Source organism: Variovorax terrae (assembly GCF_022809125.1).
GTDB lineage: Bacteria > Pseudomonadota > Gammaproteobacteria > Burkholderiales > Burkholderiaceae_C > Variovorax_A > Variovorax_A terrae.
In genome coordinates this window covers 2186461-2409724 of record NZ_JALGBI010000001.1, presented here as the reverse complement: position 1 = coordinate 2409724, position 223264 = coordinate 2186461, and the positions used below count along the sequence as shown (strand labels likewise).

Below are 223264 nucleotides of genomic sequence, written 5' to 3'. Positions count from 1 at the left end.
CGGCTGGGGGCCGAGCGAGGCGGGGGAGGAGAGCGAGGCTTGCATGTCGGGTCCTGATTGAATCACGATATACAAATGATAATCATTCTCAAATAAAAGTCAAGCAGGATGGCCCGTTTTTCTGCGCAAAAAAACGGGGCCCGCTAGTGCTTGGGTTCGGTGATGAAGCCGATCTTGCGCAGCCCGGCCTGCCGCGCCGCGGCCATGGCCTGCGCCACGCGCTCGTAGCGCACGTCCTTGTCGCCCCGGATGTGGAGCTCGGGCTGCGGCTCCTTGGCGGCCTCGGCCTTGAGCAGCCGGTCGAGGTCCTGGTCCCCGACCTTCACTTCGTTCAGGTAGTAGCCGCCCTGCGCGTCCACGCTCAGGCGCACGGTCTCGGGCTTGGCGTCTTCCGGATGGTTGGTGGCGCGGGGCAGGTCGATGTTGATCGAATGCTTCATCACCGGGACGGTGATGATGAAGATGATGAGCAGCACCAGCATGACGTCGACCAGCGGCGTCATGTTGATCTCGTTCATCACGTCATCGGTCTCGTCTTGCGTTCCGAAGGCCATGGTCAGGCACCCTTCTTCATGGCGACGACGTTGGCCGGGCCGGCTGCGCTGGAGACGCGCGCGCCCGTCACGTAGTAGGCATGCAGGTCATGGGCGAAGCGGTTCAGCCGCACCAGCACGGCCTTGTTGCCGCGCACCAGCGCGTTGTAGCCCAGCACGGCAGGGATGGCCACGGCCAGGCCGAGCGCCGTCATGATCAGCGCCTCGCCCACCGGGCCCGCCACCTTGTCGATGGTGGCCTGGCCGGCCACGCCGATCGACAGCAGGGCGTGGTAGATGCCCCAGACCGTGCCGAACAGGCCGACGAACGGCGCCGTCGAGCCCACCGAGGCCAGGATGGCCAGGCCCGACTGCAGCTTGGCGGTGCTGTCGTCGATCGAGTTGCGCAGGCTGCGCGTGACCCAGTCGCTCACGTCCAGCGAGTCGTGCAGCTGGGGCTTGGTGTTGCCGTCCTTGTGCAGCACGTGGGCGGCGGCTTCGCGGCCCTCCACGGCCAGCAGGCGGAACGGGTTGGACGCGTCGGAGCCGAACTTGCTCAGGCCGTCGGCGAAGTCGGCGCTGTGCCAGAAGCTCTCGGTGGCCCGGGCCTGGGCCGAGAAGCGGCGCACGTCCAGCGCCTTGATCAGGATGACCATCCACGAGGCCAGAGACATCAGCAGCAGCAGCAGGGCCACGCCCTTGGTGACGATGTCGCCTTGCGACCAGACATGGGCCAGACCGAATTGGGAATCCATAAATACTCCAGAGAATTATTCGAGAATGAAATTGACGGGCGCTTCATGCCACATGGCCTGCGCCACGCCGTTGACCTTGCCGGGCACGTAGCGGCATTTCATGACGTAGTCCAGCGCCGAGTTGTCCAGGCGGGTGTAGCCGCTGCTTTTGCGCAGCTCGGCTTTTTGCGGCGTGCCATCGGCGCCGATGTAGACGCGCACGATGACCTTGCCCTGTTCGCCCAGGCGTTTGCTCAAAGGCGGGTAGTTCGCCTTGGGGTTGTCCAGGTAGGCGGCGTCGCTCGAAGGCATTTCCACCTTGGGCGGGGCCGGCGGTGCGGCGGGCGCGGCAGCCACCGGGACCGTGATCGGTGGAGCCGGGGGCTGTGGGGTGAGCACGCCGGTCGGCGCTGCTGGGGCCGGCGTCGGGTCCTGGATCGCCACGGGCTGGGGCGCCGGTGCCGGCACGGGCTTGGCGGCGCGCACGACGGGCCGCTGGACCGGGACTGGCGGCGCGGGCGGTGGCGGCACCACTTTGGGCGCGGGCGGTTCGATGAACTGGCTCAGCACCTCCACCGGGACCACGATTTCCACGGCCTGGCGCAGCAGGCCGGCCTGCAGCGCCCAGAGCGCAGCCACATGCAGCAGCACCACGCTGCCTGCGATGACAACATTGCGATTCATGCCGGACGATGAGGCGGGGAGGGCGGACAAGGTCATAGTTTAGAAGAGCGCCACCGCAGGCGGCAAAGACGGCATGCGCCGGTGGGTTACTTGCGAAAGATCCACCAGGCCGAACCAACGACCAGCATCAGGCTGCCGCCAAGTGTGGAGAGGAGTTCCATGCCCTGCTTTCCGTGATGGAGCTGGCGAGCTGGATGGTGGCCGTCTGCGGATGCGGGTCGCGGTTCAGCGCCGCGACAGGGTGCGCTGCATTGCACTGCGCCACCACGTCGCGGGCGCAGCTTTCGCAGCGGCCGCATTGCGTGGCCACACCCAGTTCGAACTGGATGTCGTCAAAGCCCATCCCGGCGCGCACATGGCGCGCGATGTCGCGATCGGAGATGCGGCGGCAGACACAGACAATCATGGTGGCACGCAGACAGGTGGCTGGCTGTTGAAGATACGCAAGTATAAGTGATAAATGCGAATCCATCGCATTTGCAATACTGTAAACGTGGATTTTGCGGCCCCCGGGGGCGCCGGGCGCTCAGGCGGGCTTGAACAGCAGCCCGCGCGAGGCCTGCTCCAGCGTGGCGCAGCCGCTGAGCGCCATGGCGATTTCCAGCTCGTCGCGCAGCAGCCGCAGCACATGGGCCACGCCCAGCGCGCCGGCATTGGCCAGCCCGTAGAGGTAAGGGCGACCCACCAGCACGGCGCGCGCCCCCAGCGCCACGGCCTTCAGGATGTCGGTGCCGCGGCGGATGCCGCCGTCCACCAGCAGGGGCAGCTCGCCCGCCACTGCATCGGCGATGCGCGGCAGCACGGCGGCCGTGGCCGGCGTGGTGTCCAGCGTGCGCCCACCGTGGTTGGAGACGATCACGCCCGCGAGCTGCAGCGCGGCGGCCTGGCGCGCATCGTCTTCGTGCAGCACGCCCTTGACCAGCACGGGCAGGCGGGTCTGGTTCTGCAGCCATTCGACATCGGCCCAGGTGGGCGCCGAGGCCAGCAGGCCGTCGAACAGGGCGCTCTGGCCCGGCTGCAGGGTGAGGGGGGCGGGCGGCCGGAGGCCTTCCAGGTTGACGGCCGACACGCCGGGCGGCAGGCGGAAGCCGGCGCGGCGCACGCGGTCGCGCGCGCCGCTGCTGGGCGCGTCCACCGTGAGCACCAGGGCTTCGTAGCCGGCGCGCTCGGCGCGCTGCACCAGCTCACGGGTGAAGCCGCGGTCGTGCTGCATGTAGAGCTGGAACCACAGCGGGCCTCGCTGCGGCTCGCTGCTCACGGCCTGCGCCACGGTTTCGAGCGGCAGGCTGGCCTGCGTGCTGAGCACCAGGCCGGCGCCCTGCACGGCCGCGGCATAGGCCGTGGCCAGTTCACCGTCGGGATGCGCCATGCGCTGGAAAGCCACCGGCGCCAACAGCACCGGGTGCGCCAGCGTGCGGCCCAGCAACTGCACCCGGGTGTGGCCGCCGGCCAGCGGGCGCAGCACGCGCGGATGCAGCTGCAGGGTGTCCCAGGCCTGGCGGTTGGCGCGCACGGTGAGTTCATCACCTGCTCCCCCGCTGAAATAGGCCCAGGCGTTGTTGTCCAGCAGGGTGCGCGCATGCGCTTCGTGGTCCGCCAGCGTGACGACGCCGGGCGGGATCGTTCCCAGGGCGGGAACGTCGTTCATGGGGCGGTCTTCGCCTGGCGTGCGGCCCGGCGGCTCATGTATCAACCCACTGGCGCAGCAGGTTGTGGTAGGTGCCTGTGAGGCCGATGACGGCCGGGTCGGTTTCGCCGATGCTGCCGCGCAGCTGCCGCAGGTGCGTGTCCATCTCGAACAGCAGGCGGCGCTGCTCGTCGCTGCGCACCATGCTCTGGATCCAGAAGAAGCTCGCAAGGCGGTGCCCGCGCGTGACGGGTTCGACCCGGTGCACGCTGGTGCCGGGATAGATCACCATGTGCCCGGCCGGCAGCTTGACCTGCTGCTGGCCGCCCGGGTGCTCGATCACCAGCTCGCCGCCTTCGTAGTCGTCGGGCCCGGTGAGGAACAGGGTGCAGGAGATGTCGGTGCGCACGCGCCCGGCGCCGTTGCGCAGGTAGCGCACTGCGCTGTCCACGTGGTTGCCGAAATGGTTCGCCGCGCCGCCATAGCGGTTGAACAGCGGCGGGGAGATGTGCTTGGGCAGGGTGGCCGAAAAGAAGACCGGGTGGCGCTCCAGCCCGCGCAGCACCAGGTCCTGCAGTGTCCGCGTTTCGGGGCTGGTTTCGGGCAACTGCTCGTTGTGCTTGGCTTGCGCCGACTGTTCGCCCGCCGTCACGCGCCCGTCGCCCCAGGGGGCGCGGGCCAGCACGTCGCGTGCCTGGCGCACTTCATCAGGCGTGAGGACATCGCGAACGTGCAGCAGCATAGGCGGGATGATACGGTCAGAAGCGCGTGCCGATCGTCAGCTTGACGGTGCGCGGAACGCCGGAGATGACGAAGCCCGGGTACAACTGGTCGCCATACAACTTGTTGCTGATGTTGGACACGTTGACCTGCATGTAGGTCTCTTCCGTGAACTTGTATTCCACCATGGCATCGGCCACCACATAGCCGGCGGCGCGGGCCGTGAGCTGCGCCGCGCCGGAAGTGCCCTGGAGCGCGAAGTTCTCGCTTGCGCCGTTGATGCCGCCGGCGACGCGCAGCTTCGGCGTGGCCTGGTAGCTGACCCAGGCGCTGCCGCTGTGCTTGGGCGTGAGGCCCACGCGCTGGCCCACCGAGGCCTGGGCCGCGGCGGCGCTGCCGGCCTGGTCGATCTTGGCCACCGGGGTGTAGGCGTACGAGAGGTAGATTTCCCACTGCGGCGTCAGGCGGCCGACCACGTCCAGCTCCAGGCCGGCCGAGTGGCGCTTGCCCGAAAGCGTGTAGGCGGTGCCGGCGAAGTCGGCGTCGGTGGTGCGTTCGTTGTACTTCTCGGTGCGGAACAGCGCGGCGCGGGTGGAGAGCTTGCCATCGAGCCAGTCGAGCTTGGCGCCCAGCTCGATGTTGCGGCTCTTCTCGGGCGGCGTGTTGGCGTTCTGCGGCGTGACGTACTGGTAGGTGTCGGCCGAGGTGTTGAACGAGGTGCCGTACGAGAAGTGGAACGAGCTGGTCGGCGTGGGCTGGTAGAGCACGCCGGCGCGGTAGCTGAACAGCGAATCGGACAATTGGGTATTGGTGGTGCCAGTCGGGGCGCCAGCGCTGGAGTAGCCGAACTGCTTGAAGTTGCCCTTGAAGCTGTCGTAGCGGATGCCGCCGAGCAGCTTCCAGTCGGGTGCCACCTGCACCAGGTCCTGGACATAGGCGCCCAGCGAATTCGACGCGTAGCCGCTGGAGTCGCGCCAGGTCGGCGTGATCGGCAGGGTGCGGCCGTCGTCGGGCGTGCCGATCGTGGTGTTGCCCTTGTTGTAGTTGGCGCCGATGCCGTTGGCGGACTGGTACCGGTCGGCGGTTTCGCGGGCCGCATCGATGCCGGCCAGGAATTCGTGCTTCAGGCCGAACCAGTTGAACTTGTTGCTGTAGTCGCTTTGCAGGTAGGTGCCGTCGTAGCGGTCCTTGCGGGGCGTCAGGCCCGCCCGCGTGAGCACCGTGTTGCCGCTCAGATTGAACGGCGTGACTGCGACCGGGTTCAGCGGCGCCCCAGGGAAGCCGGCCGAGGTGCCCCATTGCGCACGGTCGAAGGTGCCGGTGCGCAGCTGGCTGCGCAGCTCGCCGCCGTCGTCGAAGCGATGGGTGTGCTTGAAGGTCCCGTAGGTCGCCTTGCCCGTGAGGAAGTCGCTGGCCGTGCCGTAGAAGTTGCCCGGCTTGATGTTCGGGACGCCGCCGCCCAGCCAGCGGATCCCGGCCGGCGGCACATTGTCGACATCGAGGTGGAACAGCCCGACGCTGAATTCGTCGCGGGTGCCGATGCCCCAGCGGTAGGTGGGGGCGATGCCGTACTTGTCGATCTTGGCGCCGCCGTTGTTGGCCTTGTTGACCATCACGTTCATGCGCAGCGCCGCATCGTCGCCGGTCTTCAGGTTGAAATCGCCGGTGGTGCGCACATAGCCGCGCGAGCCGACCGTGAACTCCACGTCGTTCTGGTCGATCAGCATCGGCTGCTTGGTGACCTGGTTGATCACGCCCCCCGTGGAGCCGCGGCCGAACACCATCGAGGCCGAACCGCGCATGACTTCGATGCGGTCGTAGTTGAAGGCGTCGCGGTCGTACTGGGACGGGTCGCGCATGCCGTCGATCAGCAGGTCGCCCACGGTGGCGACCGGGAAGCCGCGCAGGCGGATGTCCTGGTCGGTGCCGTTTTCCGTGGCCGCGAAGGTGATGCCGGCCGTGTGGTGCAGCGCTTCCCGGAGGGTGTCGAGCTTGCGGTCATCAAGCAGCCGTTCGGTGATGACGCTGATGGATTGGGGGATGTCCCGGATGTCCTGCGTGCCCTTGCCGATGTTGGTTTTCTTCGTCTGCAGCGCGTCCTTGCCCTCGGGCGCCTCGGCCTTTTCCTTGACGATCACGGGCTTGAGGGTCTTGTCCGCAGGGGCGTCGGCGGCGGCATTGCTTTGCGCCCAGCCGCTGACGGAGGCCGCGAGCATCAGGGCGCCGAGCGGCAGCAGGGCCTTGTCGGAGGTGGGGAAGGACGGTGCCGGTGCTGCGCTGCGCACGCCGGAACGGCGCGATTTCTTGTTGCTCTGGCGAGCGGGGGTGTGTGCCAAGGTGGCCTCCAAACATGGGCCCGCCGGTCGGGCGGGCCGGGTTTTCTGACAAGAGGCTGGCTGTGCACGCAGGCGCGTACGGAAAATGGCTGGCCGGTAAAGTTCGGTGCAAAGTGTATCGCAAATACGAATCCATCTCATTTGATTTTGCGTCGGTGTTGCGAATGCACCGAAATTTGCTGTCATCGGAATGTGGCGCAGGCCGGCCGAAAACGACAAAGCCCGGCGCAAGGCCGGGCTTTGGGAGTAGGGCAGCGTGGTTGCGAGCCTGGGCTCAGCTCAGCTCGCCCATCTGGCTTTGCAGGTAGTTCTGCAGGCCGACCTTGCCGACCAGTTCGATCTGGGTTTCCAGGAAGTCGATGTGCTCCTCGGTGTCGTCGAGGATTTCCTGCAACAGGTCGCGCGAGACGTAGTCGCGCACGCTCTCGCAATGGGCAATGCCGGCCTTGATGGTGGCTTGCGCGCCTTGCTCGCTCTGGAGGTCGCAGTTCAGGATTTCCGGCACGTCCTCGCCCACCAGCAGCTTGGCCAGATCCTGGAGGTTGGGCAGGCCGTCGAGCATGAAGATGCGGTCCATCAGCTTGTCGGCGTGCTTCATCTCGCCGATGGATTCCTCGTATTCCTTCTTGGCCAGCTTGTCCAGGCCCCAGTGCTTGAGCATGCGGTAGTGCAGGAAGTACTGGTTGATGGCCGTGAGCTCATTCTTCAGTTGCGCCTGCAGATGCTCGATGACTTTGGCGTCGCCCTTCATGGTGGTTCCTTGGAGTTGTCAGAGTGGGCCGATTGTCAGCGCGGTTCGTGGCACTGACAAGGCAATCCCACACGCGCGCGGTCGAGTTGCGTGTGAGGTTGATAGGCGTTTGCATTTCCCCTTGTCGCCACTGCATTCCTGGGCCCGGCCGGCCCTGGCTGAGGGTGATTCATAGATAGTAATAATGGATTGAATTTGATTTATCAATTAAGAAAAGCAATTATTCGATCTACAATCGGTACTCAGTCGTTTTTAGTCCAGTAGGAAAAGCAATGTCCCTCATCAATACCGAAGTCAAACCTTTCAAGACCGAAGCCTTCCACAACGGCAAGTTCGTGACCGTGACCAACGAAAGCCTCAAGGGCAAGTGGTCCGTGGTGATCTTCATGCCGGCCGCCTTCACCTTCAACTGCCCGACCGAAGTCGAAGACGCCGCCGACAACTACGCCGAATTCCAGAAGGCCGGCGCCGAGGTCTACATCGTCACGACCGACACGCACTTCTCGCACAAGGTATGGCACGAAACCTCCCCCGCCGTGGGCAAGGCCAAATTCCCGCTGGTGGGCGACCCCACGCACCAACTGACCCACGCATTTGACGTGCACATCGCCGAAGAGGGTCTGGCTCTGCGCGGCACCTTCGTCATCAATCCCGATGGCGTCATCAAGACCATGGAAGTGCATTCCAACGAGATCGCCCGCGACGTGAAGGAAACCCTGCGCAAGCTCAAGGCGGCCCAGTACACCGCCGCCCACCCCGGTGAAGTCTGCCCCGCCAAGTGGAACGAAGGCGCCAAGACCATCGCCCCTTCGCTGGACCTGGTCGGCAAGATCTAAGGCATCCGCCAGCGCACGTCAGTCATTGAACTGACCCAGACGCCCGGGTGCCTGGCGCCCGGGCATTTTTTTGCCCAAAACATCCTCAAGGAGCCCTGCCATGCTGGACGACAACCTCAAGACCCAACTCAAAGCCTATCTGGAACGCCTGACCCGCCCGGTCGAGCTGGTGGCTTCGCTGGACGACAGTGAGGCTTCGCGCGAGCTGCAGGCGCTGCTGCAGGACATCCAGGGCCTGTCCGACAAGGTCAGCGTGATCGAGAAGGCCGACTCGGCCCAGCGCAAGCCCTCGTTCCTGATCACCAACCCTGGCCAGGACACCGGCCTGCGTTTCGCCGGCGTGCCGCTGGGCCATGAATTCACCTCCCTCGTGCTGGCGCTGCTGCACGTGGGCGGCCATCCCTCGAAAGAGGCGGCCGACACCATCGAGCAGATCAGGAGCCTCGACGGCGACTTCCACTTTGAAACCTACTACTCGCTGAGCTGCCACAACTGCCCCGACGTGGTGCAGGCACTGAACCTGATGAGCGTGCTCAACCCGCGCATCACGCACACGGCCATCGACGGCGGTCTGTTCCAGAACGAGATCGCCGAGCGCGAAGTGATGGGCGTGCCCACCGTGTTCCTCAACGGCGAGCGCTTCGGCCAGGGGCGCATGGAGCTGGGCGAGATCGTTTCCAGGATCGACCAGGGTGCCGTCGCCCGCGAAGCCGCCAAGCTCACCGCCAAGGAGGCGTTCGACGTGCTCATCGTCGGTGGCGGCCCGGCCGGCGCCGCGGCCGCCGTGTATGCGGCGCGCAAGGGCATCCGCACCGGCATCGCGGCCGAGCGTTTCGGCGGCCAGGTGCTCGACACCGTGGACATCGAGAACTTCATCTCGGTGCAGAAGACCGAAGGCCCGCAGTTCGCCGCCGCGCTGGAGCGCCACGTGCGCGACTACGAGGTGGACCTGATGAACCTGCAGCGCGCCACGGCCCTGGCGCCCGCCGGCACCGCAGGCGGCCTGATCGAGGTCAAGCTCGACAGCGGCGCGACGCTGCGCTCGCGGACCGTGATCCTGTCCACCGGCGCGCGCTGGCGCAACATGAACGTGCCCGGCGAAGAGCAATACCGCACCAAGGGCGTGACCTACTGCCCGCATTGCGACGGCCCGCTGTTCAAGGGCAAGCGCGTGGCGGTGATCGGCGGCGGCAACTCGGGCGTCGAGGCTGCCATCGACCTCGCCGGCATCGTGGCCCATGTCACGCTGCTGGAATTCGCCGGCGAGCTCAAGGCCGATGCCGTGCTGCAGCGCAAGCTCAAGAGCCTGGCCAACGTCGAGGTGATCCTGAATGCGCAGACCACGGAAGTGAATGGCGACGGCAGCCGCGTCACTGGCATCACCTACAAGGACCGCACCAGTGACGACATCAGGCAGATCGCGCTCGAAGGCATCTTCGTGCAGATCGGCCTGCTGCCCAACACCGACTGGCTCAAGGGCACCGTCGAGCTGTCGCGGCACGGCGAAATCATCGTGGACGCGCATGGCCGCACCTCGCTGCCGGGCGTGTTCGCGGCGGGCGACGCCACCACCGTGCCGTACAAGCAGATCGTCATTGCCGCCGGCGACGGCGCGAAGGCTGCGCTGAGCGCCTTCGATCACCTGATCCGGACGTCGGCGCCGGCCGCCTGAGCGCGCCCGCGCGCTTCATCGCGCGGCGCGTGCCGTCCCTTCGCGGGCGGCACGCCGCGGCGCCGCGCCTCAAAAAAAGAAGGTTGCTTTGTTGTTAATGAGAATTATTCTCATATAATCCCGTCATCAATCACAGCCAGCCCGTGCCATGACGCTTGCGTCACGGCCCCTGAAGCCAGCTCTGTTTCATCCCATGTTTCAGACAAAGGCTTCATACCGTGGCATACCCCGTCTCGCTCTTCCGTTTCCGCATGCGCCAGCTGCCGTGGCTGGTGGCCTTGGCCTGCGGCCCCATCGTGCAGGCCCAGACCGTGCCCGCGCAGCAGGTGGCGCTGGGCGCCTCGACCCTGAGGGAGGTGGTGGTCAGCGGATCGCGCAGCGAACAGCTCGGCGATGAGCTGCCGGCATCGCTCGACGTCATCAACGCGAAGGAGCTGGAGGAGGGGCAGATCCGCGACATCCGCGATGCCGCGAAGAACCTGCCCAATGTGTCGGTCAAGCGGGCGCCGGCGCGGTTCTCGCTGGCGGCGGGCAACACCGGGCGCGACGGCAACGCCGGCTTCAACATCCGCGGGCTGGACGGCAACCGCGTGCTGCTGATGGTCGACGGCATCCGCGTGCCGCGCAGCTATGTCTTCAGCGCCAATGCGTTCGGGCGCGACTACTTCGACATCGGCCTCGTGCATCGCATCGAGGTGATACGGGGCCCGGCGTCGGCGCTCTACGGCTCCGACGGCATGGCCGGGCTGGTGAACTTCATCACCCATGAGCCGGCCGATTTCCTGCGGCCGGGCAAGACGCTGGGCGGACAGGCCAGCATGGGCTATAGCGGCGACGACAAGGGCGTCTGGCTCGGCGGCACGGTGGCCGGCCGCGCGAATGAGGTGGTCGACTGGCTGCTGAGCACCCGCGTCAACCGGGGCCAGGGCCTGGCCAACATGGGCACCAACGACGCGCCCAATGCGGACCGCACCATGCCCAATCCCGAGCGCGACCGCGGCGGCTCGCTGCTGGGCAAGCTGGTCATCAAGCCGGGCGGCGGGCAAAAGCACACGCTGACGTTCGAGCATGTGGACAAGAAGGCGAGCTACAACCTGCTGTCGGCGGTGGCCAAGCCGCCGCTGGCGGCCACCTCCACCATCGCGTCGGATTCGTACACCACGCTGGACCGCAGCCGCCTGACCTGGGATGCGCGCTACCGGCCGGACGCGGCCTGGGCCGACCACCTGCAGACCGTGTTGAGCTACCAGACGGCGGGCTCGCGCGAGTATGTGTTCGAGGACCGCAACACGGCCGCCGACCGGGTGCGCGACACCACCTACGACGAGAAGACGCTGCAGGCCAACGTGCAGGCCGAGAAGATGCTGCGCTCGCCGGGCGGCTGGTCGCAGAAGATCACCTACGGGCTGGACTACACGAGCACCCGCGTCACCAACCTGCAGACCGGCCTCACGCCGCCGGCGGGCGAGACCTTTCCGCTCAAGCGCTTTCCGGACACCCGGGAGTCCAGCTCGGCCGTCTACCTGCAGGACGAGTTCATCGCCAACGACTGGAGCATCACGCCCGGCGTGCGCGTGGACCGCTTCAAGCTCAAGGCCGACCAGGCCGGCTTCGTGCCGGTGGCCGCCTCGCTCTCGGGCTCGGCGGTCTCGCCCAAGCTCGGCGTGCTGTTCCGCGCCACGCCGCAATGGAGCGTGTTCGGCAACTACGCCTCGGGGTTCAAGGCGCCCAATGCCAACCAGGTCAACGGCTTCTTCGAGAACATCACCGCCTTCTACAAGACCATTCCCAATCCCGCGCTCAAGCCCGAGAAGAGCCGCAACATCGAGGTGGGCGCGCGCGGCCGGCTGGACCGGCTGACGCTGGACGTCGCGGCCTTCACCGGCCGCTACTCCGAGTTGATCGAGGATGCGCGCCAGGTGGGCGGCGCGGGCGTGCCGGGCAATCCCACGGTGTTCCAGTCGGTCAACATCGGCCAGGCGCGCATCAGCGGCTTCGAGGTCAAGGGCAGCATGGACTGGGGCCGCGTGGCTGGCGGCCAGCTCAGCACGCCGTTCGCCTATGGCCGCACCCGCGGCAAGGACCTGACGACCGGCAAGCCGCTCAACTCCATCGATCCGGCCCGCCTCAACCTGGGCGTGAAGTACGCAACCCCGGCCTGGGACCTGCGCCTGGACGCCATCCACCGCTCGGCCAAGAGCGCCTCGGACATCGACAGCGCCTCGCTGGTCACGCCGCCGGCCACCCAGTTCACCGTGCCGGCCGCCACCACGCTGGACCTGAGCGGGCAGTGGCGCATCCGCCGCGACCTGCGCCTGAACGCCGGCATCCGCAACCTGACCAACAAGAAGTACTGGAACTGGAGCGACGTGCGCGGGCTGTCTGCCGCCTCCACGGTGACGGACGCCTACACCCAGCCCGGCCGCTATCTCAGCGTGTCGCTGGTGGCCGATTTCTGATGTGACGACAAGGAGCACCCATTGAACACACCGAACGATTCACCCACTGCTGCGCAGGACGAGGAGTACGGCCTGCCGGACAGCGAGGCCCTGCTGGCCGGCACGCTGGCGCTGATGACGGGCCATGCGCAAGCCTGCTGCGACGGGCGCAAGGCGGTCCTCGCGCGCAAGATCGTCTCCAACCTGTTCCTGCTGTCGCAGCACCCCGTGCTGACGCCGGCGTTCAGGAGCATGCTGTGGAGCCTGCACGGCCGCTGGACGCAGCCGCTGCCGCCGCCCGAGGCGCACGCCCCGGGCACGGCCGGGCCGCTGCGCGGGCTGTGGCATGCCGCGCCGGAGGTGGTGCAATGAGCGCGGCCCTGCTGACCTTGCCCAGCGCCGCCACGATCCGCGAGCGCTTCAGCGCCGCACGCAGCGCGGGCCGGCGCGCCCGGGAGGCCGCGCACAGCCTGGGGCTGAGCGAAGGCGCGGCCATCGCCGCCCACGCCGGCACGCACGACCATGCCCTCAAGGCCATGCCGCTGCGCGGCCCCTGGGTCGAGATTCTGCAGGCGCTGGAGTTCTGCGGACCGCTGCTGGCGCTCACGCGGAACGAATCCACGGTGCACGAGAAGACCGGCATCTACCAGAAGGTGTCGGTGAACGGGCATGTGGGCCTGGCGCTGGGCGACGACATCGACCTGCGCCTGTTCTTCCACCAGTGGCATGCCGGCTTCGCGGTGCTGGAGCCTGCCAACGATCCGGCCCGGCCGCCTACGCAAAGCCTGCAGTTCTTCAATGCGCAGGGCGGGGCGGTGCACAAGGCGTATGTGCGCGAGGCCAGCGACCGCGATGCCTTCAACGCCGTGGTGGCGCAGTTCGCCCAGCCCGGCGCGGGCTACGTGTTCACGCCGGCCGCGGCGCGCGAGGCCGCTCGGCCCGACGCGGCCATCGACGCGCCGGGACTGGCCGAGGCCTGGGCCGGCATGCGCGACACGCACGAGTTCTTCGGCCTGACCCAGAAGTTCGGCGTCGAGCGGCAGCAGAGCTTTCGCCTGGTGCAGGGGCGCTTTGCGTGGCCGGCGGGCCGCGATGCGGTGCACCGCCTGCTCGACGAGGCGGCGATGGACGGCACGCCCATCATGGTGTTCGTCGGCAGCGGCGGCTGCATCCAGATCCACAGCGGCCCGGTGAAACGCGTCGAGCCGCTGGCCACGCCGGGCGGCGCGCAATGGATCAACGTGCTCGATCCGGGATTCAACCTGCACCTGCGCGAAGACCTGATCGCCCATGCCTGGATCGTGGAGAAGCCCACCAGCGACGGCGTGGTCACCTCGGTCGAGGCCTTCGACCATGAGGGCGGGCTCATGGCGATGTTCTTCGGCGCGCGCAAGCCCGGCGTGCCCGAGCGCGAGGCCTGGCGCGGCCTGGTGCGCAGGCTGCCCCGGCTGGAGGCGGCTGCGGCATGAGCGCACCGGCCAGACCCTCCCTGCTGCCGAATCTTCCGCGCCGGCGCGCCGCGCTGGGCCTGCTGTCGGCGCCCCTGCTGGGGGCGCTGGCGGCGCAGGCCACGGCCCAGACCCCGGCGCCGCCGCGCCTGGTGACCGTCAGCGGCGCCATCACCGAGGTGGTGTACGCGCTCGGCGCCGAATCGCAGCTCGTCGGCACCGACACCACCAGCCTGTTTCCCGCGGCGGCGCTGCAGACGCCCAAGGTGGGCTACATGCGCCAGCTGTCGGCCGAGGGGCTGCTCTCGCTGCGGCCCGATGCGCTGATCGCCACCACCGAAGCCGGGCCGCCCGTGGTGATCGACCAGGTGCGCAGCGCCGGCGTGCGGGTGGAGCTGATCCAGGCTGACCACAGCTGGGCCGAGGTGCAGCGCAAGGTCCAGGCCGTGGGCCGGGCTGCGGCGCGCGAGGGCCGGGCGCGCGAACTGCAGGCGCGGCTGGACGGCGAATGGGCCGGCGTGCAGCGCGAGGTGGCGCGCGCGCAGCGCCGCCCGCCGCGCGTGCTGTTCATCCTCTCGCACAGCGCCAGCCCGCAGGTTGCGGGCACCCAGACCGCGGCCAGCGCCATGATCGGCCTGGCCGGCGGCCTGAACGTGATGGGCGCCTTCGCGGGCTACCGCCCCATGACGGCCGAGGCCATGGCCAGCGCCGCACCCGACGTGATCGTGACCACCACCCAGGGCCTCGACGCCCAGGGCGGCGCCGAGAAGTTCTGGCAGCGCCCCGAGCTGGCGCTGACGCCGGCCTACCGGCGCCGGGCGCTGGTGGCGATGGATGCGCTGCTGCTGCTGGGCTTCGGCCCGCGCCTGCCGGCGGCCGTGCGCGAGCTGCACGACAAGATGGTGGCCGGCGCATGAGCGCGGGCGAGCTGCCGGGCACCGCGGCGCGGCCGGTGCTGGCCACGCCGCGGCTGGCGCGGGCGCTGGCGCACTACCGCGAGGTGCTGGGCTTCGAGCTGCTGCAGGAGATTCCCGGCGTGCTGGGTTTCGTCCGCGGCGCGGGCATCACGCTGCAGCTGTGGCAGCGCCCCGGCCCCGTTCAGCCGGTCCGTTGCCGCGTGCCGCTGGACGGTGCGCCCGGCGCCATTTTCGAATCGCATGCCCGGCTGGCCCGCCAGTCGCGCGGCTGCGTCAGCCAGGCGCCTCGCCTGCGGCCCTGGGGCGCCTGGGAGTTCAGCCTGACGGATGGGGACGGCCATTGCATCACGCTGGCCCAGTGGGCTGCTGCCGATGCGCGGGCGCCGGCCGGGCTGCCTTCCCGAGGGCTGGAGGGCCGGCCATGAGCCTGCGGCTGTCTTCCAGGGTCGTGCTGCTGCTCGGCGGCCTGCTGGTGGCGGCGGCGTTCATCGCCGGCAGCGCGCGCGGCGCCTACACCATCACGCCCGGGCAATGGTGGGCCCTGCTGGGCAACCTGTTCGCGGGCGGCGCCAGCCCGTCGCCGGAGCACCTGGTGTTCGTCAACATCCGGCTGCCGCGCCTGCTGCTGGGCATGGCGGCCGGGGCGGGCCTGGGCATGGCGGGGGCCTTGATGCAGGGCCTGTTCCGCAATCCGCTGGCCGATCCGGGGCTGATCGGCATCAGCAGCGGCGCGGCGCTGGCGGCCGGCGTCACCATCGTGCTGGGCAGCTGGTGGTTTCCCGAGCTGCCGCGCACGCTGGGCAGCTGGACGCTGGTGCTGATGGCCTTCCTGGGCGGACTGGCGGTGACGCTGCTGATCTACGCGCTGTCGCAAAGCCAGGGCGGCACGCGCATGGGGCTGATGCTGCTGGCCGGCGTGGCGATCAATGCGCTGGCGGGGGCGGGCCTTGGCCTGCTGAGCTTCATGGCCAGCGACGAGCAGTTGCGCAGCCTGCAGTTCTGGCTGCTCGGCAGCCTGGGCGGCGCACGCTGGAGCGCCGTGGCGCTGGTGGCGGGCGTGGTGCTGGCGGCGGTCTGCGCCGGCCTGGCCTGGGCCCGGCCGCTCAACGCCATCGCCCTGGGCGAGCCGCAGGCGGCGCTGCTGGGCGTCGATGTCGAGCGCGTCAAGCGCCGCGTGGTGGCGGTCACGGCGCTGGCAGTGGGCGCGGTCACCGCCACCACCGGCATCATCGGCTTCGTCGGATTGATCGCGCCGCACTGGGTGCGGCTGATCGCCGGGCCGGACCACCGCGTGGTGCTGCCGGGCTCGGCCCTGCTCGGGGCGGCGCTGGTGCTGGCGGCCGACGCGGTGGCGCGCACCGTGGCCCAGCCGGCCGAGCTGCCGCTGGGCGTGCTGACCGCCTTCATCGGCGTGCCGATGTTCCTCGTGATGCTGCGGCGCTTCAGGAGCCAGGTATGACGCTGCGATGCCGCGAGGCCGGCGCCACCGCCGGCGGCAAGACCTTGCTGGAGGGCGCCACGGTGGAGTTCCAGCCGGGCCGCCTGACGGCGATTCTCGGCCCCAATGGCGCCGGCAAGTCGACGCTGCTGTCGCTGCTCGGCGGCCAGCGGCGGCCTTGCCGCGGCGCGGTGCAGCTCGACGGCATCGACCTGCAGGCCCATGCGCCGCAGGCGCTGGCCCTGCGCCGCGCCGTGATGCCGCAGGAGAGCGCGGTGGCGTTCGAGTTCACGGCGCGCGAGGTGGTCGAGCTCGGGCGCTTTCCGCACCGCCGCCGGCCCAGCCGGCACGAGGACGGCATCGTGCCGCAGGCGATGGAGGCCACCGGCGTGGCCGCGCTGGCGGGGCGCGTGCTGAACACGCTGTCGGGCGGCGAGAAGGCCCGGGTGCACCTGGCCCGCGCGCTGGCGCAGGTGTGGGAGGCGCGGCCCGACGGCGCGGCGCGCTGGCTGCTGCTGGACGAGCCCACGGCCGCGCTCGACCTGGCGCACCAGCACCACGCGCTGCGGCTGCTGCGCGGCTGGGCGCGGGAGGAGGGCGTGGGTGTAGTGGCCGTGCTGCACGACCTCAACCTCGCGCTGCGCTATGCCGACGATGTGGTGGTGCTGCGCAACGGCGCGGCCTGCCGGGCCGGGCCGGCGGCAACGGTGCTGGAGCAGGCGCTGATCGCCAGGGTCTGGGGCGTGGACTGCCGCAGCGTGGCGGGGGCCGACGGGGTGGTGCAGTACCTGTTTGGCTGACGGAAGGCCGTGGCGGCCGCCTTCAACCCGAATTTTGAATGAAAAGCGGCCGATGTCCTTGTCGCGTGGTCATTGTTTGCTATAGAAAGTGTAGCAATCAATACACCAGCCGGCCCGGCTGGATTTCCTGCAGGATGGTGGTGGCGATCTCCTCGATCGACTTGGTGGTGGTGGACAGCCAGCGGATGCCGGCGCGCCGCATCATGGCCTCGGCCTCGCTGACCTCCATGCGGCAGTTCTCCAGGCTGGCGTAGCGGGAGTCCGGGCGGCGCTCGTTGCGGATTTCCGACAGCCGCTCGGGGTTGATGGTCAGCCCGAAGATCTTCTTGCGGTGCGCCACCAGGGCCGGCGGCAGCTGGCGGCGCTCGAAATCCTCGGGGATCAGCGGGTAGTTGGCGGCCTTCAGGCCGTGCTGCATGGCCAAGTAGAGCGAGGTCGGCGTCTTGCCGCTGCGGCTCACGCCGACCAGGATCACGTCCGAGCCCTCCAGGTCGCGGTTGGACTGGCCGTCGTCGTGTGCCAGGCTGAAGTTGATGGCCTCGATGCGGTCGTGGTAGGCCTTGCTCTTGCTCACGTCCGAGAAGCGGCCCACGCGGTGCAGCGACTTGATGCCCAGCTCCTTCTCCAGCGGCTGCACGAAGGTGCCGAACATGTCCAGCAGCATGCCCTTGCAGCCGTTCTGCACCACCCGGAGCACCTCCATGTTGACCAGCGTGGTGAAGACGATGGGCTTGTTGCCCTCGACCTCGGCCGTGTGGTTGATCTGGCGCACCGCCTGGTGGGCCTTGTCCACGGTGTCGATGAAGGGCAGGCGCACGTGGCGCGGCTCCATCTCGAACTGGGCGAGGATGGCGTTGCCGAAGGCCTCGGCGGTGATGCCGGTGCCGTCGGAAATGAAGAACACGGTGCGGGTGTGCATGGCTGGATAGTACTTTCAGGTTCCTGCAAGCCTTGGCCTGGCGTGGCCCCGCCTACAATGGCGCCAATTATCCGAATTCCTGCCATGCACCGCCCCGACCGACTAGAACAACACCAAAGTCGCACCGTGTGCATGGGCGCGGCCCGTCCCGTGGGCGCCTGGCTGCGCGCAGACCCGCTTTCAACTTCTGGAGCTTTCCCATGTCTGCACTTTTCAGCCCGACCGCCCTGGTCGTACCGTTTGAGAACCTGAGGATGACCGACGTCGAGGCGGTTGGCGGCAAGAACGCCAGCCTCGGCGAAATGATCTCGCAGTTGCCGACCGGCGTGCGCGTGCCCACGGGCTTCGCCACCACGGCCCATGCCTTCCGCCAGTTCCTGGCCCACGACGGCCTGGCCGACCGCATCAGCCGGCGCCTGGCGGCGCTCGACACCGAGGACGTGCGCGCGCTGGCCGCCGCCGGCGCCGAGATCCGCGCCATGGTCGAGGCCCAGCCGTTCCCGGCCGATCTGCAGCAGGCCATCGGCGAGGCCTTTGCCGCGCTGAGCGCGGGCAACCCCGCGGCCTCGTTCGCCGTGCGCTCCTCGGCCACGGCCGAAGACCTGCCCGATGCCTCGTTCGCCGGCCAGCAGGAGACCTTCCTCAACGTGGTCGGCATCGAGGACGTGCTGCACAAGATGAAGGAGGTGTTCGCCTCCCTCTACAACGACCGCGCCATCAGCTACCGCGTGCACAAGGGCTTTGCCCACGACGTGGTGGCCCTGTCGGCCGGCGTGCAGCGCATGGTGCGCTCCGACCTGGGCGCCGCCGGCGTGATGTTCACCATCGACACCGAGTCGGGCTTCGAGGAGGTGGTGTTCATCACCAGCAGCTACGGCCTGGGCGAGACCGTGGTGCAGGGCGCGGTGAACCCCGACGAGTTCTATGTGCACAAGCCCATGCTGCGGGCCGGCAAGAAGGCCGTGATCCGCCGCAACCTGGGCTCCAAGCTGATCCAGATGGAGTTCGCCACGCCGGCCGAAAAGGCCGCCAGCGGCCGGCTGGTCAAGACCACCGACGTGCCCACCGAGCAGCGCAACCGCTACTCGCTGAGCGACGCCGACGTCGAACAGCTCGCCCGGTACGCGCTGGTGATCGAGCAGCACTATGGCCGCCCGATGGACATCGAGTGGGGCAAGGACGGCACCGACGGCCAGCTCTACATCCTGCAGGCCCGGCCCGAGACGGTGAAGAGCCAGCAGCAGGGCAAGGCCGAGCTGCGCTACAAGCTCAAGGGCCGCGGCGCGGTGCTGGCCGAAGGCCGCGCCATCGGCCAGAAGATCGGCACCGGCCCGGTGCGGCTGGTGCACAGCATCGCCGAGATGGACAAGGTGCAGGCCGGCGACATCCTGGTCACCGACATGACCGACCCGAACTGGGAGCCGGTGATGAAGCGCGCCAGCGCCATCGTCACGAACCGCGGCGGGCGCACCTGCCACGCCGCCATCATCGCGCGCGAACTCGGCATTCCCGCCGTGGTGGGCTGCGGCGACGCGACCGACCGGCTGAAGGACGGCACCCTGGTGACGGTGAGCTGCGCCGAGGGCGACACCGGCCACATCTACGACGGCCTGCTCGAGACCGAGGTGACCGAGGTGCAGCGCGGCGAGATGCCGCCCATCAAGACCAAGATCATGATGAACGTGGGCAACCCCCAGCTCGCCTTCGACTTCGCGCAGCTGCCCAACGAGGGCGTGGGCCTCGCGCGGCTCGAATTCATCATCAACAACAACATTGGCGTGCACCCCAAGGCCATCCTCGACTACCCGAGTGTCGATGCCGACCTCAAGAAGGCGGTGGAGTCGGTGGCGCGCGGCCACGCCTCGCCCCGGGCCTTCTACGTGGACAAGGTGGCCGAGGGCGTGGCCACGATCGCCGCCGCCTTCTGGCCCAAGCCGGTGATCGTGCGCCTGTCGGATTTCAAGAGCAACGAGTACCGCAAGCTGATCGGCGGCAGCCGCTACGAGCCCGAGGAAGAGAACCCGATGCTGGGCTTCCGCGGCGCGGCGCGCTACATCAGCGCCGACTTCGGCGAGGCCTTCGCCATGGAGTGCGAAGCCCTGAAGCGCGTGCGCAACGACATGGGCCTGACCAACGTGCAGGTGATGGTGCCCTTCGTGCGCACGCTGGGCCAGGCCGAGAAGGTGACCCAGCTGCTGGCCAAGCATGGCCTGAAGCGCGGGCAGGACGAGCTCAAGGTCATCATGATGTGCGAGGTGCCGAGCAACGCCATCCTGGCCGACGAGTTCCTCCAGTTCTTCGACGGCTTCTCGATCGGCTCGAACGACCTGACCCAGCTCACCCTGGGCCTGGACCGCGACTCCGGCCTCGAACTGCTGGCCGCCGACTTCGACGAGCGCGACCCGGCGGTGAAAGCCATGCTCAGCCGCGCCATCCAGGCCTGCCAGGCCCAGGGCAAGTACGTGGGCATCTGCGGCCAGGGGCCCAGCGACCACCCCGACTTCGCGCAGTGGCTGGCCGACGCGGGCATCGCCTCGATCTCGCTCAACCCCGACACGGTGATCGCCACCTGGCAGCAGCTGGCGCAGTCCTGACGCCGCCGCCCGAGCCCGGAGCTGTCGCAAATACCTAGAAGCGCCAGCCCCGGCCGGTGTCATGATCGGTGCCGATGCCGCCGCAGGTTGCTTCCCCGTCCGCTTTCTCCGCCACCCCGCCAGGCCCCCGCATCCCGGGCCTGAGGGGAGGGTTGCTGCTGCTCTGGCTGGCGGCCTCGTTCGGCGGCGTGTTCTTTGCGCGCGACCTGCAGGTCGTCGTGGCGGGCTGGCCGCTGAACTTCTGGTTCTCGGCCCAGGGCGCGGTGCTGGTGTTCATCGCCATCGTGGTGTTCTACGCCTGGGCCAGGAACCGCCAGGGCGGCGACGGGCCCGAGGGCATCGCGGCCGACCGCGCCGGCTATGCCGCCTACAAGCTGCGCCTGCACCGCATCCTCGCCATCTACGTGGTGTGCATCCTGGGGTTCCTGCTGCTGATGGCGGTGGCCGAGTGGGCGGGCCTGTCGCGCCAGTGGGTGGGCGGGATCTTCCTGTTCGCCAGCGTCGGGCTGTACGCGGTCATCGGCGTCTACGGCCGCACCGCCGATCCCGCCGAGTACTACGTGGCCGGCCGCCGCGTGCCGGCCATGTACAACGGCATGGCCACTGCGGCCGACTGGATGAGCGCCGCCTCGTTCATCAGCATGGCCGGCGGGCTCTATCTGCAGGGCTTCTCGGGCACCGAGTCGCAGCCCGGCGGGCTGGCCTATGTGCTGGGCTGGACCGGCGGCTTTTGCCTGGTGGCGCTGCTGGTGGCGCCCCACCTGCGCCGGCTCGGGCTCTACACCATCCCTGATTTTTTTGGCACCCGCTTCGGCGGGCGCTGGCCGCGCCTGATCGCGGCGTTCGCGGCCATCCTGTGCTCGTTCACCTATGTGGTGGCCCAGATCTACGGCGTGGGGCTGATCACCTCGCGCCTGACCGGCGTGCAGTTCGAGATCGGCATCCTGCTCGGCCTGGGCGGCGTGCTGGTGTGCTCGTTCCTGGGGGGCATGCGCGCGGTGACCTGGACCCAGGTGGCGCAGTACGTGATCCTGATCCTGGCGTTCCTGATCCCGGTGTCCTGGCTGGCCTACAAGCAGCTGGGCAACCCGCTGGCGCCGCTGGTCTATGGCCAGCAGCTCGAAAAGATCACCGCGCTCGAGAAGCAACTGGCCGAATCGCCGGCCGAGCAGGCCGTGATCGCCGAGTATGCGCGGCGCGCCAGGGTCTATGAGCAGAAGCTGCAGGATGTGGAGGCCTCGCTTGCGCGCGAGCGCAAGGCCGCGCAGGACCGGCTGCACCAGTTGCACGAGCAGCGGGCCGATGCCTCGGTGATCTTCGCCGCCGGCCGCGAACTCGCCGCCCTGCCGCGGGACGCGGCCACAGCCCGCGAGCGCTGGAGCCGTGCCATGCAGGACAACCTGGAGCGGGCCCGCCCCCTGGGGGGCATGCCGCCCCATGTGCAGGCGTTTGCAGGCGACCCGCAGGGCACGCCGCAGCAACAGCAGGCGTTCGAGACCTCGCGGCTCAACTTCATGGCGCTGATGTTCTGCCTGATGGTCGGCACGGCCGGGCTGCCGCACCTGCTGACGCGCTTCTACACCACGCCTTCGGTGGCCGAAACGCGCAACTCGGTGGCCTGGTCGCTGGTGTTCATTGCGCTGCTCTACGTGGCGGCGCCGGCGCTGGCGGTGCTGGTGAAGTACGAGGTGCTGAGCAACCTGGTCGGGCGCAGCTTCGACACCCTGCCGGCCTGGATCGCGCAATGGTCCAAGGTGGACCCGACGCTGCTCTCGGTGGCCGACATCAACGGCGACCACATCCTGCAGTTCTCCGAGCTGCGCATGGGGGCCGACATCGTGATGCTGGCCACGCCCGAGCTTGGCGGGCTGCCCTATGTGGTGTCGGGGCTGGTGGCGGCCGGCGGGCTGGCGGCGGCGCTCTCCACGGCCGACGGACTGCTGCTGACAATCGGCAACGCCCTCGCGCACGACGTCTATTTCCGCGGCGAAAGCGACCGCGCGGGCGCCATGCACCGCGTGATGCTGTCCAAGTTCGCGCTGCTGCTGGTGGCGCTGGCGGCGGCCTATGTGGCGGCGCAGAAATCGGCGGACATCCTGTTCCTGGTGTCGGCCTCGTTCTCGATCGCCGGCGCGGCGTTCGTGCCGGCCATGGTGTTCGGGATCTTCTGGGCCGGCACCACGCGCCAGGGCGCGGTGGCCGGCATGCTGGCCGGGCTGGGCGTGACAGTGTACTACATGGCCATCAACTCGCCGCCGCTGCGGGCCGCCTGGGGGCTCGGGGGCAGCGGCCTGTGGTTCGGCATCCAGCCCATTTCGGCCGGCGTGTTCGGGGTGCCGGCGGGCGTCGCCGTCACCTGGCTGGTCAGCCTGATGACTCGCGGGCAGACGCCCAGGCCAGCCGGCGGCGAAGATCGTCTATAATACTTGGCTTTGCCTTGCCGTACCGCATGAGTGCAGCATCTGCTGCGCAGACGCAGCGGGCGGCTTTATCCACAAGGAGTGTCTATGCGTCACTATGAAATCATCTTGCTGATCCACCCGGATCAAAGCGAGCAGGTTCCGGCCATGCTGGAGCGCTACAAGAGCATGATCACCGCCGGCAACGGCAAGGTGCATCGTGTGGAAGACTGGGGCCGCCGCCAGCTGGCCTACCAGATCAACAAGCTCAACAAGGCCCACTACCTGTGCGTCAACATCGAGGCCGATCAGGCCGTGATGGGCGAACTCGAACACGCGTTCAAGTTCAACGATGCCGTGCTGCGCCATCTGACCGTGGTCAAGAAGAAGGCCGACACCGGCCCGTCTTCGATGATGAAGACCGTCGAGCGCGAAGAGGCCCGCAAGGCCCAGCAGGCGGAATACGCCGCTTCGTGAAGCGGCTGCGGACTGACCAGCGAGGAGTGTGAACCACATCGTCCTGACTGCCTGTATCGCCGAGGTCAAACCCCTGCGCTACACACCGGCCGGAGTGCCCGCCCTGGATCTGCGGCTCGAACACGAGTCGGATGCTTCGGAGGCAGGCCAGGCCCGGCAGGTGAAGGCGGCAATCAAGGCAGTGGCCCTTGGCGCAGTGGCCGAGAGCATCGGCCAACAGGCCATCGGCAGCCTCTGGCGGTTCACCGGCTTTCTGGCAACACCCCGCAACGGCAAGCACGTCGTGCTTCACATTCAAGAGTATCAGCAAGATTAATTTACCGGAGGTCCCGAAATGGCCACGTTCAAGAAATTCAACAAAGACAAGCGCCCGAAGCGCAACACCCAGTCGCTGCTGTTCAAGCGCAAGCGCTTTTGCCGCTTCACCGTGGCGCACGTCGAGGAAATCGACTACAAGGATGTCGACACCCTGCGTGACTTCATCGCCGAAAACGGCAAGATCATCCCGGCGCGCCTGACCGGCACCCGCGCGATCTACCAGCGCCAGCTCAACACCGCCATCAAGCGCGCGCGTTTCCTCGCGCTGGTGCCGTATAGCGACCAGCACCGCATCTAAGGAGCGAAGACCATGCAAATCATTCTGCTCGACAAAGTGGTGAACCTGGGCAACCTCGGCGAGATCGTCAAGGTCAAGGACGGCTACGCCCGCAACTTCCTGATCCCGCAGGGCCGCGCCCGCCGCGCCACCGCGGCCAACAAGGCTGAGTTCGAAGCCAAGCGCGCCGAACTGGAAAAGGCAGCCGCCGCCAAGCACGCCGAAGCCCAGGCCCAGGGCGAGAAGCTGGCCGGCACGGCCATCAAGCTGACCCAGAAGGCCGGCGTGGACGGCCGCCTGTTCGGCTCGGTGACCAACTTCGACATCGCCGAAGAACTGAACAAGCAAGGCTACAAGGTCGTCAAGGCCCAGGTGCGCCTGCCCAATGGCCCGATCAAGGTCGTGGGCGACAGTACGGTCAGCGTGGCCCTGCACACCGACGTGGTGGTCGACATCACCGTGACGGTGTACGGCGAAACCGCCTGAGTTTCCTCGCGGAAGCCAAAAAGGCCGCCCCCTGGGCGGCCTTTTTGTTTCAGCCTGTCTCCATACAGGCTTGTACAGAAGATGTGCAGGGCTTATCCACAGGGTTGTCCAATGACGGCCACGGTGGCGGGCGCTAGCATCGCAGATCGAAGGTTTTCCCCCATGTCCGCAGTCTTTTCCCCGCTTGACGACGACTTCTCCGGCGACAGCGACCGCCAGGTGGCGCAGTTGCGCATTCCGCCGCACTCCGTGGAGGCCGAGTCGAGCGTGCTGGGGGGCCTGCTGCTGGACAACAACGCCTGGGACCGCGTGGGCGACCTGCTGGTCGACGGCGACTTCTATCGCTACGAGCACCGCCTCGTCTACGCGGCCATCGGCACGCTGATCAACGCCAGCAAGCCGGCGGACGTGATCACGGTCTTCGAGCAGCTGCAGAACCTCGGCAAGGCCGACGAGGTGGGGGGGCTGGCCTACCTCAACTCGCTGGCCCAGTACGTGCCCAGCGCCAGCAACATCCGCCGCTATGCCGAGATCGTGCGCGAGCGCTCGATCCTGCGCAAGCTGGTGAGCGCGAGCGACGAGATCGCCACCAACGCCTTCAACCCGCAGGGCAAGCCGGTCGACAAGATCCTGGACGAGGCCGAGCAGAAGATCTTCAACATCGGCGAAGAAGGCTCGCGCATGAAGCAGGGCTTCCAGGGCATGGACTCCCTGGTGGTGCAGCTGCTGGACCGCGTGCAGGAGATGGCCGACAACCCGAACGACATCACGGGCGTGCCGACCGGCTTCTACGACTTCGACCGCATGACCTCGGGCCTGCAGCCCGGCGACATGATCGTGCTGGCGGCGCGCCCCTCGATGGGCAAGACCGCGCTGGCCATCAACATCGCCGAGCACGTGGCGCTCAACGAAGGCCTGCCGGTGGCGGTGTTCTCGATGGAAATGGGCGCCTCCCAGCTCGCGGTGCGTATCGTCGGCTCGATCGGCCGCATCGACCAGGGCCACCTGCGCACCGGCAAGCTGAACGACGACGAATGGCCACGCCTGACCGAGGCCATCGAGAAGCTGCGCAACGTCTCGCTGCATATTGACGAGACGCCCGGCCTCACCACCAGCGAGCTGCGCGCCAACGCGCGGCGGCTGGCGCGCCAGTGCGGCAAGCTGGGCCTGATCGTGGTCGACTACCTGCAGCTCATGAGCGTGTCCAGCGGCATGGCCGACGAGAACCGCGCCACGGCCGTGGGCGAAATCTCGCGCGGCCTCAAGATGCTGGCCAAGGAGCTGCAGTGCCCGGTGATCGCGCTGTCGCAGCTCAGCCGCGGCGTCGAGAGCCGCACCGACAAGCGCCCGATGATGAGCGACCTGCGCGAATCCGGCGCCATCGAGCAGGACGCGGACGTGATCATGTTCATCTACCGCGACGACTACTACAACAAGGACTCCAAGGAGCCCGGCGTGGCCGAGATCATCATCAGCAAGCAGCGCAACGGGCCCACCGGCACCGTGAAGCTGGCCTTCCTCAAGCCACTGACCAAGTTCGAGAACATGGCCGGCGGCATGAGCGACGATTTCTAGGATGCAGCCAACGCCGAGCCGCGCGCCCCGGCCCGCCCAGTTCGTGCCGCGCGCCATCGAGCCCACCGACGAGCAGCGCGCGATCCAGACGGCCACCGAGAACACGCTCATCGTGCAGGCGAATGCGGGGGCGGCCAAGACCACCACGCTGGCCCTGCGCATGGCGGAGTCCTGGAGCCGGGGCGTCTCGCCGCAGGACTGCCTGGCGCTGACCTACACCGGCGAGGCCAGGCAGGCGCTGGCTTCGGCCCTCAGTCACCTGGGCGTGCCGGCTGCCGTGGTGCGGCAGTTCCGCATCGACACGTTCGAGTCGTTCGCGCAATCGGTGCTGCGCCCGCTCGATGGCGCGGTGGTGCCGGCCAGGCCGAACGCGGAAGACCTGAAGCCCCTGGTGTGGCAGGCCATCGAGCAGGTGGCTGGCAACGAGGACGAGCGATGGCGCGATGCGCTGCAGATCCCCACGCTCGGGGATGACGCCGCCGTCGAGGAGTTCCTCAAGCTATGCCTGAACCTGAAGGGCCGCATGGCGCTCGAGATGTCCGGGCACGAAGGGGCGGTCACGCCCGAGTACGCGGAGTCGCTCGGGGTCAGCTACACGCAGCTCAAGGTGTTCAAGGTGTATGAGCGGCTGCGCCGCGGCGGCCACCCCGACCACCCGGTGTTTCGCGGCCCGATGGACGCCGTCCATGACCTGGCCTGCCTGATCCGGTCCGAGGGGCTGCCGCCTTCGCTTGTGAGCTGGCCCTGGCGTGCCAGGCTGGTGATGGTCGACGAGATGCACGACATGAACCAGGCCATGCACGAGGTGCTGATGAAGCTGCTCGAAGGCAACCGCTTCTTCTGCGGCGTCGGCGATGCGGACCAGGTCATCCACTCGGCGGCCGGCGCGGAGCCCCGGTTTCTGGCCGACGCCATCGAGCGCGACAGCCACCGGCGGATCGCGCGTTATCCCTTGACGGCCAGCTTCCGCTTCGACGCTGGCCTGGCGAAATGGGTCAGGCGCTTCAAGGGCAAGGCCTGCAGTTCGGCCAGCCCGCATGCCACCGTGCTGGCGATCCACTCGTGCGCGGAGGCCGGCCCGGACAGCGGCGAGGCCCGGCTGGTGGCGGACATCCGGGCGTGGAAGGCGGCGCGCAAGAAGCTGTCTTCATTCGCCGTGCTGCTGCGCCACCCCCATCAGTCGGTGGCGCTGGAGAACGCGCTGCTCGCCGCCGAGATTCCCTACACCCCGAGCGGCCTGCAGAGCTACCTGATGCGGCCCGAAATCCTGCTGGTGCGGGGGCTGCTCGCGGTTGCCGCGGACCGCTTCACCAGCATGGACGACGCCACGACGCGGCGCAAGGTGGTCGAGGCGTTCGTCTTCTTCTGCAGCGTGAACATCCAGGCCGACGGCCACGAGCACCTGTCGCAGGGGGAGCTGCTGCAGCGCGCCGTGGACGCGGTCACGGACAACCCGCTGATCCTGGCGTCGTTCTTCGAGAACCAGGTGCTGCGAGGCGTCGATGCCGCGCTGGCGCGCCGGCTGCGTGCGGCGGTGCAGGTGGCGCAGCGCGAGACGGGGCCGGGCATGCTCACCAAGGTGCTGGACGCGCTGCGCATGGACCTGCTCGCGGCGAGCGTGTTCGTGGAGAAGGCCCGGCGCGAGGAGGTGCGGGGCAATCTGCAGGGGCTGATGGCCTCGGCCGAGCGCTTTAGCACGCCCGCTGAGTTCTTCCAGAGCCTCAACGATGCCGAAGTCAGGCAGCGGCAGCTGAAGTCGTCGCCAGGCGTGGTGCTGGCCCACCTGGTGTCGGTCAAGGGGCTGGAGTTCGACCACGTGGCGCTGCCCTACCTGGAGCAGGGCGAGTTTCCCTCGGCCACGGGCCAGCCGTGGGAGGAAGACAACCTGTTCTACGTGGGCATCACGCGGGCCCGGAAATTCCTGAGCCTGTACGCGCACCGGGACCGGCCCAGCCCGTTCGTGGCGCGGCTGGGCTGACGGCGGCCCCGATCGGGGCCGCTGTGCCGAAATTTTCAATGAAATTGGCCCGAGGTCCAGGCCGGTGGGTCATTGTTTGCTATTGATTTGGTAGCAAACGGAGGGCAGGGCGCGTCAGAGCACCTCGCTCGCGAAGTCGGCCAGCCGTGAGCGCTCACCGCGCGCCAGCGTGATGTGGCCGCTGTGCGGCCAGCCCTTGAACTTGTCGACCGCGAAGGTCAGGCCCGACGAGCCTTCGGTGAGGTAGGGCGTGTCGATCTGCGCGAGGTTGCCCATGCAGATGATCTTGGTGCCCGGGCCCGCGCGTGTGATCAGCGTCTTCATCTGCTTGGGCGTGAGGTTCTGCGCCTCGTCGATGATCACGTACTTGTTGAGGAAGGTGCGCCCGCGCATGAAGTTCATGCTCTTGATCTTGATGCGGCTGCGGATCAGCTCGTTGGTGGCGGCGCGGCCCCATTCGCCGGCGCTGGTCTCGGTCTTGGCCAGCACCTCGAGGTTGTCGTCCAGCGCTCCCATCCAGGGGCCCATCTTTTCCTCTTCGGTGCCGGGCAGGAAGCCGATGTCCTCGCCCACGCTCACGGTGGCGCGGGTCATGATGATCTCGGTGTAGCGGCGGTCGTCCAGCACCTGGGTCAGGCCCGAGGCCAGCGCCATCAGCGTCTTGCCGGTGCCGGCGGTGCCGGTCAGCGTGACGAAGTCGATCTCCGGGTCGGTCAGCAGGTTCATCGCGAAGTTCTGCTCGCGGTTGCGCGTGGTCACGCCCCAGACGGCGTTCTTGAGATGGCCGTAGTCCTTGAGGGTCTTGAGCACGGCGGTCTTGGCGCGGATTTCGGTGACGCGCGCATACAGGCTGGGCTCGCCGGGCGACTCGAAGTAGACGAACTGGTTGATCAGCAGGCTGGGCACGATCGGGCCGCTGATGCGGTAGTAGGTGTGGCTGCCGCTTTGCCAGCTCTCCATGGTCTTGCCATGCCGGGCCCAGAAATCGCCCGACAGGGCCAGCGCGCCCGAATAGAGCAGATCGCCGTCTTCGAGCGTCTTGTCGTTCTGGTAGTCGTCGGTGGCCAGGCCCAGGGCGCGCGCCTTGACGCGCATGTTGATGTCCTTGGACACCAGCACCACCTCGCGCGGCGCGTACTGCTGGCGCAGGGCTTCCACCACGCCGAGGATCTGGTTGTCGGCCTTGCCCTGCGGCAGGCTGGTGGGCAGCGTGTAGTTCAGCGGCTGGGTCTGGAAGAACAGCTTGCCGCCGGCCTCGCGGTGGCCGGTGGTGTCGAGCTTGAGCCCGGCGGCGATGTCCGCGCCCTGGGCGCCGGCCAGGGCGTCGAGCGTGCGGCTGGTCTGGCGCGCGTTGCGCGCAACCTCGGTCATGCCCTTCTTGTGGCCGTCGAGCTCTTCGAGCACGATCATGGGCAGGAAGATGTCGTGCTCCTCGAAGCGGAACAGGCACATCGGGTCGTGCATCAGCACATTGGTGTCGAGCACGAACAGCTTGGTCGGGCCGGTGGGCCGGGCTTTTTTGGGCTTGGCCGCGGGCTGCGCGGCGCTGGCGGGGCGCTTCTTCGCGGGGGCCGGGCTGCTCTTGGCGGTGACCGCAATCGCTTCGTCGAACAGCGCCGCAGGATGCTCGCCGCCGCCGGAGCGCGGGTCGAACAGGTCCAGCGCCTGCGGTTTCTCAGCCAGCGGGCTGTCGGTGAACTGGGCCTCCGATTTTCGCGATGCCTTGGAAGGATTCCGGGCCGGGGCCTCGTAGGCCTCCGGCGAGAGCAGGGCGGCGCGCTTGGTGGGGGCGGGTGGCAATGGCATAAGGCGGGTTGCTCACAAAAAGGGGAAACAAAAAGCGAAAAAGCCGCCTGGCGAGCCGGGCGGCTTTTTCGGATTCAGCGGTGATGACGCGCGGCGTCGGGATCAACGGCATGAATTCATTATGCACAAGTCCGGTGACGCTTCAACCTCCGTTGTTGCAAAACGTCAGGCGGCCTTTTTCAGGGCCTTGACGGCCTTGAGGACTTCGTCCACATGGCCCGGCACCTTGAGGCCGCGCCACTCGTGCTTGAGGATGCCGTCGGCGCCGATCAGGAAGGTGCTGCGCTCGATGCCCTTGACCTTCTTGCCGTACATGATCTTGTTCTTGACCACGCCGAACATGTGGCACATCTTCTCTTCGGTGTCGGCGATCAGCTCGAAGGGCAGCTCGAGCTTGGCCTTGAAGTCGTCGTGCGACTTCATGTTGTCGCGCGACACGCCGAACACGGTGGCGCCGGCCTTCACGAAGTCCTTGTACTTGTCGCGGAACTGCATGGCCTCGGTGGTGCAGCCGGGGGTGTTGTCCTTGGGGTAGAAGTACAGCACCAGGGTCTGGCCAAGGTGGGAAGTGTTGGAGACTTTGATGCCGCCGGTGGCGTTCGCTTCAAATTCGGGGATGGGTTTGTTGACAACGATCGCCATGGAATTTGTATCTCTGCTAGTGTCCCTGAAGACAGGTTTTCTCGTTGCGACATGGGGACCGGATGTCCCTCTGCAACCCGTGATTTTACCCTGAAACGGGGTCTAGCCCCCTCGGAGGGTCAGCCGGGCTGTTCCAGCAGCAGGGCCGCGATCACGCTACGGCCTTCGCCGGCGAGGATGTTGTAGGTGCGGCAGGCCGCCTGGGTGTCCATGGTCTCCAGGCCGATGCGCCGGGCGATCAGGGGCTGCAGCCAGGCCGGTTGCGGAAAGCGCAGGCGCTCGCCGCTGCCGAAGATCACGAGTTCGGCATCGAGCCCGGCCAGTTGCGCGAAATGTGCCGCGGTGAGGTCGGCGAAGCTCGCGCAAGGCCAGTCCAGCCGCTGCCCCTTGGAACCGATGACGACGCTGGCGGTGATTTTCTCGGCGCCCACGCCGACCCAGCCCGGGCCGTAGCCGCTGATGGACGGAACGTCGAATTTGTCGGGTTGCAGCTTCATGGTGCACGCAGGCGGGAAAGGGGGATGTTGCGCTGCACTAAAACCGCGCAGAACTGTGGTCAAATTATACGTTTCGCCCGTTGAAACGCCCTGTGGAGGGACTTTGAAGACCATCCGGAAATCCGCCAAGCTCGCCAACGTCTGCTACGACATCCGTGGCCCCATCATGGATCGCGCCAAGCAGATGGAAGAGGACGGCCAGAAAATCATCAAGCTCAACATCGGCAACCTCGCCGTGTTCGGCTTCGACTCGCCCGAGGAAATCCAGCAGGACATGGCCCGCAACCTGCCCAACTCGGCGGGCTACTCCGACAGCAAGGGCATCTTCGCGGCGCGCAAGGCGGTGATGCACTACACGCAGCAGCAGGGCATCAAGGGCGTGACGCTGGACGACATCTACCTGGGCAACGGCGCCAGCGAGCTGATCGTGATGGCCGTCAACGCGCTGCTCAACGATGGCGACGAGCTGCTGCTGCCTGCGCCCGACTACCCGCTGTGGACGGCCGCGGCCAGCCTCTCGGGCGGCACGCCGGTGCACTACCGCTGCGACGAGGCCAATGGCTGGATGCCCAACCTCGACGACATCCGCAGCAAGATCACGCCCCGGACCAAGGGCATCGTGGTCATCAACCCGAACAACCCGACCGGCGCGCTCTACTCCGACGAGCTGCTGAAGGCCATCGTGGCCCTGGCGCGCGAGCACGGCCTCGTGATCTTCGCCGACGAGGTCTACGACAAGGTGCTGTACGACGGCGTCAAGCACACGGCCATCGGTTCGCTCAGCGAGGACGTGCTGACGCTGACCTTCAACTCGCTGTCCAAGAGCTACCGCTCCTGCGGCTACCGCGCGGGCTGGCTGGTGGTGTCGGGCGACAAGAAGCCGGCGCGCGACTACATCGAGGGCCTCAACATGCTCTCGAACATGCGCCTGTGCGCCAACGTGCCGGGCCAGTGGGCGATCCAGACCGCCCTGGGCGGCTACCAGAGCATCAACGACCTGGTCTGCGAGGGCGGGCGCCTGCGCCGCCAGCGCGACCTGGCGTATGAGCTCATCACCGCGATCCCGGGCGTGAGCTGCGTCAAGCCCACGGCGGCGCTCTACATGTTCCCCCGGCTCGACCCCAAGGTCTACCCGATCGAGGACGACCAGCAGTTCTTCCTGGAACTGCTGCAGGAAACCCGGGTCATGCTGGTGCAGGGCTCGGGCTTCAACTGGCCGGACACCGACCACTTCCGCATCGTGTTCCTGCCGCACGAGGACGACCTGCGCGAAGCCATCGGGCGCATTGCCAAATTCCTCGAGAACTATCGAAAACGTAGCGCCCGATGACCACCGGGTGCGGACTTCCAGCACTTTTGATTCGAAAAACGAGATGAAACCAATCCAAGTAGGCCTGCTCGGCATCGGCACCGTGGGCAGCGGCACCTTCAACGTGCTCCGGCGCAACCAGCAGGAGATCGAGCGCCGGGCCGGCCGCGGCATCGAGATCACCATGGTGGCCGACCTCGACGTGGCGCGCGCCAAGGCCATCGTGGGCGAGGGCGTGCAGGTGGTGAACGATGCGCGCGCCGTGATCGCCAACCCCGAGATCGACATCGTGATCGAGCTGATCGGCGGCTACGGCATCGCCAAGGCCCTGGTGCTGGAAGCCATCGCGGCCGGCAAGCATGTGGTCACGGCCAACAAGGCGCTGCTCGCCGTGCACGGCAGCGAGATCTTCGCGGCCGCCTCGGCCCGGGGCGTGATGGTGGCGTTCGAGGCCTCGGTGGCCGGCGGCATCCCCATCATCAAGGCGCTGCGCGAGGGCCTCACGGCCAACCGCATCCAGTGGATCGCCGGCATCATCAACGGCACCACCAACTTCATCCTGTCCGAGATGCGCGACAAGGGGCTGGACTTCGACGTGGTGCTCAAGGAAGCGCAGCGCCTGGGCTACGCCGAGGCCGATCCCACCTTCGACATCGAGGGCGTGGACGCGGCCCACAAGGCCACCATCATGAGCGCCATCGCCTTCGGCATCCCGGTGCAGTTCGACAAGGCCTACGTCGAGGGCATCACCAAGCTGGGCGCGGCCGACATCCGCTACGCCGAGCAGCTTGGCTACCGCATCAAGCTGCTGGGCATCACCAAGCGCACCGACAAGGGCGTGGAGTTGCGCGTGCACCCAAGCCTGGTGCCGACCAAGCGCCTGATCGCCAACGTCGAGGGCGCGATGAACGCCGTCGTGGTGCAGGGCGACGCCGTCGGCACCACGCTCTACTACGGCAAGGGCGCGGGCGCCGAGCCCACGGCCAGCGCCGTGATCGCCGACCTGGTGGACATCGCGCGCCTGCACACGGCCGACCCCGAGCACCGCGTGCCGCACCTCGCGTTCCAGCCGCACACGCTGAACCAGGCCATGGACAGCCTGCCGGTGCTGCCGATGAGCGAGGTGGTGACGAGCTACTACCTGCGCCTGCGCGTGGCCGACGAGGCCGGCGTGCTGGCCAAGGTCACGGGCCTCCTGGCCGCGGCCGGCATCAGCATCGACGCCGTGCTGCAGCGCGAGGCCGACGAGGTGGGCGGCGAGGGTTCCACGCAGACCGACCTCATCATCCTCACGCACGACACGCGCGAAGGCACGATGAACGAGGCCATCGCGCAGATGCAGGCCCTGCCCACGGTGCTGGCGCCGATCACGCGCATCCGCAAGGAAGAATTGAATTGAACCACCCCCAGGCTGCGCGCACTGCGTGCCGCTTCGCCTCCCCCCTCAAGGGGGCAACACCAGCGGCCCGGCAAAGCCGGTTCCGCGGTGTTTCGCGAACAGGCCGCGCTGCGCGGGCCGACCGGGTTCATCGGCTATGGCTGGCGCGATGCGCCATGGAAAACTGAGATGCTTTATTTATCTACGCGCGGCGACCCGCAGCGGCGCCACTTCTGCGAGATCCTGCTCGAGGGCCTGGCGCCCGACGGCGGCCTGTACCTGCCCGAGCGCTACCCGCAGGTCGATGCGGCCACGCTCGCGCGCTGGCGCGGCCTGTCCTATGCCGAGCTGGCGTTCGAGATCCTGTCCCTCTACATCGACGACATCTCCGCGGCCGACCTGAAGGCGATCTGCGCCAAGACCTACACCGAGGAAGTCTTCGGCACGAAGGCCATCGTGCCGCTCAAGAAGCTCGAGGACGGCCTGTACCTCGAAGCCCTGTCCAACGGCCCCACGCTGGCCTTCAAGGACATGGCCATGCAGCTGCTGGGCCATCTGTTCGAGTATGAGCTGGCGCGCCGCGGCGAGCAGCTCAACATCCTGGGCGCGACCAGCGGCGACACCGGCAGCGCGGCCGAGTACGCGATGCGCGGCAAGCACGGTGTGCGCGTCTTCATGACCAGCCCGCACGGCCGCATGAGCCCGTTCCAGCAGGCCCAGATGTTCAGCCTGCAGGATGCCAACATCCACAACATCGCCATCACCGGCGTGTTCGACGACTGCCAGGACATCGTCAAGGCCGTCTCCAACGACCTGGACTTCAAGCGCAAATACAAGATCGGCACGGTCAACTCCATCAACTGGGCGCGCCTGCTGGCGCAGGTGGTGTACTACTTCGCGGGCTACCTGCAGGCCACGAAGTCCAACACCGAACGGGTCAGCTTCACCGTGCCCAGCGGCAACTTCGGCAACGTCTGCGCCGGCCACGTGGCGCGCATGATGGGCCTGCCGATCGCCCACCTGGTGGTGGCCACCAACGAGAACGACGTGCTCGACGAGTTCTTCCGCACCGGCGTCTACCGCGTGCGCGGCGCAGCCGACACGCACGAGACCTCCAGCCCCTCGATGGACATCTCCAAGGCCAGCAACTTCGAGCGCTTCGTGTTCGATCTGGTCGGGCGCGACGGCGCCCGGACGCAGGACCTGTTCGGCGCGCGGCTCGCGCGCGAAGGCCGCTTCGATCTCGGCGCCGACCCGGGGTTCGCGCAGGCGGCGGCGCGCTACGGCTTCGCCAGCGGCAAGAGCACCCATGCCGACCGCCTGGCCACGATCCGCGACACCTTCGAGCGCTTCGGCGTGATGATCGACACCCACACAGCCGACGGCCTCAAGGTGGCGCGCGAGCACCGCGATGCCGCCGTGCCGATGATCGTGCTGGAGACCGCGCTGCCGATCAAGTTCGCCGAAACCATCGTCGAGGCCCTGGGCCGCGAACCCGAGCGCCCGGCCCGTTTCGCGGGCATCGAGGCCCTGCCCAAGCGCGTGCAGGTGATGGAGGCCGATGTGGCCGCCGTCAAGGCCTACATCGTGCAGATTTGTGGCTGAAATGGCCGGATGTCCGGGCCGGGTGGTTATTTGTTGCTATCAATTCAGTAGCAATCGGCGAGACCCGGCATGAACGTCGTTGGCTTCGCGGGCTACTCGGGCTCGGGCAAGACCACCCTGGTGGAGCGCCTGATTCCTGCGCTCAAGGCCCGCGGCCAGCGGGTCTCGGTGGTCAAGCATGCCCACCACAGCTTCGACATCGACCAGCCGGGCAAGGACACCTGGCGGCACCGCGAGGCCGGTGCTTTCGAGGTGGTGGTGGCGTCGAGCCGCCGCCTGGCGCTGATGCGCGAGTTCGAGCAGCCGGCGCAGCTCTCGGTGCACCAGCTGATCGCCGAGCTCTACGACGGCGTGGACTGGGTGCTGGTAGAGGGCTTCAAGGACAGCGACCTGCCCAAGGTCGAGGTCTGGCGTGCCGCCGCCGGCCAGCCGCACCGCTACGCCGATGACGACTTCATCGTGGCCATTGCCACCGATTCGCCCGAACGCCTGCCCGAGCCCACCTTGCGGCCGGTGCTGGATTTGAACGACGCCGACGCCCTGGCCGCCTGGTTGATCGACAATGGCGGGCGCTTTGTCTACCACCCCGGGATATCCGCATGAACGCTCCGCGCGCACCGCTCAAGCCGCTTGACGAGGCCCTGGCCGACCTGCTGGGCCATGCCGCGCCGCTGGCCGGCGACGACACCGTGTCCGTGTTCGAGGCCGACGGCCGCGTGCTGGCCGAGAACGCCGTCTCCGCGCTGCACGTGCCGCCGCAGGACAACAGCTCGATGGACGGCTATGCCGTGCGCTGCGCCGATGCGGCCCGCGCGGGCGCCGTGCTGCGCGTGACGCAGCGCATCCCGGCGGGCGCGTCGGGCCATGCGCTGGAGCCCGGCACCGCGGCGCGCATCTTCACCGGCGCGCCGCTCCCGCCCGGCGCCGACGCCGTCGTGATGCAGGAGGACACCGAGGCGGTGGGCGAGTCGCAGGTGCGCCTGCTGGCCGTTCCGCCGGCCGGGCAATGGATCCGCCGCGCCGGCGAGGATGTGGCGCAGGGCACCGTGGTGCTCTCAAAAGGAGAGCGCCTCACGCCCGCTGCGCTTGGACTTGCGGCCAGTATCGGCCTGGATTCGCTGCGCGTGAGCCGGCGCCCGCGGGTGGCGCTGTTCTCCACCGGCGACGAGCTGGTGATGCCCGGCGAGGTGCCGCCCGAGGCCATGAAGCCCGGTGCCATCTACAACTCCAACCGCTTCTTCCTGCGCGCGTTGCTGCGGCGCCTGGGCTGCGAGGTGACGGACCTGGGCATCGTGCCCGACGACCGCGCGGCCACCGTCGAAGCGCTGCGCGGCGCGGCGCGCGGCCACGACCTGATCCTCACCAGCGGCGGCGTCTCGGTCGGCGAGGAAGACCACATCAAGCCGGCCGTGCAGTCGCTCGGCTCGCTCGACCTGTGGCAGATCGCCATCAAGCCCGGCAAGCCGTTCGCCTATGGCCGGGTCGGCACCGCGCATTTCATCGGCCTGCCGGGCAACCCGGTGTCGAGCTTCGTCACCTTCCTGCTGCTGGTGCGGCCGTTCCTGCTGAAGCTGCAGGGCGCGCGCGAGCTGCTGCCGCGGTCCCAGGCGATGCCGGCCCATTTCAGCTGGCCGCGTGCCGACAAGCGCCGCGAGTTCCTGCGCGTGCGGCGCAACGCCGAGGGCGAGCTCGAGCTGTTTGCGAACCAGAGCTCGGGCGTGCTGACCTCGACGGTCTGGGGCGACGGCGTGGTCGACAACCCGCCCGGCCAGACCATCGCACCCGGCGACACGGTGCGCTTCATTGCATTCGCGGAGCTGCTGGCATGAGCCATGGCCTCCAAGCTCCGCCGATGAAAAGGATCACGGTGCGCTATTTCGCCTCGATCCGCGAGGCCGTCGGCCGGCCCGGCGAGACGCTGGAGACGCAGGCCGCCACGCTGGCGGCCCTGCGCGACGAACTGGTCGCGCGCGGCGGCGCCCATGCCGCCAGCCTGGCGCGCGGCAAGGCGGTGCGCATGGCGCTCGACCAGGCCATGGCCGACGAGTCGGCCGGGCTCGCCGACGGTGCCGAAGTGGCGTTCTTCCCGCCCGTCACGGGCGGCTGACGGCCAGCGCCTGCAGGCGCTCGCGCAGCATCGGCGTGGCCGGCGTCATCGGCGCGCGCAATTCATCGCACAGCCAGCCCTGGCCGGCCAGCACGGCCTTGAGCGGCGCCGGATTCGGCTCGGCGAACAGCGCCTCGATCAGCGGCACCAGCGGCCGCCAGAGCGCCCGCGCCTGCGCCAGCTCGCCTTGCGCCAGCGCGGCCAGCACCGCGGCGAACTGCGCCGTCTGCAGGTGGGCGCTGGCCGCGATGGCGCCGGCGCCGCCCTGCGCCACCGTGCTGAAGATCTGCAGGTCTTCGCCCGCCAGCACCTGCAGCCGCCCGTCGGCGATCAGGGCCAGCGTCTTGGCCGCATCGCCGCCGCAGTCCTTGACGGCGCGGATGTTCGGGTGGCTCGCCAGCGCCAGCAGCGTGTCGCGCTGGATCGCGACGCCCGTGCGGTAGGGGATGTCGTAGACGATCAGCGGCACCGGGCTGGCATCGGCCAGCGCGCCGAACCAGTCGAGCAGGCCCGCCTGCGAGGGGCGGACGTAGCCGGGCGCCGGCATCAGCAGGCCGGCCAGCGGGCGCGAGGCCAGCGTGCGGACCCAGGCCCGCATCTCGGCGAGGTGGTAGCCGCTGGCGCCCATCACCACGGGCAGGCCTGGCGTGGCGTCGAGCACGGTGTCGAGCGCGCCGAGCTGCTCGGCCGTGTCGAGCGCCGCGGCCTCGCCGGTCGAGCCGCAGACGACGAAGCCCGCAACGCCCTGCGAGCGCAGGTGCTGCGCCAGCCGGTGCAGCGCCGCGTGGTCCACGGCGCCGCCGCGAAACGGGGTGACCAGGGGAACCCACAGGCCGGAGAAATCGGTGGAGGTAGAAGACACGCATCAATCCTTTCGAACAACGACCGGTGAAAGAACCGTCGTGCGGATGCGCGAGGAGGGCCGGGCAGGGGACAGGGCAGATCGGTTCCATCGCTCATCTGAGGACGGAACCGCAGCCCCGGTCAGACGAGCTGTGGTTTTTTGGCTTTGGCGACGCCCCGGGCCGCTGCACGGGCGGTGCAGGCGGTGGTGAAGAGGGTGGCGTCAACCATGTGCCCAGTATAGGGGCAGCGGCCGCCTTGCCGCGCGGCCGCGCGTTGCGTCATTCGTCCGCGGGCCGGGGTTGCTGTTCTGCGATCAGCATCTCGGTGCTGATCTCGGAGCCGGACAGCATGTGCTCGTACATGATCTGGCGGACCGTCGCGTGGTCCCGGGCCGTGAGGGCATTGGCCAGCGCCAGATGCTCGGCCATCGCCTCGCCCCAGCGCGCCAGGTGCATGGTCGAGCGAAAGCGCTCGCGCCGCACCCGCGCATTGAGGTTGTTGTAGTTTTCTTCGAGCAGCGGGTTGCGCGCATAGCGCACCAGGCTCTCGTGGATGCACTGGTTCAGCGCGAAGTACTGGGCCCGGTCGCCGCGCTTGAAGGCGCTGTCCAGAGAGTGCGTCAGCGCAACGATGGTCGACAGCTCCTGGTCGGTGGCGCGCCGCGAGGCGAGGTCGGCCGCCGTCATCTCGAGCCCGGCGACCAGATCGAACAGGTGGCGGATGTCGGTCTCCGACAGGGCCTTGACGTAGGCGCCGCGGCTGGGCGGCAACTCGATCAGGCCCTCGCCCGCCAGGGACCGGAAGGCTTCCCGCAGCGGCGTGCGTGAAATCTTCAGCTGCTCCGTGAGGCTGGTTTCATTGAGGCGCTCGCCGGGCGCCAGCTCGCCCGAAAAAATCATCTGCCGCAGCCGCTCCAGGGCAAAGGTGTGGAGCGCCTTGCGCGAGGTGGACCAGCGTGGCGCGAGCGCCGTGTCGGTGTCGTTGTCGGGGGGCATGAACGGGTGGGGTGGGGGACTCGGTCGGACTGCCAGTTTAGCGGCTTGGCTCTTTTCTCTGAAATTATTGAATACAATAAATTGCCAAAAATGCCTTTATTTGCCAAAATATTGAATACAACAATATTGTTTTTCTTCTTTGAATGCAACTTTGCAAAGGTGTCTATGAAACTGTTCAAGTCCCTGCCTGCGCTGGCCCTGAGTCTGTTGAGCTCGGTGGCCATGGCCCAGCAATTCCCTGAAAAGGCGCTGCAGTACACGGTGCCGTTCCCGGCCGGGGGTGAGTCCGACGTGGTGGCGCGGTTCCAGCAGGACGCCCTGCGCCGCCTGCATGGCAAGGACATGGTCATCCTCAACAAGGCCGGCGCCGGCGGGGGCCTGGCCTGGGGCCAGATCAACAGCCTGCCGGCCGATGGCTACAACGTGGTCAGCGTGAACCTGCCGCACATCGTGCTGCAGCCGCTCGAAGGCCAGGTGCAGTACAAGACCGAGGACATCAAGTCGGTCTATTTCTACACCTACACCCCCGACGCCCTGATCGTCCCGGCGGACAGCCCGTACAAGACGCTGCAGGACCTGGTGCGCGCGGCCAAGGAGCGTCCGGGCACGCTCATGATCGGCGGCACCGGAACCAATTCGGCCAACCACCTGGCCGCCGCCCGCCTCAACCAGATCACCGGCATCAGCACCACCTACGTGCCGTTCAAGGGCTCGGGCGATCTGAACCCCATGCTGCTGGGCAGCCACATCCAGGCCATGATGAGCTACACCACCGCGGCCTTCCAGCTCAAGGACAAGGTGCGGGTGCTGGCCGTGGCCATGCCGGCGCGGCACCCGAGGCTGCCCGGCGTGCCGACCTTCAAGGAACTCGGCATCGACTGGGTGGATGGTGCTTACCGCGGCGTGGCCGTGCCCCGGAACACGCCAGTGGAGATGCAGCGCAAGCTGGCGGCCCTGTTTGCCGAAATCAACCGCGAGCCGGAGTACCAGCAGAAGATGGCGGCCGCCGGCTTCGAGCTGGTGGATGTTGCACCGGCCGGCATCGATGCCTTCATGGCCGAGCGTTCCAAGGGCTACCTGGCCGTGGCCAAGAGCATGGGCCTGATCAAATGACCGAGGCACCGACGGGCCTTGTGGGGGACGCGCGCTACCCCGTGGATTTTGAATCGGCGCGCCGGCAGTTTCCCGCCGCCCTGCGCCAGACCTACCTCAACATCGGCTCCAAGTCGGTCCTGTCCGATGCCGCGCATGCGGCGGCGCTGGCGTCGATCGGGCTGACCTGGCAGGGCACGGACGACAAATCCTCCGACAACGAGGCCGCGCTGCAGCAGGTGCGCGGCAAGTTCGCGCGACTCATCGGGGCGGCCTCGGGCAACGATGTCGCGTTCACCAAGAACGTGACGGAAGGGCTGAACGCGGTGGCGTCGGCGATGGCGTTCGAGGCGGGCGACAACGTGGTGTTGTGCCCCGAGCTGGAGCATCCCAACAACGTCTACCTGTGGCTGGCGCTGCGCCAGCGCGGCGTCGAGCTGCGCATGGTGCCGGCGCGCGGGGACGGCATCGACGAGGCCGCCTTTGCCGCGGCCATCGACGCGCGCACGCGCATCGCCACCGTGTCGTCGGTGACGTTCACCCCGGGCTACCGGACCGATCTGCAGCAGATCAGCCGCGCCTGCCGCCGGCATGGCGCGCTGTTCCTGGTCGATGCGGTGCAGTCGGCGGGCGTGCTCGACCTCGACGTGCAGCGCGAGGGCATCGACGCGCTCGCCACCTCGACCAGCAAGGGCCTGCTGGGCCTGTTCGGCCTGGGGCTGCTCTATGTCCGGCCCGAGTGGGCCGAGCGCCTGACGCCGGCCGCGATCGGGCGCTACAGCGTGGTGCGCGGCGCGGGGCATCAGTCGGAGCTGGAGAGCTTCGACTACGCGCTGCTGCCCGATGCGCGCCGCTTCGAGGCCGGCAACTACAACTGGCCCGGGGTGGCGGCGCTCGACGCCTCGCTGAGCGGCCTGCTGGCGCTCGGCATCGCCCGAATCGACGCCCACGCCTGCGGGCTGGCGGCCGAGTTGCGCGAGGCGCTGGGGCATGCCGGCCTGCCGGTCTGCCGCGCGCCCGGCCGGGACCGCGAGACGCATCTGGTCACCGTGGGACACATGGGGCAGGGCGATGGCTACTCGTCCAGCGATCCGGTGCTGAACGCGTTCGCCGCGCGGCTGCGCGAAGCAGGGGTCAAGTTCAACGTGAGGCGGGGCCTGCTGCGTTTCGGTTTTCACTGCTACAGCGATGCGGAGGACGTGCGCACGGTGCTGGGCGCCTTGCGCGGCTAGCCGGCAGCGCCCACGCGCCCATGTCTGCCTGGGCGCAGTGGCAGAATCGGCTTCATGTCTGCTGCCCGCGTCCTGATCACCGCTGACGACTTCAATCTCGCCGACGAGGTGGCCCGGCTGCGCGCCGGCGACGCGCGGGTGGGCGCCGTCTGCGCGTTCGTCGGCACGGTGCGCGACCGCAATGACGGCGTGGGCGTGGCCAGCCTGGAGCTCGAACACTACCCCGGCATGACCGAGAAGGCCATCGAGGCCATGATCGACGAGGCGCATCGGCGCTTCGACATCCTGGCGGCGCGCGTGATCCACCGCATCGGCCTGCTGCAGCCGCAGGACCAGATCGTGCTGGTGGCCGTGACCTCGCCGCACCGGGGCGAGAGCTTCCAGGCCTGCGAGTTCCTGATGGACTACCTCAAGACCCAGGCCCCGTTCTGGAAGAAGGAGCAGACGCCGGCCGGCGCGCGCTGGGTCGATGCGCGCCAGAGCGACGACGAGGCCATGAAGCGGTGGCAGGAATCGCGGCCCGGCGCCGGCTGAGGTGGCATTCTTCGCGCGCCGGTTGAGATCGGTGCGAAGCCCGGGGCTCGGTTGACTCAGTTGAGATAGCGCGGCCTGTCCGCCGGCTCGGCCGCCGGGCGCGTAACGGAGGCCGGCACCGGCTCGGTCCATCCCGACTGCTGCAGTGCGTGGTCCAGCAAATGCGCAAAACCATGCGTGAGCGACGGCTCCAGCGCCATCTGGAAGCCGCGTGCCTGCGCGACGCCGGGCAACTGCTCCTGAAAGCTCCACTGCAACTGGCCGGTGCCCAGCGGCGTGAGCTGCACCTCGGTGACCAGCAGCGGCTCGGAACCCAGCGGCAGCGAGGCCGGCCGCTCACGGTAGGGGGTGGTGAAGTCCGCCTGCCGCAGGGTTTCTTCCTTCTGGAACTCGGCCATCTTCTTTCCGGCGGGGCTGTCCGGGGCCCGCGGCGCGGCGGCGGGTGGCTGCACGGCCTGCCCGGCCACGACCCGCTCGAGCATCGGCCGCAGCGCCAGCGCCAGACGCCGCGTCAGCCACAGGCGTAACTCCTCGCCGGCCGTGGTGTTGATGCGGACCAGGAGGCGGTCCTGCTCGCTGCTGTACTGGACAGACAGCTGATGAATGTTCATTCTGTTGATTTTAGTCAGCCCGCACTGGCCCGCATGGCTTGAAATCCCCTGGACCAGCCCTAGGTTTGTACAAGTTGGAGATATTTCATGCGTTTGGACAAACTCACCACCAAATTCCAGGAAGCCCTCAGTGACGCCCAGTCGCTGGCCCTGGGCAACGACCACGCCTACATCGAGCCCGTGCACCTGCTGGCCGCCATGCTGCGCCAGGAGGACGGCCCGCGCGCGCTGCTGCAGCGCGCCGGCGCCAATGTGCAGGGCCTGCAGACCGCGGCCGAGGCTGCGCTCAAGCGCCTGCCCCAGGTCGAGGGGCAAGAACAGGTGCAGGTCGGCCCCGAGCTGGGCAAGCTGCTGCAGGCCACCGAGAAGGAGGCCATCAAGCGCGGCGACCAGTTCATTGCCAGCGAGCTGTTCCTGCTGGCCGTGGCCGATGCCAAGGGCGATGTCGGCAAGCTCGCCAAGGAATACGGCCTCACGCGCAAGTCGCTGGAGTCGGCCATCGACGCCGTGCGCGGCGGCCAGAACGTCAACAGCGCCGAGGCCGAAGGCCAGCGCGAGGCGCTCAAGAAATACTGCATCGACCTGACCGAGCGCGCCCGCATTGGCAAGCTTGACCCCGTGATCGGCCGCGACGACGAGATCCGCCGCGCCATCCAGGTGCTGCAGCGGCGCACCAAGAACAACCCCGTGCTGATCGGCGAGCCCGGTGTGGGCAAGACCGCCATCGTCGAAGGCCTCGCGCAGCGCATCGTCGCGGGCGAGGTGCCCGATTCGCTCAAGGGCAAGCGCGTGCTGTCGCTCGACATGGCCGCGCTGCTGGCCGGTGCCAAGTATCGCGGCGAGTTCGAGGAGCGCCTCAAGACCGTGCTCAGCGAGCTGGCCAAGGATGAGGGCCAGACCATCGTCTTCATTGACGAGCTGCACACCATGGTGGGCGCGGGCAAGGCCGAGGGCGCGATGGATGCGGGCAACATGCTCAAGCCGGCGCTGGCGCGCGGCGAGCTGCACTGCGTGGGTGCGACCACGCTGGACGAGTACCGCAAGTACATCGAGAAGGACGCCGCACTCGAGCGCCGCTTCCAGAAGATCCTGGTGGGCGAGCCCACGGTGGAGGCGACCATCGCCATCCTGCGCGGACTGCAGGAAAAATACGAGGTGCACCACGGCGTGGAGATCACCGACCCGGCCATCGTAGCCGCGGCCGAGCTGTCCCACCGCTACATCACCGACCGCTTCCTGCCCGACAAGGCCATCGACCTCATCGACGAGGCCGCGGCCAAGATCAAGATCGAGATCGACTCCAAGCCCGAGGTCATGGACAAGCTCGACCGCCGGCTGATCCAGCTGCAGATCGAGCGCGAAGCGGTGCGCCGCGAGAAGGACGAGGCCTCGCAGAAGCGCTTCGACCTGATCGAGGAAGAGATCGCCAAGCTGCAGAAGGAAATCGCCGACCTCGACGAGATCTGGCAGGCCGAGAAGGCGCAGGCCCAGGGCAGCGCCCAGATCAAGGAAGAGATCGACAAGCTCAAGTTCCAGATCGAGGAGTTCACCCGCAAGGGCGATTTCAACAAGGTGGCCGAGCTGCAGTACGGCCGGCTGCCCGAGCTGGACAAGCGCCTCAAGGAGGCGCAGGCCAAGGAAGCGAAGAAGGGCAGCGCCAGCGCGCCCAAGCTGCTGCGCACCCAGGTCGGCGCGGAAGAGATCGCCGAAGTGGTGGCGCGCGCCACCGGCATCCCCGTGGCCAAGCTGATGCAGGGCGAGCGCGACAAGCTGCTCGTCATGGAAGACAAGCTGCACGAGCGCGTGGTGGGGCAGGACGAGGCGATCACCGCCGTCGCCAATGCCATCCGCCGCTCGCGCGCGGGCCTGTCCGACCCGAACCGCCCCACCGGCTCCTTCCTGTTCCTCGGCCCCACGGGCGTGGGCAAGACCGAGCTGTGCAAGGCGCTCGCGGGCTTCCTGTTCGACAGCGAAGACCACCTGATCCGCATCGACATGAGCGAGTTCATGGAGAAGCACTCGGTCGCCCGCCTGATCGGCGCGCCGCCGGGCTACGTGGGCTACGAGGAAGGCGGCTACCTCACCGAAGCCGTGCGCCGCAAGCCCTACAGCGTGGTGCTGCTCGACGAGGTGGAGAAGGCCCACCCCGACGTGTTCAACGTGCTGCTGCAGGTGCTGGACGACGGCCGCCTGACCGACGGCCAGGGCCGCACCGTGGACTTCAAGAACACGGTGATCGTGATGACCAGCAACATCGGCTCGCACATGATCCAGGCCATGGTGGGCAAGCCCTCCGACGAGATCCGGGATGCGGTGTGGGACGAGCTCAAGAACCATTTCCGCCCCGAATTCCTGAACCGGATCGACGAGACGGTGGTGTTCCACGCGCTCGATGCCAAGCACATCGAGTCGATCGCGAAGATCCAGCTGCGCATCCTCGAACAGCGGCTGCAGAAGATGGACCTCGCGCTGCAGGTGTCCGACACCGCGCTGGCCGAGCTGGCCAAGGTCGGCTTCGATCCGGTGTTCGGCGCACGGCCGCTCAAGCGCGCGATCCAGCAGCGCATCGAGAATCCGCTGAGCAAGCTGATCCTCGAGGGCCACTTCCCGCCCAAGAGCGTGGTGCCGGTGGAGGTGGACCCGATCCGTGAGCCCGGCGTGTTCAAATTCGGGCATACGGTGCACTGAGTCTTGAAAGGATGCATGTTGTGAGCGATTTGCTGGCGGGCATGGCCCGCTTGGTGCTGCGCCTGCTGCTGGTGGCGATGGGGCTGGTCTTTGCGGCCAGCCTGTTCGTGGCCGTGGCGGTGCTGGCTTGTCTCTGGTTCCTGAGGGCGCTCTGGGCCCGGCTGACCGGCCGGCCTGTCACGCCCTGGGTCATGCGGGTCGACCCGCGTGCGGGCTGGAGCCGTTTCTATCAGGCGGGCCCGCGTCCGCCCTCGGCGTCGCCGGCACCGGCCGGCGGCCCGGTGAGCGGCCGCACGCTGCAGGATGTGACGGACGTGGAGCCCAAGGAGCCGCGCGGCTGATCCCCTTGGCCGCTTCAGGGCCGTTGCCGGTTGGGTTTTCCGGCTTTTTTTCGGTACGCTGTCGAAATCCGCTATGGCCGGGCGTCATTGTCATGACGGCGCATGTCGCGCCGCCATCACCCTGAAGGAGATTTCCATGCAATACCTGTTGTTGATCTACGGCGACGAAACGGCCCGGCAACAAGCCAGCGAGGCCGACGTGGGCCAGACCATTGCCGCCTACACGGCCTATACCGAGGCGCTGCAGAAGGCGGGCATCCTGAGCGGCAGCAATCGCCTGCGGCCCAGTGCCGATGGCACCACCGTGCGCGTGGCCAACGGCAAGACCGAGGTGCTCAACGGGCCCTACGCCGAGACCCGGGAGCAACTGGCCGGCTACTACCTGATCGACGTGCCCGATCTCGACGCCGCGCTCTCGTGGGCGGCGCGCTGCCCCGGCGCCAGCCAGGGCACGATGGAAGTGCGCCCGATCTGGGTGATGTCGCGGTAAGCCGCGCCCATGCCCTCACCGGACAGCGCGGCCGCTGCCCAGGCCGCCACCGAGGCGGCCGCGCGCCGCAGCTATGGCAAGCTGGTGGCGTTCCTGGCGGCGCGCACGCGCGACGTGGCAGGGGCCGAGGATGCGTTGTCCGAGGCCTTCGCGGCGGCGCTGGCCGACTGGCCCGTCCATGGCGTCCCGCGCAGCCCCGAGGCCTGGCTGCTGGCGGTGGCGCGCCGCAAGCTGATCGACGCTTTTCGCTTGCGGCGCCATGGTGAAGAGGCCGCCGCCACCCTGGCGCTGATGGCCGGGATGGCCAATGGCGAAGACGATGCCGCGGTGCCCGACGAGCGGCTGGCGCTGATGTTCGCCTGTGCCCACCCGGCCATCGAGGCCGCCGTGCGCGCGCCGCTGATGCTGCAGACCATTCTCGGTTTCGATGCCGCCGCCATCGCCTCGGCGTTCCTGGTGGCGCCGTCCACCATGGGCCAGCGGCTGGTGCGCGCCAAGGCCAAGATCCGGCAGGCCGGGATTCCCCTGCGGGTGCCGGAGCGAACCGAGCTGCGCGAGCGCCTGGACACGGTGCTCGATGCCATTTACGCCGCCTACGCGCAGGGCTGGTCCGACCCGGCCGGCACCGAGGCCCGCCGCCGCAACCTGGCCGAGGAGGCGATCTGGCTCGGCCGGCTCGCGGCCTCGCTGCTGCCCGGCGAGCCCGAGGCGCTGGGCCTGCTGTCGCTGATGCTGCATGCCGAAGCCCGGCGCCCGGCCCGGCGCGATGCGCAAGGCGACTACGTGCCGCTGGCCGAACAGAGCCCCGCCTTGTGGGACGCGCCACTGATGGCCGAGGCCGAGGCGCTGCTGCTGCAGGCCAGCGAGCAGGGCGCGGTGGGGCGCTTCCAGCTCGAGGCCGCCGTGCAGTCGGTGCATGCGGCGCGCCGGCGCACCGGTACCACCGACTGGGCCGCCATCGAGCGGCTCTACGCCGCCCTCGCGGCCCTCACCGGCTCGCCCGTGGTGGCGATCAACCGCGCGGTGGCGCTGGCCGAAATGCACGGCCCCGCGGCGGGCCTGGCCGCGCTCGATGCGCTGGCCGGCGATGCGCGCCTGGCGGACTACCAGCCGTACTGGGCCGCCCGCGCCGGGCTGCTGGCGCGCAGCGGCCAGTCGGGCGCGGCGAACCAGGCGTACGAGCGGGCCATCGGCCTGGAGAGCGATCCGGCGGTGCGGCGCTTCCTGCAGCAGCGCCAGGCCGGGCTTCGCTGAAGCGGCCCGGGCGTGGCCCCTGTCAGTGGGCCTGGAGCGCTGGGTGCGGGCTCGCCGGCTCGCACCAATGGATTTCCACCGTGGTGTGGGCGATCTCCGGGTGGATGGCCAGCTGCTGGCGCACGCGGTCGGGCGTGAGCTGCGGGTCGTGGGTCACCAGCGTCAGCGCGCAGGCATAAGCGTTGCGCCCGACGCGCCAGACGTGCAGGTCGGCGATGCGGGTCTCGTGCGGGTCGCCCGGGAACTCCAGCGCCTCGCGGATTTCGGCCACCACCGGATGGTCCATCTCGCGGTCCAGCAGCACGCGGCCGGTTTGCCGCATCAGGCCCCAGGCCCAGAGCGTGACCAGCACCGCGCCCGCGATGCCCATCGCCGGGTCGAGCCAGGTCCAGCCCAGCCACCAGCCGCCGGCGAGCGCGGCGATCGCCAGCACCGAGGTGGCGGCGTCGGCCAGCACGTGCAGGTAGGCCGATTTGAGGTTCAGGTCTTCATGGGGCGCGTCATCGTGGCCATGGCCGTGGTGATGGTCATGCGCATGGCCGTGGTGGTGGTCGTGCCCCTTCGCGTGCGAACCCGACAGCACGCCCGCGCACACCAGGTTCACCAGCAGCCCCGCCACCGCCACCACCATGGCTTCCAGGTAGTGCACCGGCTGCGGCTGCAGCAGGCGCTCCAGCGAGGCCACCACCATCAGTGCCGCGACGCCGAGCAGCAGGATCGCGCTGGCGAAGCCGCCGAGGATCTCGATCTTCCAGGTGCCGAAGGCGAAGCGCGGGTCGCGCGCGTAGCGCCGCGCGGCGGCATAGGCGAAGGCGCTCAGGCCGATGGCCACGGCGTGCGAGCTCATGTGCCAGCCGTCGGCCAGCAGGGCCATGGAGTTGAACCACCAGCCGGCGGTGATTTCCACCACCATGGCCACCAGCGTGATCCACATCACGGCGCGCGTGCCGCGCTCGGCGGACTCGCTGGCGCTGTGGAAGGCGTGGTCATGGGTCCAGTCGTTCAGGTGTTCGACGTGCATGATGCGGCTCCGGTGATCGATCTGTGCCCATCATACGACGCGGACCGGTCACCGGACTGCTACTGTTTTAATAGCATTGAATGACCGCCCCACCTGGACTATGGGGTGTTTTTCCTCAGAAAGTGGCTCGGGGACTGTCCCATGGCGGCCTTGAACATGGCCGAGAAGGCGCTGTCGCTGGCATAGCCGCTGGCGGCCGCCACCCGGCTCACGGGCGTGCCGCGCGACAGCAGCGGCAGGGCGTGCGCCAGGATGGCCTGCTGGCGCCATTGCTGGTAGCTCAGGCCCAGCTCCTCGCGGAACAGGCGCGCCACGGTGCGCTCGCTGGCGCCGATGTCGGCCGCCCAGTCGGCCAGGGTGGCGCGCTCGGACGGCGCCTGCAGCACCGCCTCGCACAGCGCGCGCAGCCGCTTGTCGCGCGGCAGCGGCACGCCCAGCGCCTGGGTGTCGGCATGGGTCAGTTCGTCGAGCACCAGGCCGGTCAGCATCGCTTCGCGCGCGCCGGCCATCGGCATGTCCAGTGCATGGATCAGCTCGCGCAGCAGCGCCGACACCACCAGCACGCGGCAGCCGCCCCAGCCTTCGGGCGTGGCGCTGGCGTCGATGTAGAGCGTGCGGAACTCGGCCGCCTCCAGCACCGTGATGGCGTGGCGCGCGCCGGGCGCGATCCAGACCGCGCGCGACGGCGGCACGATGTAGGTGATTTCTTCGGGCGTGGCGGCCGTCACCTGCACCATGCCGGTGGCGCAATAGGCGAGCTGGGCCCAGGCATGGCGATGCGGCTCGAAATGGGCGTCGGCCGGCATGGTGCGGGCCCGCACGCGCACCGGCCGCTGCGGGCTGGGCGTGAACGGGTCGGTGTCGCCCAGCGGCGTGAACTGGATGCGGGGGGTGCGGGGCATGGCGTTTGGCGGAAAATAGCGGATACCTGTCTTTTTGTCGCATTTCGGCAGAACAAGCCGATACTACGATAGCGCCATGAGCACTTCAACCACCGCGAATCTTTCCCCCATGGGCGGCGTTCCGCTGCGCCAGGATGCCGGCGTCATCGGCCTCGTGGGCATCGCGCACCTGATCAGCCACTACAGCCAGTTGCTGCTGGCGCCGCTGTTTCCCTGGCTCAAGGAGGCGTTCAATGCCAGCTACGCCGAGCTCGGCTTCCTGATGACGATCTTCTTCGTGGTGTCGTGCGCGGTGCAGACGCTGTCGGGCTTCGTGGTCGATCGTTTCGGGCCGCGGCCGGTGCTGTTCGGCGGCCTGGCCCTGCTGGGGCTGGCGGCGTTCGGCTTCTCCCTCAGCACCAGCTACTGGATGATGGCCGGCTTCTCGGTGGTGGCCGGTGTGGGCAACGGCGTGTTCCACCCGGTGGACTACACGCTGCTCAACCGCAAGGTGAGCGCGCCGCGCCTGGGCCACGCCTACAGCGTGCACGGCATCACCGGCAGCCTGGGCTGGGCGCTGGCGCCGGCCATGCTGGTGCCGATTGCCATGGCGTTCTCCTGGCGCGTGGCGCTGGCCAGCGCGGGCACGCTGGCCTTCGTGGTGCTGGTGATCCTGGTGCTCAACCGCGACAAGCTCTCGCTGCCGGCGGCCGCGCCGGCCAAGGGCGCGCACCCCGCCCAGGGCGCGGGCAACCTGGATTTCCTGAAGATCCCCGCCGTGTGGATGTGCTTTGCCTTCTTCTTTTTCTATGCCGTGGCGCTCAGCGTGGTGCAGGCCTTCGCGCCCGAGGCGGCGCGCCAGCTGCACGGCGTGCCGGTGTCGCTGGTGGCGATGTGCCTCACGATCTACATGGTGTGCAGCGCGGGCGGCATGGTGCTGGGCGGTTTTCTCGCCTCTGACCCGGCGCGCTGCGAGCGCATCGTGGGCCTGGGCTTCGGCGTGGCCGCCTGCATTGCGCTGGTGATCGGCTTTGCCGATGTGCCGGGGCTGGCCGTGCCGGCGCTGTTCGGCGCCATGGGTTTCTCGGCTGGCATTGCCGGGCCGTCGCGCGACCTGCTGGTCAAGCGCTCCACGCCAGAGAACGCCACCGGCCGGGTCTATGGCGTGGTCTATTCGGGCCTGGACATCGGCCAGGCGATCGCGCCGCTGATCTTCGGCACGCTGATGGACCACCAGCAGTACCGCGGCGTGTGGCTCGGCCTCGTGCTGGTGCAGGGCGTGCTGATCGCCAGCGCCTTCAACGTGCGCCGTGCGCGCCGCACCTCGCTGGCCACGGCCTGACGCGGCCGCCGGTGCCGCCAGGGCGCCGGGCGGGTTTCCGTATAGTGGCGGCATGCTCTTCGCCATGGCCCTCCTTCTCCGGCGGCTGCACGCACGGCCACTGCTGTGCGGCGCCGTGCTCGCCCTCCACCTGCTGGGCGCCCACGCGCAGGCGCCGCTTGCCGACCGCCTGACGGGCGACGTCGGGGGCGCCGCCTACATCACGCCAAGCCCGGTGCGCGGCGTGAGCGACACGGCCATCGCGCTGCCCTATGCCTATGCCGACTGGGGGCGCTTCTTCGCGCGCGTCGACACCCTGGGCGTGAAGACGCTGCCGCTGGGCTATGGCTACCTCGAACTGGCGGCGCGCATCAGCTTCGAGGGCTACCGGGCCGACGCCGCGAGCCTGCGCGGCATCAGCGACCGCCGCAACCCGCTGCCCATCGGCATCGGCACCTACCAGGAGACGCCGCTCGGCGGCTTCTTCCTCAATGCGTTCTACGACACCGCCTCGCGCGGCGCGCTGCTCGAGGCCAGCTACGCGGCCGAGCTGCCGGCTGGCCGCTGGACCTTCTACCCGCAGATCGGCGTGGAGCGCCGCAGCGCGCGCTACGTGAGCCATCTGTACGGCGTCACGTCCGCCGAGTCGGCGGCCAGCGGCTACGCGGCCTATGCGCCGGGCGCCTCCACCACGCCGGTGCTGGGCCTGGCAGCCGAGGTGCCGCTGGGTGGCCCCTGGCTGCTGAGCCTGCAGTGGCGGCGCAAGTGGTTCGACGCCGCGGTGCGCAACAGCCCGTTGGTCAATTCCCGCATGCAGGACACCGGGCTGATCGCGCTGGCCTACCGCTTCAAGTAGGGCCTGCGCACACCGCTTTTGCCGCTTATCCCGGCTTGTCGGCCGCCAGCAGCAGGAAGGGCGGGCTGCGCCGGTGCAGCGCGAGATCGGGCCGGCGCTCGATCGCGTCGGCTGCCGGTGCGGGCTCCAGCAGCCGCACCAGCCGCAGGCCAGCGTCGAGCAGGCCATTGACATAGGTGTCGGTGCAGCGGTGGTACTTGCGCACGCCGTCGATGAACCAGTGCGTGTCGCGCGCGCCCTCGTCGCGGTAGCCGTCCACCGGCCAGTGCTGCGGCTGGCCGTCGGGGCCGGCGTGCCATTGCTGAGCGGCGAGGGCAGTGCACATCGGGTGCTCGACCGAGAACGCCAGCCGCGCCCCGGGCGCCATCACCGAGGCGATGCGCGCGAGCGCATCGGCATAGTCGGGCACATAGTGCAGCGCGAGCGAAGACACCACCAGGTTGAACGGCGCGGCCCCGGGGGCGAGGCCCGGCCGGAGCGCCTCGACCGGCTGCTGGAGCCACTGGATGGGCAGCGCTGCCGGCGTGCGCGAGCGGGCCACCGCCAGCATGCGCTCCGAAGGGTCGAGCCCGACCACGGCACGCGCGCCGGCGCTGCAGGCCGCGCGCGCAAAGCCGCCGGCGCCGCAGCCCAGGTCCAGCACGCTCAGGCCGGCCAGCGACGGCGGCAGCAGCGAGGCCAGCGCGGGTTGCTCCAGCACCTCGTTGAGGCCCAGGCCGCTCTCGCGCAGCGCCGCGTAGCCCGCGAAGAAGCGGGGGTCGTCATAGATATTCTGCATGGGCCGCGCGCGCCTCAGGCGGCGGCCAGCAGCGCATCCACGCGGCGCAGGCCTTCGAGGGTCTTGACGCAGGCCTCGGCGGCTTCGGTGCCCTTGACCGCGAAGTGGCGCTGGAAGTACTTGCGGTGCTCCGCATGCTCGTGGAAATGGTGCGGCGTGAGCACGGCCGAGATCATCGGCACGCCGGTGTCGAGCTGAAGCGCCATCAGCGAGCTGACCACGGTGCTGGCGACGAACTCGTGGCGGTAGATGCCGCCGTCCACCACCAGCGCGCAGCACACCACGGCCGCATAGCGGCCCGAGGCGGCGAGGCGCTTGGCGTGCAGCGGAATCTCGAAGGCGCCGGGCACGTCGAGCACGTCGATGCGCGCGCGCGGCACGCCCAGGCGCTCCATTTCGGCGAGAAAGGCCTCGCGTGCCTGGTGCACGATGTCGGCATGCCATTGCGCCTCGACGAAGGCGATGCGCCGGTCGTCGGCCGGCGCCGTGGCGGAGGAGAGGGGAAGGTCGTTGAGCTGACTCATGGTTTGCCTTTTTGAAAGTCAAGGTGTTGCCTGAATCAGGGCGCACGAGCGCAAGGCGGGCGCGCGCCGGATGGCGCACGCCTGTGCCGAGGCGATCGCGCTCTCTTTCATCCGGACTGTGACCGTCGGCCCCGGAATCGCACCGGGTCTGCTGACCCCGAGCCCTTGGCGGGCTGCGGGCGCTCGCGGGCTTGTGCGGCCATTCCTCTTGCAAGGGGGCCGCCATCACCGCCGGTGGGGAGTTTCACCCCGCCCTGAGAACGCTTTGCTCCAGCTTGCGCTGAAGCAACGGCCATTCTAGGGAAAACGCGGAGTGCGCACTGTCGCGCACGGGGCAAGACCCTTGGCCGCGCCAGGGCCGCGGCTTCAGCGTTGGCCCAGAAACTGCGTCATGCGCTGCATCTCGTCGTCGAGCGCCGCGCGGTGGGCTGCACCGGCCGGCTTCCTGCCGGCATAGCCGAAGCTCGGCTGCAGCCGGCCCGCGGCGTTCGTCATCGTGGCCCAGCCGATCACGCGGTCGTGCCACAGCATCGGCAGCGCGTAGTAGCCGTACTGCCGTTTCGGCGCCGGCGTGTAGGCCTCGAACCTGTAGGTCCAGCCCCACAGCAGTTCGAAGCGGCGGCGGTCCCACACCAGCGGGTCGAAGGGCGCGAGCAGGCGCACGGCGTCGTCGGGCGCGTGCTTTCGCGAGACCGGGTTTTCATCGGCGGGCCAGTACCAGGTGGTGCCCTCGATGCAGCAGCTTGCGAGTTCTTCGCGGGCCAGCTTGAGAGCCGCCTGCGTCTGCGCGAACAGGTGCGGCGCGCCGTAGCCCAGCAGGCGCACGAGGTAGGTCAGGCTTGCGGCCGGCAGCGGTGCGTACTTGCGCACCACGAGGTCGATCAGGGCGGCAGCGCGTTGCGCGCGGCCGGCGGGGCTGTTGTCGGCGGGCGCATGCGCCACTGCTTCATAGACGCGCGTGCCGCTGTCGCGCCGCACCACGCGCAGCAGGCCGCGGTAGTGCAGGCCATCGAGCAGGTGCGTGCTTGCGTTGCTGGAGCCGCCCCAGTAGTTTTGGACGCGGCCATGCGCGAAGTGCTGCTCCACCTCGCGCGGGTGCGCCGGGCCGTGTTCCTGCACATAGGCCAGCACGTCGGCCGCCTTGCGCCGGGTGTCGGCGTCCCAGGCGCGCCTGGCCTCGCGCGGGTGCATCAGCGCCAGGTGTTCGCGCGGCAGGAAGCCGTAGTTGACGAGGCAGTCTTCCTCGACCGCCAGCCGGGTGTAGCGGCTTTCCAGGTCGCCCGCGCGGTAGTCCTTCACGCGGTGGCGCAGCGTGAGGTCCTGGGCACGCGCCGGTGCGCGGATCGGATCGGCCTGCACGAAGCCCAGGCGCCGGATCGCGCGCAGCAGTGTCGTGGGCGGGAACAGGGTGCGCGCCACGGCGTAGCGGCGCAGGTCGTCAAGGGTGGGGTCGGCCATGCGCTGAATTTCAGCACAGTGGGCGGGAGTCTGCCGAAGCTGGTGCGGTCAGACCGCGCTGCGATGCCGTTCGATGCACATGTCGAGTGTTTCGGCGCCGGGGCGTTGCCACCAGTCGAGTGCCGAGAAAATCTCAACCTCGCTGAAACCGGCGAAGCCCGTGTCCTCGACCCAACCGCGAATTTTCTTCAGCTCGACCACGCCATCGCCCATCATGCCGCGGTCCGAGAGCAGGTCGCGCGTGGGCGTGAGCCAGTCGCAGACGTGATACGCCAGCAGGCGCTCGCGGCCGGCGCGGGCGATCTGCTGTTGCAGCTTCGGGTCCCACCACACGTGGTAGATGTCGAGCGCGACGCCGAGCATGCCGCTCCTGCCGGCATCGAGTTCGTCGCAGAGGTCGAGTGCGTGTTCCAGCGTGTTGATGCAGGCGCGGTCCGCCGCCTGCATGGGGTGCAGGGGTTCGATGGCCAGTGGCATGCCGACCTGGCGCGCGTACTCCAGCGAGGCCGCGATGCCGTCGCGCACCTCGCCGCGGGCGCGGGCGATGTCCTTGTAGGCGGCCCGGCCGTCGAGCGCGCCGGGCAGCGCGCCGACCACCAGCACGAGGCAGGGCGCGTTGAGCGTCTTCGCTTCGTCGATGGCGCGGCGGTTGTCATCCAGCGCGGCCTTCAGGCCCGCCGCATCGGGCGCGGGGAAGAAGCCGCCGCGGCAGTAGCCCGAGAGGCCGATGCCATGCGCTTTCAATTGCTTGGCGACCTGGTCCAGCCCGGCGGCCGCCACCTGGTCGCGCCAGGGGCTGATGGCGCGGATGCCGCGCTCGGCGCACTGGTCGATGATGCGGGACAGCGGGACCTCGGCGCCCGACTGCTTGCGCACCGTGGCCGTATTGATCGACAGCCAGTCGTGGTTCTGCGAGAAGTCGCGCATGGTCAGTGCCCGCCCGGCCGCCCGAAGGGCACTGAGCGCCCCCCTGGGGGGCAGCGATACACGAAGTGATGAGCGTGGGAGTTCATGGATTCAACCTTCCACGCCGTGGATCGCGAGCAGCGTCTTCATGCGCCGCACCGCCAGCTCGGGCTGCTCCAGCAGGTTGGCCGCGTCGGCCAGGCGGAACAGTTCGGCCAAGTGCACGAGCGAGCGCGTGCTCTGCTGGCCACCCACCATGGTGAAGTGGCTCTGGTGGCCGTTGAGCCAGGCCATGAAGACCACCCCCGTCTTGTAGAAGCGCGTGGGGGCCTGGAAGATGTGGCGCGACAGCGGCACGGTGGGGCCGAGGATGGCGTGGAACTTCTCGGTGTTGCCCTCGGCCAGTGCGCCCAATGCGGCGCTCGCTGCGGGGGCGATGGCGTCGAAGATGCCGAGCAGCGCATCGCTCTTGCCATGCGTGGGTTCGCCGCCGTAGCCGTCGCCGGCGATCAGCTCGGCGTAGTTGAAGTCGTCGCCGGTGTACATGCGCACGCCCGGCGCGAGGCGGCGGCGCATGGCGATTTCCTTGTCCTTGTCGAGCAACGAGATCTTGATGCCATCGACCTTGTGCGGATGCGCCGCGATGATGCCGAGCGCCGTGTCCATGGCGGCATCGGTGTCCTGCGTGCCCCAGTAACCGGACAGCGCCGGATCGAACATGTCGCCGAGCCAGTGCAGCACCACGGGCTGCTTCGCCTGGCGCAGGATGCGGTCGTACACGCGCTCGTAGTCGGCCGGGCTCCTGGCCACGCGGGCCAGCGCGCGGCTGGCCATCACGATCAGCTTGCCGCCGAGCGCCTCGATGGCCTCCATCTGCGTCTCGTAGCCGCGGATCACGTCGTCGACGCTCTTCACCTCGTCGAGGTTCAGGTGGTCGGTGCCGCAGCCCGAGGCCACTAGCGCGCCGGGCACATCCCTGGCGGCGTCGAGCGAGCGGCGGATCAGCTCGAGCGAGGTGGGCCAGTCCAGGCCCATGCCGCGCTGGGCCGTATCCATGGCTTCGGCCACGCCGAGGCCGAGCGACCACAGGTGGCGGCGGTAGGCGAGGGTGGCGTCCCAGTCCACGGCGGCCTGCAGCCAGGGGTCGACGGCGGCGCGCGGGTCGGCCACCACGTGGGCCGCGGAGTAGGCGATGCGGTTGAAGGCCACGCCCGGTGCGGGCCGCACCGGCGCCGTGCCGCGCAGGGCATGGGGCTGCAGCGCGCCGGAGGCGGTGGGCAACTGGAGCGTCAAAGGCATGTTGATTCCCTTTTTTAGTGTCAAATGGGGCAGAGGTCCGCGCCCTGCGGTCGTTTCTTGCTATTGAATCTGTAGTGCGGGAACGTCGATCCAGCGGCGTTCCTTCCAGCTTTCGAGCGCGGCTTCGACCAGCTGCACGCCCTTGGCGCCTTCGGGCAGGGTCCAGTGATAGGGCGCGTTCTCCACCACGTGGCGGATGAAATGCTCCCACTGGATCTTGAAGCCGTTGTCGTAGAACTGGGTGTCGGGCACTTCCTGCCACTGGTCGAAGAAGGGGATGGTCTGCTTCTCGTCGGGGTTCCAGACGGCGCGCGGCGTGTTCACGCGCGATTGCGCGCGGCAGCTCGTCAGGCCGGCCACGGCTGAGCCGTGCGTGCCGTCCACATGGAAGGTGACGAGGTCGTCGCGGCGCACGCGCGTGGCCCACGACATGTTGACCTGCGCGATCACGGGTTCGCCGCCGTGGCCCTTGAGCTGGACGGTGGCGTAAGCCGCATCGTCGGCTGTGGCTTCGTAGGGCTGGCCGTTCTCGTCCCAGCGCGTGGGGATGTGCGTGGTGCCAAGGCAGGAGACTGACTGCACTTCGCCGAACAGGTTGTCCAGCACATAGCGCCAGTGGCACATCATGTCCAGGATCATGCCGCCTCCGTCCTCCTTGCGGTAGTTCCAGCTCGGGCGCTGGATCGGCTGCAGGTCGCCCTCGAACACCCAGTAGCCGAACTCCAGGCGCACCGACAGCATCTTGCCGAAGAAGCCGGAGCGGCGCAGCATGTCGAGCTTGCGCAAGCCGGGCAGGAACAGCTTGTCCTGTACCGCGCCGTGCTTGATGCCCGACGACTGCGCCAGCCGCGCGATCTCCACCGCCTCGTTGAGGTTGGTGGCGATCGGCTTCTCGCAGTAGACATGCTTGCCGGCGCGGATGGCCTTGGCCAGCAGCGTGGGGCGCATCTGGGTGGTGCCGGCGTCGAAGAACACGGTGTCGGCCGGGTTGGCCAGCGCGGCGTCGAGGTCGGTACCCCAGCGCTCGATGCCGTGGGCCCGGGCCAGCGCCTCGATCTTCTCGGCATTGCGGCCGATCAGGATCGGGTCGGGCATGACCTTGTCGCCGTTGGACAGGGTGACGCCGCCCTGCTTGCGGATCGCGACGATGGAGCGGATCAGGTGCTGGTTCATGCCCATGCGGCCGGTGACGCCGTGCATGATGAGTCCTAGTTTCTGGGTCGGCATGGGGTGGATTCCTTGTGGTGGCAAAAAGAGAGAAGAGGAATGGGACGGAAGTTGAAGAGATGAAAAGATCGGGCCGCCGGGCGCCATCGCCCGCGGGCAAGCCGCTCAACCCAGGGGCTGCAGCCCGGACCAGTCCGGTTGGGCCTGGCTGGCAAAGCCCGGGGCGGCCAGCGAGGACAGGTCGAGCAGGCCCTGGTGGATGGCGAGGCGCACCTGGCCGTGGCTGTGCTCGTAGAGCCCGGGCTGGGCCTGCAGGAAGGCCTGGGCCTCGGCCGCACTGGCGCCCTGGCCGGCAAAGCCGTTGACGTAGTGGTGGCCGTTGCGCTCCACATGGGTGAGCCCGAGCAGGTTCACCAGGGCGAGGTCCTGCTGCACGGCCAGGCCGGCCTGCGTGGTCAGGTCCTCGGCCGACATGAAATAAGGCGTGCCGCCGCCGGTCGCGGCACTGGCGGCGTTGAGCTGCCGGCAGCGCGCGGCATTGAGCAGCGAGCGGTAGAAGCCCTTGCAGTTCTTGCTGGAGACGCCGGTGTAGCCGCAGGCCAGCGCCTGGGGGAAGGCGTCGAGCGTGCTGTCCGATTCGTCGATCAGCACCGGGATGTCGCGCGCCAGCGCGCGCACATCGCTGGCAAGTGCCGTGGCGCGCGGCAGCGGTTGTTCGACGTAGAGCGTGGCCCCGGCCAGGCGGCGCAACGCCGGCGTGGCGCGCATGCGCTGCCAGAACCGCGCCGCGGCCTCGGCATCGGCGAACTGCTCGTTGCCGTCGAGCGTGACCACGTAGTCCGGCAGCGGCTCCAGCACGGCGGCGATGCGGCTCAGGCGCTCGATGTCCTCGTCGGGCTTGCCGTTGACCTTGAGCTTGAAATGGCGGCAGCCGGTGGCGGCGACCACTTCCTCGAGCGTCTCGGGCAGGCCGTCGCCGACGCGCGCCTGCACGTCGGCGGCGGTGATCGGATCGACCAGGCCGACGGTGTGGCGCAGCGCGATCTGCGGCGCGGGGGTGAGCGAGGCCAGAAATGCGTCGAGCTCGAAGCCGGCCAGATCGGGCGTGAGCGAGGCATCGAGGCCGGCCGCGTTGCGCTGGATCGCTTGGTAGAACGACAGGCCTTCGGCGCGGCACAGAGCATCGAGCAGGGCGCGGTCCAGCAGGGCTGGACCGAAGCAGGCTACCAGCGGGTTGAGCTGCTGCCTGGCGGCGGCATCGATCTGGGCCCGGTAGTGCGCGGCGAAATGGCCGAAGGCGGTGCGTTCCGCGGGCTCGGCGAGATAGGCCTCGCGCGCTAGCCGCAGCGAATCGCGCAGTTGGTTGAAGTTGTCCTCGTTGCTCAGCGCGAGGTTCTTGTCGAACCACTTGGGCGCGAGCAGCTCGGCCGAGCCGCCTTCGGCCTCGCGCCCGTCGGCGGTGCGGATGCGCACGCGCACGAAAGCCTGCGGGCAGGCCGTGAGCGTGACCACGCCGAAGCGAAACGGCAGGCGCAGCACCACGCCGCGCTCGTAGAGGTCGATGGCCAGGATGCGGAAGGAAGGGGGCATGTCAGTTATCCATGGCGCTGCGCGCCTTGCGCGGCGTATGAAACGGGCGCTGCCCATTCCAGCAATACCGCGGAACCGGCTTTGCCGGGCCGCTGGTATCGCCCCCTTGAGGGGGAGGCGCCGCAGGCGCTTCGGGGGTGTTCCATTTCAGAATTTCAGGCCAGCGATTCGCGCAGGCCCTGCAGGTAGCCCGCGGCGAAGGCGGCCGCGCCGGGGCCGTCGGGCTGGTAGTCGAAGGGTTCCACAGCGATCGTGCCGCCGTAGCCGTTGCGCCGCAGCGCGGCGAGGATAGGACCGAACTTCATTTCGCCCTGGCCGGGGGCGCGGCGGTTCGGGTCGTTGACCTGGATGTGGCCGATCAGGCCGGTCGGCAGCCAGCGGTCGATCAGGGCGGGCACGGGCTCGGCTTCGCCGAGGCCGGCCGCGCTGCAGTCGATCATGGTGCGCAGGTGCGGGCTGTCGATCTGCGTCACCAGCTCGGCCGCCTCGGCCACGGTGTTGAGCACCGAGGTTTCGTGGCGCGACAGCGGCTCGATGCAATAGACCACGCCGTGAGCCGCCGCGGTCTGCGCGATATGGACCAGGCCGTCGCGCAGCCGCGCCACGGCCGTGGCATGACTGTCGCCTGGCGCCACCTCGCGCTGGCGCGGCGAGCCGTGCACCAGCACCGCGCCGCCGAGTTCGGCGCACAGCGCGGTGAGGCGCTCCATCACGTCCAGCGTGCGGCGGCGCAGGGCGGCATCGGGGCTGGTGAGCGACAGGCCTTCGGGCTTGACCAGCAGCCAGTGCAGGCCGGTGACGACCAGGCCCGCGGACTCGACCGTGGCCCGGATCCTTGCGGCCTCGGCCGGCGTGAGGCGCTCGGGCGCATCGCCGAGCGTGAAGGGCGCGATCTCCAGGCCGTCGTAGCCGAGCTGGGCGGCCAGCTCGCACTGCCGCGCCAGCGGCAGGCCGGCCAGCACTTCATTGCACAGGGCGATCTTCATGGGGCCGTCACCGCAGTTCAGGCGCGCCGGCCCAGCAGGGACCTCATCTGGGCGCCCGCGGCGCCGGTGAAGCGCCGTACCCTCGACTTGAACGCCGGCACATACAGCAGGATCATGAAGATGGTGACGGCGGCGAAGCCCATGCAGATGGGCCGCGTGAAGAAGGGCGCGAGGCTGCCGTCCGACAGCACCAGGCCGCGGCGCAGGCTCTTGTCCAGCAGCGGGCCCAGCACCAGGCCAAGCACGAACGGCGCCATCTCGTAGCCGCGCCGGCGCAGGAAGAAGGCGCCGATGCCGATGGCCAGCATGGCATACACGTCGAACAGGCGCGAGGCCGAGGCAAAGGCGCCCACGGTGCACAGCAGGAAGACGATGGGCATCAGGATGGAGCGCTTGACGCGCAGCACCTGCAGTAGCGGGCGCACGCCGAACAGGCCGAACAGCAGGATGGTGATCGAGGCCAGCGTGGTCATGGCCACCACCTCGTAGATGAACTGCGGGTGCTGGATCATCAGCATGGGGCCAGGCTGGATGCCGTGGATGATCATCGCGGCCATCAGCACGGCCGAGGGCGCCGAGCCGGGGATGCCCAGGGCCAGCGAGGGGATGATGTGGCCGGGAATGGAAGCCATGTCGCCGGTCTCGGCGGCCATCAGGCCGTCGATCGAACCCTTGCCGAACTGCTCCTTCTCCTTGCTGGCGGCCTTGGCCGCGGCGTAGGACATCCAGGCGCCAGCGTCCTCGCCCACGCCCGGCAGCAGGCCGGTGAACACGCCGATCACGCCCGAGCGCAGCACGGTCCAGCGGTACTGGATGATTTCCTTCCAGCGCGGCAGCACCGAGTCTTTCAGCTCCACCATCTTGCGCTCGATGGGGTCGGACAGCGTGGTCAGCACCTCGGCCAGGCCGAAGGCGCCCACGAGGGCGGGAATCAGCGAGATGCCGCCCGACAACTCGTCCCAGTCGAAGGTGAAGCGGTTGTAGGCGTATAGGCTTTCCTGGCCGACCTGGGCCACCAGCAGGCCCAGCAGGCCCATCAGCCAGCCCTTGAGCGGGTCGTTGCCGACGATGCTGCCCGACATGGTGACGCCGAACAGCGCCAGCCAGAAGAATTCGAAGGCGCCGAAGGACAGGGCCACCTCGGCCAGCAGCGGCGTGAACATGGCCAGGCAGACCACGCCGAACAGGGTGCTGACGAAGGCGCCGGAGGTGGCGATGCCGATGGCCCGCCCCGCTTCTCCGCGCTGCGCCAGGGCGTAGCCGTCGGCGCACGAGGCAGCATTGGCGGCGGTGCCGGGGATGTTGAGCAGGATGGCGGTGCGCGAGCCGCCGTACAGCGCGCCCACGTAGGAGCAGATCAGCACCAGGATGGCGTCGTTGGCCTGCAGCTTGATGGTCAGCGTGGTGAGCAGGGCGATGGCCAGGGTGGCCGACAGGCCGGGCAGGATGCCCATTACGATGCCGACGAAGGCGCCGCCCAGCCCGTAGGCCAGGGTCATCGGGTTCAGGAAGCTGAGATAGGCGTGTCCCAGGTCGGACAGTCCTTGAAGCATGGCGGGGCTTTCGGGAAGGAACTCGGGAGGTTCAGGGCAGGTGGACCAGGAACAGCTCCTGGAACACGAGCTGGGTGATGACGGCCGACAAAATGCCGATGGCCAGGGCCTTGACCCAGGCGCGCGGCGTCAGGCGGCGCTGCTGCGGGTCGGCGTGCAGGCGCTGCAGGATCAGGATGGCGGCGGTGACGTAGATCGACGAGGCCAGCCAGAAGGGCAGGCCGTGGCCGACCAGGACGACGGCGTAGCCCACGCACAGGCCGATGACGATCCAGATGCGGCGCCGCTCTTCGCGCTGGTGTTCCGTGCGCGGCGCATCGGGCTGGGCCAGGCCGCGGCGCCAGCTGCGCAGGGCGAGCACGCCGCCCAGCAGCAGCATCACCAGCCCGAGCAGGCCCGGCAGCAGGCCCGGCACGGTGACCGGGTTGATGTTCTGCGCCTCCAGGCGGTCCATGCGCAGGGAGCCCACCAGCGTGGCTCCGCCCAGCACGATCCAGCCCAGCGCATCGCGGAAATCCGAGCGCGGCGGCTGGTGCTCGTCGTCGGTCAGCACGGGATCGGCCATCGTCCTCGGGTCCTCAGGGCTTGGGGATGCCGACGGTGTCGGGCGCGACCTTGGTCTTGCCGCTGGCATGCAGGTTCCAGGCATTGGCCTGCACCGCGGGGAACACGGCCTTCTGCGCGGCCTCGCCGGACAGCGGCAGGAACAGCGCGCCGCGGCTGGTGGCGTACTTCTTCAGCGCCTCGCTCTTGGGAATCTGCTCGTTCCAGATCTTCTCCACCGTCTTGACCACGTCGTCCGGCACGCCCTTGGGGATGAAGATGCCGAAGTAGTTGGCCGGCGCGCTGAAGCCGGGCACGGTCTGCGACAGCGGCGGGATGGTGCCGAAGCCTTCCAGTTCCAGCGGCTTGTCGCTGACGGTGGCCAGCGGGCGCAGGCGCTTGCCGCGGATCATGTCGGCCTGCTCCACGGCGAGCTGGGTCGTCATGTCGGCCTCGCCGGCCACGGTGGCGACCACGGCGGGGTTGCCACCGTCATACGAGACTTCCTTGTACTTCACGCCCGTGGCCTTGACGATCTGGTCCATGGCGGCGTGGGCGGCCGAGGTCACGCCGGCCGTGGCCACGCTGATCTGGCCGGGCTTGGCCTTCATGTCGTCCAGCAGCTCCTTGGCATTCTTCCAGGGGCGGCCGGGGTTGACGCCGATCACCTGGATGTTGGCGACATTGAGGAACAGGTGCCAGTCCTTGATGCTGGTGTTGACCGAGCCCAGGGTCTGGTAGGTGCCCAGGTCCTGCGCGGCGCCGGCGGTCCAGGTGTAGCCGTCCTTGGCGGCGTCGAGCGCGCTCTTGGTGCCGATGGCGCCCGAGGCGCCGGGCTGGTTGACGATGACGATGGTCTGGCCCAGGGCCTTCTCCATCTCGGCCGCGGCCACGCGGGTGACCTGGTCGGTCGAGCCGCCGGCGGCCCAGGGCACGATCAGGTTGATGGGGCGCGTGGGCTTCCATTGCGCCGAGGCGCCGGTGGCGGTGGCGCACAGCAGGCCGGCGATGAGCAGGCGGCGCAGCGGGGAGGGGGGCAAGGCGGTCTTCATACGGTGTGTCTCCTGATGGGTATCCGTTTAATTCACCATAGAGTGAATTGTAGAAAGCCGGATTTGACCGGTCAACAGGCGAGCCCCGGTCAACCCCTTAGTACATACCCTAGGATGACGTCGCACATGTGGGACAGCCGTTCGTTGCGGGCCTTGGGGGTCATCAGGCTGCGCCCGAAGATGGCCGAGAGCGTGTGGTTGTTCGAGAGGTAGAAGTAGGACAGGCCCGCGATCGAGACGTAGAGCTGCACCGGATCGATGCCGCCGCGGAAGATGCCGTCGATGCGGCCGCGCTCCAGGATTTCGCCCAGCGTCTGGATCAGCGGCGAGTTCATTTCCTGGATCTGCTCCGACTTGGACAGGTGGCGCGCCTGGTGCAGGTTGGCGCTGTTGAGCAGGGTGAGGAACTCGGGGTGCCGCAGGTAGTAGTCCCAGGTGAACTCGGTGAGTCGGCGGATGGCCTCCGGCGGCGGCAGGTCGCGCAGGTGCAGCTTCTGCTCGGCCGCGCGGATGTCCTTGTAGGTCTGCTCCAGCACGGCGAGGAACAGGTCGTCCTTGCTGCTGAAGTAGTAGTAGATCAGCCGCTTGTTCAGGTCCGCCCGCTCGGCGATGCGGTCCACCCGCGCGCCCGCCAGGCCGTGCTGCGAGAACTCGTCGCGCGCGGCCGCCAGGATGGCCTGCTGGGAGCGGTCGGCATCGCGCGAGCGCGGTTCCTGGGGAGTTTTCTTTGCAGTCGCCATGGGGTGTAATTTAACCAATCAGTGAATTAAAGCAAGCCGGAGAACATCCAATGAAGCGATTGTTCCGCAGCAGGCGGGCCGTGCCGCCCGCGCGAAGGCTGCAGGGATAATGGATTGCGTAACTACTTTTCAGTGGCAGGTCGGGCATGGCACAACGGACAGCGGGGCACCTCATCGTCGAGTGCCTGGTGGAGCAGGGCGTGGAATTCGTCTTCGGCGTTCCGGGGGAGAGTTACCTCGCCGTGCTGGACGGTTTCCATGCCCACCGGGACAGGATCCGGTTCATCATCAACCGGCAGGAGGGCGGCGCCGCCTTCATGGCCGAGGCCCACGGCAAGCTGACCGGCCGGCCCGGCGTGTGCTTCGTCACGCGGGGGCCGGGCGCCACCAATGCCTCCATCGGGGTGCATACCGCGTTCCAGGACTCCACGCCCATGGTGCTGTTCGTGGGCGACGTGGCGAGCGACATGCGCGACCGCGAAGCCTTCCAGGAAGTCGATTTCGCCAGCTTCTTCGGCCCCAGCACCAAGGGCTTTGCCAAGCGCGTGGAGCGTATCGATGATGCGCGGCGCATCCCCGAGTACGTGGCGCGCGCCTTCGCCACCGCAATGAACGGCCGCCCCGGCCCGGTTGTGCTGGTGCTGCCGGAGGACATGCTCGTCCAGGCGGTGAACGCGGCGCCGCTGCCGCGCGTCGAACCGGTAGAGGCCTGGAGCGACCCGGGATCGCTGCGCCGGCTGCGCGAGATGCTGCTGGCCTCGCAGCGGCCGCTGGTGATCGCGGGCGGCGGCGGCTGGACGCCGCAGGCCGCGCAGGCGCTGCAGCGCTTTGCCGAGAACTGGAAGCTGCCGGTGGCCAATGCCTTCCGCTTTCAAGATACCTTCGACAACCACCACCCGCTGTACGCCGGCGACGTGGGCATCGGCATCAGCCCGAAGCTGGCCGCGCGCGTGAAGGACAGCGACCTGATCCTCGCCATCGGCCCGCGGCTGGGCGAGATGACCACCGGCGGCTACACGCTGATCGAGGTGCCGCGGCCTAAGCAGGCCCTGGTGCACATCCACGCGAGCGCCGAGGAGCTTAACCGCGTTTATCAGGCCGATCTCGCGATCAACGCCACCATGAATGCCGCGGCGCGCTCGCTGGAGGTGCTGACCGCGCCCGTGGCCGTGCCCTGGGAGACGTGGGCGCAGGCCTGCCATACCGACTACGAGGCCAACCTCGTGCCGCAGGCGCTGCCCGGCGAGATCGACATGCCGACCATCGTCGCCACGCTGCAGCAGCACCTGCCGGCCGACGCGGTGCTGACCAACGGCGCCGGCAACTTCGCGAGCTGGGTGCACCGCTTCTTCCGGCACCATGGCCTGGCCAAGGGCCTGAAGACGCAGCTTGCGCCCACCGTGGGCGCCATGGGTTACGGCGTGCCGGCCGGCATCGCGGCGGCCATCACCACCGGCCGCGTGGCCTTCACCATCGCGGGCGACGGCGATTTCCTCATGAACGGGCAGGAGCTGGCCACGGCGGTGCAGCATGGGGCGAAGAGCATCATCGTGCTGCTCAACAACGGCATGTACGGCACCATTCGCATGCACCAGGAGCGCGAGTATCCCCGCCACGTGAGCGGCTCGCAGCTCCAGAACCCCGATTTCGTGGCGCTGGCGCGAGCCTATGGCTATGCCGGCGTGCGCATCACGCGCACGGAAGAGTTCGAGGCGCAACTGCTGGCGGCGCTGGCGCGGCCCGAGGGCACGCTGATCGAGGTGATGCTGGACCCGGAAGTCATCACCACGCGCGGTACCTTGTCCGGCATCACGCAGAGCGCGCTGGCCCGCCAGCAGGGCGCGGCCTAGCCTCACGCTTCTCATGTCCCTGACGCTTCCCACCTGCTCGGTGCGCCGCTACGGTGGCGAGCACAGCCCACATGAGCACGACCACGCGCAGATCATGTTTGCGCTGAGCGGCCGCATGGCGCTGGAGCTGAACGGGCACGCAGCCTTTGCCGATGCGTCCAGCGGCATCGTCATTCCCGCCGGCGTGGCGCACGCTTACGCAGCGCCGGCCGCTGCTCGCATGCTGGTGATCGATGCGCCCATGCAGCCCGGCACCGACCGGCCGCGCCGCTTTGCGGTGCGCACCGCCTGGCGCGATGTCTATGCCGGCATGGACGTGCAGGCCCTGCTGCACGAGATGCTCGGCATGCCGCGCATCCTGGCGCGCCGCAGCCTGGATACCCGGGTGCTCGATGCCGCGCTGGATGCCTCGCTGCACGAGGATTGGTCCACCGCGCGCATGGCGGCCCTGTTCTGCCTGAGCCCGCAGCGCTTTCACGCACGGCTGCTGGAGCTGACGGGCCTGAGCCCCATGGCTTACGCGCGCCGGCGTCGCCTGGAAGCGGCCATGCGCCTTGTCGCGCAGGGGCTGCTGCTCGATGCCGTGGCGCTGCGGGTCGGCTACCAGTCGGCCAGCGCGCTGTCGTTCGCGCTGCAGCGCGACTGCGGCTTCAGCACCCGGGCCTGCAAGCGCCGTTGCTGAACCCGCCGGCATGGCGCAGGGCGAGAGTTTCTCGACAGTGGCGCGCCGCAAACCCTGCATCATGCAGGCATGAAAAACGCTGCTGCCTCCGGTATCGCCCTGGTGCTGTGCGCGGCCGTGCTGTGGGGCACCACAGGCACGGCCCAGAGCTTTGCGCCAGCCGGCCTGTCACCCTACCTGGTGGGCGCCCTGCGCCTGGCCCTGGCCGCGCTGTTCTTCGCGCTGTACCTGCTGCTGACGCGGCCCTGGCTCCGGGCCGGATCGCCCGGCCTGCCCTGGCGCTGGATCCTGCTGGCGGGCCTGTGCATCGCCGCCTACAACCTCTGCTTCTTCGCCGGCGTGAAAGCCAGCAGCGTGGCGGTGGGCACGGCGGTGGCCATCGGCAGCGGGCCGATCTGGGCCGGCCTGCTGCAGTTCCTGCTGTCGGGCCAGGCGCCGCGCGCGGTCTGGTGGTGGGGCACCCTGCTGGCCGTGGCCGGCGGCAGCCTGATGGTGGTCAGCGGCGCGCAGGGCGCGCGCATCACTGGCTGGGGCATCGCGCTGTGCCTGGGCGCGGGCCTGAGCTACGCGGCCTATGCCCTGATCAACAAACGCCTGGTGGCGCAGGCCGCGCCGGCGCTGGTCACGGCCGGCGTGTTCACGGTGGCGGCGTTGATCGCCTTGCCGCTGGCTTGGAGACTGTCCGAGCCCACAGTGCTCGGCTTGGGCGGCTGGGGGGTGGTGGGCTATCTGGGGATCGTCGCCACCGGCGTGAGCTACCTGCTGTTCAGCAGCGGCCTGCGGCATGTCTCGGGTGCCACGGGCGTCACCCTGGCCCTGGGCGAGCCGCTGACCGCGTTCTTGCTGGCCATCGTGGTGGTGGGTGAGCGGCCGGGCCTGATGGCCTTCGCCGGTCTGGCTTTGGTGCTGGCGGGCCTGGCCCTGGTGATCCGGGCCGAACTCCGGTTGGCGTCCGCCGCGGCCGGACAATGAAAAAGGCCGCATCGCTGCGGCCTTCGAGCGGTGCGGAGCCGGAGCCCCGCGGCGCACGGATTTACTTGACGTGCTTGCCGATCAGGCCGGCCATCTCGAACATCGACACCTGGGCCTTGCCGAAGATTTCCTTCAGCTTGGCGTCGGCGTTGATCAGGCGCTTGTTGACCTTGTCTTGCAGGTTGTTCTTCTTGATGTACGTCCACAGCTTGCTCACCACTTCGGTGCGCGGCAGCGGGTTGGCACCCACCACGGCGGCCAGGGCGGCGCTGGGCGTCAGGGCCTTCATGAACGCGGCGTTGGGCGTGCGCTTCTTGGCGGGCGCGGCCTTCTTCGCGGCGGGCTTCTTGGCGGGTGCGGCCTTCTTGGCAGGGGCCTTCTTCGCCGGAGCGGCCTTCTTGGCCGGGGCCTTGGCGGCTACTTTCTTAGCCGGTGCTGCTTTCTTTGCGGGAGCAGCCTTCTTGGCGGGAGCAGCTTTTTTTGCAGGTGCTTTTTTCGCCGGAGCTTTCTTTGCAGTTGCCATGATTGAATTTCCTTCTAGAAGTTGAATTAACCACCAGCGAAAAACTGCTTCTCCACTGGCAATGCGGATGCTACTGGAGAAAAAACGCGTTTCCAAGCGAAAAAGTACTTTTTTCGCTCTGGCGTGTTGTTTTTTTATGCGCCGTTTTCAGGCCGTTTTCCCTCTGAAGATCAGAAAAACGCCCAGCAGGATCACGCCGCAGGAAAGCCACTCGGCCGCGGTGACCGCTTCGCCGGCAAAAACCACCCCCAGAAAAAGCGCGATCAAGGGGTTCACGAAGGCGTAGCTGGTGGCCAATGCAGGCGATGCGTGGGCCAGCAGGTAGAGGTAGGCGCTGAAGGCGATCAGTGAGCCGAACACCACGAGATAGCCCCAGGCGGCCACTGCCAGCGGCTGCGGCGGCCATGCGGGCTGTTCACCCAGTGCGAGAGAAAGCAGCATCAACACCGCGCCGCCACACAACATTTCGCTCGCGAAGCCCGCCGGTCCCGCGGCCAGGGGCAGCCGCGTGGTGGACAGCACCGAGCCCAGCGACCAGGCCAGCGTGGCGCCCGCGATGCAGGCAATGCCCACGGGCGCCGCCGAGAAACTGGCGCCGCGCACCAGCAGCAGCACGCCACCCAGGCCGACCGCCATGCCCAGCAGTTCCAGCCGGCCCGGACGCTGGCCGAACATCAGGCCCCATGCGCAGACCAGCATCGGCACCACGGCGATGAAGGCGGCAATCAGCCCCGAGCCGATGTGCAGCTCGGCGCTGGCCGTGAGCCCCATGCCGCCGCCCAGCATCAGCGCGCCGATGGCCAGCGCGTTGCGCCACTGGAGGCGCGAGGGCAGCGGCTTGCCGCGCCACAGCACCCAGCCCATCAGCAGCGCGCCGGCCACCAGGAAGCGGGTGCCCATCTGGAAGAAGGGCGGAAAGCGCGGCAGCGCGAGGCGGATGGCCAGGTAGGTGGAGCCCCACACCAGGTAGCAGGCGAGCAGGGCGGGCACCAGCAGCGTCGCCGCGCGGCGGGCGGGCGCGAGGGGGAGGGTGGTCGTGTCCATGCCGCAAATCGTAGGTTGCCCGGCGCCGGCGAACCATGCATGATTCAAGGCGAGTAGGGCAGTTCGCCTTTGTTTTCAGGTTTGAAAGCGATGCAGACCGAAGTTTCCGAATTCGATCATTACGACAGCCGCATCCTGGCCGAGCTGCAGCGCGATGCGCGCATCTCCATGGCCGAGCTGGGCCGGCGCGTGCACCTGAGCCAGCCGGCCGTGACCGAGCGGGTGCGCAAGCTGGAGCTTGCCGGCGTGATCAAGGGCTACCGCGCCGAGGTGGACTACCACCGCCTGGGCTACGGCATCCGAGCCATCGTGCGCGTGGGGCGGGTCGAATACGCCCGGGTGGTGAAGCTGATCGAGCAGACGCCCGAGGTCGTCAACGCCTACAACGTGACCGGCGAAGACAGCTGGGTGCTGGAGATCGCCGTGATCGACGTGCCGCATCTGGACGCGGTGGTCACGAAGTTCTGCATCCTGACCGAAACCTCGACCTGCATCGTGCTCAATGCCCCGCGCGAGAATGCGGCCGTGCTGCCGGCCCGCCGCGAGAACATCAAACCCGTCATCAAGAAAGTCACCGGAAAATGACCCGCCCCTTTGCGACCTGCGATCTGTGCGATGCTCACAAGAACGACGTCAGCGGCCAGTTTCGCGTGCTGCCGCCCGTGTTTCGCGACTTCGGCGCGGTGCGCCGGTTCAGCGGCCCGGTGGCCACCGTCAAGTGCTTCGAGGACAACTCGCTGGTGAAGGCCGCGGTGGACTCGCCTGGCCAGGGCCGCGTGCTGGTGGTGGACGGCGGCGGCTCGCTGCGCCGCGCGCTGCTGGGCGGCAACCTCGGGGCCGCGGCCGCGAAGAACGGCTGGGCCGGCGTGGTGATCGACGGCTGCGTGCGCGACGTGGCCGAGCTGGCGCAGCAGCAGGTCGGCATCCGCGCGCTGGCGTCCATGCCGCTGCCGACCGAGAAGCGCAACGAGGGGCAGCAAGACGTGGCGGTGCAGCTCCAGGGCGTCTGGCTGCGCCCTGGCGACTGGCTCTATGCCGACGAGGACGGCATCGTGGTGGCGGACCGGGCGCTGGCTTGAGTCTTTTTGCCGCCGGGCCGCCCCAAGGCAAAAAGCGGCCCCTCGGGGGGGCAGCGAGCTACACGCAGTGAGCGAGCGTGGGGGCGACGCTAGCGTCGGCCCGGCAGCGTGGCCAGCACCACGCCCACCAGCGCCACCGCGAACGCCAGCATCTGCGCGCTGGAGAGGGTTTCGCCCAGCACCACCACGCCCACCAGCGCAGCGCTGACCGGCAGCATCACGGTGAACACGCCGGCCTGCGCCGCAGGCACGCGTTTCAGGCCCGTCATCCAGAGCCACACGGTCCAGACGCTGGCGGCCAGCGCGTAGAACACCAGCAGCACCCAGGTGCCGCTGGCCACGGCGGGAAAGTCGAAATCCAGCGCCAGGTACAGGCCCATGGGCGTCATCAGCACAAAGCCCCAGAGGTTGATCAGCGAGGAGATGCGCTTGGGGCCGAGCGCCCCGGTGAGCTTCTTGCCGATCACGGCATAGGCGGCTTCGCACAGCACGGCGCCGAACACCAGCAGATTGCCCAGCCAGGCCCGTTGAGAAGCCAGATCGGCCGCAGGTCCAGGTGCAGCGGTCGCAGAGTGCTCTGGTTTTGATAGCGCCAGCAGCCCGATGCCGAGCGCGGCGCAGGCCACCGCACCCCAGATGCGCGCGCCGATGCGCTCGCGCAGGAAGGCCCAGCTCATCAGCGCCACCACGGCGGGAATGGCGGCCATGATCACGCCGGCCGAGACGGCGCTGGTCAGGCTCACGCCGTACAGCATGCAGATCGAGAACAGGAAGTTGCCGAGGAACGATTCGAGGAACACCAGTTGCCGCGTCTGCGCCGTCATCGGCGGCTCATCAGCGGGCTTCTTCAGCCAGGGCAGCATGGCCAGCACGCCGATGCCAAAGCGCAGCCAGGCCAGCAGGAAGACGGGCAGGGCCGCGGCCAGCGGCTTGGACAGGGCGACGTAGCTGCCCACCAGCGACATGCTCAGTGCCAGGCTGCCATAGGCCAGCCAGCGCCCGGTTGGGGAATGATTCACTAGACTGTTTTCCTTGGAACGAATCAGCAAAGCCGCACATCATGCCCCAAGCCCCTGCCACGCCGCCGCGTCATGTCTTCGTCTACGGCACCCTGCGCCGCGGCGGCGACAACGACATGACCCGGCTCGCGCCCGCGCCCCGCTTCGTTGGCGCCGCGACGATCCAGGGTGTCATGTACCACCTGGGCCGCTATCCGGGGGTGACGCTGGGCGGCGCGCGGGCCGTGCAGGGCGAGGTCTACGAGATCGAGCCGGCGCTCGAGCGGGTGCTGGACGAGATCGAGGAGCTGTCCCCGCTGCCGAGCAGCGAGTACTTCAAGCGCATCGTCCCGGTGCAGGTGATGGGGCGCTGGCTCGACTGCATCGTCTATGAGATCAACCCGGACCATGTGCACGGGAGGCCGGTGATCGCCGGCGGCGACTGGGTGCCGGGCCGGTGAGCACGGCAGGGCCTGGCCAGCGGTTTTCATCAATCCTGAATTTGATTTCTTAATATGAAAAATCAGAATGCTGCGCTGCAAGAATTTTTCTCAATACAAGAAATTATTTATCACATTGAGAAAAATAATGAATAAGCCTTTGATTTGATTGAGATAAATTTATCTCTTGTATAAGACATAAGAGCTTCACAAGGTCTTGTAGAAGACTTAAAGTTCACCCATCGTCTCAACCAACCTTGGAGTGAACCATGACCTCTTGGACCCACCTGACCCGCGAACAGCAAATCGCCGCCCTGGAAAAAGACTGGGCTGAAAACCCCCGCTGGAAGGGCATCAAGCGCGGCTACTCCGCGGCCGACGTGGTGCGCCTGCGCGGTTCGCTGCAGGTCGAGCACACGCTGGCCAAGCGCGGCGCCGAGAAGCTGTGGAGCCTGATCAACACCGAGCCCTTCGTCAACTCGCTGGGCGCGCTCACCGGCAACCAGGCCATGCAGCAGGTCAAGGCCGGCCTGAAGGCGATCTACCTGTCGGGCTGGCAAGTCGCCGGCGACGCCAACAGCAACGGCGAGATGTACCCCGACCAGTCGCTGTACTCGGTGGACTCGGTGCCCAAGGTCGTGAAGAAGATCAACGCCACCTTCGCCCGCGCCGACCAGATCCAGTGGTCCGAAGGCAAGAATGCCGGCGACGCCGGCTACACCGACTTCTTCGCGCCCATCGTGGCCGATGCCGAAGCCGGTTTCGGCGGCGTGCTGAACGCCTTCGAACTGATGAAGGCCATGATCGAGGCCGGCGCCGCCGGCGTGCACTTCGAAGACCAGCTGGCCGCCGCCAAGAAGTGCGGCCACATGGGCGGCAAGGTGCTGGTGCCCACCCGTGAAGCCGTCTCCAAGCTCGTGGCCGCCCGCCTGGCCGCCGACGTGATGGGCACGCCCACCATCCTGCTGGCCCGCACCGACGCCGAGGCCGCCGACCTGGTGACCACCGACGTGGACGACAACGACAAGCCCTTCTTCACCGGCGAGCGCACGGTGGAAGGTTTCTACCGCAGCCGCAACGGCCTGGAGCAGGCCATCAGCCGCGGCCTGGCCTACGCCGAGTACGCCGACCTGATCTGGTGCGAGACCGGCACGCCCGACCTGGCCTTCGCCAAGGCCTTCGCCGATGCGATCCACGCCAAGTTCCCCGGCAAGCTGCTGGCCTACAACTGCTCGCCCAGCTTCAACTGGAAGAAGAACCTGGACGACGCCACCATCGCCAAGTTCCAGAAGGAACTGGGCGCTATGGGCTACAAGTTCCAGTTCATCACGCTGGCCGGCTTCCACAGCCTGAACTACTCCATGTTCAACCTGGCCTACGGCTATGCCCGCAACAACATGAGCGCCTTCGTGGAGCTGCAGCAGGCCGAGTTTGCCGCCGCCGAGCGGGGCTTCACCGCGGTGAAGCACCAGCGCGAGGTGGGCACGGGCTACTTCGACGCCGTGACCACCACGATCGAGGCCAATGCCTCGACCGCCGCGCTCAAGGGCTCGACCGAAGACGAACAGTTCTTCGACCACAAGAAGGCCGCCTGATCCTTCCGGCTCTAGGCCCAGCCCGCCGGTTCGCCCGGCGGGCTTTTTTGTTGGCGGCTTTTGGCGTAGAGTGGCGCGACTTACCGCAAGGAGACCGCCCATGAGCGAGGGAACCGTGGCCTTTCAGCGCACCCCCTGTCCGGACTGCAACGGCACGGGCGAACTGCGCATCGAGAGCGAGAACATCAACGAGAACTTCGAGGTCGAGAAGCAGACCGTGATCACGACCTGCCCCGCCTGCCAGGGCCTGGGATTCCAGGTGCCGGGCAAAAGCGGCGCCAGCGGTTAAAATGGCCGCCTTCACTGCAACCAACAGCAAGAACGGGAAAGGCAGCTTCGGTTATGACACCGCGAACTACATCCAGAGGTTTTTTCGGCCTTGAGGGCCGGTAGTCCGCGCGCCCCGGTCTTTCCAAGCTATCAAATTCATAGTAAAGCGCGGCCTGGCCCGCGCTTTATTTTTTTCTGAGAAGAATTGACCCATGATCCACATCACGCTTCCCGACGGTTCCCAACGTGACTACCCCGGCCCGGTGACGGTGGCCGAGGTGGCCGCCTCCATCGGCGCCGGCCTGGCCAAGGCCGCACTGGCCGGCAAGGTCGACGGCAAGGTGGTCGACACCAGCTTCACCCTCGAGAAGGACAGCCAGGTGGCGATCGTGACCGCCAAGGATGCCGACGGCCTGGAGGTGATCCGCCACTCGACGGCTCACCTGCTGGCCTATGCGGTCAAGGAGTTGTTCCCCGAGGCCCAGGTCACCATCGGCCCGGTGATCGAGAACGGCTTCTTCTACGACTTCTCGTACAAGCGCCCGTTCACGCCTGAGGACCTGGAGGCGATCGAGAAGCGCATGACGCAGCTCGCCGCCAAGGACGAGCCGGTGACGCGCCGCGTGCTGCCGCGCGACGAGGCCGTGGCCTACTTCAAGAGCCTCGGCGAACACTACAAGGCCGAGATCATCGCCAGCATCCCGGCCAATGAGGATGTGTCGCTGTACCGCGAGGGCGGCTTCGAGGACCTGTGTCGCGGCCCGCACGTGCCGAGCACGGGCAAGCTCAAGTTCTTCAAGCTCATGAAGGTGGCCGGCGCCTACTGGCGCGGCGACCACCGCAACGAGATGCTGCAGCGCATCTACGGCACGGCCTGGGCCACCAAGGACGAACTGCAGCAGTACCTCACGATGCTGGAGGAGGCCGAGAAGCGCGACCACCGCAAGCTCGGGCGCGAGCTGGACCTGTTCCACCTCGACGAGCACTCGCCCGGCACGGTGTTCTGGCATACCAAGGGCTGGGCGGTCTGGCAGCAGGTGGAGCAGTACATGCGCCGCGTCTACCGCGACAACGGCTACCAGGAGGTCAAGGGCCCGCAGTTGCTGGACGCCTCGCTCTGGGAGAAGACCGGCCACTGGGACAAGTACCGCGAGAACATGTTCACGACGGAATCGGAGAAGCGCGACTACGCGCTCAAGCCGATGAACTGCCCGGGCCACATCCTGATCTACAAGCAGGGCATCAAGAGCTACCGCGACCTGCCGCTACGCTTCGGCGAATTCGGCAACTGCCACCGCAACGAGCCCACCGGCGGCCTGCACGGCATCATGCGGGTGCGCGCCTTCACGCAGGACGATGGCCACATCTTCTGCACCGAAGAGCAGATCCAGGCCGAGTGCGTGGCCTTCACGACGCTGCTGCAGAAGGTCTACAAGGACTTCGGCTTCACCGAGATCATCTACAAGCTGGCCACGCGGCCCGAGAAGCGCATCGGTTCCGAGGAAAGCTGGGACAAGGCCGAGCAGGCGCTGGCGCAGGGGCTGCGCGCCTCGGGCTGTGATTTCGAGATCACCCCCGGGGAGGGCGCGTTCTACGGCCCCAAGATCGAGTACACGCTCAAGGATGCGCTGGGCCGCCAGTGGCAGTGCGGGACCATGCAGGTGGACCCCAACATGCCCGAGCGCCTGGACGCCGAGTACGTGGGCGAGGACGGCAGCCGCCACCGCCCCATCATGCTGCACCGGGCCATCGTCGGCAGCCTGGAGCGTTTCATCGGCATGCTGATCGAACACCACGCCGGCGCCATGCCCGCCTGGCTCGCGCCGGTGCAGGTTTCCGTGCTCAATATCACTGATTCCCAGGCGGATTACGCCCAAGAAGTGGCCAAAACGCTGCAGAATCAAGGGCTTAGGGTCGCTTTAGACCTGCGCAACGAGAAAATTACGTATAAAATACGGGAGCATTCGATGCAAAAGCTGCCCTATATCCTCGTCGTGGGTGACAAGGAGAAGGCAGCAGGTGCCGTCGCAGTGCGCGCCCGAGGCAACCAGGACCTCGGTGTGATGTCCCTCGATGCGTTCGCGCAGAAAATCGCAGGCGATATCGCTCACAAGCTCTGATTTGCAGCAATGCAAATGCTGGTTTTTGAAAGAAAACAGCTGCTTGTCCGCGTGTACCGGACGGTGTTTGCTACAGATTTTTTAGCAGAATTTTTAAAGGATTGAGCCATCGCTACTGAATTTCGCGACCGCCGCCAGCGCGAGGAACGCAAACACCGCCTGAACCGGGAGATCATGGCCCCGGAAGTCCGCCTGAGCGGACCCGAGAACGAGCCCTTGGGCATTGTCAGCCTGTCCGAAGCCCTGCGAATGGCAGGCGAGCTGGATGTGGATCTGGTGGAGATCGTGGCTGCGGCCAATCCCCCGGTCTGCCGCCTGATGGACTACGGCAAGTTCAAGTACCAGGAGCAGAAGAAGGCGGCGGAAGCAAAGTCCAAGCAGACGGTCATCGAAATCAAGGAAATCAAGTTCCGGCCCGGTACCGACGATGGCGACTACAACATCAAGATGCGCAACATCCGGCGCTTTCTTGCTGAGGGCGACAAGTGCAAGATCACGCTGCGCTTCCGGGGGCGCGAGATCACGCACCAGGAAATCGGCATGGCGCTGTTGCAGCGCATTCGTGACGAGTTGGCGGACCTGATCGTGGTCGAGCAGTTCCCCAAGCTCGAAGGCCGGCAGATGATCATGATGATCGCGCCGGGCAAGAAGAAGGCGGCCCCCAAGGCTGCCGCGGTCGAACCGGCTCCGGCCGCGACGACGGCGTAAAGAGGATTTGCCTGGCGCCGGCTGAAAGGCCGGCACAGGCAGCGCGGCAGCCCTTCGGGGCTGCTGCAACGCGCGGGGCCCAGGCCCTGCGCGAATGCGGCGGGGTCATGCCCGCCGCTAAAAGTGGCTCGGGGCCATCAAGTCTGCGTCAGGTTCGCAGCGCCTCACGAGCACAATGAAGAAGGAGCATTCACATGCCCAAAATGAAGACCAAGAGCAGCGCGAAAAAGCGTTTCCGCGTTCGTCCCGGTGGCACCGTTAAGCGCGGTCAAGCCTTCAAGCGTCACATCCTGACCAAGAAGACCACCAAGAACAAGCGCCACCTGCGCGGTGCCGTCACGGTGCATGAAACCAACATGGTTTCGATGGCCGCGATGCTGCCCGGCATGGGCATTTAATCAACGACGAACAAGGAGTAACACATGCCTCGCGTCAAACGTGGTGTAACGGCTCGCGCCCGCCACAAGAAAGTTCTCGCCCTCGCCAAGGGTTTCCGCGGCCGCCGCGGCAATGTCTTCCGCATCGCCAAAGAAGCGGTGATGAAGGCCGGGCAATATGCCTACCGTGACCGCCGTACCAAGAAGCGCGTATTCCGCCAGTTGTGGATCGCCCGTATCAACGCCGCCGCGCGTGAACTGGGCCTGACCTACAGCCAGTTCGCCAACGGCCTGAAGAAGGCCTCCATCGAGATCGACCGCAAGGTGCTGGCCGACCTCGCCGTGCATGACAAGGCTGCTTTTGGCAGCATCGTGGAGCAAGTCAAGGCCAAGCTGGCTGCTTGATTCCCGCGGTGACCTGCTGTTGATCTAATAGCAGGAACTCAAGCAAACAGAAGGGCTGAGGCTTGAAAGAGCTTCAGCCCCTCTTTTTTGGTTCGCCAATTTCCAGAGCATTTATGAACGAGTTGGACTCCCTGGTCGAAAGCGCGACTTCCCTGTTCGCGCAAAGCACGACGCCTGCCGATCTCGAAAACGCCAAGGCGCAGTTTCTAGGCAAGGCCGGGCGCATCACCGAACTCATGAAGGGCATGGCCGCCCTCAGCGTGGAAGAAAAGAAGACGCGCGGCGCCGCCATCAACCTCGCCAAGCAGGCCATCGAGGCTGCATTGACCCGGCGCCGCCAGGCCCTGGCCGACGCGGAGCTGCAGGTTCAGCTCAAGGCCGAGGCGCTGGACGTCTCGCTGCCGGGCCGCCAGCGCGGGCAGGGCGGTCTGCACCCGGTGTCGCTGACGCTGGAGCGCATCGAGGCGATCTTCGGTTCGATGGGCTTCGACGTGGCGCAGGGCCCGGAGATCGAGACCGACTGGTTCAACTTCACCGCACTGAACACGCCCGAAGACCATCCGGCGCGTTCCATGCACGACACCTTCTACGTCGAGGGCGGTTCGCCCGAGGCGCCCAACCTGCTGCGCACCCACACCAGCCCGATGCAGATCCGCTATGCGGTGCAGCACGTCAAGAAGCACCGCGCGCGCATCGATGCCGGCCTGGGCATGCCAGAGATCCGCGTGATCGCCCCGGGGCGCACCTACCGCGTGGACAGCGATGCCACGCACTCGCCGATGTTCCACCAGTGCGAAGGCCTGTGGGTCGGCGAGAACGTGAGCTTCAAGGACCTGAAGGTCGTGTTCACCGACTTCTGCCGCACCTTCTTCGAGAGCGACGACCTGGTGCTGCGCTTCCGCCCGAGCTTCTTCCCCTTCACCGAGCCCAGCGCCGAGATCGACATCCAGTTCCAGCACGGCCCGCTGGCCGGCCGCTGGCTCGAAGTTTCGGGCTCGGGCCAGGTGCACCCGAACGTGGTGCGCAACATGGGCCTGGACCCCGAGAAATACATCGGCTTCGCCTTCGGCATGGGCCCGGACCGCCTGACCATGCTGCGCTACGGCGTGAACGACCTGCGCCTGTTCTTCGACGGCGACATCCGCTTCCTGAGCCAGTTCCAGTAAACCGACAGACACGAGAGAAGAAAAGCATGCAATTCCCCGAGTCGTGGCTGCGCGAGTTCTGCAACCCGCTGCTGACCACCGAACAACTGGCCGAGACGCTGACCATGGCCGGGCTCGAAGTCGAAGAGCTCAAGCCGGTGGCGCCGCCGTTCACGAAGATCGTGGTGGGCGAGATCAAGGAAGCCGTGCAGCATCCCAATGCCGATCGCCTGCGGGTGTGCCAGGTGGATGCGGGGCAGGGCGCCCTGCTCAATATCGTCTGCGGCGCGCCCAACGCCCGCGTCGGCATCAAGGTGCCGGTTGCGCTGGCCGGTGCCGAACTGCCGCCGGGCGAAGACGGCAAGCCCTTCCTGATCAAGGTCGGCAAGCTGCGCGGCGTCGAAAGCCAGGGCATGCTGTGCTCGGCGCGCGAGCTCAAGCTGTCAGAGGACCATGGCGGCCTGCTCGAACTCGCGGCCGACGCACCCGTGGGGCAGGACATCCGCGCCTACCTGAACCTCGATGACACGCTGTTCACGCTGAAGCTCACGCCCAACCTGGCCCATGCGCTGAGCGTCTATGGCATTGCGCGCGAGGTGTCTGCACTGACCGGTGCACCCCTCAAGCAGCCGGCATTTCCGCCCACTGCGGTGAAGTACCAGGACCGGCTGCCGGTGCGGATCAGCGCCCCCGACCTGTGCGGCCGCTTCTCCGGACGGATCGTGCGCAACGTCGACACCCAGGCGGCCACGCCGCAGTGGATGGTGGACCGGCTGGCCCGCTGTGGCCAGCGCAGCGTCACGGCGCTGGTGGACATTTCCAACTACGTGATGTTCGAGTTCGGCCGTCCTTCGCACATCTTCGATCTCGACAAGATCCACGGCGGCCTCGACGTGCGCTGGGGCCAGGCCGGTGAACAGCTCAAGCTGCTCAATGGCAACACCGTGACGGTGGACGACAAGGTCGGCGTGATCGCCGATGACGCCCAGGTCGAATCGCTCGCCGGCATCATGGGCGGTGATGCCACAGCGGTGTCGGACGACACGAAGAATGTCTATGTCGAGGCCGCGTTCTGGTGGCCCCAGTCCATCGCCGGCCGCTCGCGCCGCTACAACTTCTCCACGGATGCCGGCCATCGCTTCGAGCGTGGTGTGGACCCGGGCCAGACGGTGGAGCACATCGAACGCATCACCCAGTTGATCCTCGACATCTGCGGGGGCGAGGCCGGCGTGATGGACGACCAGATCGCCCATCTGCCGGCGGCTGCGCCCGTCGTGCTGCGTGTCGCACGCGCGGCCAAGGTGATCGGCATGCCTCTCACCCAGGCGCAGTGCGCCGAGGCGCTCAGGCGCCTGGGCTTGCCGCTGACCGAAGGCGAGGGCACGCTGACCGTGGTGCCGCCGTCCTACCGGTTCGATCTGCAGATCGAGGAGGACCTGATCGAGGAAGTGGCGCGTCTGGTGGGCTACAACCAGCTGCCGACCACGCCGCCGCTGGCCCCCATCACCGCCAGGATCCGCGCCGAATCGCAGCGCAGCGCGTTTGCCGTGCGGCGCGCGCTGGCGGCTCTCGGCTACCAGGAAACCATCAATTTCAGCTTCGTCGAGGAACGCTGGGAGCGCGAGCTGGCGGGCAATGCCGAGCCCATCAAGCTGCTCAACCCGATTGCCAGCCAGATGAGCGTGATGCGCTCGTCGCTGCTTGGCTCGCTGCTGCAGGTCCTGAAGTTCAACCTGGACCGCAAGGCGCAGCGCGTGCGCGTGTTCGAACTGGGGCGCGTGTTCCTGCGAGACGCCTCGGTGCGCGATACCGACACGACGGTTGCCGGCGTGCATCAGCCGATGCGTGTCGCCGGCATGACCTATGGCAGTGTCGATGCGCCGCAATGGGGTCGCAAGGACCAGGGCGTGGACTTCTTCGATGCGAAAGGCGATGTCGAGGCGCTGCTGGCGCCTTTGCAGGCGTCCTTCGAGCCGGCGCAGCATCCGGCCATGCACCCTGGACGTTGCGCGAGGGTCATCCTCGACGGCAAGGCCATCGGCTTTGTCGGCGAACTCCATCCCCAGTGGCGCCAGGGCTACGACCTGGCGCATGCGCCCGTCATGTTCGAACTGGAACTGGATGCCGTGCTGCAGCGCGCGGTACCGGCTTTCCGGCCGGTTGCCAAGCACCAGGCCGTGGAGCGCGACATCGCCGTACTGGTGACCGAATCGGTGACCCACGCGGCGCTCATGGCGGCCGTGCAGGCGGCCCCGACGAACGGCCTGCTGCGCGGTGCCGTGCTGTTTGACGTCTACCGTCCCAAGCAAGCCGGCGGCGGCATGGGCGAGGGCGAGAAGAGCCTGGCCGTGCGCTTGACGCTCAACAGCGATGAAGCCACACTGACCGACGAGCAGATCGAAGCCGCCGTGCAGGCCGTGGTCGGCCAGCTGGTCGATCAGCTCGGTGCGCGCCTGCGTGCCTGAGCGGGCCCCATCAGAAGCCACAACAGAGAGAGGACCCCATGGAATTTGCCGTTGAAAGCCTGGAGACGCCGGCCTTGACCAAGGCGCAGCTGGCAGAGCTGCTGTTCGAGCAGATCGGCCTGAACAAGCGTGAATCCAAGGACATGATCGATGCGTTCTTCGACCTGATTTCCGACAGCCTGGTCGAAGGCCGCGACGTCAAAATCTCGGGCTTCGGCAACTTTCAGATCCGCACCAAGGCCCCGCGTCCGGGACGCAACCCGCGGACCGGGGAGGCCATCCCGATCCAGGCGCGCCGTGTCGTGACGTTCCATGCCAGCCACAAGCTCAAGGAACAGATCCAGGGCGAGCAGGATGTCCCGGACATGGCCTGAGAAACAACACTTCGTTGCATTTTCGGGGCTGCGGGCGCAGGGGCTTTGCACGCCAGGCCCAGTTAGAGTAACCTCGAAGCTTTCCCCTGTACAACATTGATTTCAATGGAGAAAGCTCTCCCACCCATCCCAGCCAAACGCTATTTCACCATTGGTGAGGTCAGCGATTTGTGCGGTGTCAAACCGCACGTGCTACGGTATTGGGAGCAGGAATTCACGCAGTTGCGACCCATGAAGCGACGTGGCAACCGCCGGTATTACCAGCACCATGAGGTGCTGATGATCCGCCGCATCCGCGACCTGCTGTACGACCAGGGATTCACCATCAGCGGTGCGCGCAACAAGCTGCAGGAGCTGGTGCAGGTGGAACGCGACAAGCGGCGCAATGGCGAAGTCATGCTCGAAGGCGTGGAGGTGATCGAAGGCGACGATTCGAGCTTTGACGACTTCGAAGACAGCGTGTCGCTCGACGAGGACAGCCAGGTGTCGCAGAAGCTTTTGCTGGTGCGGCGAGAATTGTTCGAAATACGCGAGCTCCTGTCCGCGACGCACTGAGTCACGGGTTATAATCTGAGGCTTGTCGGCGTGTAGCGCAGCCTGGTAGCGCACTTGCATGGGGTGCAAGGGGTCGCGAGTTCGAATCCCGCCACGCCGACCATTAAAAACAAGGCCCCGCTGCTATGAAAATAGCAGCGGGGCTTTTTGTTTCCGTTGAATGGGATCGGTGCGATCAGCTCAAGACCTCAAGCACGCGATAGGCGAAGGCGAGGTCATGCGGAGGCCGAATCCCCTCGCAGGTACTGGGTGGGCGTCACGCCAAAGCTGCGCTTGAACAAGGCGATGAATGCGCTGATGCTACTGTAGCCGAGTTCAAGTGCAGTGGCGGTGACGGAATGCCCCTCAGCCAGCAGTTCGAGGGAGCGCAGCAGGCGCGCCCGCTGCCGCCAGGCGCCCAGGCTGTAGCCGGTCTCCACTGGAAAGCGCCGACTCAGCGTGCGTGGGGAGACATTCGCCAGCGCCGCCCAGTCCTCCAGCGAGTGCTCCAATGCCGGCTCCTTTAGCAACCCCTGCGCGATCTTCACCAGCGATGTGCTGGTTGGCATCGGCAGGTTGAGCGCCTGCGCAGGCAGCGAGCGGACTTCCTGCACCACCACTTGCTCAAGCAGACCGCGCATGGGGTCCGCAGGCGCTTCGTGCAGGGACTCCAGCCGGCGCAAGGTTTCGCGCAGCAGGGCCGAGAGGCGCAGCGTGGCTGGCTGCTGCGGCAGACCCTCGCAAGCGCTTGCACGCACATACACGCTCCAACCGTCGACCTGGCCATGCGTGTTCGCCCAATGCAATTGCCCGGGTGGAATCCAGACCGCGTGCACATTCGGCACCAGCCATTTTCCGGCAGTGGTGCCTAGCGTTATGAGGCCGCGCCAGACGCCGAGCAACTGCCCGCGCCCGTGGCTGTGCGCATCGACCAGGGTGTGTCCTTCAATGCATTGCGAAACGACGACCACCAAGGGGCCGGCGTCGTCGTTCTTCGGGTCGGCAATCCCGGGCGGGTAGGGTGGGAGCATGGCGCAAATGAGGTATCGATTGACCTGAATAGCATAGCTTCGCCACGGATGCCAACCTAGCATGGCCTTTCATCCAGGAGTAAATGACCATGCAAGACCCCAGCGTTCTGCCCGAAGGTGCGGCGGATCTTTTCGTGCATATGGCCCCGCGCGAGCCTGTCGATCTCGGTGCGCTGTACGCAGCGCCGCCGCCGATGATCCAGAAAGCGGTGACCAACTACCTTACCGAATACCACCGCGCGTATCTGGAGATCGCGACCTTCTTCTGCCTGGCCACCGGGCGTCAGGACGCAGGCCTGGACGCCTCTCCGCGCGGCGGCCCGCCGGGCTTCGTGCGGATGCTGGACGCGACCACGCTCGTCTTTGCGGACTGGCCCGGCAACAACCGCATCGAGTCCTTGCGCAACCTGCAGCATGACGACAGAGTCGCCATGCTCTTTCTGTTCCCGGGGCTGGAGGTGTTCATGCGCATCAACGGCTGCGCCCGCATCTCGACGGCCTCCGAACTGCTTGAGGAACTCGCGGAGGGAGCAAAACAGCCCAAGGCCGCCGTCGTGGTGAAGGTCGAGGAAGCGCTGTTCCATTGCGGAAAAGCCGTCAACCGTGCGCGGCTGTGGAACCCCGCATCGCAGGTGGATCGCGCCAGCCTGCCCAGCGTCGGCACGGTGCTGGTTGCGCTGGCCGGACTGAGCGGCGTGTCTGCGTCGGCACTGGATGCCAAGTACGACGTGGCGGTCAAGCAAGAGCTGTACTGACATCGAACATCAAAACGCAAGGCAGGAAAATCATGGCAAACAAGATCTGGTTCATCACGGGCGCTTCCCGGGGATTCGGGCACGCATGGACGCAGGCGGCGCTGGCGCGCGGCGACCAAGTGGTCGCTACCGCGAGATCCCTGGAAACGCTGCGGCCGTTGGCCGAAAAATATGGCAATGCGGTGCTGCTACTGGCGCTTGATGTCACGGACCGCGCCGCGGTATTCGCGGCCGTCGAGACGGCCAAGGCGCACTTTGGCCGGCTGGACGTGGTCGTCAGCAATGCGGGCTACGCGCTGTTCGGCACGATCGAGGAGAGCAGCGAGGCGCAGGCGCGCGCGCAGTTCGAGACCAATCTGTTCGGAACGCTGTGGGTTATCCAGGCCGCACTGCCGCACCTGCGGGCGCAGGGCGGCGGACATCTGCTGGTGACCTCCAGCATCGCAGGCGTAATTACTTTCCCAACGGCAGGCATCTACAACGCAACCAAGTGGGCTGTCGAAGGGCTCATGGAAACGCTGGCGTCGGAGGTCGAAGCCTTCGGCATCCGCGTGACGCTGATCGAGCCCGGCGGCTACGACACCGACTGGCGCGGGGCCTCGGCCGCCACCACCGTGCCGATGGAGGCCTATGGTGAACTGCGCCGGAAGATCAAGGCGCTCAGTGCGGGTCGGGCATTGGGCCAGCCTGCCTCCACCTCGGCAGCCATTCTTGCGGTGGTCGACGCGCAGGAGCCGCCGTTGCGGCTCTTCCTTGGCAGGGCTGGCCTGCCCGCCGCGAGACAAGCCTATACGCAACGGCTGTCGGTGTGGGAAGCTTGGGCCGCGGAGTCGGACGCAGCCCAGGGGTGAAACGTCAGGGCCGACATCATCGGGCCAACGGCCGGCCGGTTTCGCTCGCTTCCTCCCCATGGAAGGCGGAGCCGGTGGACAGCACGCCGTCATAGCGCGCAGCCTTGTGCTCAAGAGAGAACTTGCGGCCTGGAAGCCGAGATCAAGGTAGCTGCCTGAGGCATGGCGCCCTATAGGGAGGCCCCCTCGTTTCCCTAAGCATTCCCGGGGTGTCTCGCGCGGCCCTTGGCCACTCTGGACCGATACCTTGCCGCCCACGCCAGGACCGCCAGGCCCACGACCAAGCAGAGGTCGGCCGCCCCGCCGCCACTTCCAGCGACGGGTGCAAACGGATTCTGGATCGCCCCGCCCAGCGAGGAGCCTCCCGCCTGCACTTCCGCCGTTGCCACAAAACTCAAGGCGCCTCCCATCGTCACCGGCGTCATCTCCAGTACAGACAAACCGCGCGCGCCACGCCCGGGCCAGGGATCGAACACCCCGATCGACACGATGTTGGGCCCGTACGGTGTCGGGTAGTACTGGATCGCCGTTGCCACCACCGCATGCCCCGCCGTCCCGATGATGAAGGGGCGGTTCTGATCCAGCTCCTGAACCAGCCGGCTGTTGTCGAGCGTGGAAACATTCGCCGCGGGATCGAACGCCCCGTGCAGGCGCGCCGTGAACGGTCGTTGCGCATCGTCCAGCCAGGACCGATTGAGCGCCTGCGCCATCACCACCCCGGCCACCGCCGGCATGTTCACCACGCCGCCATAGGCCTCCGCCACGATCCGCGGCTGAGCCACGCTGTAGCCGTAGTAGCTGAACAGCATTGAAATCGAGGCCGCCCAGCACCACTGGCTCTGCGCCTGGGCCTGGTAGGCCGTCTGTGCAAAGCGAGTGAAATCGACCTGCGAGATGCACAGTGTGCCGCTTGGGGTGGCCTGACAGGTCGTGCTGGCCTGTGCGGCCTGGCTCAGGCCCCAGACCATGACGAACAGCCACAGTCGAAGAATCGCCTTCATCCTCATCCCTCCTGCGAATGTCTCTTGCCGCGAGACTTGTTGAGCCGCAAGGTACGCCACATCCGAGCCGCCGTCATCCCCTGAATGGAGGAGAGCAGGGCCCACCCATCAGACAACACCGCGCAGCGCGGCCTTGAGCGTTATTGAAGGCGATTCGTTCGCCTGATCCTTGAGCTACCAGCTCTTCGGTCAATTGCTATGCTATTGATAGCAACCAATGACCGCTGTGCCTGGACATCGGGCTGATTTGATACTGAATTCCCTCAAAACTCCCCATACGCGGTCCGTCAGTCGGGCCTGACTGTGGTCAACGACACCCAAGGCCGCGCCTCACCGCCGGCGTTGTCCGGCCGACCGCATAGAATCCAGCAGGCAGTTCCCGGGGTTCGTCGTCTTCCATCCTCCACTGGTACCAGCACCGACCGTGACAACCGTTGTTTTTGCTGATCTCGTAGGCAGTACCGGCATCTTCGAGCGGCTGGGCGATGAGACGGCTTCGCGCTTCGTGACCCAGATCACCACGGCACTCAGCAAGGTGTTCGAACAGCACCAGGGCCGTGTCGTCAAGCTGCTCGGCGATGGGCTTTTCGTGGTGTTTCCCGGCGAGGCCGAGGCGCTGGCGGCCTGCGTCTCGATCCAGCAGAGCCTTCATGAGCACCCTGTGCGGCCGGGCGGCGCCGGCCACCCGGTCCAGATGCAGATGGGTGTCGAGTCGGGCGAGGTGGTCGAGATCCAGGGCGATTGCTTTGGGGATGCCGTCAACAGCGCCGCCCGTCTGGCCGATCTCGCCGGTGCCGAGCAGATCCTGACGACGCAGCGGGTGCTGGAGGCCCTGCTTCCCCTGCAGCGGGCGACCCTGCGAGGCCTGGGTCCCATGTACCTGCGCGGGAAATCCGAGGCCACCGAGGTCTATCGGGTCGAGTGGCTGGCCGGGCGGGATGCCGATGCCACCATCATGGGCGCCTCCCTGGCGACCCCGCCGAAACAGCATCATCTGGAAATCTCTGCCGCCGGCCAGACCCTGCGGCTGGCGCCTTTCGCGGACAAGCTCTCGATTGGGCGGGCTGCCGATGCCTCGCTGTCGATCAACGACTCCCGCGTGTCGCGCACGCACGCCATGCTGGAGTGGCGCGGCGGCCAGTTCGTATTGAGCGATCTGTCGAGCTATGGCACCTGGGTGTACGCCGGCGGCCAGAGCGCGCCCGTGGTGCTGCGGCGCACCGAGTGCTACCTGGTCGGCCACGGCCAGATTGCGCTGGGCTGCGAGCGCGAGGCCAACGGCGCGCCGCTGGTGCTGTTCACGGTCACGGCCTGACGCAGCAGGGCGCACGGTAGAATGAAATTCCCCGTGTCCATCGACCCGCTGATGCCGTGAGTCTCAAGAAACTTGGCCGCTACGACCTGGTTCGCGTTCTTGGCAAAGGCGCGATGGGCATCGTCTATGAGGGGCGCGACCCCAATCTGGACCGGCGGGTGGCCATCAAGACGGTCAAGGTCGAGAACCTCTCGGACGAAGCGGCCGCGGAATATGAATTGCGCTTTCGCACGGAGGCGCGTTCCGCGGCACGGCTGCAGCATCCCCACATCGTCAGCGTCTACGACTCGGACCGCGACGGCGACACCGCCTTTCTCGTCATGGAGTACATCCAGGGCGACGACCTGAAGCACCATCTGGACAAGGGTGTCCGCTACTCGCTGGGCCAGACGCTGGAGATGGTTTGCGACCTGTTGGACGCGCTGGACTATGCGCACAGGCAGGGCATCGTGCACCGCGACATCAAGCCCGCGAACATGCTGATCGAGGCCAGCGGTCGCATCAAGCTCACCGATTTCGGCGTGGCCCGCATCCAGGACTCCGGCGAGGCCACGCGGACCCGGGGTGCCATTGTCGGGACATTGAAGTACATGTCGCCCGAGCAGGTTCGCGGCTTGCAGGTGGACGCGCGTACCGACCTGTTCTCGGCGGGCGTCGTTCTCTACCAGTTGCTCACCGACAGGCGGCCATTCGATGGCGACAACGATTTTTCCATCATCCATCGCATCATCAACCACACGCCCGAACCCCCCAGCGAGTTCAACGCCGGGTTGCCGCACGCGATGGATGCGGTCATGGCGAAGGCGTTGGCGAAGAACCGCGACGAGCGTTATGCCTCTGCCGGTGAATTCGCCGAGGCCTTGCGGGCGGCGGCCCGGCAGGTGGAAAACACCACCTTCATGCCACCCGTCGATCCCTTGAAGCAACTCGCCGATGAGGCCGCGAGCATGGGCATGGCAGGCGCGGCCACGGCGAGTGCCGGCCACGCCACCGGCTCGGCCGCCTCGGCCACGAGCGCCAGCGCCAGCACCGTGACGCAGGAACTCGAACTGGTCTATTGGAAGGACGTCAAGGATTCAACCGATCCTGCAGAGCTCCAGGTCTTTCTGCGCAAGTTCCCCTCGGGCATCTATGCCGAGCTGGCCGACCGGCGCTTGAAGAAGTTGCTCGGCAGTTCGCCACAGGACGCCGGGGAAGCGACACGTACCTTGTTCGAGCCAAGAGACGGGGGCGCCGCGCCTTCGGAGGCCGATGTCCACCAGGCGATGGCCGCCTCCGCTTCGCCCCAGGCGCCAGGCCCAGCGGCAGCGCCGGCCCGCAAGCCCTGGGTCATCGCGCTGGCGTCGCTGGCGATGCTGGTGTTGGCCGGCTCCACGGCCTGGTTCGCGCTCAAGGCGGATGGAGAGCCAAGCCATACCGCCGGCGACAGGCCTGCCGGCCCCGCATCGGCCGCGCGCACGGCCGGCGCCGACGAAGTGGCGTCTGGCGGCCCGGTGGCGGCGCTGCCTGTCGAGCCCGCGGTATCGAGCGCTGCCACGGCGGCTTCTGCAGACAAACCGAAGGGAGCGGCCAGCCAGGCTGCCATGCGCTCACCCAAAGCGAGCGCGCCGGCACTTGCCGATCGCAGCGAAGGGGCCAAGCCCGTGCCGGCACCGGTGCGCCGAGAGGCGGAGTCCAAGGCCGCGACGCTGGTGGCCGGTGCGTCAGCGCCTGCGGCCAGTCCGCGCGATGCCTGCGAAAACCGCTTGCTGCTGGCCTTTCAGATCTGCATGGCCGAGCAATGCGCGAAGCCGGCATTCCAATCCCATCCCATTTGCGTCGAGCGCCAGGAGATGGACCGCAAGCGGCGAGAGAGCCAGATGCAGAACTGAAGCCCGCGGCTTCAGGATGGTTCAGACGATGTCGAGGTTGTGCACCGAAAACTGCCCGCTGCGGCGGTCCGAGAAGTAGCACGCCAGCGTTTCCTTGACGGTCTTGAAGGCGATCTCGTCCCAGGGAATTTCGGCCTCGGTGAACAGGCGGGCCTCGATGGTCTCGTGTCCCGGCTTGAAATGCTCGCTGAGCAGCCGGGCACGGTAGAACAGGTGGACCTGGCCCACGCGCGCCACGTTCATCACGCTGAACAGGGCTTCCATTTCGAACTGGGCGCCGGCTTCTTCGTCGGTTTCGCGCGCGGCGCCCTGCGCGGTGGTCTCGCCAAGCTCCATGAAGCCGGCGGGCAGCGTCCATTTGCCCCAGCGCGGCTCGATGTTGCGCTTGCACAGGAGCACGCGATCGCCCAGATGCGGGACGGTGCCGACGACGTTGAGCGGGTTCTCGTAGTGGATGGTGGCGCAGGCCGGACAGACGGCGCGTTCCCGGGTGTCCCCATCGTCCGGAATGCGGTAGACGACGGCCGTGCCGCAGTTCTTGCAGTGCTTGATGGGGCTGCGAAACATCATCGTGCGAGTGTACGGGGAAAATTTTGGCCTCCCGCGTGCGGAGCCTGCCGCGAGGGACACGGGCGCCAAGGAAAAAGGGCTCCGGGGAGCCCTTTCTCAAGTGGCGCCTGCGAAAGGCTCAGGCCTTGGCCGTCTTGGTGTGCTTGTCGATCAGTGCGCGGGCGGTTTCAAGCAGCTTGTAGCCGTCGTAGCCGCGTTTCTTGAGGTCTTCCACCCATTCGATCTCGACGAAGCGCGAGGTGCGCCGGAACTGCTGCGCCTCGGCGGCATTGATCGTGAAGATGGTGTTGTTGCGCTCGCTGGCGGACTTGCGGCCTACCGGGTCGTTGCCCTGCTGTGTCTTGCCCAGCCAGGCCGAGGTGGCCATGCCGGAATTGTTGTCGATGACCTTCTTCAGGTCCGGCGGCAGCGAGTTGTACTTGGCCTTGTTCATCGCCATCACGAAGGTGGTGGTGTAGAGGCAGCCGCCGGCCGGGTCGAATTCGGCATGGTACTTGGTGAGTTCATGCACCTTGACCGAGGGCACGACTTCCCAGGGGATGACGCAGCCATTGATCGTGCCCTTGGACAGTGCATCGGGAATGCCCGGCAGCGGCATGCCCACCGGCGTGGCGCCCAGGAAGCCCAGCATCTTGGTGACTTGGCGGGTCGGGGCGCGCAGCTTCAGGCCCTTGATGTCGGCCACCGAATGCACGGGCTTGTCGGACGTGTGGATGACGCCCGGGCCGTGGACCTGCAGCGCCAGTACCTGAACGTCCTTGAACTCGTCCGCGGCCACGGTCTGGCAATACTCCCAGTAGGCCTTGGAGGTGGCCTCGGCATTGGTCATCATGAACGGCAGCTCGAACACCTCCACGCGCGGGAAGCGCCCGGCGGTGTTGCCCGGCAAGGTCCAGACCACGTCCACCACGCCGTCCTTGGCCTGGTCGTAGAGCTGCACCGGCGTGCCGCCCAGCTGCATGGCGGGATAGCCCTCGAACTTGATGCGGCCGTTCGATTCCTTCTCGACCTTCTCCATCCAGGGCTTGTGCATGGACAGCCACACATTGGACTGCGGCGCCATGAACGTGTGGAACTTGAGCGTGACGGTCTGCTGGGCCAGCCCGGTCAGCGCGGGCGCGCCCAGGGCCGCAGCGGCGCCGGACTGAAGAAGGGTACGTCGTTGAATCATCCTGGGGCTCCTTGAATGCGATGCAAGTAACTTAACGGAGGCGGCGTCCGCGGGCCACGGTGAATGCCCTAATTCAGGTACTGCACCAGCCAGAGGGAGATGCCCGGGAAGAACAGCAGCAGCAGCGTGCGCAGCGTGTCGCTGACGAGGAAGGGCATCACGCCGCGGTAGCTCTCGGCAATGGGAACGTCCTTGGCCATGCCGTTGACCACATAGACATTCAGGCCCACCGGAGGGGCGAGCAGGCCGAACTCCACCACCATCAGCACCATGATGCCGAACCAGATGGCGACCGATTCCTTGGGCATGCCGAAGTCCAGACCCATGACCATGGGGAAGAAGATCGGGATGGTCAGCAGGATCATGCTCAGCTCGTCCATCACCGCGCCCAGCACCACGTAGAACAGCAGAATGGCCGCTACCACCATGAGCGGCGACAGGCCCCAGCTGCCGACCAGCGCGGCCAGCTGGTTGGGAACCTGGGTCAGGGCCAGCGCGGAGTTCATCAGGTCGGCGCCGATGAAGATCAGGAAGATCATGGCCGAGCTCTCGGCCGTGGCATAGAAGCACTGCTTGAACTTGGCCCAGGTGATCTCGCGCTTGAGCAGGGCCGCCACGAAGGTGGAGGCCGCGCCGACGGCGGCGCCCTCGGTCGGCGTGAAGAAGCCGCCGTAGATGCCGCCAAACACCAGCAAGAAGATCGCGACGATGGGCGCGATGCCCTTGAGCCCGCTCAGCGTGAGCCGGGCGCTTTCCTTGTCCACTTCGGGCGCCTGGCCCGGCACCATGCGCACGTAGACCGCGATGGCCGCCATGTAGCCGAACATCGCGATGATGCCCGGGATCATTGCCGCGGCGAACAGCTTGGCCAGGTTCTGCTCGGTCAGGATGGCATAGATCACGAGCGGCACCGACGGCGGGATCAGGATGCCGAGTGTGCCCGCGGCAGCCAGCGTGCCGGTGGCCAGCCGCCCGGAATAGCCGTGGCGCTTCATCTCGGGCAGGGCCACGCCGGTGATGGTGGCGGCCGTGGCCACGGACGAGCCGCAGATGGCGCCGAACGCTGCGCAGGCCAGCACGGCCGCCATCGCGAGGCCGCCTTTGAAGCGGCCCATCACCCCGGCGGCGAATTCGAACAGCGCCTTGCTGATGCCGCCCTGCGTGGCAAAGTGGCCCATCAGGATGAACAGCGGGATGACCGACAGGTCGTAGCTGGCAAAGCGCGCGAAGGCCTGGTTGTTCAGGAAGTTGGCAAAGGGTGCCCAGCCCGTTTGCACCACGTAGCCTGCCGCACCGGCGACGAACATGGCAATCGAGATCGGGACGCGGATCGCCATGAAGGCCAGCATCAGGCCGAAGATGAGCAGGGTCAGCGTGAGGGCGCTCATGCATCCTCCCCGGCATCACCGAAGCCGAACAGGGTCTGCGACAGGGCGATGACCGCCGTCAGCGTGAACGCCGGCACCATGGACAGGTAGATGATCCACTCGGGAAAGCCCAGCATCATCGTGCCCGACTGCGTGTTGTAGGCGTTCAGCCCGCCCAGCGTGGTGCGCCATGACAGCAGCGCGAAGGTGAGGGCCAGCAGCAGCGCCCCGAATTTGTCGAGCCAGGCGTTGGTGCGCTCGCTGGCCCGGGCGGTGAAGAAGTCCACGATGATGTTGCCGCGCCGCACCTGGCACCAGGGCATGAACAGCGCGATGGCCGCGCCGGTGGCGACGCCGGTGAGTTCGAAATCCCCCACCAGGGTGGCGCCCGTGGTGTTGCGGCCGATCAGGCTCGCGCAGGTCATGAAGGTGATGATCGTCAGCAGCACGCCGGCGAGAATGGCGCACAGCTTGGCCAGGTTTTCCAGCAATTTCAACGGGGCCTCCGGTAGTTCTTCTGTCACGGATGGCGCGGCCCGCGGCGACATCATCCGCGGACCCGCTGTCCATCCGGAAACGTGGCGGCGCGGCGCGACGGCCGGATTATCCAGGCGACCGCCGCGCGGGGCTACAGGGTTTGTATGAGGAGGCGCGTCGCTCAGACGACCTTGATCGTCAGCGTCCCCAGGCCCGCCACGCCGCCGGCCAGGGTGTCGCCCTGCACCACGGCGGCCACGCCTTCGGGCGTGCCCGAATAGATCAGGTCGCCGGGCTGCAGGTCCCAGGCGGCCGACAGGTGCTCGATGGTCTCGCCGATGTTCCAGATCAGCTTGGACACGTTGCTGCGCTGGCGGTCCTGGCCGTTGACCTGCACATAGATCTCGGCATTCGCCACGTCGCCGGCCTGCGCCACGGGCGTGATCGGGCCGATCGGCGCGGAATGGTCGAATCCCTTGCCGATGCACCAGGGCCGGCCCTGCTTCTTCATGTCGTTCTGCAGGTCGCGGCGCGTCATGTCCAGGCCCACGGCATAGCCGAAGATGTGCTTGTGGGCATCCGCGGCCTTGATGTTCCTGCCGCCGGTGCCGATGGCCACCACGAGCTCGATTTCGTGGTGGAAATTCTTGGTGAGGCTGGGGTAGGGCAGATCACCGGTCTGGCCGGCATCCACCACCACCAGCGCGTCGGCCGGCTTCATGAAGAAGAAGGGCGGCTCGCGGCCGGTGAAGCCCATCTCCTTGGCGTGTTCCTCGTAGTTGCGGCCCACGCAGTAGATGCGGTGCACCGGAAAGCGCGCAGCGCTGCCGGTGACGGGCACGGACACCGTGGCGGGGGGATTGAAAACGTAGCTCATGTGATCCTTTCTTCTTGGTGAATGCCCAGGGCCTGATGCACCGGGCGGTCGGAGTAGCTGAACAGCACGCAGCCGCGCCCGGAGGCGAAGCGCGAAGTGTGCCATGAGGGAATCACGAAATGGTCGCGCGGCCCGAACGAGAACGTGGTCCGTTCGCCGGCGTGCTCGACCTCGACCGTGCCCTCGCCCTCCACCACGCTGAACACCGCGCCATCGGTCTGGCGGTAGGGCTTGCCGCTGAAGCCGGCCGGCAGCCGCTGCATGAAGGTGGCCATGGTCGGCATCGGCGAGCCGCCCGTGAGCGGGTTGAGGTAGCGCAGCTTGACGCCGTCCCAGTCGTCGACCGGCGCGTCGCGCTCCAGGGTGTGCAGCGCCTCGCGGCTGCGTTCGTAGGGGTAGCTGAAGATCGGCGAGGTGGTGCCGAAGGGCGCGTCGTGCCGCACCGGCGCCATGTTGTGGCCATAGCGCGCAAAGCTCGTGCCTTCGCGCTTCGACACGGCCTGCGAGGCCTGGGCATCGTTCTGGGCGAAGCCGGCATCGAAGAAGCGGATCATCGGAATGTCCAGCCCGTCCAGCCAGACCACCGGCTCGCTGGCGTCCGAGCCGTGGTCGTGCCAGGTCCAGCTCGGGGTGATGATGAAGTCGCCCGGCCGCATGGTGGTGCGCTCGCCGTCCACCGCCGTGTAGGCGCCCGTGCCTTCGACGATGAAGCGCAGCGCGCTCTGGGTGTGGCGATGGCTGGGCGCCACTTCGCCGGGCAGGATCAGCTGCAGGCCGGCATAGAGCGACTGGGTGATGGCCGATTGCCCGCGCAGCGCCGGGTTCTCGAGGATCAGCACGCGGCGCACCGCCTCCTCGGCCGTGATGGCCTCGCCCGCGCGCATCAGGAAGGGCCGGACCTGCTCATATTTCCATAGCGCAGGAACGCAGGGGGACGCGGGCCTGGGCGGTACCAGGGCATGCAAAACCTCCCACAGCGGCGTCAGGTGGAGCGGCGACATGTCGCGGTACAGCTGCTGGCGTTGTTCAGCGCTGGCCAGGGCCGTAGCGGATTGCGGTGCGTTCATGCTGTCTCCTTTCGAGTGGCCCGTGCCGAGGGCTACCAGGTCTGGCCGAGGTAGGCACCCTCGGCCGTGAGCCGCTGCTGCAGCGCGGCGATGTTTACGTCCGCTGCCGCCTGGCCCGAGGCCAGCGCCAGGCCCGCCGCCGTGCCAGCCGCTTGCCCCATCACGAAGCAGGCGCCCGTCACGCGCGCGGCGGATTGCGCCTCGTGCGTCATCGAGGCGCAGCGCCCGGCCACCCAGACGTTGTCCAGTGTCACAGGAGCCCCCACGCGCTTCGCGCTGCCCCCAGAGGGGGCGTCGCCGGCTTGAGGCGGCTCGGCGCCGGCGAGCGGCACGATCATGCGGTAGGGCAGGTGGTTGAAGCCGCGGCTTTCGGGAATCTGCGGCCAGCGAAACTCGACGTCGCCTTTCTGGTGCAGCTCCAGCGGCCAGCCGTTGACGCCGATGGTGTCGTCGAAACTCGCGCAGCCCAGCACATCGGGCTCGGTCAGCAGGTACTGGCCCAGCACGCGGCGGGTTTCGCGGATGCCGACCTGCGGCGCGATGTCCACGATGTAGGACTGCTCGAAGCCCGGCACCTCTTTCAGGAAGCCGGCTACGCTGGCAATCTGCCGGCGTCCCAGGATCTCCGCATCGCTGAGCTCCTGGGCGTCCACGCCGTTCATCGCATTGCCCTGGGCGTTGGCAAGTTGCGTGAGGTTGACGCGCCACTCGATCGGGTTCTTCTGCGGCCGCACGATCGGCGTCTTGCGCGGGAACTGGTAGCGCCCGGCGGCCTCGGCGTCCAGCATCAGGCGCGGGATCAGGCCCCAGTCGTGGCCCGCGCGCTGCGGGTCGATGCCATTCAGGCGGAACATGGTCGAGGGGTAGAGCATGTTGCCCTGGCCGTCGCCCAGCTCATAGGGCGCGCCGGCCCAGGCGGCGAGGTCGCCGTCGCCCGAGGCGTCGATGAAGCTGCGGCCGAGCACGGCGCCGCGCCCGGACTTGGTTTCCACCAGCAGGGCCTGCACCCGGCCCGGCGCCGCCATCACCACGCCAGCGGCGAGCGCGTGGAACAGGATCTTGACGCCTGCGGACAGCAGCAGCTCGTCCGCCGCGATCTTGTAGGCTGCCGTGTCGTAGGCCTGGGCCGAGGTCTTGCCGAACACCGTGTGCGGCGCATTGAGGCCGCCATGGTGGTCGATGCGCGCCAGCAGGTCGGCGGCCACGCCGTGCACCACCTGGCGGATCTCGCCGTGCACGTTGGCATGCAGGCCGCAGAAGTTGGTCACGCCGGCGGCCGTGCCCATGCCGCCGAGAAAGCCATAGCGTTCGACCAGCAGGGTGGCGTGCCCGGTGCGCGCGGCCGCCACGGCGGCGGCGATGCCGGCCGGGCCGCCGCCGAGCACCACCACGTCGTACTCGCCGAGGACGGGCGTCTGGCGGCTGGGTTCGGTCAGGGTTCTTTGCATGGGGTTCAATGTCAACGGGTAAACAGGTTCTGGGGGTCGATGCCCTTGTACATCCACTGCAGCCCGGCGAAGCCCGCGGATTCGGCGCCGGACTGGAACATCTGGTTGCGCAGTTCGCGCTGCACACCGGCTGCATGATAGATGTCGCCGTAGAAGCGCGCCGTGAGCTGCACGCGCCCGGTGCGCAGGTAGCGCGCCTGCTGGTAGCGCTGGAACGCCTGCAGCACGTCGCCCTGCGTGAAGCGCAGCGCCTCGCGCAGCACCACGGCGTCCTCGATCGCCTGGCCGGCGCCCTGCGCCAGGTACTGCAGCATCGGGTGGGCGGCGTCGCCCAGCAGCGTGACGCGGCGGTCGGTCCAGTTCTTGACCGGCTCGCGGTCGCACAGCACCCACATCTTCCAGGTCTCGATCTTGCCCAGCAGCTCCTTGACCTGGGGCACGGCGTCGGCGAAGCGCTGGTTGAGCTCGGCCGTGTCGCCGAAGGTGTTCCAGCCCTCGTCGTACTTGTTGCTGTGGAACACGGCCACCAGGTTGAACAGCTCGCCGCGGCGCAGCGGGTAGTGCACCAGGTGCGTCTTCTCGCCGCCCCACAGCAGCACGTCGTCGTTCCACAGGTGGGCCGGCACGTCTTCCTTCTTGAGCACCGCGCGGTAGGCGATGTGGCCCGAGACGCGCGGCTTGCCATCGCCCACCACGGCCTCGCGGATGCGGCTCCACAGGCCGTCGGCGCCGATCAGGGCCGCGCCCTCGACCACGCCGCCCTCGGCCAGGCGCGCGCGCACGCCGCCCACCGTCTGCTCGAAGGACTCGACCTTGGCGCTGGTGCGCAGCGTGATCTGGGGCAGCGCCTGGCAGGCTTCGAGAAACACCTGGTGCAGGTCGGCCCGGTAGATCAGGCCATAGGGGAAGCCGTAGGCCGCGCGGGCCACGTCGCCCAGCGGCACGCGCACCACCTTCTCGCCAGTGCGCACGTCGCTCATGCCGAGGCCGGGCGGGAAGTAGGCCACGCGGTTGATGGCGTCGGTGAGGCCCAGGTAGTCGAACATGCGGAAGATGTTGGGCCCGAGCTGGATGCCGGCGCCGATTTCGCCGAAGGCCGTAGACTGCTCCAGCACGGTCACGGGGTGGCCGTCCTGCGCCAGCACATAGGCCGCGGCCAGGCCGCCGATGCCGCCGCCGGCGACCAGGAAGGGGAGCGCCTGTGTCATGGAACGTGTCTCCAGATTTTGGGGGGTCGCGAAAATAATAAGTATACATAGTGATTTGCGCCATGCAAGCCCCTTTTCGGGCAAAACACTGGGTAAACTCGTTCGGTATGGCAACCAGCTTCGACTTTCAGCATGCGCCGGGCCACCTGATCCGCCGGGCGCACCAGCGATCGGTGGCGATCTTCATGGAGGAGACGGCCGACTATGGCGTCACGCCGGTGCAGTTCGCGATCCTCAATGCGCTGATGGACACGCCGGGCGAGGACCAGGTCACGCTGGCGGGCCAGGTGGCGTTCGATGCGGCGACCTCCGGCTCGGTGATCGGGCGGCTCGAAGCCAAGGGATGGGTGCGGCGCGAGCCTGACGCGCAGGACAAGCGGCGCAAGCTGCTGTGGGTCACGCCCGAGGGCGAGCAGGCCGTGGTGCGCATGAAGCGCATCGTGGGCAAGGTGCAGAACCGCATCGTGGGCCCGCTCGACGCCGCCGAGCGCGAGCAGCTCTTGGCGCTGCTGCACAAGCTGGTCGAAGCCGACGGCTGAGGCGGCCGGCGCGCCTGCCGCAAGCCGTGTAGGACGGCGCCGGCCCGGGGTGTCGGAGGTTGACCTTTTGTCACTTTTTCACTGTTCCGCGGGCCGGGAATGGTGTTCAATGCAAGCCCGAACATCATGAATCAAGGAGAGCGGACATGACGAAGAACTCACCTCTGGCGCGTTCCCTGCTGCTGACCAGCCTGGTGGCGGCACTGGCCCTGGCCGGCTGCGCCAACATGAGCGAGACGCAGAAGGGCACGGCCATCGGCGCCGGCGTGGGCACGCTGGCGGGCGTGGCCATCGGCGACAGCAAGACCGGGGCCGCGATCGGCGCCGCCGCGGGCGCCCTGGGCGGCTACATCTGGTCCAAGCACATGGCCGACAAGAAGGCCGCCATGGAGCAGGCCACGGCCGGCACTGGCGTGGCCGTGACGCAGACGCCGGACAACCAGCTCAAGCTCAACATCCCGAGCGACGTGTCGTTCGACACCGGCCGCGCCGACATCAAGCCCAACCTGCGCCCGATCCTCGACCAGTTCGCCTCGGGCCTGAGCAGCCAGCCCAACACCGAGGTGCGCATCATCGGCCACACCGACAGCACCGGCACCGATGCGATCAACGATCCGCTGTCGATGCAGCGCGCGGCCAGCACGCGCGACTACCTGACGGCGCGCGGCGTCGATCCGAACCGCGTGCAGATCTCCGGCCGGGGCAGCCACGAGCCGGTGGCCGACAACGGCACCGAGGCCGGCCGGGCCAGAAACCGCCGCGTGGAGATCTTCCTGGCCGAGCGCGCGGTGGCGCAAGGCCGCTGACGCGCCAGGGCGTTGCGCCGGCAGCAAAAAGGACAGGCGGGGCCTGTCCTTTTTTCGTTGGGGCGCTTGGCTCTGAAAACGCTGGCTCAGTCCGAGCGGGCCAGCAGGCTGAAGTGCTCGACCACCGGCGGCGCCGCGAAGAACGGCCCGACGATGGCGCGCCACTCGGGGAACAGCGGCCCCTGACGGAAGGCCACGGTGTGGTCTTCCAGCGTGTCCCAGAAGATCTGCAGGATGTAGCGCTCGGGCGACTCCAGCCCCTTGTTGACCTTGAAGCCGCGAAAGCCCTGGGCCCGGCTGATGACGGTGGTCAGGCCGCGCTGGATGGCTTCGTCGAAGGCGGCCTGCTGGCCGGGCTGGATGCGGATGTCGGCGAGTTCGAGGATCATGGCAAATGCTTTCCTGTTGGATCAGTGCTGGTTGGGCGGCAAGTCTACCGTCAGCCCGTCCAGCGCGTCGGTGAGCTGGATCTGGCAGCTCAGCCGGCTGCCCGGCCGGCAGGGCGCGGCGGTGAACTCCAGCATGCCGCGTTCGTCGCCGTCGGGCGGCGGCAGTTGCGCCGCATGCGGCTCGCGCACATACACGTGGCAGGTGGCGCAGGTCAGCAGGCCGCCGCAGTCGGCCTCGATGCCCGCAATGTTGGCCGCCACCGCCGCCTGCATCAAACTTTGCCCGGTTTGGCATTGAATTGTGGCCGATGTCCTTGTCGGGTGGTCATCGGGCGCTATGAAATTGATAGTAATCATCAGAAGCGGCCGAAGTATTCGCGGCGCTGGAAATCGAGCTTGTCCTCGGCCTGGGCGTAGCGCGACGCCTCGGACTGCTTGATGCGCGAAAAGTAGTGCACGAAGTCGGCGCCGAAGGACTCGACCAGCGCGCGGTCGTCCTGCAGCGCCTGCAGGGCCTCGTCCAGCGAGGTGGGCAGCAGGGCGTTGCCCGCGTCGTAGGGCGCGTCGGTGGCGCGTGGCGGCTGCAGCCGGCGCTCCAGGCCGTCCAGGCCCGCGTGGATCTGCGCGGCCAGGTACAGGTAGGGGTTGGCGGCGGGTTCGCCGATGCGGTTCTCGATGCGCGTGCCCGCGTCGCCGCATTCACCCACCACGCGCAGCATGGCGCCGCGGTTGTCGCGGCCCCAGAGCACGGCCTGCGGCGCCAGCGCGTTGGGGCGGAAGCGGCCGAAGCCGTTGGCCGTGGGGGTGCAGAACACCGCCATGCCGCGCGCGTGTTCGAGCAGCCCGGCCAGGTAATGCGCGCCGGCGGCCGACAGCGTGAACCCGGCCTCGTCGGGCTGGCTGCCGGGCGCCGGGGCGTCGCGCCTGAACATGTTGGCGCCGCTGCGCGCATCCACCAGCGACTGGTGCAGGTGCCAGCCGCTGGACATGATGTTGGGAAAGGGCGGGCGGCACATGAAGGTGGCGTGGTAGCCCGCGCGCCGCAGCGCCTGGCGCACGGCGCTGCGGAACAGCACCATGTTGTCGGCCGCGGTCAGCGCGTCGGTGGCGTCGAACACGGCCTCGACCTGGCTCGGGCCGAGCTCGATCTCCAGCGAATGCAGCGGCAGGCCCAGCGACTGCGCGGTGTGCTGAACGATGCGCAGCGGCTCCTCGGCCATGTCGTACCAGCCCTCGGCCAGCAGGTTGTAGCCCGGGTGGATCATGCTCACCTGCGGCGGCAGGCCGGGCCAGTCCGCCTGCTCGGGATCGAGCTGGCCGCCGCCGGCTTCGATGCGGTAGATGTGGAACTCGACCTCAAGCCCGCACTTCATGCCGTAGCCGGCCTGCGCCAGCCGCTGCAGCGCGCGCTGCAGCACGCGCCGCGTGTCCAGCTCGACCGGCTGGCCGCCCTGGAACCAGGGCTGGCAGCGCAGCCAGCCGGTGGCGGGTGCCCAGGGCAGCCGCTTCAGGCTCGCCGGGTCGGCCAGCAGCAGCAGGTTGCTGGCGAACTCGAAGCCCGGCAGCCCGGCCGCGCCGCCGCGCTCGAACACCTTGAAGGCCGTGCGGTCGGAGGTGTCCTTGAGCATCAGCGTGCTCACCAGGCCCACGCCGTCGAGCAGGGCCTGCGCGGCGGCCGAGGCCACCAGCGTCTTGCCGCGCGTGACGCCATGCAGGTCGCACCAGGCAAAGCGCACCAGCTCCAGGCCCTGGGCCTCGATCTGCTGCACGGCCTGCGCCAGCGCCTGCTGGCGCGCGGCATCGTGGAGGCCGCAGCGTTCGGCGAAGCTGCTCATGCCGGCTGTTCGGAGGAGGGTTGCGCGGCGGGGGCGGCCCAGGGGGCGTTTGCCTGCTTGGCCTGCACCTGCTCGCGCCACCAGGTGGACCAGGTGCCCGCGGGTGCGATGCCATCCACCGTGCCGGGGCCGGCCATGGCCGCGGCCTGCGCGGGATCGGCCACGCCCGGCGCCACGCCGCCGGCCTGCACGGTCTCGATCGCCTTGAGCAGCAGGCGGCGGTTCGCCATGATGACCTTGTCGCTGGTGCCCAGGTGCTCGCGCGCGCGGTCCTGGATCGCGCCCATGCTCTCCACCGCCCACTGGTCGTGCACGTTGATGTCTTCCTCGCCCATGCCGAGGTAGGTCTGGGTGAGCTGCTCCTCGGGGTTGAAGCCCCAGGCGTTGTGGCGGCCCGACTTCGGCACGTAGTCGGGCAGGCTGATGAACTGCTGGCGCTGCGCGCGCATGGCTTCCTTGTCGAGCGGGCCGGCGAAGCTGGTGAAGAACGAATACCAGTAGGTGTGGGTGTCGTCCACCGGCACGTGCATCTGGGTGATGGTGAGGGTTTCCGACAGCGGGATCACGAAGGTGGCCGGAAAGATGGCGTTGGTCACGCGCACATGGGTCAGCGCCTCGGTCATGGGGCGCAGCGCGGTGACCTGCAGGCCCCAGGGCGTGGGTTCGTGGCTGATCTCGGGCTGGCAGAACTCGCGCATGATCCGCGTCATCGGCCAGGGCTCGCCGCCCACGGCGCCCGCGCTGGCGCTGCGGAACTGCTTGCCCGCGGCGTTGGAGCCGATGGCCTCCAGCGCCTCGTCCTGCAGGAAGCGGTGCAGGAACGAGGGGTGCGCCGGGTCGATGCCGACCTCGAAGGCCTGCAGCCAGTTGGCGTTCCACAGGCCCTTGAAGGCGAAGCTGTGTGTGGCCGGCGCCACGAAGCAGTCGAAGGCGGGGAAGGGCGGCGGCACCGAGCCCTCGTCGCCGAGCCAGGCGAACAGCACGCCGCTTTTCTCCAGCACCGGGTAGCTGCGCTGGCGCACGCGTTCGCACAGCTTGCTGCCGGCGGGCTCGGCCGGGGTGTCGAGGCAGCGTCCGTCGGCCGCGAACTTCCAGCCATGGAACGGGCAGCGCAGGCCGTCGGCCTCGCGCCGGCCGAACGAGAGGTCGGCGCCGCGGTGCGGGCAGTCGCGGTCGAGCAGGCCCCACTGGTCTTGGCCGTCCTTGAACAGCACGAGGTCCTGCCCGAGCAGGCGCACGGCCTTCACGGGGCGCTGCGCCATGCGCGGGTCGAGCCGCGGGTTGAACTCGTCCACCAGCGCCACCGGCTGCCAGTAGCGGCGCATCAGTGCGCCGCACGGCGTGCCGGGGCCGATGCGGGTGATCAGCTCGTTCTGCTCTGCTTTCATCGGGGACTCCAGAAAGGAAAGGGGTTTGAAAAATGGTATACCGAAATTTAAATTCAGTGTACAGTTGACGGCATGAATCTGCAAGAGACCGTTTTGATGCAGCTGCGCGACCTGATCCTGCGCGGCAAGTTCGAGCCCGGCCAGCGCCTGGCCGAGCAGCAGCTCGCCGAGCGCCTGGGCGCCTCGCGCACGCCCGTGCGCGCGGCGCTGGTGACACTGGAGCAGGAAGGGCTGGTCGAGGCCAACGACACCGGCAAGTACCTGGTGCGCCAGTACACGCCGCGCGAGGTGGCCGACGCGATCGCGGTGCGCGGCCACCTGGAGGGCATGGCGGCGCGGCTGGTGGCCGAGCACGGCGTCTCGCGCCAGCTCCAGCTCGACCTGCAGTCCTGCCTGGACGCGGGCGACCGCGCGCTGGCGGCCGACCCGCTGACCTACGAAAGCTATGCGGCCTATGCCGCGATGAACGATCGCTTCCATGCGCTGATCCTCGAAGCCAGCGGCAACCGCGCGCTGCAGCGCGCCATCGCGCTCAACGACAAGCTGCCGTTCGCGCCCGCCTCGGCCATGCTGCCGATGCAGGGCAGCCTGGCGATGGACCGCGACTGGATGCTCTACGCGCACCGCCAGCACCACATGCTGTTCGCCGCGCTCAAGGCCGGCGAGGGCGCGCGCGCGCAGGCGCTGGCGGTGGAGCACACCGAGGTCGCGCAGATGAACCTGCGCCAGGCGCTGGAGCGCCGCGCCGAGACCGAGCGCGTGATGCCGGCGATCCGGCTGGTGGTGGGCGGCTAAAGCCCGCCAGCGCTGCCGGGCGCCGCCATCCGGTTTATCCTCGGCCCCATGAAGCTCTACAACTATTTCCGCTCCTCGGCCTCGTTCCGCGTGCGCATCGCGCTGGCGCTCAAGGGCCTGCCCTACGACTACATCCCGGTCCATCTGGTGAAGGGCGAGCATCAGTCCGAGGCCTACCGCCAGGTGTCGCCGACCACCCTGGTGCCGACCTTCGAGACCGATGCCGGCGAGCACCTCACGCAGTCCATGGCGATCATCGAGTACCTCGACGAAACCCATCCCGAGCCCGCGCTGCTGCCCCAGGACCCGATGGCGCGCGCCCAGGTGCGCTCGCTGGCCCAGCTCGTGGCCTGCGAGATCCACCCGCTGAACAACCTGCGCGTGCTCAAGTACCTCGTGAAGGAGCTCAAGCTCGACGACGAGGCCAAGAACACCTGGTACCGCCACTGGTGCCGCGACGGCCTGGAGGCGTTCGAGCGCCAGCTCGTGCAGTTCCCGCCCTCGACCTACTGCTGGGGCGAGACGCCCACGCTGGCCGACTGCTGCCTGGTGCCGCAGATCTTCAATGCCCGGCGCTTCAACACCAGCTTCGACGGCCTGCCGCGCACCCTGGCCGTGTTCGACGCCTGCATGCAGCACGAGGCTTTCCAGAAAGCCCAGCCGTCGAGCTGCCCCGACAACGAACCCTGAGCGAACGTGCATCCCGACTGGCTGATCCCCGACTGGCCCGTGCCGGACCGGGTGCGCGCGGTCTGTACCACGCGCTCCGGCGGGCAGTCAGCGCCGCCCTACGACCGCCTGAACCTCGGCGACCACGTGGGCGATGCCCCGGCGGCCGTGGCCGCCAACCGCGCCGTGCTGGCGCAGGCGCTGAGCGTGCGGCCGGTCTTCCTGCAGCAGGTGCATGGCGCGCAGGTGGTGGCGCTCGGCGCGGCCACGGCCGACGGCACCACGGCCGACGGCTGCCTCACCACGCAGCGCGGCGTGGCCTGCACGATCATGGTGGCGGACTGCCTGCCGGTGCTGTTCGCCGATGCGCAAGGGCGGGCAGTGGCCGCGGCGCACGCCGGCTGGCGCGGGCTGGCCGGCAGCGGCGGGCGGGGCGTGCTGGAGACGATTCATGAGCGTTTTTGCGCGGAGGTCCAGGCGCAGCGGTCCTCAGATGCTATTGAAACGATAGCATGGCTGGGGCCGTGCATCGGGCCGCAGGCGTTCGAGGTGGGGCCCGAGGTGAAGGCCGCGTTCGAGGCGCACGACCCCGGGGCCGCCGCGTGCTTCCAGGCGCACGCCGGGGGCAAGTGGCTGGCCGACCTGCCGGGCCTGGCGCGCCGGCGCCTGCAGGCGCTGGGCATCACGCAGATCCACGGCAACGACGGCAGCCGCGCGTGGTGCACCGTCAGCAACCCGTCACGGTTCTTTTCGCACCGGCGCGACCGGGTCAGCGGGCGCTTCGCCGCCTGTGTCTGGCTGCAGGGGTAGGGCCGGCGCGCTGGCGTCGGCTGCGGCAGGCGCGGCCGCCGCATCGCCTACGGTGGGTGCCTGCGCCTGTTGGCGCGCCCACTCCGCCGCCTCCCGCGCCTTGAGTGCCTTGCGGCGCGCCGGTGAGCCCATCAGGTAAACCACCAAGGCGACAGGGCCGAGCCCATAGAGTACAAAGGTGATCAGGCCACCGAGCACGGTGCCGGTGCTGTTGGTGGCTTCGGCCACCCCCATCATGAGGGCGACATACAACCAGGCGATAACAATGAGGTACATCAGTCAGGCGCAGCGCGCAAGGATTGCAAAATTGTTGCAGTGCAACATAAAAACCAGGATACTAGGGTTTCCCCGAAAAAATACAGAGCATGAGGAGACATCATGAATTCTGAAGCAGACTGGGCCAAGGCCGCCCAGCAGTTTCAACAGTTGTTCGGCGACCAGTGGAACACGGCCTTGCAATCCCTCCAGGAGCTGGCGCCCGGCGCGGCCGCCAACGGCTTCGCGGGCCAGGCCCAGCCCCTGAATTTTTCCGCCTCGAAACTGCAGGCCTTGCAGCAGCAATACCTGCAGGGCGCCACCGACCTGTGGAACCAGGGCTTGCAGGCCAACCCGGTGAGCGCCGACCGGCGCTTTGCCGGCGACGCCTGGAGCCGCAACCCCGTGGCCGCATTTTCCGCGGCCTCCTACCTGCTCAACGCGCGCACCCTGATGGGGCTGGCCGATGCGGTGCAGGCCGACGAGAAGACGCGGGCGCGCATCCGCTTTGCGGTGGACCAGTGGATGGCCGCCACGGCGCCCAGCAACTACCTCGCGTTCAACGCCGAGGCGCAGAAGAAGGCGGTCGAGACCCAGGGCGAGAGCATCGCCAAGGGCCTGCAGAACCTGCTGCACGACCTGCGCCAGGGCCATGTCTCGCAGACCGACGAAAGCGTGTTCGAGGTCGGCCGCAACGTGGCCACCACCGAAGGCGCCGTGGTGTTCGAGAACGAGCTGTTCCAGCTGCTCGAATACAAGCCGCTGACGGCCAAGGTCCACGAGCGGCCGCTGCTGCTCATTCCGCCGTGCATCAACAAGTTCTACATCCTCGACCTGCAGCCCGGCAATTCGCTGATCCGCTACGCCGTGGCGCAGGGGCACCGCACCTTCGTGGTGAGCTGGCGCAACCCCGACGAGTCGCTGGCCCAGACCACCTGGGACGACTACATCGAGAAGGCGGCCCTGCGCGCCATCGAGGTGGTGCGCGAGATCACGGGCCAGGACAAGCCGGGCGGCCAGATCAATGCCCTGGGCTTCTGCGTGGGCGGCACCATCCTCGGCACGGCGCTGGCCGTGCTGGCGGCGCGCGGTGAAAAGCCCGTGGCCTCGGCCACCTTCCTCACCACGTTCCTCGATTTCAGCGACACCGGCATCCTCGACGTGTTCATCGACGAGGCCTTCGTCAAGTTCCGCGAGATGCAGTTCTCCAAGGGCGGCCTGCTCAAGGGGCAGGAGCTGGCCTCTACCTTCAGCTTCCTGCGCCCGAACGACCTGGTCTGGAACTACGTGGTGGGCAACTACCTCAAGGGCGAAACGCCGCCGCCGTTCGACCTGCTGTACTGGAACAGCGACTCCACCAACCTGCCGGGGCCGATGTATGCCTGGTACCTGCGCAGCACCTACTTCGAGAACCAGCTGGTCAAGCCGGGCGCCGCCCAGGTGTGCGGCGAGAAGATCGACCTGGGCAAGGTCGACCTGCCGGTCTACCTCTACGGCTCGCGCGAGGACCACATCGTGCCCATCGGCGGCGCATACGCCTCCACCCAGCACCTGCCGGGCCGCAAGCGCTTCGTGATGGGGGCCTCGGGCCACATCGCCGGCGTCATCAACCCGCCCGCGGCCGGCAAGCGCAGCCACTGGCTGCGCAGCGACGGCAAGTTTCCCAAGACCCAGGCCGAATGGCTGGCCGGCGCGCAAGAGCATCCCGGCAGCTGGTGGACCGACTGGTCGGACTGGCTGAAAGGCCACGCCGGCAAACAGGTGGCGGCCCCCAAGGCCTACGGCAAGGGCCGCCACAAGGCGATCGAGCCCGCGCCCGGCCGCTATGTGAAGGCCAAGGCCTGACATGGCGCCACGGCACGGCGGCCACTGACCCTTTTCAAGCATCAATGCACAGGAGAAATCACATGGAAGACATCGTCATCGTTTCCGCCGCACGCACCGCCGTCGGCAAATTTGGCGGCGCGCTCGCCAAGACCCCGGCCACCGAGCTGGGCGCGGCCGTCGTGGCCGAGGTGCTCAAGCGCAGCGGGCTGGACGCCGGCCAGATCGGCGAAGTCATCATGGGCCAGGTGCTGGCGGCCGGCGCCGGCCAGAACCCGGCGCGCCAGGCACTCATCAAGAGCGGCCTGCACAAGGAAACCCCGGCCCTGACCATCAACGCCGTTTGCGGCTCCGGCCTCAAGGCCGTGATGCTGGCGGCGCAGGCCGTGGCCACGGGCGACAGCGACATCATCATCGCCGGCGGCCAGGAGAACATGAGCGCCAGCCCGCACGTGCTGCTGGGTTCGCGCGACGGCCAGCGCATGGGCGACTGGAAGATGATCGACTCCATGATCATTGACGGCCTGTGGGACGTCTACAACCAGTACCACATGGGCGTCACGGCCGAGAACGTGGCCAAGAAATACGGCATCAGCCGCGAGCAGCAGGACGCGCTGGCCCTGGCCAGCCAGCAGAAGGCCGCCGCCGCGCAGGACGCGGGCCGCTTCAAGGACGAGATCGTGCCCTTCAGCATCGCGCAGAAGAAGGGCGACCCGGTCGTCTTCGCGGCCGACGAGTTCATCAACCGCAAGACCAATGCCGAAGCCCTGGCCGGCCTGCGCCCCGCCTTCGACAAGGCCGGCGGCGTGACCGCGGGCAATGCCTCGGGCATCAACGACGGCGCCGCCGCCGTGATGGTGATGAGCGCGAAGAAGGCCGCAGCCCTGGGCCTCAAGCCGCTGGGCCGCATCGCCAGCTACGCCACCTCGGGGCTGGATCCGGCCTACATGGGCATGGGCCCGGTGCCCGCGTCCACCAAGGCGCTGCAGCGCGCGGGCTGGAAGGCGGCTGACCTCGACCTGCTGGAGATCAACGAGGCCTTTGCGGCCCAGGCCTGCGCCGTCAACAACGAGATGGGCTGGGACACCAGCAAGGTCAACGTCAACGGCGGCGCCATCGCCATCGGTCACCCGATTGGTGCATCGGGCTGCCGCATTCTGGTGACGCTGCTGCACGAAATGCAGCGCCGCGACAGCAAGCGCGGCATCGCTTCGCTGTGCATCGGCGGTGGCATGGGAGTTGCCCTAACCATCGAGCGCTGATTTCCGGCCGACAATGGTCTGGAGATGTGCCGCTGCGGCCGCCGGCTGCGGCGATTTCCGTGCATTTCGGCCCGAGGTCCAGGAGGAATGGGCGCCGGGTGCTATTCAATTCATAGCGAACACAAGCGACAGGAGTAGATCATGAGCCAGAAAGTAGCGTACGTCACCGGCGGCATGGGCGGCATCGGCACCGCCATTTGCCAGCGTCTTCACAAGGATGGCTTCAAGGTCATCGCGGGCTGCGGCCCCACACGCGACTTTGGCAAATGGCTGAACGAGCAGAAGGCGCTGGGCTACACCTTCTACGCCTCGGTGGGCAATGTCGGCGCCTGGGAGTCCACGGTCGACGCCTTCAGCAAGGCCAAGGCCGAGCACGGCTCCATCGACGTGCTGGTGAACAACGCCGGCATCACGCGCGACCGCATGTTCCTCAAGATGACGCGCGAGGACTGGGACGCGGTGATCGAGACCAACCTCAACAGCATGTTCAACGTTACCAAGCAGGTGGTGAGCGACATGGTGGAAAAAGGCTGGGGCCGCATCATCAACATCAGTTCCGTGAACGGCGAAAAAGGCCAGGCCGGCCAGACCAACTACTCCGCGGCCAAGGCCGGCATGCACGGCTTCACGATGGCGCTGGCCCAGGAGCTGGCGAGCAAAGGCGTGACGGTCAACACCGTGAGCCCGGGCTACATCGGCACCGACATGGTCAAGGCCATCCGCCAGGAAGTGCTCGACAAGATCGTGGCCACCATTCCCGTCAAGCGCCTGGGCGAGCCGAGCGAAATCGCCTCCATCATCTCGTGGCTGGCCACGGACGAAGGCGGCTATTCCACCGGCGCGGACTTCTCCGTCAACGGCGGCCTGCACATGGGCTGAGGCCTCTTGCGAGGCTTTCCGAAAAAGACCCGCCGCGAGGCGGGTTTTTCTTTTGGGGGCCCGCTCTCCAATGACAGCGGGGCTCGCCATCAAAAAGCGCCGGCGGCGGGCGGCTCCTGTAGTAAATTTCCTGTCATGCATTCCGTCGGGTGCGGCGGGCCTGAGCCCGCCGCGGTCGGCATGGCCAGCCCCTGCAACCCTTGACCCGAAGGAGAACCCGTCCGCATGCCCCACAGCGTCGCGCTCATCAACACCATCGCCGCAGGCATGGGGCTGGCCCTGATCCTGGGGTTTCTCGCGGCCCGCCTGAAGCTGCCCGCGCTGGTGGGCTACCTGCTGGCGGGGGTGATCATCGGGCCGTTCACGCCGGGCTTCGTGGCGGACGCGGCGATCGCCAGCCAGCTGGCCGAGATCGGCGTGATGCTGCTGATGTTCGGCGTGGGCCTGCACTTCTCGCTGGACGACCTGCTGTCGGTGCGCAAGCTGGCGTTGCCGGGCGCGGTGGTGCAGATGGCCGTGGCCACCATGATGGGCATGGGCGTGGCCACCTGGTGGGGCTGGAGCCTGGGCGGCGCGCTGGTGTTCGGCCTGGCGCTCTCGGTGGCGAGCACGGTGGTGCTGCTGCGCGCGCTGGAGACGCTGGGCATCCTCGATTCGTTCACCGGCCGCATCGCCGTCGGCTGGCTGGTGGTGGAAGACCTGGCCATGGTGCTGGTGCTGGTGCTGCTGCCGCCGCTGGGCGGCTGGCTCAACGGCACGGGCGGCGCCAGCGACCCGCTGGCGCTGTGGGAGGCGCTGGGCCTGACGCTGCTGCAGGTCGGCGGCTTCGTGGCGCTGATGCTGGTGGTGGGACGGCGCGTGTTTCCCTGGGTACTGTGGCAGGTGACGCGCACCGGCTCGCGCGAGCTGTTCACGCTGTGCGTGGTGGCGGCGGCGATCAGCATCGCCTTTGCCTCCGCGGCGCTGTTCGGCGTGTCGTTCGCGCTGGGGGCGTTCTTTGCCGGCATGGTGATGCGCGAGTCGGAGTTCAGCCACCGCGCGGCCCAGGAGTCGCTGCCGCTGCGCGATGCGTTCGCGGTGCTGTTCTTCGTGTCGGTCGGCATGCTGTTCAACCCGATGGTGCTGGTCGAGCGGCCGCTGCAAGTGCTGGCGGTGGTGGGCATCATCATCGTGGGCAAGTCGCTCGCGGCGGCGGCGCTGGTGGTGGCGTTTCGCTACCCGCTGAACACGGCGCTCACGGTGTCGGCCAGCCTGGCGCAGATCGGCGAGTTCTCGTTCATCCTGGTGGGCCTGGGCGGTTCGCTGGGCCTGCTGCCGGCCGAGGGGCAGAGCCTGGTGCTGGCGGGGGCGCTGATCTCGATTGCGGTCAACCCGCTGGTGTTCCGCGCGATCAACCCGCTGCAGCGGTGGCTGCGCGCAAGGTCGGCCTTCGCGCGCAGGCTCGAGCAGCGCGACGACCCGCTTGCCGAGCTGCCCATGTCCACCGACGCCAAGTTCCTCTCGCGCCAGGTGGTGCTGGTGGGCTACGGGCGGGTCGGGCGGCGCATTGCGGCCGCACTGGCGGCGCATGACATTCCGTATGTGGTGGCCGAGCAGAACCGCGAACTGGTGGAGCAGCTGCGCGCCCAGGGCGTGCCGGCCGTCTCGGGCGATGCGGCCGATCCCGCGGTGCTGATCCAGGCGCATATCGCGCGCGCCCGCATGCTGGTGATCGCCACGCCCGACACCCTGAACGTGCGGCAGATGATCGGCATCGCGCGCACGCTCAACCCCGCCATCGAGACCGTGGTGCGTACGCACAACGAGGAAGAGGCCAGGCTGCTGGAGCAGGAGAACGCCGGCAAGGTCTTCCTCGGCGAGCAGGAACTGGCGCAGTCGATGACGCGCCATGTGCTGGAGCGCTCGGGCGCGGTGCACGCCGCGCAGATGGCCTGACGGCCTGCGATGCCGGCGAGGGCTGGGTTGCAGTGCAACATAAGGGTAAACCCTTATTATCGGAAGAATTAAGAACTTCTTCTGACCGCAGTGGGTCGTAAACGGTGATAACAACCCTAAGACGATCTACGAAGGAGGTCCCCATGTCCTCTGCCAAGCGGCCTTTCTACCGCTCCCTGTACCTGCAGGTTCTGACGGCTGTGGTGATCGGTGTCTTCCTCGGGCATTTCTACCCGCATCTGGGCACCGAAATGAAGCCCCTGGGCGACGGCTTCATCAAGCTCATCAAGATGATCATCGCGCCCATCATCTTCTGCACCGTGGTGGTGGGCATCGCCGGCATGGAGGACATGAAGAAGGTCGGCAAGACCGGCGGCCTGGCGCTGCTGTACTTCGAGCTGGTGAGCACCCTGGCGCTGCTGGTCGGCCTGACCATCGTGAACCTGTTCCAGCCCGGCGCCGGCATGAACGTGAACCCGGCCACGCTGGATACCAAGGGCATCGCCGCCTACACGGGGCCCGGCAAGCTGCAGGGCGCGACCGAGTTCCTGCTGGACATCATTCCAAGCTCGGTGGTCGATGCCTTCGCCAAGGGCGACATCCTGCAGGTGCTGCTGTTTGCCGTGCTGTTCGGCTTTGCGCTGCACAAGTTCGGCGGGCGCGGCACGCTGGTGTTCGACATGATCGAGAAGACCTCGAAGGTGCTGTTCGACATCGTCGGCATCATCATGAAGGTGGCGCCCATCGGCGCCTTCGGTGCCATGGCTTTCACCATCGGCAAGTACGGCATCGCCTCGCTGTTCTCGCTGGGCAAGCTGATGGGCACGTTCTACCTCACTTGCCTGATCTTCATCTTCGTGGTGCTGGGCATCATCGGCCGCCTGCACGGGTTCAGCGTGTGGAAACTCATCAAGTACATCAAGGAAGAACTGCTGATCGTGCTCGGCACCTCTTCGTCGGAGTCGGTGCTGCCGCGCATGATGGAGAAGATGGAGAACCTCGGCGTGCGCAAGTCGGTCGTGGGCCTGGTGATCCCCACCGGCTATTCGTTCAATCTCGACGGCACCTCGATCTACCTGACGATGGCCGCGATGTTCATCGCCCAGGCCACCGACACGCCCATGACCCTGCTGCAGCAGGTCACGCTGCTGGCCGTGCTGGTGCTCACCTCCAAGGGCGCTGCCGGCGTCACCGGCAGCGGCTTCATCGTGCTGGCGGCCACGCTCTCGGCCGTGGGCGGCGTGCCCGTGGCCGGGCTGGCGCTGATCCTGGGCATCGACCGCTTCATGTCGGAAGCGCGGGCGCTGACCAACCTGGTGGGCAACGGCGTGGCCACGCTGGTGGTCGCCCAATGGACCGGCGAACTCGACACCACGCGCATGCGTGCCGTGCTGGACCACGAGACCTGGGAGGAAGCCCAGGAGCCCGAAGCCATCCTGGAGCGCGAGGGCGAGCCCGGGCGCTGAGGCTCAGGCGGCCGGGTCGGCCTGCCGCTGACGTGCCGGGCTGAAAAGACGCCCAAAACCGTCCGCGCCGGGCTCGAGCCCCGCGACTTTCATCACATTCCAGAAGCCGGCCGGCGAGCTGGACGCCGCAGGCACGCCAAGCGAGGCTTCGAGCGCCGGAATCACATCCAGCGTCAGCAGGCCACCGCAGGAGATGAAGATGCCGTCGGCCGCCGGATTCTCGCGGTAGACCGACGTGGCCAGTTCGATCAGGGTCTGCGGCGGCACATCGCCGACCGCCTGCACGCCGGTGATGGACAGGCCGCGGATGGCGGTGACCTCGAAGCCGGCGCCGCTCAGGTAGTCGACCAGGCGGTCGTTCAGTTCGTCGATGTAGGAGGTGGCCACGGCCACGCGCCGCAGGCCGAGCGCGCGCAGCGCCTCGACGATGGCGTGGCTCATGGTGGTGCAGGGCAGGCCGGTGGCCTGCTGCATGGCCTGGCGCAGCTCCTCGGTGAAGGCGGCGCCACGGTAGAAACTGATGGAGGTGCCCATGAGCGAGATCGCCTGGGCGCCGGCGTCGCGCAGTTCGCGGGCCTTGTCCAGCACGGTGTCGATCACGGTGTTGAAGCCGCTGGGCGAAATCTCGCCCAGGCCGAGCCCGCGCGCGATGAAGCGCACGCGGCTGCCATAGAGCCGGGCGGCATCGCCGGGCACGGCGCCGCTGGCAGGGGGGACGATCAGGCCGAGGGTGGGAGTGGAGTCGAGGGGCATGGCAAGCAGGCTGGACAGGGTTGGATGTGAGTATGCGGATGCAGCGGGCGAGTGGGGTTGCCGGGTGCTTCCGCTCAGATGAAGACGGCCAGTGCCGGGTGGTCGCGGTGCAGTTGCCGGGCGTCGGGGCCGTCGGGCGACATCATCGAGAAATCCGCGAAATCGAAGCCGGGGCCCACCATGCAGGCGGCCAGCGTGTAGCCGCCGGGGCCACCGGTGCGCGGACGCGCTGCCTGCCACAGGCCGGCGCCGACGACATGCTGGGGCTGGACGCCGGCATGGGTCTCCACCGGGCCGAGCAGGTGGCAGGTTGCTATGTTTTTGATAGCATCCCATGTCCACAGGTCAAGGACATCGCCCTCAAGGTGCACCCAAACTTCATCGGACAGGACGCGGTGCCAGCGCGAGTGCTGGCCGGCTTCGAGCAGGAAGTAGATGGCGGTCAACGCGCTGCGCTGGCCGCGGCCGTCGGCTGTCTGAACCTGGGCGGGTGAGCGGAACACCTCGCGGTACCAGCCGCCTTCAGGGTGGGGCTGCAACTGCAGCGCGGCCTTGAGTTCGTGGGGGCGTGTCGACATGGGAGCGCAGTGTGCCTCAAACCACGATGGGCGTGGCCGCGCCGTCCATGGTCAGGATGGCGCCCGAGATGTAGCTGGCCCGCCGACGCCAGGAACAGGACGGCCGAGGCCACTTCCTGCGGTTGCGCGATGCGCCCCAGCGGGGCGCGCTGGCTGGCGCGCGCCAGCGTTTCCTCCATGGTGTCGCCGGACAGCCGGGCTTCGGCTTCCAGGCCCTGCTGCAGGCGTTCGGTGTGGGTGGCCGAGGGATTGATGGCGTTGACGCGCACGCCCCGGGGCCCGTAGGCATGGGCCAGCCCGGCCGTCACCAGCATCAGGGCCGCATTGGCGGCGCCGCCGGGCAGGTGCGTGGGGCTCGCCACCTTGCCGCCCGCGCCGATCACGTTGACGATGGCGCCGTGTCCCTGCGCCGCCATGAGCTTGATGACCGGGTCGATCACGTTCAGGTAGCTGAAATACTTGGCCTCCATGGCATCGCGCCAGTGCTGCGGCGTGAGCTCGTCCGGCGGCGTGCGGCGCGCCGCGCCGGCACAGGTGACCAGGATGTCGATGCCGCCGAGCGCGGCCTGGGCTTGCTGCACCGCGCGTGCGGCCTGCGCGGCATCGGCCAGATCGGCTTGCACGGTGACCGGCGGCGAGCCAGCCGGGCCGAGGGTGGCCTGGGCTGCGGCGAGGTTGTCCGCCCGGCGCGAGGCGATGGCGACCTGCGCTCCCTCGCGCAGGAAGGCTTCGGCGCAGGCCAGGCCGATGCCCTTGCTGCCGCCGGTGATGAAGACGCGCTTGTGGTGGAGTTCGAGGTTCATGGAGGAATCTTTCGAGCGCGAAGCGCCACGGTTACAACAGCTGTTCGGGCACGAGCGGGCTGAGCAGGAAATTGTGTAGCCGCATGAGGAAGGTGGTCTCGGGCTCGCTGGTGAGCACGACTTCATGGTCGTTGTCCAGCGTGAGCCATTCGATGGTGCCGGCGGGCGACAGCCGCAGCCGGTAGGCGCTTTGCAGCTTGCTGATGTTGATGATGCGCAGCATCTCGCGGGCCAGCGGCGGGCTGTCGATCAGGATGCCGAGTTCGGTGTTCTGGCTGGCCGAGCGCGGGTCGAGGTTCATGGAGCCGACGAACACGGTGCGGCGGTCGATCACCACGGTCTTGGCATGGAGCAGCCCGCGCGAGGAGGTACCGAACATGTTCAGGCCTAGGCGCTTGTTGGTGGCCGCGCGCATGGCGCTCAGCTCGTACAGGTCGACGCCGTCCTTGAGCATGCCCACGCGGTAGCGGGCGTAGCCGGTGTGCACCAGCGGCGAATCGGAGGCCGCCAGCGAATTGGTCAGGATGGTCACGTTGACGCCATTGCTGCGCAGGTTCTTCATGACGCGCATGCCCTCCCTGCCCGGCACCAGATAGGGCGACATCAGCACCACCTCGGTCTGCGCCGCCTGCACGCTGTCCATCACGTTCAGCGTGACGCTGGTGGAGCGGGCTTCGTCGTCGTCCGCGAGGGTGACCTTGTTGGGCGGGTCGGCATAGGCATAGCCGGTGCCCCATACCAGGCCGATACGCCCGGTTTCCAGCTCCTCGCTGATCGGGCCGTAGCCGAGCACGTCCACCGGCGGCAGGTTCTGCAGGGGCTGGCTCGGTTTTTCCATGCCGAGCAGCTTGGCCAGGTCCTGCTGGAGCTGGTCGCCGTCGCTTCGGGTGCCGACGATGGTTTCCACGGGGTAGGCCTGCTCGCTGTTCCAGTAGCGGTCGAAGATGGCCTGCAGCTGAGGCACCACGGCGCCGATCAGGAAGGCATCCATGTCCAGGAAATTCTGCAGCGGGTTGCGGGTGAAGTATTCGTCGGCGATGTTGCGGCCGCCCACGATGGCCATGGCGCCGTCGGCGATGAAGAGCTTGTTGTGCATGCGCCGGTTGAGCCGGCTGAAGTCTGTCAGCGAGGCCATGAACCGGCTGGCGATGTTGCCGCGCGCGCAGCAGAAGGGGTTGAACAGCCGCACTTCGACGCGCGGCAGCGCGGCCATGGCGCGCAGCATGCTTTGTGTCGAGGCGGTGTGCAGGTCGTCCACCAGCAGCCGTACCCGCACGCCGCGCAGGGCCGCATCGCGCAGGCTGCCCAGCAGCAGCCGGCCGCTGGAGTCGCCCTCGATCACGTAGTACTGCAGGTCCAGCGACTGCTGCGCGCGCTGGATCAGCTCGATGCGCGCGTCCAGGGAATAGACGCCCAGCGGCAGCAGCCGCACGCCGGTCTGGTCTTCGGCCGGGATGGAGGCTCTGGCGGTCTTGGCCAGCGCGGTGTCGGCCGCAGGCAGCGCGTTGGAGGCAGTGCGCGGCATCTGCGCAGGCAGTGAGCCGCAGGCGGCCAGGGTGGTGGCCAGCAGCAGGGCGCCGATGCGGGCGGCCCGGGACAGATGGGCGCGTGTGGCGCACAATGTTGCTGTAATGAATCGTCGGGCGAGATAAATCATGAAGCGCACGCTGTCCCTGTTCTTGCTGCTGTTGTCCTGGTCCGCACAGGCGGCCCTGGATGTGGGCGAGCCTGCGCCGAACTTTACCGTGCCGGCCGCCCTGGGGGGCAAGGTTTTCAAATACTCGCTGGCCGATGCACTGGCCAGAGGCCCGGTGGTGCTGTATTTCTTCCCTGCCGCATTCTCCTACGGCTGTTCGATCGAGGCGCACACCTTTGCCGAGTCGATGGACAAGTTCGAGGCGCTGGGCGCGACGGTGATCGGCGTGTCGGGCGACGACATCGACATCCTGTCCAAATTCTCGCTGCAGTCCTGCCAGAGCCGCTTCCCGGTCGCCTCGGACGAGAGCAAGACGGTCATCAAGGCCTATGACGCGGTGATGCAGACGCGGCCGGATTTTGCCAATCGCATCACGTATGTGATTGCGCCGAACGGCCATGTGGTCTACCAGTACATGAGCCTGAACCCGGACCGGCATGTCGAGAAGGCGCTGGCCGCGTTGCGCGACTGGGCGCCGTCGGGCAAGACTTCGAAATAGAATGAAATGAACAGGCATTGAGCCATATGTCCGCGGTGTTCAAGAACTTTTCCGCGGAAGGGGTATCTACCTCATACACCTCTCAGAGGGATTGTCCGAAGGGAGGCGCACAATAGCCAAAGGGTCCAGGCTTGGACGCGAGCAGTCCGCCGGGGCCGGGAAGGGGGTTGTATGGATGTGGTCCGTAACTTTCTGACACGCTACGAGCAGACTCGCGAGGACGAGCTGTCCATCGAGGAATACCTGGAGGCCTGCAAGCGCGATCCGCTCGTCTATGCGACGGCGGCCGAGCGCGTGCTGGCGGCCATCGGGGAGCCGGAGTTGTTCGACACGCGCCACGACCAGCGCCTGTCGCGGCTGTTCGGCAACAAGGTCATCAAGCTCTATCCCGCGTTCCGCGATTTCTATGGGCTGGAGGAGCCGATCGAACAGGTCGTTTCCTACTTTCGCCACGCGGCCCAGGGCCTGGAGGAAAAAAAGCAGATCCTCTACCTGCTGGGACCGGTGGGCGGCGGCAAGTCCTCGATCGCCGAGCGGCTCAAGCAGCTGATGGAGCAGGTGCCGTTCTATGCCCTGAAGGGCTCGCCCGTCAACGAATCGCCGCTGGGCCTGTTCAGCAACACCGAGGATGCACCGCTGCTGCAGACGCAGTATGGCATCGCACCGCGCTACTTGCAGCGCATCATGTCGCCCTGGGCCGTCAAGCGGCTGGACGAGTATGGTGGCGACATCCGCAAGTTCCGCGTCGTCAAGCGTTATCCGTCGATTTTGAAGCAATGCGCGATCGCCAAGACCGAACCGGGTGACGAGAACAACCAGGACATCTCCTCGCTGGTGGGCAAGATCGACATCCGCAAGCTCGAAACCTACGCCCAGGACGATCCGGATGCCTACAGCTATTCCGGCGGCCTGTGCCTGGCCAACCAGGGGCTGCTCGAGTTCGTGGAGATGTTCAAGGCGCCGATCAAGGTGCTGCACCCGCTGCTGACCGCCACCCAGGAAAGCAATTTCAAGGGCACCGAAGGCTTTGGTGCCATTCCATTCGACGGCATCATCATGGCGCACTCGAACGAGAGCGAATGGAAGGCGTTCAAGAACAACCGCAACAACGAAGCCTTTCTCGACCGCATCTACATCGTCAAGGTGCCGTACTGCCTGCGCGTGTCGGACGAGGTGAAGATCTACGAGAAGCTGATTCGCAACTCCTCGCTGGCCAACGCGGTCTGCTCGCCCGGCACGCTCAAGATGATGGCGCAGTTCGCGGTGCTCACGCGCTTGAAGGAGCCCGAGAATTCGAGCATCTTCAGCAAGCTCATGGTCTACGACGGCGAAAGTCTCAAGGACACCGATCCCAAGGCCAAGAGCTACCAGGAGTACCGTGACTATGCCGGCGTGGACGAGGGCATGAGTGGCATCTCCACGCGTTTCGCCTTCAAGATCGTGTCCAAGGTGTTCAACTTCGACTCGACCGAGATCGCCGCCAACCCGGTGCACCTGATGTATGTGCTCGAGCAGCAGATCGAGCGCGAGCAGTTTCCTCCCGAGATCGAGCAGAAGTATCTCGCCTTCATCAAGGAAAACCTGGCGGTGCGCTATGCCGAGTTCATCGGCAAGGAGATCCAGACGGCCTACCTGGAGTCGTATTCCGAGTACGGGCAGAACATCTTCGACCGCTATGTGACCTATGCCGACTTCTGGATCCAGGATCAGGAATACCGGGATACCGACACTGGCGAGAGCTTCGACCGTTCGGCGCTGAACGCCGAGCTGGAGAAGATCGAGAAGCCCGCGGGCATCAGCAATCCCAAGGATTTCCGCAACGAGATCGTCAACTTCGTGCTGCGCGCGCGCGCCGGCAATGCCGGCAAGAACCCGGTCTGGACGAGCTACGAGAAGCTGCGCACGGTGATCGAGAAGAAGATGTTCTCGAACACCGAAGACCTGCTGCCGGTGATCTCGTTCAACGCCAAGGCCAGCGCCGACGAGCAGAAGAAGCACGAGGACTTCGTCAACCGCATGGTGGATAAGGGCTACACCACGCGCCAGGTGCGCCTGCTGTGCGAGTGGTACCTGCGGGTGCGCAAGAGTTCCTGAGGCGGGCGGGAGCCGACACACCGCACGCCCACTGAACCGCCCAGACCGGAGGCCACCATGCTCCAGCAAGTCATCGACCGCAGGCTGTCGGGCAGGAACCGGTCCATCGGCAACCGAGAGCGTTTCCTGCGCCGCTTTCGCGAGCAGATCCGGGAAGCGGTGCGTCGCGCCGTGGATGGCCGCAGCATCCATGACATCGAACGCGGCGAGGACATCACCCTGCCGCGGCGCGACGTGTCGGAACCCGTTTTCAGCCACGGCCCGGGCGGCACCCGCGAAATCGTGCATCCGGGCAATCGAGAATATGTGCGGGGCGACCGCATCGAGCGCCCGAGCGGCGGCGTTGGTGGCCTGGGGCAGGGAGATGGCAGCCCCGACGGCAGCGGCGAGGACGACTTCGTGTTCCGCATCTCGCGCGAAGAATTCATGCAGTATTTCTTCGACGATCTTGCGCTGCCGCATCTGGTGCGCACCCAGCTCCTGCCCGATGCGCCGGAATGGCGCTCGCAGCGCGCCGGCTTCATCTCGGAGGGAACGCCCACCAATCTGCACGTGGTGCGGTCGATGCGCGCTGCCCTGGGCCGGCGCATCGCCATGGGCGGCAGCGTGCGCCGGCAGTTGGCCGAGCTCGAGGCCCAACTGGCGCAAGCGGCGCGCCACGCCCATACGCCCAGAAGCGAGATCCTGGCGCTCAAGGCGCAGATCGAGGCGTTGCGGCGCAGGCTGCTGCAGATCCCGTTTCTCGACCCGTTCGACCTGCGCTACCGCAATCGGGTCCGGGTGCCGCTGCCCACGGCCAAGGCCGCGATGTTCTGCCTGATGGACGTGTCCGGCTCCATGGACGAGGCGCGCAAGGACATCGCCAAGCGTTTCTTCATCCTGCTGTACCTGTTCCTGATGCGGCACTACCAGAGGACCGAGGTCATCTTCATCCGCCACCACACCCAGGCTTCCGAGGTGTCGGAGGAGGAGTTCTTCCGGTCGACCGAGAGCGGGGGCACCGTGGTGTCGAGCGCATTGACGCTGATGCACCAGATCATCCAGGAGCGCTATCCCCCGGGCCAATGGAATATCTACGGCGCCCAGGCCTCCGACGGTGACAACTGGCACCAGGATTCGGCGAAGTGCCGCGAACTGCTGGCCGAGAAACTGCTGCCGCTGTCGCGCTACTTCGCCTACGTGCAGGTGGGCGAGGAAGACCAGAACCTCTGGGCGGAGTACACCCAGGTGCGCGAAACGCATGCGAACTTCGCCATGCAGAAGATCACGCAGGCGGCGGACATCTACCCCGTGTTCCGGGAACTGTTCAAGAAAGCGGGGGCATCATGAGCCGACACGACACGCCGGTGGAGGCTGCCTCGTCGTCCCCGGCAGCCTCTTTCCGCCAGCGCGAGCCGCTGCCGAGTCCGTCGGACTGGTCGTTCGAGCTGATCGAGGCTTACCACAGCGAGATCGCCCGCACGGCCCGCCGCTTCGGACTGGATACCTATCCGGTGCAGCTCGAGATCATCAGCGCCGAACAGATGATCGACGCCTATGCCTCGGTGGGCATGCCGGTGAACTATAGGCACTGGTCCTACGGCAAGCGGTTCATCGCGACCGAGAAGAGCTACCGCCGTGGCCACATGGGGCTTGCCTACGAGATCGTGATCAACTCCGACCCCTGCATCGCCTACCTGATGGAAGAGAACACGATGCCGATGCAGGCGCTGGTGATGGCGCATGCTTGCTACGGCCACAACTCGTTCTTCAAGGGCAACTATCTGTTCCGCATGTGGACCGACGCCACGTCGATCATCGACTACCTGGTGTATGCGCGCAACTACATTGCCGATTGCGAGGAGCACTATGGGCCAGACGTCGTCGAGGACCTGCTCGATTCCTGCCATGCGCTCATGAGCCACGGCGTGGACCGGTACCAGCGCTCGCAAAAGCTCTCGATGGCCGAGGAAGAGGCGCGCCGCAAGGACCGCGAGGCCTACCTGCAGCAGCAGGTGAACGACCTGTGGCGCACGCTGCCCAAGCCGGCCGACCGCCAGCAGGCCGAGAAGGCCGGGCGCCACTTCCCGGCAGAGCCGCAGGAGAATATCCTGTACTTCATCGAGAAGAACGCGCCGCTGCTGGAACCGTGGCAGCGCGAGGTGGTGCGCATCGTGCGCAAGATCGCGCAGTATTTCTATCCGCAGCGGCAGACGCAGATCATGAACGAAGGCTGGGCCACGTTCTGGCACTACACGCTGCTCAACACCTTGTACGACGAAGGCAGGCTGACCGACGGCTTCATGATCGAATGCCTGCGCTCGCACACCAACGTTATCTACCAGCCGCCGGTGACGCATCCGGCCTACAGCGGCATCAACCCCTATGCGTTGGGCTTCGCCATGTTCAACGATCTCAAGCGCATCTGCCGGTCACCGACGGACGAGGACCGGCAATGGTTTCCAGACATCGCAGGTTCCGACTGGCTCAAGACGCTGGACCATGCGATGCGGCACTTCCGCGACGAGAGCTTCATCGGGCAGTATCTGTCGCCCCGCCTGATGCGCGAGCTGCGCCTGTTTTCCATCGTCGATGATGCAGCCCGCAGCGAGCTTGAAGTCTCCGCGATCCACGACGAAGCCGGCTATCGGCATGTGCGCGAGGCCCTGGCCTGCCAGAACGACCTGAACTGGCGCGAGCCCAACATCCAGGTCTGGAACGTGGACGTGCGCGGCGACCGCTCGCTGACGCTGCGCCATACCCGGCACAACGATCGCCCGCTCGACGAGGAAGTCCAGGAAGTGCTCAAGCACGTGGGGCGGCTGTGGGGCTTTCGTGTGCGGCTCGAAAGCGTGGACAGCCACGGCAAGGCGCTGCAGCAATGGGAGGTGACTCCGCCGCACCCTTGAGTTCGGGCCGGGGAGCGGCTAGGTGATGTCTTCGATCACGAGCCGCCGATACCTTTGCGCATAGGAGAAGGGCACGGTGTGCACCACGTCCATGACGCGCCGGGTTTCTTCATCGGATGGTGCGTGGATCATCAGGGCGTAATGCCCCTGGAGCGCGCGTTCTTCATACTCGCGCACGGTCGCGGCTTCGGTGCCCAGGGAGGGCAGAAGATTGGGGTCGTCGTGCCGGATGGTGCTCCCAATTTTTCCGAGAATGGCTTCGGGCTCGAGCAGCATGATGTCGTGCTCGCCATAGCCGCCAGCACGCAGATCGTGGTCGATCTTTTCGGCATCCTCAAAATTGGTCAGCATCACGAACAGATAGCCAATCGGATAGAACACTCCGCGCAGCGTGAGCATCCGGGTTTCGAGCGCAAATGGCTTCATGGCAACTCCTCGGCGGCGCATGGCAGGGCACCGCACCTGATGTTGCTACTTTAGGTTCTATCAATGGCCGCGCCAACGATTGCACTCCTTTCAGCAGGGGTACTTTCCTCGCGGCGCATGAGCCTGGCCAAGGCAGGATTCGGGGTGCATCACACCCCGAATCCAGTGGCCTGTGCTCGCCGGTCAGGCGTCAATGCCTACTTGCGTGACAAATTTGGTGTTCAGGTAGGCCTCGATGGCCTCGGAGCCACCTTCCGAGCCATAGCCCGAGTCCTTCACGCCGCCAAAGGGAACCTCGGGCAACGCGAAGCCGTGGTGGTTGATGGTGACCATGCCGCTTTCGAGCGCCGCGCTGACGGCACTGGCGGTCTTGAGCGAGCGGGTGTAAGCGTAGGCGGCGAGCCCATAGGGCAGCCGGTTGGCTTCGCGGATCACCTCATCGAAATGTTTGAAAGGCAGGATGGGCGCAATGGGGCCGAAGGGCTCTTCACTCATGATCCGTGCGTCCACGCCGACACCGGTGAGCACCGTGGGCTCGAAGAAGTTGCCCTCGGTGCCGATGCGCTTGCCCCCGGTGGCGAGGCGGGCGCCCCTGGACACGGCGTCGTCCACCAGCCGCTCCATGGCCTGGACGCGCCGCGCGTTGGCCAGCGGGCCCATGCGGGTGGACGGGTCCAGGCCGTTGCCGACCTTGACGTTCTGGGCCGCGCGCACGAAGCCTTCGACGAAGCGCTCATAGACCGATTCATGGATCAGGAAGCGCGTGGGAGAGGCGCAGATCTGGCCCGCGTTGCGGAACTTGGCGCCGCTCAGCAGGGCGATGGCCGCATCCACATCGGCATCCTCGAACACGATGGCCGGGGCGTGGCCGCCCAGCTCCATGGTGACGCGCTTCATGTGCTGGCCAGCCAATGCCGCGAGCTGCTTGCCCACCGGGGTCGAGCCGGTGAAGGTGACCTTGCGGATCACGGGATGCGGGATCAGGTAGCCCGAGATGTCGGCGGGCGTTCCAAACACCAGGTTGATGGCACCCGCCGGCACACCGGCATCCACATAGGCCTGCACCAGCGCGGCGCAGCTCGCCGGTGTTTCTTCCGGGCCCTTGAGGATGACCGAACAGCCGGAGGCCAGCGCGGCGGACACCTTGCGCACGGCCTGGTTGATCGGGAAATTCCAGGGCGTGAAGGCGGCCACCGGGCCCACGGGTTCCTTCACCACCATCTGGCTGATGCCTTCCGCGCGTGCCGGAATGATGCGGCCATAGGTGCGCCGGCCTTCCTCGGCAAACCAGTCGATCAGGTCGCCGGCCGAAGCGGCCTCGGCCCGGGCCTCCGCAAGCGGCTTGCCCTGTTCCTGCGTCATCAGGAGGCCGATGGCATCGGCCCGGCTGCGCATCAGGTCGGCGGCCTTGCGCAGGATCTTGTAGCGGTCGAACGCGGACACCTTGCGCCATGTGTGAAAGCCCGCATCGGCGGCGGCTAGCGCGCGGTCCAGGTCGCTGCGGTCGGCATGGGCCAGTCGGGCCAGGGGCTGGCCGGTGGCGGGATTCAGGATGGGCTCGCTCTTGCCTGCGGCACCATCGCACCATGCGCCGTTGATGAAAAGTTGGACGTCTGAGTACATGATCTGCTTGTTGAATGGGGGAACATGCCGAGGGCGGCCTTGTTAGCAGGCCGCCCTGGGGCTTTCAGGCCAGCGACTGCGACCAGTCGGCGATCAGGCGGCAGCACGCGCGCTTGTGTTCAGGCTGGTCGAACAGGTAGTGCTTGGCGCCGGGGATCGGGGTGAGCAGCTTGTTGTCATGCGGTACGGCGTCGTACAGCATCCTGGCGTGCCCCGGGTAGCATCCCGGATCGGCCGTGCCGTAGATCACGTGCACGGGCGCCTTGACGGTCTGCAGGCGCTCGGGGCCGTTGCCGTTCGACAGGGACGAGCTCCATTGCGAGAGCCAGGAGCGCAGGCTGGTGTAGTGGCCGATGGACGCGGGAATCAGGTTGGCCACATCAGGAGCGCCCCATTGCGTGGTGGCGGCGCGGTCCGATGGATCCAGCGACAGATCGAGGTTGCGCGGATCGGCCATGGTGCCATGCACCACGAAGGGCAGGTCGTCGACGCGGCCATGGGTGCGTTCCTTCAACTCGGCCAGTTGCGCCAGCGCCCATTGGGTGATGCGCTCGCTGCGCGCCACTTGTGCCGCGCGGTAGCGCGCCAGGAATTCGGGCGAGTAAGGGGGGCCGTTGTCCGGGTTGAACAGGTCGAGCGCCGGGTCGCGCCGGAAGGGATCGGTCTCGTCCAGGATGGACGGGTCGAGCTTCTCGGTGAGAACGATGTTGCGCCCGGGGTGGGCCATCAGCATGATCAGTCCGTCGGCGGGCGGCAGGTCCGCGCGGGTCAGGTCCGGCGGCCCGCCCGCGGGCGGCGCCGTGATCGTCGGGTGCTCGGCCTGGTTCTGGTAGAGCGCCACCAGACCGCCGCCGCCCGAATTGCCGATCAGCACCACGCGCCTGTAGCCCTCGTTGCGCAGGTGGCGGACCACCGAGCCGATGTCGACCACGCAATGCTCAAGCAGCAGCATGGCTTCGTTGCCGATGTAGCGCGTGGTCATGCCGATCGCATCCACGCCGCATTCGGCCAGCGCATCGAGGGCATAGTGGCCCATGAAGTTGGAGGAGGGGTGGATCACCACCACCGCCGTGTCGGCGATCGGCCCGCCCACGCCGGCGGCGCGGTGCCGCGTGCACCACAGGACACCGGCGCGGCGCGCCACGCCGGACTGCACGTCCATGGCGCCGCTGCTCTGCATCGGGACGGCCAGCAGTTCCCGGCGATTCATTTGTGTTCTATCCATGATTCAGCGTGCATTCCATGACTGGTAGTAGTCGGCTTTCTCCGCGGCCAGCGCGGCGCGCCCGATCAGCAGCGGCTTGAAGGTGTCGAGCATCACAGCGCACTCCTCGGTGCGCTGCCCCACCCGCGAAGGCCCCGATTCGTAGGCGGCCGGCTGCGGGCCGTGGATGTGGCCGGCAGGGTGCAGCGAGAGGGCGCCGCGTTCGATGCCCGTGCCCTTGCGGCTGAAGAAATTGCCTTCGGCGTAGAAGATCAGTTCGTCCGAATCGACGTTCGAGTGGTAGGACGGAATCGGCATGGCGCGCGGATCGTAGTCGAGCATGCGCGGCACGAAGTTGCAGAACACGCAGTTGGGCGCCTCGAACACTTGATGGACAGGTGGCGGGCGATGGAAGCTGCCGGTGATCGGGGAGAAGTCCGAGATGTTGAGCGCGTAGGGATAGTTGCAGCCGAACCAGCCCACGACATCGAAAGGATGCGTCTGGTAGGTGTAGCGGGTCAGGCCATTGCGGTTCTTGACCACGACCTCCACATCGCCGCCCTCGGCCAGCAGCGGCCCTTCGGGGCGGCGCAGGTCCAGTTCGGAATAGGGCGACTCCTGGTTGTACTGGCCCTGGGCCGTGAGGTAGCGCTTGGGCGGGCGGATGTGGCCAGCGGTCTCGAACACCAGCGCGCGCAGCGGCTCGCCGCCCTGCGGCAGCCAGCGGTGGGTGGTTGCCTTGGGGATGACCACGTAGTCGCCCTGCCGGACCTCCAGCACGCCGAACACCGTTTCCAGCCGCGCGGCGCCGTCGTGGATGTAGAAGAGCTCATCGCCCGCTGCATTACGGTACAGCGGCGATGGCCTGTCGCACACCGCAAACGACGCCAGAACGTCGCTGTTGCCGCACAGCAGTTGCCGGTTTCCGACCATGTCGCCAGCCTCCTGCAGCGCGCTGGTGCTCAGCAGGCGCGGCAGCAAGGGGTGGTTGTCCACGAGATCAGGGGCCTGGTGCGGGAGTGATGTTGTCTGGACCACGGCGGAGGGCGGCGAGCGGTGGTAGAGCAGGGACATGTTCGACGAAAAACCTTCCTCGCCCATGACCTCGGCCGCGTAGAGCTTGCCGTCCGGGCGCCGGAATTGCGAGAACCGCTTGCGCGGTATCTCGCCGACTTGCATGAAGTAAGGCATATGCACATCCCAATCGTTCAAAAGAAAACACAAACATTCATTCGCGGTGCTGAGCGTAGTTTTTTGGAAAGCCGGGGTCCATTAGGGTTTGTATCAATAAAATGAAACCATGTTCCAAAATATTATCTCATCCGTTGCCGGCCACGATGGCCGGTGACGCAGGGGTCCTATGGAAATCACTTTCGACGAATATTTCAAATACGAGCATCACGAAGCACGCATCCCCGCGCCGCTGCGGCAGGGGTGCGATCCGGTCCGGCATCGCGTGGTCATCGCAGGTGGAGGCCCCACCGGCCTCGCGCTGGCGCTCGGGCTGGCCAACTACGGCATCCCGGTGGTGGTGCTGGAAGCCGACGACACCGTGTGCAGCGGCAGCCGCGCCGGCGCCTTCACGCGCCGCACGCTTGAGATCCTGGAGCAGTTGGGCGTCATCGACGAGGTGATGCGCACGGGCCATGGCTGGACCACGGGCTGGACCTACTACCGCGACAAGGAAGTGTTCCGCTTCGACATGCCGCACGACGCGCACCAGAAGTACCCGCCCGCGATCAGCCATCTGCAGAACTACATCGAGCACTGCATGGTGGAGGAGGCTCAGCGGCGCAGCGGCCTGGTTGACATTCGCTGGAAGACCCGGCTGAAAGCCCTGAGCCAGGATGCCGACGGCGCCCGCCTGGAAGTGGAGACGCCCGAGGGAAGCTATGCACTCGAGGCCGATTGGGTCGTGGCCTGCGATGGCGGCCGCAGCACCGTGCGCGATCTGCTGGATCTGCGCATGCAGGGCAAGCGCCACGAGGGGCGCTACGTGATCATCGACATCCGCATCGACACCGAAGGCCTGCCGGTCGGCCGGCGCTGCTGGTTCGACCCACCCTCGAAGCCGGGCGGCACGCTGCTGATGTACAAGAAGCCCGGCAACATGCTGCGCTTCGACTACCAGTTGAACGAGGACGATGACGAGGTCGAGGAGATGAAGCCCGAGCGGGTGTTCGCCCAGGTCGACCGGCATCTGCGCATGATGGGCATCGAGCGGACATGGCAGCCGGTCTGGATGAGCCTGTACCGCGCCAGCGCGCTGACGCTGGACAGCTACCTGCATGGCCGCGTGCTGTTTGCCGGCGATGCGGCGCACCTCGTGCCGATCTTCGGCGTGCGCGGCATGAACTCTGCCATCGACGACACCCACAACCTGGCCTGGAAACTGGCCTTCGTGGCCAAGGGGCTGGCTTCGCCCCAGCTGCTGGAGAGCTACAGCAGAGAGCGCGTTCATGCCGCACGCGAAAACCATCGCTTCGCCTCGAAAGGGGCGGAGTTCATGGCGCCGCCTTCGGCCCCGTTTCGCCTGATGCGCGACGCGGTGCTGTCGCTGTCGGAGCGGCATCCCTGGATCACCAGCCTGATGAACCCGCGCCAGCATGCGGCGATCCCGCTGTATGACTCGCCGCTCAATGCCGGCTCGCAGGACGCGGCTGTGTTCCGGGCCGGTCCGTTGCCCGGAGACATCCTGCGCGAATGCCCGCTGGACATCCAGGGGCAGCCCGGCTTCCTCACCGATCTGCTCGGGCCCCGCTTCACGGCGATCTATTTCAGCGAGGCGGGTGAGGTGCCTGCGGCGCTGGGGGAGGCATTCGGCGATCTGGCGGCGCGCGTACCTTTCCAGGCGCAAGTGGTTGCGCGCCGGGCGGCAGCGCCGGGCGGCGCCGCGCTGGATTCCAGCGGACGCCTGTTTTCGATGTACGGCGCCCAGGCGGGAAGCCTGTACCTGGTGCGCCCCGATGGCCATGTGATGGCGCGCTGGCTGGAGGCCGAACCCGAGGCCCTTGTTCTGGCCATCGATCAGGCCCTGGGCCTGGAACAGGAGGCATGCCATGTCTGAGCAGGAATTCGACGACGTCTACACCCGGCTGTGCTACGCGTTGACCGACGTGGGCGAAGCCCGCACGCCCGTGGTGCTGGCGCGGCTCGTGCTGCTGCTCATGAAGCAGGTCGACGATGCCGCCGCCATCAGCGAAGCCATTGATTCAGCGCTCGAAGGGAGCCATACAGCATGAAGGATGATCGTTCGGCAGTACCCGCCCCGCAGGCGGGAGAACCCACCCCGATGACGGGGGGCGAAGCCCTGGCTCGCCAGCTCGTCAAGGAAGGCGTGCGTGATATTTTTGGGGTGCCCGGGGTCCAGCTCGACTGGGCCGTGGACGCGCTGGCCGGCATGCAGGATGAGTTGCGCTTCATCGTGCCGCGGCACGAGCAGGCCACGTCGTACATGGCGGACGGCTATGCGCGCTCCAGCGGGCGCGCGGGCGTCAGCATGGTGGTGCCCGGCCCCGGCATGCTCAACGCGCTGTCTGGCTTGGCCACTGGCTACGCCTGCAGCTCGCGCATGCTGTTCCTGGCAGCGCAGATTCCCTCTGACAAGATAGGGCGCGGCCTGGGTATGCTGCATGAGTTGCCCGATCAGTCGGGCATCCTCAAGAGCCTCGTCAAGTGGCATGGCTTGGCCGCATCGCCGGCAGCAGTACCGGGTGTTCTGCGCAACGCGGTGCAGCAACTGCACAGCGGCCGGCCGCGGCCGGTGGGGGTAGAGATCCCGCAGGACGTTCTGCAGCGCTCCGAGCCCGTGGCGCTCGCCGATGCGACCGTGGCGGCGGAACCCGGGCAGGTCGATGAAGCCTTGATCGAGCGTGCGGCAGCGCTGCTGCGCCGCGCCCGCATGCCGGTCATCGTGGCCGGCGGCGGCATCGTGGCCGCCGGCGCATCGGCCGCGCTGGCCCGTCTGGCCGAGCGGCTGCAGGCACCGGTGCTGGTCACGGAGAACGGCACGGGCGCCTTGTCCTCGCGCCATCCGCTGGCGCTGAACTGGCTCTCGTCGCGGGCCCTGCTGCCGCATGCCGACGTGGTGCTGTCGGTGGGCAGCCGCTTCATCGAACCGCAGGGCGCGCCGCCGCGCCTGCGCGCCGATGCGCGCCTGATCTCGGTCAATGCCGAAGCGCAGGACCTGGGGCCGCCACGCACGCCCGAGGCCGCAATCTGTGCCGATGCACGGCTGGCCCTGGAAGCGCTGGCAGCCGCGCTCGACGGGCACCGGCCCGCCGCCGACCGCACGGGCGACGTCCAGACGCTGCGCGCCTGGACCGCTGCTCAGCTCGCAGACATCGAACCGCAATGTGAATGGCTGCGCGTCTTGCGCAGTGCCATCCCGGACGACGGCTTTCTGGTGAGCGACCTCACGCAGGTCGGCTACCCGGCTCACCTGGGCTATCCCGTGTACGAGCCCGGCACCTTCATCAGCGCGGGTTATCAGGGGACTCTGGGCTACGCCTACACCACGGCCCTGGGCGTGGCCGCGGCGCACCCCGACCGCGCCGTGGTGGCCATTGCAGGCGATGGCGGCTTTGGCTGGACGCTGCAGGAACTGGCCACCGCGCGCCGCTACCATCTGCCGGTGGTGCTGGTGGTCTTCAACAACGAGGCTTTCGGCAACGTTCGCCTGCTGCAGGAACGCCAGTTCGGGCGCAGTTACGCCACCGAGCTGACCAACCCCGACTTCATGCATCTGGCGAAGGCCTTCGGCGTCGACGGCATGCGCGTCTCGAATCCTGCGGGACTGGCCGGCGCTCTGGCCGGCGCCCTGGCGGCACGCCGTCCCGCGCTCATCGAAGCAAGGACCGGGGCGTTTCCCAGTCCCTGGCATTTGATCCGGGGCGGCGCGCCTGCGACGCCCAATCCTCTTGGCACACCGATAAACGTTGAAGGAGACACACCATGAAGGCTATCACCCGGTTGTTGAGCGCCCTGTGCGCCTTGCCCATCCTGCTGTCGCCCGCGCTGGCGGCGACGGACAGCTTTCCGCAGAAAGGGAAAGTGATCCGCATCATCACGCCGCTCTCGCCTGGCGGCTCATCGGACATCCAGGCCAGGGCCATTGCCAACCGCCTGTCCCAGCAGACCGGCGTGCCCGTGATCGTCGAGAACAAGCCGGGCGCCTCGACGGCCATTGCCGTGCGGGAGCTGATGCGCTCCCCGGCTGACGGCTACACCTTGCTCTACACGATCACGGTGACAACGAGCCAGCTGCCGCACCTGTATGCGAAGCCGCCGTTCGACGTCTTCAAGGACATGACGCCGCTGGGCGTGGCATCCCGCACGCGCACGATCCTGGTGGCCACCGGTAGCGCGCCGTACAACAACCTGAAGGAAATGGTGGCCTATGCCAAGGCCAACCCGGGCAAGGTGAACTACGGTTCGTACGGCATCGGTTCCTCGGGCCACATCAACGGCGAACTGCTCAAGGCAAATGCCGGCATCGACATCGTCCACGTGCCTTACAAGGGCAGCACCGAGGCCGTGCGCGACCTGCTCGGCGGCCAGATCCAGATCGTGTTCGACGGCCCCTCCACGGCGATCGCCAATGCCAAGGCCGGGCTGGTGAAGATCCTCGGTGTGGCCGACAAGGACCGACTGCCGTCGATCCCGGATGTGCCCACCATCACCGAGGCGGGTGTGCCCGGGATCGACCTGCCGGGGCTGGAGCAGTTCTTCGCTCCTGCCGGAACGCCCAAGAACATCGTCAATGCGCTCAATGCCGAGCTGATGAAGGCCGTGCGCTCGCCGGAGGTGACGGAGCTGTTCATCCGTGGCGGCTCGACGGTGGTGGCCAGCACGCCGGAAGAGCATGCCCGCATGATGCGGGAGGACTCGGAAAAGTGGGGTACCGTGATTCGCAAGCTCGGTATCCGCATGGACTGATTCCCGCCGGGAGTCCTTTCCTGGAGCCGCCAGCGCGGCTCCTTTTGTTTTCTTGCCGCGCCGGAGGATGAGATGCCCCGGCCGGTGTCTCCAGAGCCGTTCCCCGGGGCGGCCAGACTGTCTGCCGATCATGCCGCTGTTCCTTGTTTTTTCTGTTTGCGTCTTCGCCAGCGGCTTCGCGCTACGGGTGATCGACCCGATCGTGCTGCCCCTGGCATCCCACTACGCCGTGCGGCCAGAGATGGCCGCCATGCTCAACACGGCCTATGCCCTGCCGTATGCCGTGGCCCAACTGTTCCTGGGGCCGCTCGGGGACCGGTTCAGCAAGATCCGCTGCATGCAGGTCTGCGGCACGGGGTTGGCGCTGGCGCTGGTGCTGGGCATGCTGGCGCCGTCGTTCACCTGGCTGGTGGCGACACGGATCGTTGCCGGCATCTTCGCCGGCGGGCTGATTCCGCTGGTGCTGGCCTCGCTGGGCGAGAAATACGACATGGCGGAGCGCCAGGTGATGATCGGCCGCATGCTGTTCGCGATCATCGCCGGCCAGATGCTTGGCTCCATCGTGTCCGGCCTTGCCAATGAAGCCTTCGGCTGGCACAGCGCCCTGGTCATCTCGACGATCTTGGCCGCGGTGGGGGCCGTGCTGCTGTGGCAGGCCCGGCCCGTGGCCGCGCCTTCACCGGGCGGCTCGAAAGCCGGGCCGTTGTCGTTTGGGGCGCTCTACGGCAAGGTGTTCCAGAATCCCCGGGCGATATGGCTCTATGCCTGCGCCCTGGCCGAGGGCGCGCTGTTCTTCAGCTTCTTTCCCTATGTCGGGGCGCTGCTGCTTGAGCGCGCGGCCGTGGCGCCTGGATCGGTGTCGGGCCAGACCGGGCTCATCCTCGGCGCCTTCGGCGTCGGAGGGCTGCTGTATGCCATCGTGGTTCGCCAGCTCATTGCGTGGCTCGGCGTGAGCCGCATGTGCCGGGTCGGGTCGCTGGTGGCGGCGTGCTGCTATGTGGCGCTCACGCTGTCCACCGCCTGGTGGGTGGATGCGCTCGCCATGCTGGTGGCGGGGTTCAGCTTCTACATGATTCACAACTCGCTGCAGACCCAGGTGACCGAACTGGCGCCATCCGCGCGCGGCTCGGCGGTGGCGCTGTTCGCCTGCGGCCTGTTCGCGGGGCAGGGCCTCGGGCCGCTTCTCTTCGGGGGCCTGATGCATGGTGTGGGGTTGATCTGGACCCTGCTGCTGCTGGCCGCCGGCTTCGTGCTGCTGGGGCAGGTGGTGGTGCGGCGCGTGATGGCGCCGGCTGTCTAGCGGTGGCGCCGAAGCGCCGCCGGCGCGCTGCTCAGCGGCTGGTTCCGGCCTCGTCGGAGATGGCCCGCACCGTCTTCAGAAGGAATGGCGCGATTTTCTCGACCAGCAGTTTCTTGGGCAGCAGGTAGCCGGGGCCGCCGCAGCTCACGGCGTACAGCTCGCCGCGCGGGCCGCGCAGCGTCAGGCCCAGCGCATGGATGTCATGGTGCCACTCGCCGAACGAGGCGCAGTAGCCCAGCCTCGCGTGCTCCTGCAGCGCGGCCTCCAGTTGGGGTTTCAGGGCTCGCCAGCCGCTGCCGCTGGCCGCGCGGATGCTGTCCAGCAGCGCCTGCCGCTCGGGCTCGTCGGCCGAAGCCAGGTAGGCGCGGCCGGAGGCCGAGGTGGCGATGGCCATGCGCGAGCCCACATCCAGATTCGACAGGATGACGGCCGAGCGCGGCCGGATGTGATCGATCAGCACGATGTCCAGCCCGTCGCGCACGCCCAGGTGCACGGCTGCGCCGGCTTGCTCGGCCAGCTCGGCCAGATGCGGTCGCGCATGGCTGCGCAGGTCGAAGTTGCGCAGATAGGCATTGCTCAGTTCGAGCAGCGTGGCACTGAGGCTGAAGCGCTCGCTGTCGGCCAGTTGCCTCAGGTAGCCGGCCCCGACCAGCGTGGCGGCCAGCCGCGAGACCGTGGCCTTGGGGATGCCGGTGGCTTCGGCCAGTTCGCGGTTGCTCAGGGGCTTGCTGGCCTGGGACACCACGCGCAGGACGGCCAGGCCGCGGGCCAGGGCGCTGACTTCATCTTTGGGCTGGGGCTGCGTGTTGTCTGTCATGGGAGCTGGGTTGGGCTGGATCGGCATTTTCATAAATCACTGTTCCATTTTATGGAGAAGTCGGGGCATCTCTTCATCATTTGCGGCTTCAGTGCGCCGCGGGGTGTTTGCCGAGGCGCGGGGCGGCCCGATGGGCTTTCAGCGAAAATCCGGGGCGTGCCTCGCGCAAGCCCTGTCGTTTCCCATGAACCCTGAAAACCCAAGTTCCTCCAGTCCCTGGCGCCTGAGCGTGGCGCCGATGATGGATTGGACGGACCGCCATTGCCGCCACCTCCACCGGCTGCTGAGCCGCCATGCGCTGCTGTACACCGAGATGGTGACCACCGGCGCGCTGATCCACGGCGACGTGGCGCGGCATCTGCGCTTCAACACGGAGGAGCACCCGGTGGCGCTACAGCTCGGCGGCAGCGAGCCGGCCGATCTGGCGCATTGCGCGCGGCTGGGCGAGCAGTGGGGCTACGACGAGATCAACCTCAACTGCGGCTGCCCGAGCGAGCGCGTGCAGCGCGGCGCGTTCGGTGCGTGCCTGATGAACGAGCCGCAGCTCGTGGCCGACTGCGTAAAGGCGATGGTCGACGTTGTAAAGGTGCCCGTGACGGTGAAGCACCGCATCGGCATCGACAAGACCGAGAGCTATGAATTCGTCCGCGACTTCGTGGGCACGGTGAGCGAGGCCGGTTGCCGCGTCTTCATCGTCCATGCGCGCAACGCCTGGCTGCAGGGGCTGAGCCCGAAGGAGAACCGCGAAGTGCCGCCGCTGCGCTACGAACTGGTGCACCGGCTCAAGCGGGAATTTCCCGGGCTCACCATCGCCATCAACGGCGGGTTTACCACGGGCGTGCAAGTGGCCGAGCAGCTCGGGCAGCTCGATGGCGTGATGCTTGGCCGCGAGGCCTACCACAACCCATGGTGGCTGGCATCGTGGGATGCCGCGTTCTTTGGCGAGCCCGAAGATCCATCGCTCACGCGCGAATGGGTCGAGGAGCGCATGACCGAGTACATGGTGCGCGAAGCCGCCGAGCACGGGACGCCTTGGAGCAGCATCGCCCGCCACATGCTGGGCCTTCGCCATGGCATGGCCGGCTCGCGCCGGTGGCGCCAGGTCTGGAGCGACCACAGGCTCAAGGGCATGCACCCGTGCGACGTGATGGCGCTGGCGCACGAACCGCTCAGGGATGCGGCCTGAGGGGATCCTTCAGGCCCGCAGCAGCCTGGGCAGATTGGCCATCGCCGCCTGTGCCTGTTCGCGCAGGCGTGCGATGACGGCCTGCTTGGCCGCATCGTCGCGCGCCGCGCTCGCCATCAGCTTGCCGAAACCATCCAGCCGGCTCTCGCGGACCCAGCGGCGCAGGCCTTCCTCCTGGCCCCAGAGGAACTGGTTGCGCATGCTGGCCGCCATCGAGCGCGGGTAGTCGGCCGGCGTGGCGGGGAAGGGGACGCTGCCGCACAGTCTGTTCTTCTGCGCGTCGTCCTCGTAGTGGGCCTCCACGTAGGCGGTGAGCGCCGCACTGAAGGCGGGCTGCGGCAGGCGCAGCATCTGCAGGACGATTTTTCCTTCTTGGAAGATGGGCTGCGTAGGCCGGAAATCCACCGCCGACGCGGTGCAGTCGACATACAGGGTTGCGGGCTGCACGTCGACGCGGCCGCCGTCGAGCAGCATATGGTCGGCCGCCAGGGCCTGTACCCGGCCCAGCCGGACCACGTTGCGGATGCCGCGGAGCACCTCCACCTCGGCGGGGGACACCGTCGCCAGGTGGAACATGGTGGGCATGCGCGCCGGGTCGATGCGCAGCAGGGCGCCGCAGGCTTCCAGCCGCAGGAACAGGTCGTCGACCGAAGAGGCCTGCGCGAAGGCTTCCATCTGGTCGGCCTGGTTGCCGATCGCCTCATGGAAGAACGCGGGTCCGTTCTGCGTCGTCGCCCGGTTGATCAGCCAGGAATCGCGTGGCACGACCCAGGTGATGGCGTCGGGCGAAGCGCCCGACTGGACCAGCCAGATGCAGGTATCCATTGCTGTCTTGCCTGCGCCCAGCACGACGAAGCGCCTGGGCACCTCGCCGGCGCCGCAAGTGCTGGCGAGCCCCGGGAGGGCATTGGGCGGGATCATCCGCGCGCCTTCGCCCACCGCGAAGCGGGGCTTGTGCGTGGATGGCACGCTCGGACTGTAGTAGCGCGCATCCACAACCTTGCCGCGCACCCGGACCTGCGTGTGCTCGCCCGACAGCAGCGACTCGAACCGGCCTTCGCCCAAATAGTCGCACAGCGGGTGGTAGCGCACGCGTCCGCTGGGCAGCAGGCGGTGCCGCATCACCTGGTCGAAGTAGCCGCTGATCTCGGGGCCGGAAGCCAGCTCGGCCATGCCCTGGTTCAGGCCGAGCGTGTCGATGCGCCCGCTGCCCAGCTCCATGGAATTGACGCCGTAGAAGGCCGACGGCTGGTGCAGCGTGACGAAAGGATAGGCATCGTTCCAGTGGCCGCCCGGCCTGCCGTGCCGGTCGACGATGGTGACGTGCGCGCCGCTTTCGGCGATCAGCGTGTCGGCAAAGGCGAGACCGGCGGTGCCGCTCCCGATGATGAGGTAGTCGGTTTCCGCGTGTTGCATGGCGCGACCTTAGCCGCTTGCCGCCGTCCCGGCAAGTTGGTTAGCCGCCAGGGGTGTCGCCGAGGCGCGCTTCAGGCCGCCAGCGCTGCGGGGTGGAAGGTGCGCGGGATGCCGGCGGCGGCCACGCCGCTGCGCATCGGCTCGTCGGGCAGCGACTCGCGCAGCAGCGCGCGTGCGGCCAGCAGGGCCGGCAGGTCGATGCCGGTGCGGTGCCCCATGCTCTCCAGCATGAACGCCAGGTCTTCTGTCACGATGTTGCCGGAGGCGCCCGGCGCGAACGGGCAGCCGCCCAGGCCGGCCAGGCAGCTGTCGAACTCGCGGATGCCTTGCTCCAGCCCGGCCAGCGCGTTGGCCAGCCCCAGCCCGAGGGTGTCGTGCAGGTGCAGCTTGTGGAGCCGGTCGCCAATGGCATCCTGCACCGCGCGCACGGTGTCACGCACCAGGGCGGGGTGGGCGTAGCCGACGGTATCGGCCAGGGCGATGCGGTCCACGCCGGTGGCGGCCAGCGCCGCGGCCACCTGGACCACGCGGTCCAGCGGCACGTCGCCCTCCATCGAGCAGCCGAAGGCGGTGGCCGTGGCGGCGTCGATGCGCATCGGACGCGGCTGCGCGCGCACCCAGTCGACGATGCTGCGCACCATCTCCACCTGCGCGTCCGTGCCTTTGTTGACGTTGGCGTGGCTGTGCGTGTCGCTCACCGAGATCGGGATGGCCAGCACGTGCGCGCCGGCCTCGTGCGCGGCGATCGCGCCTTTGAGGTTGCAGGCCAGCGCGCAGACCGTCAGGCCCTTGATGGCCAGCGCGCCGCGCACTACCTCGCCGGTGTCGGCCATCTGCGGGATCGCGCGCGGCGAGACGAAGCTGCCGACCTCGATCTCCTTCAGGCCCGCCGCCGCGAGCTGGCCGATCCAGCGCAGCTTGGTGCCGGTGGCCATGCGGCCCCTGGCCATTTGCAGGCCGTCGCGCGGCCCGACTTCGCAGAGGGTGACGGTTCGTGTCATGAAGGGCTCCGTTGTGGGGTCACTCGATCTTGATGCCGGCGGTGGCGATGATCTCGCGCGACTTCTGGATGTCGGCCTTGATGAGGGCGGCGAACTCTTCCGGCGAGACCGGGGCGGCGTCGAAGCCCTGCGCCTGGAAGGCGGTTTTCACGTCGGGGCGGACCAGGATCTTGTTGACGTCGGCGTTCAGGCGCTGGACCACCGGCGCCGGCAGGCCGGCCGGGCCCATCACGCCGTAGAAGCTGATGGCGTTGAAATCCTTGTAGCCGAACTCGGCGACGGTGGGCACGTCGGGCAGGCTCGCGTTGCGCTTGGCCGAGGTCACGGCCAGGGCGCGGACCTTGCCCGAATGGATCAGCGTCGCGGCCGACGAAATCGACGAGCCCGCGAAGCTCAGGTGGCCGCCCATCAGGTCGGCCAGCGCCGGCGTCGATCCCTTGTACGGCACATGCTGCATCTTGCAGCCGGCGGTGAGCTGCAGCAGCTCCATGGCGATGTGCACGCCGCCGCCGGTGCCCGAGGTGCCATACGACAGCCTGCCCGGCTCGGCCTTGGCCGCTTTGATCAGATCGGCCAGCGTCTTGAAGGGCGAGTCGTCCTTGACGAGGATGATCAGCGGCGTGACGGCGGCCAGCGCGATCGGCGTCAGGTCCCTGATCGGGTCGTAAGCCACCTTCATCAGCAGCGGGATCAGCGAGACGTTGTCCGACTGCGCGATCACGAGGTCGTAGCCGTCGGGCTTGGCGCGGGCCGCCTCGGCCAGGCCCAGCGCGGTACCGGCGCCGGGGCGGTTGTCGGGCACGACCTGCCAGCCATTCATCTCCGACAGCTTGGTGCTGATCTGCCGGCCGGTGAAGTCCGTGCCGCCGCCGGGCGTGGACGGGATGATCATGCGGATCGGCTTGGCCGGCCAGGTTTGTGCCCAGGCGGGCAGGGAGGCCAAGCTGCCGGCGGCGCCGGCCAGGGCCATCAGGTTGAAGTTGCGTCGTTTCATGTGTGTCTCCGTCGTTGTCTGATTTTTTCTCGTGCGGTGCTAGACCGCCACCACGCCCTGGTCTACCAGCTTCGCGATGCGCGCGTCGTCCAGGCCCAGGCCGCGCAGGATGCCGTGCGTCTGCGCGCCGATGGGCTGGGGGTCAAGCCGCTTGCCGACCTTCTGGCCGTCGAATTCGATGGGCAGGGCAGCCGTGGCGACCTGCGTGCCGCAAGGCATGGTCGCCTCGATGAGTGCGCCGCCTTGCTTCAGGTGCGGATCGTCCAGCAGGTCGTGCGGCTGGCGGATGGGGCCGAACGAGAGGCCGGAGGCTTCCAGCGCCGCGGACAGGTCGGCTGTCTTCCAGTGCTTGAGGATTTCCGCGACGGCGGGCACCAGCCAGGGCCGCGCGGCCTCGCGCTGGATGGCCGTGCGCAGGCGTTCGTCTTGCGACCAGCCGGCGGGCAGAAAGTCCTTGCAGAAGGTCTGCCAGTTGGCGTCGCTTACCACGGCAACGAACACGCGGCCGTCCTGCGTGTCGAAGATGTCGTAGACGCCCCAGGGCGGCGTGCGCTTGTCGCCCATGGGAATGGGCGGCGTGCCAGTCAGCTGGTACTGCGCGATAAACTGGGATACCAGTAGCAGGTTGTTCTCGAACAGGCCCGCGCGCACGTGGCGGCCGCGCCCGGTGCGCTGGCGGTCGTTGAGCGCGGCCAGCGCGCCCACCACGCCGAAGGTGCCGCCCAGGATGTCGTTGACCGAGGGCGCCACGCGCTGCGGCGCGCCGGTGCTGCCGTTGATGTAGGCCATCCCGCCCATCATCTGCACCACCTCGTCCAGGGCGGTGCGCTGCTTGTACGGCCCCGACAGGAAGCCTTTGAGCGAGACGTAGATGAGGCCGGGGTTCTCGGCGGACAGCGAGGCGTAGTCCAGCCCGTACTGTGTCAGGCTGTCGTCGCGGAAGTTTTCCACCAGCATGTCGCAGCCCAGCGCCAGCTGGCGCACCAGGGCCTGGCCCTCGGATGATTTGAGGTCGACCGCCAGGCTTTGCTTGTTGCGGCTGAACACGGGGAAGTAACCGATGCCGGAGCCCTTGAGCCGCCGCGTGCGGTCGCCGTCCAGCGGCTCGACCTTGATGACCTCGGCGCCCAGGTCCGCCAGCACCAGGCCGCCGGCCGGCCCCATGATCATGTGCGAGAGTTCCAGCACCTTGATGCCTCGCAGCGGCAGGTCGTTGTCGGCCAGGAAAGTCGGGGTTTCTGTCGGGGAATGAACGATCATCCGCCGATCATCCACGCTGCCTGCGAATCGCAAAAGTGGTGGTTCGGAACCGTGGCTTTCTCGTTTGAAGAGGCTCGGGAAAACCCGATGGTTCAATGCCGTCGAAATCCGCCTCACACCAGCAGCATCTTGTTGGATCTGGGTGCCCTAGGGGAATACTTCGGGGACTTCCTCATCATGGCTTCATTCACAATCGAAGGAGTTTCCGCAAAATGCGGGGCGGTTCAATGGGTCTGCGGTGGAGCGATTTAGGGCGCCCTATCCTTATTGAAGCCGGCATCATGCCGCGCTTTGCGACTCAACCTGCGAGCCTTGTGTGGGCGCTGCTATGTGCCTCAGGGGCAAGCAACAAGCTAAGTATCTTCTGAGCGGAAGATCGAACTTCTGGATTGACATCAAGCAGCCGTTCTGATCCAAAGGCATAGGCATCAAAGCCAGCAATCAGCGGCCAATACTTTTCAGCTGCGCCCGTTTCATCAAGTATCCGAAGCAATAGGTCAGCCCAACCGTCTCGCTTTGCCTTCCTAAACAAAATTAGAACAAAGCCCCTGTAATTTTCAAAGACCGATTCGTCTTCAGCGGCAAAGATCTTAGCGACCTGAGAAAGCGCTGAGGCTCTATCGGATTGACCAAGCGCCTCAAGGGCAAGTATGAGTGCGCGACCACCAGCCATATGGCGCTTCAGTAATGACTCGGCAATTGATACCGGGGAATCGTTTGTATTCAGTAGGGCCTTGATTACCTCGATATTGGTTTCGGCTACCCAGTCAGTTGGGTCAATATCTAGCAGACGGCTGTAAATTTTCTCGGCTCGCTCAAACTCTTCGAGAATATATGCGACAAAGAATCCACTTGCATGAAGCGCCTCGCGGTCTCTCTTTGGCGCCAGTCTGCTGACTAGTTCATATTGAGTGGCTGCATCTCGTACATCACCTTCTTCACTCGCGATGTCACCCAATGAAATAGCAGCGAGATAGAACTTGGGATCCAGTTTGAGGCACGCTCTATACGCCGCCTTCGCCTCCTCGAAATCGCCCGCGTTATAGAGAGCATCACCAAGCATGTATTGCGTCGGAAGATGCTTCTTATTAAGAGATAGCGCTACTCTTAAAGCTTCCACCGCACCACTCGCGTTGGCTAAGTTCCCAAGACGAGTAGTGCCAAGATTGAACCAAGCTGCCCAATTCTTTGGTTCCAGGGCAATTGCGTTAGTGAATGCGGCCTCAGCATCTGTCGGTCGCTTGAGATGCTGACGAAGCAAATTACCATGGAGAATCCACTCTGACGCATTTGCAGGCAATGGTACGTCACCGGGATCAACAATGTCATCTAAAGACAGTCCCAGTGACTCTGCGTAGCGCTGAAACTCATCTCTCGCTTGACTATTCAACACGGAACGCCAGACCTCGTCATCGATTGCATCCCCAAGTGCTAACAGGAGGTGTCCAGTCTCGACGCCGAGATTTACAGCGAGATCGCCTTCGGAATTGACCAAGTCCTTTGCACGCTCGATAAGCTGGGCGTTGGAGTAGAAGCTGCGAAGAAATACTGTGAGCCATCGAAGTTTCATGCGCTGCCGTCTAGCACCATGACGCATCAAATACCAGATGTTGAAGAAACGTTCTGAGACTTGAAACGCTGTCTTCGATGTCTTAGACACCGGCACCTTCTCTAGGATGCCCTCCTTTTGCAGCCTGTCCAATTGCGAAGACACCGTACCGACATCTAGAAGTGTTGTAGATGCCACGGTGGCCGCGAGGACGGGATCCCAAGCCAATGCCACCGCGTCTAAAACGACACGCCCTTGCGAAGGCAAGTCTTCGACACGTGCTTTGTATAAGACCGTCGCTTGGTCTAGCAGTCGTTCTAGATCTTGGAACACGTCCCCTTGAACGTCCGTCTCCAGCAGCATGTACAACATCGTCAAGGTGCGTGGATTACCACCAGTTAAATCGTGCAGTGTCTTGATTCGCCCACTGGCTGTAGAGAGCACAGCAAGCACCTTTTCTCCCTCTTCGCCTCTCGCGATCGCTATGCTGCGCAGACATGCTATCAATTCCTCTTTGCTTAGTTTGTCGAGTTGTATGACGCGGAACGCCTTGCTCAGCTCCCCATTCGGGTCGCATATCGCATCTACAGTTGTTGCGGAGCCTCCAACGATGACCATTCCTTCCGATGTGGGCCTGAACGGTTTCAGGTAATCATGCTCTCTTTTCAGACCAGCAAAAAGTAAGTCGATGTTGTCGAGAAGCAGTAGCGGGCGCCGACCTTCGCTCGCGATCCACTTGTCGAACAATGCTTGAGCATCACTTTTGTCGACCAGGGAGCGAATTTCTCGGTCCAAGCGCTCGGCCTTGTTGTGCTCTCCAATGGAGTCGTACCAATCACCTAACGCATCCAAACAGTTCGTCCAGAAGACCTTAAAGCTGTGGACGTTGTACTGCTCCTCCCGAAATAACAAGGGAATGAGCGTCATTGATAGCTTAGGGTCGCCCTTCACTGCCAAAGCGAGGCGCCTCAACATGCTTGTCTTGCCCATGCCCCGCTGGCCAAGTATTAAGAGATGGACAACGTTCTCACCCGAAGCCGCCTTAAGCAGATGGTCAGTCAATTCGCGCGCTATACCTTGACGAGCAACAAATCCCCGCAGAAAGTCAGCGTCACTGAGTGAACTAGGGTTGTAAACAGTCAAGCCAATTGAATCAGTCATAGCATGAATTTAACCACGTTGAACGTGCGCCACTGCTCTGTTGTTTTAAAACAATAATTTGCACAACAAAAACGTTTTGGAAATTTTTGTTGTGCTACAATTTTATCGTTTTCGGAAATTTCAAGAGGCGCGGAAACAGAAAAGCCCTCGCAGTGCTGTAACACGTCGAGGGCCTAAACGGTGAATCGGGGTCAACCGACCATGGTGCATTAAATTTTAATTCAGGCTGCTATTTTATACGAAATTTGTGTGCTGCAACAAAAACCCCGCAACGTGTTGGTAAAAGGAGTACAGAAATGTTCTTCGTGAAACGCAAGACCGTGCATGTCTGCGCCTATACCCGCCGCCGCCGTGGCCGGGTGGAGCGCGTATGTCAGCACTGGCGGTCGGCCCCGTCCTGACGCGGGCCCAAGTTGTGGCGCCCGACAGCTATGTCGGTGCTGACGTGATCATCGTCAGGTAACTCGATCTCCCGGGGCGATTGCTCCGGGATTTCTTATTTCGCAAGGAATTTTCAAATGGCATTGCACTTCAAGACTGAAAAGCCCAAGGACCTCTTGGCCGCATTCGACGCACGTATAGGCCAGACCGAGCTGAAAGGAAAAATTACGACTTGGAAGCGAGTCGTTTCTAACGGTCAGGTTTACTACACGCACAGTTCCGACGACTGGAAGGAAAAAGCATTCTTTCAGCCTGCGATAGAGACGGGGCAGCTTACCTTCTACATCAAGCGTCCAGCCGACCAAAACATCAGCACGCCGGTGTATGGTTATTACCATGGGCATTTGTCGGAGACGTACTTAAATCATTTCGATAACGCGTTTTCTCATTCGACGTCCACCGCGCTCCCGTTGCCTGGCGACAATGTTTCCGCGTGACGACCAACAAGAAAAAAGCCCCTGACCACTTCTGATCAAGGGCTTCCAATTCTGGTGGCTGGGGCGGAATCGAACCACCGACACGCGGATTTTCAATCCAGGGAAGTTGCGCTCTCCCGCAAATGCGCCACGAAGGCCCGCGCCGCCACCGGCAGCGTGTCGAGGTCGCGCACCGCCACGAAGCTGCGCGGCTGGGCCCAGGCGTCGGCCAGCGGCACGAAGCGCAGGTCCAGCGTCTTTTCCTTGGCTTCTTTCAGGTACAGCGGTGCCACGCCCACGCCCATGCCGCCCGCGACCAGCGCGCAGATGGTTTCGAACGAGCTGACGCGCGCCCGAACCGTGCGCGAGGTGCGCGCCTCGCGTGCGGCCTCATCGAACACGTGGCTGATGCCGCTGTCGCGGTTGAGCTCGATCAGGTCGTCGCCCAGCAACTGCGCGTAGGCAACCTGCGGTGCGTTCGCCAGTGCATGCCCCGCGGGCAGCACCGCGGCCAGCGCATAGCGCCGGTAGGGGAAGACCTGCAGGCCCTCGTGGCTGGCAAACTCGGACGCCACGCCCACGTCGGCCAGGCCTTCGCGCACGCTGCGGTAGATGGCCGGCGTGGTGCGCTCCTCCACGTCGATCTCGATCTGCGGGCGCCCGGCGCGAAAGCGCATGATGTCCGCCGGCAGCTCGCCCGACAGCGAGGTCACACTGGCCAGCACCTTGATGAGGCCGCGCACGCCGTCCACATAGCCCGCCATCTCGCGCTGCATCCGATCCATGCCCTGCAGCAGCGCGCGGGCGTGGTGGGCCAGCGCCTCGCCGGCGGGGGTGGCCTGCACGCCCTTGACGCTGCGGTCCAGCAACGGCACGCGCAGCTCGGCCTCCAGTTCGGAGATGCGTTTGCTAACGGCCGAGGGCACGATGCTCTCGCGCGCGGCGGCGCGGGCGATGCTGCCTTCCTCCAGCGTGGCGAGGAAGAGGCGGATGGAGACGGGATCGAGGTCGCGCATGGCGGTCTGCCTTTCACATGCCGGAGGCGTAGGGCGCGAAGCCGCGCTGGTTTTCGTCGATCTGCAGGGTGCGGCCCAGAGGGGGGAAGGCGCGCTGCGCGCAGTCGGCGCGGTCGCAGACCTTGCAGCCGGCGCCGATCAGGGTGGCGGCGCCGGGGTCGATCAGGTTGACGCCCTTGGCGTAGACAAGCCGGTCGGCGTAGCGCGCGTCGCAGCCCAGGGCCACCGCGAACATGCGCTTGGGCGTGCCGTAGCCGCCGCGCCGGTGCTCCACCGTGCGCGCGATCCACAGGTAGGTGCGGCCGTCCGGCATGCGCGACAGCTGCGTGAGGATGGCGCCGGGTTGCGAGAAGGCTTCGTAGACGTTCCACAGCGGGCAGGTGCCGCCGTGGCGCGAGAAGTGGAAGTCGCCCGTGGACTGCCGCTTGGAGACGTTGCCCGCGCGGTCCACCCGCACGAAGAAGAAGGGGATGCCGCGTCCCGGCGCATGGTGCATGGTCGACAGGCGGTGCCCGATGGTCTCGAAGCTGACGCCGAAGCGGTCGCTCAGCAGCTCGATGTCGTAGCGCAAGGCCTCCGCCGTGTCCTGGAACAGCCGGTTCGGCAGCACCAGCGCGCCGGCGAAATGGTTGGCAAAGCCGAGCCGCGCCAGGCTGCGGGCCTGCGAGGTGGTGAACGATTCGGCTGTCGTGAAGGCGTCGATGCGCTCGCCCATCTCGAGAAAGGCGAGCTGCACGCCCAGCTGGAAGGCCTGCTGCCCGGGGTCCATGTCCGTCGCCAGGGACAGGGTGCTGGTGGCCGCGTCGTAGCTGCGCAGCGCCGGGTCCGAGCGGCGGCTGGCGGTGTCCTGGCGCCCCTCGATGCGCACCTGGACGCCGTGGCGCTTGAGCAGCCGCTCCAGCAGGCGGGAGCGCAGCTCGGCGGCGCTCACCGTGCCGGCCGGCAGCCCGGCCATCAGCGTGTCGTGGAGCTGTTCCGCCAGCTCGTCCAGCACGGCCATGTGGTGGTGGCGGGCATAGAAGAATTCGCGCACTTCCTCATAGGGCTGCAGGCGGCCGGCCGGGTCGCCTGCAAGCCGGTCGCCGTCTGCGACGGCGGCGATCGAGGACAACTGTTCCTCGACGGCACGCGAACGCCTGTGCAGGTTCAGCAGCACCCGGGTGACTGAGGGCAGCTGGGAGGCCACGACCTTGGCCTCCGCGAGCGGCACCGCCTGGGCCTGCGAGCCATCCGCGAACACTGGCTGCAGCTCGCTCAGCCGCCGGGCGTTCTCGTCGTCCGAGAACAGTTGCAGATCGATGCCATGCGCCGCCTGCAGCCGCAGCAGCACGGGCACCGTCAAGGGGCGCTGGTCGTTCTCGATCTGGTTGAGATAGCTGGGCGAAATCTTGAGCGAGGCGGCCAGGGCGGCCTGGGTCAGGCCCTGCCGTTCCCGCAGCGTTTTGAGACGGACGCCCATGTAGGCTTTGGTCATCTTCGCAAACCTTGCAAATTTACACGGGAAATTGCCCGTGGATTCGGAGTTTATCCGTTGTCGACAGCCTTGATTTTTGCGAAGATTGCAAGGTTATGACAGATGCGGTTGAGAAAACATGAGCAAAGCCCCGGACCTGGAATCTTGGAACAAGGCCGCCGCCAAGTCGGCTCCCGGCGGCAACGTCGAGGCGTTGAATTGGGTGACGCCGGACGGTATCACCGTCAAGCCACTCTACACCGCGCAGGACCTGCAGGGGCTGCCCCACACCGACACGCTTCCGGGTTTCGAGCCGTACCTGCGCGGTCCGCAGGCCACGATGTACGCGGTGCGGCCCTGGACCATCCGCCAGTACGCGGGCTTTTCCACGGCCGAGGAATCCAACGCCTTCTACCGCAAGGCGCTGGCCGCCGGCGGGCAGGGCGTGAGCGTGGCCTTCGACCTGGCCACGCACCGCGGCTATGACAGCGACCACCCGCGCGTGACCGGCGACGTGGGCAAGGCCGGCGTGGCGATCGACAGCGTGGAGGACATGAAGATCCTGTTCGACCAGATCCCGCTGGACAAGGTGAGCGTGTCCATGACCATGAACGGCGCCGTGCTGCCAGTGCTGGCGGGCTACGTGGTGGCGGCGGAGGAGCAGGGCGTGGCGCAGGACAAGCTGTCCGGGACCATCCAGAACGACATCCTCAAGGAGTTCATGGTCCGCAACACCTACATCTATCCGCCCAAGCCGAGCATGCGCATCATCGGCGACATCATCGAGTACACGGCCAAGAACATGCCGAAGTTCAACTCGATCAGCATCTCGGGCTACCACATGCAGGAGGCCGGCGCGAACCAGGCGCTGGAGCTGGCCTTCACGCTGGCCGATGGCAAGGAGTACGTGAAGACCGCCATCGCCAAGGGCCTGGACGTGGACGATTTCGCCGGACGCCTCTCCTTTTTCTGGGCCATCGGCATGAACTTCTACCTCGAAGTGGCCAAGATGCGCGCCGCGCGCCTGCTGTGGTGCCGCATCATGAAAGGCACGGGCGCCAAGAACCCCAAGAGCCTGATGCTGCGCACGCACTGCCAGACCAGCGGTTGGAGCCTGACCGAGCAGGACCCCTACAACAACGTGGTGCGCACCACCATCGAGGCCATGGCGGCGGTGTTCGGCGGCACGCAGAGCCTGCACACCAACAGCTTCGACGAGGCCATCGCGCTGCCCACCGAGTTCTCCGCCCGCATCGCGCGCAACACCCAGCTCATCATCCAGGAAGAGACCCACATCACGAACGTGATCGACCCCTGGGCCGGCAGCTACATGATGGAGAAGCTCACGCAGGACATGGCCGATGCGGCCTGGAAGATCATCGAGGAAGTCGAGGCCATGGGCGGCATGACCCGCGCCGTGGACAGCGGCTGGGCCAAGCTCAAGATCGAGGCGGCGGCGGCCGAGAAGCAGGCGCGCATCGACTCGGGCAAGGACGTGATCGTCGGCGTCAACAAGTACAAGCTCAAGAGCGAAGACCTGATCGAAGCCCGCGACATCGACAACATGGCGGTGCGCGACGGCCAGATCGCGCGCCTGCAGGCCATCAAGGCCCGGCGCGACGGCGCCGCGGTGCAGGCCGCGCTGGACGCGTTGACGGCGGCGGCCGAGAATGGCCAGGGCAACCTGCTGGACCTGAGCATCCGGGCGATCCGCCTGCGCGCGACGGTCGGCGAAGTCAGCGATGCGCTGGAAAAGGTTTACGGGCGCCACCGCGCCGATACGCAAAAGGTGACCGGAGTGTATGCAGCCGCCTACGACTCGGCCGAAGGCTGGGAAAAACTGAAAGACGAGATCAACGCCTTTGCCGAGGAACAAGGCCGGCGCCCGCGCGTGATGATCTCCAAGCTCGGCCAGGACGGCCATGACCGCGGCGCCAAGGTCGTGGCCACGGCTTTCGCCGACCTGGGCTTTGATGTGGACATGGGCCCGCTGTTCCAGACCCCCGAGGAATGCGCGCGCCAGGCCATCGAAAACGACGTGCACGCGGTCGGCGTGAGCACGCTCGCGGCCGGCCACAAGACCCTGGTGCCGGCCATCATCGAGGCGCTGAAGCAGCAGGGCGCCGACGACATCATCGTCTTCGTCGGCGGCGTGATCCCGCGCCAGGACTACGACCTGCTCTACGAAGCCGGTGTGAAGGGCATCTACGGCCCCGGCACGCCGATTCCGGCCAGCGCGAAGGATGTGCTGGAGCAGATCAGGGCTGCATTGACGTGAGTCCGCATGTGTGGGTCGAGGCGGTTCTGCACGGCGACGCCGCTGCGCAGCGGCGCGCCATGGCCAAGGCCATCACCCTGCTCGAATCCACCCGCGCCGACCATCGCGCGCAGGCCGACGCGCTGCTCACGGCGCTGCTGCCGCATGCCGGCCGCTCGTTCAGGCTCGGCATCTCGGGTGTGCCGGGCGTCGGCAAGTCCACCTTCATCGAGGCGCTGGGCCTGCACCTGATCGGCCAGGGCCACCGCGTTGCGGTGCTGACCATCGATCCTTCGTCCACCGTTTCGGGCGGCTCCATTCTGGGCGACAAGACCCGCATGGAAAAGCTCTCGGTGAATGAGCGCGCCTACATCCGGCCGAGTCCGTCCAGCGGCACGCTCGGCGGCGTGGCCGAGAAGACGCGCGAGGCCATGCTGGTCTGCGAAGCGGCGGGCTACGACGTGGTGATCGTCGAGACCGTGGGCGTGGGCCAGAGCGAGACCGCCGTGGCCGGCATGACCGACATGTTCGTGCTGATGCAACTGCCGAATGCGGGCGACGACCTGCAGGCCATCAAGAAGGGCGTGATGGAGCTGGCCGACCTGGTGGTCATCAACAAGGCCGATCTGGATGCCGACGCCGCCACGCGTGCGCAGGCCCAGATCACGAGCGCGCTGCGGCTGTTCGGGCTGCACGGGCACCCGAGCCACGCCCACCACGACGAAACAATCTGGCACCCGCAAGTGATCCAGCTCAGCGCGCTGCACGGCGTCGGGGTCGATGCCTTCTGGTTGGCCGTGACGCAGTTCAGGCAATTGCAAACCGGCAACGGCCGGCTGGACGCGCGCCGCCAGCATCAGGCGCTGGCCTGGATGTGGGAGCGCATCGACGCCGGCCTCAAGCAGGCCTTCCGCCAGGATCCGCGGGTGCGCGAGTTGTTGCCGCTGTTGACGGCTGAAGTCTCGCAGGGCCGCATGGCGGCCTCGACCGCGGCGAGAAATCTGCTCGAAGTCCAGGCGCAGCGGACATAGGCAGCTATAAAAATCAGAGCAAGGAAAGACAGAATCACCATGCACGACATCCTCGATCAACTGGAAAAAAAGCGCGCCGCAGCACGCCTGGGCGGCGGCCAGAAGCGCATCGACGCCCAGCACGTCAAGGGCAAGCTCACCGCGCGCGAGCGGCTGGAGCTGCTGCTCGATGAAGGCACGTTCGAAGAGTGGGACATGTTCGTCGAGCACCGCTCGGTGGACTTCGGCATGGCCGATCACAAGATCCCCGGCGACGGCGTGGTCACCGGCTACGGCATGATCAACGGCCGCCTGGTGTTTGTGTTCAGCCAGGACTTCACGGTCTTCGGCGGCGCCTTGAGCGAAGCCCATGCCGAGAAGATCTGCAAGGTGATGGACCAGGCCATGAAGGTGGGTGCGCCGGTCATTGGCCTGAACGACTCGGGCGGTGCACGCATCCAGGAGGGCGTGGCGTCGCTGGGCGGCTACGCCGACGTGTTCCAGCGCAACGTGATGGCCTCGGGCGTGGTGCCGCAGATCAGCATGATCATGGGCCCCTGCGCGGGCGGCGCGGTGTACTCGCCGGCCATGACCGACTTCATCTTCATGGTGAAAGACAGCTCCTACATGTTCGTGACCGGCCCCGAGGTGGTGAAGACCGTCACGCACGAGGAGGTCACGGCCGAGGAACTGGGCGGCGGCATTACCCACACCACGCGCAGCGGCGTGGCCGACCTCGCGTTCGAGAACGACGTGGAGGCGCTGCTGATGCTGCGCCGCCTCTACAACTACCTGCCGCTGAACAACCGCGAGAAGCCGCCGGTGCGCCCCAGCAACGACCCGGCCGACCGCATGGACCTGTCGCTGGACACCCTGGTGCCCGACAACCCGAACAAGCCCTACGACATGAAGGAACTGATCGCCAAGACGGTGGACGACGGCGACTTCTTCGAGCTGCAGCCCGAGTACGCCAAGAACATCCTCATCGGCTTCGGCCGCATGGAGGGGCAGACCGTGGGCATCGTGGCCAACCAGCCGCTGGTGCTGGCGGGCTGCCTGGACATCAAGAGTTCGATCAAGGCCGCGCGCTTCGTGCGCTTCTGCGATGCCTTCAACATCCCGGTCGTCACCTTCGTCGACGTGCCCGGCTTCATGCCCGGTACCTCGCAGGAGTACGGCGGCATCATCAAGCACGGCGCCAAGCTGCTCTATGCCTACGCCGAGTGCACCGTGCCCAAGATCACCGTCATCACGCGCAAGGCCTACGGCGGCGCCTACGACGTGATGAGTTCCAAGCACCTCAGAGGCGACGTCAACTTCGCCTGGCCCAACGCCGAGATCGCCGTGATGGGCGCCAAGGGCGCGGTGGAGATCATCTTCCGTGAGGACAAGGGCGACCCGGCCAAGCTGGCCGCGAAGGAGGCCGAATACAAGGCCCGCTTCGCCAACCCCTTCGTGGCCGGGGCGCGCGGCTTCATCGACGACGTGATCCTGCCGCACGAAACGCGCAAGCGCATCTGCCGCTCGCTGGTGATGCTGCGGGACAAGAAGCTTGAGAACCCGTGGCGCAAGCACGGCAACATCCCTCTCTGATCTGCCAGGAACCACCCCACAGCCAAAGGAGGCATCCATGTCCCTCAGCCTTTACTACCATCCCTATTCCCGAGCGGCGGGTACGCTCTGGGCCCTGGAAGAAGCGGAGGTCGCCTACGACCTGCGGGTGATCGACATCATGAAGGGCGAGCAGAAGGGCTCCGAGCTGGTGGCGAAGAACCCGATGGGCAAGCTGCCTACCCTGGTCGACGGCGACGTGGTCGTGACCGAAGCTTCCGCCATCGCGCTCTACCTTGCCGACCGCTACGCGCCTGGCCGGCTGGCACCGGCGCTCGACGACCCCAGGCGCGGCGCCTACCTGCGCTGGTCGTTCTTCGCTCCGAGCGTGATCGAGCCTGCCGTGATGGCCAAGCATTCCGGATGGGCGGTCAAGGAGGTCGCTGCGGGGTGGGGCAGCTTCGCTTCGATGATCGCTGCCGCCGAAAGCGCCATTGCCGGCAAGCCGTTCGTACTGGGCGAGGCGTTCTCGATGGCCGACGTGGTGCTGGGCGGCACGCTGCGGTTCATGATGGACTTCAAGCAGATCGATCCCGTGCCGCTGTTCAAGGACTACGTGGATCGGCTGAAAGTACGCCCGGCCTATCAGCGCGCCGAAGCGCGCAACCTGGCCATGCGCAGCGAACTGGGGCTGCAGTAAGCCACGCCCTCCTTACAGATTACAACGACAACGGAGCAGAAGTTGTTCACCAAAATCCTGATTGCCAACCGCGGCGAAATCGCCTGCCGCGTCATCAAGACGGCCCGCAAGATGGGCATCCAGACGGTGGCGGTGTATTCGGATGCCGACCGCGATGCCCGCCACGTGGAGCTGGCCGATGAGGCCGTGCACATCGGCGCCGCGCCCAGCCGCGAAAGCTACCTGCAGGCCGACAAGATCATCGCCGCCGCCAAGCAGACCGGCGCCCAGGCCGTGCACCCCGGCTATGGCTTCCTGAGCGAGAACGCGGGTTTTGCCAAGCGGCTGGAGGAAGAGGGCATCGTCTTCATCGGCCCCAAGCACTATTCGATCGCGGCCATGGGCGACAAGATCGAATCCAAGAAGCTCGCCGGCGCGGCCAAGGTCAATACCATTCCCGGCTACAACGACGCGATCGGCACCGCCGAGCAGGCCGTCGAGATCGCCAAGGGCATCGGCTACCCGGTGATGATCAAGGCCAGCGCCGGCGGCGGCGGCAAGGGCCTGCGCGTGGCCTTCAACGACAAGGAAGCGTTCGAAGGCTTTACCTCCTGCCGCAACGAGGCGCGCAACAGCTTCGGCGACGACCGGGTGTTCATCGAGAAATTCGTCGAGGAGCCGCGCCACATCGAGATCCAGGTGCTGGGCGATTCGCACGGCAACGTCATCTACTTGAACGAGCGCGAGTGCTCGATCCAGCGCCGCCACCAGAAGGTGATCGAGGAAGCGCCGTCCCCCTTCATCAGCGACGCCACGCGCCAGGCGATGGGCGAGCAGGCCGTGCAACTGGCCAAGGCCGTGAAGTACCAGAGCGCCGGCACGGTGGAGTTCGTGGTCGGCAAGGACCAGAGCTTCTACTTCCTGGAGATGAACACGCGGCTGCAGGTGGAGCACCCGGTCACCGAGTGCATCACGGGCCTGGACCTGGTGGAACTGATGATCCGCGTGGCGGCCGGCGAGCAACTGCCGTTGGCGCAAGCCGATGTGAAGCGCGAGGGCTGGGCGATCGAGTGCCGCATCAACGCCGAGGATCCGTTCCGCAACTTCCTGCCGAGCACGGGCCGCCTTGTGAAGTTCCAGCCACCTCGGGAAACCATGTTCGCGTCCGACACGCAGCACCTGCATGGCGTGCGGGTGGACACCGGCGTGCAGGACGGCGGCGAAATCCCGATGTACTACGACTCGATGATCGCCAAGCTCATCGTGCACGGCAAGGACCGTGCCGAGGCCATCGCCAAGATGCGCGAGGCGCTCAACGGCTTCGTGATCCGCGGCATCAGCAGCAACATCCCGTTCCAGGCCGCGCTGCTGGCGCACCCGAAGTTCGTGGCGGGCGATTTCAACACTGGCTTCATCGCCGAGCACTATGCCAAGGGCTTTCACGCCGAAGACGTGCCGCACCAGGACCCGGATTTCCTGGTGGCGCTGGCGGCCTACGTGCATCGCCGCACGCTCGACCGCGCGGCCGGCATCAGCGGCCAGTTGCCGGGGCACGGCATCACCGTGGGCGAAGCGTTCGTGGCCGTGGCGCTGGGCGCGGGCGCGCAGCGCACGCCGCACCATGTGCTGGTCACGGATTTTCAGGCCCAATCGGGCTCAAGTGCTGTCCAGGTGGGTGCCAAGCGCTATGAAATCTGTAGCGCCTGGCATCTGGGCGGAGCGCGCATCCGCGGCACGGTGAACGGCCAGCCTTTCACCGCGCAGATCGAGCGCGGCATCCGCGGCAATCCGCTGGCCACCCGCATCGCCCACAACGGCACCCAGCTCGACACGCTGGTGCTGTCGCCGCGCGCGGCCGAGCTGCATGCGCTGATGCCCTACAAGGCGCCGCCCGACATGAGCCGCTTCGTGCTTTCGCCCATGCCTGGCCTGCTGGTCGAGGTGGCGGTGCAGCCCGGCCAGAAGGTGCAGGCCGGCGAGCGCGTGGCCGTGATCGAGGCCATGAAGATGGAGAACGTGCTGTTTGCCGTGGCCGATGGCGTGGTCGGCAAGGTGCTGGCGGCCAAGGGCGAGTCGCTGGCGGTGGATCAGCCGATCGTGGAGTTCGCGTGATGGCACAGGACCTGCCGACGGCGCAGCCCGTTCGCCTGCGCCGGCCCGCGCCGCAGGCGAAGGCGAAGGCGAAGGCGAAGGCGAAGGCGAAGGCGAAGGCGAAGGCGCCGCTGCGCTGGAGTGTGGCAGCGGTGCAGGCCTTGCTGGAGCTGCCGCTGCTGGACCTGCTGAACCGGGCCCAGGCCGTGCACCGCGCGCACTGGCCCGAGGGCGATATCGAGCTCGCGACCCTGCTGTCGGTCAAGACTGGTGGCTGCCCCGAGAACTGCGGCTATTGCCCGCAGTCGGTGGAGTTCGACACCGGCGTCAAGGCGCAGAAACTCATGGAGGTGGACGAGGTCGTTCGCGCGGCCCGGGCCGCCAGGGACGCGGGCGCCACGCGCTTTTGCATGGGGGCCGCCTGGCGCGCGCCCAAGGACCGCGATGTGGAGAAGGTGGCCGAACTGGTGGAGGCCGTCAAGGGCCTGGGCCTGCAGACCTGCGCCACGCTGGGCATGCTGGAGCCGCACCAGGCCCAGGCGCTCAAGACCGCGGGCCTGGACTACTACAACCACAACCTCGACACCGCGCCCGAGTACTACGGCGACATCGTCGATACCCGCAGCTACCAGGACCGGCTCGACACCCTGCAGAACGTGCGCGCCGCCGGCATCAGCGTGTGCTGCGGCGGCATCGTGGGCATGGGCGAAGCGCCCGTGCACCGTGCGGGGCTGATCGCGCAACTGGCCAATCTGGACCCCTATCCCGAGTCGGTGCCGATCAACAGCCTGGTGCGCGTGCCCGGCACGCCGCTGGCCGACAGCGAACCCATCGACCCGCTGGATTTCGTCCGCATGATCGCGGTGGCGCGCATCACCATGCCGCGCGCCCGCGTGCGCCTGTCGGCCGGGCGCCAGCAGCTCGGCGAGGCAGTGCAGGCGCTGTGCTTTCTGGCCGGTGCCAACTCGATCTTCTATGGCGACAAACTGCTGGTCACCGGCAACCCCGATGTCGAGGCCGACCGGCAACTGCTGGCCAAGCTCGGACTGAAGACGCGCCAGGCAGCGGCGCAAGGAGCACAGGCATGAGCCGTCCATTCAAGGTGCTGGGCATCCAGCAGATCGCCATCGGTGGCACCGACAAAGGCCGGTTGCAGAAGCTCTGGGTCGAGATGCTGGGCCTGCAGGTGACGGGCACGTTCAAGAGCGAGCGCGAGAACGTGGACGAGGACATCTGCGCCATCGGCAGCGGGCCATTCAAGGTGGAGGTCGACCTGATGCAGCCGCTCGATCCCGACAAGAAGCCCGCAGTGCACGCCACGCCGCTCAACCATGTGGGCCTGTGGATCGACGACCTGCCCCGGGCCGTGGAATGGCTCACCGCGCAGGGCGTGCGCTTTGCACCCGGCGGCATCCGCAAGGGCGCGGCGGGATTCGACATCTGCTTTCTGCACCCCAGGAGCAACGACGAGTTTCCGATTGCGGGCGAGGGCGTGCTGATCGAGCTGGTGCAGGCGCCGGTAGAGGTGATCGCCGCGCTGGGGTAGGCGAGCCGCCGCGCCCTGCGCGGCCAACCTGTGTTTGGCGGAAACGGGTCTTGCGCGCACAATGGCCCGATCATGTCCGATCTACCGCCACTCTCCGTCAGCCAGATCATCGTCCAGGTCTGTCTGTTCCTGGTTGCCGCCATCGCAATCTTCGGCGGTTCGTTGCAGATGTTCCTGGGCCAGCCGGACACCTCGCCGCGCCTGGACAATGTCCACCGCTTCATGGCGGGTGTCTACCTCTCCACAGGCGTCATCTGCCTCTGGGCGGCCTTCACGGTCAGGCAGCAGGGAGTGCTCGTGTACCTGCTCGCGCTGGGCGTGCTGCTGGCGGGCGTGGGGCGCCTGGTGTCGATCAGCAAAGTGGGGCTGCCCGAACCGGCGGCCGTCTGGCTCGGCTACCTCATTCCGGAGCTGCTCATCCCGTTCATCATGGCGGGAGCCCACTATGCGGGCTCCTGAGCCGAGCCCCGCGGCTTTTCCCCATCACTTCGACTTCCGGTACATCCCCTCGATGGCCTCTGCGTAGTACGCCACGAGGTTGTTCCGCTTGAGCTTGAGCGTGGGCGTCATGAAGGTGTTTTCAATGGTCCAGGGCTCCCGCGTCAAGTACACGGCGCGCGGCACGGCATAGCGCGGGAAGCTGGCGGTCTGGCGCTCGATGCGGGCCAGCGCCGCCTTGTGGACCGCGGGGGCGCTCAGGCTGGCAGGGTCCTGCGGGTCGAGGCCGAGTTCGCCGGCCAGGCGCTTCCATTCGTCGGCCTGGACCACGGCCACGCAGGCGATGAAGGCGCGCTGCTCACCAACCACGAAAACCTGCTCGAACAGCGGGTCGGCAGCGATGGCCAGTTCCAGGTCGCCGGGCGGCACTTTCTCGCCGGTGGAGGTGACGATGATTTCCTTGATGCGGCCCAGGATCCGGATGCGGCCGCCGTCCACCAGTTCGGCCTGGTCGCCGGTGCCGAGCCAGCCGTCGGGTGCCAGCACGCGCGCAGTGTCTTCGTCGCGCTTCCAGTAGCCGCGCATGACGATGGGGCCGTGCACCTGCAGTTCGCGGTTCTCGCCGATGCGCACTTCCACGCCGGGCAGGGCGCGGCCCACGGTGCCGGGGTCGTTGTCATCGAGGCTGTTGACCGACACCACGGGCGTGGTTTCCGTCATGCCGTAGCCCTGCACCAGCGGCAAGCCCAGGCCCAGGAAGCAGCGCGCGATGGCGGGCGACAGCGGGGCGCCGCCGCTCACGGCCACGCGCACGCGGCCGCCGAACTGCGCCAGCAGCGGCGCGGCCACCAGCCGCCGCAGCAGCGCCCAGGGCAGGGCGCGCAGCCAGCCGCCGGCGGGGTCGCTGGCCGGCACGGGCAGGCCCTGTGCGGCGCAGAAGCGGCGCCAGCCCACGTCCTGCGCGGCCTCGAACAGCTTCATCTTGAACGGCGAGGGCGAGAGCGTCTCGATCAGCCTGGCGTGCACGCGCTCGTAGATGCGCGGCACGGAGACCAGCACCGTGGGGCGCACGGTCTTCAGGTCCTCGGGCAATTGCGGCACCGAGCGCGCGTAGGCCACGCAGCTGCCCGCGGCCATGGGCAGGTAGTAGCCGCCCGTGCGCTCGAAGGTGTGCGACAGCGGCAGGAACGACAGGAACACGTCCTCCTGCACCGGCGTGATGCGGCCCAGGATGGCCTTGACGTCGGCCACCACGTTGCCATGCGTGAGCATCACGCCCTTGGGGCGGCCGGTGGTGCCGCTGGTGTAGACGATGGCGGCCAGGTCGCCGGCCGCCGGCTCGGGCGGCAGCGCCACCTCGCCGGTGCCGCGCGCGAGCCAGTCGGCCAGGTGCAGCACGGGCACGCTGCTGTCCATGGCGGCTGGTGGCGCCACGGCGGCATCGGTCACCACCACGGCCTGCAGGTGCGGGAAGGCGGTGCCGACGGCGCGGATCTGCTCCCACTGGGCGGCCTGCGACACCATCAGCAGCGAGACCTCGGCATCGGCCAGGATGTAGGCGATGCTGCCGGGATTGTCGATGGCGTGCAACGGCACCGGCACGCAGCCGGTGGCCAGGGCCGCCTGGTCGATGCTCATGGCGTCCAGGCCATTGGGCAGCAGCACCGCGATGTGGGCCTGCGCGGGCAGTTGGCTGGCCGCGATGGCGCGGCTCCAGTGCGCAATGCGCTCGCGGGCCTGGGCCCAGCTCAGGCTGGCCCAGCGGCCGCTGGCGGCATCGAACTGGCGGTAGGCCTCGGCGTCCGGGCTTTGGCCGGCGCGCAAAGCCAGCAATTGGGGCAATGTCTGCACATCGCGCAGATCGGTCAGGGAGGAGGTCATGTCAACAACAGCGAGGGTCTTGGGCAGGCGGGCGGGCACGCGGCCCGGGTCGGCACCAGGATGATATCGGCTGGCCCGGCGGGTCTCGGGGTTCACCCGGGGGTGCCTGGCGCGGCACGGGCGTAGACTGATCTTGCGGCAGGGTCTGCGTGCACTGCCGCTCACGGTGTGAACAAGCCCAGGAGACCCGCTTGCAGCCAACCGATATAGCCAATCCAGCCTATTTCCACAAGGTCGTCGATTGCCAATGGGCCTGCCCGGCCCACACCCCCGTCCCCGAATACATCCGCCTGATCGCGCAGGGCCGCTACAGCGATGCCTACATGGTCAACTGGGTGTCCAACGTGTTCCCCGGCATCCTGGGGCGCACCTGCGACCGGCCCTGCGAGCCGGCTTGCCGGCGCGGGCGGGTGGAGGAGGCGAACGCGGCCACGCCCGAGCCGGTGGCGATCTGCCGGCTCAAACGGGTGGCCGCCGACCACAAGGACGACGTGCGTGACCGCATGCCGATCCCGCTGGCGCCCGATGTGCGCCGCAAGGGCAAGCGCATCGCCTGCATCGGCGCCGGGCCGGCCTCGCTCACGGTGGCGCGCGACCTGGCGCCGCTGGGCTACCAGGTCACGGTGTTCGACGGCGAGGCCAAGGCCGGCGGCTTCATCCGCACGCAGATTCCGCGCTTTCGGCTGCCCGAGTCGGTGATCGACGAGGAAACCGGCTACGTGCTCAGCCTGGGCGTGGAGTTCCGCAGCGGCCGGCGCATCGACTCCATGCAGGCGCTGCTCGCCGAAGGCTATGACGCCGTGTTCGTCGGCTGCGGTGCGCCGCGCGGGCGCGACCTGGAGCTGCCCGGGCGCGCGGAGGCCAAGGAGCACATCCACATCGGCATCGACTGGCTGGCCTCGGTGTCGTTCGGCCACGTCGAGCGCATTGGCAAGCGCGTCATCGTGCTGGGTGGCGGCAATACGGCGATGGACTGCTGCCGTTCCGCGCGCCGCCTCGGTGGCGAGGACGTGAAGGTGATCGTGCGCAGCGGCTTCGAGGAAATGAAGGCGTCGCCCTGGGAGAAGGAGGATGCGATGCACGAAGGCATCCCGATCATCAACTTCCACGTGCCCAAGGCCTTCGTGCACGAGGGCGGCCGGCTCACCGGCATGACGTTCGAGGTGGTGAAGGCGGTGCGCGACGAGAAGGGCCGGCGCCAGTTGGTGCCCACGGGCGAGCCCGAGGCCTTCTTTGCCTGTGACGAGGTGCTGATCGCCGTGGGCCAGGAGAACGCCTTCCCCTGGATCGAGCGCTCCTCGGGCATCGTGTTCGACGAATGGGGCCTGCCGGAACTCGACAAGCAGACCTTCCAGTCCACGCTGAAGCACGTGTTCTTCGGCGGCGACGCGGCCTTCGGCCCGAAGAACATCATCACTGCCGTGGCGCACGGCCACGAGGCGGCGGTGTCGATCGACCGCTTCCTGCATGGCGAAGATGTGCGCCAGCGCCCCGCGCCGCACGTGAACCTGATGTCGCAGAAGATGGGCATCCACGAGTGGAGCTACGACAACGCCGTCTCGGGCGACGCGCGCTTCAAGGTGCCATGGGCCAAGGCCGAGAAGGCGCTGGCCAGCATCCGCGTGGAGGTGGAACTGGGCTTCGACGCCGCCACCGCCTTCAAGGAGGCCGAGCGCTGCCTGAACTGCGACGTGCAGACCGTGTTCACTGACGGCAGCTGCATCGAGTGCGACGCCTGCATGGACATCTGCCCAATGGACAGCATCACGTTCATCGCCAACGGCGAGGAGGCTCATTTGCGCCAGCGGCTCAAGGCGCCGGCACAGAACGCCACGCAGGACCTCTACGTTTCGGGGCCACTCAAAACCGGCCGCGTCATGGTGAAGGACGAAGACGTCTGCCTGCATTGCGGCCTGTGCGCCGAGCGCTGCCCCACGGGCGCCTGGGACATGCAGAAATACCTGTTCATGAACACCTACGCAGGCCCCGGCGCGCGGGACCAGCAGCTCGGGGCACGGCGTGCGGAGGCACAGGCATGAAGCGCATCGAGTCGGTCAACGATTTCGTCATCAAGTTTGCCAACGTCAACGGTTCGGGCTCGGCCTCGGCCAACGAGCTGTTCGCCAAGGCCATCCTGCGCATGGGCGTACCGGTGAGTCCGCGCAACATCTTTCCGAGCAACATCCAGGGCCTGCCCACCTGGTACGAGGCGCGGGTGAGCGAGAAGGGCTACCTCGGCCGGCGCGGCGGCATCGACATGATGGTGGCGATGAACCCGCAGACCTGGGATGCCGACGTGGCCGAGGTCGATCCCGGCGGCTACCTGTTCTACGACAGCACCCGGCCGCTGCCGGCCTCGAGCTTCCGCAAGGACCTGCACGTGATCGGCATGCCGCTCACGGCGATCTGCAACGCCACCTACGAGGATGCGCGCCAGCGCCAGCTGTTCAAGAACATCCTGTACGTGGGCGCCTTGTCGATGCTGCTGAACATGGATGCGAAGGTGATCGAGACGCTGTTCTCCGAGCAGTACCGCGGCAAGGAGCGGCTGCTGGAGTCCAACGTGCGCGCGCTGCACGCCGGGCGCGAGTTCGCGCGCGACCACCTGGACCCGATCGGCCTGCAGGTCCGGGCCTCCTCCAGGCAGGCCGACGAGCGGATCTTCGTGGACGGCAACAGCGCCGCGGCGCTGGGCTGCGTCTATGGCGGCGCCACGGTGGCGGCCTGGTACCCGATCACGCCCTCGTCCTCGGTGGCCGAGGCCTTCCAGAAATACTGCAGCAAGCTGCGGGTGGACCCGTCCACCGGCATGAACCGGTTCGCCATCGTCCAGGCCGAAGACGAGATCGCCTCCATCGGCATGGTGGTGGGCGCGGGCTGGAACGGGGCGCGGGCCTTCACCGCCACCTCGGGGCCGGGCGTGTCGCTGATGACGGAGTTCATCGGCCTGGCCTACTTCGCCGAGATCCCGGTCACCATCATCAACGTGCAGCGCGGCGGGCCATCCACCGGCATGCCTACGCGCACGCAGCAGGCCGACATCCTGTCCTGCGCCTATGCCTCGCATGGCGACACCAAGCATGTGCTGCTGTTTCCCGAGGACCCGAACGAATGCTTCGAGCACGCGGCGGCGGCGCTGGACCTGGCCGACCGGCTGCAGACGCCGGTGTTCCTGATGACCGACCTGGACATCGGCATGAACCAGCGCCTGTGCGAGCCGTTCAAATGGGACGACGCGCGCCAGTACGACCGCGGCAAGGTCATGACTGCTGAGGAACTCGAAGCCGGCAAGGACTTTGGCCGCTACAAGGACGTGGACGGTGACGGCATCCCCTGGCGCACGCTGCCCGGCACGCATCCCACCAAGGGCAGCTATTTCACCCGCGGCACCACGCGCGACCCGTATGCCCGCTACTCCGAGCGCGGGCCGGACTACGTCTACAACGTGCAGCGCTTGCTCAAGAAGTTCCAGACGGCCACCATGCTGGTGCCGCAGCCCGTGCTGCGCAAGGCGGCGCGTGCGACGCGGCTGGGCGTGATCTACTTCGGCTCCACCTCGCCGGCCATGGACGAGGCGCTGGACACGCTGACCGAGGCCGGCATCCACCTGGATGCGCTGCGTCTGCGCGCCTTCCCTTTTCCCGCGAGCGTGGCGCAGTTCCTGGCCGATCACGAGGAAGTGTTCGTGGTCGAGCAGAACCGCGACGCCCAGATGCGCAGCCTGCTCATCAACGAACTCGACGCCGACCCCGCGCGCCTGCTGCGCGTGCTGCATTACGACGGCACGCCCATCACCGCCCGCTTCATCGCCCGGGCCATCACCGAGCATGTGCATGCCGAGGCGAGCGCGCCCAAGCGCAAGGCCAAGGACACCACGAGAGAACAAGCCGCATGACCTACATTGCCAAACCGCAGCTGCATCACCCCACGCTCAAGACCAACCAGGTCGGCTACACCCGGCGCGACTACGAAGGCAAGATCTCCACGCTGTGCGCGGGCTGCGGCCATGATTCGATCTCGGCGGCCATCATCCAGGCCTGCTGGGAGCTGGACATCGAGCCGCACCGCGTGGCCAAGCTCTCGGGCATCGGCTGCAGCTCCAAGACGCCGGACTATTTCCTCGGCGCCTCGCACGGCTTCAACACCGTGCATGGACGCATGCCCTCGGTGTTGACCGGGGCCAACCTGGCCAACCGCGGCCTGCTGTACCTGGGCGTCTCGGGCGACGGCGATTCGGCCTCCATCGGCCTGGGCCAGTTCGCCCACGCCATGCGCCGCGGCGTGCGCATGGTCTACATCGTGGAGAACAACGGCGTCTACGGCCTGACCAAGGGCCAGTTCTCGGCCACGGCCGACCGCGGCAGCAAGAGCAAGAAGGGCGTGCTCAACTCGGACAGCGCGATCGACCTCGTTGGCATGGCTCTTCAACTGGGCGCCACCTATGTGGCGCGCAGCTTCTCGGGCGACAAGGCGCAGCTCGTGCCGCTGATCAAGGGCGCCATCGGCCACGGCGGCGCAGCCTTCATCGACGTCATCAGCCCCTGCGTGGCCTTCAACAACCATGCGGGCAGCACCAAGAGCTACGACTACGTGCGCGAGCACAACGAGGCGGTGAGCCGCATCGACTTCATCACGCCACGCACCGAGATCACCACCGACTACCCCGCGGGCGAGGTGGTGGACGTGCCGCAGCACGACGGCACCGTGCTGCGCCTGCGCAAACTGCACGAGGGCTACGACCCGACCGACCGGCTGGCCGCGATGAACCATGTGCAGTTGCACCAGGCCCGCGGCGAGGTGGTGACGGGCCTGCTCTACCTGGACCCGGAGGCCAGCGACCTGCACCAGGCCCTGAACACCAGCGCCACGCCGCTCAATGCGCTGGGCCGCGAGCAGCTGTGTCCCGGCGCCGCCATGCTGGACAAGCTCAACGCGAGCCTGCGCTGAACGAAAGTGCCGGACTGTTGATGTCCTGTCAGGCTCCCGTTGGCAGCAGTTCCAGCACCTTCTCGGGCGGGCGGCACAGGCGGGCACCGCGCGGCGTGACCACGATGGGGCGGTTCAGCAGCACCGGATGCCGGACGATGGCGTCGATGAGCTGCGTTTCGCTCAAGACAGGGTCGTCCAGGCCGAGCTCCTGATAAAGGGCTTCCTTGCTGCGCAGCAGCTCGCGCACCGGTAAGCCCAGCGCCGTCACCAGGGCTCGCAGCTGACTGGCGTCCAGCGGTATGGCCAGGTAGTCCACGATGCGCGGCTCGATGCCATGTTCGCGCAGCAGCGCCAGGGCGCCACGCGAGTTGCCGCAGCGCGGGTTGTGGTAGATCGTGGCCTCGATGGACGGGCTCATGATGCGCGTGCCGATGGCTGGCCAGCTCAGAGCCCGGCTTCGAGCTCGGGCATCGCCAAGCGTGCCTTGGTCAGGGCCATGCCCAGATTGGCGGTGCGGCGGCACACGAACACGGCCACGTACTCGGGGTGGACCTTGCCGCGCAGGAACACGTGGATCAGGTTGTCGCTGTTGACGATGATTTCCTGGAAATAGTGGTGGCCGTCGTCCTGCAAGCCTCGCGCTTTCTTGAACATGCGTTCGATCATCGAGACGTTGGGGCCGTTGAACAGGTCGGCCGTGGCTGCCGCCACCAGGTCGATGACTTCGCGCGGGTGCGAGTCCACGGTCTTGATGGCCAGCAGCATGCCGGAGGCGGCATCCACGTAGCCGGCGGCCACGCATTCGGGGACGGTGGAGGCGAGTTTGTTCAGCAGAGCGTCGAGATTCATGGAGAAGATTTCCTTGTGGTCGTGGGGGGAAAAGGGTGAAAGGTGTCAGATGATCTTGCGCAGGATTGCATCCTCGTACTGCTGCAGGAAAACCTCCTGCTCGGCGCTCTGTACGTATTGCGGGTCGATCAGGCGCACGCGGCGCAGCGCCTCGGCGGCGGTCAGCCCTTCGCGCACCAGCCACGAGGCGAGCACCGTGCCGGTTCGGCCAATGCCGGCCAGGCAGTGCACGGCCAGTACCTCGCCCCGGCGCAGCAATTGGTCCATGCGCAGCAGCAGCATCTGGATCTGGGCCACGCTGGGCGGTTCGCGGTCGCGTACCGGCAGGTGCAGGTTGTTCAGGCCCTGGCGCTGCAGGGCGTCCTGGGGCAGGTCGTGCTCGGTCAGCGTGATGAGGCGGGTGATGCCGCAGCGGCGCAACGCCTCCAGGTCGCGGTCGATGTCCTGCACCACGCCCGGCAGCGGTGTGCCGGCCAGCCGGCCCGGCACCAGCCAGTGGAAGCCGCGCGGGCCGCGGCTGGCGGGCACCGCGTCCGGCTGTCCCTGCAGCGGTAGCTGGGTTGCTGGAGCCTGTTGCTGCGCCAGCGCCCGTTGGGCGGCGGCCGGCAGAGGCGGGGGCACGGGCGCGTCGTCGGCCAGGCTGGCCGGGTCGGCGCCGGGGGCAGGCAGCGCGCAGCTACCGGTGCGCACGAACTGGCGGCCGGCGTCTGACTGCGGTGCCACCAGGAAGTCCTCCATGCCGCCGGCCTCCTGGATGCGGCCGCCGGCCAGCAGCAGCATGTGCTGCGCTGCCCGCCGGGCCTGGCGCTGGTTGTGCACCACGAGCAGCAGGGCCGAGGTGTGGGCGATGCGCTGCAGCAGGTCGATCAGCAGGTGGGCGTCGTGTTCGTCCAGGTCGGCCGTGGGCTCGTCCACCATGAGCAGTGCCGGCTCGGCCGCAGCCTCGCGCAGGATGGCGACGGCGCGCTGCTGCACGGTGGGCAGCTCCAGCGTCGGCTGATCCAGGTGGTCGGCCAGCTCGGGCAGGCCCATGGCCGTGACGTAGTCGGCGCACCAGTCGCGCAGCGCGGCCGGACCCAGGGCCAGGCGCGGCCGGGCCAGCTCGGCCACTGCCTGCAACGTCGACGCCATCATGAGGCGGGCGTTCTGTTTCACCAGCGCGGGCCGGTGGCTGTCAGACAGAGGTCGGCCCAGGTACTCGATCTGGCCCCAGGCGGTGAAGCGGGGGTTGCCGTCGTTCAGCCCGGCGAGCGAGCGCAGCAGCGTGGATTTGCCGGTGCCGGCGGGGCCCAGCAGCGCGGTGACGGCCTGGGCGCGCAGCGCGAAATCGAGTTCGGCCAGGATGACCTTGTCGCCGAACGCCACCCCATATCCCTCGGCGTGCAGGCAGTGCTGATGCTGCATCGATGCTCCCTCTTTCCTTGTCTCTGTTGTGTTTTGGACCGGTCGCCAGGAGCGTGTCGTGCTCGCGGGCGCCTTGATCCTTCTCAGGAAAGTGAGGGATTCTAGGGTGTGTGTACTAGGGATTACCCTTGTTCATTTTTGCCCCAGGAAATGCTTCGGATACTGATGTGGTTTCAGTCTGGTGTCAGAAATGGCTGATACCGGCGCCATCGCGCTGGCCGCTATGCGTTGCGCCGGGCCTTGGCCCGTGCCAGCGCGGCCTCGATGACGGCACGCTTGCGGGCCAGTTCGGCGGCATCGCCGCTTTGGGTGTGGGCCGGCAGGTCTGCCAGCTTGGCTTGGGCCTTGGTTTCGAGCCTTTTCTCGTTATCGTCCACGTCCCGCCGTGCTTTGATGCTATGGAATTCATAGCGATCGCGGGCCTGGGCGGCCAGTGTGGGTGACCACGCTGCCCAGCCGGTGCGCTCGCCGCTGACGTTCTCCAGGCTGATGCAGTCCACCGGGCAGACCGGGATGCACAGCTCGCAGCCGGTGCAATGCGGCTCGACCACGGTGTGCATGAGCTTGTTGGCGCCGACGATGGCATCGGTCGGGCAGGCCTTGATGCACAGGGTGCAGCCGATGCACCAGGCTTCGTCGATGACGGCCACGGCACGCGGCCCTTCAGTGCCGTTGGCCGGGTTCAGCGGCAGGGCGGGCCGGCCCGTCAGCGCGGCCAGCCGCCCGATGCCCTCGGCGCCGCCGGGCGGGCACTGGTTGAGGGGGGCACCCTCCGCGGCGATGGCTTGCGCGTAGCTCGCGCAGTCCGGGTAGCCGCAGCGCGTGCACTGGGTCTGCGGCAACAGGTCGTTGAGGCGGCGGGCGAGGTCTTGCACCGGCGTGAGTGGGTCAGGCCTTCGCTGCCTTGCGCTTCGCCGCTGGCCGGGCCGGGCTTCGGGCTGCTACTTTTTTGGTAGCAGCCGATGACCGCACCGCCTGGACCTGCGGCTGATTGTGTTCATGAATGAAGGCTTTGACCTGGGGGTAGACCACGTCGCGCCAGCGGCGGCCGCTGAAAATGCCGTAATGGCCCGCGCCCTTGACTTCCAGGTGTTTCTGCAGCGTCTTAGGGATGCCGCTGCACAGGCCGTGCGCCGCTTCGGTCTGGCCGGCGCCCGAGATGTCGTCGAGCTCGCCTTCCACCGTGAAATGCGCCGTGGTGGTGATGTCCTGCGGCCGCACGCGCTCGAGCTGGCCATCCACGCCCCTCACGTCCCAGGTGCCGTGCACCAGCCGGAATTCCTGGAACACGATGCGGATGGTTTCCAGGTAGTAGTCGGCATCCATGTCGAGCACGGCGTTGTACTCGTCGTAGAACTTGCGGTGCGCTTCGGCGCTGGCGTCGTCGCCCTTGAGCAGGTTCTTGAAATAGTCGTAGTGGCTGCTGGCGTGGCGGTCCGGGTTCATGGCCACGAAGCCCGTGTGCTGCAGGAAGCCCGGGTAGACGCGCCGCCCGGCGCCGGGGAAGTTGCTCGGCACGCGGTAGATGACGTTGTTCTCGAACCACTCGAAGCTCTTGTTCATGGCCAGGTTGTTGACGGCCGTGGGCGACTTGCGCGCATCGATCGGGCCGCCCATCATGGTCATGGTCAGCGGCGTGGTCTCGCCACGGCTGGCCATCAGCGATACCGCGGCCAGCACCGGCACGGTGGGCTGGCACACGCTGATCACGTGGCAGTTGCCGTAGACGCCCTGCAGGTGGCGAATGAACTCCTGCACGTAGTTGACGTAGTCGTCCAAGTGGAACTCACCGTCGGCCAGCGGCACTATGCGGGCGTTCTTCCAGTCGGTGATGTAGACCTTGTGGTCCTTCAGCATGGTGCGCACGGTGTCGCGCAGCAGCGTGGCGTAGTGGCCCGACAGCGGCGCCACGATCAGCACCGCGGGCTGGCCCTTGAGCTGGGTCAGCGTTGCCGGGTTGTCGGAGAAGCGCTTGAAGCGGCGCAGCTCGCAAAAGGGCTTGTCGATCTCCACGCGCTCGTGGATGGCCACGTCCACGCCGTCCACGTTGACGGTCTGGAGCCCGAACGCGGGCTTTTCGTAATCCTTGCCCAGCCGGTACAACAGGTCGTAGCTGGCCGAGACGCGCTGCGCGAACGGGTTCTGGCCGAACGGCGAGAGCGGGTTGCTGTAGAGTTTGGCGGCGGCCTGCGCGAAATCGGCGAAGGGCTCCATCAGGGAGCGCTGGGCTTCATAGATCTGGTAGAGCATCGGGGGCCTGTTATCCGGTTATGTTGCGGTGCAATATAGCAGTTGCGGGGCCCGGACGCAGGCAGTGAAAACACCGACACTGGCACAGGTTGGGCCTTTGGAGGCAAGATGAGCACGGGGAACCTTTGCAAACCCCCATCACTCTGTTCTTGATCAGCCTTTTGGTTATATAGCAGAACGATTTCATATGCATCGAAGAACCTTGCTGGCCGCCGCGGGCGGTTCAGCCGCCTCCATGGGAGCTTTCATGACCACGATTGCCGATGCCGCCGCGCTGGATCAACTCAAGTCGCTCAAGAAAACCGAGCGCATGCCCGTGCTGTTCATCGGCCACGGCAGCCCGATGAACGCCATCGAGGACAACGAATTCCGCCAGAGCTGGCAGGCGCTGGGCAAGGAGTTCGGCACGAAATTCCCCCGGCCGCAGCTGATCCTGTGCATTTCGGCACATTGGCTCACGCGCGGCTGGTACCTCACGGGCATGGACAAGCCCAAGACCATCCACGACTTCGGCGGCTTTCCGCAGGAGCTGTTCGACCAGCAGTACCCCGCGCCCGGCGCGCCGGCCGTGGCGCTCGAAATCAGCCAGGGCATCAAGCAGCCGGCCGTGGGCCTGGACAAGCAGGAATGGGGGCTGGACCACGGCACCTGGTCGGTGCTCAAGCCGATGTTTCCCCAGGCCGACATTCCGGTGGTGCAGCTCAGCATGGACTACAACCGTCCGCCGGCCGAGCATTTCGCGCTGGGCCGCCAGCTCAAGGGCCTGCGCGATCGCGGCGTGCTGATCGTGGGCAGCGGCAACATCGTGCACAACCTGCGCGCCACCCAGCGCAGCGCGGCCAGCAACCAGGCCTACGACTGGGCGATCGAGTTCGACAAGACGATCGGCGACTACCTGCAAAAGGGCAACCTGGCGGCGCTGGCCGACTTCCAGAAGCTGGGCCAGGTGGCGCAGCTGGCCCATCCCACCTACGACCACTACCTGCCGCTGCTGCACGCCGCCGGCGCGGTGGACGCCAAGGAAGCGCCGCGCTTCTTCAACAACCTGTTCCAGGCGGCCTCGATCTCGATGCGCTCGGTGGTCTGGGGCTAGGAGCGGCTGGCTATTGCTATCGAAATGATAGCTTCAGAGCACCGCGGGGCCAGGACATCCGCCGCTTTTAATTTGATAATCGGCCGATGACGGGGTTTGGCTCCCTCGCGGCACCGGTTCACTCTGGAGCGCGCGCCGCGCTGGCGTGCTCGTCCCTCCAGCGCCGGCGCGACAGCATCCTGCGGCGCATGGCGAGGCGCGTCATCTTGACCCAGCCAAAGGGCCGGGGGTCGGCCAGCATGCTGATGGCGCGCGCGTAGTCGAGCGTCAGCCCCGGCGTCCAGGCCATGGTGGCGGCGCGCTTGCGGATCTGGGCGGCTACCCAGAGCTCGGGCGTCACCAGGATGCGGAAGAAAGCGCGCCAGCCGCGGTCTTGCCCGTGTACCTGTCCCACCGAGCCTTCGACGGCGGCCTCGAGCGCGCGCGCCACGCTGCTGGAGCAGTTGCGGTGCGTGAGGTTGTAGGTCGCATCCTGCCGGTAGCCGTCCCAGAACAGGCGCAGCCGGGCCGGGTTGTAGTTGCGGATGCGCACCTTGGTGGTGGATTCGCACCACGCCCTGGCCTCGGTCGCGTAGTCGGGCTGGAAGAGGCCCGGCACGTCGTTGTCCCGCGTAGCGCGCAGCACCCGGCCCAGTTCGCTGGGAGAGCGGTCGATCTCCACGCCGGGGTAGAGGCTGATGTAGATGCCCTCGGGCGACTCCAGCGCGGCATGGCCGGTGGAGATGACGCCGTTGACGTCGACGGCCGCGATGTAGCGGTCGACGATGGGCGCGCGCTGCACCGGCGCCTTCGAGGTGCCGACGGGCGTCCACACATGCACCGTCAGCGCCTTCTCGCCTGCGGCGGGCGGGCCGTCCCACTCGAGAGGCGCTTCGGGGCCGGACGGCTGGTTGGTCGGGGTGGCCGCCCGGGAGGCAGAGCCGAAGCCCGGGTTGTGGGTCAGCGTGCGGGTGCGCAGGGCGACCAGGATGATGCTCCAGCCGCCGAACACCAGGGCCAGGCCCACGCAATAGGCGACGGTGCCCACGTAGTGCGTGGGGTAGGGCTGGTAGAAGAAGATCGCCACGCCGATCTCGATCAGGCCGCCGGCCATCGCGGCGCGCCAGCGCCGGAAGCGGACCAGGTAGGCCGAGACCGACTGCAGCAGACCGTCGGCCAGGAACAGGGTGCCGAAGATCATCGACAGGATGAAGTTGCCGTGCCGGTAGTCGCCCAGGATCAGCACGGCGGCCCCGGCGAAGGCCAGGCCCTTGATGTAGCGCAGCGCGCGCTGGCCGCCGACGCCGGTCCAGGCCACGGCCAGGGTGGCCAGGCCCTCGGCCAGCAGCAGGTAGGCGAACAGGCCCAGCGGGAAGTACAGCACGCCGTCCAGCGCGTCGATCAGGACGAAGACGCCGGCCAGCGCGCTCAGGCAGCCGGCCACCATGAGGCTGCGCCAGCGCTGGCGCAGGTAGTCGACGCCCAGCAGAATCATGATCAGTCGTGCCACAGTGGATCCCAGCGGCGCGAGGGCGCCTGATGAAGTGGCGAAAGTATAAAAGCCCCGAGTGGGGCCGCGCGGGCGTCAGGCGCGCGTTTCGAGCCAGCCCCAGCGGGCCCGGTAGCTCGCCACCTTCCGCGTGAACAGGGTGCGGTGGTCGCACAGGGGGTTGGGGCGCAGGATGCCCTGGTACAGCTCGTCCAGCCCGTTCGGGGCATAGAGCACCGGCTCGGCGCCGCAGGCTTGCAGGCCGACGCAGGTGCAGCGCACCAGGAAGCGGTCGAGCCCGTCCTGCGAGCAGGTCAGCGCCGGGTAGGGGAAGCCGAAATAGTCTGGATACCACGTATGCACGCGGGCCTGGTTCTTGATTTCGACCGTGATGCCGAGGTCGGCGCAGCAGGCCTCGACCCGGGCCTGCACCGCCATTTCGGCCTGCGCCGACAGGTCGCTTGCATCGAAATAGAACAGGTCGTAGTCCTTGATCCCCGCTATGGGCGGGCGGCCCGAGCGGAGGTTCCAGACGGTCTGGAACAGGCAGCCTGCGACCAGCCAGGCGTCCGGCAGCTTCAGGCCGGGCAGGCGCTCCAGGATGGCCCGGTTGTGCGGGTTCTGCAGCGCGTCCTGCGTGAAGGTCTCGGCGCTGGCGGGCGCCAGGTTCAAAGGACCTTGGCGATGGCCGCGCAGACGTAGTCGATGTTCTTGCTGTTGAGCGCGGCCACGCACATGCGGCCGGTGTCGGTGCCGTAGACGCCGAACTCGTTGCGCAGGCGCACCATCTGGTCCTTGGTGAGGCCCGAGTAGCTGAACATGCCGATCTGCGTGGTGATGAAGCCCATGTCTTCCTTCACGCCGGCCGCCTTCAGCTTTTCCACCAGCGCGATGCGCATCTGCTTGATGCGCAGGCGCATGTCGCCGAGCTCCTTCTCCCACAGCGCGCGCAGCTCGGGCGTGTTGAGCACGGTGGCCACCACGGTGCCACCATGGATGGGCGGGTTGCTGTAGTTGGTGCGGATCATGATCTTGAGCTGGCTCAGCACGCGGTCGGCTTCTTCCTTGCTGTCGCACAGCACCGAGAGGGCGCCCACGCGCTCGCCGTAGAGGCTGAAGCTCTTGGAGAACGAGGTCGAGACGAAGAAGGTCAGGCCGGCGGCGACGAACTTGCCGATCACGGCGCCGTCCTCGGCGATGCCCTGGCCGAAGCCCTGGTAGGCCATGTCGAGGAAGGGCACGAGCTCCCGCGCCTTGACGGCCGCGATCACCTGGTCCCACTGCTCGGGCGTGATGTCATAGCCCGTGGGGTTGTGGCAGCAGGCGTGCAGCACGACGACGGTGCCGGCCGGCGTGGCCTGCAGGGCCGCCAGCATGCCGTCGAAGTTGACGCCGCGGCTGGCGGCATCGTAGTAGGGGTAGGTTTCCACCGTGAAGCCGGCCTGCGTGAACAGGGCGCGGTGGTTCTCCCAGCTCGGGTCGCTGATCAGCACCTTGGCGGCGGGCTTGAGCTTGCGCAGGAAGTCGGCGCCGACCTTCAGGCCGCCGGTGCCGCCCAGCGCCTGGATGGTGGCCACGCGGCCGGACTTCACCGGCTCGCTGTCGGCGCCGAACACCAGGCCCTTCACCGCCGAGTCGTAGGCGGCGATGCCGTCGATCGGCAGGTAGCCGCGCGCCTTGGGCGCTTCCATCATCTGCTTCTCGGCCGCCTGCACGCATTCGAGCAGCGGCAGCTTGCCGTTGTCGTCGTAGTACACGCCCACGCCCAGGTTGACCTTGTGCGGGTTGGGGTCGGCGGCAAATTGCTCGTTGAGGCCCAGGATGGGGTCGCGCGGCGCCATTTCCACGGCGGTGAAAAGAGACATGAGAAATCCTCGGATGTTGTCGAAATCTGTCAGTAGCGAAGAGGCCGGACCTGTTGTACTCTGCCGGGTTATCCCCAATTTTAAGGGCTGATGCAAAAACCACCCATGCCAGAAGCGATCGAACTCATGCCCGCCAAGCAAAATGGCGAATTCATCAGTTTTCCTGATTCGCCCTTCGAGCTGTTCCAGCCCTATCCCCCCGCCGGCGACCAGCCCACGGCCATCGCCCAGCTGGTCGAGGGCGTGCGCGACGGCGAGGTGTTCCAGACCCTGCTGGGCGTGACCGGCTCGGGCAAGACCTTCACCATGGCCAACGTGATCGCCCGGCTGGGCCGCCCGGCCATCGTGTTCGCGCCCAACAAGACGCTGGCGGCGCAGCTCTACAGCGAATTCCGCGAGTTCTTCCCCAGGAACGCCGTCGAGTATTTCGTCAGCTACTACGACTACTACCAGCCCGAGGCCTACGTGCCGCAGCGCGATCTGTTCATCGAGAAGGACTCGGCGATCAACGAGCACATCGAGCAGATGCGCCTGTCCTGCACCAAGAGCATCCTGGAGCGGCGCGACGTGGTGATCGTGGCCACCGTCTCGGCGATCTACGGCATCGGCGAGCCCGAGAGCTACCATCGCATGATCATGACGCTGCGCGCTGGCGACAGGATGGGCCAGCGCGACGTGATCGCCCAGCTCATCCGCATGCAGTACCAGCGCAACGACCAGGATTTCTCGCGCGGCAAGTTCCGCGTGCGCGGCGACACCATCGACGTGTTTCCGGCCGAGCACAGCGAACTGGCGGTGCGCATCGAGCTGTTCGACGACGAGATCGAATCGCTGCAGCTCATGGACCCGCTCACGGGCCGCATCCGGCAGAAGATCCCGCGCTTCACCGTCTACCCGTCCAGCCACTACGTGACGCCGCGCGACAAGGTGCTGGCCGCGGTCGAGACCATCAAGGTCGAGCTGGACCAGCGCCTCAAGGAGTTCGTGGACGCGGGCAAGCTGGTCGAGGCCCAGCGGCTGGAGCAACGCACCCGCTTCGACCTGGAGATGCTCAGCGAGGTCGGCCACTGCAAGGGCATCGAGAACTACACCCGCCACCTCTCGGGCGCCGCGCCCGGCGACCCGCCCAGTACGCTGACCGACTACCTGCCCAAGGATTCGCTGATGTTCCTGGACGAGAGCCACCAGATGATGGGCCAGCTCAGCGCCATGTACAACGGCGACCGCGCGCGCAAGACCACGCTGGTGGAGTATGGCTTTCGCCTGCCGTCGGCGCTGGACAACCGGCCGCTCAAGCTCGAGGAGTTCGAGCAGCGCATGCGCCAGGTGGTGTTCGTTTCGGCCACGCCGGCCGACTACGAGAAGACGCACACCGGCCAGGTGGTGGAGCAACTGGTGCGGCCCACCGGCCTGGTGGACCCCGAGGTGGAGGTGCGCCCGGCCACCCACCAGGTGGACGACGTGCTGCAGGAGATCCGCATCCGCGTCGAGAAGCACGAGCGCGTGCTCATCACCACGCTGACCAAGCGCATGGCCGAGCAGCTCACCGACTACCTGAGCGACAACGGCGTCAAGGTGCGCTACCTGCACAGCGACGTGGACACGGTCGAGCGCGTGGAAATCCTGCGCGACCTGCGCCTGGGCACCTTCGACGTGCTGGTCGGCATCAACCTGCTGCGCGAAGGGCTGGACATTCCCGAAGTCTCGCTGGTGGCCATCCTCGACGCCGACAAGGAAGGCTTCCTGCGCGCCGAGCGCTCGCTGATCCAGACCATCGGCCGCGCCGCGCGCAACCTCAACGGCCGCGCCATCCTGTATGCCGACCGGATGACGGAGTCGATGAAGAAGGCCATCGGCGAGACCGAGCGCCGCCGCATCAAGCAGGTGGCCTACAACGAGGCCCACGGCATCACGCCGCGCAGCATCGTAAAGCAGGTGCGCGACCTGATCGACGGCGTCTACAGCGAAAAGGCCGGCAAGGAAGCCGAGCGGCTGGAGCTGCAGCGGGCCCAGATCGAGGACATGAGCGAGAAGGACATCGCCAAGGAAATCAAGCGCCTGGAAAAGCAGATGCTCGAACATGCGCGCAACCTCGAGTTCGAGAAGGCCGCCCGCGTGCGCGACCAGCTGGCCCAGCTCAAGCAGCAGGCCTTCGGCGCGCCGGGCGTCGACAACGTGGTGCCTGGCTGAATCGAAGACAATACCTGGAGAATGCCCAAGCCGGACCGTCCACCCGAAGCCTCGAAACGCTGATGCACTACCTGCTGATCGAAGACCACCCGCTCGTGCGGGAAGGCATGATGCAATGCATCATGCAGTTCCAGCCGGATGCGAAGTTCACGCAGGCCTCGAGCTGCGCCCGGGCGCTGGCCGTGCTCGACTCGATGAATGCCGAAATCGATGTGGTGCTGCTGGACATGGGGCTGCCCGACAGCCAGGGCATCGAGACCCTGCAGCGAGTGCGCAAGGCCTGCACCACGCAAAGCATCGGCATCGTTTCGGGCAACAACGACCTGGACCTGGCCGTGCAATGCATCCAGAACGGCGCCAGCTGCGTCATTCCCAAGCATGGCGACCTCGCCGAGTTCGAGCTGGGCCTGCGCGCGCTGGCGCAGCGCCGGGTCTATTTCCCCAAGGAACTGTTCGTGGCCAGCCGCGTTGATTTCAACGACGTGAGCACCCCCGGCGAAGAGCTGCTGACGCCGCGCCAGCGCGATGTCCTCAAGCTGCTGCTTCGCGGCTGCTCCAACAGCATCATCGGTACCGAACTGCACATCAGCCCCGAAACCGTGAAGCTGCATGTGAGCGCCATCTACCGGGCCTACCGCGTGGCCAGCCGTGTCGAGCTGTTCCTGAGCTGCGCCAACCGCAGCGTCAAAGCGCCAGACTTCATCGGGCAGCGTTAGTCGACCAGCATCTCATGGAGTTTGTCGCGCAGCACGTCTGGCGGCACGGGCTTGTGCAGCAATGCGAGCTGGTGATGGGCGGCGAGCTGCAGGGCGTGGGCGCTGGTATCGCCGGAGACCAGCAACGCGGGCAGGGCGCGGCCCAGCAGGCCGCGTAGCTGCAAGACGAGATCCAGGCCCGATGCGCCTGCAGTGAGCCACAGGTCGCTGATGATGAGCTCGGGCTGCCAATCGCCTTCGCTGTCGTGGCTGCTCGTGTCGCCATCCTGGCGCGGGCGCGCATGCCGCAGCGCCTCGGCGGGGGTGGTGGCCGCCCTGGCATCGCATCCCCATTGCCCCAGCACCGACAGCATGGCATTGCAGATCGACTTCTGATCGTCCACCACCAGCACACGCAGGCCATACAGCACGCCCGGCTCATCGCTGCCGCCGAACGCCTGGGGCGCAGCCGGCTCCTCCACCGGCGGCGCATGCGCCAGCGGCACCGTCACGAAAAAGCAGCTGCCTTGGCCCGGGCGCGAGCGCAAACCCAAGGGCCAGGCGCACGCATCCGTCAGCCGGCGCACCGTGGCCAGCCCGATGCCCAGGCCCTTGGCCTGGTCGCGCTCGGGGTTGTGCAGCTGGTAGAACTCCTCGAACACCCGGCCCTGCTCCTGCGGGGCAATGCCGATGCCGGTGTCCCAGACCTCGATGCGCACCGCCTCGCCACGCAGCCGCATGCCCATCAGCACGCCGCCCTGCCGGGTGTAGACCAGCGCATTGGCCAGCAGATTGCTGAGCACGCGGGTCAGGATGAGCGGGTCGGCATGCACCGTCAGGGCGCGGGCGTGCACACGCAGCCGCAGGCCGCGCTGCTGCGCCAGCGGCCTCATCTGCGCGGCGAGCTTGTTCAGCAGCACGCCCAGCCGCACCGGACGCGGTTTGACGGACAGGTCGCCGCGATCGAGTTGCGACAGGCTCAGCAGGTCATCGAACAGCGCGCTGAGCGATGCTGCGCTGGCGCTGACCTGCTCGACGAGGGGCGCCTGCGTGGCCGGGCGGGCCTCGTTCCTGAGCTGCCCCACCAGCAGGGTGAGCGCGTGCAGGGGCTGCCTCAGGTCGTGGCTGGCCGCCGCAAAGAAGCGTGATTTGGATTGCCCGGCTTCCTCGGCAGCTTCGCGGGCGGCGATGGCCGTGCTCTTCTCGACTTGCAGGCTGTCGACCAGCCGGTCTTTTTCGAGCTGCAGGTCGAGCAGGCGGCCGACCATGCCCGACTGCTTGCGCACGATCGTGACCGCGAAGCCCAGCATCAACAGCGACTGCCCTATCAGGATGGCCTGTTCCTGGATGTCGAGCACGAACAGCGAGACCAGGGTGATGCCCACGGTCGGCGCGGCGATGGCCGCGAACCCCGGTATCCACTGCGCGCTGGTGAACATGCCGCCGGCAAGGACCAGCGCGGTGAAAGAGACGATCAGGAACATGATGACGGGCTGGGCCGGGTCTGAAAAAATGCCAATCGCCAGCGGCATGGGCAGCGCCTGCGCGAACTGGCCCAGCATCAGCAGCCAGGCCCAATGCCGCTTGCGCGCCGCCATGCCCTCGTCCTGCGCGCGCGGTACGCCGTGCGGCTCGTGGCTGAGGGGGCGAAGCTTCAGGTAGCGGTAGATCAGCAGCCGCATGCCGCAGATCGCCACGACGCTGCCAAACCAGCCGAGCACCCAGCTCGTGGGGAAGCGGCCCCACAGCGCCACCACCAGCAGCAGGGACACGGACAGATGCGACAGCAGCACCGAGGGCCAGGCCGCCAGCAGCAGATTGAGGCGGTAGGTGATCTGGCTCGGCGGCTGCAGCAGGAAGCGGTCGGTGAGGGATTGCATGGGAGCAGGGTGGTTGGGGCATTGTGCACATCGCCGTGCCGGCGCCGCGGCTAGGGGCGGCGCAGCAGCGCCTGCACCATCTTGTCGCGCAGCACGCTGGAGGTGACGGGTTTGCACGCCAGCGTGAGGCCGTGGCGCGCGGCAAGCTGCGCCTGCTCCGGCGTGGTGTCGCCCGAAATGAGCACGGCGGCCACCTGGCGCCCCATCGCGCGGCGCACGTCCTGCACGGCGTCGATGCCGGACCCGTTGCCCGGCAGGCGATAGCCGCTGAGCACCAGCTCGGGCGTCCACGAGCCTTCGCTGTGCCGTCCGCCATGCCGTGCGTGCTGCTGTGCGACCAGGGCCAGCGCTTCGGCCGCATTGGCGACCACGCGCGCGTCGCAGTGCCATCGAAACAGCAAGACCTGCAGGGCGTGGCGGATGGCGGGCTCGCCATCCACCAGCAGCACGCGGCAGCCGTACAGCAGGTCGTCGCTGCTTTCCATGGTGTCGTCGTTGGCACTGTCCGCGGCAGGCATCGCCTCCCGATGTCCGGCCGGTATCTCTCTGGGCCGGGGCGCGGGCTGCGCCTGCACGCCGATGCGGTGCAACGGGCGGCGCTGAACCGCCGCAGAAAACGCCCGCGCCACGGCGCACAGGCCCACCCGCATCGAAGCACGCATGGCGCCTTGCAGCGTCTGGAGCCACGAACGGAGGGGCCGGGTGGACTGCATCGATGACGCCAACGTGCCAGACGCCGCGGGCCCTATTTCCAGTAGACCGCGCCGCCGGTGACGGCGGTGGGCGCCATCTTGAGCGCGGTGGTGCCGTCGCCGAGCTGCCCGTTGCTGTTGTAGCCCAGGCAGAGTGCCGTGCCGCTGGCCTGGAGCGCGCAGCTGGTGTAGCCGCCCGCGCTGAGGGCGGTCACGTTGCTGAGGCCGGGGACGAGGATGAAGTTCGGCTTGGCGGCGAAGGTGCCGTCGCCGAGCTGGCCCAGGCCGTTGTAGCCCCAGCACGCGACGGTGCCGTCGGATTTCAGCGCACAGCTGTGGATGTCGCCCATCGCAACGGCCACCGCGCCGCCCAGCCCGGCGACCACGACCGGGCCCGAATAGGTGGTCTGGGAGCCATCGCCCAACTGGCCCCAGCCGTTGTAGCCCCAGCACACGACGGTGCCATCCGATTTGAGGGCGCAGGTGTGCTGCGCCCCGACGCTGATGGCCGCCACGCCGCTCACGCCGGCCACGGCCGTAGGGGCGAGGACGTTTGTCGGCAAGTTCGAGCCGCTGCCCATCTGGCCGGCCTGGTTGTAGCCCCAGCAGGCCACGGTGCCGTCTGCCTTCAGCGCACAGCTGTGGTAGTCCCCCGCGCCTACCGCGACCACATTGTTCAGGCCGGGCACGGCAACCGGCGTTGCCTGGTCGGTGAACCCGCCGTCACCCAGCTGGCCAAAGCCGTTGTAGCCCCAGCAGGCCACCGTGCCGTCGGCTTTGACGGCGCAGCTATGGCCGTCGCCTGAACTCAAGCCCACCGCGTTGGTGATGTTGAGCACGGCCACGGGGATGGCGGCCAGGGTGGTGGTGCCATTGCCGAGCTGGCCCGAGGCGTTGTAGCCCCAGCAGGCGACGGTGCCGTCGGATTTCAGCGCGCAGCTGAACGTGCCGCCGGTGCCCAGGGCCACGGCGCCGCTCAGGCCGCTGACGGCGACGGGAACGGCGCTGTCGACCACGGAGTTGTTGCCCAGCCGGCCAAACTGGTTCTTGCCCCAGCAGGCGACGCTCGTGTCGGGCTTGATGGCGCAGGTATGGCGATACCCGACCGACACCGGCTCGCCTGCCACCGCCACGGCGTGGGTGGCCGTGACGCTGGCACCATTCACCACGGCGCTCAGGCCGAGGCTGAGGCTGCCGGCCTTGTTCCACAGGTGGCGGGCCGGGTTGCTGGAGCCTGCGGGTGTGCCGTCGCCCCAGTCCCAATTGACGGAAGCCACGGTCCCGGCGCTGGCGGATGCGGTGTGGCTGTAGATCGTGTAGGCCACCGCGTGGGCCGGCGTGTCCGCGCTCACGGTGAGAGGAGTATCAGGGGTGGCCGGGTTGGCGGGGCCGCTGGGACTGCCGGGGCCGGCGGGCGCACCCGCGGAGCCGGGGGCGGCGGTGGAGTCGCCGCCGCCGCAAGCCGTCAGCGCCGCTGCCATCAGCAGGCCGAGCCAGGCCGCCGAGGCGCGTGCGGCAGGGCGCGGGACGGTGCGTTCTGGAGTGGAGGAGGTTTGCATGGTTGATGTTTCCCTTGAAGAAATGGTGGGTTGCTATTGTTTTGATAGCTGCTCGCGTCCAGGGCGCCTGGACCTCGGGCCTATTTCCAGAAAATCCAGTTGTTGCCCAGGCGCGTGGGAACCAGTCTGTCCACCAGCGTGCCGTCGCCGACCTGGCCGAGGTTGTTGAGGCCCCAGCACAGCGGTGTTCCGTCGGTCTTCAAGGCGCAGGAACTGGATTCGCCCGCATTGATGGCGGCCACGCCGCTCAGGCCGGCGATGGGGGTGGCGGTCAGTCGGTTGGCCTTGGTGCCATCGCCGACTTGTCCCTGCCCGTTGTAGCCCCAGCAGGCCACCGCGCCGTCGGATTTCAGGGCGCAGGCGTGCCCGCCGCTGCCCAGGCTCAGGGCCATGGCGCCCGCCAGGCCCGCGACGGCCACGGGGGCGGTTCTGAGCACCGTGGTGCCGTCGCCGAGCTGGCCGACGTGGTTGCCGCCCCAGCAGACCACCGTGCCGTCGAGCTTCAGGGCGCAGGCGGCATCGACCCCCACGCTCACGGCCGCGACGCCGCTCAGGCCGGGCACGGCGACGGGCGTGGTTCTGTCCAGGAACGTGCCATCGCCCAGTTGGCCGGAGCTGTTGTTGCCCCAGCAGGCCACGCTGCCGTCGGATTTCAGCGCGCAGCTGCTGATGAAGCCGCTGCTGACGCTGATGACGCCGCTCAGGCCCGACACCGCCACGGGTGTGTTCTTGTTGGCGGTGGTGCCGTCGCCGAGCTGGCCTTCGCCGTTGTAGCCCCAGCACACCACGGTGGCGTCGGATTTCATGGCGCAGGCATGCCGGCCTCCTGCACTCAGGGCCACGGCGCCACTCAAGCCTGCAACGGCGACGGGGCTGGGCCGGGTCACGGCCGCGCTGCCATCGCCGATCTGCCCCTGGCCGTTGTAGCCCCAGCAGGCCACGGTGCCGCCCGAGGCGAGGGCGCAGCCGTAGTAGGCGCCCAGGCTCAGGGCGACGACGCCGCTCAGGCCCGGCACCGGGATGGGGAGGGATTGGTCGACCGTTGTGCCGTCCCCCAGTTGACCCCAGCCGTTGTAGCCCCAGCAGGCCACGGTGCCGCCGGGCACGATGGCGCAGGCGTGCTTTTCTCCCACCGACATGGGCTCGGCCACGACCACCGTGGCTTGCTTGCCATTGAGCAGGTTGCCGCCGGCCACCGCGCTGAAGTTCACCTTGAATTGGCCTGGCGTGTTCCAGACATGGCCGGCCGGGTTGGTGGTGCCGTCGGGGCCACCATCGTCCCAGCTCCAGTTCTGCACGCTGATGGTGCCCGTGCTGAGCGTGGCGCTGTAGCGGTAGAGGGTGTTGGCCACCGCGCGCGCCGGGGCGCTGAGGCTGAGCGTGGGGGTGGCCGGCGGCGAGCCGCCGGGCCCACCAGCCCCACCGGTAGCCGAGCCGGCGGCCGGGCCAGCGGCGATGTCATCGCCGCCGCCGCAGGCCGCCAGCATGGCGGCCACCAGCGTGCCCAGGACGACGGCCGCGACGGGCCTGGAAATCAAAGAAATCTGCATGTTTTCCCCGCAAAGAACAGCGACTCGGCACAAGGTGGAGTCGGATGCAGGGAGCGTAAAAACCGGGCGCGAAACGGCCAATCACCTGGGGTTACTAATTTGAGCTACCCGTTCAGGGGAGGGGCTAGTAGGAAAGGGTTATGCCGTTTCGCATCGACGGGGCGCGATGCCGTAGTCAATGAGCCTCAATGAGCCGGCCCTCATGGTGGCTTCCCGCGTTCAGGGGATGGACAAGCGGGCCGGGCGGGGCTTGAGCCGCATCCGCCTGCGGGCGGCGGAAATCGGCGCCACGGTGAGGTTCGACGGCGTCCAGCCGGGCTTCTGCGTGCAGTTCCGGTTTGCTACCAGATTGATAGCATGCAATCACCAGGGGACCTGGACCTGAGCCGCTTTTGACCCCGAAATGGAGTGGCAGGCGCCGGCCGGGCGCTTGCGAGGGCCCTTGGCGCCGAGTCCGGCCGGGCGGCTGGAACCTCCCCCCAGGATCCGTGTCTGACAATTAAAAAAAGCAAAAAGCCAGGTGAGTGGCTGAGTCTGTACGTCCTAAGGTTTACTCGCGTATTTAGTCATGGACAAAACGCCGGCCAGAGGGGAGACCCGGGCCGGTCCATGGGTTTTCTGCTATACTTGACATAAATACTCAACAACAGACCGACACGACGAAAAGTCAATGCCCCGGCGTTGACGGGGGCTTGGCAAGACCGGCTGGAACAGGCCGCATCGCCAGGTAGTGAGCGGAGACGGTGCCTCGGTTGCCCAAAAGGCGGCGGGGTGTTTTAACGGTCAACCGAGCCTTATTAAGGAGCTTGCGATGCGTCTCACAACCAAAGGCCGCTTTGCGGTCACAGCAATGATCGATCTGGCCCTGCGCCAAAACAATGGCCCGGTCACGCTGGCAGCGATCAGCCAGCGCCAGCAGATCTCCCTGTCCTATCTCGAACAGCTGTTTGGCAAGCTGCGCCGCCACGAGCTGGTGGAATCCACCCGCGGCCCCGGCGGTGGCTACACGCTGGGCCGCAAGGCGGCCGACATCACCGTGGCCGACATCATCGTGTCGGTGGACGAGCCGATCGACGCCACCCAGTGCGGCGGCAAGGAAAACTGCCTGGGCGAAGCCGGCCGCTGCATGACGCACGAGTTGTGGGCGTCGCTGAACCAGCGCATGGTCGAGTTCCTGGACTCCGTCACGCTGCAGAAGCTGGTGGACGAGCAACTCGCCAAGGGCGTGCAGATCGAAGACAAGCCCAGCCCCAAGCGCGCCATCTCCAGCCAGCCGGTGGTCAAGCCGATCCGGGTGAATGCGCCGAACTCGGTGTTCGCCCTGGGCAGCATGTTCGCCAAGTCCTGATCCGTTTGACCGCCAGCCGTCGCACAGAGCCAGCCATGGACATGACCCCGCACTTCCCGATCTACATGGATTACGGCGCCACCACGCCGGTTGACCCGCGCGTGGTGGACGCGATGATCCCCTGGTTGCGCGAGCATTTCGGCAACCCGGCATCGCGCAGCCACGCCTGGGGCTGGGAAGCGGAAGAAGCCGTGGAGAAGGCCCGTGACCAGGTGGCCGAGCTGATCGGCGCCGACCCGCGCGAGATCGTCTGGACCTCCGGCGCGACCGAGTCCAATAATCTTGCGCTCAAAGGCGCGGCCCAGTTCTACAAGAGCAAAGGCCGCCACCTGATCACCGTCAAGACCGAGCACAAGGCCGTGCTCGACACCATGCGCGAGCTCGAACGCCAGGGCTTCGAGGTGACCTACCTGGACGTGCAGGAAGACGGCCTGCTCAACATGGACGCGCTCAAGGCCGCGATCCGCCCCGACACCATCCTGGTCAGCGTGATGTTCGTGAACAACGAGATCGGCGTGATCCAGGACATCCCGGCCATCGGCGCGCTGTGCCGCGAGAAGGGCATCATCTTCCACGTCGACGCGGCGCAGGCCACGGGCAAGGTCGAGATCGACCTCAAGACGCTGCCGGTGGACCTGATGAGCCTGGCTTCGCACAAGACCTATGGCCCCAAGGGCATCGGCGCGCTGTACGTGCGCCGCAAGCCGCGCGTGCGGCTGGAAGCCCAGATGCACGGTGGCGGCCACGAGCGCGGCATGCGCTCGGGCACGCTGCCCACGCACCAGATCGTCGGCATGGGCGAAGCCTTCCGGCTGGCCCGCCTCGAAATGGCGCAGGACGGGGCCAAGGCCCGCGCCCTGCACGACCGCCTGCTCAATGGCCTCAAGGATGTGGAACAGGTGTTCCTCAACGGCCACCCCGACCAGCGCGTGCCGCACAACCTCAACATGAGCTTCAACTTCGTCGAGGGAGAATCGCTGATCATGGGCATCAAGGGCTTGGCCGTGTCCTCAGGCTCGGCCTGCACCTCGGCCAGCCTGGAGCCCAGCTACGTGCTGCGCGCCCTGGGCCGCAGCGACGAACTCGCGCACAGCAGCCTGCGCATGACCATCGGCCGCTTCACGACCGAGGAAGAAATCGACTACGCCATCTCCACCATCAAGCACAACGTGGCCAAGCTGCGCGACTTGAGCCCGCTGTGGGAGATGTATCAGGACGGAGTGGACATCAGCTCCATCCAGTGGACCGCGCATTGAGAAATTAAAGAGGTACCGTCATGGCCTACTCAGAAAAAGTCGTTGATCACTATGAAAATCCCCGCAACGTCGGCTCCTTCGACAAGGGCGACGAGACGGTCGGCACCGGCATGGTGGGTGCGCCCGCCTGCGGCGACGTGATGAAGCTGCAGATCAAGGTCAACCCGCAGACCGGCGTGATCGAGGATGCGCGCTTCAAGACCTATGGCTGCGGCTCCGCCATCGCCTCCAGCTCGCTGGTGACCGAATGGGTCAAGGGCAAGACCCTGGACGAAGCGGCTGCGCTCAAGAACAGCCAGATCGCCGAAGAACTGGCGTTGCCGCCGGTGAAGATCCACTGCTCCATCCTGGCCGAAGACGCCATCAAGGCCGCGGTGGACGACTACAAGAAGAAGCACGTGCACTGAAGGAAGGTGGCTTGCAGATGGCTGTGACATTGACCGAAGCCGCCGCCCGGCACGTGACCCGCTACCTTGCCAAGCGCGGCAAGGGCGTGGGCGTGCGCCTGGGCGTCAAGACCACCGGCTGCTCCGGCCTGGCCTACAAGCTGGAGTACGTCGACGAGCTGGCGCCCGAGGACATTGTGTTCGAAGACCACGGCGTGAAGGTGCTGGTCGATCCCAAGAGCCTGGCCTACATCGAGGGCACGCAACTCGATTTCGTGCGCGAAGGCCTGAACGAGGGCTTCAAGTTCAACAACCCGAACGAGCGCGACCGCTGCGGCTGTGGCGAAAGCTTTCGCATCTGAGCGGCCGCCCGAACCCGATGAAACCGCCCGTGCGAGATGTGCCGGCGGTTTTTTTGCGGCCCACTGACCCATGAATCTCCAATCTACTGACTTCGAACTGTTCGGCGTGCCCGAGCGCTTCGCGCAGGAGCGTGCCGCGCTGGATGCCCGCTGGAAAGACCTGCAGCGCGAGGCCCATCCCGACAGGTTCGCGGCCCAGGGCGCAGCGGCGCAGCGCGTGGCCATGCAGTGGTCCGTGCGCATCAACGAGGCCTACCAGCGCCTGAAGGATCCGCTGCGGCGCGCCGCCTACCTGTGCGAGCTGCACGGCGCGCCGATCGGCGCCCACAGCAACACGGCCATGCCGGCCGACTTCCTGATGCAGCAGATGGCCTGGCGCGAGGCGCTGGACGAGGCCGCCACGCAGGACGGGCTGGATCGCCTTCAGGCCGAAGTGCTGGCGGCGCGGCGCGAGGCGCTGCAGCGCTGCGAGCGCCTGCTCGATGCCGAGCACGCGTACGCGCAGGCCGCGCAGCAGGTCAGAGCCCTTATGTTCATTGAGCGCTTTGCCGGCGACGTGGAAGCCCGCTACGACCAACTGGGACAATAGAGCCCACAACGCATCCCGCACGACCCTATGGCATTGCTGCAGATTTCCGAACCCGGCCAGGCACCCGACCCGCACCAGCGGCGCATCGCGGTGGGCATCGACCTGGGCACCACCCACTCGCTGGTGGCCGCCGTGCGCAACGGCGTGGCCGAATGCCTGCCCGACGGAGAAGGCCGGGTGATTCTTCCGTCCGTCGTGCGCTACCTGCAGGGCAATGGCCGCCAGATTGGCTTCGAGGCGCTGGCCGCGCTGCCCGGGGACCCCGAGAACACCATCGCCTCGGTCAAGCGCTTCATGGGGCGCGGGCTGGACGACATCGCCGGGCGCGAGAAGCTGCCGTACCGTTTCGTTGCCAAGCCCGGCATGGTGGTGCTGGACACCGTGGCGGGCGAGAAGTCGCCGGTCGAGGTGAGCGCCGAGATCCTTGCCACGCTGCGCTACCGGGCCGAGGACACCTTCGACGACGAGCTCTACGGCGTGGTGGTCACGGTGCCCGCGTACTTCGACGACGCGCAGCGCCAGGCCACCAAGGATGCGGCCCAGCTGGCGGGCCTGAACGTGCTGCGCCTGATCAACGAACCCACCGCCGCAGCCATCGCCTACGGGCTGGACAACGCCAGCGAAGGCCTCTACGCGGTGTACGACCTCGGCGGCGGCACCTTCGACATCTCGATCCTGCGTCTCACGCAGGGCGTGTTCGAGGTCATCGCCACCGGCGGCGACTCGGCCCTGGGCGGCGACGACTACGACCGCGCGCTGGCCGACTGGGTGTTGCAGCAGACCGGCGCGCAAGCCGACACCGCGGGCGACAAGGCGGCGCTGCAGGTGGCGGCCCGCGCCTGCAAGGAAGCCCTGACTGCTATGGAAACTGTAGCATTCAACGTCCAACTGACAAGGACATCCGCCCATTTTGATGTCAAACGCACGGAATTCGAGGCCGTCACGGCCGGTTTGACCGCCCGCACCCTGGAGGCCGTGCGCCGCGCCCTGCGCGATGCCCGGCTCGGCAAGGACGAGGTCAAGGGCGTGGTGATGGTCGGCGGCGCCACGCGCATGCCGCAGATCCAGCGCGCGGTGGCGGACTTCTTCGGCCACGCGCCCCTGACCAACCTCAACCCCGACGAGGTGGTGGCGCTGGGCGCCGCCATCCAGGCCAACCAACTGGCCGGCAACAACGGCCAGGGCGACCTGCTGCTGCTCGACGTGATCCCGCTCTCGCTGGGCATCGAGACCATGGGCGGGCTGGTCGAGCGCATCGTGCCGCGCAACCAGACCATTCCCACCGCGATGGCGCAGGACTTCACCACCTACAAGGACGGGCAGACCGCGCTGGCGCTGCATGTGGTGCAGGGCGAGCGCGACCTGGTGGCCGACTGCCGCAGCCTGGCGCGCTTCGAGCTGCGCGGCATTCCGCCCATGGCCGCGGGCGCGGCGCGCATCCGCGTCACCTTCACGGTCGATGCCGACGGGCTGCTGAGCGTGAGCGCGAAAGAGCAGGGCAGCGGCGTGGAGGCCCGCATCGACGTCAAGCCGTCCTACGGCCTGTCGGACGAGCAGATCGCGAAGATGCTGCAGGACAGCTTCAACACGGCCGAGCAGGACATCCAGGCCCGCGCCCTGGCCGAAGCCCGGGTCGATGCCGATCGCATGCTGCTGGCCACGCAAAGCGCGCTGGAGGCCGACGGCGGCCTGCTGGAGGCACAAGAGCGCGAGGCCATCGACGCGCTGGTGCGCCGGCTGCGCGGCGTCGCGGCCGACAGCGGCGATGCCCGGGCCATCGAGGCCGCCACCGAAGCGCTGGCCAAGGGCACCGAGGCCTTCGCCGCCGAACGCATGAACCACAGCATCCAGAAGGCGCTGTCGGGCAAGAACGTGGAGACCCTCTGATGCCTGTGATCAAGATATTGCCCCATCCCGAATACTGCCCGCAGGGCGCCGAGGTCTCGGCACCGGCCGGCACCTCGATCTGCGAGGCGCTGCTGGACCATCACATCAACATCGAGCATGCCTGCGACATGAGCTGCGCCTGCACCACCTGTCATGTGATCGTGCGCGAGGGCTTCAGCTCGCTCAACGAGCTCGATGAGAACGAGGAAGACCTGCTGGACCGCGCCTGGGGCCTGGAGCCTCAGTCGCGCCTGAGCTGCCAGGCCATCCTGGCGCAGAAGGACCTGGTGGTGGAGATTCCCAAGTACTCGATCAACCACGCCAAAGAGAACCACTGATGACCCGCCAGATCGTCCTCGACACCGAAACCACCGGCCTGTCCGCGGAGAACGGCGACCGCATCATCGAGATCGGCTGCGTCGAGCTGCTCAACCGCAAGCTCACCGGCCACAACAAGCATTTCTACCTGAACCCCGAGCGCGACAGCCATGAAGACGCGCTCAAGGTGCATGGCATCAGCAACGAATTCCTCAAGGACAAGCCCAAGTTCGTCGCCGTGGCCGACGAGCTGCTGGACTACCTGCAGGGCGCCGAAATCATCATCCACAACGCGGCGTTCGACGTCGGCTTCCTGAACAAGGAGCTGGAGCTGATCGGGCGGCCTCCCTTCAAGCAGTTCATCGGCAGCGTCACCGACACGCTGGTGATGGCCAAGGAGATGTACCCCGGCAAGCGCAACTCGCTGGATGCGCTGTGCGACCGCCTGGGCGTGGACAATTCGGGCCGCACGCTGCACGGCGCCTTGCTCGATGCCGAGCTGCTGGCCGACGTCTACATCAACCTCACGCGCGGCCAGGATGCGCTGCTGATCGATCTCGGCGCCACCGACAGCGGCAGCGCCAGCACGGTCCGCATCGAGCTCGGCGGTTTCGAGCTGCCGGTGCTGGCCGCCAACGAGCAGGAGCTGGCCGCCCACGAGGATCTGCTCAAGCAGCTCGACAAGTCCAGCGGCGGCAAGACGGTCTGGCGCGCGAACGCACAAAATTCTGTGGCATAATCACAGGCTTTCCTGAACACAATTCAGGGTGGTTAGCTCAGCGGTAGAGCACTGCCTTCACACGGCAGGGGTCACAGGTTCAATCCCTGTACCACCCACCAATCAAAAAGGGCCCGGATTCTTCCGGGCCCTTTTGTTTTTCAGCTCATCCCCCATCGAGGATGGCTCAAAGCCGCTTGAGCGCGCGCTCGTAGAAGCTCAGGTCGATGTACCTGTCCGGTGCCGGGGGCGTGCCGCCCCACTGGCCCTCGATCTCGGCCCGCAGGGCGAGCGAGGCGCGGAAACCCTCCATGTCGAAGCGCATATCCGGCGCCAGGCCAAAGCCGGGCGCCATGAGCTGGTCCACGGTCTGCTCGGCCACCTGGAGCGGGAGCTTGAAGCGGGCCACCAGCATGGCCACGGCCGTGCCCCGGTTGGCGGGCGCGGTCGCAAAGCGCATGGACTCGATGCAGGCCGCGAGGTAGCGCTCGAGTTTGTCGCCGTTGCGCTGCGCCCAGGGCCGCATCACCACCACGCCGCCCGCCTGGTACGGGCCCAGCAGATCGCGCTGGCGGCCGAGCGACTTCAGACCCTGCGCCTTGGCGGTGATGGAGAAGGGCGCATTGAGCAGGCTGGCTGCCAGATCGGGGTTGGCGATCAGCTCCTGCGCGCGCTGCAGCGTGCCGCCCACGGCGCGCACCGTGTAGTCGCGCCCTTCGAGCAGGCCCTGGTCCTTCAGGATTTTCTTGGCCACCAGCGCATAGGCGGTGTTCGGCGCATCCACGGCCAGCACCTTGCCGCGGATGTCGGCAAAGCCCGTGATCTCGGGACGGACCATGAACTCGTTGAAGCCGGCGTACTCGCCCGCCACGATCAGTGCGTCATGCTTCGCGCCTTCGACCATGGCCACCGCGTTGTCGACCACGGCGTGCGCGATGTCGTACCTGCCCTCGGCCAGGCCCGTGCGCAGCGCCTGCGAGTTGGGCGTGTCTTCCAGCTCGATCTTCAGCCCGTGCCTGGCGAAGATGCCGCGTTCCATGCCCAGCATCAACGCCAGGTTGTGCGCACCGGGGAAGACGATGACGCGCAGCGTGTCCTGGGCCGCCGCGGTGCCGGCGACGGCGGCTAGGCAGAGGGCTGCCAGTGTCCTGGAGAGCCTCATGATCAATCGGGCTTGATGCCGGCCTGCCGGATCAGCGCGCCGGTGGACTGGTATTCCTGCCGCACCAGTTCCGCGAACGCGGGCTGGCTCAGGCTCGAGGCATCTGCGCCCAGCTTCTCGAAGGCGGCCTTGACCTCGGGCATCTGCAGCACCTTGGCCGTTTCGCGCGACAGCCGCGCCGCCACGTCGGCCGGCGTCTTGGCCGACACGAACATGCCGACCCAGAAGGTGTAGGCCGAGTCCGGCAGCCCGGCCTCGACCGTGGTGGGAACATCCGGCAGGCTGGGCGAGCGCTGCGGCGTGCCCACGGCCAACGCCACCAGCCGCTTGTCCTGGATCAGCGGCAGGGCGCTGACCAGCGGCGAGAAGAACCAGTCCACCTGCCCGCCGATCACGTCGGTGATGGCCGGCGGCGTGCCGCGGTAGGGCACGTGCAGCGCATTGACCTGCGCGGCGATGCGGAACTTCTCGGCGTTGATGTGCGTGGCACTGCCGTTGCCCGCCGAGGCATAGGACATCTTGCCGGGCTGTGCCTTGGCGCGTGCCAGCAAATCGGCCACCGACTTGATGCCGCTGCCGGGCGACACCACCAGCACGTTGGGCAGCGTGGCCAGCATGGCGATCGGGGTGAAGTCCTTCAGCGTGTCGTAGCTGAGCTTGGGGTACAGCGCCGCATTGGCCACGTGGCCGGCGGAGTGGATGAGCACGGTGTGCCCGTCTGCCGCAGCGGCCAGGACCTGGCTTGCGCCCAGGGTGCCGCCCGCGCCGGGCCGGTTCTCGACCACGATGGGCTGGCCCAGTGCCTTCTCGAGCAGGGGCGTGATCCGGCGCGCGATCACGTCGGTGCCCGAGCCGGCCGTGAACGGCACGATGAAGCTGATGGGCTTGCTGGGGTAGGCGCCGCCTTGCGCCCACGCGGGCACTGCGGTGGCCAGGAGGGCGGCGGCCAGCCCTTGCAGCAGGGTCTTGCGGTGGATGTTCATGCTGTCTCCTTGGGTGTCAGGCAATCGATTGCCTTTCGGGTTGAAAAAATCATGCGTTGGGCATCACCAGCAGCACGGCGCAGGGCAGGGCGCTGCGGTTGTGCAACTGGCGTGATTCGCCAGGGGCGATGCGGCAGGAGTCGTGGCGTGCGAGCACTGCGGTTTCCTTCGCGTCGCCCAACTCGGCGGTGACTTCCAGCTCGCCGTCCAGAACCAGGTAGAACTTCTCGACCGCCGAGGCGGTGGCCGTGGTGCCGCCGCCGGGCTCGATGATCGAGACACCCATCCAGACCGTGTCGGCAGGGCCGGCCTCGCGGCCCTGGATGCGGCGCATGTGCATGCCCTGGTGGCCCGGGGCCTCGTAGGGCAGCGCTTGGTTGATGCGGGTGACGTGCATGGTCAGGGCGCCAGGACGATGCGTTCCATCGACCCCGCCAGCACCTTGCGGTAGGCATCGGCGGCGGCCTCCAGCGGCAGCAGGGCGTTGTCGTCCACGTCGAAGGCGCGCAGCTCGCCGCTTTCAAAGCCGCCGTGCAGGCTGTCGAGGATGGCGGCGCATTGGCGCGCGTCGAGCTTGAGGCTGTCCACGCCGATCATCTGCAGGTTGCGGCGGTAGAAGGCCAGGATGTCGAAGGGCACGCTGCGCTCGATGGTGGAGATCAGCACCTGCGTGCCGCCCACGGCCAGGGCATTCAGGGCCGTGGCGAAGTAGGGCGAGCCCACGGTGTTGTAGGCAATGTCGGCCCCCTGGCCGCCCAGGGCCTGCATCAGCTTGGCGTCCAGATCGGGGTCGGCAGCGCTGTAGGTGGGCACGCCGGAGCTGGCGTGGCCGGCCTGGCGTTCCACGCCCACCACCTGGGCGCCCGCGCGCGTGGCCAGCTGGATGGCCGCCTGGCCCACCTTGCCGTTGGCGCCCAGCACCAGCACGCGCTGCCCTGCGCCACGCAGGCCGGCACGGCGCAGGCCCTCGGAGGCGGTGATGAACGGCACGCCGATGGTGGCTGCCGCCGCGACCGACACGGTGGCGGGCTTGCGGCTCAGCGCATCCACGGGCAGCACCAGGTAGCTGGCGTGGCTGCCGTCGCGCGTCATGCCCAGGTCGCCGCCCGTGCCCCAGACTTCCACGCCTTGCCATTCGGCAGGTCCTTCGACCACCACGCCTGCGAAGTCGCGCCCTGGCGTGCGGGGCCAGACGGCGTGGGGCATCATGCCCAGCGAGGCCTTCACGTCGCTGGGGTTCACGGCGGCGGCCTTCACGCGCACCACGGCATGGCCGGGCGGTGCCTTGGGAAGGCTGGCGACGTTGATCAGGGGGGCAATGGCAGCGGCTTCGGCGGCTTTCTCGGTCAGGATGAGCTTGCGGCCCGGGGTCAGCGTGGTCATGGTGTCAATTCAAAGATGGTTGTGAACAAGGTTCAGCGCAGGCTGCTGGGCGGCAGGCCCCAGCGCGTGCGGGCTTCGGCGGGGCTGGCCAACTGGCCGCCCAGGTCTTCGACGATGCGGCGGGCCTTGCGCACCAGCTCGGCGTTCGACTTGGCCAACTGGCCTTTGTCGAGATAGATCGTGTCTTCCAGCCCGATGCGCACGTTGCCGCCCATCAGGAAGGCCTGGGCCACGGCCTGGAAGGCCTGGCGCCCCACGGCAAAGGCGGACCACTGCGCGCCGGTCGGCAGCAGCCCGCGCGCGAAGGCCACGGATTCGGGCGAGAAGGGCAGGGCGTAGCGCACGCCCAGCACGAAGGTGAACAGGCCGGGGCCGGCCAGCGTGCCGTCGCCGATGAGTTTCTGCGCGAGCACGAGGTCGCCGCTGTCGAAGCATTCCAACTCGGGCAGCACGCCCGCGGCGCGGATGGCCTGCGCCATGCGGGCCACGTTGCCGGGAGTGTTCATCACCACCTGGTCGCCGGAATTCATGGTGTTGAGGTCCAGCGAACACACGTCAGGTCGCAGCGCGGTGATGTGTTCCACGCGCTTTTCGGGCGCCATCAGCGTGGTGCCGGGTGCGGCGATGCGCGGGTCTTCCCGGCTGGGCACGAAGCGCCCTCCGGGGCCGGTGGTCAGGTTGATGATGAGCTGCGGCGCGTGGCGGCGCAGGGCCTCGACCACTTCGGCGTAGAGCGCCAGTTCCATCGAGGGCGCGCCGGTCTTCGGGTCGCGCACGTGCAGGTGCACGGCGGCAGCGCCTGCCTCGGCGGCGGCCAGGCTTTCATCGACGATCTGCGCCGGGGTGATGGGCAGGTGCGGCGTCTGCTCGGGCCGCGTGAGGTTGCCGGTGACGGCGCAGGTGAGGATGGTGGGTTGGCTCATGAGGAGGGTTCCTATCCAAGGTGGCGGCCGCCATCGACGACCAGGATGCTGCCCGTGGCATAGCGCAGGCTGGTGGCGCAGGCCAGCACGGCGGCGGCCACGTCGTCCGCCACGCCCACGCGGCGCAGCGGCAGCGTGGCGCCTACGCGCTCGTTGAAGTCGGCGCTGCGGCCCGGCACGAAGCCGGTGTCCACCACGCCGGGCGAGACGGCCATCACACGGATGGCGGGGCCGAGGGTCTTGGCCAGCGCCTTGGTGCTGGCGTCCACGCCGGCCTTGGCGGCGGCATAGGCGAGGTTGCTGCCCAGGCCGGTGAAGGCGGCGATGGAAGAGATGTTGACCACCAGCGCGTCGCCGCGCGCCCTGAGCTGCGGCGCAAACGCGCGGATCGCCGCGAAGCTGCCGCGCCAGGTGACGGCGAAGATGCTGTCGATCAGCACGTCGTCCAGCGCGTCCAGATCAGCGGCGGGCACGGCCTTGGTGAAGCCTGCGGCATTGACCAGCATCGAGGCGCCGCCGGCGCGCTCCTGCACGGCCTGGGCCGCTGCGGCCAGCGAGGCGCTGTCGGTCACCGAGGCGGTGAGGGCGAAGTGCCCCTGGCCCGGCAGCGCGGCCAGGTCTTGCGCCCCGGCATCCGCCGCATCGCGCTGCAGCAGCACGATGCGCGCGCCACGCTCGGCCAGGCGATGCGCGGTGGCCAGGCCGATGGCACCCCGGCCGCCGGTGATGACGGCCACTTCGCCGTCGAGCCGCTCGCGCGGGCTGAAGGTTCTGTCGTTCATGTTTTTCCTTGGGAATCAGGGCAGGGGGCAGTGGGGCAGGCGGGTTTCGCCGGGTTCCAGCCGCAGCTCCACGTCGAGCCGCCAGCCGCCCTCGCCGTCGGGCTCGAAGCGGCGCAGCAGCGAGCCCACCGCGCCGAACACCACGTCCTCGTGCGCGGCCGGGTCGTCGATGTCGAAGAACTGCGTGGCCAGCACCTTGTAGCCCTCGGCCGCCACGATGAAGTGCAGGTGCGCCGGGCGCATCACCTTGCGGCGCTGCGCGGCCAGCAGTGCGCCGCAGGGCCCATCAATGGGCACGGGGTAGCCTGCTGGGCGCACGCTGGTGAACCAGAAGCGGCCGTCGGCATCGGTTTCGAAGCGGGCGCGCAGGTTCATGTCTTCCTGCTCCGGGTCCTGGTTTTCGTACAGGCCCTTGGGCGAGGCCTGCCAGGTCTCGATTCGTGCGCCGGCCAGCGGGCGGCCGTCGAGTCCGGTGACGCGGCCCTGCACGCGCAGGCGCTCTCCCGGCGTGTCGTTGGAGGCGATGCATGTGCCGCGTTCGCGCAGCGGCTGCTGCGCGCGCCAGAAGGGGCCGACCAGCGCCGGCTCGGTGCCGCCCGCGTTGACGGCGTTCCGCGCGCTGCGCAACTGCACCAGGGTGGCCAGGCCCAGGATGTCGGCCAGCAGGATGCCTTCATGCTTGGCGGGGCCCGTGGCCTTGCCCACGGCCACCAGGAAGTCCAGGCCCACCTGCAGCTCGTCGGGCGTCAGGTCCACCTCCAGCGCGAAGGCGTGCAGGTGGCGGATGGCGCTGTCCAGAATGGTTTTCAGGCGCGGGTTCGCGGTGTCGGCGTTGGCCTCGAGCACGGCGGCCAGCAGGGCGCCGGGGTCGGTGGCGGGCAGTGGTTTTTTCATGAAAGGCAATTCAAGGCAAGTTAAGGGCAATCGATTGCCCTTAAGGTTACAACCAAATCCATGCGGTGGTCAAGAGGCTTTTTCAGCCCCTGTTTTTGGGGATGGTGTAGGCTCGCCCGTCGTTACCGCAATCACTCATCACTTGGCCTTTCATGTTTCCTCGCCCCCCTTCCACCGCCAGACCGGCCGTCACCATCGACGACATTGCCAGGGCCGCCGGCGTGCACCCGGGCACCGTGTCGCGTGCCCTGCGTGGCATCAGCGGCAAGGTGTCGAGCGGGAAGAGGGCCGAGATCGAGCGCATTGCGCGGGAACTGGGCTACCAGCCCAACGTGGTGGCGGCATCGCTGCGCACCAAGCAGACCAACCTGGCCGCGATCATCGTTCCCGACCTGAGCAACCCGCTGTTCGGCCCCATCGTGCAGGGACTGGAGCAGGCGCTGCGCCAGCACGACATGCTGTGCCTGGTGGCGCAGACGCCCACGGCAGCGCAGGCGCGGCGCGACCTGGTGACGGCACTGGCCGCACGGCATGTGAGCGGCCTGCTCATCCTGGCCGCCGAAAGCCACGACCCCCTGCTGCAGGCCGCGCGGGAGCGCCAGATGCCCACGGTGCTGGTCAACCGGGGCACGGGCGACCGCGAGTTTTCCAGCGTGGTCAACGACGACCGCGAAAGCGTGCGGCTGGTGCTGGAGCACCTGCGGGCGCTGGGCCATGTGCACATCGGGCACGTGGCGGGGCCGTCGGCTTCGAGCACGGGGCATGTGCGCCATCAGGCTTTTGTCGATCTCACCCGGACGCTGGGGTTGAAGCGCTGTCCCGTCGTGGAGGCCGAAGCCTTCACGCGCGAGGCAGGCCGCGCCGCGGCGCGGCGGCTGCTCGACGGCCGCAGCCGCCCCTCGGCCATCTTCGCCGCGAATGACCTCATCGCGCTCGGGGTGCTGGATGCATTGCACGAGCGCCGCATCGAGGTGCCCGCGGGCATGTCGCTGGTGGGGCACAACGACATGCCGCTGGTCGATCTGATCGAGCCCGCGCTCACCACGGTGCGCATTGCCACCGACCAGATGAGCGAGCAGGCAGCGGCGCTGTTCATGGAGCATGTGCGGCGGCCGACGCTCGCCGTCTCCACGCGGGTGCTGGTGCCGAACCTCGTGGTGCGTGCGTCCACGGCGCGGCTGGCCGGCGAGTGACGGCCCCGGGACGGGAGGCAGGCTCGAGGGCTGCACCTGTTGGTGCCTGCATCTTCCGCGTTTGCAGATAGTCCTTATTCATAAAGCGCTATCGGGCCTGGCAAGGGCCGCTCCTAGACTTGGCGACTGAAAAACCGGAAGAGGGCCGCTGCGACGGCCCATCAACAACGCATTCAGGAGACAAACGCCCATGTTCGAGCGCTTTTTCAAGCTGCAGGCCCATGGCACGACGGTTCGCACCGAGATCGTGGCCGGCCTCACCACCTTTCTGACGATGTGCTACATCGTCTTCGTCAATCCCTCCATCCTGGGGGGCACCGGCATGGACAAGAACGCGGTCTTCGTCGCCACCTGCCTGGCGGCGGCGATCGGCTCGGTGATCATGGCCTTCGTCGCCAACTACCCGATCGGCATGGCGCCGGGCATGGGGCTCAATGCCTTCTTCGCGTTCACCGTGGTCGGCGCCATGGGCTACACCTGGCAGCAGGCGCTGGGCGCGGTGTTCATCTCGGGCTGCGTGTTCATCGTGCTCACGGTCACGGGCATCCGAGGCTGGCTGATCGCGGGGGTGCCCAAGTCGCTGCGCAGCGCGATCGCCGCGGGCATCGGGCTGTTCCTGGCCATCATCGCCCTGGGCAACGCCGGCATCGTGGTTGCCAATCCGGCCACCAAGATCGGCATGGGCAACCTGCATGCCCCGCCGGCGCTGCTGGCGATCTTCGGCTTCTTCCTGATCGCCGTGCTGGACGCGCTGCGCGTGCGCGGCGCGATCCTGATCGGCATCCTCGCGGTCTCGCTGCTGAGCATGCTGCTGGGCCTGAGCCAGTTCAACGGCGTGTTCGCCATGCCGCCGAGCCTGGAGCCCACTTTCTTCAAACTCGACATCGTGGGCGCGCTGCACACCGGTTTCGTGCACGTGATCCTGGTGTTCGTGCTGGTCGAGGTGTTCGATGCCACGGGCACGCTGATGGGCGTGGCGCGCCGCGCCGGCCTGCTGGAGGGCGACCGCTACAAGGGCCTGGGCCGTGCGCTGTTCGCCGACAGCGCCGCCATTTTCTGCGGTTCGCTGCTGGGCACCAGCAGCACCACCGCCTACGTGGAGAGCGCCTCGGGCGTGCAGGCGGGCGGGCGCACCGGCCTCACAGCGCTGACGGTGGCCGTGCTGTTCCTGGCCACGCTGTTTGTGGCGCCGCTGGCGGCCTCGGTGCCGCCCTACGCCACGGCGCCCGCGCTGCTTTATGTGGCCGGCCTGATGCTGCGCGAACTGCTCGACGTGGCCTGGGACGATGTGACCGAAGCCACGCCGGCCGCGCTCACCGCGCTGGCCATGCCGTTTACCTATTCGATCGCCAACGGCCTGTCGTTCGGCTTCATCACCTACGCGGGCCTCAAGCTGTTCACGGGCCGCTACAAGGAAGTGCACCCGGCGGCCTGGTGCATCGCGGGGCTGTTCCTGGCGAAATACACCTTTTTCCCGGAATAGGCGGCCCCGGCTCCGTATCAACCACGAGACGCCGAGTGCCGGGCATGCGTCACAATCGGCGCATGCCCAACGTGACTTACCTGCCGGGCAGCACGCCCCTGGTGCTGGACTCTCCGCACAGCGGCACCGACTACCCGGACGACTTCGCCACCGCCTGCGACCTGGCCGCGCTGCGCAGCGCCGAGGACACGCATGTGGAAAAACTCTACAGCTTCGCGCCCGCGCTCGGCGTGGCCTGGATCGAGGCGCATTTCCCGCGCAGCTACCTCGACGCCAACCGGAACATCACCGAGATCGACACCACGCTGTTCGACGAGCCCTGGCCCGGGCCGGTGGAGACCGATCCGAAGAGCCTGTCCAAGGTGCGGTTGGGCAAGGGCCTGATCTGGCGCATGACCGACGAGGGCGTGCCCCTCTACGACCGCCGGCTCACGGTGGCCGAGGTGCAGTCGCGCATCGCGCGCTGCTGGCAGCCCTACCACGCAGCCGTGCAGCAGGCGATCGACGCCGCGCACGCCCGGCACGGCTACAGCCTCCACATCAACTGCCATTCCATGCCGGCCGTGGCGTCGGCCTACTCGACGGACTTCCCGGGCCTGGTGCATGCCGATTTTGTGATTGGAAACCGCGATGAGTCCACGTCCAGCGGACATCTCGCGCTACAGATTTGTGAGCATCTTCGGAGCCTGGGCTACGACGTGGCCTACAACCATCCCTACAAGGGCGTAGAGCTGGTGCGCCGCTACGGCGATCCGGCGCGGCACCGCCACAGCATCCAGATCGAGATCAACCGCAAGCTCTACATGGACGAGCACACACTGGCGCCGCATGGCGGCTTCGCGGCCCTGCAGGCCAGCCTGGGCTCGCTGGTGCGCCTGCTGCTGGCCACCGACCCGCGCTGAGGGGCCGGGCGCGGCCGGGCCTCAGCCGTGGTTGAGCCAGGCGCTGAGGCTGGCTTCCAGCCTGTCCACGGCGATGTCCAGCGTCGGCCACAGGGCGACGGCCTCGTCCAGCCGGCCATCGCCGGCGCGCGTCTCGATCTGCAGCGCCAGGTCGGCCACCTCGTCGGCTGCGTAGATCAGCACCGAGCCGCGCAGCTTGTGGGCCGCCTTGTTCAGGGTGGCGCCATCCGTGCGCTTGACGGCCGAGGCAATGGGCTGGCGCAGCGCAGGCAGGCCGGCCAGGAACAGCCGCAGCGATTCGCGCAGGAAGTCCGCGTCGCCATCGACCAGCGCCAGCGCCCGCTGCACGTCGAAGCCGTTGGCCGGGGTTTCGCCGGCAGGTTCGGGCGGTAGTTCGGGCAGGGTCGAGGGCTGGTCCAGGGATTCGATGACGCGGTTGATTTCGGCGTCCAGGGCCGCACGGGTGACCGGCTTGGCCACGTAGCCGTCCATGCCGGCCGCGAGGCAGCGCTCCCGGTCGCCTAGCAGGGCATGGGCCGTCATGGCGATGATGGGCGTGTGTGGCCGCGCGTAGGCGGCCTCCAGGGCGCGGATGCGGGCGGTGGCCTCGACGCCGTCCATCTCGGGCATCTGCATGTCCATCAGGATGGCATCGAAAACCGGGCCGTTCATGAACATCGAGAGCGCTTCCACACCGTCGCTGGCCACGCTGACCTGGTGGCCCGACTGGCTCAGCAGGTGCTGGCCCAGCTTCTGGTTGACGGGGGTGTCTTCGGCCAGCAGGATGCGCAGGCCGGAGGGCGCCGCGTGCGCCGGGGCCGGCGCCTGTGCCGGCACGGCAGGCGCGGGCAGCCTGTGGTTGCCGCGCGGCTCCGGGAAGAAGTTTCGCAGCGCATTGCGCAGCTCGTCCTGGTCCACCGGCTTGGTGAGGTAGGCCTGCACGCCCAGTCGCTTCAGCGTGTCCTTGTCATGGCGGTCGCTGACCGGCCCGAGGACCAGGACCGGCAGTTGGCTCAGGGCCGGCTGGGTGCGCAGCAGCCCGACCAGGTCGTAGCCGTTCATCAGGGGCATGTGCAGGTCGATCAGCGCCACCGCGCAGGAGGGCATGCCGGCCAGCCGCAGCAGGGCCTCGCTGCCGTTGCGGCACAGCTCGGGCTGGACGCCGAAGCCTTCGAGCAGGTCGCCGATTTGCTGGCGGCTGGTGTCGTTGTCGTCCACCACCAGCGCCCGCTTGCCCTGCAGGGCGATGATCTCACCCGCGTGGTCCGGCGGCGCCGGTTCATGGCTGTGGCCCAGGCGGATGGTGAAGGTGAAGGTGCTGCCGCTGCCCGGACGGCTGCGCACCTGGATGCGCCCGCCCATCATCTGCACCAGCTGGTTGCTGATGGCCAGCCCGAGCCCGGTGCCGCCATAGCGGCGCGTGATGGAGCTGTCGGCCTGGGTGAAGGCGTCGAAGATCGCGGCCTGCTTGTCCAGCGGGATGCCGATGCCGGTGTCGCTGACGCTGATCTCGAGGAACACCGGGCTGCCCGGGCTGCTGGCCGGCGAACCCGGGGCCAGCCGGGCGTCCAGCACGATCTCGCCCTGGCTGGTGAACTTGAGCGCGTTGCCCAGCAGGTTGATCAGGATCTGCTGCAGCCGCACCGGATCGCCGACCAGGTTGTCGGGCACATCGGGGGCCACCCGGTTGATGATTTCCAGGTTCTTCTCGTTGGCCCGCAGCGAGAGGGTGCGCGCCGTCTGCTTGAAGATCTGGCGCAGCGAGAACGTTACCGGATCGAGCTCGAGCTTGCCGGCCTCGATCTTGGAGAAATCGAGGATGTCGTTGACCACCGTGAGCAGCGAATGGGCCGACATGTTCACCATCTGCAGGTACTCGCGCTGCTCCTCGTTCAGCGGCGTCTCCAGACACAGCCCGGTCATGCCGATGATGCCGTTCATGGGGGTGCGGATCTCGTGGCTCATGTTGGCCACGAATTCGCTCTTGGCCTTGTTGGCCCGCTCGGCCGCCTCCTTGGCGGCACGCAGTTCATGGGCCGCGGCGGCGGAGGCCTCATGCAGCTGCACATTCAGCGCCTGGCTCTGGTCACGCAACCGGAACACGCGCACCAGGTGCGCCAGCGCCCCCAGCAGCAGCACGCAGCTGAGCGCCGTGATGCCGGCGATCCAGCGCGCGGTCTGGCGCCAGCCGCGCAGGAACAGCGCCTCGGAGATCACCGGAACGACGACAAAGGGGTAGCGGTCCACCACCCGCGGCGCCAGCAGCCGCAGCTCGGCATCGCGGTTTTCGGTGAAGCGCGGCGAGCCGGCCAGCACCACGTCGTGCGTGAGGTGCTGGTCCTCGATGACATGCTTGGCGACGCCGCTGAGGTTGCGCTGGCCGATCATGCTTTCCTGCATCGGCCAGCGCGTCATCAGCGTGAAGTCGCGGCGGTACAGCGAGATCGAGGCGCCGTCGCCCAGGTCTTCGCCGACGCGGGCGTAGAAGCGCGAGAACACCTCGGCCGAGATGCCGACCAGCGCCAGCCCCAGCATCTCGCCCTGGCTGTTGCTGATGCGCTGCGTCAGGTAGAACGTCCAGTGGCCGTTGCCCTTGTTCTTGACCGGGTCGCTGGTGAAGGTCTCGAGCTTGGGGTCGGCGACATGAGCCTGGAAGTAGGCGCGGTCGGCCAGGTTGATGTTGGGGGTGGGAAAGGTGCGCGAGTAGCTGAGGATGTCGCCGTTGGCCGCGATGATGGCCGTCACGTCGATGATGGCGTTGCCCTCGGCCTTGTCGCGCAGCAGCTGGTACCAGCCTTCCGACGCCATGGTCGCGCGAAAGCTGTTCTCGTCCTCGATGCCCGCAGCCTGCACGTTCTCCGCGACGGCGTCGAGCACGGTGTTCGCCGAGAACAGCACCTGGCCGGCGTGGTCGGCCACGATCAGCGAGAGGCTGGACAGCTGGTCGCGCCACTCGCGCAGTGTCTGCTGGCGCAGCATCCAGATGGAACTGACGGCGGCCACCAGAATGGCGGCCAGCGCCAACAGGCCGAAGGTCAACACCAGTCGGCTACTGTTCCTGCCGGGCAACAAGTTCAGCTTGATCGGCACGGGGTCCCTCGCTTGCAGGCGCCATGCTCCTGTCTTGCACTGGCCGGTGTTGCAGGCACGTCGTCATGTGCATTCTGCGGCCGCCGTGAGCAGTGACGAACCATGGCGATGACAAGTTGTTACAGAATGGTGAAGATATTGTGACAGCCTCGCGGCGACTGCGCACCTGGGTTGGAGCGAAACATGTTTTGTATTGAAATGGAACACCCCCGAAGCGCCTGCGGCGCCTCCCCCTCAAGGGGGCGCACCCAGCGGCCCGGCCGAGCCGGTTCCGCGGGTGCACTGGCATGGCCTGCTCCGCGGCCCTTGGCACCGCTGCGAACGGGCGCCCGTTTCATGCGATGCGGGTGGCGCGCAGCGCTATGAATAACTGAGATAGGAGGACCATGGACAGCATCGATGCTCTGGTGATTGGGGCCGGGGTGGTGGGGCTTGCGGTGGCGCGCGCATTGGCGCAAAGCGGCCTGGAGACCATCGTGGCGGAAGCCGGGCCCGCCATCGGGCAGGGCGTGAGTTCGCGCAACAGCGAAGTCATTCACGCCGGGCTGTACTACACGCCCGGCTCGCTCAAGGCACGCCTGTGCGTGCGCGGGCGGGACCTGCTGTACGCGCTGTGCGCCAGCCACGGGGTGGACCATGCCCGCTGTGGCAAGCTGGTGGTGGCGACCCAGCCGTCGCAGCAGGCGGCGCTGCGGGCCCTGCAGGACAAGGCCGCCGCCAATGGCGTGCCGGTGCAATGGCTGGAGGCGCGCGAGGCCCAGGCCCTGGAGCCGCAACTGCGCTGCACCGCCGCGCTGCTGTCGCCGGCCACCGGCATCGTGGACAGCCATGGCTTCATGCTGGCGCTGCAGGGCGACCTGGAGCGCGCCGGCGGCATGGTAGCGCTGGACTCGGCCGTGGCAGGCGCACGGCTGGACGCCGGCGGCGCGCTGCATGAGCTGCATATGGCCGATGGCTCGGTGCTCGGGGCCCGCCTCGTCGTCAACGCAGCGGCCCTGCAGGCCTGCGCGCTGGCGCGGCGCTTCGAGGGGCTGGACCCGGCCCACGTGCCCGCGGCCTACTACGCCAAGGGCCACTATTTCACGCTGGCCGGGCGGGCGCCGTTCCGGCACCTGATCTACCCGGTGCCCGAGGCCGCGGGCCTGGGCGTGCACCTGACGCTCGATCTCGGCGGGCAGGCCAAGTTCGGCCCCGACGTGCAATGGGTGGATTCGCCCGACGACCTCGAGGTCGACCCCGCGCGGGGCGGCGCTTTCGAGGCCGAGGTGCGCAAGTACTGGCCCGGCCTGCCCAGCGGCGCGCTGGCGCCGGGCTATGCCGGCATCCGGCCCAAGATCCAGGCGCCGCACGAGGCGGCCCGGGACTTCCTGATCCAGGGGCCGGGCGAGCATGGCGTGCCCGGGCTGGTCAACCTGTTCGGCATCGAGTCGCCGGGGCTGACCAGCGCGCTCGCGATCGGGGAGCATGTGCGCGACCTTCTCCTACACGCGTAGGCGGCCCATGCCGACCGTCTGGCGGCGGCTCGCGCGGCTCGATGGTGTACGATGAATTCGACGCTCCATCGCAGGCGCTGCTCCGGGGTCTGGTGGGTCGCAACGCACAGGAAAGGGAACTCTCATGGTTGCAAGAACACGTGCCAAGGCGCAAGGCGAACTGGAAGACCTGGTGGCCGATCTGCGGGATCTGCTGAGCAACAACGACATCCTGGCGGCGCACCCTGAAGTGAAGGCCCTGCGTGAGCGCCTGGAGCACGGCCTGCAATCGGCGCGCGAAGCCGCGGCCTCGGCCCGCGAGGCCGCCCTCGATGCGGCCCATGACGCCGCCGAGCAGGCCCGCCGCACGGCCAAGGCCGCCGATGCCTATGCCCACGACGAGCCCTGGCGCGTGGCCGGCATGGCCCTGGCGCTGGGCGCGGTGCTGGGTTTCCTGATCGGACGCCGTTGACCCGGCCCGCATGAACCTGCTGTCCCTGCTGGGCTTCGATGCCTGGATGGCCCGGCTGCGCAAGGCGGCGGCCGAGGGCGCCAGCGGCCTGGAAGACCGCTGGCTGCTGGCGCGCATCGAGTGGGAAGAGGAAAAGCAGCGCTGGCACCGGCTCGCGCTGCTGGCGCTCGCCGTGCTCGGCCTGACCATCGTCGCGCTGCTGGCGCTGTCCGCGGCGGTGGTGGTGCATTTCTGGGACACGCCGCACCGTCCTGCCGTGGCCTGGGGCGTGGCGCTGGTCTGGCTGCTGCTGTGGGGCGGCGCCCTGGTCTGTTTCATCCGCACGATGCAGCGCTCCAGCGAGGCGTTTGCCCATACCCGCGAGGAGCTGGGACGCGACTGGCACAGCCTCAAGGAGCGGCTGTGAAGCCCGGCGCACGGCCCGCCACCATGCGCGACGTGGCGGCTGCCGGCACCATCAAGGCGCTGGTGCTGCTGCGCATCCGTGCCCAGCGCGAGCGGCTGGAGGCCATCAGCCCCGCGCCGGCGGCGGCGGTGGCGCAACCCTCCGATACGGCCGGGCAGGCGCCGGGCGCTTCTGCGCCCAACGTCTTTCCGCGCAGCATGATCATGCGCACGCTGATTGAGCATCCGGCGGCGGCCGGCGCCATCCTGGCGACCGGGCTGGCGCTGGGCCCTCGGCGGCTGCTGCAATGGAGCCGCTGGCTGCTGCCGCTGATGCTGTGGCGCCGCTGAACGCGCGCCCTAGCTGCGGTTCTTGATGGCGAGCGCCGCCTCGCGCACCAGGGCCGGTCCCTGGTAGATCAGCCCGGTGTAGATCTGGACCAGGTCGGCGCCGGCCTGCAGCTTGACCACGGCGTCGCCGGCGCTCAGGATGCCGCCCACGCCGATGATGGGAAAGTCCTTGCCCAGCGCGGCGCGCAGCCGCGCGATCACGCGGTTGCTGGCCTCGAACACCGGCGCGCCGCTCAGGCCGCCGGTTTCCGTGGCGTGCGGCAGGCCTTCGACGGCCTCGCGCGCGATCGTGGTGTTGGTGGCCACCACGCCGTCCATGCCGTGGCGCCGCAGCGTGGCGGCGATGACGTCGATCTGGGCCTCGTCGAGGTCGGGCGCGATCTTCACGAACACCGGTACCTGCCGGCCATGCTCCCGCGCCAGCGCCTGGCGCCGCTGCGCGACCGCCCCCAGCAGGCCGTCCAGCGCCGCGTCGCTCTGCAGCGCGCGCAGGTTCTGGGTGTTGGGGCTCGAGATGTTGACGGTCACGTAGTCCGCATGCGGATAGACGCCTTCGAGGCAGGTCAGGTAGTCATCGGTGGCGCGCTCGATCGGCGTGGCGGCGTTCTTGCCGATGTTCAGGCCCAGGATGCGGCCCTTGCGCCGGAACGAGGCGCGCTGCACGTTGGCGATGAAGGCGTCCAGCCCGTCGTTGTTGAACCCCAGGCGGTTGATCAGCGCCTGTTTCTGCGGCAGGCGGAACATGCGCGGCTTGGGGTTGCCCGGCTGGGGCTTGGGCGTGACGGTGCCGACCTCGACGAAGCCGAAGCCCATGGCGCCCAGGCCGTCGATGCAGCGCGCGTTCTTGTCCAGCCCGGCGGCCAGGCCCACGCGGTTGGGAAAGCGCAGCCCGGCCAGGGTGACCGGGTCGTCGACCATGCCGCCGCAATAGGCCCATTCGAGCGGCGTGCCCTGCGCGCGCGCCAGCGAGGCCATGGTGAGTTCGTGGGCGGTTTCGGGGTCGAGTCCGAACAGGAATGGGCGAGCAAGGGCGTAGGGAAGCAATGGCATTGGATAATTCTCGAAACTACCGCGATTTTCCCAGATGAATGCACTGACTCAGGATGAACTCAAGACACTGGTGGGCCAGGCCGCCCTGGCCTATGTGGTGCCGGGCGAGATCGTGGGCGTGGGCACCGGCTCCACGGTCAACAAGTTCATCGAGGCCCTGGCCTCGATGAAGGACCGCATCCCGGGCGCCGTGTCGAGCTCGGTGGCCAGCACCGAGCGGTTGCGGGCTTTGGGCATCCCGGTGTTCGACGCCAACGAGGTGGGCGAGCTGGCCGTCTACATCGACGGCGCCGACGAGATCGACGGCCGGGGCTTCATGGTCAAGGGCGGCGGCGCGGCGCTCACGCGCGAGAAGATCGTGGCGGCCGAGGCGCGGCGCTTCGTCTGCATCGCCGACGAGTCCAAATTGGTGGCCACGCTCGGAGCCTTCCCGCTGCCGGTGGAAGTCATTCCCATGGCCACGCAGCGTGTGGTGCGCCAGTTTGCCGCCCTGGGTGGCGTGGCCCGGGTGCGCCTGAAGGACGGTGTGCCGCTGGTGACCGACAACGGCCAGCACATCGTGGACGTGACGGGCCTGTCCCTCACCGACCCGCTGGCCTTCGAGTCCGAGGTCAACCAGTGGCCCGGCGTGGTGACGGTGGGCGTGTTCGCGCACCAGAAGGCCCAGGTCTGCCTGCTGGGCACCTCCGGCGGCGTGAAAACCCTGAAATTCGACTGAAATCAGCCCGATGTCCAGGCCGGGCGGTTCTTTGTTGCTATGAAAAGAGTAGCAATCAGAACTTGATGCCGGCCGGGTTGCCTGCGTTGGACGGCGGCGGTGCGGCAGGCCGTGGCGCTGCTGTGCCCCTGGCGCCGTCGGCCGCGGCCTCGGTAACCGCGGGCTTGGGCGCCTGCTTCTGGGCCGCGACCAGCGGCGCGGCGGGCGGATTGCGATAGCCGGCCGGCAGCTGCGAGGTCTGGGGGTAGCCGGCCGCATCGAGGAACTGGGCCCATTCGGTATCGGAGAAGCCCTTGATCTGCTGCCCGCCAATCGTCACGAAGGGCAGGCTGTTGTCGCCGCTCAGGCGCTGCAGCGCCGCCGTGTCGTCGGGCGTGTTGACCGTGCGCTCGGTGAACGGAACGCCCCGGCTGCTGAGCAGGGTGCGGCCCGCGCCGCAGGGGCCGCAGTTGTCGCCGGTGTAGAGGGTGACCGGGTAGCGGCTGGCCACCTGGCGCAGCTCGAAGGGCAAGGCGGCATTGCCGCCGGCTGCGCCGGCAGGGGCGCCGCCCGTGGTGCTGGTGGCCTTGGCGGCCGCCGAGGGCGGTGGAGGCTGGTCGGAATAGGTCACCCGGCCGTCGGGGCCGACGATGCGGTAGACCGGCTGGGCCTGCAGGCTGGCGCCGGCCAGCATCAGCAGGGCGCCGGCGGCCAGAAAGAGTGTGGCATTCCGTTTCATGGTTCCTCCAGAGTGTGGGCCCGGTGCGTGGGCCTTCATGCCATGCCCTGGTGCCGCAGCAGGGCGTCCAGGCTCGGCTCGCGTCCGCGAAAGGCCTTGAACGACTCCATGGCGGGGCGGCTGCCGCCTGCTTCCAGGATGGCGTGGCGGTATTTTCTACCGGTTTCGACGTTTGGCAACTCGTCGTTACCCGCTGTTTCCTCGAACGCCGCATAGGCATCGGCGCTCAGCACCTCGGCCCACTTGTAGCTGTAGTAGCCGGCCGCGTAGCCGCCCGCGAAGATGTGGCTGAAGGTGTGGGCCGTGCGGCTCCAGGCCGGCGGCTGGAGCACGGCCACTTCGGCGCGCACCTGGTTGAGCAGGGGCATGAAGTCCTGCGCCGGGTCGTGCTCGGTGTGCAGCAGCATGTCGAACAGCGCGAACTCGATCTGGCGCAGCGTCTGCAGGCCGCTCTGGAAGTTCTTGGCCGCGAGCATCTTGTCGAACAGCGCGCGCGGCAGCGGCTCGCCGGTGTCCACATGGGCCGTCATGTGGCGCAGCACGTCCCACTCCCAGCAGAAGTTCTCCATGAACTGGCTGGGCAGCTCGACCGCGTCCCACTCGACGCCGCTGATGCCCGAGACGTCGCGCTCGTTCACCTGCGTGAGCATGTGGTGCAGGCCGTGGCCGAACTCGTGGAACAGCGTGGTCACGTCGTCATGCGTGAGCAGCGGCGGCTTGCCGTTGACGCCCTCGGCGAAGTTGCACACCAGTTGCGCCACCGGCGTCTGCAGTGCGCCGGTGTCGGGGCGCAGCCAGCGGGCACGCACGTCGTCCATCCAGGCGCCGCCGCGCTTGCCGGCGCGCGCGGGCTGGTCGAGGTAGAACTGGCCGACGAGCTGGCCGTCGCGTTCGATGCGGTAGAACTCCACGGCCGGGTTCCAGACCGGTGCCTGGTCCTTGCGGATCGCCACCTCGAACAGCGTCTCGACGATCTTGAACAGGCCGGCCAGCACCTTGGGCGCGGTGAAGTACTGCTTGACCTCCTGCTCGCTGAAGGCATAGCGTGCTTCCTTGAGCTTCTCGCCGATGTAGGGCCAGTCCCAGGGCTGCGGATCGGCCAGGCCGAGCTGCTGCGCGGCGAACTCGCGCAGGTCGGCCACGTCCTTTTCGGCATGGGGCCGGGCGCGGGCGGCCAGGTCGCGCAGGAAGCCGGTGACCTGCTGCGGCGACTCCGCCATCTTGGGCACCAGCGACACTTCGCCGAAGTTGCGGTAGCCGAGCAGTTTTGCCTCTTCGAGGCGCAGCGCCAGGATTTCCTGGATCAGGGCGGAGTTGTCGAACTTCCTGAATGCCTCGGGGCTCTGGTCGCTGGCGCGGGTGGCGTAGGCGCGGTAGAGCTTTTCGCGCAGGGCGCTGCTGCGCGCGAACTGCATCACGGGCAGGTAGCTCGGCATCTTGAGCGTGAGCTTGTAGCCTTCCTTGCCCTCGGCCTGCGCGGCGGCGCGCGCGGCCTGCTGCACGTCCTCGGGCAGGCCATCCAACTCATCGGCGCCGGCGTAGTAGGCGAAGGCGTCGGTGGCGTCGAGGGCGTTCTCGCTGAATTTCTGGGCGAGTTCGGCCTGCCGCTCCTGGATCGCCGCGAAGCGCTCCTTGGCGGCGCCGGTGAGCTCGGCCCCCGAAAGCACGAAATTGCGCACTGCGTTCTTGTGGGCCTGGCGCTGCTCGGCGTTGAGCGTGGCGGTATCGATGGCCTTGTACTTGGCGTACAGGCGCTCGTCGGCGCCCAGCCGGGTCCAGAACTCGGTGACCTTGGGCAGGGCCTCGTTGTAGGCGGCGCGCAGCTCGGGGCTGTCGGCCACGCTGTTGAGGAGGCTCACCGCACCCCAGGCGCGGCCGAGCTTTTCGGTGGCCACGTCCAGCACCTTGGCGATGTCGCTCCAGCGCGCGGGGAAGTCCGGGGCCGTGACCGCTTCGAGTGCTGCGTCCGCATCCTTGAGCAGCGCGTCGACCGCCGGCGCCACGTGCTCGGGGCGGATCTGGTCGAACAGCGGCGGGCCGTCAAAGGCCAGCAGCGGGTTGGCGGAGGAGGCGGCGTTGAAGTCGGTGGATGTCATGACCTCCATTTTGCGGCAAGGTGGGACGATTCAAGGGAGACCGGCGTCTTCTCCTGGAATTCAAATCCGGCCCGGGCTGCCACTGGGAGACTGTGAACAGGCTCTGAGCCGCTAGGAAGGCTGGGTGCTGGCCGGTTCAAGCAGATCGACGGAGTGCAGCACCCGGCGCATCGCAGGCTCATCGGACCTCGCCCAGGCCCGCACCTCGGCCAGGAACAGCTCGATGAAGCAGGCCGCCGCATGCGTGGGCGTTTCCTGCGCGCGGCGGATGATGCCCACCGTGTTGGTGCGGAAGCGTTCGCGCAGCTGCAGCGCGAGCAGGCTGGTGCGCAGGCCCTCGGTTTCCACCAGCGGCCAGGGGCAGAAAGTCAGCATGTCGGTCTGCTGCACCAGCGTGAGCATGAGCGATGCCGAATGCGCGAGATGGATGCGCTGGCGCGGCGGCGCCACGCCATGCTGGCCGAACAGGTTGTGCATCAGCGCCGCCTGCTCGCCCGGGGTGAAGTTGAGGATCCAGTCGTCCTCGAGCAGCTCGGCGATGGAGCGCGCACCTGCGCGCGGATGGCCGCGCCGCGTCACCACGGTCATCTCGTAGCTGAACAGGGGCAGGGCCTGCAGGCCCTGCATGGCATCGTCCGCCGCGATGCGGCCGATCATCAGGTCCAGGCTGCCTTCGCGCAAGCGCGGGTAGGCGAGCACCGAGAGGCCGTCGAACATCTCGATCTGGACATGCGGCAACGCGGCGCGGAAGGCCGGCACCACGCGCGGCATCAGGGTCTGGGCGACCCAGGGGGTGATGCCCACGCTCAGGCGTTGCGGCGCGGCCGAATCGCGGTGACGCGCCAGCGTGTCCTCGGCCTGACGCAACTGGGCCAGCACGCGCTGCGCATGCGCGACCAGATCCTGCCCCGCGGGCGTGAGGGCGATGCCGCTGCCGTGGCGCGTCAGCAGCGCCACCTGGGCGTTCGCCTCCAGCTCGCGCAGACCCTGCGTCACCGTGGCCTGCGTGAGGCCCAGCGCACGCGCCGCCGCGCGGATGCTGCCTTCCGCGGCGACAACGGCGAGATAGCGGAGCTGGTGCACCTTCATGACAGGATTATGGCCGCGTGACAGGCCATGCCTTTCATTGAATTGAAATGCCTGTCTATTGCCTGATGGCCCCCTTTCCTAGACTGCGACCCATGACGTTCACGATCGAGCAGGCCGCTGGCCTGGACAAGCTGGTTCCCGCGGTGCGGGACCACGCCACAGACATGGTGGCGCTGCGCCACCGGATCCACGCCCATCCCGAGCTCGCCTACGAGGAGTTCGCCACCAGTGACCTGGTGGCCGAGCGGCTGCAGGCCTGGGGCTACGAGGTGCACCGCGGCCTGGCCGGCACCGGCGTGGTGGGCACGCTGAAGCTCGGCCACGGCCCGCGCCGCCTCGGCCTGCGCGCCGACATGGACGCGCTGCCCATCCACGAGACCACCGGGCTGCCCTATGCGAGCCAGGTGCCGGGCAGGATGCACGCCTGCGGCCACGACGGCCACACCGCCATCCTGCTCGCAGCGGCGCGCGCCATTGCGCAGGAACGCAGCTTCGACGGCACGCTGCACCTGATCTTCCAGCCGGCCGAAGAAGGGCTGGGCGGTGGCCGCCGCATGGTGCAGGAGGGGCTGTTCGAGCTGTTTCCGTGCGATGCGGTGTTCGCGCTGCACAACATGCCCGGCTTTCCGGTGGGCCAGTTCGGCTTCAAGGAAGGCTCGTTCATGGCCTCCTCGGACTCGGTGATCATCACCGTGACCGGGCGCGGCGGCCACGGCTCGTCGCCGCATCTCGCGGCTGACCCGGTGACGGCGGCGGCCTACATCATCGTGGCGCTGCAGACCATCGTCTCGCGCAACGTGGACCCGCGCGACATGGCGGTGGTGTCGGTCGGCGCGATCCAGGGCGGCGATGCGCCCAATGTGATTCCCGGCAGTGTCGAGATGCGCCTGACCGCGCGGGCCTACCGGCCCGAAACCCGCGCCATGCTGCGCGAGCGCATCACCGCACTGGTGCAGGCCCAGGCCGTCACGCTGGGCGTGACGGCCGAGGTGGACTACCACTGGCGCTACCCCGCGCTGGTGAACGATGTGGCTTCCACCCGGTTCGCGCGTCAGGTGGCCGTGGACTGGCTGGGCGAGGACGGCCTGCTGCCGCCGCTGCAGCCGCTCACGGGCAGCGAGGACTTCTCGTTCATGCTCGAGCACTGCCCGGGCAGCTACCTGATCGTCGGCAACGGCGAGGGCGAGCACCACGCCACCGGCGGCTGCATGGTGCACAACCCCGGCTACGACTTCAACGACGCCATGCTGCCCATCGCGGCGAGCTACTGGGTGCAACTGGTGCGCCGCTTCCTGGCGCCCGCCGGCTGAGGCGCACCGGCCGCTTTTCCTTTCCTCCACTTTGTCCGCTTCGACCATGAACCATCGCAATTCTTCCCTCACGCGCCGCCTGGCGCTGGCTGCCCTGGGCGCCACGGCTACCGCGCTGGCGGCACCGGCGCTGGCCCAGGCCAGCTATCCGGCCAAGCCGATCAAGGTGATGGTGGGCTACGCGCCCGGCGGCTCGGTGGACATGGCCGCACGGGTGGTGGCCGACATCCTGGCTGCCAAGCTGGGCGGCACCGTGGTGGTCGAGAACGCGCCCGGCGCGGCCGGCGTGCTGGCGGCGCAGCGCGTGGTCAGCAGCCCGGCCGACGGCTACACGCTGCTGGCCGGCTCCAGCAACGAGATGGCTGCGACCGGTCTCGTGAACCCCGCGCAGAAGTACGACCCGCTGAAGGACTTCACGCCGCTGGGCCTGGTGGCCTATGCCCCGGTGATGCTGGTGGCCGGCCCCAAGGTGCCGGTGAAGAACATCGACGAGTTCGTCACGCTGGTCAAGCGCAACCCGGGCAAGTACAGCTACGGCAGCTCGGGCGTGGGCTCGACCCTGCACTTCGCCGGCGAGCTCATCAAGCAGCGTGCCGGCCTGTTCATGACGCACATCCCGTACCGCGGTACGGCGGCGCTGACCAGCGACCTCGTGGGCGGCGCGCTCGACTTCGCGATCGTCTCGCCCACGGCCGCGGCGCCGTTCATCCAGTCGGGCCGGCTCACACCCCTGGGCGTCACCTCGGCCAAGCGCTTTCCCACGTTGCCGCAGGTGCCTGCGCTGGCTGAGCACCCTCAGCTCAAGGGCTACGAGCTCACGGGCTGGTTTGCGCTGGCGGCTCCCAAGGGCCTGCCCGCGGACGTGGCCCAGCGCCTGGCCGCTGCGCTCAAGGCCGGCCTGGCCGAGCCGGCCTACCGGCGCCGCCTGGAAGAGGGCGGTTCGCTGCCGGCTTCGGGCAGCGAAGACCTGGCGCGCACCATGCGCGAGGACATCGGCAAATACGAGGGGCTGGTCAAGTTCGCGAACATGCGCGAGTGAGCGCGGCGATGCAGAAACACGAAAGGGGCCGCAAGGCCCCTTTCTTCGTGACGCTGCACGGCGCGATTCTCAGCCCTTCGCGGCCTGCGCTTCGCGTTCGGCCGCCTCCAGCGTGTTGACCAGCAGCATGGTGACCGTCATCGGGCCGACGCCGCCCGGCACCGGGGTGATCCAGCCGGCGACTTCCTTGACGTTTGCGAAATCCACGTCGCCGCAGAGCTTGCCCTGCTCGTTGCGGTTCATGCCCACGTCGATCACCACCGCTCCGGGTTTCACCATGTCGGCCGTCAGCGTGTTGCGCCGGCCGACGGCGGCGACGACCACGTCGGCCTGCAGCGTGTGGGCCTTGAGGTTCTGCGTGGCGCTGTGGCAGATGGTGACGGTGGCGTTCTTCTGCAGCAGCATCAGGGCCATGGGCTTGCCCACGTTGTTGCTGCGGCCGATCACCACGGCATGCTTGCCGCGCAGGTCGATGCCGGTGCTCTCCAGCAGCTTGATGCAGCCGTAGGGCGTGCAGGACCAGAAGCCGGGCATGCCGGTCATGAGCGCGCCGGCGCTGGCGATGTGGAAGCCGTCCACGTCCTTGGCCGGCGAGATGGATTCGATCACCTTGTGCGCGTCGATGTGCGCTGGCAGCGGCAGCTGCACCAGGATGCCGTGGATGGCCGGGTCGCGGTTGAGCGCCTCGACGCGCGCGAGCAGCGCGGCCTCGCTCAGGCCGGCGTCGTATTTTTCGAGCACCGAGTGCAGGCCGGCCTCCTGGCAGGCCTGGACCTTCTTGCCGACGTAGACCTGGCTGGCCGGGTCCTCGCCCACGAGAATCACGGCCAGGCCGGGCGTGACGCCGCGGGTCTTGAGGGCTGCGGTGCGCTGCGCCACGTCGGCGCGCAATTGCTTGGCAACGGCGTTGCCATCGATGAGTTGAGCGGTCATGTTTCGATTTCCAAGTAAAAACGCCCGGTAGTCCAGGAACCACGGGCGTATCGTGCTATTGAATCTGTAGCGTCAGGATTTGGGCGCGTTCTGTCCCAGGGCGATCTTGAGCAGGTCGGCCACGGTGTTGGCGTTGAGCTTTTCCATGATGTTGGCGCGGTGCGCCTCCACCGTCTTGATGCTGATGCCCAGGTCGTCGGCGATCTGCTTGTTCAGGCGGCCGGCCACGATGCGCTCCAGCACCTGGGCCTCGCGGCTGGTGAGCTTGGACAGCAGCGCGTCGCGGCTGGCGGCGCTCTGGTACTCGGCGAAGGCGCCCTTGGCGTGGTCCAGCATGCGCTCGACCAGGCCCACGAGTTCCTCTTCCTTGAAGGGCTTCTGGATGAAGTCCATCGCGCCCTTCTTCATGGTGTTGACGGCCATCGGCACGTCGCCGTGGCCGGTGATGAAGACGATGGGCAGGGGGGAGCGGCGTTCCAGCAACCGGTCCTGCAGCTCCAGCCCGGTCATGCCGCCCATGCGGATGTCGACGATCAGGCAGGCCACCTCGCGCGGGTCGTAGCGGCTCAGGAAGGATTCGGCGGAGTCGAAGCAGCGAACCCGGTAGTCCTTGCCTTCGAGCAGCCATTGCAGCGAATCGCGCACGGCCTCGTCGTCGTCCACCACATAGACCGTGCCTTTTTTCGGGATCAAGCTCATGCAGTTACCTTGGCGTTCCTTGTTGCGACTGAATCCGTGGCGTCGGACACCGGAATCCAGAAGGAGAAGCGGCATCCTGCTATCTCCGCTCCATTGTAGAGGTTCTCGGCATGCATCCGGCCCTGGTGCGACTCGACGATGCTGCGGCACAGGTTGAGGCCGATGCCCATGCCTTCGGCCTTGGTCGAGAAGAAGGCCTCGTAGAGGCGCTCCATCACCTCGGGCGCCAGGCCCTGGCCCGAATCGAGCACGGAAAACTCCACCACCGGCAGTTCGTCGAGGTGCTTGGGGATGACGCGCAGCTCCACGCTGCGCCGTGCCGCGGGCCGCTGGGCGTTGTCGATCGACTCGGCCGCGTTCTTGAGCAGGTTGACCAGCACCTGCTCGATCAGGATCGGGTCGACCATCAGCCTGGGCAGGCGCGCGGCCACGTAGTGGGACAGGCGCACGTTGCGCCGGCGCAGCTCGATGTCGGCCAGCTCCACGGCCTCGTCCACGATGTCGCCCACGCTGGACAGCGTGCGGTTGGGTTCGCTGCGCTTCACGAAGGAGCGGATGCGCTGGATGATCTGGCCCGCGCGCTGGGCCTGGCGGGCGGTCTTTTCGAGCGCGGCCAGCAGGTCGTCCTCGGCGATCTGCTTGCCCCGGATGCGCGAGACCATGCCATTGCAGTAGTTGCTGATGGCGGTCAGCGGCTGGTTGAGCTCGTGCGCCACGCTGGACGCCATCTCGCCCATGGTGATGAGGCGGCTGGCCGACTGGGCACGCTCGGCCTGCGCGGCGGACTGTTCCTCGGCATGGCGGCGCGGCGTGATGTCGGTGGCGATCACCATCTGCGCCAGGCGCCCGTCCACCCAGTTGAGGTAGCGCGAGCGCACCTCGAGCCACTTGCCGAGCTCGGGCACGAAGATCTCGGCGTTCTCGCTCTGCGCCGCCGTCAGCGGGCCGGTCGGCAGCCCGGCGAAGGAGTCCACGTCGTCCAGCGACTCGTCGCTCGGCGCGCGGGTGGGCACGCCGGCCTGCGCCACCAGCTGCAGGTGGCCCGCGGTCTGCGAGCCGAACCACAGGCGGTACAGCTTGTTGGCGAACAGCAGCTCCTCGCTGCCCAGCGGCGCCACCGAGACCGAGGCGTCGAGCGCCTCCAGCACGGTGGTGAAGCGCTCGTAGGAGGCGGAGAGCTGCTCGCGGATGCGGTTGGGCTCGGTGATGTCGGTCATCGAGGTCATCCAGCCGGTCTGGTGGCCCCGGGCGTCGATCAGCGGCGACATGTACATGCGCGCGTCGAAGACCGAGCCGTTCTTGCGCTTGACCCGCACCTGGAAGCCGCCGGCCGTGGTGTTGCCGCTCAGCTCGTTGGTCAGGCGCTCGGCCAGCGATTCGCGGTCGGTCTCGGGCCAGTAAGGGAAGGGCGGGGTGCGGCCCACCAGCTCGCCCTCGCTCCAGCCCGTCATCTGGCAGAACGCGGCATTGACGTAGGTGATGCGGCCCTGCATGTCGAGCGCCCGCATGCCGGTGAGCATGGAGTTCTCCATGGCGCGGCGGAAGTTGGTTTCCGACACCAGCGCCTGCTGCGCCTGCAGCCGCTTGCGCGTGTGGCGCCAGGTGCCGATCAGCATCCAGGCGGTGAGCACGCTCAGCGCGCCGACCAGCCAGAACAGGCCGTTGCCGATCAGGCCCAGCGAGGTGCGGTAGGCCTGCGCCCGGATGATCAGGCCGTTGCCCACGGGCGAGACCGGCACCTCGTACTCGTTGGCCTGCGTGCCCCAGGGCAGCAGGCTGGTGGCGGGGTTGCGGGTCGCCGGCACCGTGTTGCCGGCCAGCAGGCGGCCCTTGCCGTCGAGCAGGGCGACGGCGTATTTGGACGACACCTCGGTGGGCACGCCGTAGCGCAGCAGGCCGTCGATCGAATACTCGCCGAGGACGACGCCGGCAAAGCGGCCCTGGTCGCTCAAGGGAATGTGCAGCTGCAGCAGGGCCGGCTGGTCCGGGTTGGCGGCGGGCTGCGAGAACACGGGCTGCTGCATGTCGCGCGCGAGGCTGTAGATGACCTCGGTGTCGCCCATGCGCAGCACGTCGCCGGCCACGCGCTGCTGGCTGGAGCTGACGCTCGGCGCCGAGTAGCTGGCCGTGATGCGGCGGCGGTCGTCGATCCAGGTGACTTCCTGCAGCTCGGGGTACTGGCTCACCAGCGACTCGGCGCGGCCCATGAAGTCCTCGGGGTCGATCTCCCGGTTGGAGATGTCGCGCGCGATGCGCATGAGCTGCTCCTGGCGCTCGAGCAGGCGCAGGCGCACGCGCTGCTGGGCGTACTCGACATCGCGCTTGACCGCCTCCTGCTCGCGGTCCACTTCCTCCAGCCGCAGGTACCAGAAGGCGGCAATGATGGCGGCCAGGAACAGCAGCACGGCCGACAGCGGAGCCAGCATGGCGACGCGGTCCTGGCGCGTCGGCGGCTGGCGGCGCCACCAGCGGCGCCACCAGGCAAGAGGCCGGATCACCAGGGTGTCCGGCTCGGGAACGGGAGCAGGGGAGGGCATGCTCCGAGTGTAGGGGACGCACCTTCCGGGCTGGGCAATCAGGGCCTGCCGGCAGGGTTTTCGTAAATCACAATGTGAAATTGATAGGCACTATTTGAAATTTCAAGAAATTGTGAGAAACTTAGATGTGCCGTACTAAATTACGTGAAATTATCAGGAGACAAGCATGTCAGCCGTACCCGACAACCTGTTCGGCTCTGCCGCCAATGACGCGGACAGCCAGGAAACCCGCGAGTGGATGGACGCCCTGTCCGCCGTGATCGAAAGCGAAGGCCCCGAACGCGCCCACTTTCTGCTGGAGCAACTGCTCGAGCATGCCCGCCAGAGCAGCATCGACATGCCGTTCTCGGCCAACACGGGCTATGTCAACACCATCGAGGCGGCCCAGGAAGAGCGCTCGCCCGGCAACCTCGAATTCGAAGGGCGCCTGCGCGCCTACATGCGCTGGAACGCCATGGCCATGGTGGTCAAGGCGAACCGCCACCACCCGCCCGAAGGCGGCGACCTGGGCGGCCACATCGGCTCCTTCGCCTCGCTGGCCAACCTGTTCGGCGCCGGCTTCAACCATTTCTGGCATGCCGAGAGCGAGAACCACGGCGGCGACTGCCTCTACATCCAGGGCCACGTGTCGCCCGGCGTCTATGCGCGCGCCTACCTCGAAGGCCGCCTGACCGAGGAGCAACTGCTCAACTTCCGCCAGGAAGTGGACGGCAAGGGCCTGTCCAGCTACCCGCACCCCAAGCTGATGCCCGAGTTCTGGCAGTTCCCCACCGTCTCGATGGGCCTGGGCCCGCTGATGGCGATCTACCAGGCGCGCTTCCTCAAGTACCTGCACGCGCGCGGCATCGCCAACACCGAGAACCGCAAGGTCTGGGTGTTCTGCGGCGACGGCGAGATGGACGAAGTGGAATCGCTGGGCGCCATCGGCCTGGCCGCGCGCGAGAAGCTCGACAACCTGATCTTCGTCATCAACTGCAACCTGCAGCGCCTGGACGGCCCGGTGCGCGGCAACGGCAAGATCATCCAGGAGCTGGAGAGCGAATTCCGCGGCTCGGGCTGGAACGTGCTCAAGCTGATCTGGGGCAAGGGCTGGGACGATCTGCTGGCGCGCGACAAGGACGGCGCGCTGCGCAAGATCATGATGGAGTGCAACGACGGCGACTACCAGTCGTTCAAGGCCAACGACGGCGCCTACGTGCGCAAGCATTTCTTCGGCCGCGACCCGCGCACGCTGGAGATGGTTGCCAAGATGAGCGACGACGAGATCTGGAACCTGCGCCGCGGCGGCCACGACTCGCAGAAGGTGTATGCCGCCTTCCATGCGGCCGTCAAGCACGAAGGCCAGCCCACGGTGCTGCTGATCAAGACCGTCAAGGGCTTCGGCATGGGCAAGATCGGCGAGGGCAAGAACACCGTCCACCAGACCAAGAAGCTCGGCGACGAGGACATCAAGGCCTTCCGCGACCGCTTCAACATCCCGATTCCCGACAGCCAGATCGCCGACCTGCCGTTCTACAAGCCGGCCGACGACACGCCTGAGATGAAGTACCTGCACGAGCGCCGCAAGGCCCTGGGCGGCTACCTGCCGCACCGCCGCACCAAGGCCGACGAGAGCTTCACCGTGCCCTCGCTCGAAACCTTCAAGGCCGTGCTCGAGCCCACGCCCGAGGGCCGCGAGATCTCCACCACGCAGGCCTATGTGCGCTTCCTCACGCAGCTGCTGCGCGACCAGGCGCTGGGCCCGCGCGTGGTGCCCATCCTGGTGGACGAGGCGCGCACCTTCGGCATGGAAGGCCTGTTCCGCCAGATCGGCATCTACAACCCCGCGGGGCAGCAGTACACGCCGGTCGACAAGGATCAGGTCATGTACTACAAGGAAGACAAGGCCGGCCAGATCCTGCAGGAAGGCATCAACGAAGCCGGCGGCATGAGCAGCTGGATCGCGGCGGCCACCAGCTACAGCACCAGCAACCGCATCATGGTGCCGTTCTACGTGTACTACTCGATGTTCGGCTTCCAGCGCATCGGCGACCTGGCCTGGGCGGCCGGCGACATGCAGGCGCGCGGCTTCCTGCTGGGCGGCACCTCCGGGCGCACCACGCTCAACGGCGAAGGCCTGCAGCATGAGGACGGCCACAGCCACATCCTGGCCAACACCATCCCCAACTGCGTGAGCTACGACCCGACCTTCGCGCACGAAGTTGCGGTGATCCTGCACCATGGCCTGAAGCGCATGGTCGAGAAGCAGGACAACGTCTACTACTACCTCACGCTGCTCAACGAGAACTACGCCATGCCCGGCCTCACGCCCGGCACCGAGGAGCAGATCATCAAGGGCATGTACCTGTGCAAGGAAGGCGCCAAGCTCACCCCGCGCGTGCAGCTGCTGGGCTCGGGCACCATCCTGCGCGAGAGCCTGTTCGCGCAGGAACTGCTCGAGAAGGACTGGGGCGTGGCCGCCAACGTCTGGAGCTGCCCGAGCTTCAACGAGCTCACGCGCGACGGCCAGGACGCCGAGCGCTGGAGCCTGCTGCACCCGACCGAGAAGGCACGCGTGCCGTTCGTGAGCCAGCAGCTCGAGAAGCATGCCGGCCCGGTGGTGGCGTCCACCGACTACATGAGGGCCTACGCCGAGCAGATCCGCCCCTTCATCCCCAAGGGCCGCACCTACAAGGTGCTGGGCACCGACGGCTTCGGGCGCAGCGATTTCCGCAGCAAGCTGCGCGAGCACTTCGAGGTCAACCGCCACTACATCGTGGTGGCGGCCCTCAAGGCGCTCAGCGAGGAAGGCACCGTGCCGGTGGCCAAGGTGGCCGAGGCGATCCAGAAATACGGCATCAACACCGAAAAACGCAACCCGTTGTACGCCTAACCCCCTGCGGAGACAGACATGGCATTGGTAGAAATCAAGGTACCGGACATCGGGGACTTCGACGAGGTCTCGGTCATCGAGCTGCTGGTCAAGCCCGGCGACACGGTCAAGGCGGAGCAGTCGCTGATCACGGTGGAGTCCGACAAGGCGTCGATGGAGATTCCGTCGAGCACGGCCGGCGTGGTCAAGGAGCTGCGGGTCCAGCTCGGCGACAAGGTCAAGGAGGGCTCGGTCGTGCTGCTGCTGGAGGCCGCCGGCGCCGCCCCCGCGGCCGCCGCCCCGGTTTCAGAGTCAAAACCGGCGGAGGTCCAGGTGCAGCGGTCATCGGCTGCTACGAATTCAGGAGCACCTGCGGCTGCGCCGAGCGGCCCGGTGGAGGTGCGTGTGCCCGACATCGGCGACTTCAAGGACGTGGCGGTGATCGAGCTGCTGGTCAAGCCCGGCGACGCCATCAAGGCCGAGCAGTCGCTGATCACGGTGGAGTCGGACAAGGCCTCGATGGAAATCCCTTCGTCGGCCGCCGGCGTGCTCAAGGAGCTCAAGGTCAAGATCGGCGACAAGGTCAACATCGGTGATCTCGTGGCCGTGCTTGAAGGCACGGCCGCCGCTGCGGCGGCGCCGGCCCCGGCCCCGGCGCCTGCCGCCGCGGCTCCGGCATCGGCCGCAACTGCAGCAGCCGCAGCGCCGGCGGTGGCCGCCGCTGCCGCGCCGCAGCCCGCGCACGACCCGACGGCGCCGCAGGGCCACCTGCCGCATGCCTCGCCCTCGGTGCGCAAGTTCGCGCGCGAGCTGGGCGTGCCGCTGCAGGAAGTCAAGAGCAGCGGCCCCAAGGGCCGCATCACGCAGCAGGACGTGCAGAACTTCACCAAGGCGGTGATGGCCGGCGCGGCGCGCACCCAGGCCGCGGCCGCCAAGGCTCCCGCGGCGGGCGGCGGCGCGGGGCTGGACCTGCTGCCCTGGCCCAAGGTGGATTTCGCCAAGTTCGGCGCCATCGAGCGCAAGGACCTGTCGCGCATCAAGAAGATCAGCGGCGCCAACCTGCACCGCAACTGGGTGATGATCCCGCACGTCACCAACAACGACGAAGCCGACATCACCGAGCTCGAAGCCTTCCGCGTGGCCACCAACAAGGAGAACGAGAAGTCGGGCATCAAGGTCACGATGCTGGCCTTCGTGATCAAGGCGGTGGTCTCGGCGCTGAAGAAGTTCCCCGAGTTCAATGCCAGCCTGGACGGCGACGCGCTGGTCTACAAGCAGTACTTCCACATCGGCTTCGCGGCCGACACGCCCAACGGCCTGATGGTGCCGGTGCTGCGAGATGCCGACAAGAAGGGCATCCTGCAAATCAGCCAGGAGATGGGCGAGCTCGCGAAGAAGGCGCGCGACGGCAAGCTCGGGCCGGCCGACATGACCGGCGGCTGCTTCTCGATCAGCTCGCTTGGCGGCATCGGCGGCACGCACTTCACGCCCATCATCAACGCGCCCGAAGTCGCGATCCTGGGCCTGTCCAAGGGCCAGATGAAGCCGGTGTGGGACGGCAAGCAGTTCGTGCCGCGCCTGGCGCTGCCGCTGTCGCTGTCGTACGACCACCGCGTGATCGACGGCGCCGCGGCCGCGCGCTTCAACGCCTACCTGGGCCAGGTCCTCGCCGACTTCCGCAGGGTACTGCTTTGAACACCCCCAGGCTGCGCTTCGCTGCGCCTCCCCCCTTGCAGGGGGCAACACCAGCGGCCCGGCAGAGCCGGTTCCGCGGTGCTACTGGCAATGGCTTCGCTGCGCTTGCCTTTGGAGTACGCGCATGACGACGGTCGTGGTGGTGAAGAAGGCCGGGCAGGTGGCGATCGCCGCCGACACGCTCGTGACCTTCGGCGACACCCGGCTGGCGCACCGCTTCGAGGACAACGGCAAGATCTTCAAGGTGGACGCGCCCGCCGGCATGAGCTACGTCGGCATGGCCGGCACGGTGGCGCACTTCCCGGTGCTGCGCAAGGCCATGACGGCGCTGCCCCGGGAGCAGCTCAAGCTCGGCAGCAAGGACGAGGTGTTCGACACCTTCACGCGGCTGCACCCGCTGCTCAAGGAAACCTTCTTCCTGCAGACCAAGGAAGAGGACAACGATCCCTATGAGTCGAGCCAGTTCAGCGTCGTGATTGCCAACGGCACCGGCATCTACGGCCTGTACAGCTACCGCGAGGTGTTCGAGTTCAAGGAGTTCTGGGGCATCGGCTCGGGGCGCAGCTTTGCGCTCGGGGCCATGCACGCGGTCTGGGGCAAGGCCAAGACCGCCCGCGAGGTGGCCGAAGCCGGCCTGCGCGCCGGCTGCGAGTTCGACAAGAACTCGGCCGGTCCCTTCGATGTATTCACGATCAAACTGAAAGGTTCCAAATGAGCCTGATTGAAATCAAGGTGCCGGACATCGGCGATTTTTCCGAAGTGACCGTCATCGAGCTGCTGGTCAAGCCCGGCGACAGCATCCGGCCCGAGCAGTCGCTCGTGACGGTGGAGTCCGACAAGGCCTCGATGGAGATCCCGTCGTCGCACGGCGGCGTGGTGAAGGAGCTGCGCGTCAAGCTCGGTGACAAGGTGGCCGAAGGCTCGGTGCTGCTGGTGCTGGAGGCGCAGGGCGCCGCAGCGGCCGCGGCGCCGGCCTCCGCCCCGGTTTCACAGCCAAAACAGGCGGAGGTCCAGGTGGCTCCGTCATCGGGTGCTATCACTTCTGTAGCGTCCAGCCACACGGGCGGCGCCGACCAGGAATGCGACGTGCTGGTGCTCGGCGGCGGCCCCGGCGGCTATTCGGCAGCGTTCCGCGCGGCTGACCTTGGCCTCAAGGTGGTGCTGGTGGAGCGCTACGCCACGCTTGGCGGCGTCTGCCTGAACGTGGGCTGCATTCCGTCCAAGGCGCTGCTGCACGTGGCCGCGGTGATGGACGAGGTCAGCCATTTCGAGGCGCTGGGCGTGAGCTTCGGCAAGCCGGTGGTCAACCTGGAGAAGCTGCGCGCGCACAAGGCCAAGGTGGTGGGCAAGCTCACCGGCGGCCTCACGGCCATGGCCAAGATGCGCAAGGTCACCGTGGTGCGCGGCCACGGCGAGTTCCTCGACCCGTTCCACCTGCAGGTGCGGGAAACCAGCGGCGCGGGCCAGGAGCAGACCGGCAAGGCCCAGGTCGTCAAGTTCCGCAAGGCCATCATCGCCGCCGGCTCGCAGGCCGTGCAGCTGCCCTTCATGCCCAAGGACCCGCGCGTGGTGGACAGCACCGGCGCGCTGGACCTGGCATCCAGCCCCAAGCGCATGCTGATCCTGGGCGGCGGCATCATCGGCCTCGAAATGGGCACGGTCTACTCTACGCTGGGCGCGCGCCTGGACGTGGTGGAGATGCTCGACGGCCTGATGCAGGGCGCGGACCGCGACCTGGTCAAGGTCTGGCAGAAGATGAACGCACCGCGCTTCGACAACATCATGCTCAAGACCAAAACCGTGGGGGCCGAAGCCACGAAGGACGGCATCCTGGTCCGGTTCGAGGGAGAGCAGGCGCCCAAGGAGCCGCAACTGTATGACCTGGTGCTGCAGGCCGTGGGCCGCAGCCCCAACGGCAAGAAGATCGGCGCCGACAAGGCCGGCGTGACGGTGAGCGACCGCGGCTTCGTCCCGGTGGACATCCAGATGCGCACCAACGTGCCGCACATCTTCGCCATCGGCGACATCGTGGGCCAGCCCATGCTCGCGCACAAGGCGGTGCACGAGGCGCATGTGGCGGCCGAGGTGGCGGCCGGCGAGCTGCAGGGCAACCAGGAGCTGGCCAGCGCCGCCTTCAACGCCCGCGTGATCCCGAGCGTGGCCTACACCGACCCCGAAGTGGCCTGGGTCGGCCTGACCGAAGAGCAGGCCAAGGCGCAGGGCGTGCAGGTCAAGAAGGGCCTGTTCCCCTGGAACGCCTCGGGCCGCGCCATCGCGAATGGCCGCGACGAAGGCTTCACCAAGCTGCTGTTCGACGCCGAAACCCACCGCATCGTGGGCGGCGGCATCGTCGGCACGCATGCGGGCGACATGATCGGCGAGGTCGCGCTGGCGATCGAGATGGGCGCCGACGAAGTGGACATCGGCAAGACCATCCACCCGCACCCCACGCTGGGCGAGAGCATCGGCATGGCGGCCGAGGTGGCGCACGGCACCTGCACCGACGTGCCGCCGGCGCGCAAGTGAATCGCCGGCCGCTCAGCGGCCGGCCGACAACGGCGCCTCGATGAGCCGCGCCCGCCTTATGAAGGCGGCGCGGCTTTTTCGTCCAGGCTAGGGCTTGGGCGCCTGCTGCATCTGCAGGGCCACGGCCTCGCAGGCCTCCAGGGCCAGCCTGGCCGCCATCGGGTACTCCCGGCCCGTGCGCGACACGACCGCAATGGCGCGCTCCAGTACCATGCCGGCGGACGTCAGCTCGATGACCTCGCCGCGCAACTGCTCCGCCAGCACGAGCTGGCGCGGCACGAACGTCAGGAAGCGCCCTTCGCCCAGCAGCGACATGATCAGGGCCGCGGAAGTGGTTTCGATGGCCGCGCGCGGCGGCAGCGCCTTGGCCGCCGCGAACAGGTCCACCAGCCGATGCCAGACCATGCCGTCGCGAGGCGGTGTGATCCAGGGATAGGCCAGCAGGTCGGCGGCCTGCACGTTGCCCTTGCGGGCCAGGGGATGCGCCGCACCGCAGCAGACGACGAAGCGGTCGCGGAACAGTTCGCGCGCTTCCAGGCCCGCCGCGAGGCGATCGAAGGGGAGGTTGGTCAGCGCGAAATCGAGTTCGCCATCCACCACGTCCTGCGCCAGGCTGTCGTACAGGCCCTCGCGCACGGCAAAGGTCAGGGACGGATGGCGGGCGTGGGTCGCGGCGATGGCCAGCGGCAGGAAGCGCGGCGACAGCGCGGGCGCAACGCCCATGCGCACCTCCCCGATCTCGCCATGCTTGAGCTTCTGCAGCTCGGCGATGCAGCTATGCAGGTCGGCGCGGATGGCCTGGCCGCGCCGCGAGAGCGTCTCGGCGTACAGCGTCGGCACGAGGCCGCTGGTGGTGCGCTCGAACAGCGGCAGGCCCAGCTCCGCCTCGAGCTTGCGCACGCTCTTGCTCAGCGCCGGCTGCGACAGGCCCAGCAGGGCGGCGGCCTTGCCGAGGCTGCGCGCTTCGTAGGCGGCCAGAAAGTGATCCAGCAGCAGGTGATTCAGGGTGGCTGTCATAACTGAGGGTTTTGAGGTCATGCCTTTCAGGCTACTAGCGGATATGCCTTGGTGTGAGCATACTGCCGTCCTCATGAGCACAGCGATCCATGATTTTCGACACACTGGCCAGCCTCCGGCCATCGCCTTCGATGTGGCGGGCGAGGGTGAGCCGATCCTCTTCCTGCACGGCATCGGCGGCAACCGGCAGAACTGGGCCGGCCAGCTGGCGCACTTCGGGGCGCGCTTTCGCGCCATCAGCCTGGACTTCCGGGGTTATGGCGACAGCGCCGCGATCGAAGAGCCCTTCGAGTTCGCCGATTTCGTGGAGGACGCGCTGCGCGTGCTCGATGCGCTGGAGATCGGGCGCGCCCACGTCGTCGGGCTGTCGATGGGCGGACTGGTGGCGCAGGCGCTGTATGCCCGGGCGCCGCAGCGCGTGGCCAGCCTGTGCCTGACCGCCTGCCGCTCGGGCGCGGAGCCTGTTCTGCAGGGAGCCCGGCGCGAAGGCTTCATCAGCGCGCGCCTGGGGCCGCTCAACAGCGGCGGCCCGCAGGCGCTGGCGCAGTCCCTGGCGCCCACGCTGATCGGCCGGCAGGCGACGGCCGAGGCCCGGGAGCAGGTGATGGCGAGCCTGGGCAAGCTGCGCCCGGACTCCTATCTCAAGATCATGGAGGCCCGCATGCGCATCGCGCCTTTTCTGGACCCCGCGACGGTGGCCGTGCCCGTGCTGGTGATCGGCTCGGATGAAGACACGGTCGCGCCGCTGGCGCAGATGCGCGATCTGGCGGCTTCCATCCCGCAGGCGCAGCTCGCCGTCATCGGCGGTGCCGGCCATCTGGTGAACATCGAGAAGCCGCAGGAATTCAACCACGCGCTGCTGGCATTCCTCGGCGGGGCGGCCGCCGAGGCCCGGCCGCGCACCGGGGTGGAGGCCCGAATCGCATGAGCAAGACCACCATGAGCATGGGGCGCCGCATCGTTGAACTGCTGCGTCAGGAGGGCGTGCAAGCCGTGTTCTCGCAAGGCGACATCACCACGCGCGACGTCCTGCTGCACGCCGAGCGTGCCGGCCTGCAGGTCGTCGGTCCGCGCCACGAGGCGGCGGCCGTGTTCAGCGCCATGGGCTACTACGCGGTCACGGGCCGGCCGCAGGCGGCATTCGGCGCCATGGGGCCCGGCGTGGCGAACCTGCTGCCGGCCGCGGTCGCCGCGTCGCAAGAGCATGTGCCGGTGCTGATCTTCGGCGCGCGGCGTCACCAGGGAGCGGCCCATGCGGTGCGCCGGGGGCAATGGCTGTCCGCGCCCATGGAGCCGCTGTTCGCGCAGATCTGCAAGTTCGCCACCGTCGTGCGGCACCCGGCCGAGATCGACGACGCGGTGCGGCAGGCCTTCCGCCAGGCGCTCGCCGGCACGCCGGGGCCGGTGTACATCGAGTACGACAGCATGATGCATGTGCAGGAGTGGGACTACCCCCCGCTGCAGCCGCCCGGCAGCTACCGTGCCGGGCCGCAGGCGGCCTCGGAATCCTCGGTGCTGGCCGCCGCCGCGCTGCTCAAGGGGGCCTCGCTGCCGCTGCTGCTGGCGGGCGAGGCGGTGCAACACCATCGCTGCCAGGCGGCCCTGATCGCACTGGCGGAGAAGCTCGGCTGCCCGGTCGTGACGACCTTCGCCGGCAGCGGCCTGATTCACGCTGGCCATCCGCAGGCGCTGCTGTTCCAGGGGCAGGCTGCGCAGGAGGTCATCGCCGAGTCGGACCTGCTGCTGGCGGTGGGCACCTGTTTGCCCGAGAACACCAACTATGGCCGGCTCATGGCGTTCGCGCAGAACGAGGCCCGGCGCAAGGTGATCGTGCTGGAGCCGGATCTCGCAGCCATCGGTGTGAACCGGCCGGTGGATGTGGCCGTGGTCGGCGACCTGCCGCTCACCCTCGCGCAGCTGCATGCCGCGCTGGGCGAGCCGCGCCCCAGCCATCCTCGGCTGCCCGGCTGGAAACAGCAGCAGGCCGATGAGCACGAGGCGGCGCTGGCGGCGATTCCCGACCGCGGCGCGCTGCACCCTTCGCGCATGATGCTGGAGGCCCGGCATGCCGTTCCCGACGAGGCCTCGATCGTGCTCGACGGCGGCCTGACCATCTTCTACCAGCATGCGTTCTTCGAAAAGCGCGGTGCCGATTTCGTCTACGGCGCCCACTACTCCCACCTGGGCTGCGGGCTGCCGCAGGCCGTCGGCGTGCAGCTGGCCCAGGGGCGCGATCGCCCGGTCTGCCTGATCACCGGGGACGGCGCCCTGGGCTTTCACTTCATGGAGCTGGAGACGGCCGTGCGGCACCAGTTGCCGATCGTGGTGCTCGTGAACGATGACCACGCGCTTGGCGCCGAGATGGCAGCGCACATGCAGCACATCGGACACCCGATCGAGGTGCGCTTCGCGCCGGTGCGCTACGACAGGATGATGGAAGCCATGGGCGGGCATGGCGAGTACGTGGAGCGGGTGGAAGACCTGCAGCCCGCGATCCGGCGCGCCTTCGCCAGCGGCAAGACGGCGCTGGTGCAGGTGATCACCGACCCCGAAGCCAGCCATCGCGAGCCGCACCCCTTCGCGGCGGCCCGCGCCAGCTGGATCAACGCCGATGTGCAGGATCGCTATGGACGCTGAAGCACTGCAACAGGCGCTGGCGCGCCAGCGCCGCGCTTTCGCCGCCGATGGTTTTCCCGATGCGCATACCCGCATCGAGCGGCTGGACCGGATGGCGGCCATGGTGCTGGCGCATGCCGAGG

Annotated in this window: 204 protein-coding genes, 2 tRNA genes, 1 pseudogene and 1 riboswitch (2 of these 208 running past the window's edge); of the genes and pseudogenes, 114 read left to right on the top strand and 93 right to left on the bottom strand. The window is 67.5% G+C overall.

The genetic code is table 11. The features are described from left to right. The 9 genes from hemP to bfr all read right to left on the bottom strand — a co-directional run. Positions 1-45 carry the beginning of a hemin uptake protein HemP gene (gene hemP / locus MMF98_RS11345; protein ID WP_243306378.1) on the bottom strand. It extends 165 nt beyond the left edge of the window, so the window shows 45 of its 210 coding nt (coding positions 1-45); its start codon is at positions 43-45; its stop codon lies off the left edge, out of view. A 98-nt stretch (positions 46-143) separates the two neighbouring features. Beyond that, positions 144-554: an ExbD/TolR family protein gene (locus tag MMF98_RS11340; protein ID WP_243306377.1), complete on the bottom strand. Its 411-nt coding sequence runs from the start codon at positions 552-554 to the stop codon at positions 144-146. 2 nt (positions 555-556) lie between these two features. Further along, the gene (locus tag MMF98_RS11335; protein WP_243306376.1) at positions 557-1288 is read right to left on the bottom strand and encodes a MotA/TolQ/ExbB proton channel family protein; all 732 of its coding nucleotides are present in this window, start codon (positions 1286-1288) and stop codon (positions 557-559) included. A 15-nt stretch (positions 1289-1303) separates the two neighbouring features. Further along, a complete protein-coding gene (locus MMF98_RS11330) occupies positions 1304-1987 on the bottom strand; it encodes an energy transducer TonB (RefSeq protein ID WP_423837594.1) in 684 nt (227 codons plus the stop codon). Positions 1988-2078: 91 nt separating this feature from the next. Next, positions 2079-2357, bottom strand: a complete 279-nt coding sequence (locus tag MMF98_RS11325) for a (2Fe-2S)-binding protein (RefSeq protein WP_243306374.1) — start codon at positions 2355-2357, stop codon at positions 2079-2081. Between the two features lie 120 nt (positions 2358-2477). Continuing rightward, complete coding sequence (locus MMF98_RS11320) at positions 2478-3599, bottom strand: alpha-hydroxy acid oxidase (RefSeq protein WP_243306373.1); 1122 nt, start codon at positions 3597-3599, stop codon at positions 2478-2480. Positions 3600-3633: 34 nt separating this feature from the next. Then, positions 3634-4320 carry a Fe2+-dependent dioxygenase gene (locus MMF98_RS11315; protein WP_243306372.1) on the bottom strand — a complete coding sequence of 229 codons (687 nt, stop codon included), beginning with the start codon at positions 4318-4320 and terminating at the stop codon, positions 3634-3636. 16 nt (positions 4321-4336) lie between these two features. After that, positions 4337-6634: a TonB-dependent receptor gene (locus tag MMF98_RS11310; RefSeq protein WP_243306371.1), complete on the bottom strand. Its 2298-nt coding sequence runs from the start codon at positions 6632-6634 to the stop codon at positions 4337-4339. A 274-nt stretch (positions 6635-6908) separates the two neighbouring features. Beyond that, positions 6909-7385, bottom strand: coding sequence for a bacterioferritin (gene bfr, locus MMF98_RS11305; protein ID WP_243306370.1), 477 nt, complete (start codon positions 7383-7385; stop codon positions 6909-6911). Positions 7386-7657: 272 nt separating this feature from the next. On the opposite strand from bfr, the gene ahpC reads away from it, so the two are divergent. The 9 genes from ahpC (at position 7658) to MMF98_RS11260 (ending at position 16934) form a co-directional block, all read left to right on the top strand. Then, positions 7658-8221: an alkyl hydroperoxide reductase subunit C gene (gene ahpC / locus MMF98_RS11300; protein WP_243306369.1), complete on the top strand. Its 564-nt coding sequence runs from the start codon at positions 7658-7660 to the stop codon at positions 8219-8221. Between the two features lie 100 nt (positions 8222-8321). Continuing rightward, positions 8322-9893 (top strand): alkyl hydroperoxide reductase subunit F, encoded by a 1572-nt coding sequence (gene ahpF / locus MMF98_RS11295; protein WP_243306368.1) that lies wholly within the window; start codon positions 8322-8324, stop codon positions 9891-9893. Positions 9894-10111: 218 nt separating this feature from the next. After that, a complete protein-coding gene (locus MMF98_RS11290; protein ID WP_243306367.1) occupies positions 10112-12352 on the top strand; it encodes a TonB-dependent hemoglobin/transferrin/lactoferrin family receptor in 2241 nt (746 codons plus the stop codon). A gap of 21 nt (positions 12353-12373) precedes the next feature. Next, positions 12374-12703, top strand: coding sequence for a hypothetical protein (locus MMF98_RS11285; RefSeq protein ID WP_243306366.1), 330 nt, complete (start codon positions 12374-12376; stop codon positions 12701-12703). Next, complete coding sequence (locus MMF98_RS11280) at positions 12700-13800, top strand: hemin-degrading factor (protein WP_243306365.1); 1101 nt, start codon at positions 12700-12702, stop codon at positions 13798-13800. Before MMF98_RS11285 ends, MMF98_RS11280 begins: the two co-directional genes overlap by 4 nt. Next, positions 13797-14696, top strand: coding sequence for a heme/hemin ABC transporter substrate-binding protein (locus MMF98_RS11275; RefSeq protein ID WP_243306364.1), 900 nt, complete (start codon positions 13797-13799; stop codon positions 14694-14696). The genes MMF98_RS11280 and MMF98_RS11275 overlap by 4 nt, the downstream gene beginning before the upstream one ends. Next, on the top strand, positions 14693-15121 hold the full coding sequence (locus tag MMF98_RS11270; RefSeq protein ID WP_243306363.1) for a VOC family protein: 429 nt from the start codon (positions 14693-14695) through the stop codon (positions 15119-15121). Before MMF98_RS11275 ends, MMF98_RS11270 begins: the two co-directional genes overlap by 4 nt. Beyond that, complete coding sequence (locus tag MMF98_RS11265; RefSeq protein WP_243306362.1) at positions 15118-16155, top strand: FecCD family ABC transporter permease; 1038 nt, start codon at positions 15118-15120, stop codon at positions 16153-16155. The genes MMF98_RS11270 and MMF98_RS11265 overlap by 4 nt, the downstream gene beginning before the upstream one ends. After that, entirely contained in the window at positions 16152-16934 is a 783-nt protein-coding gene (locus MMF98_RS11260) for a heme ABC transporter ATP-binding protein (RefSeq protein WP_243306361.1), read from the top strand. The genes MMF98_RS11265 and MMF98_RS11260 overlap by 4 nt, the downstream gene beginning before the upstream one ends. A gap of 97 nt (positions 16935-17031) precedes the next feature. Here the strand turns inward: MMF98_RS11260 and ppsR are convergent, their stop codons facing one another. Further along, positions 17032-17853 carry a posphoenolpyruvate synthetase regulatory kinase/phosphorylase PpsR gene (gene ppsR, locus MMF98_RS11255; protein WP_243306360.1) on the bottom strand — a complete coding sequence of 274 codons (822 nt, stop codon included), beginning with the start codon at positions 17851-17853 and terminating at the stop codon, positions 17032-17034. 200 nt (positions 17854-18053) lie between these two features. Here ppsR and ppsA point away from each other — a divergent pair, with 200 nt between their 5' ends. The 8 genes from ppsA to MMF98_RS11215 all read left to right on the top strand — a co-directional run bounded on the left by ppsA (position 18054) and on the right by MMF98_RS11215 (position 27957). Continuing rightward, positions 18054-20447: a phosphoenolpyruvate synthase gene (gene ppsA, locus MMF98_RS11250; protein WP_243306359.1), complete on the top strand. Its 2394-nt coding sequence runs from the start codon at positions 18054-18056 to the stop codon at positions 20445-20447. A 74-nt stretch (positions 20448-20521) separates the two neighbouring features. Continuing rightward, on the top strand, positions 20522-22870 hold the full coding sequence (locus tag MMF98_RS11245; protein ID WP_423837593.1) for a VC_2705 family sodium/solute symporter: 2349 nt from the start codon (positions 20522-20524) through the stop codon (positions 22868-22870). An 84-nt stretch (positions 22871-22954) separates the two neighbouring features. Next, positions 22955-23323: a 30S ribosomal protein S6 gene (rpsF, locus tag MMF98_RS11240; RefSeq protein WP_243306357.1), complete on the top strand. Its 369-nt coding sequence runs from the start codon at positions 22955-22957 to the stop codon at positions 23321-23323. 28 nt (positions 23324-23351) lie between these two features. Beyond that, complete coding sequence (gene priB / locus MMF98_RS11235) at positions 23352-23639, top strand: primosomal replication protein N (RefSeq protein ID WP_243306356.1); 288 nt, start codon at positions 23352-23354, stop codon at positions 23637-23639. An 18-nt stretch (positions 23640-23657) separates the two neighbouring features. Beyond that, positions 23658-23939, top strand: a complete 282-nt coding sequence (gene rpsR, locus MMF98_RS11230) for a 30S ribosomal protein S18 (RefSeq protein ID WP_243306355.1) — start codon at positions 23658-23660, stop codon at positions 23937-23939. 12 nt (positions 23940-23951) lie between these two features. Beyond that, positions 23952-24404: a 50S ribosomal protein L9 gene (rplI, locus tag MMF98_RS11225; protein WP_243306354.1), complete on the top strand. Its 453-nt coding sequence runs from the start codon at positions 23952-23954 to the stop codon at positions 24402-24404. A 162-nt stretch (positions 24405-24566) separates the two neighbouring features. Then, positions 24567-25979 carry a replicative DNA helicase gene (dnaB, locus tag MMF98_RS11220; protein WP_243306353.1) on the top strand — a complete coding sequence of 471 codons (1413 nt, stop codon included), beginning with the start codon at positions 24567-24569 and terminating at the stop codon, positions 25977-25979. 1 nt (position 25980) lies between these two features. Then, entirely contained in the window at positions 25981-27957 is a 1977-nt protein-coding gene (locus tag MMF98_RS11215) for a 3'-5' exonuclease (protein ID WP_243306352.1), read from the top strand. 114 nt (positions 27958-28071) lie between these two features. Here MMF98_RS11215 and MMF98_RS11210 read toward each other — a convergent pair whose 3' ends face one another. From MMF98_RS11210 to MMF98_RS11200, 3 genes are all read right to left on the bottom strand, one after another. Then, complete coding sequence (locus MMF98_RS11210) at positions 28072-29763, bottom strand: PhoH family protein (protein ID WP_243306351.1); 1692 nt, start codon at positions 29761-29763, stop codon at positions 28072-28074. A 165-nt stretch (positions 29764-29928) separates the two neighbouring features. Continuing rightward, positions 29929-30405 carry a peroxiredoxin gene (locus MMF98_RS11205; RefSeq protein WP_243306350.1) on the bottom strand — a complete coding sequence of 159 codons (477 nt, stop codon included), beginning with the start codon at positions 30403-30405 and terminating at the stop codon, positions 29929-29931. A gap of 119 nt (positions 30406-30524) precedes the next feature. After that, positions 30525-30902: an Mth938-like domain-containing protein gene (locus tag MMF98_RS11200; RefSeq protein WP_243306349.1), complete on the bottom strand. Its 378-nt coding sequence runs from the start codon at positions 30900-30902 to the stop codon at positions 30525-30527. Positions 30903-31005: 103 nt separating this feature from the next. Here MMF98_RS11200 and MMF98_RS11195 point away from each other — a divergent pair, with 103 nt between their 5' ends. From MMF98_RS11195 to moaD, 6 genes are all read left to right on the top strand, one after another. Further along, positions 31006-32232, top strand: coding sequence for a pyridoxal phosphate-dependent aminotransferase (locus MMF98_RS11195; RefSeq protein WP_243306348.1), 1227 nt, complete (start codon positions 31006-31008; stop codon positions 32230-32232). A 43-nt stretch (positions 32233-32275) separates the two neighbouring features. Further along, a complete protein-coding gene (locus tag MMF98_RS11190; protein WP_243306347.1) occupies positions 32276-33610 on the top strand; it encodes a homoserine dehydrogenase in 1335 nt (444 codons plus the stop codon). A 168-nt stretch (positions 33611-33778) separates the two neighbouring features. Beyond that, the gene (thrC, locus tag MMF98_RS11185; RefSeq protein ID WP_243306346.1) at positions 33779-35194 is read left to right on the top strand and encodes a threonine synthase; all 1416 of its coding nucleotides are present in this window, start codon (positions 33779-33781) and stop codon (positions 35192-35194) included. Positions 35195-35263: 69 nt separating this feature from the next. Further along, the gene (mobB, locus tag MMF98_RS11180) at positions 35264-35797 is read left to right on the top strand and encodes a molybdopterin-guanine dinucleotide biosynthesis protein B (protein WP_243306345.1); all 534 of its coding nucleotides are present in this window, start codon (positions 35264-35266) and stop codon (positions 35795-35797) included. Then, the gene (locus MMF98_RS11175; RefSeq protein ID WP_243306344.1) at positions 35794-37023 is read left to right on the top strand and encodes a molybdopterin molybdotransferase MoeA; all 1230 of its coding nucleotides are present in this window, start codon (positions 35794-35796) and stop codon (positions 37021-37023) included. Before mobB ends, MMF98_RS11175 begins: the two co-directional genes overlap by 4 nt. Before the next feature lie 23 nt (positions 37024-37046). Further along, the gene (moaD, locus tag MMF98_RS11170; protein WP_243306343.1) at positions 37047-37301 is read left to right on the top strand and encodes a molybdopterin converting factor subunit 1; all 255 of its coding nucleotides are present in this window, start codon (positions 37047-37049) and stop codon (positions 37299-37301) included. Here the strand turns inward: moaD and dapA are convergent. Together dapA and MMF98_RS11160 are read right to left on the bottom strand one after the other, a co-directional pair. Next, positions 37288-38163, bottom strand: coding sequence for a 4-hydroxy-tetrahydrodipicolinate synthase (gene dapA / locus MMF98_RS11165; RefSeq protein WP_243306342.1), 876 nt, complete (start codon positions 38161-38163; stop codon positions 37288-37290). The two genes, moaD and dapA, sit on opposite strands and share 14 nt — an antisense overlap. A 262-nt stretch (positions 38164-38425) precedes the next feature. Beyond that, complete coding sequence (locus MMF98_RS11160) at positions 38426-39142, bottom strand: GntR family transcriptional regulator (RefSeq protein WP_243306341.1); 717 nt, start codon at positions 39140-39142, stop codon at positions 38426-38428. Positions 39143-39307: 165 nt separating this feature from the next. On the opposite strand from MMF98_RS11160, the gene MMF98_RS11155 reads away from it, so the two are divergent. From MMF98_RS11155 to moaE, 3 genes are read left to right on the top strand one after another with little or no spacing between them, the layout of a single operon-like run. Then, positions 39308-40255, top strand: coding sequence for a tripartite tricarboxylate transporter substrate binding protein (locus MMF98_RS11155; protein ID WP_243306340.1), 948 nt, complete (start codon positions 39308-39310; stop codon positions 40253-40255). Then, positions 40252-41466, top strand: coding sequence for an aminotransferase class V-fold PLP-dependent enzyme (locus tag MMF98_RS11150; protein ID WP_243306339.1), 1215 nt, complete (start codon positions 40252-40254; stop codon positions 41464-41466). Before MMF98_RS11155 ends, MMF98_RS11150 begins: the two co-directional genes overlap by 4 nt. Before the next feature lie 54 nt (positions 41467-41520). Beyond that, entirely contained in the window at positions 41521-42000 is a 480-nt protein-coding gene (gene moaE / locus MMF98_RS11145) for a molybdopterin synthase catalytic subunit MoaE (RefSeq protein WP_243306338.1), read from the top strand. A 56-nt stretch (positions 42001-42056) separates the two neighbouring features. Here the strand turns inward: moaE and MMF98_RS11140 are convergent, their stop codons facing one another. Further along, entirely contained in the window at positions 42057-42611 is a 555-nt protein-coding gene (locus tag MMF98_RS11140) for a hypothetical protein (protein ID WP_243306337.1), read from the bottom strand. Positions 42612-42698: 87 nt separating this feature from the next. On the opposite strand from MMF98_RS11140, the gene clpB reads away from it, so the two are divergent. The 4 genes from clpB to MMF98_RS11120 all read left to right on the top strand — a co-directional run bounded on the left by clpB (position 42699) and on the right by MMF98_RS11120 (position 47384). Then, positions 42699-45299: an ATP-dependent chaperone ClpB gene (clpB, locus tag MMF98_RS11135; protein ID WP_243306336.1), complete on the top strand. Its 2601-nt coding sequence runs from the start codon at positions 42699-42701 to the stop codon at positions 45297-45299. Positions 45300-45319: 20 nt separating this feature from the next. Continuing rightward, positions 45320-45640: a hypothetical protein gene (locus MMF98_RS11130; RefSeq protein WP_243306335.1), complete on the top strand. Its 321-nt coding sequence runs from the start codon at positions 45320-45322 to the stop codon at positions 45638-45640. Between the two features lie 136 nt (positions 45641-45776). After that, positions 45777-46130 (top strand): YciI family protein, encoded by a 354-nt coding sequence (locus tag MMF98_RS11125; RefSeq protein WP_243306334.1) that lies wholly within the window; start codon positions 45777-45779, stop codon positions 46128-46130. 9 nt (positions 46131-46139) lie between these two features. After that, the gene (locus MMF98_RS11120; protein ID WP_243306333.1) at positions 46140-47384 is read left to right on the top strand and encodes an RNA polymerase sigma factor; all 1245 of its coding nucleotides are present in this window, start codon (positions 46140-46142) and stop codon (positions 47382-47384) included. A 22-nt stretch (positions 47385-47406) separates the two neighbouring features. Here MMF98_RS11120 and dmeF read toward each other — a convergent pair whose 3' ends face one another. Both dmeF and MMF98_RS11110 read right to left on the bottom strand, forming a co-directional pair. Beyond that, complete coding sequence (gene dmeF, locus MMF98_RS11115) at positions 47407-48405, bottom strand: CDF family Co(II)/Ni(II) efflux transporter DmeF (RefSeq protein ID WP_243306332.1); 999 nt, start codon at positions 48403-48405, stop codon at positions 47407-47409. Positions 48406-48503: 98 nt separating this feature from the next. Continuing rightward, the gene (locus MMF98_RS11110; RefSeq protein WP_243306331.1) at positions 48504-49307 is read right to left on the bottom strand and encodes an AraC family transcriptional regulator; all 804 of its coding nucleotides are present in this window, start codon (positions 49305-49307) and stop codon (positions 48504-48506) included. Between the two features lie 76 nt (positions 49308-49383). Between MMF98_RS11110 and MMF98_RS11105 the strand changes: the two genes are divergently transcribed. Further along, positions 49384-50628 carry an MFS transporter gene (locus MMF98_RS11105; RefSeq protein WP_243306330.1) on the top strand — a complete coding sequence of 415 codons (1245 nt, stop codon included), beginning with the start codon at positions 49384-49386 and terminating at the stop codon, positions 50626-50628. Between the two features lie 64 nt (positions 50629-50692). Further along, positions 50693-51463 carry a MipA/OmpV family protein gene (locus MMF98_RS11100; RefSeq protein ID WP_243306329.1) on the top strand — a complete coding sequence of 257 codons (771 nt, stop codon included), beginning with the start codon at positions 50693-50695 and terminating at the stop codon, positions 51461-51463. A gap of 25 nt (positions 51464-51488) precedes the next feature. Here the strand turns inward: MMF98_RS11100 and MMF98_RS11095 are convergent, their stop codons facing one another. The 12 genes from MMF98_RS11095 to MMF98_RS11040 form a co-directional block, all read right to left on the bottom strand. Further along, positions 51489-52241: a class I SAM-dependent methyltransferase gene (locus MMF98_RS11095; RefSeq protein ID WP_243306328.1), complete on the bottom strand. Its 753-nt coding sequence runs from the start codon at positions 52239-52241 to the stop codon at positions 51489-51491. A 14-nt stretch (positions 52242-52255) separates the two neighbouring features. After that, positions 52256-52765, bottom strand: a complete 510-nt coding sequence (locus tag MMF98_RS11090) for a 6,7-dimethyl-8-ribityllumazine synthase (RefSeq protein WP_243306327.1) — start codon at positions 52763-52765, stop codon at positions 52256-52258. Between the two features lie 95 nt (positions 52766-52860). Then, positions 52861-53031, bottom strand: a riboswitch (FMN riboswitch). Between the two features lie 100 nt (positions 53032-53131). Continuing rightward, the gene (locus tag MMF98_RS11085) at positions 53132-54223 is read right to left on the bottom strand and encodes a DNA glycosylase AlkZ-like family protein (RefSeq protein WP_243306326.1); all 1092 of its coding nucleotides are present in this window, start codon (positions 54221-54223) and stop codon (positions 53132-53134) included. A gap of 48 nt (positions 54224-54271) precedes the next feature. After that, entirely contained in the window at positions 54272-55150 is an 879-nt protein-coding gene (locus MMF98_RS11080) for a sugar phosphate isomerase/epimerase family protein (RefSeq protein ID WP_243306325.1), read from the bottom strand. A gap of 90 nt (positions 55151-55240) precedes the next feature. After that, positions 55241-56428: a dihydrodipicolinate synthase family protein gene (locus MMF98_RS11075; RefSeq protein WP_243306324.1), complete on the bottom strand. Its 1188-nt coding sequence runs from the start codon at positions 56426-56428 to the stop codon at positions 55241-55243. A 60-nt stretch (positions 56429-56488) separates the two neighbouring features. Further along, complete coding sequence (locus MMF98_RS11070) at positions 56489-57655, bottom strand: Gfo/Idh/MocA family protein (RefSeq protein WP_243306323.1); 1167 nt, start codon at positions 57653-57655, stop codon at positions 56489-56491. Positions 57656-57760: 105 nt separating this feature from the next. Continuing rightward, positions 57761-59185, bottom strand: a complete 1425-nt coding sequence (locus MMF98_RS11065) for an enolase C-terminal domain-like protein (RefSeq protein WP_243306322.1) — start codon at positions 59183-59185, stop codon at positions 57761-57763. A gap of 155 nt (positions 59186-59340) precedes the next feature. Further along, positions 59341-60171, bottom strand: a complete 831-nt coding sequence (locus tag MMF98_RS11060) for a sugar phosphate isomerase/epimerase family protein (protein WP_243306321.1) — start codon at positions 60169-60171, stop codon at positions 59341-59343. A 17-nt stretch (positions 60172-60188) separates the two neighbouring features. After that, positions 60189-61724, bottom strand: coding sequence for a tripartite tricarboxylate transporter permease (locus MMF98_RS11055; protein ID WP_243306320.1), 1536 nt, complete (start codon positions 61722-61724; stop codon positions 60189-60191). 31 nt (positions 61725-61755) lie between these two features. After that, positions 61756-62289 carry a tripartite tricarboxylate transporter TctB family protein gene (locus tag MMF98_RS11050; RefSeq protein WP_243306319.1) on the bottom strand — a complete coding sequence of 178 codons (534 nt, stop codon included), beginning with the start codon at positions 62287-62289 and terminating at the stop codon, positions 61756-61758. 13 nt (positions 62290-62302) lie between these two features. Further along, positions 62303-63319, bottom strand: a complete 1017-nt coding sequence (locus MMF98_RS11045; RefSeq protein WP_243306318.1) for a Bug family tripartite tricarboxylate transporter substrate binding protein — start codon at positions 63317-63319, stop codon at positions 62303-62305. An 89-nt stretch (positions 63320-63408) separates the two neighbouring features. After that, entirely contained in the window at positions 63409-64059 is a 651-nt protein-coding gene (locus MMF98_RS11040) for a TetR/AcrR family transcriptional regulator (protein ID WP_243306317.1), read from the bottom strand. A gap of 146 nt (positions 64060-64205) precedes the next feature. On the opposite strand from MMF98_RS11040, the gene MMF98_RS11035 reads away from it, so the two are divergent. From MMF98_RS11035 to MMF98_RS11025, 3 genes are all read left to right on the top strand, one after another. Beyond that, a complete protein-coding gene (locus tag MMF98_RS11035; protein ID WP_243306316.1) occupies positions 64206-65909 on the top strand; it encodes a thiamine pyrophosphate-binding protein in 1704 nt (567 codons plus the stop codon). Positions 65910-65922: 13 nt separating this feature from the next. Then, complete coding sequence (locus MMF98_RS11030; RefSeq protein WP_243306315.1) at positions 65923-66591, top strand: helix-turn-helix domain-containing protein; 669 nt, start codon at positions 65923-65925, stop codon at positions 66589-66591. Positions 66592-66660: 69 nt separating this feature from the next. Beyond that, complete coding sequence (locus MMF98_RS11025) at positions 66661-67563, top strand: DMT family transporter (RefSeq protein WP_243306314.1); 903 nt, start codon at positions 66661-66663, stop codon at positions 67561-67563. Between the two features lie 61 nt (positions 67564-67624). Here MMF98_RS11025 and MMF98_RS11020 read toward each other — a convergent pair whose 3' ends face one another. Beyond that, a complete protein-coding gene (locus tag MMF98_RS11020; protein WP_243306313.1) occupies positions 67625-68086 on the bottom strand; it encodes an SWIB/MDM2 domain-containing protein in 462 nt (153 codons plus the stop codon). Between the two features lie 147 nt (positions 68087-68233). Further along, complete coding sequence (yedA, locus tag MMF98_RS11015; protein WP_243306312.1) at positions 68234-69130, bottom strand: drug/metabolite exporter YedA; 897 nt, start codon at positions 69128-69130, stop codon at positions 68234-68236. 90 nt (positions 69131-69220) lie between these two features. Between yedA and MMF98_RS11010 the strand changes: the two genes are divergently transcribed. Next, positions 69221-69715, top strand: coding sequence for an Lrp/AsnC family transcriptional regulator (locus tag MMF98_RS11010; RefSeq protein WP_243306311.1), 495 nt, complete (start codon positions 69221-69223; stop codon positions 69713-69715). Then, on the top strand, positions 69712-70209 hold the full coding sequence (gene rraA, locus MMF98_RS11005; protein WP_243306310.1) for a ribonuclease E activity regulator RraA: 498 nt from the start codon (positions 69712-69714) through the stop codon (positions 70207-70209). Before MMF98_RS11010 ends, rraA begins: the two co-directional genes overlap by 4 nt. A gap of 89 nt (positions 70210-70298) precedes the next feature. Here rraA and MMF98_RS11000 read toward each other — a convergent pair whose 3' ends face one another. Next, a complete protein-coding gene (locus MMF98_RS11000) occupies positions 70299-71174 on the bottom strand; it encodes a DMT family transporter (RefSeq protein WP_243307378.1) in 876 nt (291 codons plus the stop codon). A gap of 95 nt (positions 71175-71269) precedes the next feature. Here MMF98_RS11000 and MMF98_RS10995 point away from each other — a divergent pair, with 95 nt between their 5' ends. From MMF98_RS10995 to MMF98_RS10940, 12 genes are all read left to right on the top strand, one after another. Next, positions 71270-71668: a gamma-glutamylcyclotransferase family protein gene (locus MMF98_RS10995; RefSeq protein WP_243306309.1), complete on the top strand. Its 399-nt coding sequence runs from the start codon at positions 71270-71272 to the stop codon at positions 71666-71668. A gap of 266 nt (positions 71669-71934) precedes the next feature. After that, a complete protein-coding gene (aceA, locus tag MMF98_RS10990) occupies positions 71935-73242 on the top strand; it encodes an isocitrate lyase (protein WP_243307376.1) in 1308 nt (435 codons plus the stop codon). Between the two features lie 100 nt (positions 73243-73342). Continuing rightward, on the top strand, positions 73343-73531 hold the full coding sequence (locus tag MMF98_RS10985; RefSeq protein ID WP_243306308.1) for a hypothetical protein: 189 nt from the start codon (positions 73343-73345) through the stop codon (positions 73529-73531). 193 nt (positions 73532-73724) lie between these two features. Then, positions 73725-75632 (top strand): threonine--tRNA ligase, encoded by a 1908-nt coding sequence (gene thrS / locus MMF98_RS10980; protein ID WP_243306307.1) that lies wholly within the window; start codon positions 73725-73727, stop codon positions 75630-75632. A 108-nt stretch (positions 75633-75740) separates the two neighbouring features. Further along, entirely contained in the window at positions 75741-76340 is a 600-nt protein-coding gene (infC, locus tag MMF98_RS10975; RefSeq protein WP_341481306.1) for a translation initiation factor IF-3, read from the top strand. Between the two features lie 194 nt (positions 76341-76534). Next, positions 76535-76738, top strand: a complete 204-nt coding sequence (rpmI, locus tag MMF98_RS10970) for a 50S ribosomal protein L35 (RefSeq protein ID WP_132733279.1) — start codon at positions 76535-76537, stop codon at positions 76736-76738. Between the two features lie 24 nt (positions 76739-76762). After that, a complete protein-coding gene (rplT, locus tag MMF98_RS10965; protein ID WP_243306305.1) occupies positions 76763-77122 on the top strand; it encodes a 50S ribosomal protein L20 in 360 nt (119 codons plus the stop codon). Positions 77123-77235: 113 nt separating this feature from the next. Continuing rightward, on the top strand, positions 77236-78288 hold the full coding sequence (gene pheS, locus MMF98_RS10960) for a phenylalanine--tRNA ligase subunit alpha (protein WP_243306304.1): 1053 nt from the start codon (positions 77236-77238) through the stop codon (positions 78286-78288). A 26-nt stretch (positions 78289-78314) separates the two neighbouring features. Next, positions 78315-80732, top strand: coding sequence for a phenylalanine--tRNA ligase subunit beta (pheT, locus tag MMF98_RS10955; RefSeq protein WP_243306303.1), 2418 nt, complete (start codon positions 78315-78317; stop codon positions 80730-80732). Continuing rightward, positions 80729-81106, top strand: coding sequence for an integration host factor subunit alpha (locus MMF98_RS10950; protein WP_279343662.1), 378 nt, complete (start codon positions 80729-80731; stop codon positions 81104-81106). Before pheT ends, MMF98_RS10950 begins: the two co-directional genes overlap by 4 nt. Positions 81107-81211: 105 nt before the next feature. Next, positions 81212-81661, top strand: coding sequence for a MerR family transcriptional regulator (locus MMF98_RS10945; RefSeq protein ID WP_243306301.1), 450 nt, complete (start codon positions 81212-81214; stop codon positions 81659-81661). 26 nt (positions 81662-81687) lie between these two features. Continuing rightward, positions 81688-81764, top strand: a tRNA-Pro gene (locus MMF98_RS10940). Between the two features lie 112 nt (positions 81765-81876). Here the strand turns inward: MMF98_RS10940 and MMF98_RS10935 are convergent. Continuing rightward, a complete protein-coding gene (locus MMF98_RS10935) occupies positions 81877-82671 on the bottom strand; it encodes a helix-turn-helix domain-containing protein (RefSeq protein WP_243306300.1) in 795 nt (264 codons plus the stop codon). Positions 82672-82760: 89 nt separating this feature from the next. On the opposite strand from MMF98_RS10935, the gene MMF98_RS10930 reads away from it, so the two are divergent. Beyond that, on the top strand, positions 82761-83426 hold the full coding sequence (locus tag MMF98_RS10930) for an MSMEG_1061 family FMN-dependent PPOX-type flavoprotein (RefSeq protein ID WP_423837617.1): 666 nt from the start codon (positions 82761-82763) through the stop codon (positions 83424-83426). 32 nt (positions 83427-83458) lie between these two features. Beyond that, positions 83459-84277 carry an SDR family NAD(P)-dependent oxidoreductase gene (locus MMF98_RS10925; RefSeq protein ID WP_243306299.1) on the top strand — a complete coding sequence of 273 codons (819 nt, stop codon included), beginning with the start codon at positions 83459-83461 and terminating at the stop codon, positions 84275-84277. Between the two features lie 194 nt (positions 84278-84471). Here MMF98_RS10925 and MMF98_RS10920 read toward each other — a convergent pair whose 3' ends face one another. Next, positions 84472-85278: a papain-like cysteine protease family protein gene (locus MMF98_RS10920; protein WP_243306298.1), complete on the bottom strand. Its 807-nt coding sequence runs from the start codon at positions 85276-85278 to the stop codon at positions 84472-84474. Between the two features lie 424 nt (positions 85279-85702). Here MMF98_RS10920 and MMF98_RS10915 point away from each other — a divergent pair, with 424 nt between their 5' ends. Together MMF98_RS10915 and MMF98_RS10910 are read left to right on the top strand one after the other, a co-directional pair. Next, a complete protein-coding gene (locus tag MMF98_RS10915) occupies positions 85703-86593 on the top strand; it encodes an adenylate/guanylate cyclase domain-containing protein (protein WP_243306297.1) in 891 nt (296 codons plus the stop codon). Between the two features lie 56 nt (positions 86594-86649). Beyond that, the gene (locus MMF98_RS10910) at positions 86650-88464 is read left to right on the top strand and encodes a serine/threonine-protein kinase (RefSeq protein WP_243306296.1); all 1815 of its coding nucleotides are present in this window, start codon (positions 86650-86652) and stop codon (positions 88462-88464) included. Positions 88465-88485: 21 nt separating this feature from the next. Here the strand turns inward: MMF98_RS10910 and MMF98_RS10905 are convergent, their stop codons facing one another. The 8 genes from MMF98_RS10905 to MMF98_RS10870 form a co-directional block, all read right to left on the bottom strand. Next, positions 88486-89034, bottom strand: coding sequence for an NUDIX hydrolase (locus MMF98_RS10905; RefSeq protein WP_243306295.1), 549 nt, complete (start codon positions 89032-89034; stop codon positions 88486-88488). A gap of 118 nt (positions 89035-89152) precedes the next feature. Continuing rightward, positions 89153-90205, bottom strand: a complete 1053-nt coding sequence (locus MMF98_RS10900; RefSeq protein WP_243306294.1) for a TRAP transporter substrate-binding protein — start codon at positions 90203-90205, stop codon at positions 89153-89155. Positions 90206-90273: 68 nt separating this feature from the next. Continuing rightward, complete coding sequence (locus tag MMF98_RS10895) at positions 90274-91593, bottom strand: TRAP transporter large permease (RefSeq protein ID WP_243306293.1); 1320 nt, start codon at positions 91591-91593, stop codon at positions 90274-90276. Beyond that, the gene (locus MMF98_RS10890) at positions 91590-92069 is read right to left on the bottom strand and encodes a TRAP transporter small permease (protein WP_243306292.1); all 480 of its coding nucleotides are present in this window, start codon (positions 92067-92069) and stop codon (positions 91590-91592) included. Before MMF98_RS10890 ends, MMF98_RS10895 begins: the two co-directional genes overlap by 4 nt. A 161-nt stretch (positions 92070-92230) precedes the next feature. Next, complete coding sequence (locus tag MMF98_RS10885; RefSeq protein WP_243306291.1) at positions 92231-92926, bottom strand: fumarylacetoacetate hydrolase family protein; 696 nt, start codon at positions 92924-92926, stop codon at positions 92231-92233. Further along, entirely contained in the window at positions 92923-93993 is a 1071-nt protein-coding gene (gtdA, locus tag MMF98_RS10880) for a gentisate 1,2-dioxygenase (RefSeq protein ID WP_279343561.1), read from the bottom strand. The genes MMF98_RS10885 and gtdA overlap by 4 nt, the downstream gene beginning before the upstream one ends. 32 nt (positions 93994-94025) lie before the next feature. Next, positions 94026-95441, bottom strand: coding sequence for an FAD-dependent oxidoreductase (locus MMF98_RS10875; RefSeq protein ID WP_243306290.1), 1416 nt, complete (start codon positions 95439-95441; stop codon positions 94026-94028). Between the two features lie 11 nt (positions 95442-95452). Further along, on the bottom strand, positions 95453-96649 hold the full coding sequence (locus MMF98_RS10870) for a 3-hydroxybenzoate 6-monooxygenase (RefSeq protein ID WP_243306289.1): 1197 nt from the start codon (positions 96647-96649) through the stop codon (positions 95453-95455). Positions 96650-96756: 107 nt separating this feature from the next. Between MMF98_RS10870 and MMF98_RS10865 the strand changes: the two genes are divergently transcribed. Further along, positions 96757-97188, top strand: coding sequence for a MarR family winged helix-turn-helix transcriptional regulator (locus MMF98_RS10865; protein ID WP_243306288.1), 432 nt, complete (start codon positions 96757-96759; stop codon positions 97186-97188). A gap of 146 nt (positions 97189-97334) precedes the next feature. Then, the gene (locus MMF98_RS10860) at positions 97335-97994 is read left to right on the top strand and encodes a YiaD family glycine zipper/OmpA-like lipoprotein (protein WP_243306287.1); all 660 of its coding nucleotides are present in this window, start codon (positions 97335-97337) and stop codon (positions 97992-97994) included. Positions 97995-98080: 86 nt separating this feature from the next. Here the strand turns inward: MMF98_RS10860 and MMF98_RS10855 are convergent, their stop codons facing one another. The 4 genes from MMF98_RS10855 to MMF98_RS10840 are packed head-to-tail and all read right to left on the bottom strand — an operon-like array spanning position 98081 to position 101606. After that, positions 98081-98383: an antibiotic biosynthesis monooxygenase family protein gene (locus MMF98_RS10855; protein ID WP_243306286.1), complete on the bottom strand. Its 303-nt coding sequence runs from the start codon at positions 98381-98383 to the stop codon at positions 98081-98083. 21 nt (positions 98384-98404) lie between these two features. Further along, positions 98405-98740 carry a 2Fe-2S iron-sulfur cluster-binding protein gene (locus MMF98_RS10850; RefSeq protein ID WP_279343560.1) on the bottom strand — a complete coding sequence of 112 codons (336 nt, stop codon included), beginning with the start codon at positions 98738-98740 and terminating at the stop codon, positions 98405-98407. Continuing rightward, positions 98740-100218, bottom strand: coding sequence for a glutamine synthetase family protein (locus tag MMF98_RS10845; RefSeq protein ID WP_243306284.1), 1479 nt, complete (start codon positions 100216-100218; stop codon positions 98740-98742). Before MMF98_RS10845 ends, MMF98_RS10850 begins: the two co-directional genes overlap by 1 nt. Further along, the gene (locus tag MMF98_RS10840; protein ID WP_243306283.1) at positions 100215-101606 is read right to left on the bottom strand and encodes an aromatic ring-hydroxylating dioxygenase subunit alpha; all 1392 of its coding nucleotides are present in this window, start codon (positions 101604-101606) and stop codon (positions 100215-100217) included. The genes MMF98_RS10845 and MMF98_RS10840 overlap by 4 nt, the downstream gene beginning before the upstream one ends. A gap of 72 nt (positions 101607-101678) precedes the next feature. Between MMF98_RS10840 and MMF98_RS10835 the strand changes: the two genes are divergently transcribed. The 3 genes from MMF98_RS10835 to pgeF are packed head-to-tail and all read left to right on the top strand — an operon-like array spanning position 101679 to position 103880. Beyond that, the gene (locus MMF98_RS10835) at positions 101679-102401 is read left to right on the top strand and encodes a GntR family transcriptional regulator (RefSeq protein ID WP_243306282.1); all 723 of its coding nucleotides are present in this window, start codon (positions 101679-101681) and stop codon (positions 102399-102401) included. Positions 102402-102449: 48 nt separating this feature from the next. Next, entirely contained in the window at positions 102450-103091 is a 642-nt protein-coding gene (gene maiA / locus MMF98_RS10830; protein WP_243306281.1) for a maleylacetoacetate isomerase, read from the top strand. Between the two features lie 6 nt (positions 103092-103097). Further along, a complete protein-coding gene (pgeF, locus tag MMF98_RS10825) occupies positions 103098-103880 on the top strand; it encodes a peptidoglycan editing factor PgeF (RefSeq protein ID WP_243306280.1) in 783 nt (260 codons plus the stop codon). Here pgeF and MMF98_RS10820 read toward each other — a convergent pair. After that, a complete protein-coding gene (locus MMF98_RS10820; RefSeq protein ID WP_243306279.1) occupies positions 103809-104156 on the bottom strand; it encodes a hypothetical protein in 348 nt (115 codons plus the stop codon). The genes pgeF and MMF98_RS10820 overlap by 72 nt on opposite strands. A 102-nt stretch (positions 104157-104258) precedes the next feature. Between MMF98_RS10820 and MMF98_RS10815 the strand changes: the two genes are divergently transcribed. The 5 genes from MMF98_RS10815 to MMF98_RS10795 all read left to right on the top strand — a co-directional run bounded on the left by MMF98_RS10815 (position 104259) and on the right by MMF98_RS10795 (position 111501). Further along, complete coding sequence (locus tag MMF98_RS10815; RefSeq protein ID WP_243306278.1) at positions 104259-105980, top strand: PHA/PHB synthase family protein; 1722 nt, start codon at positions 104259-104261, stop codon at positions 105978-105980. Positions 105981-106042: 62 nt separating this feature from the next. After that, positions 106043-107221: an acetyl-CoA C-acetyltransferase gene (locus MMF98_RS10810; RefSeq protein WP_243306277.1), complete on the top strand. Its 1179-nt coding sequence runs from the start codon at positions 106043-106045 to the stop codon at positions 107219-107221. 141 nt (positions 107222-107362) lie between these two features. After that, complete coding sequence (phbB, locus tag MMF98_RS10805) at positions 107363-108100, top strand: acetoacetyl-CoA reductase (RefSeq protein WP_243306276.1); 738 nt, start codon at positions 107363-107365, stop codon at positions 108098-108100. 225 nt (positions 108101-108325) lie between these two features. Next, positions 108326-110035, top strand: a complete 1710-nt coding sequence (locus MMF98_RS10800; protein ID WP_243306275.1) for a cation:proton antiporter domain-containing protein — start codon at positions 108326-108328, stop codon at positions 110033-110035. 143 nt (positions 110036-110178) lie between these two features. Continuing rightward, the gene (locus MMF98_RS10795) at positions 110179-111501 is read left to right on the top strand and encodes a dicarboxylate/amino acid:cation symporter (protein ID WP_243306274.1); all 1323 of its coding nucleotides are present in this window, start codon (positions 110179-110181) and stop codon (positions 111499-111501) included. 3 nt (positions 111502-111504) lie between these two features. On the opposite strand, the gene MMF98_RS10790 is transcribed toward MMF98_RS10795, so the two are convergent. From MMF98_RS10790 to MMF98_RS10775, 4 genes and pseudogenes are all read right to left on the bottom strand, one after another. Next, on the bottom strand, positions 111505-112254 hold the full coding sequence (locus MMF98_RS10790; RefSeq protein WP_243306273.1) for an arylmalonate decarboxylase: 750 nt from the start codon (positions 112252-112254) through the stop codon (positions 111505-111507). A 74-nt stretch (positions 112255-112328) separates the two neighbouring features. Next, positions 112329-112832 carry a cupin domain-containing protein gene (locus tag MMF98_RS10785; RefSeq protein WP_243306272.1) on the bottom strand — a complete coding sequence of 168 codons (504 nt, stop codon included), beginning with the start codon at positions 112830-112832 and terminating at the stop codon, positions 112329-112331. A gap of 16 nt (positions 112833-112848) precedes the next feature. Continuing rightward, positions 112849-113635 (bottom strand): annotated as a pseudogene (locus tag MMF98_RS10780) (SDR family oxidoreductase). A 31-nt stretch (positions 113636-113666) separates the two neighbouring features. After that, complete coding sequence (locus MMF98_RS10775) at positions 113667-115292, bottom strand: phospholipase D family protein (protein ID WP_243306271.1); 1626 nt, start codon at positions 115290-115292, stop codon at positions 113667-113669. On the opposite strand from MMF98_RS10775, the gene MMF98_RS10770 reads away from it, so the two are divergent. From MMF98_RS10770 to MMF98_RS10755, 4 genes are all read left to right on the top strand, one after another. Further along, the gene (locus MMF98_RS10770; protein WP_243306270.1) at positions 115291-115830 is read left to right on the top strand and encodes a peroxiredoxin; all 540 of its coding nucleotides are present in this window, start codon (positions 115291-115293) and stop codon (positions 115828-115830) included. The two genes, MMF98_RS10775 and MMF98_RS10770, sit on opposite strands and share 2 nt — an antisense overlap. Positions 115831-116001: 171 nt before the next feature. Next, complete coding sequence (locus MMF98_RS10765) at positions 116002-117924, top strand: PrkA family serine protein kinase (protein WP_243306269.1); 1923 nt, start codon at positions 116002-116004, stop codon at positions 117922-117924. Between the two features lie 57 nt (positions 117925-117981). Further along, a complete protein-coding gene (locus tag MMF98_RS10760) occupies positions 117982-119253 on the top strand; it encodes a YeaH/YhbH family protein (protein WP_243306268.1) in 1272 nt (423 codons plus the stop codon). Next, positions 119250-120812, top strand: a complete 1563-nt coding sequence (locus MMF98_RS10755; RefSeq protein ID WP_243306267.1) for a SpoVR family protein — start codon at positions 119250-119252, stop codon at positions 120810-120812. The genes MMF98_RS10760 and MMF98_RS10755 overlap by 4 nt, the downstream gene beginning before the upstream one ends. 18 nt (positions 120813-120830) lie before the next feature. On the opposite strand, the gene MMF98_RS10750 is transcribed toward MMF98_RS10755, so the two are convergent. From MMF98_RS10750 to MMF98_RS10735, 4 genes are all read right to left on the bottom strand, one after another. Then, a complete protein-coding gene (locus tag MMF98_RS10750; RefSeq protein ID WP_243306266.1) occupies positions 120831-121238 on the bottom strand; it encodes an RNA-binding protein in 408 nt (135 codons plus the stop codon). A gap of 183 nt (positions 121239-121421) precedes the next feature. After that, complete coding sequence (locus MMF98_RS10745) at positions 121422-122861, bottom strand: NAD-dependent succinate-semialdehyde dehydrogenase (RefSeq protein WP_243306265.1); 1440 nt, start codon at positions 122859-122861, stop codon at positions 121422-121424. Positions 122862-122925: 64 nt separating this feature from the next. After that, positions 122926-124071 carry an alpha/beta hydrolase gene (locus MMF98_RS10740; protein ID WP_243306264.1) on the bottom strand — a complete coding sequence of 382 codons (1146 nt, stop codon included), beginning with the start codon at positions 124069-124071 and terminating at the stop codon, positions 122926-122928. An 18-nt stretch (positions 124072-124089) separates the two neighbouring features. After that, entirely contained in the window at positions 124090-125256 is a 1167-nt protein-coding gene (locus MMF98_RS10735) for a homogentisate 1,2-dioxygenase (protein ID WP_243306263.1), read from the bottom strand. Between the two features lie 169 nt (positions 125257-125425). On the opposite strand from MMF98_RS10735, the gene MMF98_RS10730 reads away from it, so the two are divergent. From MMF98_RS10730 to MMF98_RS10710, 5 genes are all read left to right on the top strand, one after another. Next, positions 125426-127132 (top strand): FAD-dependent monooxygenase, encoded by a 1707-nt coding sequence (locus MMF98_RS10730; RefSeq protein ID WP_243306262.1) that lies wholly within the window; start codon positions 125426-125428, stop codon positions 127130-127132. After that, the gene (locus MMF98_RS10725) at positions 127125-127307 is read left to right on the top strand and encodes a DUF2783 domain-containing protein (RefSeq protein WP_243306261.1); all 183 of its coding nucleotides are present in this window, start codon (positions 127125-127127) and stop codon (positions 127305-127307) included. Before MMF98_RS10730 ends, MMF98_RS10725 begins: the two co-directional genes overlap by 8 nt. Next, positions 127304-129022 (top strand): thiamine pyrophosphate-dependent enzyme, encoded by a 1719-nt coding sequence (locus MMF98_RS10720; protein WP_243306260.1) that lies wholly within the window; start codon positions 127304-127306, stop codon positions 129020-129022. Before MMF98_RS10725 ends, MMF98_RS10720 begins: the two co-directional genes overlap by 4 nt. Further along, on the top strand, positions 129019-130002 hold the full coding sequence (locus tag MMF98_RS10715) for a Bug family tripartite tricarboxylate transporter substrate binding protein (protein ID WP_243306259.1): 984 nt from the start codon (positions 129019-129021) through the stop codon (positions 130000-130002). The genes MMF98_RS10720 and MMF98_RS10715 overlap by 4 nt, the downstream gene beginning before the upstream one ends. A gap of 130 nt (positions 130003-130132) precedes the next feature. After that, positions 130133-131302, top strand: a complete 1170-nt coding sequence (locus MMF98_RS10710) for an MFS transporter (protein ID WP_243306258.1) — start codon at positions 130133-130135, stop codon at positions 131300-131302. Positions 131303-131333: 31 nt separating this feature from the next. Here the strand turns inward: MMF98_RS10710 and MMF98_RS10705 are convergent, their stop codons facing one another. Then, positions 131334-132119 carry an IclR family transcriptional regulator gene (locus tag MMF98_RS10705; RefSeq protein ID WP_243306257.1) on the bottom strand — a complete coding sequence of 262 codons (786 nt, stop codon included), beginning with the start codon at positions 132117-132119 and terminating at the stop codon, positions 131334-131336. Between the two features lie 184 nt (positions 132120-132303). Here MMF98_RS10705 and dusA point away from each other — a divergent pair, with 184 nt between their 5' ends. Beyond that, positions 132304-133305 carry a tRNA dihydrouridine(20/20a) synthase DusA gene (gene dusA, locus MMF98_RS10700; protein WP_243306256.1) on the top strand — a complete coding sequence of 334 codons (1002 nt, stop codon included), beginning with the start codon at positions 132304-132306 and terminating at the stop codon, positions 133303-133305. A 9-nt stretch (positions 133306-133314) separates the two neighbouring features. Here the strand turns inward: dusA and MMF98_RS10695 are convergent, their stop codons facing one another. The 5 genes from MMF98_RS10695 to MMF98_RS10675 form a co-directional block, all read right to left on the bottom strand. Next, positions 133315-134721: an NAD(P)-binding protein gene (locus MMF98_RS10695; RefSeq protein WP_243306255.1), complete on the bottom strand. Its 1407-nt coding sequence runs from the start codon at positions 134719-134721 to the stop codon at positions 133315-133317. A 71-nt stretch (positions 134722-134792) separates the two neighbouring features. Continuing rightward, positions 134793-135722 carry a hydroxymethylglutaryl-CoA lyase gene (locus MMF98_RS10690; protein ID WP_243306254.1) on the bottom strand — a complete coding sequence of 310 codons (930 nt, stop codon included), beginning with the start codon at positions 135720-135722 and terminating at the stop codon, positions 134793-134795. Between the two features lie 19 nt (positions 135723-135741). Next, complete coding sequence (locus tag MMF98_RS10685) at positions 135742-136716, bottom strand: Bug family tripartite tricarboxylate transporter substrate binding protein (protein ID WP_243306253.1); 975 nt, start codon at positions 136714-136716, stop codon at positions 135742-135744. A gap of 39 nt (positions 136717-136755) precedes the next feature. Beyond that, positions 136756-137976, bottom strand: a complete 1221-nt coding sequence (locus tag MMF98_RS10680; protein ID WP_243306252.1) for a CaiB/BaiF CoA transferase family protein — start codon at positions 137974-137976, stop codon at positions 136756-136758. Between the two features lie 298 nt (positions 137977-138274). Further along, a complete protein-coding gene (locus tag MMF98_RS10675; RefSeq protein WP_243306251.1) occupies positions 138275-140686 on the bottom strand; it encodes a tetratricopeptide repeat protein in 2412 nt (803 codons plus the stop codon). Between the two features lie 518 nt (positions 140687-141204). Between MMF98_RS10675 and MMF98_RS10670 the strand changes: the two genes are divergently transcribed. Continuing rightward, positions 141205-141564, top strand: coding sequence for a hypothetical protein (locus MMF98_RS10670; protein ID WP_243306250.1), 360 nt, complete (start codon positions 141205-141207; stop codon positions 141562-141564). 92 nt (positions 141565-141656) lie between these two features. Here the strand turns inward: MMF98_RS10670 and MMF98_RS10665 are convergent, their stop codons facing one another. Beyond that, positions 141657-142559: a LysR family transcriptional regulator gene (locus MMF98_RS10665; RefSeq protein WP_243306249.1), complete on the bottom strand. Its 903-nt coding sequence runs from the start codon at positions 142557-142559 to the stop codon at positions 141657-141659. A 13-nt stretch (positions 142560-142572) separates the two neighbouring features. After that, positions 142573-144033: a short-chain fatty acyl-CoA regulator family protein gene (locus tag MMF98_RS10660; RefSeq protein ID WP_243306248.1), complete on the bottom strand. Its 1461-nt coding sequence runs from the start codon at positions 144031-144033 to the stop codon at positions 142573-142575. A gap of 118 nt (positions 144034-144151) precedes the next feature. Between MMF98_RS10660 and scpA the strand changes: the two genes are divergently transcribed. The 8 genes from scpA (at position 144152) to MMF98_RS10620 (ending at position 153605) form a co-directional block, all read left to right on the top strand. Then, complete coding sequence (gene scpA, locus MMF98_RS10655; RefSeq protein ID WP_243306247.1) at positions 144152-146290, top strand: methylmalonyl-CoA mutase; 2139 nt, start codon at positions 144152-144154, stop codon at positions 146288-146290. Next, entirely contained in the window at positions 146287-147300 is a 1014-nt protein-coding gene (gene meaB, locus MMF98_RS10650) for a methylmalonyl Co-A mutase-associated GTPase MeaB (protein WP_341481295.1), read from the top strand. The genes scpA and meaB overlap by 4 nt, the downstream gene beginning before the upstream one ends. 39 nt (positions 147301-147339) lie before the next feature. Beyond that, positions 147340-148872: an acyl-CoA carboxylase subunit beta gene (locus tag MMF98_RS10645; RefSeq protein WP_243306246.1), complete on the top strand. Its 1533-nt coding sequence runs from the start codon at positions 147340-147342 to the stop codon at positions 148870-148872. Between the two features lie 37 nt (positions 148873-148909). Beyond that, positions 148910-149530 (top strand): glutathione S-transferase family protein, encoded by a 621-nt coding sequence (locus MMF98_RS10640; protein WP_243306245.1) that lies wholly within the window; start codon positions 148910-148912, stop codon positions 149528-149530. 42 nt (positions 149531-149572) lie between these two features. Continuing rightward, positions 149573-151621: an acetyl-CoA carboxylase biotin carboxylase subunit gene (locus tag MMF98_RS10635; protein WP_243306244.1), complete on the top strand. Its 2049-nt coding sequence runs from the start codon at positions 149573-149575 to the stop codon at positions 151619-151621. Then, positions 151621-152688: a biotin synthase BioB gene (gene bioB, locus MMF98_RS10630; RefSeq protein ID WP_243306243.1), complete on the top strand. Its 1068-nt coding sequence runs from the start codon at positions 151621-151623 to the stop codon at positions 152686-152688. The genes MMF98_RS10635 and bioB overlap by 1 nt, the downstream gene beginning before the upstream one ends. Next, complete coding sequence (locus MMF98_RS10625; RefSeq protein ID WP_243306242.1) at positions 152685-153146, top strand: VOC family protein; 462 nt, start codon at positions 152685-152687, stop codon at positions 153144-153146. Before bioB ends, MMF98_RS10625 begins: the two co-directional genes overlap by 4 nt. Before the next feature lie 72 nt (positions 153147-153218). After that, positions 153219-153605: a DUF4345 family protein gene (locus MMF98_RS10620; RefSeq protein ID WP_243306241.1), complete on the top strand. Its 387-nt coding sequence runs from the start codon at positions 153219-153221 to the stop codon at positions 153603-153605. Between the two features lie 24 nt (positions 153606-153629). Here the strand turns inward: MMF98_RS10620 and MMF98_RS10615 are convergent, their stop codons facing one another. After that, on the bottom strand, positions 153630-155465 hold the full coding sequence (locus tag MMF98_RS10615; protein WP_243306240.1) for an AMP-dependent synthetase/ligase: 1836 nt from the start codon (positions 155463-155465) through the stop codon (positions 153630-153632). Positions 155466-155656: 191 nt separating this feature from the next. Between MMF98_RS10615 and MMF98_RS10610 the strand changes: the two genes are divergently transcribed. From MMF98_RS10610 to MMF98_RS10600, 3 genes are read left to right on the top strand one after another with little or no spacing between them, the layout of a single operon-like run. Then, the gene (locus tag MMF98_RS10610; RefSeq protein ID WP_243306239.1) at positions 155657-157504 is read left to right on the top strand and encodes an FAD-dependent oxidoreductase; all 1848 of its coding nucleotides are present in this window, start codon (positions 155657-155659) and stop codon (positions 157502-157504) included. Further along, positions 157501-159360: a 2-oxoacid:acceptor oxidoreductase subunit alpha gene (locus MMF98_RS10605; RefSeq protein WP_243306238.1), complete on the top strand. Its 1860-nt coding sequence runs from the start codon at positions 157501-157503 to the stop codon at positions 159358-159360. Before MMF98_RS10610 ends, MMF98_RS10605 begins: the two co-directional genes overlap by 4 nt. Next, positions 159357-160412, top strand: a complete 1056-nt coding sequence (locus tag MMF98_RS10600; RefSeq protein WP_243306237.1) for a 2-oxoacid:ferredoxin oxidoreductase subunit beta — start codon at positions 159357-159359, stop codon at positions 160410-160412. Before MMF98_RS10605 ends, MMF98_RS10600 begins: the two co-directional genes overlap by 4 nt. 28 nt (positions 160413-160440) lie before the next feature. On the opposite strand, the gene arsC is transcribed toward MMF98_RS10600, so the two are convergent. From arsC to MMF98_RS10575, 5 genes are all read right to left on the bottom strand, one after another. Continuing rightward, positions 160441-160812 (bottom strand): arsenate reductase (glutaredoxin), encoded by a 372-nt coding sequence (arsC, locus tag MMF98_RS10595; RefSeq protein ID WP_243306236.1) that lies wholly within the window; start codon positions 160810-160812, stop codon positions 160441-160443. Between the two features lie 26 nt (positions 160813-160838). Beyond that, positions 160839-161243, bottom strand: a complete 405-nt coding sequence (locus MMF98_RS10590) for a roadblock/LC7 domain-containing protein (protein ID WP_243306235.1) — start codon at positions 161241-161243, stop codon at positions 160839-160841. 45 nt (positions 161244-161288) lie between these two features. Next, entirely contained in the window at positions 161289-162647 is a 1359-nt protein-coding gene (locus MMF98_RS10585) for a phosphatase domain-containing protein (protein WP_243306234.1), read from the bottom strand. A gap of 221 nt (positions 162648-162868) precedes the next feature. Continuing rightward, a complete protein-coding gene (gene rsxB, locus MMF98_RS10580; protein WP_243306233.1) occupies positions 162869-163522 on the bottom strand; it encodes an electron transport complex subunit RsxB in 654 nt (217 codons plus the stop codon). Positions 163523-163535: 13 nt separating this feature from the next. Next, entirely contained in the window at positions 163536-164897 is a 1362-nt protein-coding gene (locus MMF98_RS10575) for a polyhydroxyalkanoate depolymerase (RefSeq protein ID WP_243306232.1), read from the bottom strand. A gap of 247 nt (positions 164898-165144) precedes the next feature. Between MMF98_RS10575 and ygiD the strand changes: the two genes are divergently transcribed. After that, positions 165145-165990: a 4,5-DOPA-extradiol-dioxygenase gene (ygiD, locus tag MMF98_RS10570; protein ID WP_243306231.1), complete on the top strand. Its 846-nt coding sequence runs from the start codon at positions 165145-165147 to the stop codon at positions 165988-165990. Between the two features lie 118 nt (positions 165991-166108). Here the strand turns inward: ygiD and MMF98_RS10565 are convergent, their stop codons facing one another. The 3 genes from MMF98_RS10565 to MMF98_RS10555 form a co-directional block, all read right to left on the bottom strand. After that, positions 166109-167479, bottom strand: coding sequence for an HdeD family acid-resistance protein (locus MMF98_RS10565; RefSeq protein ID WP_243306230.1), 1371 nt, complete (start codon positions 167477-167479; stop codon positions 166109-166111). A gap of 75 nt (positions 167480-167554) precedes the next feature. Next, positions 167555-168130, bottom strand: coding sequence for a nucleotidyltransferase family protein (locus MMF98_RS10560; RefSeq protein WP_243306229.1), 576 nt, complete (start codon positions 168128-168130; stop codon positions 167555-167557). Beyond that, positions 168127-169323 carry an amino acid aminotransferase gene (locus MMF98_RS10555; RefSeq protein ID WP_243306228.1) on the bottom strand — a complete coding sequence of 399 codons (1197 nt, stop codon included), beginning with the start codon at positions 169321-169323 and terminating at the stop codon, positions 168127-168129. The genes MMF98_RS10560 and MMF98_RS10555 overlap by 4 nt, the downstream gene beginning before the upstream one ends. A gap of 105 nt (positions 169324-169428) precedes the next feature. Here MMF98_RS10555 and uvrB point away from each other — a divergent pair, with 105 nt between their 5' ends. Together uvrB and MMF98_RS10545 are read left to right on the top strand one after the other, a co-directional pair. Then, positions 169429-171513, top strand: coding sequence for an excinuclease ABC subunit UvrB (gene uvrB, locus MMF98_RS10550; protein WP_279343558.1), 2085 nt, complete (start codon positions 169429-169431; stop codon positions 171511-171513). Between the two features lie 62 nt (positions 171514-171575). Continuing rightward, the gene (locus MMF98_RS10545) at positions 171576-172229 is read left to right on the top strand and encodes a response regulator (RefSeq protein ID WP_243306227.1); all 654 of its coding nucleotides are present in this window, start codon (positions 171576-171578) and stop codon (positions 172227-172229) included. On the opposite strand, the gene MMF98_RS10540 is transcribed toward MMF98_RS10545, so the two are convergent. The 4 genes from MMF98_RS10540 to MMF98_RS10525 form a co-directional block, all read right to left on the bottom strand. Next, complete coding sequence (locus tag MMF98_RS10540) at positions 172226-174088, bottom strand: ATP-binding response regulator (protein ID WP_243306226.1); 1863 nt, start codon at positions 174086-174088, stop codon at positions 172226-172228. The genes MMF98_RS10545 and MMF98_RS10540 overlap by 4 nt on opposite strands. A 50-nt stretch (positions 174089-174138) precedes the next feature. Further along, positions 174139-174750, bottom strand: coding sequence for a response regulator (locus MMF98_RS10535; protein ID WP_243306225.1), 612 nt, complete (start codon positions 174748-174750; stop codon positions 174139-174141). Positions 174751-174833: 83 nt separating this feature from the next. Then, a complete protein-coding gene (locus tag MMF98_RS10530; RefSeq protein ID WP_243306224.1) occupies positions 174834-176339 on the bottom strand; it encodes an RCC1 domain-containing protein in 1506 nt (501 codons plus the stop codon). 80 nt (positions 176340-176419) lie between these two features. Next, positions 176420-177889 (bottom strand): RCC1 domain-containing protein, encoded by a 1470-nt coding sequence (locus tag MMF98_RS10525; protein WP_243306223.1) that lies wholly within the window; start codon positions 177887-177889, stop codon positions 176420-176422. A gap of 811 nt (positions 177890-178700) precedes the next feature. Between MMF98_RS10525 and iscR the strand changes: the two genes are divergently transcribed. The 9 genes from iscR (at position 178701) to MMF98_RS10480 (ending at position 184875) form a co-directional block, all read left to right on the top strand. Beyond that, a complete protein-coding gene (gene iscR / locus MMF98_RS10520) occupies positions 178701-179237 on the top strand; it encodes a Fe-S cluster assembly transcriptional regulator IscR (RefSeq protein ID WP_243306222.1) in 537 nt (178 codons plus the stop codon). Between the two features lie 35 nt (positions 179238-179272). Then, on the top strand, positions 179273-180493 hold the full coding sequence (locus MMF98_RS10515; protein WP_243306221.1) for an IscS subfamily cysteine desulfurase: 1221 nt from the start codon (positions 179273-179275) through the stop codon (positions 180491-180493). A 20-nt stretch (positions 180494-180513) separates the two neighbouring features. Continuing rightward, entirely contained in the window at positions 180514-180900 is a 387-nt protein-coding gene (gene iscU / locus MMF98_RS10510) for a Fe-S cluster assembly scaffold IscU (RefSeq protein WP_243306220.1), read from the top strand. A 17-nt stretch (positions 180901-180917) separates the two neighbouring features. Continuing rightward, complete coding sequence (iscA, locus tag MMF98_RS10505) at positions 180918-181241, top strand: iron-sulfur cluster assembly protein IscA (protein ID WP_243306219.1); 324 nt, start codon at positions 180918-180920, stop codon at positions 181239-181241. Positions 181242-181311: 70 nt separating this feature from the next. Further along, positions 181312-181830 carry a Fe-S protein assembly co-chaperone HscB gene (gene hscB / locus MMF98_RS10500; RefSeq protein WP_243306218.1) on the top strand — a complete coding sequence of 173 codons (519 nt, stop codon included), beginning with the start codon at positions 181312-181314 and terminating at the stop codon, positions 181828-181830. Between the two features lie 27 nt (positions 181831-181857). After that, positions 181858-183717 carry a Fe-S protein assembly chaperone HscA gene (gene hscA, locus MMF98_RS10495; RefSeq protein ID WP_243306217.1) on the top strand — a complete coding sequence of 620 codons (1860 nt, stop codon included), beginning with the start codon at positions 181858-181860 and terminating at the stop codon, positions 183715-183717. After that, entirely contained in the window at positions 183717-184055 is a 339-nt protein-coding gene (fdx, locus tag MMF98_RS10490; protein WP_243306216.1) for an ISC system 2Fe-2S type ferredoxin, read from the top strand. The genes hscA and fdx overlap by 1 nt, the downstream gene beginning before the upstream one ends. Beyond that, the gene (dnaQ, locus tag MMF98_RS10485) at positions 184055-184774 is read left to right on the top strand and encodes a DNA polymerase III subunit epsilon (protein WP_243306215.1); all 720 of its coding nucleotides are present in this window, start codon (positions 184055-184057) and stop codon (positions 184772-184774) included. The genes fdx and dnaQ overlap by 1 nt, the downstream gene beginning before the upstream one ends. Before the next feature lie 26 nt (positions 184775-184800). After that, positions 184801-184875 (top strand) — tRNA-Val (locus MMF98_RS10480). A gap of 65 nt (positions 184876-184940) precedes the next feature. On the opposite strand, the gene MMF98_RS10475 is transcribed toward MMF98_RS10480, so the two are convergent. From MMF98_RS10475 to MMF98_RS10445, 7 genes are read right to left on the bottom strand one after another with little or no spacing between them, the layout of a single operon-like run. Next, positions 184941-185915, bottom strand: a complete 975-nt coding sequence (locus MMF98_RS10475) for an ABC transporter substrate-binding protein (protein ID WP_243306214.1) — start codon at positions 185913-185915, stop codon at positions 184941-184943. A 2-nt stretch (positions 185916-185917) separates the two neighbouring features. Then, a complete protein-coding gene (locus MMF98_RS10470) occupies positions 185918-186898 on the bottom strand; it encodes a Bug family tripartite tricarboxylate transporter substrate binding protein (protein WP_243306213.1) in 981 nt (326 codons plus the stop codon). A 49-nt stretch (positions 186899-186947) separates the two neighbouring features. Further along, positions 186948-187295, bottom strand: coding sequence for a cupin domain-containing protein (locus tag MMF98_RS10465; protein ID WP_243306212.1), 348 nt, complete (start codon positions 187293-187295; stop codon positions 186948-186950). Positions 187296-187297: 2 nt separating this feature from the next. Then, positions 187298-188281 carry a quinone oxidoreductase family protein gene (locus tag MMF98_RS10460; protein WP_243306211.1) on the bottom strand — a complete coding sequence of 328 codons (984 nt, stop codon included), beginning with the start codon at positions 188279-188281 and terminating at the stop codon, positions 187298-187300. Between the two features lie 32 nt (positions 188282-188313). After that, on the bottom strand, positions 188314-189204 hold the full coding sequence (locus MMF98_RS10455; protein ID WP_243306210.1) for a beta-keto acid cleavage family enzyme: 891 nt from the start codon (positions 189202-189204) through the stop codon (positions 188314-188316). Between the two features lie 11 nt (positions 189205-189215). Next, complete coding sequence (locus tag MMF98_RS10450; protein WP_243306209.1) at positions 189216-189986, bottom strand: SDR family NAD(P)-dependent oxidoreductase; 771 nt, start codon at positions 189984-189986, stop codon at positions 189216-189218. Positions 189987-190001: 15 nt separating this feature from the next. After that, on the bottom strand, positions 190002-190880 hold the full coding sequence (locus MMF98_RS10445; RefSeq protein ID WP_243306208.1) for a dioxygenase family protein: 879 nt from the start codon (positions 190878-190880) through the stop codon (positions 190002-190004). 152 nt (positions 190881-191032) lie between these two features. On the opposite strand from MMF98_RS10445, the gene MMF98_RS10440 reads away from it, so the two are divergent. The 3 genes from MMF98_RS10440 to MMF98_RS10430 all read left to right on the top strand — a co-directional run bounded on the left by MMF98_RS10440 (position 191033) and on the right by MMF98_RS10430 (position 194458). Then, positions 191033-192073, top strand: coding sequence for a LacI family DNA-binding transcriptional regulator (locus tag MMF98_RS10440; protein ID WP_243306207.1), 1041 nt, complete (start codon positions 191033-191035; stop codon positions 192071-192073). Positions 192074-192263: 190 nt separating this feature from the next. Then, positions 192264-193556 carry an NCS2 family permease gene (locus MMF98_RS10435; protein WP_243306206.1) on the top strand — a complete coding sequence of 431 codons (1293 nt, stop codon included), beginning with the start codon at positions 192264-192266 and terminating at the stop codon, positions 193554-193556. 62 nt (positions 193557-193618) lie between these two features. Beyond that, entirely contained in the window at positions 193619-194458 is an 840-nt protein-coding gene (locus MMF98_RS10430) for an N-formylglutamate amidohydrolase (RefSeq protein WP_243306205.1), read from the top strand. Between the two features lie 21 nt (positions 194459-194479). Here MMF98_RS10430 and MMF98_RS10425 read toward each other — a convergent pair whose 3' ends face one another. Beyond that, positions 194480-197500, bottom strand: coding sequence for a hybrid sensor histidine kinase/response regulator (locus MMF98_RS10425; protein WP_243306204.1), 3021 nt, complete (start codon positions 197498-197500; stop codon positions 194480-194482). A 434-nt stretch (positions 197501-197934) separates the two neighbouring features. Here MMF98_RS10425 and MMF98_RS10420 point away from each other — a divergent pair, with 434 nt between their 5' ends. The 4 genes from MMF98_RS10420 (at position 197935) to MMF98_RS10405 (ending at position 200227) form a co-directional block, all read left to right on the top strand. Next, positions 197935-199041, top strand: a complete 1107-nt coding sequence (locus MMF98_RS10420; RefSeq protein WP_243306203.1) for an NAD(P)/FAD-dependent oxidoreductase — start codon at positions 197935-197937, stop codon at positions 199039-199041. A gap of 124 nt (positions 199042-199165) precedes the next feature. Beyond that, positions 199166-199492 (top strand): ElaB/YgaM/YqjD family protein, encoded by a 327-nt coding sequence (locus tag MMF98_RS10415; protein WP_243306202.1) that lies wholly within the window; start codon positions 199166-199168, stop codon positions 199490-199492. 10 nt (positions 199493-199502) lie between these two features. Then, positions 199503-199898 carry a phage holin family protein gene (locus MMF98_RS10410; protein WP_243306201.1) on the top strand — a complete coding sequence of 132 codons (396 nt, stop codon included), beginning with the start codon at positions 199503-199505 and terminating at the stop codon, positions 199896-199898. Beyond that, on the top strand, positions 199895-200227 hold the full coding sequence (locus MMF98_RS10405) for a hypothetical protein (RefSeq protein WP_243306200.1): 333 nt from the start codon (positions 199895-199897) through the stop codon (positions 200225-200227). Before MMF98_RS10410 ends, MMF98_RS10405 begins: the two co-directional genes overlap by 4 nt. Before the next feature lie 9 nt (positions 200228-200236). On the opposite strand, the gene MMF98_RS10400 is transcribed toward MMF98_RS10405, so the two are convergent. Beyond that, positions 200237-201277, bottom strand: coding sequence for a quinone-dependent dihydroorotate dehydrogenase (locus MMF98_RS10400; protein WP_243306199.1), 1041 nt, complete (start codon positions 201275-201277; stop codon positions 200237-200239). A 34-nt stretch (positions 201278-201311) separates the two neighbouring features. Here MMF98_RS10400 and rpiA point away from each other — a divergent pair, with 34 nt between their 5' ends. Next, entirely contained in the window at positions 201312-201995 is a 684-nt protein-coding gene (gene rpiA / locus MMF98_RS10395; protein ID WP_243306198.1) for a ribose-5-phosphate isomerase RpiA, read from the top strand. A 55-nt stretch (positions 201996-202050) separates the two neighbouring features. Here rpiA and MMF98_RS10390 read toward each other — a convergent pair whose 3' ends face one another. The 3 genes from MMF98_RS10390 to MMF98_RS10380 all read right to left on the bottom strand — a co-directional run bounded on the left by MMF98_RS10390 (position 202051) and on the right by MMF98_RS10380 (position 205898). Further along, positions 202051-202713: a glutaredoxin family protein gene (locus MMF98_RS10390; RefSeq protein WP_243306197.1), complete on the bottom strand. Its 663-nt coding sequence runs from the start codon at positions 202711-202713 to the stop codon at positions 202051-202053. 35 nt (positions 202714-202748) lie between these two features. Continuing rightward, positions 202749-204809: a M3 family metallopeptidase gene (locus MMF98_RS10385; RefSeq protein ID WP_243306196.1), complete on the bottom strand. Its 2061-nt coding sequence runs from the start codon at positions 204807-204809 to the stop codon at positions 202749-202751. Between the two features lie 111 nt (positions 204810-204920). Next, positions 204921-205898, bottom strand: coding sequence for a LysR substrate-binding domain-containing protein (locus tag MMF98_RS10380; protein WP_243306195.1), 978 nt, complete (start codon positions 205896-205898; stop codon positions 204921-204923). 164 nt (positions 205899-206062) lie between these two features. Between MMF98_RS10380 and MMF98_RS10375 the strand changes: the two genes are divergently transcribed. Beyond that, entirely contained in the window at positions 206063-207208 is a 1146-nt protein-coding gene (locus MMF98_RS10375; protein ID WP_423837615.1) for a M20 aminoacylase family protein, read from the top strand. Positions 207209-207254: 46 nt separating this feature from the next. After that, positions 207255-208247 carry a Bug family tripartite tricarboxylate transporter substrate binding protein gene (locus tag MMF98_RS10370; RefSeq protein ID WP_243306193.1) on the top strand — a complete coding sequence of 331 codons (993 nt, stop codon included), beginning with the start codon at positions 207255-207257 and terminating at the stop codon, positions 208245-208247. Positions 208248-208316: 69 nt separating this feature from the next. Here MMF98_RS10370 and folD read toward each other — a convergent pair whose 3' ends face one another. The 3 genes from folD to MMF98_RS10355 all read right to left on the bottom strand — a co-directional run bounded on the left by folD (position 208317) and on the right by MMF98_RS10355 (position 212416). Next, complete coding sequence (folD, locus tag MMF98_RS10365; RefSeq protein ID WP_243306192.1) at positions 208317-209180, bottom strand: bifunctional methylenetetrahydrofolate dehydrogenase/methenyltetrahydrofolate cyclohydrolase FolD; 864 nt, start codon at positions 209178-209180, stop codon at positions 208317-208319. A gap of 72 nt (positions 209181-209252) precedes the next feature. Then, complete coding sequence (locus MMF98_RS10360; protein ID WP_243306191.1) at positions 209253-209879, bottom strand: response regulator transcription factor; 627 nt, start codon at positions 209877-209879, stop codon at positions 209253-209255. Then, positions 209876-212416: a PAS domain S-box protein gene (locus MMF98_RS10355; protein ID WP_243306190.1), complete on the bottom strand. Its 2541-nt coding sequence runs from the start codon at positions 212414-212416 to the stop codon at positions 209876-209878. The genes MMF98_RS10360 and MMF98_RS10355 overlap by 4 nt, the downstream gene beginning before the upstream one ends. A gap of 166 nt (positions 212417-212582) precedes the next feature. Between MMF98_RS10355 and aceE the strand changes: the two genes are divergently transcribed. The 4 genes from aceE to lpdA all read left to right on the top strand — a co-directional run bounded on the left by aceE (position 212583) and on the right by lpdA (position 219488). Continuing rightward, positions 212583-215288, top strand: coding sequence for a pyruvate dehydrogenase (acetyl-transferring), homodimeric type (gene aceE, locus MMF98_RS10350; protein WP_243306189.1), 2706 nt, complete (start codon positions 212583-212585; stop codon positions 215286-215288). Positions 215289-215306: 18 nt separating this feature from the next. Then, positions 215307-216962, top strand: coding sequence for a dihydrolipoyllysine-residue acetyltransferase (aceF, locus tag MMF98_RS10345; RefSeq protein WP_243306188.1), 1656 nt, complete (start codon positions 215307-215309; stop codon positions 216960-216962). Between the two features lie 124 nt (positions 216963-217086). Beyond that, positions 217087-217677, top strand: coding sequence for an Ntn hydrolase family protein (locus tag MMF98_RS10340; protein ID WP_243306187.1), 591 nt, complete (start codon positions 217087-217089; stop codon positions 217675-217677). Next, the gene (lpdA, locus tag MMF98_RS10325; RefSeq protein WP_279343557.1) at positions 217674-219488 is read left to right on the top strand and encodes a dihydrolipoyl dehydrogenase; all 1815 of its coding nucleotides are present in this window, start codon (positions 217674-217676) and stop codon (positions 219486-219488) included. The genes MMF98_RS10340 and lpdA overlap by 4 nt, the downstream gene beginning before the upstream one ends. An 87-nt stretch (positions 219489-219575) precedes the next feature. Here lpdA and MMF98_RS10320 read toward each other — a convergent pair whose 3' ends face one another. Further along, positions 219576-220505: a LysR family transcriptional regulator gene (locus MMF98_RS10320; RefSeq protein WP_243306186.1), complete on the bottom strand. Its 930-nt coding sequence runs from the start codon at positions 220503-220505 to the stop codon at positions 219576-219578. 73 nt (positions 220506-220578) lie between these two features. Between MMF98_RS10320 and MMF98_RS10315 the strand changes: the two genes are divergently transcribed. The 3 genes in view from MMF98_RS10315 to MMF98_RS10305 are tightly spaced (each overlapping or abutting the next) and all read left to right on the top strand, a layout consistent with a single transcriptional unit that may run on beyond the window. Then, positions 220579-221433 (top strand): alpha/beta fold hydrolase, encoded by an 855-nt coding sequence (locus MMF98_RS10315; protein ID WP_243306185.1) that lies wholly within the window; start codon positions 220579-220581, stop codon positions 221431-221433. Further along, complete coding sequence (locus MMF98_RS10310; protein WP_243306184.1) at positions 221430-223142, top strand: thiamine pyrophosphate-binding protein; 1713 nt, start codon at positions 221430-221432, stop codon at positions 223140-223142. Before MMF98_RS10315 ends, MMF98_RS10310 begins: the two co-directional genes overlap by 4 nt. Next, positions 223132-223264, top strand: partial view of an aldehyde dehydrogenase family protein gene (locus MMF98_RS10305; protein WP_243306183.1) — the start only. Its footprint extends 1304 nt past the window's final position; the window shows 133 of its 1437 coding nt (coding positions 1-133); the start codon lies at positions 223132-223134; its stop codon lies off the right edge, out of view. Before MMF98_RS10310 ends, MMF98_RS10305 begins: the two co-directional genes overlap by 11 nt.

What these genes read in the sequence shown, in the direction of transcription:
- MMF98_RS10985 (WP_243306308.1), top strand. Translation starts at nt 73,343, where the DNA reads ATGAGCGAGGGAACCGTGGCCTTTCAGCGCACCCCCTGTCCGGACTGC.
- gtdA (WP_279343561.1), bottom strand. Translation starts at nt 93,993, where the DNA reads ATGAACGCACCGCAATCCGCTACGGCCCTGGCCAGCGCTGAACAACGC.
- MMF98_RS11040 (WP_243306317.1), bottom strand. Translation starts at nt 64,059, where the DNA reads ATGGCGACTGCAAAGAAAACTCCCCAGGAACCGCGCTCGCGCGATGCC.
- MMF98_RS10720 (WP_243306260.1), top strand. Translation starts at nt 127,304, where the DNA reads ATGAAGGATGATCGTTCGGCAGTACCCGCCCCGCAGGCGGGAGAACCC.
- MMF98_RS10775 (WP_243306271.1), bottom strand. Translation starts at nt 115,292, where the DNA reads ATGATTTATCTCGCCCGACGATTCATTACAGCAACATTGTGCGCCACA.
- MMF98_RS10420 (WP_243306203.1), top strand. Translation starts at nt 197,935, where the DNA reads ATGGACAGCATCGATGCTCTGGTGATTGGGGCCGGGGTGGTGGGGCTT.
- MMF98_RS11160 (WP_243306341.1), bottom strand. Translation starts at nt 39,142, where the DNA reads ATGCCCCCCGACAACGACACCGACACGGCGCTCGCGCCACGCTGGTCC.
- ahpF (WP_243306368.1), top strand. Translation starts at nt 8,322, where the DNA reads ATGCTGGACGACAACCTCAAGACCCAACTCAAAGCCTATCTGGAACGC.
- MMF98_RS10760 (WP_243306268.1), top strand. Translation starts at nt 117,982, where the DNA reads ATGCTCCAGCAAGTCATCGACCGCAGGCTGTCGGGCAGGAACCGGTCC.
- MMF98_RS11090 (WP_243306327.1), bottom strand. Translation starts at nt 52,765, where the DNA reads ATGAGTCAGCTCAACGACCTTCCCCTCTCCTCCGCCACGGCGCCGGCC.
- MMF98_RS11020 (WP_243306313.1), bottom strand. Translation starts at nt 68,086, where the DNA reads ATGGCAACTGCAAAGAAAGCTCCGGCGAAAAAAGCACCTGCAAAAAAA.
- MMF98_RS11085 (WP_243306326.1), bottom strand. Translation starts at nt 54,223, where the DNA reads ATGGCCGACCCCACCCTTGACGACCTGCGCCGCTACGCCGTGGCGCGC.
- MMF98_RS11270 (WP_243306363.1), top strand. Translation starts at nt 14,693, where the DNA reads ATGAGCGCGGGCGAGCTGCCGGGCACCGCGGCGCGGCCGGTGCTGGCC.
- bioB (WP_243306243.1), top strand. Translation starts at nt 151,621, where the DNA reads ATGGCACAGGACCTGCCGACGGCGCAGCCCGTTCGCCTGCGCCGGCCC.
- MMF98_RS10870 (WP_243306289.1), bottom strand. Translation starts at nt 96,649, where the DNA reads ATGACACAGGCGCTCCCCTTCCTGGTCGCCGGCGGCGGCATCGGCGGC.
- MMF98_RS10745 (WP_243306265.1), bottom strand. Translation starts at nt 122,861, where the DNA reads ATGTACTCAGACGTCCAACTTTTCATCAACGGCGCATGGTGCGATGGT.
- MMF98_RS11045 (WP_243306318.1), bottom strand. Translation starts at nt 63,319, where the DNA reads ATGAAGACCGCCTTGCCCCCCTCCCCGCTGCGCCGCCTGCTCATCGCC.
- MMF98_RS11280 (WP_243306365.1), top strand. Translation starts at nt 12,700, where the DNA reads ATGAGCGCGGCCCTGCTGACCTTGCCCAGCGCCGCCACGATCCGCGAG.
- MMF98_RS10730 (WP_243306262.1), top strand. Translation starts at nt 125,426, where the DNA reads ATGGAAATCACTTTCGACGAATATTTCAAATACGAGCATCACGAAGCA.
- MMF98_RS11340 (WP_243306377.1), bottom strand. Translation starts at nt 554, where the DNA reads ATGGCCTTCGGAACGCAAGACGAGACCGATGACGTGATGAACGAGATC.
- MMF98_RS10875 (WP_243306290.1), bottom strand. Translation starts at nt 95,441, where the DNA reads ATGCAAAGAACCCTGACCGAACCCAGCCGCCAGACGCCCGTCCTCGGC.
- MMF98_RS10575 (WP_243306232.1), bottom strand. Translation starts at nt 164,897, where the DNA reads ATGCTCTACCAGATCTATGAAGCCCAGCGCTCCCTGATGGAGCCCTTC.
- MMF98_RS10440 (WP_243306207.1), top strand. Translation starts at nt 191,033, where the DNA reads ATGTTTCCTCGCCCCCCTTCCACCGCCAGACCGGCCGTCACCATCGAC.
- mobB (WP_243306345.1), top strand. Translation starts at nt 35,264, where the DNA reads ATGAACGTCGTTGGCTTCGCGGGCTACTCGGGCTCGGGCAAGACCACC.
- MMF98_RS10615 (WP_243306240.1), bottom strand. Translation starts at nt 155,465, where the DNA reads ATGACCTCCTCCCTGACCGATCTGCGCGATGTGCAGACATTGCCCCAA.
- MMF98_RS10400 (WP_243306199.1), bottom strand. Translation starts at nt 201,277, where the DNA reads ATGCCATTGCTTCCCTACGCCCTTGCTCGCCCATTCCTGTTCGGACTC.
- MMF98_RS10555 (WP_243306228.1), bottom strand. Translation starts at nt 169,323, where the DNA reads ATGTCTCTTTTCACCGCCGTGGAAATGGCGCCGCGCGACCCCATCCTG.
- MMF98_RS11095 (WP_243306328.1), bottom strand. Translation starts at nt 52,241, where the DNA reads ATGCAGAATATCTATGACGACCCCCGCTTCTTCGCGGGCTACGCGGCG.
- MMF98_RS10685 (WP_243306253.1), bottom strand. Translation starts at nt 136,716, where the DNA reads ATGAAACGACGCAACTTCAACCTGATGGCCCTGGCCGGCGCCGCCGGC.
- MMF98_RS10790 (WP_243306273.1), bottom strand. Translation starts at nt 112,254, where the DNA reads ATGCCCCTCGACTCCACTCCCACCCTCGGCCTGATCGTCCCCCCTGCC.
- MMF98_RS11335 (WP_243306376.1), bottom strand. Translation starts at nt 1,288, where the DNA reads ATGGATTCCCAATTCGGTCTGGCCCATGTCTGGTCGCAAGGCGACATC.
- MMF98_RS11105 (WP_243306330.1), top strand. Translation starts at nt 49,384, where the DNA reads ATGAGCACTTCAACCACCGCGAATCTTTCCCCCATGGGCGGCGTTCCG.
- MMF98_RS11140 (WP_243306337.1), bottom strand. Translation starts at nt 42,611, where the DNA reads ATGAACATTCATCAGCTGTCTGTCCAGTACAGCAGCGAGCAGGACCGC.
- hscB (WP_243306218.1), top strand. Translation starts at nt 181,312, where the DNA reads ATGAATCTCCAATCTACTGACTTCGAACTGTTCGGCGTGCCCGAGCGC.
- arsC (WP_243306236.1), bottom strand. Translation starts at nt 160,812, where the DNA reads ATGAGCCCGTCCATCGAGGCCACGATCTACCACAACCCGCGCTGCGGC.
- MMF98_RS10665 (WP_243306249.1), bottom strand. Translation starts at nt 142,559, where the DNA reads ATGCGCGACCTCGATCCCGTCTCCATCCGCCTCTTCCTCGCCACGCTG.
- MMF98_RS10340 (WP_243306187.1), top strand. Translation starts at nt 217,087, where the DNA reads ATGACGACGGTCGTGGTGGTGAAGAAGGCCGGGCAGGTGGCGATCGCC.
- rplI (WP_243306354.1), top strand. Translation starts at nt 23,952, where the DNA reads ATGCAAATCATTCTGCTCGACAAAGTGGTGAACCTGGGCAACCTCGGC.
- MMF98_RS11075 (WP_243306324.1), bottom strand. Translation starts at nt 56,428, where the DNA reads ATGCCTTTGACGCTCCAGTTGCCCACCGCCTCCGGCGCGCTGCAGCCC.
- rpsR (WP_243306355.1), top strand. Translation starts at nt 23,658, where the DNA reads ATGGCCACGTTCAAGAAATTCAACAAAGACAAGCGCCCGAAGCGCAAC.
- MMF98_RS10380 (WP_243306195.1), bottom strand. Translation starts at nt 205,898, where the DNA reads ATGAAGGTGCACCAGCTCCGCTATCTCGCCGTTGTCGCCGCGGAAGGC.
- MMF98_RS10530 (WP_243306224.1), bottom strand. Translation starts at nt 176,339, where the DNA reads ATGCAAACCTCCTCCACTCCAGAACGCACCGTCCCGCGCCCTGCCGCA.
- MMF98_RS10435 (WP_243306206.1), top strand. Translation starts at nt 192,264, where the DNA reads ATGTTCGAGCGCTTTTTCAAGCTGCAGGCCCATGGCACGACGGTTCGC.
- MMF98_RS10765 (WP_243306269.1), top strand. Translation starts at nt 116,002, where the DNA reads ATGGATGTGGTCCGTAACTTTCTGACACGCTACGAGCAGACTCGCGAG.
- MMF98_RS11205 (WP_243306350.1), bottom strand. Translation starts at nt 30,405, where the DNA reads ATGGCGATCGTTGTCAACAAACCCATCCCCGAATTTGAAGCGAACGCC.
- MMF98_RS11175 (WP_243306344.1), top strand. Translation starts at nt 35,794, where the DNA reads ATGAACGCTCCGCGCGCACCGCTCAAGCCGCTTGACGAGGCCCTGGCC.
- MMF98_RS10815 (WP_243306278.1), top strand. Translation starts at nt 104,259, where the DNA reads ATGAATTCTGAAGCAGACTGGGCCAAGGCCGCCCAGCAGTTTCAACAG.
- MMF98_RS10535 (WP_243306225.1), bottom strand. Translation starts at nt 174,750, where the DNA reads ATGCGTGCTTCGATGCGGGTGGGCCTGTGCGCCGTGGCGCGGGCGTTT.
- MMF98_RS10800 (WP_243306275.1), top strand. Translation starts at nt 108,326, where the DNA reads ATGCCCCACAGCGTCGCGCTCATCAACACCATCGCCGCAGGCATGGGG.
- rraA (WP_243306310.1), top strand. Translation starts at nt 69,712, where the DNA reads ATGACCCGCCCCTTTGCGACCTGCGATCTGTGCGATGCTCACAAGAAC.
- MMF98_RS10680 (WP_243306252.1), bottom strand. Translation starts at nt 137,976, where the DNA reads ATGATCGTTCATTCCCCGACAGAAACCCCGACTTTCCTGGCCGACAAC.
- lpdA (WP_279343557.1), top strand. Translation starts at nt 217,674, where the DNA reads ATGAGCCTGATTGAAATCAAGGTGCCGGACATCGGCGATTTTTCCGAA.
- MMF98_RS10585 (WP_243306234.1), bottom strand. Translation starts at nt 162,647, where the DNA reads ATGCAGCATCAGCACTGCCTGCACGCCGAGGGATATGGGGTGGCGTTC.
- MMF98_RS10450 (WP_243306209.1), bottom strand. Translation starts at nt 189,986, where the DNA reads ATGAACGACAGAACCTTCAGCCCGCGCGAGCGGCTCGACGGCGAAGTG.
- uvrB (WP_279343558.1), top strand. Translation starts at nt 169,429, where the DNA reads ATGCCAGAAGCGATCGAACTCATGCCCGCCAAGCAAAATGGCGAATTC.
- scpA (WP_243306247.1), top strand. Translation starts at nt 144,152, where the DNA reads ATGAGCAAAGCCCCGGACCTGGAATCTTGGAACAAGGCCGCCGCCAAG.
- MMF98_RS11265 (WP_243306362.1), top strand. Translation starts at nt 15,118, where the DNA reads ATGAGCCTGCGGCTGTCTTCCAGGGTCGTGCTGCTGCTCGGCGGCCTG.
- MMF98_RS10385 (WP_243306196.1), bottom strand. Translation starts at nt 204,809, where the DNA reads ATGACATCCACCGACTTCAACGCCGCCTCCTCCGCCAACCCGCTGCTG.
- MMF98_RS10925 (WP_243306299.1), top strand. Translation starts at nt 83,459, where the DNA reads ATGGCAAACAAGATCTGGTTCATCACGGGCGCTTCCCGGGGATTCGGG.
- MMF98_RS10900 (WP_243306294.1), bottom strand. Translation starts at nt 90,205, where the DNA reads ATGATTCAACGACGTACCCTTCTTCAGTCCGGCGCCGCTGCGGCCCTG.
- iscR (WP_243306222.1), top strand. Translation starts at nt 178,701, where the DNA reads ATGCGTCTCACAACCAAAGGCCGCTTTGCGGTCACAGCAATGATCGAT.
- MMF98_RS10315 (WP_243306185.1), top strand. Translation starts at nt 220,579, where the DNA reads ATGAGCACAGCGATCCATGATTTTCGACACACTGGCCAGCCTCCGGCC.
- hscA (WP_243306217.1), top strand. Translation starts at nt 181,858, where the DNA reads ATGGCATTGCTGCAGATTTCCGAACCCGGCCAGGCACCCGACCCGCAC.
- MMF98_RS10735 (WP_243306263.1), bottom strand. Translation starts at nt 125,256, where the DNA reads ATGCCTTACTTCATGCAAGTCGGCGAGATACCGCGCAAGCGGTTCTCG.
- rpsF (WP_243306357.1), top strand. Translation starts at nt 22,955, where the DNA reads ATGCGTCACTATGAAATCATCTTGCTGATCCACCCGGATCAAAGCGAG.
- MMF98_RS11325 (WP_243306374.1), bottom strand. Translation starts at nt 2,357, where the DNA reads ATGATTGTCTGTGTCTGCCGCCGCATCTCCGATCGCGACATCGCGCGC.
- MMF98_RS10355 (WP_243306190.1), bottom strand. Translation starts at nt 212,416, where the DNA reads ATGCCCTCCCCTGCTCCCGTTCCCGAGCCGGACACCCTGGTGATCCGG.
- MMF98_RS10905 (WP_243306295.1), bottom strand. Translation starts at nt 89,034, where the DNA reads ATGATGTTTCGCAGCCCCATCAAGCACTGCAAGAACTGCGGCACGGCC.
- MMF98_RS11110 (WP_243306331.1), bottom strand. Translation starts at nt 49,307, where the DNA reads ATGCCCCGCACCCCCCGCATCCAGTTCACGCCGCTGGGCGACACCGAC.
- MMF98_RS11120 (WP_243306333.1), top strand. Translation starts at nt 46,140, where the DNA reads ATGCCCTCACCGGACAGCGCGGCCGCTGCCCAGGCCGCCACCGAGGCG.
- thrC (WP_243306346.1), top strand. Translation starts at nt 33,779, where the DNA reads ATGCTTTATTTATCTACGCGCGGCGACCCGCAGCGGCGCCACTTCTGC.
- phbB (WP_243306276.1), top strand. Translation starts at nt 107,363, where the DNA reads ATGAGCCAGAAAGTAGCGTACGTCACCGGCGGCATGGGCGGCATCGGC.
- iscA (WP_243306219.1), top strand. Translation starts at nt 180,918, where the DNA reads ATGGCTGTGACATTGACCGAAGCCGCCGCCCGGCACGTGACCCGCTAC.
- moaD (WP_243306343.1), top strand. Translation starts at nt 37,047, where the DNA reads ATGAAAAGGATCACGGTGCGCTATTTCGCCTCGATCCGCGAGGCCGTC.
- MMF98_RS11010 (WP_243306311.1), top strand. Translation starts at nt 69,221, where the DNA reads ATGCAGACCGAAGTTTCCGAATTCGATCATTACGACAGCCGCATCCTG.
- MMF98_RS11055 (WP_243306320.1), bottom strand. Translation starts at nt 61,724, where the DNA reads ATGCTTCAAGGACTGTCCGACCTGGGACACGCCTATCTCAGCTTCCTG.
- yedA (WP_243306312.1), bottom strand. Translation starts at nt 69,130, where the DNA reads ATGGACACGACCACCCTCCCCCTCGCGCCCGCCCGCCGCGCGGCGACG.
- MMF98_RS10785 (WP_243306272.1), bottom strand. Translation starts at nt 112,832, where the DNA reads ATGTCGACACGCCCCCACGAACTCAAGGCCGCGCTGCAGTTGCAGCCC.
- MMF98_RS11190 (WP_243306347.1), top strand. Translation starts at nt 32,276, where the DNA reads ATGAAACCAATCCAAGTAGGCCTGCTCGGCATCGGCACCGTGGGCAGC.
- maiA (WP_243306281.1), top strand. Translation starts at nt 102,450, where the DNA reads ATGAAGCTCTACAACTATTTCCGCTCCTCGGCCTCGTTCCGCGTGCGC.
- MMF98_RS10540 (WP_243306226.1), bottom strand. Translation starts at nt 174,088, where the DNA reads ATGCAATCCCTCACCGACCGCTTCCTGCTGCAGCCGCCGAGCCAGATC.
- MMF98_RS10525 (WP_243306223.1), bottom strand. Translation starts at nt 177,889, where the DNA reads ATGCAGATTTCTTTGATTTCCAGGCCCGTCGCGGCCGTCGTCCTGGGC.
- MMF98_RS10865 (WP_243306288.1), top strand. Translation starts at nt 96,757, where the DNA reads ATGGCAACCAGCTTCGACTTTCAGCATGCGCCGGGCCACCTGATCCGC.
- iscU (WP_243306220.1), top strand. Translation starts at nt 180,514, where the DNA reads ATGGCCTACTCAGAAAAAGTCGTTGATCACTATGAAAATCCCCGCAAC.
- MMF98_RS11155 (WP_243306340.1), top strand. Translation starts at nt 39,308, where the DNA reads ATGAAACTGTTCAAGTCCCTGCCTGCGCTGGCCCTGAGTCTGTTGAGC.
- MMF98_RS10885 (WP_243306291.1), bottom strand. Translation starts at nt 92,926, where the DNA reads ATGAGCTACGTTTTCAATCCCCCCGCCACGGTGTCCGTGCCCGTCACC.
- MMF98_RS10895 (WP_243306293.1), bottom strand. Translation starts at nt 91,593, where the DNA reads ATGAGCGCCCTCACGCTGACCCTGCTCATCTTCGGCCTGATGCTGGCC.
- MMF98_RS11245 (WP_423837593.1), top strand. Translation starts at nt 20,522, where the DNA reads ATGCCGCCGCAGGTTGCTTCCCCGTCCGCTTTCTCCGCCACCCCGCCA.
- MMF98_RS11150 (WP_243306339.1), top strand. Translation starts at nt 40,252, where the DNA reads ATGACCGAGGCACCGACGGGCCTTGTGGGGGACGCGCGCTACCCCGTG.
- ppsA (WP_243306359.1), top strand. Translation starts at nt 18,054, where the DNA reads ATGTCTGCACTTTTCAGCCCGACCGCCCTGGTCGTACCGTTTGAGAAC.
- MMF98_RS11315 (WP_243306372.1), bottom strand. Translation starts at nt 4,320, where the DNA reads ATGCTGCTGCACGTTCGCGATGTCCTCACGCCTGATGAAGTGCGCCAG.
- MMF98_RS10670 (WP_243306250.1), top strand. Translation starts at nt 141,205, where the DNA reads ATGGCATTGCACTTCAAGACTGAAAAGCCCAAGGACCTCTTGGCCGCA.
- MMF98_RS10545 (WP_243306227.1), top strand. Translation starts at nt 171,576, where the DNA reads ATGCACTACCTGCTGATCGAAGACCACCCGCTCGTGCGGGAAGGCATG.
- MMF98_RS10810 (WP_243306277.1), top strand. Translation starts at nt 106,043, where the DNA reads ATGGAAGACATCGTCATCGTTTCCGCCGCACGCACCGCCGTCGGCAAA.
- ygiD (WP_243306231.1), top strand. Translation starts at nt 165,145, where the DNA reads ATGACCACGATTGCCGATGCCGCCGCGCTGGATCAACTCAAGTCGCTC.
- MMF98_RS11125 (WP_243306334.1), top strand. Translation starts at nt 45,777, where the DNA reads ATGCAATACCTGTTGTTGATCTACGGCGACGAAACGGCCCGGCAACAA.
- MMF98_RS10935 (WP_243306300.1), bottom strand. Translation starts at nt 82,671, where the DNA reads ATGCTCCCACCCTACCCGCCCGGGATTGCCGACCCGAAGAACGACGAC.
- MMF98_RS10855 (WP_243306286.1), bottom strand. Translation starts at nt 98,383, where the DNA reads ATGATCCTCGAACTCGCCGACATCCGCATCCAGCCCGGCCAGCAGGCC.
- MMF98_RS11060 (WP_243306321.1), bottom strand. Translation starts at nt 60,171, where the DNA reads ATGAAGATCGCCCTGTGCAATGAAGTGCTGGCCGGCCTGCCGCTGGCG.
- fdx (WP_243306216.1), top strand. Translation starts at nt 183,717, where the DNA reads ATGCCTGTGATCAAGATATTGCCCCATCCCGAATACTGCCCGCAGGGC.
- MMF98_RS10460 (WP_243306211.1), bottom strand. Translation starts at nt 188,281, where the DNA reads ATGACCACGCTGACCCCGGGCCGCAAGCTCATCCTGACCGAGAAAGCC.
- MMF98_RS10850 (WP_279343560.1), bottom strand. Translation starts at nt 98,740, where the DNA reads ATGATTACTATCAATTTCATAGCGCCCGATGACCACCCGACAAGGACA.
- MMF98_RS11330 (WP_423837594.1), bottom strand. Translation starts at nt 1,987, where the DNA reads ATGACCTTGTCCGCCCTCCCCGCCTCATCGTCCGGCATGAATCGCAAT.
- MMF98_RS10645 (WP_243306246.1), top strand. Translation starts at nt 147,340, where the DNA reads ATGCACGACATCCTCGATCAACTGGAAAAAAAGCGCGCCGCAGCACGC.
- MMF98_RS10390 (WP_243306197.1), bottom strand. Translation starts at nt 202,713, where the DNA reads ATGAAACGGAATGCCACACTCTTTCTGGCCGCCGGCGCCCTGCTGATG.
- MMF98_RS11275 (WP_243306364.1), top strand. Translation starts at nt 13,797, where the DNA reads ATGAGCGCACCGGCCAGACCCTCCCTGCTGCCGAATCTTCCGCGCCGG.
- MMF98_RS10755 (WP_243306267.1), top strand. Translation starts at nt 119,250, where the DNA reads ATGAGCCGACACGACACGCCGGTGGAGGCTGCCTCGTCGTCCCCGGCA.
- MMF98_RS10640 (WP_243306245.1), top strand. Translation starts at nt 148,910, where the DNA reads ATGTCCCTCAGCCTTTACTACCATCCCTATTCCCGAGCGGCGGGTACG.
- MMF98_RS10690 (WP_243306254.1), bottom strand. Translation starts at nt 135,722, where the DNA reads ATGACACGAACCGTCACCCTCTGCGAAGTCGGGCCGCGCGACGGCCTG.
- MMF98_RS10675 (WP_243306251.1), bottom strand. Translation starts at nt 140,686, where the DNA reads ATGACTGATTCAATTGGCTTGACTGTTTACAACCCTAGTTCACTCAGT.
- MMF98_RS11030 (WP_243306315.1), top strand. Translation starts at nt 65,923, where the DNA reads ATGTCCCTGACGCTTCCCACCTGCTCGGTGCGCCGCTACGGTGGCGAG.
- MMF98_RS11035 (WP_243306316.1), top strand. Translation starts at nt 64,206, where the DNA reads ATGGCACAACGGACAGCGGGGCACCTCATCGTCGAGTGCCTGGTGGAG.
- MMF98_RS10310 (WP_243306184.1), top strand. Translation starts at nt 221,430, where the DNA reads ATGAGCAAGACCACCATGAGCATGGGGCGCCGCATCGTTGAACTGCTG.
- MMF98_RS10995 (WP_243306309.1), top strand. Translation starts at nt 71,270, where the DNA reads ATGCCCCAAGCCCCTGCCACGCCGCCGCGTCATGTCTTCGTCTACGGC.
- MMF98_RS11320 (WP_243306373.1), bottom strand. Translation starts at nt 3,599, where the DNA reads ATGAACGACGTTCCCGCCCTGGGAACGATCCCGCCCGGCGTCGTCACG.
- bfr (WP_243306370.1), bottom strand. Translation starts at nt 7,385, where the DNA reads ATGAAGGGCGACGCCAAAGTCATCGAGCATCTGCAGGCGCAACTGAAG.
- MMF98_RS10770 (WP_243306270.1), top strand. Translation starts at nt 115,291, where the DNA reads ATGAAGCGCACGCTGTCCCTGTTCTTGCTGCTGTTGTCCTGGTCCGCA.
- MMF98_RS10455 (WP_243306210.1), bottom strand. Translation starts at nt 189,204, where the DNA reads ATGAGCCAACCCACCATCCTCACCTGCGCCGTCACCGGCAACCTCACG.
- MMF98_RS10930 (WP_423837617.1), top strand. Translation starts at nt 82,761, where the DNA reads ATGCAAGACCCCAGCGTTCTGCCCGAAGGTGCGGCGGATCTTTTCGTG.
- MMF98_RS10605 (WP_243306238.1), top strand. Translation starts at nt 157,501, where the DNA reads ATGAAGCGCATCGAGTCGGTCAACGATTTCGTCATCAAGTTTGCCAAC.
- MMF98_RS10370 (WP_243306193.1), top strand. Translation starts at nt 207,255, where the DNA reads ATGAACCATCGCAATTCTTCCCTCACGCGCCGCCTGGCGCTGGCTGCC.
- dmeF (WP_243306332.1), bottom strand. Translation starts at nt 48,405, where the DNA reads ATGCACGTCGAACACCTGAACGACTGGACCCATGACCACGCCTTCCAC.
- MMF98_RS11080 (WP_243306325.1), bottom strand. Translation starts at nt 55,150, where the DNA reads ATGCGCGACTTCTCGCAGAACCACGACTGGCTGTCGATCAATACGGCC.
- MMF98_RS10465 (WP_243306212.1), bottom strand. Translation starts at nt 187,295, where the DNA reads ATGCACGTCACCCGCATCAACCAAGCGCTGCCCTACGAGGCCCCGGGC.
- MMF98_RS10945 (WP_243306301.1), top strand. Translation starts at nt 81,212, where the DNA reads ATGGAGAAAGCTCTCCCACCCATCCCAGCCAAACGCTATTTCACCATT.
- MMF98_RS10740 (WP_243306264.1), bottom strand. Translation starts at nt 124,071, where the DNA reads ATGAATCGCCGGGAACTGCTGGCCGTCCCGATGCAGAGCAGCGGCGCC.
- MMF98_RS10415 (WP_243306202.1), top strand. Translation starts at nt 199,166, where the DNA reads ATGGTTGCAAGAACACGTGCCAAGGCGCAAGGCGAACTGGAAGACCTG.
- MMF98_RS10620 (WP_243306241.1), top strand. Translation starts at nt 153,219, where the DNA reads ATGTCCGATCTACCGCCACTCTCCGTCAGCCAGATCATCGTCCAGGTC.
- MMF98_RS11050 (WP_243306319.1), bottom strand. Translation starts at nt 62,289, where the DNA reads ATGGCCGATCCCGTGCTGACCGACGACGAGCACCAGCCGCCGCGCTCG.
- dusA (WP_243306256.1), top strand. Translation starts at nt 132,304, where the DNA reads ATGAACCCTGAAAACCCAAGTTCCTCCAGTCCCTGGCGCCTGAGCGTG.
- MMF98_RS10845 (WP_243306284.1), bottom strand. Translation starts at nt 100,218, where the DNA reads ATGAGCAGCTTCGCCGAACGCTGCGGCCTCCACGATGCCGCGCGCCAG.
- pheT (WP_243306303.1), top strand. Translation starts at nt 78,315, where the DNA reads ATGCAATTCCCCGAGTCGTGGCTGCGCGAGTTCTGCAACCCGCTGCTG.
- MMF98_RS10375 (WP_423837615.1), top strand. Translation starts at nt 206,063, where the DNA reads ATGGTGGCGCTGCGCCACCGGATCCACGCCCATCCCGAGCTCGCCTAC.
- MMF98_RS10860 (WP_243306287.1), top strand. Translation starts at nt 97,335, where the DNA reads ATGACGAAGAACTCACCTCTGGCGCGTTCCCTGCTGCTGACCAGCCTG.
- folD (WP_243306192.1), bottom strand. Translation starts at nt 209,180, where the DNA reads ATGACCGCTCAACTCATCGATGGCAACGCCGTTGCCAAGCAATTGCGC.
- MMF98_RS10695 (WP_243306255.1), bottom strand. Translation starts at nt 134,721, where the DNA reads ATGCAACACGCGGAAACCGACTACCTCATCATCGGGAGCGGCACCGCC.
- MMF98_RS10600 (WP_243306237.1), top strand. Translation starts at nt 159,357, where the DNA reads ATGACCTACATTGCCAAACCGCAGCTGCATCACCCCACGCTCAAGACC.
- MMF98_RS10840 (WP_243306283.1), bottom strand. Translation starts at nt 101,606, where the DNA reads ATGAAAGCAGAGCAGAACGAGCTGATCACCCGCATCGGCCCCGGCACG.
- thrS (WP_243306307.1), top strand. Translation starts at nt 73,725, where the DNA reads ATGATCCACATCACGCTTCCCGACGGTTCCCAACGTGACTACCCCGGC.
- MMF98_RS11100 (WP_243306329.1), top strand. Translation starts at nt 50,693, where the DNA reads ATGGCCCTCCTTCTCCGGCGGCTGCACGCACGGCCACTGCTGTGCGGC.
- MMF98_RS10320 (WP_243306186.1), bottom strand. Translation starts at nt 220,505, where the DNA reads ATGACAGCCACCCTGAATCACCTGCTGCTGGATCACTTTCTGGCCGCC.
- MMF98_RS10360 (WP_243306191.1), bottom strand. Translation starts at nt 209,879, where the DNA reads ATGAGCTTGATCCCGAAAAAAGGCACGGTCTATGTGGTGGACGACGAC.
- MMF98_RS10625 (WP_243306242.1), top strand. Translation starts at nt 152,685, where the DNA reads ATGAGCCGTCCATTCAAGGTGCTGGGCATCCAGCAGATCGCCATCGGT.
- rplT (WP_243306305.1), top strand. Translation starts at nt 76,763, where the DNA reads ATGCCTCGCGTCAAACGTGGTGTAACGGCTCGCGCCCGCCACAAGAAA.
- dnaQ (WP_243306215.1), top strand. Translation starts at nt 184,055, where the DNA reads ATGACCCGCCAGATCGTCCTCGACACCGAAACCACCGGCCTGTCCGCG.
- MMF98_RS11070 (WP_243306323.1), bottom strand. Translation starts at nt 57,655, where the DNA reads ATGCCGACCCAGAAACTAGGACTCATCATGCACGGCGTCACCGGCCGC.
- ppsR (WP_243306360.1), bottom strand. Translation starts at nt 17,853, where the DNA reads ATGCACACCCGCACCGTGTTCTTCATTTCCGACGGCACCGGCATCACC.
- MMF98_RS10430 (WP_243306205.1), top strand. Translation starts at nt 193,619, where the DNA reads ATGCCCAACGTGACTTACCTGCCGGGCAGCACGCCCCTGGTGCTGGAC.
- rpiA (WP_243306198.1), top strand. Translation starts at nt 201,312, where the DNA reads ATGAATGCACTGACTCAGGATGAACTCAAGACACTGGTGGGCCAGGCC.
- MMF98_RS10750 (WP_243306266.1), bottom strand. Translation starts at nt 121,238, where the DNA reads ATGAAGCCATTTGCGCTCGAAACCCGGATGCTCACGCTGCGCGGAGTG.
- MMF98_RS11210 (WP_243306351.1), bottom strand. Translation starts at nt 29,763, where the DNA reads ATGCCATTGCCACCCGCCCCCACCAAGCGCGCCGCCCTGCTCTCGCCG.
- MMF98_RS11215 (WP_243306352.1), top strand. Translation starts at nt 25,981, where the DNA reads ATGCAGCCAACGCCGAGCCGCGCGCCCCGGCCCGCCCAGTTCGTGCCG.
- MMF98_RS10445 (WP_243306208.1), bottom strand. Translation starts at nt 190,880, where the DNA reads ATGAAAAAACCACTGCCCGCCACCGACCCCGGCGCCCTGCTGGCCGCC.
- MMF98_RS10835 (WP_243306282.1), top strand. Translation starts at nt 101,679, where the DNA reads ATGAATCTGCAAGAGACCGTTTTGATGCAGCTGCGCGACCTGATCCTG.
- rpmI (WP_132733279.1), top strand. Translation starts at nt 76,535, where the DNA reads ATGCCCAAAATGAAGACCAAGAGCAGCGCGAAAAAGCGTTTCCGCGTT.
- dnaB (WP_243306353.1), top strand. Translation starts at nt 24,567, where the DNA reads ATGTCCGCAGTCTTTTCCCCGCTTGACGACGACTTCTCCGGCGACAGC.
- MMF98_RS10515 (WP_243306221.1), top strand. Translation starts at nt 179,273, where the DNA reads ATGGACATGACCCCGCACTTCCCGATCTACATGGATTACGGCGCCACC.
- clpB (WP_243306336.1), top strand. Translation starts at nt 42,699, where the DNA reads ATGCGTTTGGACAAACTCACCACCAAATTCCAGGAAGCCCTCAGTGAC.
- MMF98_RS11025 (WP_243306314.1), top strand. Translation starts at nt 66,661, where the DNA reads ATGAAAAACGCTGCTGCCTCCGGTATCGCCCTGGTGCTGTGCGCGGCC.
- MMF98_RS10725 (WP_243306261.1), top strand. Translation starts at nt 127,125, where the DNA reads ATGTCTGAGCAGGAATTCGACGACGTCTACACCCGGCTGTGCTACGCG.
- aceE (WP_243306189.1), top strand. Translation starts at nt 212,583, where the DNA reads ATGTCAGCCGTACCCGACAACCTGTTCGGCTCTGCCGCCAATGACGCG.
- MMF98_RS10795 (WP_243306274.1), top strand. Translation starts at nt 110,179, where the DNA reads ATGTCCTCTGCCAAGCGGCCTTTCTACCGCTCCCTGTACCTGCAGGTT.
- pheS (WP_243306304.1), top strand. Translation starts at nt 77,236, where the DNA reads ATGAACGAGTTGGACTCCCTGGTCGAAAGCGCGACTTCCCTGTTCGCG.
- aceF (WP_243306188.1), top strand. Translation starts at nt 215,307, where the DNA reads ATGGCATTGGTAGAAATCAAGGTACCGGACATCGGGGACTTCGACGAG.
- MMF98_RS10710 (WP_243306258.1), top strand. Translation starts at nt 130,133, where the DNA reads ATGCCGCTGTTCCTTGTTTTTTCTGTTTGCGTCTTCGCCAGCGGCTTC.
- MMF98_RS11260 (WP_243306361.1), top strand. Translation starts at nt 16,152, where the DNA reads ATGACGCTGCGATGCCGCGAGGCCGGCGCCACCGCCGGCGGCAAGACC.
- MMF98_RS10820 (WP_243306279.1), bottom strand. Translation starts at nt 104,156, where the DNA reads ATGTACCTCATTGTTATCGCCTGGTTGTATGTCGCCCTCATGATGGGG.
- MMF98_RS10590 (WP_243306235.1), bottom strand. Translation starts at nt 161,243, where the DNA reads ATGAATCTCGACGCTCTGCTGAACAAACTCGCCTCCACCGTCCCCGAA.
- MMF98_RS10470 (WP_243306213.1), bottom strand. Translation starts at nt 186,898, where the DNA reads ATGAACATCCACCGCAAGACCCTGCTGCAAGGGCTGGCCGCCGCCCTC.
- moaE (WP_243306338.1), top strand. Translation starts at nt 41,521, where the DNA reads ATGTCTGCTGCCCGCGTCCTGATCACCGCTGACGACTTCAATCTCGCC.
- ahpC (WP_243306369.1), top strand. Translation starts at nt 7,658, where the DNA reads ATGTCCCTCATCAATACCGAAGTCAAACCTTTCAAGACCGAAGCCTTC.
- MMF98_RS11200 (WP_243306349.1), bottom strand. Translation starts at nt 30,902, where the DNA reads ATGAAGCTGCAACCCGACAAATTCGACGTTCCGTCCATCAGCGGCTAC.
- MMF98_RS10705 (WP_243306257.1), bottom strand. Translation starts at nt 132,119, where the DNA reads ATGACAGACAACACGCAGCCCCAGCCCAAAGATGAAGTCAGCGCCCTG.
- MMF98_RS10920 (WP_243306298.1), bottom strand. Translation starts at nt 85,278, where the DNA reads ATGAAGGCGATTCTTCGACTGTGGCTGTTCGTCATGGTCTGGGGCCTG.
- MMF98_RS11000 (WP_243307378.1), bottom strand. Translation starts at nt 71,174, where the DNA reads ATGTCGCTGGTGGGCAGCTACGTCGCCCTGTCCAAGCCGCTGGCCGCG.
- MMF98_RS11065 (WP_243306322.1), bottom strand. Translation starts at nt 59,185, where the DNA reads ATGCCCCCTTCCTTCCGCATCCTGGCCATCGACCTCTACGAGCGCGGC.
- MMF98_RS10660 (WP_243306248.1), bottom strand. Translation starts at nt 144,033, where the DNA reads ATGACCAAAGCCTACATGGGCGTCCGTCTCAAAACGCTGCGGGAACGG.
- MMF98_RS10410 (WP_243306201.1), top strand. Translation starts at nt 199,503, where the DNA reads ATGAACCTGCTGTCCCTGCTGGGCTTCGATGCCTGGATGGCCCGGCTG.
- MMF98_RS10715 (WP_243306259.1), top strand. Translation starts at nt 129,019, where the DNA reads ATGAAGGCTATCACCCGGTTGTTGAGCGCCCTGTGCGCCTTGCCCATC.
- MMF98_RS10475 (WP_243306214.1), bottom strand. Translation starts at nt 185,915, where the DNA reads ATGAGGCTCTCCAGGACACTGGCAGCCCTCTGCCTAGCCGCCGTCGCC.